Genomic DNA, 220,455 nt, shown 5'->3' with positions numbered 1-220,455 from the left:
ACGGGGCTGCGGATCAGCGATCCGCTCGCCTTCGAATCCGAGGTGAGCCAGTGGCCGGGCGTGGTCACGGTCGGCGTGTTTGCCCATCAGAAGGCCGACGTGTGCCTGCTGGGCACGCCCGCGGGCGTGCGAACGATGCAGTTCGACTGAGGACCAACGGCCGCCAGCCCTGGCCGGCGGCCGGCCGGGTCAGAACTTGATGCCGGCCGGGTTGCTCGGGCTCGGACCGCTCGGTGCGGGCGCGGCCGGCGCCGGTTGGGCAACGGGCGCGGGCTCGCGTGCAGCGGGCGCCGGCTGCGCCGCCACCAGCGGCCGGGCCGGCGGATTGCGGTAGCCGGCAGGCAGGCTGTTGCTCTTCGGATAGCCCGCGGCGTCGAGGTATTGCGACCATTCGGCGTCCGAGTAGCCCTTGAGCTGCTGTGAGCCGATCGTCAGCAGCGGCAGCGAGGACTGGTTGCTCAGGCGCTGCAGCGCCTCGACGTCCTGGTTGCTCTTGACGGTGCGCTCCTCGAAGGGGATGCCGCGCGTGACGAGCAGCGAACGGGCCGTGCCGCAGGGCGCGCATTCCTCGCTGCTGTAGAGCGTCACGGGGTAGCGCTGCGCCACCTGCCGCAGCTCGTAGGGCAGCCCGGCATTGGCGGGAGCCGTGATGCCGGCCTGCGGCGCCGCGGCCGGTTCCGTGCTCGCGGTGGGCGCACGGTCCGAGAAGGTGACCTTGCCGTTCTTGTCGACGTTGCGGTAGATCGGCTGGGCCATCGCCCCCGCGGCGACGAGCAGCAGGGCGGCGCCGGACAGGCGATGCAAGGAGGATTTCTTGTGGGTCGGATGCATCGCCCGAGTATCGCAAGCTTCAGGCCCGCATCAAGCGGGCTGGGTCTGCGCCATGCCCTGGTGTCGCAGCAGCGCATCAAGCTGGGGCTCGCGGCCGCGGAAGGCCTTGAACGAATCCATGGCGCTGCGGCTCCCGCCGGCTTCGAGGATGGCCTGGCGGTACCTGCGGCCGGTCTCGATGTTCGGCTGGCCGTCGGCGCCCACGGTTTCCTCGAAGGCCGCATAGGCGTCGGCGCTCAGCACCTCGGCCCACTTGTAGCTGTAGTAGCCGGCCGCGTAGCCGCCCGAGAAGATGTGGCTGAAGGTGTTCGGCGTGCGGCTGAAAGGAGGCGAAGGCATCACGGCCACCTCGGCGCGCACCTTGCCCAGCAGCGCGAGCACGCCGCCCGGCTGCGCGGCGCCGGCCTGGTACTCGGTGTGCAGCAGCATGTCGAACAGCGAGAACTCGATCTGGCGCAGCGTCTGCAGGCCGCTCTGGAAGTTCTTGGCGGCGGTCATCTTGTCGAACAGCGCGCGCGGCAGCGGCTCGCCGGTGTCGATGTGGGCCGTCATGTGCCTGAGCACATCCCACTCCCAGCAGAAGTTTTCCATGAACTGGCTCGGCAACTCGACCGCGTCCCACTCGACGCCGCTGATGCCCGACACGTCGCGCTCGTTCACCTGCGTGAGCATGTGATGCAGGCCGTGGCCGAATTCGTGGAACAGGGTGGTCACGTCGTCGTGCGTGAGCAGCGGCGGCTTGCCGTCGACGCCGCTCGCGAAGTTGCACACGAGTTGCGCCACGGGCGTTTGCAGCACGCCGTCGTCCGGGCGCAGCCAGCGCGCGCGCACGTCGTCCATCCAGGCGCCGCCGCGCTTGGCGGCGCGGGCCGAAGGATCGAGGTAGAACTGGCCGACCTTCTGCCCGGCCCGCTCGATGCGGTAGACCTCGACGCTCGGATGCCAGGTGGGCGCGCTGTCGCGGCGAATCGAAACCTCGAACAGCGTCTCGACGATCTTGAACAGGCCGGCCATCACCTTGGGCGCCGGGAAGTACTGCTTGACCTCCTGCTCGCTGAAGGCGTAGCGCGCTTCCTTGAGCTTCTCGCCGATGTAGCTCCAATCCCAGGCCTGCGGATCGGTGATGCCCAACTGTTCCGCGGCGAAGGCGCGCAGGTCGGCCAGGTCGCGTTCGCCGTACGGCTTGGCCTTGGCCGCGAGATCGCGCAGGAACTTGATCACCTGCTCGGGCGACTCGGCCATCTTGGGCACGACCGAGAGCTCGCCGAAATTCTTGTAGCCGAGCAGTTTGGCTTCTTCTTCCCGCAGCGCGAGGATCTCGTTGATCAGCGCCGTGTTGTCGAAGGCCGGATCGCCGAGCTCGCTGGCACGGGTGACGTAGGCGCGGTAGAGCGTTTCGCGCAGCGCGCTGCTCCTGGCGAACTGCATCACGGGCAGGTAGCAGGGCATCTTGAGCGTGAGCTTGTAGCCCTGCTTGCCTTCGGCTTCGGCTGCTGCGCGGGCCGCGCTCACCACGTCTTCGGGCACGCCCTCGAGCTCGCCCAGCGCCGCGTAGTACGAGAAGGCATCGGTCGCATCGAGCGCGTTCTCGCTGAACTTCTGGCTCAGCTCGGCCTGGCGCTCCTGGATGTCGGCAAAGCGCTTCTTCGCCTCGCCCTGCAGTTCCGCGCCGCCCAGCACGAAGTTGCGCACGGCATTCTTGTGCGCCTGGCGCTGCTCGGGGTTGAGGGTGGCCACGTCGATGGCCTTGTACTTGGCGTAGAGGCGCTCGTCGGAACCCAGGCGGGTCCAGAAGGCGGTCACGCGCGGCATGGCCTCGTTGTAGGCGGCGCGCAATTCCGGCGTGTCGGCCACGGCGTTGAGGTGGCCGACGGCGCCCCAGGCGCGGCTGAAGCGCTCGGACGCGACGTCGAGCACCTTGGAGATCGCATTCCAGTCGGCGGGAAAATCGGCCGCCGTCACGGCCTGCAGCGCCGCCTCGGCTTCGGCCAGCAGGATGTCGACCGCGGGCGCAACGTGTTCGGGCTTGATGCGGTCGAACAGCGGGAGATCGGTGAAGTCGAGGAGGGGATTGTTCTTCATGGCCATGGAAGTCACTTGGCGGCGCGTTCTGCGGCTTCAAGGGTGTTGACGAGCAGCATGGCGCGCGTCATGGGGCCGACGCCGCCGGGCACGGGAGTGATCCAGCCGGCCACTTCCTTGACGCCGTCGAAGTCGACGTCGCCCGCGAGCTTGCCGTCTTCCTTGCGGTTCATGCCCACGTCGATCACGACCGCGCCGGGCTTCACCATGCCGGCTGTCAGGATGTTGCGCTTGCCCACCGCGGCAACGATCACGTCGGCCTGGCGCGTGAAGGCGGCCAGGTCTTGCGTGGCGCTGTGGCAGATGGTCACGGTCGCACTCTTGGCGAGCAGCATCATGGCCATCGGCTTGCCGACGATGTTGCTGCGGCCGATGACCACCGCATGCTTGCCGCGCAGGTCATAGCCGATGGATTCGAGCATCTTCATGCAGCCGTACGGCGTGCAGGGCCAGAAGCCCGGCGCGCCGGTCATGAGCGCACCGGCGCTGGCCACGTGGAAGCCGTCCACGTCCTTGGCGGGCGAGATCGTCTCGATGACCTTCTGGCTGTCCATGTGCCTGGGCAGCGGCAGCTGAACCAGGATGCCGTGCACCTTGGGATCGTCGTTGAGGGCGCGGATGCGGTCGAGCAGCGCGGCCTCGCTCATGTCGGCAGGATAGGTTTCGAGCGTGGCCGCAAGGCCGGTTTCGGTGCTGTCGTTGACCTTGTGCTTCGTGTAGACCTGGCTGGCCGGGTCGCTGCCCACGAGGATGATGGAAAGGGCCGGGTCCACGCCCTTGGCCTTCAGTGCGGCGGTGCGGCCGGCAACCTCGGCGCGAATGGTTTTGGCGAGGGCGTTGCCGTCGATCAGTTGGGCGGTCATCGGTTTCGATTTTCCAAGTAAAAACGCCCGCTTGCGCAGGCGTGGGAGTCATTCATTGCTATCGGGGGGTTAGCTCAGGCCTCTCGCCGGGCCGCCCCAAGGGAGGCCTGCGCCCCCTCGGGGGGCAGCGAATACACGAAGTGATGAGCGTGGGGGCCCATTTCAGGCTTTGGCGGCCGGTGCCGCCTGCCCGAGTGCGATCTTGAGCAGATCGGCCACGGTGTTGGCGTTGAGCTTTTCCATGATGTTGGCGCGGTGCGCCTCGACCGTCTTGATGCTGATGCCCAGGTCGTCGGCAATCTGCTTGTTCAGGCGGCCGGCGACGATGCGCTCGAGCACCTGGGCCTCGCGGCCGGTGAGCTTGGACAGCAGCGCATCGCGGCTGGCCGACTGCTGGTGCTGCGTGAAGGCGCCGCGCGCGTGCTCGAGCATGCGCTCGACCAGCGTGACGAGTTCCTCGTCGTTGAACGGCTTCTGGATGAAATCCATCGCGCCCTTCTTCATGCTGTCGACCGCCATCGGCACGTCGCCGTGGCCGGTGATCACCACGATGGGCAGCGGGGAGCGCCGTTCGATCAGCCGGTCCTGCAGTTCGAGGCCGGTCATGCCGGCCATGCGGATGTCGACGATCAGACAGGCGACTTCGCGCGGGTCGTATCGGGAGAGGAAGGACTCGGCCGAATCGAAGCAGCGAACCCGGTAGTCCTTGCCTTCGAGCAGCCATTGCAGCGAATCTCGCACGGCTTCGTCGTCGTCGACGACATAGACAGTGCCCTTCTTCGGAATCAAACTCATGCAGGTACCTTTGCCTCGTCGCTTGCTACGGAACTGGGAGCGTCCAACACCGGAATCCAGAAGGAAAAACGGCATCCGATCACATCCGGACCATTGTAGATGTTCTCCGCCTGCATCCGGCCGCGGTGGGACTCCACGATGGTGCGGCAGAGGTTCAGCCCGATGCCCATGCCCTCCGGCTTGGTGGAGAAGAAGGCCTCGTACAGGCGGTCCATCACCTCGGGGGCCAGGCCCTTGCCGGTGTCCTGCACCGAGAACTCGATGGCGTTGTGGCCCTCGATCACCTTGGGCAGCACGCGCAGCTCGACGCTGCGGCGGGCGAGCGGCCGCTCGGCAATGTCGATGGACTCGGCCGCGTTCTTCAGCAGGTTGACCATCACCTGCTCGATCAGGATCGGGTCCACCTGCACCACCGGCAGCCGCGCGGCCACGTAGTGGTTGAGCCGCACGTTGCGCCGCCGCAGCTCGATGCCCGCGAGCTCGACCGCCTCGCTGACCATGGTCGACACGTCGGCGGCGGTGCGGTTGGGCTCGCTGCGCTTCACGAACGAGCGGATGCGCTGGATGATCTGCCCCGCGCGCTGCGCCTGCTTGGAGGTTTTCTCCAGTGCCGCGAGCAGCGCCTCGGTGTCGATGGCCTGCCCCTTGATGCGCGACATCATGCCGTTGCAGTAGTTGGTGATGGCCGTCAGCGGCTGGTTGAGCTCGTGCGCCACGCTGGAGGCCATCTCGCCCATCGTGATCAGGCGGCTCGCGGCCTGTGCGCGGTCGGCCTGCGCGGCGGCCTGCTCCTCGGCGTCGCGCCGCGGCGTGATGTCGGTGGCGATCACCAGCTGGGCCAGCCGGCCGTCGACCCAGGTGAGGTAGCGCGAGCGCACTTCGAGCCACTTGCCCAGGTGCGGCACGAAGATCTCGTTGTTGGCAGCCTGGGCGGCGGTCAGGGTGTCGATCGGCAGGCCGGCGTAGGGGTCGACGTCGTCCAGGCCCTCGTCGTGCGCATTGGAGGTGGGCACGCCGGCCTGCGCCACCATGCCCAGGTGGCCCACGGTGTCGGAGCCGAACCAGAGCCGGTACAGCTTGTTTGCGAACAGCAGTTCCTCGCTGCCGATGGGCGCAACCGACACGGCGGCGTCGAGCGCCTCCAGCACCGTGGTGAAGCGCTCGTAGGAAGCCGACAGCTGCTCGCGGATGCGCGTGGGTTCGGTGATGTCGGTCATCGACGTCATCCAGCCGGTCTGGTGGCCGCGCGCGTCGATCAGCGGCGACACATAGAGCCGGGCGTTGAACACGCTGCCGTTCTTGCGCTTCACGCGCACCTGGAAGCCGCCGGGCAGGGCGCGGCCGTGCAGTTCTTCCTCGAGCCGCTCGTTCATCACTTCGCGGTCCGACTCCAGCCAATAGGGGAACGGCGGCGACTGGCCCACCAGCTCGGCTTCGCTCCAGCCCGTCATTGCGCAGAAGGCGGCGTTCACGTAGGTGATGCGGCCCTGCAGGTCGAGCACGCGCATGCCGGTGAGCATGGAGTTTTCCATCGCGCGGCGGAAGTTGGTCTCGGCAACCAGCCGTTGCTGGGCCTGCTGGCGCCGCCGGGTGTGGCGCCAGGTGCCGATCAGCATCCAGCTGGTCAGCACGCTGAGCGCGCAGACCAGCCAGAACAGGCCGTTGCCGACCACCCCCTGCGAGGTCCGGTAGGCCTGGGCGCGCAAGACCAGTGCGTTGCCGACGGGCGACACCGGCACTTCGTACTCATTGGTTCTTTCGGGCCAGGGGAGGAGCCGCGTGCCGCCTTCCCTCAGGTTGGCCGTATTGCCCGCGAGCACGTTGCCCTTGGCGTCGAGCAGCGAGACCGCATAGCGCGCCTGCACTTCCGAGGGCATGCCGTAGCGCAGCAGGCCGTCGACCGAAAACTCGCCCAGCACCACGCCCGCGAACAGGCCCTGGTCGAAGAGCGGAATGTGCAGCTGCAGCATCGCCGCGGGATCGCTGCCCGCCACCGGCTGGGAGAAAACCGGCTGGCGCAGCTCGCGGGCCAGGGCGTAGTTGCTCTCCACGTCGCCCGGGCGCAGCACGTCGCCGATCAGGTGCTGCTGCGCGGGATGCACGCTCGGCGCCGAATAGCCGGCCTTGAAGCGGCGCCGGTCGTCGATCCAGGTGACGGTCTGCAGCTCGGGGAACTGGCTCACGAGCGATTCCGCGCGGCTCGCGAATTCGATCGGGTCGATCTCGCGGTTGGAGGCGTCGCGCGCGATGCGCATCAGCTGTTCCTGGCGCTCGAGCAGGCGCAGGCGCATGCGCTGCTGCGCGTATTCGACGTCGCGCCGCACGGATTCCTGCTCGCGCTCGACTTCCTCGGTGCGCAGGTACCAGAACGCCGACACGATGGCCGCCAGGAACAGCAGCACCGCCGCAATCGGCGCCAGCATGGCGACCGCGTCTTGCAGCACCGGCGTTTGCTGGCGCCACCAGCGGCGCCACCACGAGAGCGGAGACGCATTCACGGCGCTGCGGGCAACCGCCAGCGGAGAGGAAAAAGGCATCCTGCGAGTTTAGGTGATGGCCTCTGCGCCAAGGAGAGCAGGGCCGCAGTGCCATTGATTCCGACGCGGACGACTTTGTTTCCAAAATATCACATTAAGAAATCAGCATGCACTATTTGAAATGGAAGCATTTCTATGAGAAACTTCCGCGCGGTGATCGAAGAGCGCACTAAATTACAGCCACAGCCCTAAAGGAGAGACAAGCATGTCGGCAAATCCCGAGAACCTGTTCGGCTCGGCCGCGAACGACGCGGACGCCCAGGAAACCCGTGAATGGATGGATGCACTGTCCTCCGTCATCCAAAGCGAGGGACCTGAACGGGCCCACTTCCTTCTCGAGCAGCTGCTCGAACATGCGCGGCAGCACAGCATCGACAAGCCGTTCTCCGCCAACACGGCCTACGTCAACACCATCGAGCCCGACCAGGAAGAGCGCTGCCCCGGCAACCTCGAGATCGAGGAGCGCCTGCGCGCCTACATGCGCTGGAACGCCATGGCGATGGTGGTCAAGGCCAACCGCCACCACCCGGCCGAAGGCGGCGACCTCGGCGGCCACATCGGCTCCTTCGCCTCGCTGGCGAACATGTTCGGCGCCGGCTTCAACCACTTCTGGCACGCCGAGAGCGAAAACCACGGCGGCGACTGCCTCTACATCCAGGGCCACGTCTCGCCCGGCATCTATGCCCGCGCCTACCTCGAAGGCCGACTGAGCGAAGAGCAGCTGCTCAATTTCCGCCAGGAAGTCGACGGCAAGGGCCTTTCCAGCTACCCGCATCCCAAGCTGATGCCCGAGTTCTGGCAATTCCCGACCGTCTCGATGGGCCTCGGCCCGCTGATGGCCATCTACCAGGCCCGCTTCCTGAAATACCTGCACGCCCGCGGCATTGCCAACACCGAGAACCGCAAGGTCTGGGTGTTCTGCGGCGACGGCGAAATGGACGAAGTCGAATCGCTGGGCGCCATCGGCCTGGCCGCGCGCGAAGGCCTGGACAACCTGATCTTCGTCATCAACTGCAACCTGCAGCGCCTGGACGGCCCGGTGCGCGGCAACGGCAAGATCATCCAGGAACTCGAAGGCGAATTCCGCGGTTCGGGCTGGAACGTCATCAAGCTGATCTGGGGCAGCAGCTGGGACCCGCTGCTGGCGCGCGACAAGGAAGGTGCGCTGCGCAAGATCATGATGGAGACCAACGACGGCGACTACCAGGCCTTCAAGGCCAACGACGGCGCCTACGTCCGCAAGCACTTCTTCGGCCGCGATCCGCGCACGCTCGAGATGGTCTCCAAGATGAGCGACGACGACATCTGGCAGCTGCGCCGCGGCGGCCACGACTCGCAGAAGGTCTACGCGGCCTTCGACGCGGCCGTGAAGCACAAGGGCCAGCCCACGGTGCTCCTGATCAAGACGGTCAAGGGCTTCGGCATGGGCAAGATCGGCGAGGGCAAGAACAACGTCCACCAGACCAAGAAGCTCAGCGATGAGGACATCATGGCCTTCCGCGACCGCTTCAACATCCCGATCCCGGACAGCAAGATCGCCGACCTGCCGTTCTACAAGCCGGCCGACGACACGCCGGAAATGAAGTACCTGCACGAGCGCCGCAAGGCCCTGGGCGGCTACCTGCCGCACCGCCGCACCAAGGCCGACGAGAGCTTCACGGTTCCCTCGCTGGACACCTTCAAGTCGGTGATGGAACCCACGGCGGAGGGCCGCGAGATCTCCACCACGCAGGCCTACGTGCGCTTCCTCACGCAGCTCCTGCGCGACAAGGCGCTGGGTCCGCGCGTGGTGCCCATCCTGGTGGACGAGGCGCGCACCTTCGGCATGGAAGGGTTGTTCCGCCAGATCGGCATCTACAACCCCGCTGGCCAGCAGTACACCCCGGTCGACAAGGACCAGGTCATGTACTACAAGGAAGACAAGGCCGGCCAGATCCTGCAGGAAGGCATCAACGAAGCCGGCGGCATGTCGAGCTGGATCGCGGCGGCCACGTCGTACAGCACGAACAACCGCATCATGGTGCCGTTCTACGTGTACTACTCGATGTTCGGCTTCCAGCGCATCGGCGACCTGGCCTGGGCGGCCGGCGACATGCAGGCGCGCGGCTTCCTGCTGGGCGGCACCTCGGGGCGCACCACGCTCAACGGCGAAGGCCTGCAGCACGAAGACGGCCACAGCCACATCCTGGCCAACACCATCCCCAACTGCGTGAGCTACGACCCGACCTTCGCGCACGAAGTGGGCGTGATCCTGCACCATGGCTTGAAGCGCATGGTCGAGAAGCAGGACAACGTCTACTACTACCTCACGCTGCTCAACGAGAACTACCCGATGCCCGGCCTGCAGCCCGGCACCGAGGAGCAGATCATCAAGGGCATGTACCTGTCCAGGCAGGGCCCGGCGCTGAAGGCCAAGTCGCCCACCGTGCAGCTGCTGGGCAGCGGCACGATCCTGCGCGAAAGCTTCGCGGCGCAGGAGCTGCTCGAGAAGGACTGGGGCGTTTCGGCCTCGGTGTGGAGCTGCCCGAGCTTCAACGAGCTGACGCGCGACGGCCAGGACGCCGACCGCTGGAACCTGCTGCACCCGGACCAGGCGCCGCGCGTGCCCTTCGTGGCCGAGCAACTGGCACCCACGACCGGACCGGTGGTGGCATCGACCGACTACATGAAGGCCTACGCCGAGCAGATCCGCCCCTTCATCCCGAAGGGCCGCAACTACAAGGTGCTGGGCACCGACGGCTTCGGCCGCAGCGACTTCCGCAACAAGCTGCGCGAGCACTTCGAGATCAACCGCCACTACATCGTGGTGGCCGCGCTCAAGGCTTTGAGCGAAGATGGCACGGTGCCGGTAGCCAAGGTGGTCGAGGCGATCAAGAAGTACGGCATCAATGTCGACAAGGTCAACCCGCTTTACGCCTGAACATCAATAAGCAACAACCAACGAACGAACGGCGCCTCACGGCGGGAGACGAACAATATGGCAGCAGTGGAAGTCAAGGTGCCGGACATCGGCGATTTCGATGAAGTCGCGGTGATCGAGGTGCTCGTGAAGGTGGGCGACACGGTCAAGGCCGAGCAGTCGCTCATCACCGTGGAATCGGACAAGGCGTCGATGGAGATCCCGTCGTCGACTGCCGGTGTGGTCAAGGAACTGAAGGTCGAGGTCGGCAGCAAGGTGAAGGAGGGCTCGGTGGTGCTCGTGCTGGAGGCCGATGGTGCCGCCGCCGCACCGGCGCCCGCAGCGGCCCCGGCCCCTGCGGCGGCCGCCGCCCCGGCACCCGCAGCTGCGGCGCCTGCACCGGCTGCCGCGCCTGCGGCCTCGGGCCCGGTCGAAGTCAAGGTGCCCGACATCGGCGACTTCAAGGACGTTGCGGTCATCGAGCTGCTGGTGAAGCCCGGCGACGCGATCGCGGCTGACCAGTCGCTGATCACGGTGGAGTCGGACAAGGCCTCGATGGAGATTCCATCGTCGGCGGCCGGCGTGCTCAAGGAGCTCAAGGTCAAGGTGGGCGACACGGTCAACATCGGCGACCTGATCGCGATATTGGAAGGCTCGGCAGGTGCCGCGGCACCGGCGCCTGCGCAGGCTGCTGCAGCCGCGCCCGCTGCGGCAACCGCCAGTGCACCCGCGCCGGCCGCCGCATCGCCGGCACCGGCTGCAAGCCCGGCTGCTGCCGCAGCCGCGCCGCATGAGCCGACGGTCGCGCCCACCGGCAACCTGCCGCATGCCTCGCCCTCGGTGCGCAAGTTCGCACGCGAGCTCGGCGTGCCGCTCGAGGAGGTCAAGGGCTCCGGTCCCAAGGGCCGCATCACGCAGGAAGACGTCCAGGGCTTCACCAAGGCCGTGATGAGCGGCCAGGCCAGCACCAAGGCATCGGCCGCCAAGGCGCCGGCTGGCGGCGGCAGCGCGGATGGCGCTGCACTGGGCCTCATTCCCTGGCCCAAGGTCGACTTCACGAAGTTCGGCGCGGTCGAGCGCAAGGACCTGTCTCGCATCAAGAAGCTCAGCGGCGCCAACCTGCACCGCAACTGGGTGATGATTCCGCACGTCACCAACAACGACGAGGCCGACATCACCGAGCTGGAGGCCTTCCGCGTCTCCACCAACAAGGAGAACGAGAAGTCGGGCATCAAGGTCACGATGCTGGCCTTCGTGATCAAGGCGGTGGTGGCGGCGCTGAAGAAATTCCCCGACTTCAACGCCAGCCTCGACGGCGACCAGCTGGTCTACAAGCAGTACTTCCACATCGGCTTCGCGGCCGACACGCCCAACGGGCTCGTGGTGCCGGTGCTCAAGGATGCCGACAAGAAGGGCATCCTGCAGATCAGCCAGGAAATGGGCGAACTCGCCAAGAAGGCGCGCGACGGCAAGCTCGGCTCGGCCGACATGCAGGGCGGCTGCATGTCGATCAGCTCGCTCGGCGGCATCGGCGGCACGCACTTCACGCCCATCATCAACGCCCCCGAAGTGGCCATCCTCGGTCTCTCCAAGGGCCAGATGAAGCCGGTGTGGGACGGCAAGCAGTTCGTGCCGCGCCTCACGCTGCCGCTGTCGCTGTCGTACGACCACCGCGTGATCGATGGTGCCCTGGCTGCGCGCTTCAACGCCTACCTGGGCCAGGTGCTCGCGGACTATCGCCGAATCCTGCTATGACCACGGTAGTGGCCGTCCGCAAAGGCGGCCAGGTCACGATGGCGGCGGATTCGCTGGTGACCTTCGGCGACACGCGGCTCTCGCACCGCGCCGAGGCAAACCAGAAGATCTTCACCGTCGAGGACGCGGCGGGGCAGAGCCTGTTTGCCGTGGCCGGCGCCGCCGCGCACTTCCTGGTGCTGCAGCATGCGCTGGCCGCGCAGCCGCGCGAGGCGCTGCTGTTTGGCAGCAAGCACGAGATCTTCCGCACCTTCACGCTGCTGCATCCGGTGCTGAAGGACGCGTTCTTCATGCAGACCAAGGAAGACGAGCACGAGCCCTACGAGTCGAGCCAGTTCACGATGCTGATGGCCAACCAGAGCGGCATCTACGGCATCTACAGCTACCGCGAGGTGTTCGAGTTCAAGCAGTTCTGGAGCATCGGCTCGGGACGCAGCTTTGCGCTCGGCGCCATGCACGCGGCCTATGACATCAAGTCGCGCACTTCGCGCGACGTGGCGGAGGCGGGCATCGCCGCCGCCTGCGAATTCGATCGCAATTCGGCCCCACCGGTCGACGTTCTCACACTCAAACTGAAAGTGTCCAAATGAGCGAACAACAAATCAAGGTGCCCGACATCGGCGACTTCGACGAAGTCGCGGTGATCGAGGTGCTGGTCAACGTCGGCGACACGGTCAAGGCCGAGCAGTCGCTGATCACGGTCGAATCGGACAAGGCCTCGATGGAAATTCCGTCGTCGGCGGCCGGCGTGGTGAAGGCGCTTGCCGTCAAGGTGGGCGACAAGGTCAAGGAAGGCTCCGTGGTGCTGACGCTCGAGGTGGACGGTGCCGCGGCGCCTGCACCGGCAGCGGCCGCGCCTGCACCCGCCTCGGCGGCTCCTGCGCCCAAGGCTGCCGCTCCGGCCGCAGCCCCGGCAGCGGCGCCCGCGGCCTCCAGCTACGGCGGCAAGGTCGACGTCGAATGCGACGTGATCGTGCTCGGCGCCGGCCCCGGCGGCTACTCGGCGGCTTTCCGCGCGGCCGACCTGGGCCTCAAGGTCGTGCTGATCGAGCGCTACGCCACGCTCGGCGGCGTGTGCCTGAACGTCGGCTGCATTCCCTCGAAGGCGCTGCTGCACGTCGCCTCGGTCATGGACGAGGTCAAGCACTTCGCCGACCTCGGCGTGAGCTTTGCCGCGCCCACGGTCGACCGTGCCAAGCTGCTCGGCCACAAGAACAAGGTGGTGGGCAAGCTCACCGGCGGCCTTACGGCCATGGCCAAGATGCGCAAGGTGACGGTGCTGCGCGGCGTCGGCAACTTCATCGATCCGTACCACCTGGAGGTGGAAGAAACCTCGGGCACCAGCTGGGACACCACCGGCAGGAAGCAGACCGTCAAGTTCCGCAATGCGATCATCGCGGCCGGTTCGCAGTCCGTGAGCCTGCCGTTCATGCCGAAGGACCCGCGCGTGGTCGATTCCACCGGTGCGCTCGAGATGGGCACCGACCCCAAGCGCATGCTGGTCCTGGGCGGCGGCATCATCGGCCTCGAAATGGGCACGGTGTATTCCACGCTGGGCGCGCGCCTGGACGTGGTCGAGATGCTCGACGGCCTGATGCAGGGCGCCGACCGCGACCTCGTGAAGGTCTGGCAGAAGATGAACGCGCCGCGCTTCGACAACATCATGCTCAAGACCAAGACGGTGGGCGCCGAGGCCACGAAGGAGGGCATCAAGGTGACCTTCGAGGGCGAGCAGGCACCCAAGGAGCCGCAGGTCTACGACCTGGTGCTGCAGGCCGTGGGCCGCAGCCCGAACGGCAAGAAGATCGGCGCCGAGAAGGCCGGCGTCGCGGTGAGCGATCGCGGCTTCATTCCGGTCGACATCCAGATGCGCACCAACGTCCCGCACATCTTCGCCATTGGCGACATCGTCGGCCAGCCGATGCTGGCGCACAAGGCGGTGCACGAGGCGCATGTGGCGGCCGAGGTGATTGCCGGCGAGCAAAAGGGCGACAAGGAGCTGTCGAGCGCCGCCTTCAACGCCCGCGTGATTCCGAGCGTGGCCTACACCGACCCCGAGGTGGCGTGGGTGGGTCTCACCGAAGACCAGGCCAAGGCCGAAGGCATCAAGATCAAGAAGGGCCATTTCCCGTGGACCGCTTCGGGCCGCGCCATCGCCAACGGCCGCGACGAAGGCTTCACCAAGCTGCTGTTCGACGCCCAGACGCACCGCATCCTGGGGGGCGGCATCGTCGGCACGCATGCCGGCGACATGATCGGGGAGATTGCGCTGGCCATCGAGATGGGCGCCGACGAGATCGACATCGGCAAGACCATCCACCCGCATCCGACGCTGGGCGAGAGCATCGGCATGGCGGCCGAGGTGGCGCACGGGACCTGTACCGACCTGCCGCCGGCCAAGAAGGCGGCCTGACCGGCGAGCTTCGACCGGCCACAAAAAATCCCGCCGCGGCGGGATTTTTTTCGTCCTGATGGAGGACGCGGGATTTGGGAGGGAAGGCTCAGTTGCCGGTGTGGGTTGCCGCAGTTGCCGCGGCCTTGATCTCGTCGTTCTGGGCGCCACCGAGCACGCGGCGTGCGCCGTCGAAGCGGCGGCTCCAGTAGCTGCCGTTCATGTCTTCCACACGGACCTGGGCACCGGTGCGCGGCGAGTGGATGAACTTGCCTTCGCCCACATAGATGCCGACATGGCTGAAGGCGCGGCGCATGGTGTTGAAGAAGACGAGGTCGCCGGGCTTGAGCTGGCTGGGATCGATCTTCTCGGTGGCGGCGGCCTGTTCTTCGGCGCGGCGCGGGAGCACGTGGCCGAGCGTCTGGTTGTACATCGCGCGAACGAAACCGCTGCAGTCGAAGCCGGATTCGGCCGAGTTGCCGCCGCGGCGATAGGGAACACCGAGGAAGCCGATGGCGGTCACCACCAGGTCGGAGGTTCGTTCAGCGACGGTTTGGCGGACCTGCCTGAGTTGGCCGATGATGCCCTTGTCCGCCAGCAGCCGGGCCAGTTCGTCATCGGTTCGATCCTGTTGGGGGGCGGCTTGGACTGCGACGGCAAACAGGAGGGACGCGGGTAGGACGAAAAAACGCATGGCGCGTAGGATATTGATGACGCCCGGTTATGTCAATCTCATCCGAATTGGCGAATGTATCTTCAAGTCTTTGATTTGTTTGATTTTTTTCGATTCGATCGAAGAAAAAATGTAACGACTGATCTTTATGAACCATAAGTGATTGGCCGAAAGCGAACTTTTGTACTCGCATTGAAGAGGCAAACAGCCTGGATTCGGCCTGCATTTCGCGTCAAGATCGCGCCAACTACCCGGAAAAGACATGAACCTGCGAATTCAGGAAGCTGGGCGCCTCCTAGGAAGGGTGGCCATTGTGGCGGGCTTGGCCGTCTGGGGTGCCGCCATGGCGCAGATACGGCCGGAAACCATTTCGACCGGCCTCGAGAACCCATGGGGGGTGGCTTTTCTGCCGGGCGGCCGTTTCGTGGTCACGGAGCGGGCCGGACGGTTGCGGCTGATCGCTGCGGACGGCAAGATCGGCGCGCCCATCACTGGCCTGCCCCCCATCGCGGCCGGCGGCCAGGGCGGCTTGCTCGACGTGCTGGCCGATTCGGGCTTCGACAAGAACCGCACACTGTATTTCTGCTTCTCGGAACCCGCAGCCGGTGGTGGTTCGGGCAACGGCACGGCACTGGCCAGCACGCAGCTTTCGGCCGACGGCACGCGGCTGGAGAACCTCAAAATCATCTTCAGCCAGCAGCCCAAGGTGGCCAGCCGCAACCATTTCGGCTGCCGCATCGTCGAGGCGCGCGACGGCACGCTGTTTCTCACGCTGGGCGACCGGTTCAGCCGCAAGGAAGATGCGCAGAAGCTCGACAACCACCTGGGCAAGGTGGTGCGCATCGCCAAGGACGGCTCGGCGCCCAAGGACAACCCCTTCGTCGGCCGGGCGGGTGCGCTGCCCGAGATCTGGAGCTATGGCCACCGCAACGGACAGGGCGCGGCGCTCGGGCCCGATGGCCGCCTTTGGATGACCGAGCACGGCCCGCAGGGCGGCGACGAAATCAATATCCCGCAAGCCGGCCGCAACTACGGCTGGCCGGTGATCACCTACGGCGAGAACTACGGCGGCGGAAAGATCGGCGAGGGCATCACGGCGAGGGACGGCATGGAACAGCCGCTGCACTACTGGGTGCCGTCGATCGCGCCCTCGGGCATGGCTTTCCTCACCAGCGACCGCTACGGCGCGGCATGGAAGGGCAACCTGTTCGTGGGCTCGCTCAAGTTCGGCTATCTCGACCGCATCGAGCTGAAGGACGGCAAGGTGGTGGCCGAGCACAAGCTGCTGGCCGACGACCGGGCCCGCATTCGCGATGTGAAGCAGGGGCCGGACGGCCTGCTCTACGTGCTGACCGACGAATCCGACGGCAAACTGCTGCGCCTGCGGCCGAACTGAGGCGGGCCTTCAGTCCTCAGCCGGGGCAGCCCGGCAGCGGCAAGGTCGGCAGCATGCGGCGCCAGAGCCGCGTCCACTCGGGCCAGTCGTGGCCGCCTTCGGTCGTGAAGACGCGGTTGGCGGGCAGCGCGGCCGCCAGCAGCCGATGGCTGAAGGCAAAGCGGTCGTCGACGCCATAGCCCAGGTAAAGCGGCGGCCGCGCGCCGAAGGTGGCGGTGGCGCCGACGTAGCCGCGCAGCCACTGCCACAGCTGGGTTTCGTTCGGTATTTGCGGGTCGCTGCCCGGCGGATCGCCCAGCGGACCGGTCCAGCGGGCGAGGCCGCCGGCATTGGCGATGTCGGTGCCGAGCGCGCGTTCCCCGAGATAGGGCGCAATGGCCACGAGGCCCGCAAGCTCGCCGGGATGGGTCTGCGCGTAGAGCAGTCCGCCGAAGCCGCCGACCGAGATGCCGACGATCCAGATGGCCTTGTAGCCCTGGCTGCGCGCCGGCACCATCACGTCCTGGCTCAGGCGCTCGAGGATGGTCCTGGCGTCGTAGTAGCCCAGGTGCGCGTCGACCCGCATCACGTCCACCGCGAGCCTGTTGTCGTTCAGCGCCTTGACGAAGCCTTCGCGCTCGAATTCGTCGGGGTGCGAGTACGCGCCGGGCAGCATCACGATCAGCGTGTCGGCATTCGGCGTGCAGCTGCTCTTCTCGAGCGCGCGGTCCAGCGGCGCCTTGGCGGTGCGCAGGCCACCGCATCCGGTCACCACCAGCGCCGCGCCAAGGGCCAGAATCGGCAAATGGCGCCGGGCCGAAAAGAAGATCCGCATCCGCCCGGAGTCTAGAGAGATACGCGCCGTTTCGGTGGTACGGTCTGGCCCCATCAATTCCATCTGAATGAAAGAACCGGTTCATGCTGCTCGATGCCTCGCTTTCCCAACTCGTCCTGGTCGACTACCAGGCGCGGCTGATGCCGTCGATCTTCGAGGGCGAAGCGGTCGCGCAGAACGCAGTGCGGCTCGGCAAGATGGCCCAGCTGTTCCAGCTGCCGGTGTGGGGCACCGAGCACAACCCTTCCAAGCTGGGCGAGAACCTGCCCGACATCCGCGCGCTGTGCCAGCGCACCCTGTCGAAGATGCACTTCAGCGGCGTGGAAGAGGGGCTCGGCGAATGGCTGCGCGTGCCGGCGAAGGCGCCGCAGGGCAATGCCCGCAGCCTGCCCAAGCACCTGCAGAAGCCCGCGGCGGCTGCCGAAGAGCGCAATTCCATCGTGATCGCCGGCTGCGAAGCCCATGTTTGCCTGCTGCAGACCGCGCTCGACCTGCTGGAGGACGAGTTCGAAGTCTGGGTCGTCACCGACGCCTGCAGCTCGCGCACCGAGCGCAACCGCGACGCCGCCTTCGACCGGCTGGCCGGCGCCGGGGCCGAGCTCGTGACGACCGAGATGGTCGGCTTCGAATGGCTGCGCACCGCGGAGCACCCCGCGTTCTCTGAGCTGCTCACCCTGGTCCGATAGCCGCAACCGGCGGCGCACCGCAAGGGCTCGGCCGGATTGTTCCGGCCGTCAGCTTGCTGCAAGATCGGTCTCCATAATTATGAATTCAGTTTTGGCGATGCCGCCAGGGCCGAACGAATCAACGGAGACAAATCCAGATGAGCCGCTACGAAGAGTTCTACCGCCAGTCCGTCGATGCGCCCGAGGCCTTCTGGGCCGAGCAGGCGAAGCTGATCGACTGGCAAGCCCCCGCCGAGCAGATCCTCGACGCCAGCCAACCGCCTTTTGCGCGCTGGTTCGTGGGCGGCACCACCAACCTGTGCCACAACGCGGTCGACCGGCACCTGGCCGCGCGCGGCGATCAGCCCGCGCTGATCTTTGTTTCCACCGAAACCGGCGTTGAAAAGAGCTACAGCTTCAGCGAACTGCACGCCGAGGTGCAGCGCACCGCCGCCAGCCTGATGGAGCTGGGCGTGGGGAAGGGCGACCGCGTGCTCATCTACATGCCGATGATTCCCGAGGCCGCCTTCGCGATGCTGGCCTGCGCACGCATCGGCGCGATCCACTGCGTGGTGTTCGGCGGATTCGCGAGCGGCTCGCTGGCCACGCGCATCGAGGACGCCGAGCCCAAGGTGGTGGTGAGCGCCGACGCCGGCTCGCGCGGCGGCAAGGTCATTGCGTACAAGCCGCTGCTCGACGAGGCGATCCGGCTGTCGAAGTACAAGCCGGCCGCGGTGCTGCTCACCGACCGCGGCCTCGCACCCATGGAGCTGACGGCCGGCCGCGACCACCTGGCGGCCGAATTGCGGCAGAAGCACCTCGACGCCCAGGTGCCCTGCACCTGGCTGGCCGCCACCGACATCAGCTACACCATCTACACCAGCGGCACCACCGGCAAGCCCAAGGGCGTGCAGCGCGACGTCGGCGGCTACGCCGTGGCGCTGGCCGCGAGCATGAAGCACATCTTCGACGGCCGCGCCGGCGAAACCTATTTCTCGACCAGCGACATCGGCTGGGTGGTGGGCCACAGCTACATCGTCTACGGTCCGCTGATCGCCGGCATGGCCACCCTCATGTACGAGGGCTTGCCCACGCAAGGCATCGACCGGCAGCCGGACGGCGGCATCTGGTGGCGCCTGGTCGAGAAGTACAAGGTGACGGTGATGTTCAGCGCGCCCACGGCGGTGCGCGTGCTCAAGAAGCAGGACCCGGCGCTGCTGAAGAAATACGACCTGTCGAGCCTGCGGGCGCTGTTCCTGGCGGGCGAGCCGCTCGACGAGCCCACCGCGCGCTGGATCAGCGAGGGCCTGGGCGTGCCGATCATCGACAACTACTGGCAGACCGAATCGGGCTGGCCGATGATCACCATTGCCAACGGCGTCGAGGCCAAGCCCAGCAAATTCGGCAGCCCCGGCGTTCCGATGTACGGCTACCGCATCAAGATATTGCACGAATCGACCGGCGAGGAACTGACCGCCCCCAATGAAAAGGGCGTGGTCGTGGTCGAAGGCCCGACCCCGCCCGGCTTCATGCAGACCGTGTGGAAGGACGACGCGCGCTTCGTCAGCACCTACTGGAAGAGCGTGCCCGGCAAGATGGTCTATTCGACCTTCGACTGGGGCATTCGCGACGAGGACGGCTATTTCTACATCCTCGGGCGTACCGACGACGTGATCAACGTGGCCGGCCACCGACTGGGCACCCGCGAGATCGAGGAGAGCATCTCGGGCCACGCCAACGTGGCCGAGGTCGCGGTGGTGGGCGTGGCCGATGCGCTCAAGGGCCAGGTGGCGATGGCTTTCGTGGTGCCGAAGGACGGCATCGCCGTGACCGATGCCGACGCGGCGCTGAGGCTCGAAGGCGAGATCATGAAGGTGGTGGCCGACCAGCTCGGCGCGCTGGCGCGGCCTGCCCGGGTGCGCTTCGTCTCGGGCCTGCCCAAGACCCGCAGCGGCAAGCTGCTGCGGCGCGCCATCCAGGCCGTGTGCGAGCAGCGCGATCCGGGCGACCTGACCACCATCGACGACCCCGCCACGCTGCAGCAGATCAGGCAGCTGGTTTCTTCGGCCTGAGTGAGCAAACCGGGCCTTGCGAAGCCGCGCCGCGCCGTCATATGTTTGACGTGGCACAATGCGAAGGTACTCAGGCCCTTCCCCAGCCACAGTCGCATCCGCCAACCGGTTCAGCCGTGTCGCGGAAGGTTTCTTAACCAGCTAGTGCTTCCTTCAGGGAAGCGAAGGTCAGCGGATCATGAGCGATTCCTCCAAGCCCACGGCGTATGCCGCGTACCAGGGCAACACGTACCTCTTCGGTGGCAATGCGCCCTATGTCGAAGAGATGTACGAAAACTACCTCTCCAATCCCGGCAGCGTGCCTGACAACTGGCGTTCGTATTTCGACGCCCTGCAGAACGTGCCCGCAGCCGATGGCTCCAACACCAGGGACGTCCCGCACCAGCCGGTGATCAACGCCTTTGCCGAACGCGCGAAGCAAGGCACCACCAAGGTCGTGCAGGCCAGCGGCGCGGATTCCGAGCTCGGCCGCAAGCGCACCGCTGTCCAGCAGCTGATTGCGGCTTATCGCAACGTCGGCGCCCGCTGGGCCGACCTGGACCCCCTCAAGCGCGCCGAGCGCCCGGCCATTCCGGAACTCGAGCCCTCGTTCTACGGCTTCACCGATGCCGACCTCGAGACGGTGTTCAACACCAGCAACACCTTCTTCGGCAAGGAGACCATGTCGCTGCGCGACCTGCTCAATGCCTTGCGCGAAACGTACTGCGGCACCATCGGCGCCGAGTACATGTACACCACCGACCAGAACCACAAGCGCTGGTGGCAGCAGAAGCTCGAAAGCGCCCGCACCAACCCGCAGCTCAATGCGGAGCAGAAGAAGCACGTGCTCAACCGCCTGACCGCGGCCGAAGGCCTCGAGCGCTTCCTGCACACCAAGTACGTCGGCCAGAAGCGCTTCTCGCTCGAAGGCGGCGAAAGCTTCATCGTCTCGATGGACGAGCTGATCAACCAGGCCGGCATCAAGGGCGTGCAGGAAATCGTGATCGGCATGGCCCACCGCGGCCGCCTCAACGTGCTGGTCAATTCGCTCGGCAAGATGCCGGCCGACCTGTTCGCCGAGTTCGACCACACCGCGCCTGAAGACCTGCCGAGCGGCGACGTCAAATACCACCAGGGCTTCAGCTCGGACGTGACCACGCCCGGCGGCCCGGTGCACCTGAGCCTGGCATTCAACCCCTCGCACCTCGAGATCGTGAACCCCGTGGTCGAAGGCTCGGTGCGCGCCCGCATGGACCGCCGCGCCGACCCGCAGGGCAAGCAGGTGCTGCCCGTGCTGGTGCACGGCGACGCCGCCTTCGCGGGCCAGGGCGTCGTGATGGAAACGCTGGCGCTGGCCGAAACCCGTGGCTACTTCACGGGCGGCACGGTGCACATCGTCATCAACAACCAGATCGGCTTCACCACCAGCGACCCGCGCGACAGCCGCTCGACGCTGTACTGCTCGGACATCGTCAAGATGATCGAAGCACCGGTGCTGCACGTGAACGGCGACGATCCCGAAGCCGTGGTGCTCGCCACCCAGCTCGCCCTCGAATTCCGCATGGAGTTCCAGAAGGACGTAGTGGTCGACATCATCTGCTTCCGCAAGCTGGGCCACAACGAGCAGGACACCCCCTCGCTCACGCAGCCGCTCATGTACAAGAAGATCGCCCAGCACCCCGGCACGCGCAAGCTGTACGCCGACAAGCTGGCGACGCAGGGCCTGGGCGCCACGCTCGGCGACGACATGGTCAAGGCCCAGCGCGCCGCCTTCGACGAAGGCCGCAACACGGTCGACCCGGTGCTCACGAACTTCAAGAGCAAGTACGCCGTCGACTGGAATCCCTACCTCAACAAGAAGTGGACCGACGCCGGCGACACCGCCATTCCGTCCAGCGAGTGGAAGCGCCTGGCCGAGAAGATCACCACGGTGCCGGCCGGCTTCACGGTGCACCCGCTCGTGAAGAAGGTGCTGGACGACCGCGCCGCCATGGGCCGCGGCGACGTCAACGTCGACTGGGGCATGGGCGAGCACATGGCCTTTGCCTCGCTGGTGGCCAGCGGCTACCCGGTGCGCCTGTCGGGCGAAGACTCGGGCCGCGGCACGTTCACGCACCGCCACGCCGTGCTGCACGACCAGAACCGCGAGAAGTTCGACGAAGGCACCTACACGCCGCTGCAGAACGTGGCCGAGAACCAGGCACCGTTCGTCGTCATCGACTCGATCCTGTCGGAAGAAGCGGTGCTCGCGTTCGAATACGGCTACGCTTCGAACGACCCGAACACGCTCGTGATCTGGGAAGCCCAGTTCGGCGACTTCGTGAACGGCGCGCAGGTGGTGATCGACCAGTTCATCGCCTCGGGCGAAGTGAAATGGGGCCGCGTCAACGGCCTCACGATGATGCTGCCGCACGGCTATGAAGGCCAGGGCCCCGAGCACAGCTCGGCCCGCCTGGAGCGCTTCATGCAGCTGAGCGCCGACACCAACATGCAGGTGGTGCAGCCCACCACGGCCAGCCAGATCTTCCACGTGCTGCGCCGCCAGATGGTGCGCAACCTGCGCAAGCCTTTGATCATCATGACGCCGAAGTCGCTGCTGCGTAACAAGGACGCGACCTCGCCGCTGTCCGAGTTCACCAAGGGCGGCTTCCAGACGGTCATCCCCGACAGCAAGGGCCTGAAGGCCGAGAAGGTCAAGCGCCTGATTGCCTGCTCGGGCAAGGTCTACTACGACCTGGCCAAGAAGCGCGAAGAACAGGGCACCGACGACGTGGCGATCATCCGCGTCGAGCAGCTCTATCCGTTCCCGCACAAGGCCTTCGCGGCCGAGATCAAGAAGTACCCGAACCTCGCCGACGTGGTGTGGTGCCAGGACGAGCCGCAGAACCAGGGCGCCTGGTTCTTCGTGCAGCACTACATCCACGAGAACATGCAGGAAGGCCAGAAGCTCGGCTACTCCGGCCGTGCCGCTTCCGCATCGCCTGCAGTCGGCTACTCGCACCTGCACCAGGAACAGCAGAAGGCGCTGGTCGATGGCGCATTTGGCAAGCTCAAGGGCTTCGTGCTGACCAAGTAATTCCAAGCCTCTTTTTCACACGAACACCTGAAGAACAAAACGGAGCTCACTCCAAATGTCTATCGTAGAAGTCAAAGTCCCCCAGCTTTCCGAATCCGTGGCCGAAGCCACCATGCTCACCTGGAAGAAGAAGGCCGGCGAAGCCGTCGCCGTCGATGAAATCCTGATCGAGATCGAGACCGACAAGGTCGTGCTCGAGGTGCCCGCGCCCTCGGCTGGCGTGCTGGCCGAGATCGTGCAGCCCGATGGCGCCACCGTGGTGGCCGACCAGCTGATCGCGAAGATCGACACCGAAGGCAAGGCAAGCGCTGCAGCGCCTGCAGCAGCGGCACCCGCCGCCGCACCGGCCCCGGCAGCTGCGCCCGCAGCGGCTGCGGCCGCCACCGGCGGTTCGAAGTCCGACGTTGCCATGCCCGCCGCCGCCAAGCTGCTGGCCGACAACAACCTGAAGACCAGCGACGTGGCCGGCAGCGGCAAGGACGGCCGCGTCACCAAGGGCGACGTGCTCGGCGCCGTGGCCTCGGGTGCCAAGCCCGCGCCCGCCGTGGCCGCACCGGCTGCCAAGCCGGCGTTGCCGCAAGTCGCCGCGCCCGCGGGCGCGCCCGACCTGGGCGAGCGCCCCGAGCAGCGCGTGCCGATGAGCCGCCTGCGCGCCCGCATCGCCGAGCGCCTGATCCAGTCGCAATCGACCAACGCCATCCTGACGACCTTCAATGAAGTCAACATGGCGCCCGTCATGGAGCTGCGCAAGCGCTTCCAGGACAGCTTCACCAAGGAACACGGCGTGAAGCTCGGCTTCATGAGCTTCTTCGTGAAGGCCGCGGTGCATGCGCTCAAGAAGTACCCGGTGATCAACGCCTCGGTCGACGGCAACGACATCCTGTACCACGGCTACTTCGACATCGGCATTGCCGTCGGTTCGCCGCGCGGCCTGGTGGTGCCGATCCTGCGCAACGCCGACCAGATGAGCTTTGCCGACATCGAGAAGAAGATCGCCGAATACGGCAAGAAGGCACAGGACGGCAAGCTCGGCATCGAAGAGATGACCGGCGGCACCTTCTCCATCTCGAACGGCGGCACCTTCGGCTCGATGCTCTCGACGCCGATCATCAACCCGCCCCAGTCGGCCATCCTCGGCGTGCACGCCACCAAGGACCGCGCCGTGGTCGAGAACGGCCAGATCGTCATCCGCCCGATGAACTACCTGGCCATGAGCTACGACCACCGCATCATCGACGGCCGCGAAGCCGTGCTGGGCCTGGTCGCCATGAAGGAAGCGCTCGAAGATCCGTCGCGCCTCCTGTTCGACATCTGAGGAGAAAGAATCAGATGGCCAACAAACAATTCGACGTCATCGTCATCGGCGGCGGCCCCGGCGGCTACATCGCCGCGATCCGCGCGGCGCAGCTGGGCTTCAACGTGGCCTGCATCGACGAGTGGAAGAACGGCAAGGGCGGTCCCGCACCGGGCGGCACCTGCACCAATGTCGGCTGCATTCCCTCGAAGGCGCTGCTGCAATCGTCGGAGCACTTCGACCAGGCCGGCCACCACTTCGCCGACCATGGCATCAAGGTCGAAGGCCTTGGGCTGGACCTCGACAAGATGCTGGCCCGCAAGGACCAGGTCGTGAAGCAGAACAACGACGGCATCCTGTACCTGTTCAAGAAGAACAAGATCACCTTCTTCCATGGCCGCGGCTCGTTCGTGAAGGCGGGCGAAGCCGGCTACGAGATCAAGGTGGCGGGCGCCGCCGAAGAGGCGATCGAGGGCAAGCACATCATCGTGGCCACGGGCTCCAACGCCCGCGCGCTGCCGGGTGCGCCGTTCGACGAGGAGAACATCCTCTCGAACGACGGCGCGCTGCGCATCGGCGCGGTGCCCAAGAAGCTGGGCCTGATCGGCTCGGGCGTCATCGGGCTTGAAATGGGTTCTGTGTGGCGCCGCCTCGGCGCCGAAGTCACGGTGCTCGAAGCACTGCCGACCTTCCTCGGCGCGGTCGACGAGCAGATCGCCAAGGAAGCCAAGAAGGCCTTCGACAAGCAGAAGCTCAAGATCGAACTCGGCGTCAAGGTCGGCGAGATCAAGTCGTCCAAGAAGGGCGTGAGCGTGGCCTGGACCAATGCCAAGGGCGAAGCCCAGACGCTGGAGGTCGACAAGCTGATCGTCTCGATCGGCCGCGTGCCCAACACCATCGGCCTGAACGCCGAAGCCGTGGGCCTGAAGCTCGACGAGCGCGGCGCCATTGCCGTGGACGACGACTGCAAGACCAGCTTGCCCAACGTCTGGGCCATCGGCGACGTGGTGCGCGGCCCGATGCTCGCGCACAAGGCCGAGGAAGAGGGCGTTGCCGTGGCGGAGCGCATTGCGGGCCAGCACGGCCACGTCAACTTCAACACCGTGCCGTGGGTGATCTACACCAACCCCGAGATCGCATGGGTCGGCCAGACCGAGCAGCAGCTCAAGGCCGCGGGCCGCGCCTACAAGGCCGGCACCTTCCCGTTCCTCGCGAACGGCCGCGCACGCGCGCTGGGCGACACGACCGGCATGGTCAAGTTCCTGGCCGACGCGGCCACGGACGAGATCCTGGGCGTGCACATCGTGGGCCCGCAGGCCAGCGAGTTGATCTCCGAAGCCGTGGTGGCGATGGAGTTCAAGGCCAGCGCCGAAGACATCGCGCGCATCTGCCATGCGCACCCGTCGCTGTCGGAAGCCACGAAGGAAGCGGCACTTGCCGTGGACAAGCGCACGCTGAACTTCTGATCCTTTGACCAGCGTCAAACAGGCCTATGAGGCGGAACTCGCTGTGCGCGGGTTCCAGAGCGATCCCGCGCAACTGCGCGCCGTGGAAGCGCTGGATCGCTGCGCTCGGGAGTGGGGCGAGTACAAGGCCCAGCGCTCCAACGCGCTGAAGAAGTTCATCAACCGGCCCGAGCTGCCGCGCGGCGTCTACATGTATGGTGGCGTCGGGCGCGGCAAGAGCTTCCTGATGGACCTGTTCTTCAACGCGGTGCCGCTGCGGCGCAAGACCCGGCTGCACTTCCACGAGTTCATGCGCGAGGTGCACCGCGAACTGCGCGAGCTGCAGGGCACGGTCAACCCGCTCGACGAGCTCGGGCTGCGCATCTCCAAGCGCTACAAGCTGATCTGCTTCGACGAGTTCCACGTGGCGGACATCACCGACGCGATGATCCTTCACCGCCTCCTGGTGGCGCTGTTCGAGAACGGCGTGGGCTTTGTCACCACCTCCAATTTTAGGCCCGACGACCTTTACCCCGGCGGGCTGCACCGCGACCGCATCCTGCCCGCGATCGCGCTGCTCAACCAGAAGCTCGAGGTGCTGAGCGTGGACAACGGCACCGACTACCGGCGCCGCACGCTCGAGCAGCTGCGCATGTACCTGACGCCCAACGATGCCTCGGCCGAAAAGGAGATGCGCAAGGCCTTCGACAGGTTGGCCGAAACGGCCGACGAGAACCCGGTCCTGCACATCGAGCAGCGCGAGATCCGCGCCAGGCGTAAGGCCGGCGGTGTTGTGTGGTTCGACTTCAAGACGCTGTGCGGCGGACCGCGCTCGCAGAACGACTACCTCGAGATCGCGAGCCAGTTCCACACCGTGCTGCTGTCCGACGTGCCGCACATGCCGGTGCGCATGGCCTCCGAAGCACGCCGTTTCACCTGGCTGGTCGACGTCTTGTACGACCGGCGCGTCAAGCTCATCATGTCGGCCGAGGTACCGCCGGAGGCGTTGTACACCGAGGGGCCGCTCGCGCACGAATTCCCGCGGACGGTTTCCAGGCTCACCGAAATGCAATCGAGCGAGTTCCTCTCCCTGGAACGCCGCATCGTGGACACTCGACTGACATGAAAAAAATTGTTCTCGCCATGCTGATGGCCTTGGGCAGCCTGCCGCTCTGGGCACAGTCCAACGCGGCCGCGGGCAATGCGAACTTCGAAGCGGAGCGCAGCCGGCTGGCCGCCGAGCGCGCGGCCATCGACGCGCGCTTCGAGAAGGAGCGCGCCGCCTGCTACCAGAAGTTCGCGGTCGAGGACTGCCTGCGCGACAGCCGCAAGCGCCGCCGCGTCGAGACCGACCACATCAAGCGCCAGGAAACGGCCATCAACGACATCGAGCGCCAGCGCCGTGGTGCGGCCGAACTCGAGAAGCTCGACCAGAAGGCGGCCACGCGGCGCCCGCAGGACACGCCCGAGAAGCAGGAAGAAGCTAAAAAAGCCCAGCAGGACCGCGAGCAGCGCGCGGCCGACCATGCGGCGAGCCGCGCCGCGACGGCGGCCGAGGCCGACGAGCGCCGGCGCCAGCTCGAGGCCAAGCAGAAGGCCCACGCCGACGAGCAAGCCAAGGCCGCCCAGCGGCGCGCCGAGGCGCCGGCGGCGGTCGAACGCTTCGAGAGCAAGCAGCAAAAGGCGGCCGAGCACCGGGCCAGCCGCGAGCGGCAGAACGCCGAGCGCACCAAGCCGCGCGGGGCGCCCTTGCCCCCGCCGCCGGCATCCCCGGCTTCGGCGCCCAGCCGCTGAGCCCACCTCGCCGGGCGAGCGCCAGTGGCAGCGCTCAGTCTTGAGGAAGCGCTTCGAGCTTCAGCACCACGATCGAAATGTTGTCGCCCGTGCCGCGCGCCCGGCGGCGCGCTTCTCCCACCAGGATTTCCACCGCTTCGCGCGGCGGCTCCGCGTACAGCACGCTGGCCAGCTCCTCGGGGCTGAAGTAGTGCCAGAGCCCGTCGCTGCAGGCCATCAGCAGGTCGCCCGGCTGCATCGCGGGAATGTAGTGCGGCTCGATGGGCGGGGGCGTCGTGGTCATGCCCAGGCATCCGAGGAGGATGTTGCCCTTGGGGTGGACATTGGCCTCGGCCTCGGTGATTTCGCCGCGGTCGATGAGCACCTGGACATAGGAATGGTCGCGCGTGCGCGTGACGAGCTCGCCGTTCTGGAAGTGGTAGATGCGCGAGTCGCCGGCATGGATCCAGGCGCAGTCGCCCTTGGGGTTCATCAGAAAGGCCGCCAGCGTGCTGTGCGGTTCCTGCTCGCTCGACAGGGCCGTGAGCTTGATGACCGTGTGCGCATCCTCCAGCAGCTGGCGCAGCACGGCCGCGGAGCTGTCGCGGTCGGGGTGGTAGCGCGTGAACAGCTGGCGCGCGGTCATCAGCACCTGGTCGGAGGCCTTGCGCCCGCCGCTGCGCCCGCCCATGCCGTCGGCAATGATGCCCAGCATGCAGCCGGGCACGCGCGGATGGCTCATCATCAGGACCTGGTCCTGCTGATAGGGGCGGTCTCCCTTGTGGAGACCGGTGGCGGCGGCAAGCCGAAAGCCTTGTGTCATGAGCGCAAATGCGCCTGCGGCGCGCCTTCTGTCTTCTCGTGGATTCGTACCAGGACGTATTATCGAGTGAACACGAGCTGCGGGCGGAATACGTTCGCAGCGCCAACGTTGGACTCCAATCTTCACTCCCTTTCCCGCCAATTGATCGAGCTGCGCATCGAACACGCCGACCTCGACGCCACCATCGACCGCCTGGCCGAAGCTTCGCCGCAGGACGAGCTGCTGCTGCGCCGCCTGAAGAAGCGCCGGCTTGCGCTGCGCGACCAGATCACGCGGCTCGAGAACGTGCTCGATCCGAAAGAACCCGCGTGAGCGAAACACTCGAGGACAAGGTGCGCGACGCCTTCGCGCAGGGCGGCGTCCTGTCGCGTGCGGCAGAACAGTTCCGCGAGCGCTCGGGGCAGACCGAAATGGCGCTGGCCGTCGCCCGCACCATCGAGGACGGCGGCGTGCTGGTGGTCGAGGCCGGCACCGGCGTGGGCAAGACTTTCTCGTATCTCGTGCCGGCGTTGCTGAGCGGCGAGCGCGTGCTGCTGTCGACCGCCACCAAGACCCTGCAGGACCAGTTGTTCGGCCGCGACCTGCCGCGTCTGGTCGAGGCGCTCGAGCTGCCGGTGCGCACGGCGCTGCTCAAGGGGCGCGCGAGCTACCTGTGCCTGCACCGGCTCGACCTGGCGCGCCACGATGCCTCGCTGCCCGAACGCGGCAGCCTGCGCACGCTCGCCAAGATCGAGCAGTGGTCCAAGGCCACGCGAACCGGCGACCTGGCCGAGCTGCCCGGGCTGGACGAGCGCTCGCCGCTCATTCCGCTCATCACTTCCACGCGCGAGAACTGCCTGGGCGCGCAGTGCCCGCAGTTCAAGCCCTGCCACGTCAACCTGGCGCGGCGCGAGGCGCTGGCGGCCGATGTGGTGGTCATCAACCATCACCTGTTCTTCGCCGATCTTGCAGTGCGCGAGACCGGCATGGCGGAATTGCTGCCGACCGTGAGCGTGGTGGTGTTCGACGAGGCCCACCAGCTCAACGAAACCGGCGTGCAGTTCCTGGGCGCGCAGCTCGGCAGCGGGCAGGCCCTGGACTTTGCGCGCGACCTGCTCGGAGCCGGCTTGCAGCATGCGCGCGGGCTGGTCGACTGGCAGCAGCTGGTGGCGGCCGTCGAACGCGCCGCGCGCGAGCTGCGCCTTGCGGTCGGCAAGCAGTGGCCCGGCACCAAGCTGCGCTGGGTGGGCCCGTCGCCGGAAGGCATCGACGCGCAGGCCTGGCAGGACGCGCTCGAAGCCCTGCAGCACGCCTTTGAAATGGCTGCCGAAGGGCTCGATACCGTCAGCGAGATATCGCCCGATTTCGTGCGCCTGTATGAGCGGGCGCAGCAGCTCGCCAAGCGCGCGGCACGCTTTGCGCTGCCCTGCGAAACCGACTCGGTGCGCTGGGTCGACGTGGGCACGCAGCTGCGGCTGGTCGAATCGCCGCTCGACATTGCCGAGGCCATGCGCACGCGCGTGCTCAAGATCGGCAGCGGCGCGGCCCCCGACGACGGCGATGAACACGAAGCCCGCGCGGCGCCCGAAGACAGCGGACGCGCCTGGGTCTTCACCTCCGCCACGCTGGGCGACGAACCCACGCTGCGCTGGTTCACCGAGCCGTGCGGCCTGGGCGACGCCGAGGTGCTGCGGGTACAGAGCCCCTTCGACTATGCCGCGCAGGCCGGGCTCTATGTGCCGCGTGCCTTTCCCAAGCCCAACGACGCCGCCCACAGCGCACGCGTGGCGCAGCTGGCCGCACGCGGCGCCGCCGAGCTCGGCGGACGGACCCTGGTGCTGACGACCACGCTGCGCGCGCTGCGCGCCATCGGCGACGAAATGAAGCAGCAGTTCGAACGGCTCGAGGCCGACGTGCGGCCCGAGGTGCTGGTGCAGGGCGAGCTGCCCAAGCGCGTGCTCATGGACCGCTTTCGCGAAGGCGCGGAGGGCGGGCGCGCCGGCTGCGTGCTGGTGGCATCGGCATCGTTCTGGGAAGGCTTTGATGCGCCCGGCGATGCATTGCAGCTGGTGGTGATCGACAAGCTGCCGTTCCCTCCGCCCAATGATCCGCTGGTCGAGGCGCGCTCGCAGCGCCTCGAAGCCCAGGGCCGCAGCTCGTTCAGCGACTATTCGCTGCCCGAGGCGGCCGTGGCGCTCAAGCAGGGAGCGGGGCGGCTGATCCGCCGCGAAACCGACTGCGGCGTGCTTGCCATTTGCGACACCCGCCTGGTCGCCATGGGCTATGGCCGGCGGCTCCTGGCCGCGCTGCCGCCGATGCGCAGGCTGGAAAGCGAAGCGGACTTCGAGGCGGCGATCGGCGAACTCAGGAACTCGCTCTCGGCCTGAAGGGCGCAGACGAAGAAAAAGCCCCGAAGGGCTTTTTGTCGTTCCAGCGGATTACCAGACCTTCCACCACGGATCGTCCTTGCCCTTGAAGCCGCGCGCGAGGTACTCGCTGTGCGGATAGTTGGTGGTCAGCACGCGCTGGGCGTCGTCGCGCAGGTCCTTCATGCCGAGCGCATCGTAGGAGCGCACGATGATGTACAGGGCTTCTTCGAGCGCGGGCACTTCGCGGTAGTCGGACAGCGCGAGCTGCGCGCGGTTGATGGCCGCCAGGTAGGCGCCGCGCGAGTAGTAGTAGCGCGCCACGTGCACTTCGTACTGCGCGAGCGAGTTCACGATGTAGTTCATGCGCTGGCGCGCGTCGGGCGCGTAGCGCGACTCGGGGAAGCGCGTTGCCAGTTCCTTGAACGACTCGAACGATTCCTTGGCGGCCTTCTGGTCGCGCTCGGACAGGTCCTGGCGCGTGAGGAACGCGAACATGCCGAGGTCGTCGTTGAAGTTGATCACGCCCTTGAGGTAGAGCGCGTAGTCGATCGCCGGGCTGGCCGGATGCAGCTTCAGGAAGCGGTCGATGGTGGCAATGGCATTGGCCTTCTCGCCGGACTTGTACTGGGCGTAGGCCTTCTCGAGCTGGGCCTGCTGCGCGAGCGGCGTGCCGGCGGCGCGGCCTTCGAGCTTCTCGTAGAGCGGCACGGCCTTGTCGTAGGCGCCGGAGCCCACTTCGTCCTTGGCCTCGGCGTAGATGCGGTTGGGGCTCCAGTTGGCGGTCTTGTCGACGGAGGTGGAGGAGCAGCCGGCTGCAAGCAGCGCTGCCGCGCTGAGGGCGATCCAGGAGGGGACCGATAATTTGGCGCGAAACATCACATACGGCTTTCGTGAAACAGTTGCCCTCAATTATATCGACCGACCCCCTGGACATGGTCCCCGACGCCGCCGAGTCCGACGAGGGCGCCGACCCGGTCGAATCCAGCGAACTGCGGCCCTTCACCGTGGGCCCGACCGAGCATGGCCAGCGGCTGGACCGCGCGCTGGCCGCCCTGGTGCCGGAATTTTCTCGCAACTATCTGCAACAGCTGATCGAAGCCGGCGCCGTGGAGCTGCTGGGGCGCACCCTGCTGAAGGCTTCCGCCACCGTGCGCGCAGGGCAGACCGGCCATATCGAGCTGCGGCCGACGCCCCAGAGCCAGGCCTTCCGGCCCGAGCCGATGGACATCGTCACGGTGCACGAGGACGAGCACCTGCGCATCATCGACAAGCCGGCCGGCCTGGTGGTGCATCCGGCGCCGGGCCACTGGAGCGGCACGCTGCTGAACGGCCTGCTCGCGCTCGACCCCAAGGCCGCGCTGCTGCCGCGCGCGGGCATCGTGCACCGGCTCGACCGAGACACCAGCGGGCTCATGGTCGTGGCGCGCACCCGGGCCGCGATGGATGCCATGGTGGCGCTGATCGCCGCGCGCGAAGTCAAGCGGCAATACCTCGCGCTCGGACACAAGCCCTGGACCGGCGCGGCAGGCCGGCAGGTCGACGCGCCCATCGGCCGCGATCCGCGCAACCGTTTGCGCATGGCCGTGGTCGACCTCGAGCGCCATGCCGGCAAGACGGCACGCACGCTCATCGAGCGCCTGGACAGCAACGCGCAGGCTTGTGCCGTGCGGTGCACGCTCGAAACGGGCCGCACGCACCAGATCCGCGTGCACATGGCGTCGATCGGGCATCCGCTCGTTGGCGATGCGCTCTACGGCGGAGCGCCGGCCGCGGGGCTGGGGCGGCAGGCGCTGCACGCCTTCAGGCTCGCTTTCGTGCATCCCGTCACGCAAGCCGCGCTGGAACTGCGTTCACTTCCGCCGGCCGACCTGGTTCAGGCGTTCCAGGCCCTGGGGCTGGATTACAATCGCGCCTGACGGCCCGAGGGCCGCGCCGGCCACCCCGATGCCGGCCTTGCGTTGCACTCGCCGCGTGCCGGCAGCGCCTTCTTTCATCCTTCTGAACAAGCGTCCCCGAGACGCCTTTTCCCGGATAACGCAAACCATGAATACGGCGGATGCCAAGCGCATTCTCGAAACCGCCTTGATCTGTTCGAGCCAGCCGCTGCCAGTGCGCGACATGCGCGTGCTGTTCGACGACGAGCTGGGCGTGGACACCATCAAGGTGCTGTTGCTCGAACTGCAGGAAGACTGGGCGCAGCGCGGCCTGGAACTGGTGAACGTTGCCAGCGGCTGGCGCTTCCAGAGCCGGCCCGAGATGCGCGACCACCTCGACCGCCTGCATCCCGAGAAGCCGCCGCGCTACACCCGCGCCGCCCTCGAGACCCTGGCCATCATTGCCTATCGCCAGCCGGTCACGCGCGGCGACATGGAAGACATCCGCGGCGTCACCATCAATTCCCTCATCCTCAAGCAGCTCGAGGACCGCGGCTGGGTCGAGGTGATCGGCCACCGCGAAACCGTCGGCCGGCCGGCGCTGTACGCCACCACGCGGCAGTTCCTCGACGACCTCGGCTTGGCATCGCTCGACCAGCTGCCGCTGATCGAAACGCCGGCCCAGCAGGCGGCGCTGGTCGACGCGCTCGACCAGGCATCGGGCGATCAGCCCGGGCTGCCGATGGACGTGCCGACCGAATCCGACGCCGATGCCTCGGCCATGCCGGAAGCAGACTCGGAAACGGGCGCGCCCGCCGAGCTGGCCGCCGCCGAGGCTCCAGAAGCCGTCGAAGCCGCCGCTGCGCAATTCGCCGAGGACGCGGCGGCTCCCGACGAGGAGCCCGCCGACATTCCGGCCCCCACGGAAGCCGAGCCATCCGTCGAGCTCGAAACCGAACCCCCGTCGCCCGACGAGACCGATCCCCACGCTGTTCCCCCCGGAAAAACCTCATGAGCTCCTCCGACATCGACGACGCGGCAATCGTGCCGGCCCAGCCCGAATCCAAGAAAAAGAAGGCGAAAGCGGCCGTGTCCGGCCCGTCTGCCGAAGCTGAAGCCGAAGCGGGCGTGCCCGCGGCGGCCGCGGCCGAGGGCGAGGCGCCGACGAAGCCGCGCGCCCCACGCCGCAAGAAGGTGGTGGAGCCGGCGGCCGGGGAGGGCGAGCCCGCAGCAGCACCTGCCGCACCCGCCGCGGCAACTGAAGCTTCCGAACCCGCGGCCCAGGTGGCCGATGCAGCGCCCGCCGCCGCACCAGTCGCCGACGAACCCGCCGCCGCCGCTGCGCCAGCCACATCCGTCGAACGCGCCGAAGAGAATGCGCGCGCTTCCTCCTACGACGATGAAGAAGAGGATGAAGAGGAAGAAGAGCCCGACGAGGAAGAGGACGATCTCGACCGCGCACGCCGCGCCGCCGAGCGCGAGCAGCGCAACGCACCGCCGCCCGAGCCGATCCGCTTCGCGGACGTCATCTCGGGCCAGTTCGATGCCGACGAAGAGAGCCCCGAAGTCCCGCCCCTCAAGCGCGTGCTGCTGCCCGAGGCCGACTCGCCCAAGCTGCACAAGGTGCTGGCGCAGGCGGGCCTGGGCTCGCGGCTCGAAATGGAAGCGCTCATTCTGCAGGGCCGCATCTCGGTGAACAACGAGCCGGCCCACATCGGCCAGCGCATCCAGTATGGCGACCAGGTCAAGATCAACGGCAAGCCGATCCGCTACCGCATCGCGCCGCCGCCGCCGCGCGTGATCGCCTACCACAAGCCGGTGGGCGAGGTCGTGACGCACGACGATCCGCAGAACCGGCCCACGGTGTTCCGCAAGCTGCCGCGCCTGCAGCAGGGCAAGTGGCAATCGGTCGGCCGGCTCGACCTGAACACCGAGGGCCTGCTGCTGTTCAGCAGCTCCGGCGACCTTGCCAACCAGCTGATGCATCCGCGCTTCGGCCTGGAGCGCGAATACGCCGTGCGCGTGCTCGGCGCGCTCAATGCCGAGGAAAAGAAGAAGCTGCTCGAAGGCGTTCGCCTCGACGACGGCATGGCCCAGTTCGGCACCATCGAGGAGGGCGGCGGCGAGGGCTCCAACCACTGGTACCGCGTCACCATCTCCGAAGGCCGCAACCGCGAAGTGCGGCGCCTGTTCGAATCGGTGGGCCATGCGGTCAGCCGGCTGATCCGCATCCGCTACGGCGCCATGGTGCTGCCGCGCGGCTTGAAGCGCGGCGCCTGGATGGAACTCGACGAGCGCGACATCAACGCGCTGTTCCAGGCCTCGGGCGGCGGCGCACCGCGTCCGCCGCAGCAGCAGCAGCGCGGGCCGGGCCAGGAAGGTGCCGGCGGCGGTCGCAACGGACGCAACAAGAAGCGGCGCGGCAATCGCAACGCCGGCGGCGGACAGCAGCAGCCGCGCGACATGCGCGACGACGGCCGCGAGGCGCCCATTCCCAATCCGCTCGGCGACGGCCGCCCGCCGCGCGGCGAGCGCGGCGGGCGTGGCAACCGCGGCGGTGGCGGTGGCGGCGGCAACGCCGGCATGCCGCCGCAGGGGCGCCGCGGCAACAGCAACAACAACCGCGGCAACCGCCAGGGCGAGGAGCGTCCGCCGAGCGGCGCGAACCAGCCCGATCCGATGAAGACCTCGCTCGGCTACATCGGCGCCGACAGTTTCTCGCGCCAGCGCAAGGAGCAGCGGCAGGGTCCGGGACGCCGCGGCGGCGGTCCGGGTGGCGGCGGTGGCTTCGGTGGCCAGGGCGGCCCCGGCGGAAACCGGCGCCGCGGGCGCTGAAAGCCAGCTCTCCAGCGCAGCCTTTCGCGGGGTTTTCACCAATCCCGGGGGCTGCGCCGGTTAAAATCAGAGGCTTTGTCGACTTACGATGCAACATATTCGTTGCAGTTGTGACAAATCACTTCAAAATCAAAGCTCAGGAAGCACTTCAATGGCTATCGAACGTACCCTTTCCATCATCAAGCCCGACGCCGTCGCCAAGAACGTCATCGGCAAGATCGTTTCCCGCTTCGAAGCTGCCGGCCTCAAGATCGTTGCCGCCAAGCTCGTGCATCTGTCGCGCAACGAAGCCGAGCAGTTCTACTCGGTCCACAAGGAACGTCCGTTCTTCAAGGACCTGGTCGATTTCATGATCTCCGGCCCGGTGTTCGTGCAAGTGCTCGAAGGCGAGAACGCCATCGCCAAGAACCGCGACCTGATGGGCGCCACGGACCCCAAGAAGGCGGCCCCGGGCACCATCCGCGCCGACTTCGCCGACAGCATCGATGCCAACGCCGTGCACGGTTCGGACGCTCCCGAAACCGCCGCCAACGAAGTGGCGTTCTTCTTCGCCGGCCTCAACGTCTACGCGCGCTGAAGCCGCACGCCAGCTGATTTCATGACCACGGCCAACCTGCTCGAATTCGATCTCGAGGGGCTGGCTGCGTTCTGCGAAAAGCTCGGCGAGAAGCGATTCCGCGCCACGCAGCTGTTCCGCTGGATCCACCAGCGTGGCGCCAGCGACTTCGCCCAGATGACCGATCTGGCCAAGTCGCTGCGCGAGAAGCTCGCCACCACCGCTCGCGTCGAGGCCCTGCCGGTCATCACGCAGCACGAATCCAAGGACGGCACGATCAAGTGGCTGTTCGACGTCGGCGACGGCAATGCCGTCGAAGCCGTATTCATTCCCGAAGACGACCGCGGCACGCTGTGCGTGTCGTCCCAGGCCGGCTGCGCCGTGGGTTGCCGCTTCTGCTCCACGGGGCACCAGGGCTTCAGCCGCAACCTGAGCACGGGCGAGATCGTCGCCCAGCTCTGGTTTGCCGAACACTTCCTGCGCAAGCACCTGAAACGCGACGAGCGGGTCATCTCCAACGTGGTGATGATGGGCATGGGCGAGCCGCTGCAGAACTACACCGCGCTGGTGCCGGCGCTGCGCACCATGCTCGACGACAACGCCTACGGCCTGTCGCGCCGCCGCGTGACGGTGTCGACCTCCGGCGTGGTGCCGATGATCGACCGCCTGGGCGCCGACTGCCCGGTGGCCATGGCCGTGTCGCTGCATGCGCCCAACGATGCGCTGCGCGACGACCTCGTGCCGCTCAACCGCAAGTACCCGATTGCCGAGCTGCTCGAGGCCTGCAAGCGCTACCTGGTGCATGCGCCGCGCGACTTCATCACCTTCGAGTACTGCATGCTCGATGGCGTCAACGACCAGCCCGAGCATGCGCGGCAGCTGGTTGAACTCGTTCGCACCCATGGCGTGTCGTGCAAGTTCAACCTGATTCCGTTCAATCCGTTTCCGGCCTCGGGCCTCTTGCGTTCGCCGCAGCCGCGGGTGCTGGCCTTTGCCAAGGCACTGAGCGAGGCCGGCCTCGTGACCACCGTGCGCAAGACGCGCGGCGACGACATCGATGCGGCCTGCGGACAGCTGGCCGGCGACGTCAAGGACCGTACCCGCGCGGCCGAACGCATGGCCCAGCGCCGTGTGGGCGAGCGCACCGTTGTTCTGCATCCGGTTCGCAAGACCGCCCCCCAGGAGCATTGACCTAATGAGGATGGCCTTTCCGATGACGACCGCAAGCGCGCAGCGGCTGGTGGCTGCAGGCTTTGGCGGCGTCGCCGTGGCGTTTCTGCTCGCGGGCTGCGTCAACACGCGAACCACCACCACCAGCCTGGCCGACACCAGTTCGTCGAGCAAGGGCGCGGAGATCGTGACCGAGTCCGACGAAAGCAGCCGGCAGCGCCGCGCGCGCCTGCGCATGGAGCTCGCCTCGGGCTACTTCGAGCAGGGCCAGACCACCGTCGCGCTCGACGAGATCAAGCAGGCGCTGGTCGCCGATCCCAACAACGCGGATGCCTACAACCTGCGCGGCCTGGTCTACATGCGGCTCGAAGACGCGGGCCTGGCGGAAGACAGCTTCCGCCGCGCCATTGCCATCAATCCGCGCGATCCCAATGTGCGGCACAACTACGGCTGGCTGCTGTGCCAGCAGAACCGCTATGGCGATGCCACCCAGCAGTTCACTGAGGCACTGGCGGTGCCGAGCTATACCGACCATGCCAAGACGCTCATGACGCAGGGCGTCTGCCAGCTCAGGGCAGGCCAGCGTGCCGAGGCGGAGCGCAGCCTCATGAAGGCCTACGAGATCGACGCCGGAAACCCGGTGGTCGGATTCAACCTGGCTTCGCTGCTGGCGCAGCGCGAAGAATGGTCGCGTGCGCAGTTCTACATCCGCCGCGTCAACAACAGCCCTTCGGCCAGCGCCGAGACGCTCTGGCTGGGCATCAAGATCGAACGACGGCTCAACAACCGCGAAGCAGTGGCGCAGTTGGGAGGGCAACTGCAACGGCGCTTCCCGCAGTCCCGGGAGGCAATAGCGTACGAGCGCGGGAATTTCAATGACTGAACGGGTTTCGGAGTTCGGCACTTCCGCGGCACTGCCGCTCGAGGAAGGCGACATCACGCACAAGACAGCCGGCGACATGCTCCGCGAAGCGCGCGAGGCGCACGGCCTGCACATCGAAATGGTGGCCGCGGCGCTCAAGGTGCCGCCGCAGAAGCTCATTGCGCTCGAGGCGGACGACATCGCTTCGCTGCCCGACCCGGTCTTTGCGCGGGCCCTGGCCAGCAGTGTCTGCCGCGCCCTGCGCATCGATCCCGCTCCGGTGCTCGCAAAGCTGCCGGGGGCGCAGCGCGCAGCGCTCGCACTGGCCGACCGCACGCTCAAGAGCAACATCGTTTCCGGAACGCCGCGCTGGAATGGCGGGCGCTCCAGCGGGCTGCCGTCGCGCGCGCTGCTCACGGTGGTGGGGCTGCTGCTGGTCGGCGCGGCCGTGTTGTTCTGGCTGCCCCAGTCGGTGTTCGACCAGGTCGGGGCCTCGGTGTCGCGCTGGACATCGCGTGGCGATGGCGACACCGCTCCGGTGGCGGAAGCGCCGGTGGCTGCGCCGGCTCCTGGCGGATCGTCCGTCGTGGTCGAGAGCGCGCCGGTGTCGCCGGTGGCACCCCCAACCTCGGCTGCACCCGCGGCGCTGGGCACGCCCCCCGCGGCAGCCCCGCCGGCGGGCAGCGCGCCCGCTGCGGCGGCGGCTTCGCCTTCTGCTGTTGCTGCGGCACCTGCCGGCAGCCAGCAGCTGGTCTTCGTCGCGCGCGAGGAATGCTGGATCACCGTCACCGAAGCCGGCGGCAAGCAGCTGCTGCGCCGCAGCCTGCAGGCCGGCGAAACGGTGGCATTGTCGGGAACGCTGCCGCTGTCGGTGGTGGTGGGGCGCGCTTCGGCGGTCGATGTGCAGGTGCACGGAAAGCCCTACGATCTGAAGCCTGTCACGCGCGGCGGCGGCGTGGCGCGTTTCGAGGTGAAACCGTGACCGACTGCACTCCCCAACCCATCGAATCGGCGGCGCCCAAGGCGCGCCGTTCGCGCCAGGCCCAGGTGGTCTGGGGGCCACGCACCGTGACGGTGGGCGGCGATGCGCCCGTGCGGGTGCAGTCCATGACCAACACCGACACCGTCGATGCCGTCGGCACGGCCATCCAGGTGAAGGAGCTTGCCATTGCCGGTTCGGAGATGGTGCGCATCACCGTCAACACGCCGGAGGCGGCGGCCCAGGTGCCGTACATCCGCGAACAGCTCGACCGCATGGGCATCGACGTGCCGCTGATCGGCGACTTCCACTACAACGGCCACCGCCTGCTCACCGACTATCCGGCCTGCGCCGAGGCGCTGAGCAAGTACCGCATCAATCCAGGCAACGTGGGCAAGGGCGACAAGCGCGACCGCCAGTTCGGCCAGATGATCGATGCAGCCATGCGCTGGAACAAGCCGGTGCGCATCGGTGTCAACTGGGGCAGCCTCGACCAGGAACTGCTGGCCAGCCTGATGGACACCAACAGCCAGCGCGCCGAGCCCTGGGACGCGAAGCAGGTGATGTACGAGGCGCTCATCACCTCGGCCATCGAATCCGCCAAGCTCGCCGAATCGATGGGCATGGCCGGCAACCAGGTCATCCTGTCGTGCAAGGTGAGCGGCGTGCAGGACCTGATCTCGGTCTACCGCGAACTCGCCAGGCGCTGCGACTACCCGCTGCACCTGGGGCTCACCGAAGCCGGCATGGGCACCAAGGGCACGGTGGCGTCGGCCACGGCGCTTTCCATCCTGCTGCAGGAGGGCATCGGCGACACCATCCGCGTGTCGCTCACGCCGCAGCCGGGCGAGTCGCGCACGCAGGAAGTGCTGATCGCCAACGAGATCCTGCAGGCGCTGGGCCTGCGCGTTTTCGTGCCGAGCGTCACCGCCTGCCCGGGCTGCGGCCGCACCACCAGCACCACCTTCCAGGAGCTGGCCAAGCAGATCGACGACTACCTGCGCCTGCAGATGCCGGTCTGGCGCAAGAAGTACCCGGGCGTCGAGACGCTGAAGGTGGCCGTGATGGGCTGCATCGTCAACGGCCCCGGCGAGAGCAAGCACGCCGACATCGGCATCAGCCTGCCCGGCACCGGCGAGGCGCCCGCCGCCCCGGTCTTCATCGACGGCGAAAAGGCGCTCACGCTGCGCGGCGACAATATCGCCAACGAGTTTCACCAGCTCGTCGAAAACTACATTCAAAAGCGCTTCGGTCAGCAACTGGCTGCCGACGTCGCCTGACCACTTTCTCCCATGGCTGACAAGATCAATGCCGTCAAAGGCATGAACGACATATTGCCGGCGAGCGTGCCGCGCATCGACCGCCTGCCCGATTCGGCCCTCTGGTCGTGGTTCGAGCAGACGGTGCGCGGGCTCCTCGCCCGCTACGGCTACCAGTACATGCTGACGCCGGTGGTCGAACCCACGGCGCTGTTCGTGCGCGGACTGGGCGAGGTGACCGATATCGTCGAGAAGGAGATGTACTCCTTCACCGATGCAATGAACGGCGACAAGCTCACGCTTCGCCCCGAGGCCACCGCCGGCATCGTGCGCGCCATGGTCGAGCACAACGCGCTCTACAACGGCCCGCTGCGCCTGTGGACGATGGGACCGATGTTCCGCCACGAGCGTCCCCAGAAGGGCCGCTACCGCCAGTTCCACCAGCTCGACGTCGAGGCGCTGGGCTTTCCCGGCCCGGACGTGGACGCCGAGCTGATCCTCATGGTGCGGGCCCTCTGGCGCGAGCTCGGGCTGGTCGAAGGCGAGCACGTGCGCCTGGAGATCAACAGCCTGGGCCAGCCGGCCGAGCGCCAGGCGCACCGCGAAGCGCTGATCCGCCATTTCGAGGCGCATGCCGGCGTGCTCGATGCCGATGCACAGCGGCGCCTGCACAGCAATCCGCTGCGCATCCTCGACACCAAGAATCCCGCCATGCAGGCCGTGGTGGAGGCCGCGCCCCAACTGATGGACTTCCTTGGCGAGGAGTCGCGCGCGCACTTCGATGCGGTGCGCGCCGTGCTCGACGCCGCGGGGCTGGCCTACCGCGTCAACCCGCGCCTGGTGCGCGGGATGGACTATTACAACCTGACCGTCTTCGAATGGGTCACCGACCAGCTCGGTTCGCAGGGCACCGTCTGCGGGGGAGGGCGCTATGACGGCCTCATCGGCCAGATGGGCGGCAAGCCTGCGCCGGCCGTCGGCTTCGGCCTGGGCATCGAACGGCTGCTGCTGCTGATCCAGGAACTCCGCCTGCCGGTCCCCGCCGCGGCGCCCGCGGCGTACGCCATCGTGCCCTCGGCCGCCGCGCTGCCGCAAGTCATGGCCGTGCTCGAGCAGCTGCGCGCCGCCGGCGTGAGCGTGCTGCAGCATGCGGGCGGCGGCAGCATGAAGGCGCAGTTCAAGAAAGCCGACGCGAGCGGAGCGCGCTATGCGCTGGTCTTTGGCGAAGACGAACTGTCGCGCGGCGAAGTCACGGTCAAATCGCTGCGCGAGGGCGGTGGCGAACAGGTGGCGCGGCCTCTCGCCCAGGTGGCCACCTGGGCGGCCACCCTACAATCCCCGGCTCCCAACATCTGATACGCATGGCAACCCATCTCGATCTCGACGAACAGGAACAGCTCGACCAGCTCAAGCATTTCTGGAACACCTACGGCACCCTGATCACCTGGGTGGTGTTGCTCGTGGCCGGGGCCTTCGTGGCCTGGAACGGCTGGCAATATTTCCAGCGCAACAAGGCGGCGCAGGCCGCGGCCCTCTACGACGAGGTCGAGCGCAGCACGCAGTCCGGCGACGTGGAGCGCATCCAGCGCGTGCTGGGCGACATGAAGGAACGCTTCGCCGGCACCGCCTACGCGCAGCAGGCGGGCCTCCTGGCCGCCAAGGCGCTCTACGAGAAGGGCAACGCCGAGGCCTCGCGCGCCGCGCTCGGCTGGGTGGCGCAAAGCGCGGTCGATCCGGGCTACAAGGCCGTTGCCAAGCTGCGGCTGGCGGCCGAACTGCTCGACAGCAAGTCGTACGACGAAGCGCTCAAGCAGCTCTCCGGCGACGTGCCCAAGGAGTTCGAGCCGCTCGTGGCCGACCGCAAGGGCGACATCTACATGGCCCAGGGCAAGCGCGCCGAAGCGCAGGCCGAATACCGCAAGGCCTGGACGGGCCTTGGCCCGGCGTCCGACTACCGGCGCCTGGTCGAATTCAAGCTCAACGCCGCCGGCGTCGATCCGAAGAGCCTGGCACCCGTGATCACGGTCACGCCGGCAGCCCCCAAAAATTCCTGATCGCACTATGAATTTCAAGCGTTTCATGCCTGAGTCGTCCGTCCTGCGTGCAGGTTCGGCCATTGTTCTGGCCGCGATGCTGGCTGCCTGCTCGGGCACCAGCAAGCCCAAGCCGGCCGAACTGCCCGCCAACCCCGCGTTGTTCGGCGTGCGCCAGGCCTGGAGCGTGCGCATCCCGGCCGTGGGCTTCCCGCTGGCCACCGACGTCAGCGGCGACATCGTCACCGTGGCCGGCAGCGACGGCACCGTGGTCGCCATCGACGCCCGTGCCGGCCGCGAAACCTGGCGCGCGAACGCGGGCGCCAAGCTCGCAGCCGGCGTCGGCAGCGACGGCTCGCTGGCCGCGGTGGTCACCACCGACAACGAACTCGTGGCCATCGAAGGCGGCAAGGTCCTGTGGAAGCAGCGGCTCTCGGCCCAGGCCTTCACCGCGCCGCTGGTGGCCGGCCGCCGCGTCTTCGTGCAGACCGCCGACCGCAGCATCAGCGCCTGGGACGGCCAGAGTGGCCGCCGCCTCTGGCTGCAGCAGCGCACGGCCGAAAACCTCGTGCTCAAGAAGTCGGGCGTGCTGATCGCCGTGGGCGATACGCTGATCTCGGGCATCGGTGGCCGGCTGGTCGGCATCAACCCGGCCAACGGCACCTCGCGCTGGGAAGCCCCCATTGCGGCGCCGCGCGGCACCAACGACGTGGAGCGCCTGGTCGACCTGACCGGCAGCGTGAGCCGCGTCGGCGACACCGTGTGCGCCCGTGCCTACTATGCCAACGTCGGCTGCGTCGACACCGCGCGCGGCCAGCTGCTGTGGAGCAAGCCTGCCGTGGGCGCCGAGGGCGTCAGCGGCGACGAGGGCTTCGTCTACGGCACCGAGTCCGACGGCAGCGTCGTCGCCTGGCGCCGCGCCGATGGCGAGCGGGCCTGGCAGTCGACCCGGTTCAAGAACCGCGTCCTGACCGGGCCGCTCGCGGTGGGCCGTTCGCTGGTGATCGGCGAGGACAACGGAACGCTGCACTTCGTCTCGCGCGAAGACGGCGCACTGCTCAATCGCGTCACGCCCGATGGCTCCGCCATTGGCGTCACGCCGGTGATGGCCGGCAACACGGTGGTGGTGGTGACTGCCAACGGCGGTGTGTTTGGATATCGCCCTGAATAACTCTTTGCAAGGCCCGACCATGAAAACCGCGCCCCTGAAAGGCCGGCCATGAAGCCGGTCGTGGCCCTGGTCGGGCGGCCCAACGTCGGCAAGTCGACCCTCTTCAACCGCCTCACGCAGACGCGCGACGCCATCGTCGCCGACTTTGCCGGACTCACGCGCGACCGCCACTATGGCAACGGCCGCCTGGGCAAGCACGAGTTCATCGTGATCGACACCGGCGGCTTCGAGCCCGATGCGGGCAGCGGCATCTACAAGGAAATGGCCAAGCAGACGCGGCAGGCCGTGGCCGAGGCCGATGTCGTGATCTTCGTGGTCGATGCCCGCGAAGGCCTTTCGGCGCAGGACCACGACATTGCGAACGAGCTGCGCCGGCTCGGCAAGCCCTGCGTGCTGGCGGCCAACAAGGCCGAAGGCATGCACGACGGCACCAAGCTGGTCGATTTCTACGAACTCGGCTTTGGCGACGTGCATGGCGTGTCCGCGGCGCACGGGCAGGGCATGCGCGACCTGGTCGAGCTGGCGCTCGCGCCGCTGAACCTGCCCGATCCCGACGACGAGGCGGACGAGGACGACGTCAACAAGCCCATCAAGCTGGCGGTGGCCGGGCGGCCGAACGTCGGCAAGTCCACGCTGATCAACACCTGGCTCGGCGAAGAGCGCCTGGTGGCATTCGACCTGCCGGGCACCACGCGCGACGCCATCTCGGTGCCGTTCGAGCGCAACGGCCAGCGCTTCGAGCTGATCGACACGGCCGGCCTGCGACGCAAGGGCAAGGTGTTCGAGGCGATCGAGAAGTTCTCGGTGGTCAAGACGCTGCAGGCCATCGAGTCGGCCAACGTCGTGCTGCTGCTGCTCGATGCCACGCAGGGCGTGACCGACCAGGACGCGCACATCGCCGGCTACATCCTCGAAAGCGGCCGCGCGGTGGTGATTGCCATCAACAAGTGGGACGCGGTCGACAGCTACCAGCGCGAGCAGATCCAGCGCCAGATCGAAACCCGGCTGCCGTTCCTCAAGTTCGCATCGCTGCATTTCATCTCGGCCATCAAGCGCCAGGGCCTGGGTCCGGTGTGGCAGGCCATTGCGCAGGCCCACAAGTCGGCCACGCGGAAGATGTCCACGCCGGTGCTGACCCGGCTGCTGCTGGAGGCGGTGCAGTTCCAGTCGCCCAAGCGCGCGGGCATGTTCCGGCCCAAGCTGCGCTATGCGCACCAGGGCGGCATGAATCCGCCGGTGATCATCATCCACGGCAATTCGCTGGAGCATGTCACCGAGGCCTACAAGCGCTTTCTCGAAGGGCGCTTCCGCAAGGAGTTCGATCTGGTGGGCACGCCCTTGCGCATCCAGTTCAAAAGCTCGCAAAATCCCTTTGCGGACAAGGACGATTGAGCACGCTTGGCGGCCGATGGCGGCCGATGAGCCATGGCCGGGTCGAAAGTTCCGCCTTTTGAGAGACGTTATTTTTCAAAGGCTTTTGACCCTGATTGCTGCAGCGCAGAAACCCTGTGTTAAGGTCATCTCTCCAACAACTACTCTTGAACACGGAGAATATCGTGAGCAATAAAGGGCAACTTCTACAAGACCCGTTTCTGAACACCCTGCGTCGCGAGCATGTGCCGGTCTCCATTTATTTGGTGAACGGTATCAAGCTGCAGGGCCAGATCGAGTCTTTCGACCAGTATGTCGTGCTGCTTCGCAACACGGTGACGCAAATGGTCTACAAGCACGCCATCTCCACCATCGTGCCGGGTCGTGCCGTCAACTTCTCGGCTGCCGAGAACGACGACGCCGCAGCCTGATCGCGCGGAGCGCGGCGGTAACCCCGCCGCGCTTTTTCCATATTGATCCCGCTTGTCTGAATTGAACTCCCGCCAGGAAGGCGCCGCCGTTCTCGTCGGCGTCGATTTCGGGCTGCCCCATTTCGACAGCGAACTCGAGGAACTCGGCCTGCTCGCGCAGACCGCGGGCCTTTCGCCTGTCGCGCGCCTCGTCTGCAAGCGCAAGGCGCCCGACGCCGCACTTTTCGTTGGAAGCGGCAAGGCCGAAGAAATCAAGGAACTGGCCGCCATGCACCAGGCCAGCGAGGTCATCTTCGACCAGTCGCTGAGCCCGGCGCAGCAGCGCAACCTCGAGCGCCAGCTCGACGTGGCGGTGTACGACCGCACCTTCCTCATCCTCGAGATCTTTGCCCAGCGCGCCCGCTCCCATGAGGGCAAGCTGCAGGTCGAGCTGGCTCGCCTGCAGTACCTGAGCACGCGCCTGGTTCGCCGCTGGTCCCACCTGGAGCGCCAGACGGGCGGTGCCGGCGTGCGCGGCGGTCCCGGCGAAAAGCAGATCGAGCTCGACCGCCGGATGATCAGCGAATCGATCAAGCGCACGCGCGAGCGCCTGGCCAAGGTGCAGAAGCAGCGCGGCACGCAGCGCCGCCAGCGCGAGCGCCGCGAGACCTTCAACATCTCGCTCGTGGGCTATACCAACGCCGGCAAGTCGTCGCTGTTCAATGCGCTGGTCAAGGCTCGCGCGTATGCGGCCGACCAGCTCTTTGCCACGCTCGACACCACCACGCGCAACCTCTACCTGGGCGATGCCCGCAGGCAGGTCTCGATTTCCGACACCGTCGGCTTCATCCGCGACCTGCCGCACGGGCTGGTCGACGCCTTCAAGGCCACGCTGCAGGAGGCCGTCGATGCCGACTTGCTGCTGCACGTGGTCGATGCCTCCAATCCGCACTACCCGGAGCAGATGGCCGAGGTGCAGTCCGTGCTCCGCGACATCGGCGCCGACACCGTCCCGCAGCTTCTGGTGTTCAACAAGCTCGATGCCCTTGAAACTGCGCAGCACCCGCTGCATCTGCAGGACGACATGGAAATCGACGGCGTGCGGGTTCCGCGCATCTTCCTCAGCGCCCGCAGCGGCGAGGGACTGCCCCTGCTGCGCGCCGAGCTGGCCCGCCGGTCGGGCTCCCTGGGCGACGCGATGACCCCAGAGGCCGACACTGAATTGCACGACACCGCCAATTGATTGGGCACAATCCCGCCACTGACAAGAGAACGAAGCGAATGAATGCAAAGCCAGCGTGGAGAGGGTTTCTGGGCATGTTCAACCTGAACGATGGCCGATGGGGCCGTGGCGACGAGCCGTCGTCCAACGGCGATCGCCCAACCGGCAACCGGCCTCCCGACGCGGACCCGCCGGGCGGCCCGACGCCACCGCCCTCGGGCAACAACAACGGCAACGGCAACCGCCCCCGCGGCCAGGGCCCGAACCAGGGCCCGCCCGACCTCGATGAACTCTGGCGCGACCTCAACCGCAAGCTGGGCGGCTTCTTCGGCGGCAAGGGCGGCGGCAATCGCCCCACCGGCGGCGGCAATGGCGGTGGCGGCAACGGCTATCGGCCGGACATGAAGAATGCCGGCTTCGGCCTCGGCCTGGTGGCGGCGGTGGCCGTTCTCATCTGGCTCGGGACCGGCTTCTTCATCGTGAACGAAGGCCAGCAGGCCGTGGTGACGCAGTTCGGCCGCTACAAGACGACGGTGAATGCCGGCTTCAACTGGCGCCTGCCGTATCCCATCCAGCGCCACGAGGTGGTGGTGGTCACGCAGATCCGCTCGACCGACGTGGGCCGCGACGCCATCGTGCGCTCCACCGGCCTGCGCGAATCGGCCATGCTGACCGAAGACGAGAACATCGTCGAAATCAAGTTCGCCGTGCAGTACCGCCTGAGCAATGCGCAGGCCTGGCTCTACGAGAGTAAGTCGCCGGCCGAAACCATCGTGCAGGTGGCCGAGAGCTCCGTGCGCGAGGTGGTCGGCAAGATGAAGATGGATGCCGCGCTGGCCGAGGAGCGCGACCAGATCGCTCCGCGCGTGCGGCAATTGATGCAAACCATCCTCGACCGCTACAAGATCGGTGTCGAAGTGGTCGGCATCAACCTGCAGCAGGGAGGAGTGCGTCCCCCCGAGCAGGTGCAGGCCGCGTTCGACGACGTGCTCAAGGCCGGCCAGGAGCGCGAGCGCACCAAGAACGATGCGCAGGCCTATGCCAACCAGGTCGTGCCGCTTGCCGCCGGTACGTCCTCGCGGCTCAAGGAAGAGTCCGAAGCCTACAAGGCGCGCATCGTCGCACAGGCACAGGGCGATGCCGGCCGCTTCAGTGCGGTGCTGGCCGAGTACCAGAAGGCGCCGCAGGTGACGCGCGACCGCATGTACACCGACGCCATGCAGCAGATCTATGCCAGCACCACCAAGGTGCTGGTCGATACCAAGCAAGGCTCCAACCTGCTGTACCTGCCGCTGGACAAGCTCATGCAGCTGAGCGGCAGCAACCCGGCCGCAACGCCGGTCGATGCGGCCAGCCCCAGCGTGGCGGGTACCGCGCCCGCCCAGTCGTCGGTGATTCCGGTGGTGCCGCCATCGAGCGAGAGCCGCGCCCGCGATGGCCGTTCGCGTGATCGCGACGTGCGTTGAAAAGGCCAGGAAGAACATGAACAGAATCGGATTCATCGCCTCGTCGATCCTCGTCTTGCTCGTGCTGCTGAGCTCGACCCTCTTCGTGGTCGACCAGCGCCAGTTCGGCGTGGTCTATGCCCTTGGCCAGATCAAGAGCGTCATCACCGAGCCGGGCCTCAACTTCAAGCTGCCGCCGCCGTTCCAGAACGTGTCGTACATCGACAAGCGGCTGCTCACGCTCTCCAGCCTCGACACCGAGCCGATGCTCACGGCCGAGAAGCAGCGCGTGGTGATCGACTGGTACGTGCGCTGGCGCATCACCGATCCGCAGGCCTACATCCGCAACGTCGGCCTCGACGAAAACGCGGGCGCCACGCAGCTCAACCGCGTGGTGCGCAACGCCTTCCAGGAAAACATCAACAAGCGCACCGTGCGCGACCTGATCTCGGTGCGCCGCGAAGCGCTGATGGCCGACGTGCAGCGAGAAGTGCTGGCCGTGGTGAAGGGCTCCAAGCCCTGGGGCGTGGACGTGGTCGACGTGCGCATCACGCGTGTGGACTATGTGGAAGCCATCACCGAATCGGTCTACCGCCGCATGGAGGCCGAGCGCAAGCGCGTGGCCAATGAACTGCGTTCGACCGGTACGGCCGAAGGTGAAAAGATCCGCGCCGACGCCGACCGCCAGCGCGAAGTGATCGTGGCGAACGCCTACCGCGACGCCCAGAAGATCAAGGGCGAGGGCGATGCCCAGGCCGCCGCCGCCTACAGCGAGGCCTTCGGCCGTGACCCGCAGTTCGCGCAGTTCTATCGCAGCCTCGAGGCCTACAAGCAAAGCTTCAACAAGAAGAGCGACGTGATGGTGCTCGACCCGTCGTCGGACTTCTTCCGGGCCATGCAGAGCTCGGGCACGCCCGCAGGCAACGCTCCTCCGCGCCGCTGATCCTGCGCCGGGCCGTCGCCGTGAGCGCCGAAATCTTCTGGAGCGCGCTGGCGCTGGTCCTGGTGATCGAGGGCATCCTGCCTTTCGTCTCGCCAGGCGGGTGGCGGCGCGGTTTCGGGCAGCTCATGCAGCTGCGCGACGGCCAGCTGCGCTTCTTCGGACTTTGCAGCATCTTGCTGGGTTTGGCCCTTCTTTGGCTGCTGGGGTAGCGCGGCCCGGTAGAATCCCGGTTTAACCACGCCCCCGATCCCCATGTCCGCCTGGGTCCTCCCGGATCACATTGCCGATGTGCTGCCTTCCGAGGCGCGCCACATCGAAGAACTTCGACGCCAGCTGCTCGATACCGCCCGTGGCTATGGCTACGAGCTGGTGATGCCGCCGCTGCTCGAGCACCTCGAGTCGCTGCTGTCCGGCACCGGCGAGGCGCTCGACCTCCAAACCTTCAAGCTGGTCGACCAGCTCTCCGGCCGCAGCATGGGCCTGAGGGCCGACACCACGCCCCAGGTGGCGCGCATCGACGCCCACCTGCTGAACCGCGAAGGCGTGGCACGCCTGTGCTACTGCGGACCGGTGCTGCACACCCGCCCCGACCGGCCGCATGCCACGCGCGAGCCGCTGCAGTTCGGGGCCGAGATCTACGGCCATGCGGGGCTCGAGGCCGACACCGAAGTGCTGCTGCTGGCACTCGACTGCCTGCATGCATCGGGCCTGAGCGACGGCGTGATCGTCGACCTGGCGGATGCGCGCATCGTGCGGGCGCTGTTCGCCGGCGTGCCGGTCGACGCCGCCGTGCTGGCGCGCGTGCATGCGGCGCTGGTTGCCAAGGATGCGAGCGAACTGCATGCGCTCACGCGCAGTTTCCCGGCTGCGTCGCGCGACGGCCTGCGCGCGCTGGTCCAGCTGTATGGCGATGCGTCGGTGCTCGACGAAGCCGCCAAGGCCCTCAAGGGCACGCCGGCCGTGAGCGCGGCACTGGCCGGATTGAAGCAGCTGGCCGCGAGCCTCGGTGCCGATCCGGCGCGGCAGATCAGCTTCGACCTGGCCGACCTGCGTGGCTATGCCTACTACAGCGGCATGCGCTTCGGCATCTACGTGCCGGGCGCGGCCGATGCGCTGGTGCGCGGCGGGCGCTACGACGAAGTCGGCGCCGTGTTCGGCCGCAACCGGCCGGCGGTCGGCTTCAGCCTGGACGTGCGCGAACTGGTCGGCGTGCTGCCGGCCCGTCCGCTGCGCGCGGCCATCCGCGCGCCCTGGAGCGACGCGGCCGGCCTGCGCGAGGCCATTGCCGGGCTGCGCAAGGCCGGCGAGATCGTGGTCTGCGTGCTGCCGGGCCACGGCAGCGAAATCGATGAATTCCACTGCGACCGCGAGCTCGTCGAGCACGCAGGGCAGTGGCAAGTCCGAGCCCTCTGATTTTTTGAAGTAATGGAACGAGCATGAGCGTAACCACCGGAAGAAACGTGGTCGTCGTCGGCACCCAGTGGGGCGATGAAGGCAAGGGCAAGCTGGTCGACTGGCTGACGGAAAGCGCCCAGGGCGTGGTCCGCTTCCAGGGCGGCCACAACGCGGGCCACACGCTGGTCATCAACGGCGTGAAGACCGCGCTGCACCTGATCCCGAGCGGCATCATGCGGCCCGGCGTCAAGTGCTACATCGGCAACGGCGTGGTGCTTTCGGCTGCCAAGCTGTTCGAGGAAATCGAAGGGCTCGAAAAGGCCGGCGTCGAAGTGCGTTCGCGCCTGCGCATCAGCGAGGCCTGCCCGCTGATCCTGCCTTTCCACGCGGCGCTCGACATCGCGCGGGAAACGTATCGCGAAAAAGGTGGCGTCGAGAAGATCGGCACCACCGGCCGCGGCATCGGCCCGGCCTACGAAGACAAGATCGCGCGCCGCGCGCTGCGCGTGCAGGACCTGAAGCACCCGGAGCGTTTCGCGACCAAGCTGCGCGTGCTGCTCGACCTGCACAACCACGTGCTGACACAAGTGCTCGGCGCGCCCGCCATCGACTTCGACCTGGTGTTCGACGAGGCCATGCGCCATGCCGCGCTGCTCAAGCCGATGATGGCCGACGTGTCGCGCGAACTGAACGACGCGCACAAGGCCGGCGCCAACCTGCTGTTCGAAGGCGCGCAGGGCACGCTGCTCGACGTCGACCACGGCACCTACCCCTACGTCACCTCGAGCAACTGCGTGGCCGGCAATGCCGCCGCGGGCTCGGGCGTGGGCCCGGGCATGCTGCACTACATCCTGGGCATCACCAAGGCCTACTGCACGCGCGTGGGCGGCGGTCCGTTCCCGACGGAACTCGACTGGGCCACGCCGGGCACGCCGGGCTACCACATGAGCACCGTGGGCGCCGAAAAAGGCGTCACCACGGGCCGCAGCCGCCGCTGCGGCTGGTTCGATGCCGCGCTGCTCAAGCGCTCGGCGCAGGTCAACGGCCTGTCGGGCCTGTGCATCACCAAGCTCGACGTGCTCGACGGGCTCGAGAAGCTCGAGCTGTGCACCGGCTACGAGCTCGACGGCGAGACCACCGACATCCTGCCCATGGGCGCCGACGAGATCGAGCGCTGCACCCCCATCTACGAGACCCTCGAAGGCTGGAGCGAGAGCACCGTCGGCGTCACGCAGTACGACAAGCTGCCCGTGAATGCACGGCTCTACCTGCAGCGCATCGAGCAGATCACGGGCGTGCCGATCCACATGGTTTCCACGAGCCCTGATCGCGACCACACGATCATGATGCGCCACCCCTATCTCGCGGACTGAACAGGAACGAACCCCCACCATGTTGACCGAAGACGGCAAGCATCTCTACGTCAGCTACGACGAGTACAACAACCTGATCGAGAAGCTCGCGATCAAGATCCACCAGTCGGGCTGGCAGTTCGACACCATCCTGTGCCTCGCGCGCGGCGGCATGCGGCCCGGCGACGTGCTTTCGCGCATCTTCGACAAGCCGCTGGCGATCATGTCGACCAGCTCCTACCGCGCCGACGCCGGCACGGTGCAGGGGCACCTGGACATCGCGCGCTTCATCACCACGCCCAAGGGCGAGATCGCCGGCCGGGTGCTGCTGGTGGACGACCTGGCCGACTCGGGCCACACGCTGCATGCGGTGATGGACATGCTGCGCAACAACTACAAGCCGATCACCGAACTGCGCAGCGCGGTGATCTGGACCAAGGCGCTGTCGACCTTCACGCCCGACTACTCGGTCGAGTACCTGCCGACCAATCCGTGGATCCACCAGCCCTTCGAAGGCTACGACTCGCTGGGCGCCGAGAAGCTGCTGGAGAAGTGGTCGGTCTGACCGACCCCGCTGCTGCGCCTGCGGCAGCGCCTCATCGGCATTCGGGCCGCCACGCTGTAGGCGCAGCGCGCATCTGCGCCGGCGCGGCTTGCAGCAGCCCCCGCAACGGCGTAGAACCATAGCGTTAAAGCCTCAAGTTCACAGGCAAGCTTGGAGCCGTTCGCGGCTTCGAAGGAGTGAAGCATGTTGGCGGCCGAATGCGCGTGGGCCATCTTGCGCGCCGAGCACGTTCGCACCCGGGAGCTGCTGGCTCGCCTTGAAACGGCGATGAAGGCAGGGGGCGAAGCGGGCGTCCGGCAGCGGGCAAGGTCGGCCATCGAAGCCATCGAGCGCCTTCAGGCCTTCGAAGAAACAACGCACCGCCCCAAGGGCGTTGTCATGCTGAACATGCTGCGCGGCAGGTCGAGCGAGGCCGACGGGCTTCTCGACCAGCTCGATTCGGAGAGCGAGCGCTGCAGCGGCCTGCTTGCACAGGCAAAGATCCTGCTCGCGCGCGCCGAATCAGGCGACAACACGGGCGCGGACGTGGACGCCGACGCGCTGCTGCGGCAGCACCGGCAATTGATGTCCGCGCATCTGGACAAGGAAGACACGCTGTTGCATTCGCATACGGCGCTGCTGCTCAGTCCGGAGGAATGGGCCGCCGTGGTCTCGTCCATCTCGAAGGAGGTGGGAGCGGCCAGGAAGCGCGGGCATCGCCGTTCGCCGCTGCGCGGACAAGTCCCGAAGCCCGCAGGCTGACATTCCGTGCGACGGGTGCCTAGGCGCCTTCGGAATCGAACATCGCGGTGTAGCGCCGCTGCATTTCCTCCGGCGTCAGCTTCTCGATGCTGTGGCCCACGTTCCAGCGATGGCCGAAGGGGTCGCGGAACACGCCCGATCGCTCGCCGTAGAACTGGTCCTGCGGCGCCATGTCGAGCGTGGCGCCGGCCGCCACGGCACGCGCCACCACGGCGTCGGCATCGTCCACGTGCAGGTGCAGCGTCACCGCAGTGCCGCCCAGCGTCCTGGCGCTGGGAATGCCGTATTCGGCGAACTCGTCCGAGATCATCAGGATTGCGCCGTTGTGGAAGTCGAGTTCCGCATGGCCGATGCGGCCGCTCGGCTCGGTGAGGCGGAAGATCTCCTTGACCTCGAAGACCTTGCAATAGAAGTCGATGGCCGCGCCGGCATCGTCGACGCAGAGGTACGGAAACAGTTCGTGGATTGCCATGAGGGTTGCCTTTCGGAAGGAAGGAAGAAGCCATGTCCCGGCGCCGATTCTGCGGCGCCGCCCCGCTAGCGTCTTGAACGAATTTGACCTGCGGCCGCCGGCACGTGCCGCGGCGACACGGCCCCGGACTGCCGCCAGGCCTCTGGCGGCATGCCCGCCATCGCCGAGAACTCGCGGCTCAGGTGCGCCTGGTCGCTGTAGCCCGCGGCGAGCGCGATCTCGGCCCAGCTCTGCACCGGGCCGCCGGCCAGCGCCAGCGCGCGGTCGAAGCGCATCACCCGCGCATATTCCTTCGGGCCAAGGCCGATGCCGCTGCGAAAAAGGGCGATGAAGCGGCGGTGGCTGTAGCCGCTGCGTGCCACCAGCGCGGCGATCGGCGGGTTCTCGCGCGCCAGCGGACCGAGCGCTGCGGCAATGGCCGGGTGCAGGCCGCGCAGGCCGGCGCCTTGCGAATCGATGGCGCGCTGGGCGAGCAAGGCTTCGAAGGCCGCCAGCTGCGCTTCGAGGCTGCCCGCCGCGTGGATCCGTTCGAGCGCGGCGTTGGCCTGCTGCGCACCCCAGAGCGCGTCGAGCGGCGTGTGCTGGCCGGCCAGCGCGTCTTCGGGTGCGCCGAGCAGCGCGCGGGCGGCCCCTGGCTGGAGCTGCGCGCCGACCGAGCGCGTGGCCACCGAAACGTCGCGCATGTAGGGGGCGGCACGTGCACCGCCGACGATCGCATGGCCGCAGGTCTGGCCGCGCACGTCGCCCGGGCCGCCGAACAGCTTCAGCGGCGGCCCCGAGAGCCGGAACACCAGGTGCATGCCCCCGGTGGGCAGCACGTGTTCGCGCGCGCCCGGCTGCCCGGCGGCCGCGCCCGCGGGGGCCGAGGCCCACATCAGCCGCACGTAGGGACGCAGGCAGGGGGCGGGGAGTCTTGTCAGCTGCGGCATGCTGCAGCCCTGGGGAAAAACCGGCTGTTGCCCATCGGCGCATTGTGCGGCGGATTGCCGCGCTAGCATCGGGCCATGAGCAAGCCTTCCACGACCCTGATCCACCACCCCTACACGCCGCCCGCCAACTTCGCCGCGCCGCAGCCGGGCATCTACAAGGCATCGACCGTGTTCTTTGCCGACGTGGCCGCGATGCGCGCGCGCGACTGGAAGACCAAGGCCGGCTACACCTACGGCCTGCATGGCACGCCAACCACCTTCACGCTCGAGGAGCGCCTGGCCACGCTCGAAGGCGGCGCCGAGTGCCTGCTGGTGCCGAGCGGCCTGGCCGCCATTTCGCTGGTTTCCTTCGCCTTCCTGAAGAGTGGCGACGAGGTGCTGATTCCCGACAACGCCTACGGCCCCAACAAGGCGCTGGCGACCGGCGAGCTGGCCAACTTCGGCATCACGCACCGCCTGTACGACGCGATGAATCCTGCCGACCTGGCCGCCAAGCTCTCGGACCGCACGCGGCTGGTGTGGCTCGAGGCGGCGGGCTCGGTGACGATGGAGTTTCCGGACCTGCCGGCGCTCGTGAAAGCCTGCCGTGCGCGCGGCGTGGTGACGGCGCTGGACAACACCTGGGGCGCGGGCCTCGCGTTCGCGCCCTTCGACTTCAACGGCAGCGGGCAGGGCGTGGACATCTCGGTGCATGCGCTCACCAAGTACCCGAGCGGCGGCGGCGACGTGCTGATGGGCAGCGTCGTCACGCGCGACGAGCGGCTGCACCGCGCGCTCAAGCTCACCCATATGCGCACGGGCTTCGGCGTGGGCGTCGGCGACGTGGAAACACTGCTGCGGTCGCTGCCGAGCATCGGGCTGCGCTATGCCGCGCACGACCGTTCGGCGCGCGAACTGGCGCGCTGGCTTGCCGGCCGCGAAGAGATCGCGCAGGTGCTCCACCCGGCACTCGAAGGATCGCCCGGCCATGCCAACTGGCGTGCGCTGTGCGGCGGCACGGACCTGGCGGCGGGCCTGTTCTCGGTCGTGTTCGACGAAAGCTTCAGCACCGAGCAGGTCGACCGCTTCTGCGACAGCCTGAACCTGTTCCGCCTCGGCTATTCGTGGGGCGGCCCGGTGAGCCTGGTGGTGCCGTACGACATCGGCCTGATGCGCGATGCCAGCGTGGCGCGCTGGCCGCACAAGGGCACGCTGGTGCGCTTCTCGGTCGGGCTGGAAGATGTGGAAGACCTGCGGTCCGACCTGCAGCAGGCGCTCGCGCGGATGTAAGAGAAGTTTTCCGGATGCCGGGGCCCGCCGCTCCACGGGCTTTGGGTGCACCGTTATCGCTTACAGTTGGATGACACGCAGTCGCTTTGACTGCCTCGTTCAAGGAGAGAACAGTGGCAACACCCAATTACGGCTACGAAAAGCGCCAGAAGGAGCTGGCCAAGAAGAAGAAAAAGGAAGAGAAGCTCCGCGAAAAGGCCAATCGCAAGCTCTCCCCGAGCAGCGACGGCCTGGCCCCGGGTGACCCGGAAACCGACGTGGCCTCGCTCGAGCGCGATCCGCCGACGGTGCCCGATCTGCCGACCAAGAACGGCTGATCCCAGATCAAGGCTCTCGACAAGAAAGCCGCTGCGGGCCCTCGGGCCTGGAGCGGCTTTTTCTGTTTCGGCAGGCCTACTTGGCGGCGAGCAGCTTGCGCAGTTCCGGCCAGACGTTGTCGAGCAGCTGCGGCTGCGCGGCGGCCGTGGGATGGATGCGGTCGGCCTGGAACAGCGCCAGCGCGTCGGGCGCATCGGCCACGCCCTTGAGCAGGAAGGGCACCAGCGCCGCCTTGGTGGTGCTGGCCACCTTGCCGAACACAGCCTCGAAGCGCCGCGTGTAGTCGCCACCGTAGTTGGGCGGCACCTGGATGCCGACGATCAGCACCTTGGCGCCGGCCGCCTGCGCCGCCTTGGTGATCTGCAGCAGGTTGTCCTCGGTGTTCTGCAGCGGCAGGCCGCGCAGCGCATCGTTGGCGCCGAGTTCGACCACCACGTGGGTGGGCTTGTGCTGCGCCAGCAGCGAGGCAAAGCGGGCCCGTCCGCCCGAGCTGGTGTCGCCGCTGATGCTGGCATTGACCACCGTGGCCGGGATCTTCTGCTGGGCGAGGCGCTTCTCGAGCAGGGGCACCCAGCCTTCGCCGCGCTTGAGGCCGTACTCGGCGCTCAGCGAATCGCCAAGCACCAGGATCACGGGCTGGCGGGGCGCTGGGGCCTGCGCGGCCTGGGCATGGGCTGCCGTCCATGTCCCTGCGCTGCCGAGTGCGGCAGCGCTCAAGATAAAGTCACGTCGTTTCAAAACGAAAAGCCTTTCCATGTCCCAACCCCCGTCTGATGCCATTGTCGCAGTCGAGCATGTGTTCAAGTCCGTGACCGACTCGACCGGTACGCTCGACATTCTGCAGAACATCGATTTCACCCTGGGCGCGCGGGAGACCGCCGCCATCGTGGGTGCCTCGGGTTCGGGCAAGAGCACCTTGCTGTCGATCATTGCCGGGCTCGACACGCCCACGCGCGGCACCGTCAGGCTCGCGGGCGATGACATCTTTGCCATCGACGAGGACGAGCGCGCCGCGCTGCGCGCCCAGCGCGTGGGCTTCGTGTTCCAGAGCTTCCAGCTGCTGGGCAACCTGAGCGCGCTCGAGAACGTGATGCTGCCGCTCGAACTGGCCGACCGCAAGGACGCGCGCAAGGCCGCCACCGAGATGCTCGGGCGCGTCGGCCTCGGCCAGCGGCTCGGCCACTATCCCAAGGTGCTCTCGGGCGGCGAGCAGCAGCGCGTGGCGCTGGCCAGGGCCTTCGTGGTGCAGCCGGCGCTGCTGCTGGCCGACGAGCCCACCGGCAGCCTCGACTTCGCGACCGGCGAGCAGGTCATGCGGCTGATGTTCGACCTGAACCGCGAGCTCGGCACCACGCTCGTGCTGGTCACGCACGACCGCGGCATTGCGGCCCAGTGCGAGCGCCGCATCACCATCGAGGCCGGGCGCATGGCGCTCAACGAGTCGACGCCGGTGCTGGTGGCTTCGCTGCAGGCATGATCGTTCCCCGGTTCTGGGCCGAAGGCCGCATCCAGCAGCACGTCGCGGGCAAGCAGATCACGGTGCGGCGCTACGGCTGGTCCGACGAGAGCCCGATCGCCGCCCAGGCCCATGCCGACCAGCGCACGCAAGAGGCATTCGAGCGCATCGCTGCGGGCGAGGCGCTCAACCGCCGCGAGCGCAAGCTGGCCTACAACGGCGCCGAAGGCGTGCCCATCCGCGAAGAGATCGTCGAGCGGCAGGGTGACACCGTCATCACGCGCAACAGCTATGGCGCGCGCTGCCTCAACACGCCCGACGTGCTGTTCGTCGACATCGACTTCGACGAACCCCTGCGCGGCAGCGTCTTCGGCTTTGCACTGGCGCCCGCGCTGATCGCCGGCATCGTCGGCGGCTGGACCGCCAAGACCTGGCTGGGCGGGCTGATCGCGGCCATCGTGGTCTTTGCCGTCGCCTACCGCATCGGCCTGGCCAGGAAGCGCGGCGAGGCCAGCGGCAACCCCGCGCCCGAAAAGCGCGCGGCCGAGCGCATCGGGCGCTTCGTCCACCAGCACCCCGACTGGCACCTGCGCCTGTACCGCACGCCGGCCGGATTCCGCGTGCTGGCGATGCACGACGTCTTCAGCCCGGCCGACATGGCGGTGGCCGACTGCTTCCATGCGCTGGGCGTCGACAAGGTCTACGCACGCATGTGCCGCAACCAGAACTGCTTTCGCGCCCGCCTGAGCGCCAAGCCCTGGCGCATCGGCATCGGCGAGCACCTGCGGCCGCGGCCGGGCGTGTGGCCCGTGTCGCCCGAGAAGCTGCCGCTGCGCGATGCCTGGGTCGCGCGCTACGAAAAGGCCGCCGAAGGCCATGCCGCCTGCCAGTACCTGGAAAGCGCCGGCAACAGCGCACGGGTGCATCCGAACGCGCTGGCCGTGCAGCAGCTGCACGACGAACGCACCCGCGCGCACAGCGGATTGCCCATGGCCTGAAGGACGGGGCGCGCAGGCCTCGATAATCGGGGGATGTCTTCCCCCAAAGTGATCTTCGGCTTCCATGCCGTGGGCGTGCGCATCAAGACCGCGCCCAAATCGGTGCTCGAAGTGATGTTCGACACCAGCCGGCGCGATGCGCGCATGAAACAGTTCATCGCCCGCGCACAGGAGGCCGGCGTGCGGCTGGTCGAGGCCGACGGGCTGCGGCTGGCCAAGCTCAGCGGCAGCCATGGTCACCAGGGCGTGGTCGCGCGGGTCGAGCCCATTGCGCAGGTGCGTTCGCTCGACGAATTGCTCGAAGGCCTGGAGGAGGCCGGCACCGTGCCGCTCCTGCTGGTGCTCGACGGCGTGACCGATCCGCACAACCTGGGCGCCTGCCTGCGCGTGGCCGACGGTGCCGGGGCCCATGCGGTGATCGCGCCCAAGGACCATGCGGCCGGCATCAACGCGACCGTGGCCAAGGTGGCAAGCGGCGCGGCCGAGACGGTGCCCTACTTCATGGTGACCAACCTCGCGCGCACGCTGAACGAACTCAAGGAACGCAGCATCTGGTGCGTCGGCACCAGCGACGATGCGCCCGGCACCCTCTACCAGAGCGACCTCAAGCGGCCGCTGGCGCTGGTGCTCGGCGCCGAAGGCGAGGGCATGCGCCAGCTCACCCGCAAGACCTGCGACGAACTCGTGAGCATTCCCATGGCGGGCGCGGTCGAGAGCCTGAACGTTTCCGTGGCCAGCGGCGTGTGCCTCTACGAGGCCATGCGGCAGCGCAGCGCCTGAGGCGGCGCTGCGACCGGGGCGCGGTCTGAATCAGGAAGGGTCTTTGCTGCGTGTGCGGCCCACCGCGCTGAAGATGCCGATGCCCAGGATGATCAGCGCACCGATGCCGATGTAGAGCGTCGGCACGCCGGCCACCGAGGCGCCCCAGGCGAGGCCGGCAAGGAAGATCAGAAAACCGATCATGTAGAGCACAAAGGACATGCGTGTTCCCCCGGAAGCTTTGATGCCTTGCAGTATCCCGGCCGGTCCCGGGGCGGGCACAGGCCGGTGTCTCCAGTCGCTGTGGGAACTTGCCTACTACTTTCGCGCCGCTATGCCGGGGAGGCGACCAGCAGGTAGCGGCAGCCCGCGCGGCCGAGCGCCTTGAAGACCAGCGGCCGGTCGACGCCGAAATCCAGGCAGTCGCCGGGCGCGAGTTCGAAGCGCTCGTCGCCGTAGTCCACCCGCAGCGCGCCTTCGAGCATCCACAGGCATTGCCGGTACGGCTTGCCGCTCCAGCGCGGATAGGCGACCTGCGCCGAACGCGGCAATTCGATCTCGACCATCTCCACGCCGCCGCTCGCGCCGCGCTCGGCGACCTGGCGCCGCAGGTAGCCTGCCTCGGGATCGCGCCAGACTTCCTGTTCGGCCCGGGGGCGCAGCCGGCGCGGCGAAGCCTTCTCCTCCGTCAGCAGCTGCGCGAGCGGCACGCCCAGGCCGGCGGCCAGCCGGCCCAGCAGCACGGCCGTCGGGCTGCTCTCCGCGCGCTCCACCTTCGAGATCATGGCCTTGCTGACGCCGGAAAGCTCGGCCAGCTCGGCCAGGCTCAGCGCCTTGGCCTGGCGCAGCGCGAGCAGCCGGGCGGCAATGAGCGCGTCGATGCCGGAGGGCTCGGCAGGCGGAGATGAATTGTTTCTCATATGAGATTATTATTCTCCTATATTGGACGAATTGAAATTGGACAGCCTGAAAGGAACGAACATGCGCCTGGTCCCCTGCACCGAGGAAGCCCACGCGGGCGCCATCCTTGCCATCCTCAACGAGGCCATTGCCAATTCGACGGCGCTGTACGACTACAAGCCGCGCACGCCCGAGAGCATGGTGGCGTGGTTCGCCACCAAGCGCGCCAACGGCTTTCCGGTGATCGGCGCGGAAGACGAGAGCGGCAAGCTGCTGGGTTTTGCGAGCTACGGCACGTTCCGCGCCTTTCCGGCCTACAAGTACACGGTGGAGCACTCGGTGTATGTCGAGGCGGGCCACCGCGGCGCGGGCCTCGGCCGCAGGCTCATGGAGGCGATCATTGCCGAGGCCGTGGCGCACGACGTGCACGTCATGGTCGGCGCCATCGATGCCGCCAACGCCGGCAGCATCGGGCTGCATGAGCGCCTGGGTTTCGAGCATGCCGGCACCGTGCGGCAGGCCGGATTCAAGTTCGGCCGCTGGCTCGACGTGGCCTTCTACCAGCGCATTCTTTCCACGCCGCTGAATCCGGTCGACGGCTAGCTCGCGCGAACTACATGAGCGCGAAGAAGCGCATCACGACTTCGGCCGGGTGCCTGAGGCCCGCCCCGACGAACATGCGCTCGTTGATCCATTTCAGAGAAGCAGAGGCCGTCTCGAAGCGCGGACTGCAGCGGAAGTAGACCTGCGCCGGATCGACCGGCTCGCCGCGCAGCAGCATGGCCATGACCTCTGGCGCGGCCGCGCGAATGGCGTGGTTCTGCACGTAGACCAGGTCGCCCGCATCGGTTTCCAGCCCGTAGCGCGCGTCCAGTTCGGAGAGCGTGTCGCTCACGATCAATTGAAAGTCGCTGCCGCCCGGCAGCACCCGGGCGCGCCAGCCGTGGCCCGATGCTTCCCCGCCCGTGATCGGCACCACGCGGCGCAGGCCGCGCGCGCTGCTGCCCAGCACCTGCGGCACGCCCACTTCGACGCGCAGGTCGGCGAAGTGCTCGAGCAGGGGCGTGGCGATGGCGTCGAAGCCGCTCATGGGGCCCGCCTCAGGCCTCGGGGGTTTCGGCGCTGGCCCGGTCCAGCATCTGGATGGTGCCGGCATCGAGCTTCAGCTGGGTGGCGACCACCAGTTCCTCCAGTTGCGCGATGGAGGTGGCGCTGGCGATCGGCGCCGTGACCGAAGGGCGCGCGATCTGCCAGGCAATGGCCACCTGGCCCGGCTTGGCGTTGTACTGCTGGGCCACCTTGTCGAGCGCCTCGAGAATGCGCAGGCCCCGCGGGTTCAGGTACTTCTTGATGGTGGTGGCGCCGCGCGCGCTCTTGGCGGCGTCGGCCTCGGTGCGGTACTTGCCGGTCAGGAAACCGGCCGCCAGCGCATAGAAGTTGATCACGCCCACTTCGCGCTTCAGGCACAGCGGCTCCAGCTCGTCCTCGAACACCGCGCGGTCGTAGAGGTTGTACAGCGGCTGCAGGCTCTCGTAGCGCGCAATGCCCAGCCGCTCCGAGACGTCGAGCGCCTCGGCCAGCCGGGGCGCGCTGTAGTTGGAGGCGCCGATCGCGCGCACCTTGCCGGCCTTGATGAGTTCGTCGAAGGCCTGCAGCGAATCTTCGAGCGGGGTGGCGGCATCGTCGTCGTGCGACTGGTACAGGTCGATGAAGTCGGTCTGCAGGCGCTTGAGCGAGGCTTCCACCGCTTCGCGGATGTAGGCCGGCGAGAGGCCCGACTTGCCTTCGCCCATCGGCTTGCCGACCTTGGTGGCCAGCACCACGCGGTTGCGCTTGCCGCTTTGCTTGAGCCACTTGCCGATGATGGTCTCGGACTCGCCGCCGCTGTGGCCCGGCACCCAGGCCGAATAGACGTCGGCGGTGTCGATGAAGTTGAACCCCGCGTCCACCCAGGCATCGAGCAGGCGGAACGAGGTGGCCTCGTCCGCCGTCCAGCCGAACACGTTGCCGCCGAAGGCCAGCGGTGAAACCAGGAGGCCGGAGCGGCCGAGCGAGCGGAGTTGCGACATGAGTTTGTTTCCTGAGGAAGAGAACGAGGATCAGACGAAGCCCACGGCACCGAGCAGCGCACCCGCGCCCAGCAGCCAGAGCAGGTGGACGCGCGTGCGCCAGACGATAAGCGCGGCCACTGCGGTCAGCAGCCACAGATGCCATGCAGGCGCGTCGCCGGCATGGTTACCCGCCGCCAGCACCCAGCCGGTGGCGATCAGCAGGCCCACCACCACCGGCGCCATGCCCTGCTTGAAGGCGCGCACGCCGCGCCGGTCGCGGTTGCGGTGGCCCCAGCGCGTGGCCAGGTAGGTGAGGGTGGTGCTGGGCAGCATGATGCCCAGCATGGTGACCATGAGCCCGAACAGGCCCAGCAGCCAGGCACCCGGCCCCGCGCCGATGCCGCCGCCCGCATTGAGCCCGACGTTCCAGCCCATCAGCGCGACGAAGAGCACGTTCGGCCCGGGCGCTGCCTGGGCGATGGCCACCGAGGAGCTGAACTGCGCATCGCTGAGCCAGCCGTGCTGCGCAACGAGGTAGCGGTGCATGTCCGGAACCGTAGTGATGGCGCCGCTGATCGACAGCAGCGACAGCAGCAGGTACTGGCCGAAGAGCGCCAGCCAGTCGTGCCATTGCATGGCGATGGTCAGCTGGCTCATGCGGCGATCCTGCGCCAGGTCCACGCACAGGCCACGCCGCCCACGGCCAGCAGCACCCAGCCGAGCGGCATCTTGAACAGCGCAATCGCGCCGAACACCAGCGCCACGAAAGCCAGGCAGGTGGCAAAGCCCAGCGGGTGCTTGCGCAGCTGCGGAATCAGCTTGATGCCGGTGGCGGCGATCAGCCCGCCCGACACCGCGCCCATGCCGCGCAGCGCGGCGGCCACCTGCGGGTTGGCGGCGTAGTGGGCATAGAGCACGGCCAGCACGAGGATGACCACGAGCGGTATCGCGAGCATGCCGGCCACCGCGGCAATGGCGCCGCGCAGGCCGAAGTAGCGGTCGCCGATCATCAGTGCGAGGTTGATCACGTTCGGCCCCGGCATTACCTGGGCCACGGCCCAGTCTTCCAGGAACTGCTCGGGCGTGAGCCAGCGTTTTTTCTCCACCATCTCGCGCTGGACGATGGCCAGCACGCCACCGAAGCCCTGCAGCGCAAGCCAGGTGAATGAAACAAAAAGGTCGCGTGGCGACTTCGGTTGCGGATGGGCGGGCGGCGCCGCCGCGCCTGGAGGAGACGGATGCATGTGGATGCGATTATCGTAGCCAGGCCTGCAACATGCCGGGCATCGGGCTGACATGCCCCTGCATCACTCAAAGGGAGACTCCACCGCCATGCAAATCCGCGCGCTCTTCGATCTCTGCAAGCAGGCCGTGGCCTCCTGGTCCAACGACTACGCTCCGAGCATGGGTGCCGCGCTGGCCTACTACACGGTGTTCTCGATCGCGCCGCTGCTGCTGATCGTGATCTCGGTGGCCGGCCTCGTGTTCGGCCAGGAGGCCGCGCGCGGCGAGATCTTCGCGCAGCTTTCCGGCCTCATGGGCGCGCAGGGCGCGGCCGCGGTGCAGGGCATGCTGCAGGCGGTCAACAAGCCGGCCGAAGGCATCGTGGCCACGGTGGTCGGCCTGGGCCTGCTGGTGGTCGGCGCGACCACCGTCTTCGGCGAACTGCAGGACGCGCTCGACCGCATCTGGCGGGCGCCGGCGCGCACCAAGAGCAAGGGCCTGTTCAACCTGCTGCGCGTGCGGCTGCTGTCGTTCAGCATGATCATGGCCATCGGCTTCCTGCTGATGGTGTCGCTGGTGGCCAGTGCGGCGCTGGCGGCGCTCAGCAAGTGGTGGGCGCCGGTGTTCGGCGGCTGGGCCACGCTGGCGCAGGCGGTGAATTTCGTCTTCAGCTTTGCGATGGTGACGGTGATCTTCGCGATGATCTACAAGATCATGCCGCGCGTCAGGGTGCAGTGGCGCGACGTGTGGGTGGGCGCGGCGGTCACGGCGCTGCTGTTCACCATCGGCAAGCACCTGATCGGCCTGTACATCGGCAAGAGCAGCGTGGCCTCGGGCTACGGTGCGGCAGGTTCGCTGGTGGTGGTGCTGGTGTGGGTGTACTACTCGGCGCAGATCTTCCTGCTCGGGGCCGAGTTCACCTGGGTCTATGCCAAGACCTATGGCTCGCTCAAGAACATGGGGCGCAGCGCCGACGCGAATCCTTCGCCGACGCGCTCGGACCCGCTGCCGCAGCGCTAGGGCAGGCCCTGGCTATCCCGCGAAGCCGCCCTCGTCGAGGAAGCGCTGCTCCTCCGCGCTGCTGGTGCGCCCGAGCAGCTTGTTGCGGTGCGGAAAGCGGCCGAAGCGCGCAATGATGTCGCGGTGCAGCACCGCGAAGCGCTGGGTGTTGGCATCGAGCGCGGCGTTGAGCTCGACCGAGCGCTGCTGGTCGTCCAGCGACTCGGAATGCATGAAGGGCAGGTAGAAAAAGCGCCGCAACTCCTCGTCGGTCTTCAGGTCGAGGCCCGCTTCGATCGCCTGGCGGGCGATGGCCAGCGCCTTGGCATCGGTGGCCAGCATGCGCGCGTTTCCGCGCCAGGTGTTGCGCGGAAACTGGTCGAGCAGCACCAGCAGTGCCAGGGCGCCCTCGGCGCCCTGCGCCCAATGGTCGAGCTCGCCGCGCGCGGCCGCTTCGTGGGCGGCAAGGAAGCGTTCGCGGAACTGCGCGTCGAAGGCTTCGTTCTTGGCAAACCATCGTTCGGGCCCGGCTTGGCGCCAGAAGCCGACGATGTCTCGGGCGGTGGGGAGCTCGGCAGGGTTCATGGCCGCATTCTCTTTCAGCCTGCGCCCGGCCGCCAAAGTCGCGGTGGTGGCCGACAAGGCAAATGGCAAGGCCTGCCTATGCTGTAGCGGTTTTCATAACTCAGGAGATAAAGCTCATGACCCGATATGGCAGCCTTTTGCGCGCAACCCTCATCGCCGGCGTGGCCAGTGCCGCGCTGGCCGGTTGCGGAATGATGTCCAGGTCGAACACCGCGAGCTTCAGCGGCGCGATGAACGCCGCCAGCGAAGTGCCGCCGAACATGACGCGCGGCAGCGGCCTGGCGGAGGCCTGGCTCAACAAGGACACCAACGTCCTCAAGTACAAGATCACCTACAGCGGCCTGAGCGGCCCGGCCACCGCGGCGCACTTCCATGGCCCGGCGGCCGCGGGTGCCAATGCCGGCGTGGTGCTGCCCTTTGCCAACGCGGCCAGCCCGATCGAGGGCCAGGCCACGCTCACGCCGGCGCAGGCGGCCGACCTGATCGCCGGCAAGTGGTATGCCAACGTCCACACCGCCGCCAACCCGGGCGGTGAAATCCGGGGCCAGATGCTGCCCAAGATGTGAGGGGGCCAAGCGGCGCGCGGTCAGCTTGCGGTCTTCGCGCTGGTGTCAAATGACACCATATGACGACGAAGACGACCAGGAAGCCACGTGCCGCAAGCCAAAAAACCCTCAACAACACCTTCGAGGAGCGCCGCGAAGACATGCGCGCCGCGCGCAAGGCGCTGGTGCTGCAGGGCGGCGGCGCGCTCGGCGCCTACCAGGCCGGCGTGTATGCCGCGCTCAGCGAGACCGACCTGCAGCCGCACTGGATTGCCGGCGTCTCCATTGGCGCCATCAATGCGGCGCTGATCGCGGGCAACGCGCCCGAGAAGCGCGTCGACCGGCTGCGCGAGTTCTGGCACCTCGTGTCTTCCGGGCCGGCGCAGCGCCTGCCGTCATGGCTGGGCGACCGCGCCACGCAGAACCAGTGGAGCGCCAGCATGGCGATGCTGGTGGGCATTCCGGGCTTCTTCGAGCCGCGCTATTCGCCCGCGCTGCTGATGGGCGCCGCGGCGCCGCTCCTGAGCTACTACGACACCGCGCCGCTGAAGGCCACGCTCGAGCGCCTGGTCGACTTCGACCGCATCAACGCCTGCGAGGCGCGCTTCAGCGTGGGCGCGGTCGACGTGCGCACCGGCAACTCGGTGTACTTCGACAATACGCGCCAGCGCATCGGCCCCGAGCACATCATGGCCAGCGGCGCGCTGCCGCCGGGCTTTGCGCCGGTCAGCATCGACGGCGACGACTACTGGGACGGCGGCATCGTCTCGAACACGCCGCTGCAGTACGTGCTCGACATCCATCCGCGCTCCGAGCCGCTGGTGGTGCTGCAGGTCGACCTTTTCAATGCACGCGGCGAGATGCCGCGCACGCTGTCGGGCGTGATGGAGCGGCAGAAGGACATCACCTATTCGAGCCGCACCCGCATGAACACCGATGCGCTGGCCGCCAACCTGAACCTGCAGCAGGCCATTGCCGACCTGATCTCCAAGCTGCCGGCGCGCCTTCGCAATGACCCCTCGGTGCTGGCGGTGCAGGCCGAGCTCACGCACCACCCGATCGACATCTTCCACCTGATCTACCGCGACAAGCCCTACGAGGTCGAATCGAAGGACTACGAGTTCTCGCGCGCCGCCGTCGAAGAGCATTGGGAGGCCGGCGCGCGCGACATGCGGCGCACGCTGGCGCATCCCGAGACGCTGCGCAGCGACGCCACCGTGAACGGCGTGACCACCTTCGACCTCGGCGAGCCCGGCGTGGAGCGCGTCAAGCGTCCCGGGCTCTCGCGCTGAAGGCGCCCGATTCTTGCAACCCGTTTTTTCTTCTTTCCAACCTCAAGGACATTCACCATGCAACTCAAGGACAAGGTCGCCTACATCACCGGCTCGGCCAGCGGCATCGGCAAGGAGATTGCCATCCTGTTCGCGCGCGAGGGGGCCAAGGTCGTCATTGCCGACCTCAACAAGCAGGCCGCCGAGGCCACCGCGGCCGAGCTCCAGGCAACGGGCGCGCAGGCCCTGGGCGTGGCGGTGGACGTGACCAGCGAAGAGCAGGTCGATGCCTCGGTCGAGGAGGCCGCCAAGGCCTTCGGCGGCATCGACATCCTGGTCAGCAACGCGGGCGTGCAGATCGTTCATCCGGTCGAGGAATTCAGCTTTGCCGACTGGAAGAAGATGCTCGCGATCCATCTCGACGGCGCATTCCTCACCACCAAGGCCTGCCTCAAGCACATGTATGCGCAGGGCCGCGGCGGCAGCGTGATCTACATGGGATCGGTGCACTCCAAGGAAGCTTCGCTGCTGAAGGCGCCCTACGTGACCGCCAAGCACGGGCTCATCGGCCTGGCCAAGACGGTGGCGAAGGAAGGCGCGAAGCACGGCGTGCGCGCCAACGTGATCTGCCCGGGCTTCGTGCGCACGCCGCTGGTCGAGAAGCAGATTCCCGAGCAGGCGAAGACGCTCGGCATCACCGAGGAGCAGGTCGTCAAGAACGTGATGCTGAAGGAAACGGTCGATGGCGAATTCACCACCACCGACGATGTGGCGCGCGTGGCGCTGCTGTTCGCGGCCTTCCCGACCAATGCGCTGACCGGCCAGTCGCTGGTGGTGAGCCACGGCTGGTTCATGCAGTAGCGACGTCGCCGCGCCGCGCACGGCGCACGATGGTTCACCCTAATGTCTCCGGCGAGCGAACTGTGAGAAAAACCGGTTTGCCGTTCAATCGTCATACCAATGACTTTCGCCAGGAGACAAAAACCATGCGTGTTCGTTCCGCCGGCTTTTTTTCGCGCCGCTCCTTCGTGGCCCATGCGGCAGGTGTGGCAGCAGGGCTTGCCATGTTCGCCGCGGCAGCGCCTGCGGCGGCCCAGGCGTATCCCAGCCGGCCCGTCACGCTGATCGTTCCATGGGGTGCGGGCGGCGGCACCGATGCCACGGCGCGCATCATCGCGAGCCTGCTCGAAAAGGAACTCGGCCAGCCGATGACGGTGGTGAACCGCACCGGCGGCAACGGCGTGGTGGGCCATGCGGCCATTGCCGCCGCACCGCCCGACGGCTACACCATCGGCATGGCCACGGTCGAGATCGGCATGATGCATTGGCAGGGGCTGACGCCGCTGACCAGTGCCTCGTACACGCCGATCGGCCTTGCCAATCTCGACCCGGCCGGCATCCAGGTGCGGGCCGACGCGCCCTACAAGAACGTGGCCGAGTTGCTGGCGGCCATCAAGGCCAGTCCCGGCAAGCTCAAGGCTTCCGGCACGGGACAGGGCGGCATCTGGCACCTGGCCATCGCGGGCCTCTTGCGCGACCAGAAGATCGATCCCGCGGCCGTGCCGTGGGTGCCGAGCAATGGCGCGGCGCCGGGCCTGCAGGACGTGGTTGCGGGCGGTGTCGACATCGCGCCGGTCTCGCTGCCCGAGGCGCGTTCGCTGATCGATGCGGGCAAGGTCAAGAGCCTTGCGATCATGAGCGACAAGCCCTCGGCCCTCTATCCCAACGTGCCCACGCTCAAGGCGGCCATCGGCAGCGACTGGTCGATGGCGGCCTGGCGCGGCATCGTCGCGCCCAAGGGCCTGCCGGCCGACGTGCGCGACAAGCTGGCGGGCGCGCTCAAGAAAGTGGTGGCAAGCAAGGAGTACACCGATTTCATGGCCTCGCGCGGCTTTGGGGTGATCTATGCGGGCCCCGACGACTTCGCTGCCTACATGGCCAAGTCCGACGCCGAACTCGGCGCCACGATGAAGGCCGTGGGTATCGTCAAGTGAGCGCCGGACGGCGCGCGCGCCCGCCGGGCGGAGGTGCGGCGCGATGAAATTCAACGACGCGATCTTCGGCGCGATCCTGCTGGCGCTCGGCATCGTGGTGCTTGCCGTGGTGCAGGGCTATCCGGGCATACCGGGCCAGCAGGTGGGGCCTGCGCTGTTTCCGGGGCTGATTGCCGCGGGGCTGTGCGTCTGCGGCGCGATGCTGCTGGCCAAGGGATGGCGCGAACGCCATGCCGCGGCCTGGGTGCGGCTTGGCGACTGGGCCGCTTCGCCGCGTCACGTGCTGTCCGCCGCGCTGGTCATCGGCGCGGTGCTGTTCTACATGTTCGCCTCCGAGCGGCTCGGCTTCCTGCCGACTGCAGCGATCTCGCTGCTGGCACTGATGCTCGCCATGCGCGTGCCGCCGGGCCGTGCGCTGCTGATCGCGCTGGTTGCCGCGCTGCTGATCCATGCCGCGTTCTACAAGCTGCTGCGGGTTCCGCTCCCCTGGGGCGTCCTGATGCCCATCGCCTGGTAACCGGAAACATCCATCCATGTCCGCAGCACTCTTGCAGGCTTTCTCGATGGTCTTCGAGCCCTACACCATCCTCGTGATGGTGCTGGCCTCGCTCTATGGCCTGTTCGTCGGCGCGGTGCCGGGGCTGTCGGCCACCATGGCGGTGGCGCTGCTGGTGCCAGTCACCTTCTTCATGCAGCCGATCCCGGCCATTGCGGCCATGGTGACTGCCACCGCCATGGCCATCTTCTCGGGCGACATCCCGGGCTGCCTGCTGCGCATTCCGGGCACGCCCGCGTCCGCCGCCTACACCGACGAAGCCTTCGCGATGACGCGCAAGGGCATGGCCGAGACGGCATTGGGCGCGGGGCTGGTGTTCTCGGCCGTGGGCGGTCTTTTCGGTACGGTGGTGCTGATCGTGGCGGCGCCCGCGCTGGCCGACTTCGCGCTCAACTTCAGTTCCTTCGAGTACTTCTGGCTCGTGCTGCTGGGCCTGACATGCGCGGTGTTCATCACCTCCGACCGGCCGCTCAAGGGCATGATCACGCTGCTGCTCGGCCTGCTGGTGGCCTGTGTGGGGCTCGGCAATCCGGCGGGCTTTCCGCGCTTCACCTTCGGCAATGCCGAGATGACCGGCGGCATCGGCATGATCCCGATGATGATCGGCATGTTCGCCATCTCGGAGGTGATCCGCTTCGCGGTCGACACGCTGCCGCCGGGCGAGGTGGTGGTCGAGAAAGTGGGCAGCGTGCTCTCGGGCCAGTGGGCGCTGGCCAAGAAGTATCCGGTGCAGATACTGCGCGGCAGCCTGCTGGGCACGGCGGTGGGTGCGCTGCCGGGTGCGGGTGCCGACATTGCGGCATGGATGTCGTACGCCATGAGCAAGAAGTTCTCCAAGGAGCCCGAGAAGTTCGGCACGGGCCATGTCGAAGGCATTGTCGAATCGGGTTCGGCCAACAACAGCGCACTGGCCGGCGCGTGGATTCCGGCGCTGGTGTTCGGCATCCCGGGCGACTCGATCACGGCCATCGTGATCGGCGTGCTCTACATGAAGAACCTCAATCCGGGGCCGACGCTGTTCACCACCAATCCGCAGAACATCTATGCGGTGTTCATGCTGTTCATCATCGCCAACATCATCATGGTTCCGCTGGGCATCCTGTGCATCAAGGTGGCCAAGCGCATCCTGCGGGTGCCGCGCAACGTGCTGATGCCGCTGATCCTGCTGTTCTGCATCGTGGGCGCGTTCGCCATCAACAACTCGCTGTTCGACGTGGGCGTGATGCTCGTGGCGGGCATGGTGGCCTACCTGCTCGAGGAGAACGGCTTTCCCATTGCGCCGGCGATCCTGGGCGTGGTGCTCGGCGGCATGCTCGAAGAGAACTTCATCACCTCGATGATCAAGTCGGACGGCAACCTGGCCGGCTTCGTGTCGCGGCCGATTGCCGCATCGCTGGCGGCGGTGGTGCTGCTGGTGTGGCTCGCGCCCCTGCTGAAAAAGCTGTGGCTGAGGGGGCGGCGCACCGCTTCGTCTACTGCAGCTTGAGCGACCAGGTCTCGCCCACGAGCTGCTGACCGAAGCCTTCGTAGGGCTCGGCCTTGTCGAGCTTGAAGCCCCGCTTGGCGTAGATGGCGCGCGCGGCCGCCAGGCAGCTGTTGGTCCAGAGCACCATCTTGCGATAGCCCTTGGCGCGCGCGAAGGCGATGCATTCGTCGGTCAGGCGCGCGCCCAGGCCCAGGCCGCGTGCGGATGGCGAGAGCAGCAGCAGCCGCAGCTGGGCCGTGGTGGCCGACTTGCGCACGACGAAGATCGCACCCACGCGTTCGCCGTCGAGCTCGGCGATCCAGCACTTCTCCCATGCGGGCTGGAACTTGCGCACGAACTGCGCCACGATGTCGGCCACCAGGGCCTCGAACTCGCTGTTCCAGCCGTACTCGCGCGCATAGAGCTCGCCGTGCTGCTGCACCACCCAGCCCATGTCGCCGGGCAGCGGGTCGCGCAGCACGATGGTGCGCGTGCGCCCCGCAGGGGCCGCAGCGGGATCGAGCACCCGCTCGATGCGCGCCATGGCATCGATCACCTGCTGGCGCCCGTGCGCAGGCAGCGGCGCAAGCAGGGCGGCCGCCTCGTCACGCGATTTCTGTTGCAGCGGCGCAAATGCGGCGTGGCCGGCTTCGGTGAGGCGCAGCACGCTTTGGCGCGCGTCGCGCGGGTGCGGCGCGCGCGTGAGCCAGCCGGCCGCTTCGAAGCGGCGCAGGATGCGGCTCATGTAGCCGGCGTCGAGCCGCAGGTCGCGGCCGATCTCGCTCGCCACGGGCGTTTCCCGGTGGGCCAGCTCGTACAGCACCCTGACATCGGTCAGCGACATGTCGCTGCCAAGGTAGGGATCGAGCACGCCGATGCGGCTCGTGTAGAAGCGGTTGAAGCGCCGGATCGCCTTGACCGCGGCGGCGTCGGGCAGGGGCGAATTGTCCTGAATGGTTGCTGTTGTCATATTGATGGTTGACTGAGGCAACCATTTAAAAGCCTTGCCGCAGGCGCGTCAACAGCCGCTAACGCGACAGAAGTGGTGGAAAACCCTAAAATCGCGGGTTGCCCACTGCCGCGCCGTGCCCGCCAAGCCGCCGCGGCCAACTTCCCCACTGATGAACGCCCCCGTCGACGTCTCCTTTTTTGCGCGTGCCGCCAAGCCGCTGACCAGCTACCGCAAGTACTGGGCGGCCCGTTTCGGCACGGCCAAATTCCTGCCGACCACGCGCAAGGAGATGGACGCGCTCGGCTGGGACAACTGCGACATCATCGTGGTGACGGGCGACGCCTACGTCGACCACCCGAGCTTCGGCATGGCAGTGATCGGCCGCATGCTCGAGGCGCAGGGCTTCCGCGTGGGCATCATCGCCCAGCCCGACTGGCAGAGCGCCGAGCCCTTCAAGGCACTGGGCAAGCCGAACCTGTTCTTCGGCGTGACCGCCGGCAACATGGATTCGATGATCAACCGCTACACGGCGGACCGCAAGATCCGCAGCGACGACGCCTACACGCCCGGCGACGTCGGCGGTGCGCGGCCCGACCGCGCGGCCATCGTGTATTCGCAGCGCTGCAAGGAAGCCTGGAACGACGTGCCGATCATCCTCGGCGGCATCGAAGGGTCGCTGCGCCGCATCGCCCACTACGACTACTGGCAGGACAAGGTCCGCCGCTCGATCGTGGTCGACTCGAAGTGCGACCTGCTCTTGTACGGCAACGCCGAGCGCGCCATCGTCGAGATCGCGCACCGGCTGGCGGCCCGCGAGCCGGTGCACGAGATCACCGACGTGCGCGGCACCGCCTTCGTGCGGCGCGACACGCCCGCGGACTGGTTCGAGATCAACTCCACCAGCGTGGACGAACCCGGCCGCGTCGAAGCCCACGTCAATCCCTACCTGATGGTGTCCGAGCAGGCCAAGGCCAACGGCGCCACCTGCGCCAAGGAAGAAGAGGCCCAGGCCGTGGCGCAGGCCGCGGAGGCAGGCGCCGCGGTGAACCCGGCCATCAAGCCGCTGACCTTCGTGCCGAACCCTGCGCTTGCGCCGCGCGCAAGGATCAAGGTGCCGCCGCGCGACCGCAGCGTGATCCGCCTGCCGTCGTACGAGCAGGTTCGCGCCGACCCGGTGCTCTACGCCCACGCCAACCGCGTGCTGCACCTGGAGACCAACCCCGGCAACGCCCGCGCGCTGGTGCAGGCGCACGGCGAGGGCGCCACCGCGCGCGACGTGTGGATCAACCCCCCGCCCATTCCGCTCACCACGGCCGAGATGGACCACGTGTTCGACCTGCCGTATGCGCGCAGCCCGCACCCGCGCTACGCCGACGAGAACGGCAGCCACGACGGCGCCACCAAGATTCCCGCGTGGGAAATGATCCGCTTCAGCGTGAACATCATGCGCGGCTGCTTCGGCGGCTGCACCTTCTGCTCGATCACCGAGCACGAGGGCCGCATCATCCAGAGCCGCTCGGAAGAATCGATCATCAAGGAAGTCGAGGCCATCCGCGACAGCGTGAGCGGCTTCACCGGCACCATCTCCGACCTCGGCGGGCCCACGGCCAACATGTACCGCCTGGGATGCAAGAGCCCCGAGATCGAGTCGGCCTGCCGCAAGCCCAGCTGCGTGTACCCGGGCATCTGTCCGAACCTGGGCACCAACCACGATCCGCTCATCAAGATCTACCGCCGCGCGCGTGCGCTCAAGGGCATCAAGAAGATCCTCATCGGCTCCGGCCTGCGCTACGACCTGGCCGTGCAGTCGCCCGAGTACGTGAAGGAACTGGTGCAGCACCATGTCGGCGGCTACCTGAAGATCGCGCCCGAGCACACCGAGCAGGGCCCGCTCACCAAGATGATGAAGCCCGGCATCGGCAGCTACGACAAGTTCAAGCAGATGTTCGAGAAGTTCTCGGCCGAGGCGGGCAAGAAGCAGTACCTCATTCCGTACTTCATTGCCGCGCATCCGGGCACCAGCGACGAGGACATGATGAACCTCGCGATCTGGCTCAAGAAGAACGGTTTCCGCGCCGACCAGGTGCAGACCTTCTACCCGAGCCCGATGGCCACGGCCACCACGATGTACCACACCAACAAGAACCCGCTGCGCAAGATCACGCGCGAGAGCGAGACGGTGGACATCGTGCGCGGCGACAAGCGCCGCCGCCTGCACAAGGCCTTCCTGCGCTACCACGACGCCAACAACTGGCCGCTGCTGCGCGAGGCCTTGAAGAGCATGGGCCGCGCCGACCTGATCGGCAACGGCAAGCACCACCTGATCCCGACGTGGCAGCCGCTGACCGATGGCGGCTACACGAGCGCGCGGCGCAAGAACTCGACCTCCGCGCCGGTGGCGGCCAAGGCGTCGGCGCCGGTCAGGCTGGCGCCGGTGAAGCCCTCGAAGGGCCGCATCCTCACGCAGCACACGGGCCTGCCGCCGCGCGACAACGGTTCGGCGCCGGCGCCGCGCAAGGCCTCGGCCGGCCCGGTGCGCGGCAGCATCCGCAAGCCGCGCTGAGTTGTTCAGCCCGCGAGCAGGCTCGCGGGCAGCAACTTGCCGACCCAGGCCGCTACGGCGGCCATATTCAGCAGCACGGTGGCCCAGTACACCGCCATGAAGCTCGCCTTGCGCGACTTGTGGCGAAAGAGCCGCTGCGCGCACCACGCGCCCGGCCATCCCCCCGCCAGCGACAGCAGGTGCAGCGTGCTTTCCGCCGTGCGCCAGCGGCCGGCCTGCGCGGCGCTCTTGTCGAAGCCGTAGACGGCGAAGGCCAGCAGGCTGATCAACAACAGCACGCCCAGCGCAATGGGCGGCAGGCGCGTGGTCCACACCCCATACCCGAGCAGCCCCGCATAGCCGAGGAGCAGCACTGCGATGGGCAGCATCGACGACAAGGAAGACGAGGCCACCGGCTCGCGGCGCCGCCCTTGGCGCTTCATGGCGTGCGGGAAGAAGGAGGACACATGGCCGCGATTCTCCCTTGCCGGGGCGGCGGCCGTCTCTTGTGTATGGTGTGGTCCATGAGCAGTCCGTTCCATTTGCCGGCTCCATGGTTGCGCGCACAGGCGTGCGCCGTCCTGCTCGCGTTTTCCGCGCATGCCCCGGCGGCGTCGCCCGACACCTCGCCCGCACCGGCCTCGGCCTCGGCCGCGGCGCAGGCACTGCGCGCCACGCACCAGCGCACGGGTGCGAAGCTCGCGCAGAACGGCTTCGGGCGGCCCATCCAGCTGGACTCGATGGAGACGCCGAACGGGCTGCAGGGCGACATCTACGCGGTGGTGGACCACCCGCTGCCGGAGATCAGCGCCGCGCTCAAGGAGTCCGCCCGCTGGTGCGAGCTGCTCATGCTGCACGTCAACAACCGCCGCTGCCGCACCGGCACGTCGCCGCAAGGCGGCGAGATGCTGACGCTGTTCGTGGTGCGGCGCTACGACAAGCCGGTCGAACAGGCGTTCCAGCTGCCCTTTGCCTATCGCGTGGCCAGCGCGACGCCGGAGTACCTGTCGGTCGAGATGAATGCGGCCAACGGGCCGCTCGGAACCAGCAACTACCGCGTCATGCTCGAGGCGGTGGCACTCGACGGGCAGAAGAGCTTCCTGCATTTCGGCTACAGCTACGACCACAACATGATGGTTCGCATGGCCACCGAGGCGTACCTGGCCACCTTCGGCCGCAACAAGGTGGGCTTCACGGTGGTGGGCAAGGAGGCCGACGGGCAGCCCGACTACATCCGCGGCACGCGCGGGCTGGTGGAGCGCAATGCGATGCGCTACTTCCTCACGCTCGACACCTATCTCTCTTCGGGAGCCGGAGCGCCGGCCGAGCGGCGGGAACGTTCCTGGTTCGCCGCGGCCGAGCAGTATCCGCGGCAGCTGCACGAGGTCGACCTGGACACCTATCTCGCGATCAAGCGCGAGGACCGGCAGCGCGACGGCGCCGGCCGCTGAGCACGCGCATCCCCGGCTTCCTGCTTTCACTGGCTTGTCACACGCCGCGGCGCTAATCGCCGGGGCCTGTGCCTGTTGCACAGGCGCAAAACAAGGACAAGCGATGGCGAAGAAGACAAGAGGATCGAGGATGGGCTGGCTGGCGCTCGCGGGTGCCGCCGGTGCGCTGGTGGCTGCCTGCGGTGGCGGCAGCGGCGGCGGAGGAGGAGGGTGGGCATTTCCCGTGACGGGCGGTGGTGGTGGGAGCGGCACCACCAACCCGCCGGCTGCGCAATCGAAGACCGGCATCTTCCTCGACGCGGCCGTCGAGGGCCTCGACTACACCACAGGCGGCGCCGCCGCGGCCAGCACCAACGCGAATGGCGAATTCAGCTGCAAGGATGGCGAGACCGTGGCCTTCAGCGCCGGCGCGCTCGCGCTCGGCAGCGCGGCCTGCGGAGACGCGGTCACGCCGCTGACCCTGGCCGGCGGCACTGACGTGAAGGCCGATGCGGTCGTCAATCGCCTGCTGGCATTGCAGAGCTTCGACGAGGACCGCGATCCCTCGAACGGCATCCGGCTGACGCCTGCGCTCAAGGCCGGATTGACGGCAGGCGCGCTCGATTTCGGTGCCTCGGCCGAGGCCTTCGACACCGCGCTCAATGCCGTGCTCGCCGCGCTGCCCGCGCCGTACGCCACGCGCACGGTCGACGCCGCCCGCCGCATGCTGGCGCGCGAGCACTTCGAAAACACCCTGGCCTCGCGCCTGGCCGCCCCCGTGACCGAAGCCGCCACCCAGGCCAACCAGCTCGGCGCCATCGGCATCGGCGTGACGCGCTACCAGCTGCAGGCCGACGCCCGTTTCAACGTGCCCTATGAAGGCGACAACGCCAGCATCAAGGCCGATTTTCCCCAAGGCTTCCTGCCGGCCTACGGCTCGGGGCTCGCGTTCAAGGGCAAGGCGGAGGACGGTGCGCTCGAGTTCTATGCCATCACCGACCGCGGCCCGAACGGCGACGGCCCGACCGCGCCCGTGCCCGGCGGCAATGGCGCCACCAGCATCAGCAAGGTGTTCCCGGCGCCGTCGTTCGCGCCGAGCTTCGGCATCGTGCGCATCGGCAAGGCGGGTGCCGTGCTCGCCTCGAGCCTGCCGCTCAGGCTCGATGCCGGCAGGAAGATCAGCGGCCTGCCGCCACAGTCAGGCGTGGGCTCGACCGGCGAGACGCCGCTGACCGACCGCTACGTGTTCGACGCCGCCAAGGCCAACTTCGATGCCAACGGGCTCGACCCCGAGACGCTGGTGCTCGACAAGGCGCGCAACGTGCTGTGGACCAGCGACGAGTACGGCCCCTTCATCGCGCGCATCAACATGGCGACCGGTGTGATCGAGAAGAAATACGCACCGGGCAGCGGCGCCGCCGACCTGCCGCTGGTGCTGGCGCAGCGCCGGCCCAACCGCGGCATGGAAGGTTTGACGCTCGATGCTGCGAGCGGCGTGCTGCACGGCTTCCTGCAGAGCCCGATCGATCCGCGCGACGCCAGCGGCAAATCGATCAAGGCCAGGCCGCCGGGCGGCAGCAACACCGACGTGCGCCACATCGCGAAGTTCACGCGCTGGCTCGCCTTCGACCCGGCCACCGAAACCTCGAAGCTCTATGCCTACCCGATCGACGGCAGCCAGTACGACAAGGACCGCACCGGCAACGCCAAGCTCGGCGACGTGGTGAGCCTGGGCAACGGCCGCTTCATCGTGATCGAGCAGGGCGCGCGCAAGGGCGACGCCAAGGTGGTCAATAAGCTGATGCTGGTGGAGCTGCCGGCCAACGCGACGGACATCAAGGCCTTCGACCACAACCTGGAGATCAGCAGCATCACGCAGGCGCCCTCGGGCACCGCCGACTATTCGAGCGTGGTGACGATGCGCAAGACCGAGCTGCTCGACCTCAATGCGCTGGGCTGGCTGGCCGAGAAGGCGGAGGGCCTGACGATCGTGGACGACCAGACCCTGGCGCTGGTGAACGACAACGACTTCGGCCTGGGTACCGTGCTGCTCGATGCCGGTGGCAAGACCCTGGCCGGCAGCGTCGAGGACTGCACGGCCGACGCCGGCGGCGTGCTCAGCGGCTGCCCCGCGGGCGCCACCGGCGCGCGCATCACGCGCGGCTCCGACCTGGAGCGGCCGACGCGCATCTGGCTCATCAAGCTCGACCGCAAGCTCGGCGAGCTGCGCCTGCCGGCGTCCTGAGGACGCACGCAGGCCGCTCTGTCAGTTGGCCAGCGTGAGCAGCGGCACGTCGCGCTCGCGGCTCATGGCATCGAGCTCGGCGCGCGTGCGCGTTGCGAGCCAGGCGGCCAGCGCCGCGTGCGTGGCCGGCGCCATCATGTCGGGCGGCGACACGCCCGCGGCCTCGCAGAGCCGGGCCGCGAAGTGCGGCTCCAGCGCCGCCACCGCCACGCGGCCGTCGGCGCAGGGATAGACGCGGTAGCCCGCATGGGCGCCGCCGACCGTGCCCGTGGGCTGCGTGAGGCCCCAGGTGCGCGGCAGCGCCAGCCAGTCGGCCGAGGCATTGAGCGCCACCTCGAGGTACAGCCCGTTCGCGCCGGCCGCGGACCGCGCATGCAGGGTGGCTTGCAGCACGGCTTCGCTCGCGAGCAGCGCGCCGCCCATGTCGGCAAAGAGCGTGGGCGGCAGCTCGGTGCCGGTGACGAGGCCGCTTTCGGCGAGGTAGGTCAGGTCGTGGCCCGGTTCCTCGGCGCGTGCACCGGGCGCACCGACGATCGCCACTTGCGACAGCCGCGGATGCCGCTCCTGCAGCACGGCCCGGTCGAGGCCGAGCTTGGCCAGCGCAGAAGGGCGGAACGAGGTCAGCAGCACGTCGGTCTGCGCGAGTTCCGCATGCAGCTGCTGCTGCCCGGCCTCGGACTTGAGGTCGGCGGTGCGGACCGCGATGCCTTCGTGCAGCGCGGCATAGGCAGGCTTGTTGTAGTGCCCCATCGGGTCGCCCGCGGGCGGCTCGAACTTCACGCATGCGGCGCCCATGGCCCGGCAGCGCAGCAGCGCCGCGGGGCCCGGAAGGTTGAGCGCAAGGCTCAGCACGCGCACGCCTGCAAGCGGCTGGAAGAGGGAGGCTGTGGAAGTTGGCATGGGCGGATTCCAGGGAACAGGTCGGCTGCCATTCTCACCCGGTGCCGGGAGCCGGTTTTCGCAAGCCGCGGCACCGGCAGCGCGCGTAGCATGTGCGATGGCGGCGCTCCCTGCCTTGCCGCTGCCGCAACGACCAAGGAGACCACCATGTTCCAACCTTCCCTCATGAGCGGCCAGCGCATTCTCGTGACCGGCGGCGGCACCGGCCTGGGCCGGGCCATGGCCGAGCGCTTCCTGGGCCTGGGCGCCGATGTGGCCATCTGCGGCCGGCGCCAGTCGGTCTGCGAGGAAACCGCGGCCGCGTGGCGCCAGCAGTTTCCGGGGCGCCGCATCGACACCTTTGGCGTGGACATCCGCGTGGCGCAGAGCGTCGACGAGATGGTCGAGAGCCTGTTCCAGAGCGGCGGGCTCACAGGGCTCGTCAACAATGCCGCCGGCAACTTCGTCGCGCCGACCGAGAGCCTCTCGCCGCGCGCCTTCGACGCCATTGCGAACATCGTCTTCCATGGCAGCTTCTACGTCACGCAGGCCGTGGGCAAGCGCTGGGTGGCGGAAGCGAAGGCCGGCAAGTGGCAGCAGGGCGACGCGATGCGCAGCGTGATGAGCATCATCGTCACCTGGGTCGACAACGGCAGCCCCTACGTGGTGCCCTCGGCCATGAGCAAGGCCGGCATCGAGGTCATGACCAAGTCGCTCGCGGTGGAGTGGGCGCGCCATGGCATTCGCCTCAATGCCGTCGGGCCGGGCGAGATTCCGACCGAGGGCATGAGCAAACGCCTCAATCCCGGCGAGGAGCCCGGCGCGCGCAGCAAGAAGACCAACCCGATGGCGCGCACCGGCCGCATGAGCGAGCTGCAGAACCTTGCGGCCTTTCTCATGGCGCCGGGCCAGTGCGACTGGCTCACCGGCCAGAGCATCATGATGGACGGCGGCAACGCGCTGGCCACGGGCGGCAACTTCTACGAGCTGCGCCAGTGGAGCGACGACGACTGGCAGGCCGCGCGCGAACGCATCGAGGCGCAGAACCAGAAGGACAAGGCGCAGCGCTGACAGGCGTTATCGTTGCGCCTCATTCCTCAGGAAAAATCAAGATGCAACTCATCGGCATGCTCGACTCCCCCTACGTGCGCCGCGCGGCCATTTCGCTGCGCCTGCTGGGGCTTGCGTTCGAACACCGGTCGATCTCGGTCTTCAGCACCTTCGAACAGTTCCGGGCGATCAATCCGGTGGTCAAGGCGCCAACGCTGGTGTGCGACGACGGCACGCTGCTGATGGATTCCACGCTGATCATCGACCACGCGGAAAGCATCGCGGGCCGCAGCCTCATGCCGGCCGGCGGCGCCGAGCGGCTGCATGCGCTGCGGGTGCTGGGGCTCGCGCTCGCGGCCTGCGAGAAGACGGTGCAGATCGTCTACGAGCGCAAGCTGCGCCCGCCCGAGAAGCAGCATGCGCCATGGGTCGACCGGGTGCGGGGCCAGTTGGCCGCCGCCTATGCGGGGCTCGAGGCCGAGATTTCCAGGCTGCCGCCGGTGGCCGATGAAGCCACCCTCGGGCAGGCCGGCCTGACCAGCGCCGTGGCGTGGGGCTTCACGCAGATGATGGTTCCCGAACTGGTCGCACCGGCCGACTGCCCCTCGCTCGCAGCCTTTGCCGCCGCTGCGGAAAGGCTGCCGGCCTTCGTGGCCCTGCCGCCGGTCTGAACGGATCAGTTCGCGATGTCAGCCCCGCGCTCGGCCAGCAGGCCGCGCAGCAGCGAGCGGTGGCAGCGCGACTCGTCCTCGCAGTAGCAGCCCACCGAAAACGCCGCGGTGTGCGACAGGGCGGCCAGCAGGTCGATGCTGCGGCTCGCGTCGGCCTCGGCCATCTCGGACTTGTACTTGCGCATGAAGGCGTTCCATTGCGCAGGCGTTTCCGCCTCCTGGCCCAGCTTCATGGTCTCCGCGGAAGGCGCTAGGTTCGGATACCACACGTCATACCAGTCCTGCGATGCGAACTCGGTCTTCGGAACGCCGCGCGGCGGGCGGCGCACGGTGCCGATCCGCAGGCCTTCGCCGGCCGTGCGCGGCGTGCCGAGGCGAACGATGCGGATGCTCATGCAAGGTCTCCTTTGTGTGCTTCCTTGGCTTCAGGTGCCGACGATAGCGCCATCGCGCCGGCGGATCGCCAGCGTGGCCGAGCGCGGCCGCGCGCTGCCGGGCACAGTGCCGTCGGGCCAGGCGCTGTTGGGCGTGGCACTGCCGTCGTCGCGCGATTCGCCCGGGTGCTGGATGTTGACGAACAGCGTGCGCCGGTCCGGCGTCACCACGCAGCCCGTGACCTCGCTGCCGCTGGGTGCCGTGAGAAAGCGCTTGATGCGCCCCGTGGCCGGATCGGCGCACAGCATCTGGTTGTTGCCGAGCGAGGCATAGGGCGGCTTGCCGATGAGCTGGCCGCTCATGTCGGTCTGGATCCAGAGCAGCCCGCCGCTGTCGAAATGCAGGCCGTCGGGGTTGCCGAAGACGTCGGCATCGTCCGATGGATAGTGCGCGCCGCTGCCCGCCTGCGCGGGATCGCCGGCCAGCGCGAAGTGGTCCCAGCCGAAGCCCGCGCTGGCGGCATCCCCGCCGTCCTCGCGCCAGCGCAGGATGCCGCCGAAGAGATTGCCAGCACGCGGATTGGCCGCATCGGGTGCGGGCTTGCCCGGCTCGCCGCGCTGGCTGTTGTTGGTGAGCGTGACGTACACCTCGCCGGTCTGCGGATGCACCGCGATCCATTCGGGGCGGTCCATCCTGGTGGCGCCCACCGCGTCGGCGGCCAGCCTGGCGTGGATCAGCACCTCGGCCTGGTCGGCAAAGCCGCTGTCCGCGTCGAGGCCGTTGCGGCCGTGCACGAGCTCGAGCCACTGGCCGCGGCCGTCGGCATCGAAGCGTGCGGCGTAGAGCGTGCCTTCGTCGAGCAGGCGGCTGTTGGCGGAGGCGCGGGCGCCGTCGCCGGCCATCGAGACCTTGCCGTGGCTCACGAACTTGTAGATATATTCGAACCTCGCGTCATCGCCCATGTAGACGACCACGCGCCCATCCTTGGCAAGCGTGCAGGTCGCGCTTTCCTGGCGCTTGCGCCCGAGCGCGGTGCGCTTGACCGGCTTGGCCGCGGGGTCGAAGGGATCGATTTCCACCACCCAGCCGAAGCGGTGGGGCTCGTTCGGATGCCGGCTCATGTCGAAGCGCTCCTCGAAGTGCCAGTACTCCACCCATTGCGAGCCCGGCACCGTGCCGTAGCGGCGCTGCGCGGGCGTGGCGTCCTTCGCCGCTTCCTTCGGGCCGCCGAAGTAGCCGTGGAAGTTTTCCTCGCAGGTCAGGTAGGTGCCCCAGGGCGTGACGCCCATCGCGCAGTTGGCGAAGGTGCCGAGCACTTCGTCGCCGGCCGGATTGGCCGCGGTGCGCATCGGCACCGCGCCCGCGGCGGGGCCTGCGATGCGCATGGGCGTCTGCCCGTGCACGCGCCGCGCATAGGGCGAAGGCCGCACCTGGCGCCAGCCGCCCTGCGTGAGCCGGATCTCGATGACCGAGACGCCCATCGCATGCAGCGACTTGCGCACCCTCTCGGCGGTCCATTCCTTGCCGCCGCCTGCATGGAGCAGTTGCTCGTCGGTGTATTCGTGGTTCATCACGAGCAGGCCGCGGTCCGGCGACGCGAGCGTAAAGAAGTGCATGCCGTCGTGATGCATGCCGGCCTGCAGCGCCTGGTCTGCGGCGCTGTTGCTGCCGTCGGGCGCGAAGGCCGGCATCGGCTGCCCGGCGATGCCGGTGGGCGTGCCCCAGGGATAGAGCAGCTGCCACTCGTATTCCGGCGGCACCACCACCGCATCGCGCAGCGACGCCGGCACCGCGGTGAAACCGAGCACGGGCCGGCCCGGGCCGGCGGGTGCGCTGGCGCCGCGGGAATGGAGCAGCGCCACCACGGCGGCGGCACCCGATTGCAGAAAGATCCGGCGGTCCAGGGGCATGGGTCCAGGGGTGTTGGGTAGGCGACAGGCGCCATCATCGCCGAGTACCCGTGCCGGGCGATACTGGCGCAGGAACCGAAGGAGACACTGCCATGGCCGAGCGAATCGAATGGACCCGCCACCCCGACGGCGTGGTGGAACTGCAGCTTGCACGTGCGGACAAGATGAACGCGCTCGATCCCGCGATGTTCGACGCGCTGATCGAAGCGGGCGAAACCCTGCGCGGCGACGCCGCGGTGCGCGCGGTGGTCATCTCGGGCCAGGGCAAGGCGTTTTGCGCGGGCCTGGACATGGCCTCCTTCGAGCGCATGGGGCAGGGCGCCGCCAGCGCGGTGCTGGGTGCGGCCGCGGGCGGCACCGACCTGTCCGCACGCACGCACGGCATTTCGAATGCAGCCCAGTACGTGGCCATGGCCTGGCGCGAGGTGCCGGTGCCCGTGATTGCCGCGGTGCACGGTGTGGCTTTCGGCGGCGGCCTCCAGGTGGCGCTGGGGGCCGACATCCGCATCGTGGCGCCCGACACCAGGTTGTCGGTGATGGAAATCAAGTGGGGCCTGGTGCCCGACATGGGCGGCATGGTGCTGATGCGCGAGCTTGCCCGCAGCGACATCGTGCGCGAGCTCACCTTCACGGGCCGCATCTTCTCGGGCGAGGAAGCACTGCAGCTCGGCTTTGCCACGCGGCTGGCGGCCGATCCGCTGGCAGAGGCGCTTCAGATGGCGCACGGCATCGCGGGCAAGAGCCCCGACGCCATCCGAGCGGGCAAGCGCCTGCTCAATGCGGCACTGTCGCACAGCGCGGCCGACCTGCTGATCGCCGAATCGGTGGAGCAGCAGGCCTTGATCGGAAGCGCGAACCAGAAGGAGGCCGTGCAAGCCAACATCGAACGGCGTCCGCCGCGGTTCGGCTCGTCGGCCTGAGCCGCCCCAAAGAGGACCCCCAAAGGCCGGATTCCGGCCTCTTTTTTTGCCTTTTTGGTGCAGAAAGCGGGCAAACCGTCACATCCGGCTGGCGATATGTAAGAATTAAGTATCCTTGTAGGGTGTGCGATCTTCGCCACAAAGCTTCAATTTGTGTGAGGAAGATCACGTCTCGCAAAGGAAAAAGGGCCGGGAAAGGTGGATGTCTTGGTCACATTCCCTAACAATTAATCCTTTTGATTGCGACGGCGCTCTGCATGTCGACCACTTTTTTCTGCAACCTCAGCTTGCCCGTGCTGGTGGGCGAGGATCGCTACAGGTACTTGCCCGTCGTCGCGGTCTTCCGCAGCATCCCGTTCGACCAGGTGGACGAGTGGGTGATGCATCCCGACGGCCAGCCGCGCAGCGACCGCGAATTGGCAGCGGAAGTGCTCGTGGAAATCCGCGAGCCGGCTGGCGGCAGCGTACGCAGTGCGCTGCACTCCTTCGAGGTGGCCGATGTCCTCCAGCTGGACCGTGCGGCCGCCATCGTCGTATCGACCTTCCTTGCAGCCCTGCCGCGCGCCTGACGAGGGCGACAGCCCCGATGCGGGGCTTCTTCAGTGCCTGCCGCGCGCGTCCACCGGCCAGATGGCGACCAGCGTGTCGCCGTCGACCACGTGGTAGGCGTCGTGCAGGTTGACGGTCGGGTCGCAATGCGGCGTGATGAACTCCACCCGGTCGCCGAGCGCGGGCCGCTGCCCGGCGCAAAACAGCTTGCCGTGCTCGTCGCCGAAGAAGGCGTAGCGGCTCGCCGGATCGGCCCCGCGCGCCACCAGCGGCACGCCGCAGTCGGTCGCAAAGCACTTGGTGCCGCCGTCCACCGTGACCCATTCCGCCGCATTGGTGCTCACCACCGCCGTCTGCACGAACAGCGACACCTCGAAGGGTGAAGGCTGCCCGGGGCTGGCTTGCAGCACCTGCGCATATTCCGCATCCATGAACACATAGGAGCCGGCCTGCAGTTCGGTGAAGGCGTCGCGCTGTGCATCGAGGTCGTGCGTGCCGGTGCCCGCACCCGTGACGATCTCGAAGTGAATGCCGTTGCGCTCGGCCTCCGCGACGATGCGCGCGATGGTCTCGCGCAGGCTGGCCGCGGCGGCGCTGCGCTGCTCGCGGTCGACGATGTGCTGCAGGTTGCCGGCATAGGCCTGCAGCCCGCGCAGCTTCAGGCGCGGCTCGGCTGCGATGCGGCGTGCAAGCTCGAGCACCTGCGCTTCGCTGGCCGCGCCCGTGCGGTTGTAGCCGGCGCCGTAGTCGACCAGCACCTCGAGCGGATGCGGCAGGCCGAGCGTGGCGGCGGCCAGGTCCGCGGCATTGCGCGGGTCGTCCACCACCACCATCATTCCGCCGGGGCCGGCCAGCCTGGCAAGCTTGACCACGCGCGCGATCTTGCTCGGCGTGACGGCCGGGGAGGTGATCAGCACGTCCGGAATGCCGGCCTTGACCATGACCTCGGCCTCACCCAGCGTGACGCAGCTCACGCCGATGGCGCCCGCGGCCACCTGGCGGCGCGCGATCTCCACCGACTTGTGCGTCTTCACGTGCGGCCGCAGCCCGACGCCGCGCGCCTTGGCAAAGGCGGCCATGCGCTCGATGTTGCGCGTCAGCGCGCCAAGGTCGAGCAGCAGCGCCGGCGTGTCGAGCGACTGCCGGCCGCCGGCAATTCCGATCAGCGGTTGGTTGACTTGCGAATCAGGAAGCATGGAAAACCTTCGGAGTGCGGGGCGCGCATCGGCGCGATGAACGAATGGCGAAATGATCGCACCGAAAGGCTTGCGGCGATGCGTCGTCAGTCGTCCTGCGCCGGCAGCCGGTGCGCCGGGCGCCGCAGCGCCAGCCACCAGAAGAACCCCGCGTTGACGGCCCAGCCTCCGGCCAGCAGGAGCAGCGCGGTCTGCGCCACGCCCGGCGCAAGATAGAGCGTCAGCAGGGCGAGCGACCAGGGCAAGGCCCCCGCGATAGCCGCCAGCATGGCCGTCTCACTGTCCGGAAAGGCCGCGCTCGAAACAACGCACACCAAGCCCGCGGCCGTATAGGCGAGCGCGCCGGCGCGCCACCAGGAAGGAAAGATCGGTCGGGTGTCCATGGTGTGCATGGTGCAACGATTGCAGAGGGCCGTGGCATGCCGCGACAGCCGCTCGCGCGAAGCGATGTAAGCCTTCATGCGATGGCGGGCGAGCCGTCGGAGAGAGATCAACCGGCCGGGTTGTGCCGGCAGGGAAGCGCGAAGGCGACCGAAGGCAGGTCGGGACGCGGCCCCTCGCCCGATCCGAAGTAGCGCGCGGCAGCGCGTCCCAGGTTGGTGACCTCGTGCACCGTTGCAGAGGGCGGTGCCGCGCCTTGCGATGGCGCGAACGCCACCTTGATGTACCCGGCATCGCGCAGGTCCTTGAGCCGGTCTATTTCAGACGGACTGTGAAACCGCGCCGGCAGCTGCGTCATGAGGATCTGCTTGAAAAGCGTATGCGCCACGTTACGGCTCCCGACCTGAAGGTGATGGGGTAACAAGCGCGCGCATTGTTGCGCGCCGGTCCGGTGCGGAAGATACCCCGGCCGATGCAGCCTATCGATTCCACGTTCGGCATAGGCCTTGGCATACGGGTAGCGCAGAGCCGGCCCTCGAAAGCGGTTTTCTTCCTAGCGCGATCTGGCTGGACTGGTGCTCTCCTGGGCCGGTGCCGCGGCGCCGCTGGCAGGAACGTTGCCCGGTCCTTTCGATGGATCGGTGATGCCGTAGAAGAAAAGCACCGCCACCACGATGACCGCAATGACGGCCAGCAGGATCCACATCAGGCGGCGGCCGATGTCGCCTTGCTTGCGCTGCTCTTGTTGGGTTGCCATGAACCCAGCCTGAACCTGCAAGGCGCCGGTGCCATGTCGCTTTGGCGCCTCTTGCTGACGGTGGATTTCCTACGTTGGCCCGCCTCAGTTGCTGAGCCACAAAGCAAGCAGCGCGAGCAGGTACACGAGAACCAAGAAGCAATTTCCGGGCAGCTGGCTGCGTTCCATGTGCGTTCTCCAGTGAGGTGGACAACCGGCGCCGCTTGTTTGCCTGTCTTGGATCAAAGCATTTCGCCGTGAAGCCACTGTAGGAATTGCGCCGCACGCGTGCATGAGCGGTACGCACCTTTTTCGGGGAGACAAATGTCCTCGCTGCCGCTGCCCACGACGTGACAGGGCTCGGAGACGGCGAGGTGCTGCATTTCCGGGCGCCACGCCCCAACTCAGCCGTGGCAACGCTTTCCGGCCATGCGCGCGTGTTTGTGCACCGCCTTATCCACCGCAACGGTGGAGAACTCTCCCTCTGCCATGGGTGGATCAGAGGGCGTCAGCGAGAAAAGTTGTACACATTTGGTATTACATATGGGTAATAACTAACTCGCGACGCAAGCGGAGAGAACGATCAAGCTGCTTTCCGCCGCGCAGGACTCCGCTGCCTTCCTTTGCTGGGAGGAATCTCAGCGGTTTGTCGTGGTTGCTCGTGGAGCAGAGAAGTGGCCCGGAGGGGATCGAATATTTGGCTAGAAACCGCATGGGCGCTCGCTTCTGGCGGTTCTGGTGGCATCGGGTACCTACAAAAATACCGACAAAAACTGAGGCCTGTCGTCATGTCGCACGTTTGCCACGCGCAAGCGCCGGGTCAGGAATTGTGCGAGGGAACAGCGAGTCCTCGTTCCGATTATGTCTGGTTTCTCGGACGGCTCGGCATGGGCCGGGAACAGTCAATAGCGCCATGATAACGCCGATTTGCACGATAACAGTGCAGATGTTATAGTGCGGGACTATAGTTATTCAGGATGAGCCTTGCCAACCCTCGCGACCGCCGTTCTGCGCTACCTCCACGAGGTCCTGGGCATTGAAGCGCCAGCCGTGAAGCCGTGGGCACGTGCCAACGAACTGCCATACTTCCTTCGCGATGCCTTCCAGTTCGGCGAGCTCGAACTGTTGGGGCAGCCCCTTGTCCTGGCGATCGGGCGCGCGCAGGCCAAGCAGTCCCTCAGCGAAGTCCGGACCTGGCTGAACAAGGTCCAGGCCATGGCCGGTCAGCCGGCGGTCTACGTCACCGATGCACTGGCCTCCTACGACCGTCGACGCTTGATCGAGCAAAAAGTCCCGTTCATCGTGCCGGGCAACCAACTCTATCTGCCGGACCTGGGCCTGGACCTGCGCGAGTATTTTCGGCAGCGCGCGCCGGCCACGGAAGCGCTGAGCCCTTCCGCGCAAGCCATGCTGATCACTGCCTTGCTGCGCCAGCCGTGGCAATCCGATTGGCAGCCCTCCGAGATCGCAGTCGCCTTGGGCTACACGCCCATGACACAGTCACGCGCGGTCAAGGAACTGACTGCGGCCGGGCTGGCGACGGCATACACAATCGGCCGCTCGCGCTGGCTGCGAATGGAACTCCCGCCGGCGCAGGTCTGGGAGCGTGCGAAGCCCGCACTGCGGACGCCGGTCAGGCGTACGGTCTGGGTGGCCGCCCATGGCACCGTTGCACACCGGCCCGGCCGCCTCGCGGGTCTGAGCGCGCTCGCGCGCTATTCCATGCTGACCGAGCCGAAATGGCCGGTGTTTGCGTTGACCGCCGCCGACTGGAAGGCTGCGACGGATGCCGGCGTTCGCGAGTTGCCTGAGCCCGAAGCGGGCGCCCAGGAATGGCAGCTGTGGAGCTACAGCCCGGCATTGGTGCCAGACGCCCACACGGTGGACCCGCTCTCGCTGACGCTCAGCCTGCAGGAGAACGCCGACGACCGAATCCAGCTCGCACTGGATGAACTGAAAGGACAACTTCCATGGTGAGAGGCTTGGATATTTTCCGGAAGCGCTTTGCGGCATACGTCGACCAGTACGTCCTGATTGGCGGCACGGCCGCGACCTTGACGATGGAGGAGGCCGGGCTGGAATTCCGCGCCACCAAGGACCTGGACATCGTCCTGCATGTGGAGGCGCTGACCCCGGCATTTGGCGAGGCCTTCTGGACATTCGTCGAGGACGGTGGCTATGAAATCCGCCAGGCCAGCGACACCGGAAAACCAATCTTCTATCGGTTCCAGAAGCCCGCTGATGCCCGCTGCCCGGCGATGGTCGAGCTGTTCGCGAGAGCCCCCGACGGGCTGCAACCGGCTGAGGGCAGTCAGCTGACACCCATACCGCTCGACGACGCCGTCTCCAGCTTGTCTGCCATCTTGCTGGACGAGGTCTACTACGCATTCATCATGGCTGGGCGCCGCGAAGTCGATGGCCTGCCCTGGGTCGGCGAAGACCGCCTGATCCCGCTCAAGGCCGTCGCGTGGCTGGAACTCACGGCGCGAAAAGAGCAGGGCGCCAAGGTGGATACCAAGGACGTGCGCAAGCACCTCAACGATGTTCTGCGCCTTTCACAACTGCTCGCGCCCGCCACACGCATCGCGGTCGACGAAAAGATCAGCGCCGACATGACGCGGTTCCTTGTTGCCGTTGCTGCCGACACGTCCATCGACCCGAAAACGCTGCAGCTCGGCAACGTCGCCGTCGCCGAACTGGTCGCCCGTATCGCCCAAGCATACGAAATTGAACTGCCTGCGCAGGCGGCGGGATGACGGGCGAGAAGTCAAGCGGAGCGGATCGATGAGCAGCCAGTCTGACCGGAACTCACAAAGAACGGAGGAGGAGACATGGCATTGTTCAAGGCTTGGTGCGCTGGCACCGAGGACAAAAGCAAGAGGAAGACATTCCGAACGTGCTTGGAAAAAGATAGCGGCCGTGCAGCCGTTCTTACGCAGCTGGGCGAAACCGTCAGGACGCACGACGACCAGGCTGACGATGTTGCCCGCCTCGGATACGACGGCGCCTCCGAAATTCTGAGGGCACTGCTGCCTCAGTCGAAGCGCGCGCGCTCCGGTGATCTCGGCGAAATCCTGGCCTCTGAACTGGTCGAGGAGGACATGGGCTTTCGTGTTCCCGTTTGGCGGATGCGATTCAAAGATGACGGCGAGACCGCCCATCGCGTTGCGGCTTGAGGCTATGCCAACGCACATGCAGCGCAGGGGCGGGCCCGGTTTGACGGCAACCCGGCGTTGCTGGCTTGACGCCGATTTTTTGCTGCCATTTGCTTGTGCAGAACGAGGCCGCGTGCTGGCGCTGGAAGATGCCGCCACGAAGCTGCTGAAGCCGGAGAATGCGTGAGCATGGGTACGAGGAAAGCGCTGAGTTGGAGCGACGTCAAGGACAAGCTTGCCGACTTTGACCGCCCGGGCTTGATCGGCCTGGTGCAGGACCTCTACGCCGCCAGCAAGGATAACCAAGCCTTCCTGCACGCGCGCTTGGGGCTCGGCGACGATGTGTTGAAACCGTACAAGGCAACCATCGACCGCTGGTTGTGGCCCGACGTGTTTAAGAACCAGGACACCTCGGTCACGAAGGCCAAGAAGGCCATCGCGGATTACAAGAAGGCCGTCGGCCAGCCGGAGAGCCTGGCCGAGCTGATGGTGTTCTTCTGCGAGCGGGCGGTGGGCTTCAGCAACGATCTCGGCGTGCAGGACGAAGGCTACTTCAATGCCGTGGTGCGGATGTTCGGGCAGGCGTTGAAAGTCATGGACGCTCTGCCCGAAGGACGCAGGTCCGCCTTATTGGGTCGTCTGGATGCTGTCCGACGCCTCGGCCACAACCTGGGATATGGCGTTGGCGATAACATGGACGACCTGTTGGCCGAGCGTGGATTCGATGGCGGACCCCGATGAACTCACCAAGCTGCGCGCGGAGAACAGCCGGCTGATCGCGCTGCTCGAATCGCACGGCATCGAATGGCGGTCGCGGCAGCAGCCGTCCCCATCGCCCGTCGAGTCCTCGAGATTGTCCACTGACGCGAAAGTCGCTATCTTCCGCCGGCTCTTCCGCGGTCGTACCGATGTGTTTCCCGTCCGATGGGAGAGCAAGACCACCGGCAAGTCGGGCTACGCGCCGGCTTGCGCGAATGAGTGGCGCACCGGGGTGTGCGAGAAGCCCCGCATCAAGTGCGGAGACTGCGGCAATCGTCTGCTCGTCCCGCTGTCGGACGCGGTGATCTACAAGCACCTGGCTGGCGAGCATACGGTCGGGGTGTATCCGCTGTTGGAGGACGACAGCTGTCATTTCCTGGCCGTCGACTTCGACGAGGCCGAATGGCGGGACGATGCGCAGGCGTTCATGCAGTCTTGCGCGGAACTGGGCGTGCCAGCAGCGCTGGAGGTCTCGCGCTCCGGCCAAGGGGCCCACGCCTGGGTGTTCTTTGCCGCTCGCGTGCCGGCGCGCGATGCCCGTCGCCTCGGCACAGCCATCATCAGCCACACCTGCGCGCGCACGCGGCAGCTCCGGCTCACGTCCTACGACCGACTGTTTCCGAATCAGGACACGATGCCCAGAGGCGGCCTTGGTAACCTGATCGCCTTGCCCCTGCAGAAGGGGCCGCGCGAAAGGGGCTACAGCGTCTTCGTCGACGCTGAGCAGCGTCCCTACCCGGACCAGTGGGCGTTCCTGGCTTCCCTCCGGCCGATGGCCGCACACGACATCGAGCCGACCATCCTGCGGGCCACAAGTGGCATCCATCCGTTGGATATCACCTTCATTGACGACGAGGATCTGGCCACGCCCTGGAAGCGCAAAGGCACCGCGTCGAAGAAGCTGCCCGGAACCATGCCCCGCTCGCTGACGATGACCGTGGCCAACCTGATCTACTTCGAGAAGGCGCAACTGCCTCAGCCCCTCGCCAATCGACTGATCCGTCTGGCGGCGTTCCAGAACCCCGAGTTTTACAAGGCGCAGGCGATGCGGGTGTCGGTGTGGGACAAGCCACGGGTCATCGGCTGTGCCGAGAATTATCCGCAACACATCGCCTTGCCCCGCGGGTGTCTGGATGCCTCCCTGTCGCTGTTGCGCGAGAACGGCATCACGTGTGAGCTGCGAGACGAGCGCTTCAAGGGCCAGCCGCTGGACGTGTCGTTCGTCGGCAATCTGCGTCAAGACCAGCAGACCGCCGTCGCTGCGATGCTGCCGTTCGATGCCGGGGTGCTGTGCGCACCGACCGCCTTTGGCAAGACAGTCACCGCCGCGGCGATGATCGCCGAGAAAGGCGTCAACACGCTGATACTGGTGCATCGCACGGAACTGTTGAAGCAATGGCAGGAGCGGCTGCAGACCTTTCTGGGCGTCGGTACGGGCGTGGTCGGCACCATTGGCGGCGGCAAGGCCAAACCGACCGGCAGGATCGACATTGCCGTGATGCAGTCTTTGTCCCGCCGGGGTGAGGTGAACCCGCTGGTCGAGGACTACGGCCACGTGATCGTCGACGAGTGCCACCACGTCGGCGCGGTTTCGTTCGACGCCATCCTGAAGCGGACCAAGGCGAAATACGTGCTCGGCCTGACCGCCACGCCGTTCCGACGCGACGGGCAGCAGCCGATCATCTTCATGCAGTGCGGGCCGATCCGTCACACGGCGGCCACGCCGGCCGGGGCGCCGCACGATCTGGAGGTGGTGCCGCGGTCCCGCCATGCCCGGATCGATTTGCCGCAAGATGCCGGCATCCAGAATGTATTCCGGCATCTGGCTAACGATCAGGCGAGGACTGAAGCCATCGCAGCCGAGGTGCGCGATGCCTTCGCGCAGGGGCGCAAGATACTGGTGCTGACGGAGCGCACGGAACATCTCAACGCGATTGAAGCAGCCCTCGGCGGCCTGGGGCCGGACTTCTTCGTACTGCATGGCCGGATGTCCAGAAAGCAGCGTGCGGCGCTGGTGGCAGGCCTTGATGCGTTGGCGCCCGACGCACCGCGGGTCCTCCTGGCGACCGGCAAGTTAGTTGGCGAGGGCTTCGACCACCCGCCGTTGGACACGCTGGTGCTCGCCATGCCGGTGTCCTGGAAAGGGACGCTGCAGCAGTACGCCGGCCGCCTGCACCGGGAGCACGTCAGCAAGGCCGACGTGCGGATCATCGACTTCGTGGACACCGGCCATCCAGCGTTGCTGCGTATGTGGGATAAGCGTCAGCGCGGATACCGAGCGATGGGATATCGGACCGACGCCGATACCGTGCCGAATGAAGGCCTGTTTTGATGCGCAGATGCAGATGCAGATGCAAGTGTTTCAACTACGCTTGAATTGGAGCGGGCGCCAGTCACAATCGTCGGCGGCCGTGTGGCAGAGAGTATGACGTTGTAGATACTTCGTTGGCATCAATGTTTCTGGGTAGTAGCCCGCTCAGGGCCGTCGTTGACGATCGACGGGTTTAAGGTGCGACGTCGACGATGTGCTGGAGCAGAGCGAAGGCGACTCGCCACGAGCGTCCGTCAGTGAACCGTGGCCGTGCGCTGGTTGATCCGAACGATTTCTCCGACATGCCGCTTCAGGCCTTGGTCGGTGAAGCTCACACGCTGGCCGACGCGGAAGTCCTGCTTGTGGTGGATCTCCGGCGGCGGCCTCAGCGGCGCGGCATGCGCCGGTGAGGATGACGTGCCTGCCTGCTGATCATCGACAGGCACGACGGCCGCGTACAGCACGCTGAAGCGCTGTTTGCTTTGTTCGTCGAGCAGCGTGACCTGCCGGTCTTTCATCGCCGCGATGCGAGCCTCACGCAGCTTGCCGGTGCCCCAGTCCCAGTACTTCACCAGTTGGCCCATGTGCAACTGCGAGCGCGCCTGCACGATGCGCCTCGGGTCGGCCATGAGTTGCTCGATGACCCAGCTGAGTTGGTACAGCTCAGCGCTGGTGGCCATGGGAAGATCTTCGATCTGCTTGACACGCATGCCCAAACTTCCTATTTGGTGCGGCGAGTCTTGCCTCTGGGTAACGAGTTCGGAGAGAACGCCGACAACCCGAGGCTCGCGATTTCTCCTGCCACCAGTTCCTGGAGTTTGCCGATTTCTTCGGACGACGGCGAACTTGCGTAGGCGAGCGTGAGCACAGTCAACGGGTGCAGGCCCAGAACCCGAACCAGAGCATCGATCTTCGTGAGCGTGGGAACATTCACGCCTCTCTCAAGAATGCTGACGTAAGTCCGAGATGAGACGGTGTCGAAGGCCTCCTGCGGAATGCCTACCGCGACCCGCGCAGTCCGAAAGGCGCGCGGAAAGTTGGGTGGCGGAACAGGAGGAACGCGGCGGCTTGGCACCGCCCGATTGCCACATATAGAATGGCATAGAGCTACAAAGTATATGACGAGTTATTGCGTGTCGCACTCGTCCCCGAATGCTTTGCACAAGGTGCTCACTGACCATTCTCATGTGCGAGATTCAAGATGGCCCATAGAGAGCTTGCTTCGCCTCTGCCAACGGTTCGGCCGTTGCGCCTGCCAGCGTCGGTGACGCGTGTCCGGCCGCGGCAGCCGGCGCCGGTCGTGCGCAGCCTGTCCGCGGTACGCATTGGGACGCAGGTGAGGGCACTGCGCATGGCGGCCGAGGTGTCTGGCGGCGAACTGGCCAAGACCTCGGGGATTTCTGCCTCGATGCTCTCGCGCATCGAGCGCGGTCTGGTCTCGCCTTCGGTGGAGACCCTGGAGCGTCTCGCGAATGGTCTCGGGGTGCCGGCGTCGCGGTTCTTCGGGGACCAGGCGCGGCGCACGGACTTCTGCCATGTGCGCGCAGGACATGGTGTCCTGGTCGATCGCATCGGCGCGGTGGCGGACTACCGCTACGAGCTGCTGGGCCACCTGCTGTCGGGCAACCTGTTCGTCGAGCCCTACCTGGTCACGCTGCTGCCCGGCGCCGATCCCTATGTGACCTTCCAGCATCCAGGCCTCAAGTTCCTGTACTTCTTGTCCGGGGAGGTCCGCTACCGCTATGGCGGCAGGACTGCGGAGGTGAGGGCAGGGGATTCGCTGCTGTTCGATGCAACCGCACTGCATGGGATCGAGGCCATTCAGACCCAGCCGGTCTCTTACCTGTCAGTGGTGTTCACGCTGCGAGAGTAGACTGCTCTTGGCGACGCTGCCGCGCAGCGGGGCGACGCGGATGCCCATTCGATGCTTCCCCCGCGAATTCGCTGCGTGCCGAATTCACCTCTGTGTTCGGCTCTATTTCTGGATGTTCGGCATGCCGAACACCCAGAAAGTCTCAAACGGTCGCAACAGCGGAGGTCTTCTGCTTGATGGCGCCGTGAGGAAATTCATGCAGCGGTCGTGGGCTCGCTGTGCGAATGGGGCGGATGTCGGTTTCGGTAGTCTGGACGCGGCAGTCGCAGGACGACGTCGAAACTTCGAGGGCAAAGTCCTCGTGCGGCTATGAGGGCGGGATCGTTCCGTCTACCTCCGTAATGTTCGGCATGCCGAACATTGATGGAGGGCTCCGAACTGCGATTGACCGCAACGCTCCGGAAGCGGCGAAATGGCGAGGTGAGCTCGACGCTGGAATGGCGAGGGCAACGTCCTTGTGCGGCAATGAGGGCGGGATCGTTCCGTCTACCTCCGTCATGTTCGGCATGCCGAACATTGATGGTGGTCTTCGAGCTGTTGATCGACGGCAACGCTCCGGAGCCGCGAAACGGCGAGGTGAGCTCGACGCTGGAATCCGAGGGCAACCTCCTTGTGCGGCTATGAGGGCGGGATCGTTCCGTCTACTTCCGTAATGTTCGGCATGCCGAACATCGATGGGGAGCTCCGAACTGCCGATCGACCGCAACGCTCCGGAATCGGCGAAACGGCGAGGGGAGCTCGACGCTGGAATTCCGAGGGCAACGTCTCGGTGCGGCCATGAGGGCGGATCGTTCCGTCTACCTCCGTGATGTTCGGCATGCCGAACATTGATGGTGGTCTTCGCGCTGTCGATCGACGGCAACGCTCCGGAATCGGCGAAACGGCGAGGTGAGCTCGACGCTGGAATTCCGAGGGCAAAGTCCTTGTGCGGCTATGAGGGCAGGATAGACTGCCGTCAGACATTGTTAACAGCGACGGCGTTGCAATGACCAAGACCTCTCGATCGAGCCGCGTGATCGCCACCCGGGTGCCGCCCGAGACGAGGGTGCGCTTCGCCGCGCTGGCCGCCCGTCATCATCTCAGTGCGTCGAGCCTGCTCGCGAAGATGGTCGACGAGGTCCTCAAGACTCACGGCGACATCTCGCCGGGCTCGGGTGCACAGCGATTTCCAGACGAATCGGAAAACCGCCCCGGCGCGGCGGACCGCATCACGCTGCGACTTCGCCAAGGCGATCGCGCGCTGGCGGCGCGTCGCGCCCATGCCCGTGGAATGAAGACCGCCAGCTACCTCGCCCTGCTGATCCACAACCATGTGCGTATCGCGGCCGTGCTGCCGCCGAACGAACTGGACCAGATCAAGGTGACCGCCGCCCGGCTCGCCGCGTTGGGGCGGCAGCTTCGAATGTTCGGCATGCCGAACACGCTGCCCGGGCCGGTGGCGTCGGACCTCGGCGAAACGATCGCGTCGGTCCGTCAGGAAGTCGAGGTGGCACGCGAAGCCACGGCCGCCATCGTGCGCCGCAACCTCATCAGCTGGGAGACCGGCGGCGGGAGGGCCCATGCCTGAACAGAGGATGCGCGCAAGCCGAAGCAGCCCCGGCGCGGCCGATGCGCCGCGCGACATGACCCTGGACATCGTGAGCTACGGTCGGCGTGGACCGGGCGGCACGCTGCGCCTCGGCGCCGACCAGATCGCGCAGATCCAGCGCACCGTGGGGCGCACGCCCGAGGTGATGGTGAAGGTCTCCGGCGGCGGCCGGGATGTCGGCGGCGTCGAGGCCCATCTGCGCTACATCGGCCGGCATGGCAAGCTGCCGATCGAAACCGACGAGGGGCTGATGCCGCAGGGCCGGGGTGCTCCCAAGGAGATCACGGCCGACTGGCAGCTGGAGCTCTGCCGAAGCCAGCACAAGCCGAAACCCGCTCCGGGGCAGAAAGACACGCGTGCGAAGTTGGTCCACAACATCGTTCTGTCCATGCCCGCCGGCACGTCGCCGGACAAGGTACGGGCTGCCGCCCGCGTCTTTGCGCGCGAGAACTTCGCGCTCCAATATCGCTACGCCATGGTGCTGCACACCGATCAGCCGCACCCGCATGTGCACCTAGTGGTCAAGTGCGAGCACGAGTTCGAGCCTGGCCAGCGCCTCTACACCCGCAAGGAGACATTGCGGCAATGGCGCGAGCAGTTCGCCGCACTGATGCGCGAGCAGGGTGTGGCGGCCAATGCCACACCGCGACAGGTGCGAGGGCAGACCCGCAAGCCCTACAGGGATGCGATCCATCATCGGCTGCGCGCGCTTCGGGCATTCGGCCAACTGTCGCCCAGCGACCGGACCGGGCATCGACAGCCGAAGACCTCGACCTTCATGCGCGCGAAGCTGGAGAACCTGCTCCAGGCTCTGAGGTCGGGGCGGGGCGCCGCGGCTGACGGACAAGAGCAGATGCGAAATACCCGGCGGGCGGTGGTCGCAGATTGGCGCACCACAGCGGATGCGCTTCGAAGACACGGCGAGGCCAATCTGGCAGCCGAGGTGGATCGCTTCACTGCGCGCATGCCCGCGGTGCAGACCGATGCGCAGTGGATCGCCGACCGCTGGAGAGAGGCCGAGAAGAGCCATGCGCCCGAGCACGCGCCCGCCAGTCCGCCCCAGCCGCATGTCCGGTGAGTGGCCGTGCGGCATCTCTCGCCAGAGCGCGGAGAAGAGGCGCGCGTGCGGCGTCGACCTTGGCCGGATGACGCGGAGCACCCAAGGCGCAGATCATCATGTGGGGCCACCTGGCCTTCGTCGAGCGTGTCGAGAGCGTAGCGTGGTGATGCTCGGGCCCGGCGGCGTGGGCAAGACGTACATCGCGCTGGCGCTGTGCCAGTGCCCCGTCATGGCGTGGCCCAAGGCACGCTTCAATACGGCGGCCGATCTGATGATGCAGCTGACGGCGGCCGAGGCACAGAACCGACTGAGGGAATACTTCAACCGGGCGGTTCTTGACCCGAAGCTGCTCGTGGTCGACGAGATCGATTACTTGCCCTTCGGTCGGGACGAAGAACAGGACATGCCGATGGCGCCGCGCCAGCTTGGCTCGCCTGGAGCAGGGCATAGCAATTGAGACACCAAGCCATTGCCATCGGCTTTGGGCGCAGCCCATCGGACGTTCCCACAGACCTGTCAGAACTGTCAGTTGACCGCCTGCTGGCTTGATTGCACGCTCGCCGAAATCCTGCGGAGGACACCGTCCCGGGATGGGGAGGGTAGGCGCTTGCTGGTGTCGTGTGATGGGCCGGCGCTGCTGCGTTGCCCTGTGCACGGCGTTTGGTTCTGTCCGGGCTCTCCAAGGAAAGGCACATATCTCCAAACGAAGCCGCCTTGAAGGTCGGGCTCCATTTCGAGGATTTGTCATGCATATCGAACCCGATGCCAACCGCGGCGATGTTGATTTTCAGCCCGCGGCCGGTCCTGCATTCTTTCGCATGCCCGATGTGATCCGGATCACCGCCCTGAGCCGCACGACCGTGTACCGAAGGATCGCCGACGGCAAGTTCCCGCCTCCCGTGCACCTGGGAGGGCGCGCCTGCGGATGGCCGCGTGCAGCGATTCAGCGGTGGATCGATGATCCGGACGGTTATTCGAATTTGCCCGTCACGCACACGCGCCGAATGAACTGAGCAGAGCGAGGCGCTCTTGTGGCTTCGCGGGCCCGGATGTACTCCGCGCAGCCCCGCATCGAAGCATCTTGGATTACCGATCTCCGACCCTTGGAGTCATGGAGGAGATCGGACAAGCCTTGAAACGCCTCGGTCTTGATGACCAGACCCGCCGAAACGATCTCAATGGCGCCTATGTGGTGGAAGAACTGGCCGCAACGCCGGGGTTTCGGGCCATCCGACTGAACCGGCGGCATCGCAATATCCGCAAACCTCGAACCCTTGGGCCCGAGAGCCTGGAGCGCAGAAAAATATGGCCTTCGACGATGCGACTGTGCGCGAGAAGCACGCGGGCAGCAGAGTGCCGGACTTCTTCTGCTCGGAACATGGCGATCACGAAGCCAAGGTCCTCCGCACGATCACCGTCAGTGATTTCGACAGCGCCGCTTTTGCGGCCACGATTTTGCGGCGGCACCCAGAGGTTGTTGCTTTCGAAGATAAAACCGCCCCTATGCGCCTGCCGGCATGGCCCGTCGTTGCCGGAATCGCGGACACGAAGTTCTCCGCGCGCCTGGCTGCGTTGCGAACTCGCGGAGCCGTTCGACGGCCCACGGTGGTGATGCCCCACCACGCGCCGCATCGCCATTCACTGCTGCGGTTCGCCGAGGACTGGTCGTCCGGCGGCTTCATTCGCGAGATGCCGGCCGAACTCTCTTCCAGTTGCCGGTGCCGCGGGTATATGGGCATGCGCACGACAGCTTCGACGGCGAGGTGGGCGAGTGTCGGTGGTGCGCAACGCGCGGTGGTACATGGACAACTGGCATGGGAAGCTCGAGAGCAAGAATCTCGATCCCGGCTTCGCCTTCAAGATGACTCCCGGCAAAAGTGAAATCCGATCCCGCTCGCGCGCCCGTCACCGGAGCAGCAACGCATGCAGCTTCCATCCCATAGCGACAGCGGAGACCAGTGCGGCTGTTGTTGCCCAATATTGCCACTTCGGCAACTGCGGTGCCTCCTTGTATTCCAAGGTGACGAGCGGCCCGGGCACGAGGCCCGCGTACTGCGTTCTCAGCGCTTCGGCACCCGCTCCGGCGTTCATGGATTCGAAGACGCGCTTGAACAAGCGCTGAGCTTCCAGGCTCAGCTTGGTAAGTTGAACCTGGCTGCCGTCATACAAACGGACATGAAGCGCTGCGTCCACTTCGTCGATCGACCGGATCGGCGCGCCGAGTGTTCGCAGCCGACGCCGACCAGGCGCATAGCCGCAGAACCGCACCAGGCCCTCCTGCCGCAGCAGCGTGTAGCCGACCAGGCGCTCAACTTCGTCGCGGCTGTTCAGAATTTCTGTCGTCATATAGAAATGCAGCACCAGCTGTCCCAATACAGCGGCGAAGAACCACGCCCCGTGCGCCTTGGAAAGGACATACAGAAAAAGAATGGTCGATGCCATCGCATAGGCTGCGAGGAGCAAGAGGCTGCCCACAAAGGCTCTACGCGAGGTGTCCCGAGAGGGCTGAAAGCACACACGCATCGATCGAGCGGGACTTGTCGGAATGGGTGCGGGCCCCTCGGGCTCATCATTCTGTTCTGTCATTGTGGATTCAACCTATACGTTCAGCGGGCGCGGCGGTAAGCACTTTCTTCGGTTCGTGCGATAGTTTGCCAGTACATCGCTTGCTCTTCGAAGAGGATTGATCCCTCGGGCCGATTGACCCGTCGCTTCCTTTGGCCATGGCAGCCGGTCCCACTTGGGGGCGGACCTCGCCGGTTTGAACTTTGGCGAGCCGGTCTATTCCTTGAGGTTCTGGGCTGCGGCAGCCATCAAGAACTCGTCCTGCGCACCACTGAGCCCGTGAAGCCGGAGCGACCCTGCTTCATGATGCGGTCGAGGTGCGCGAACGGCATCTCCACCTTCTGGCGCTCCCTGCGCGACCGTCTGTACTGCGGTGTCTGCGCGATGGACCGTGCCACCTCGCGGGCGCTCTCATGGATGCTGCGGGCGATCTTTCGGAACGGTGTCCTCGGGCAGCAGCGATCCTTTATTCCACAGGCGACGCAGTCTGCCTGGCTCGCGCGATAGATAACGGCGTCGGCCTTGGTTGCGAGTGCGCGGCGTCGTGAACTGCCGCCGGTCGTCCGCGCGGCCTTCAGGGCAAACATATTCATTGCGCTCGGCTGCCACTGGAACTTGCCGATCGACAGACTTCCGTCCTTGCGGACTGTCTTGTCCCACACAGGGACATGAGGTTCGATCTGCTTGTCTTCGACCGTCCAGGCCAGCAGCGGGGCGGCGCCGTACGCGGTGTCGCCGACGAGTCGCCGCGGCCTGATGTCGAAGCGCTTCTCGACGCGATCAATCATCGCCCGGGTGGAGTCGACCTCAGGCGTGCGGTGCCGGCGTTGCTTCGAGGTCCAAGATGATTCCCGCCGACAGATCGATCAGGTAGTTGCTTGAGCAAGTGTAGAACGCCGGACCACCTGGTGCTGCGGTCCACTGCGCAGCCGGGTCGGTCGGAGAGATGTTCCGCGATGCAGCCGCTGTGTCGTGCACCTCTTCACCTGCATCCTCGGTCACCGGATTGTTGGCATCGAGTGCGTCCAGGTACTCGCGCAATGGGGACCCTCGAGCACCTCACGTCGCGACAGGACCGATGGGCGTTGCGCCATGCGCCAGGGCCTTGGCGGCGAGGAATTCGCACACAGCCTCTTCTGCGGCGCCATGTATCGCAATCGATCGTTGTGCTGGTCCAACATAAATGGCCCCGGTGTAATGCCTGCGCCTTACATCCCCGGACGTCAGTTTTCAAGTATGTCCGATTCGTGAATAAGTACCGCGCGAACGAGGATGCCGCCCTCCCATAATCGGCCCGCCGAAGCATCCTGTCACAGAAATAACGATGCCCGGCGGCCAATCCAGAGGGAGCACCAGAACATGAATCGCCATTTGCATCGCATCGTCTTCAACGCCAGGCGCGGCCTGCGCATGGTGGTCCAGGAGACGGCGAAGAGCACAGGCAAGGGCTCGTCCAAGGCAACCACCGTGGCAAGCGCGGCCGGCGCCGGCGCGGCCGCCTTTGCGCCGATGCTCGTGGGTGCGGCGCTCGCGGGCATGCTGTGGGCGCCACCGGTGCAAGCCCAGATCGCCGGCGCGCCCAATGTTCCGGCCAACCTGCGCCCCACGGTGCTGATGGCGCCCAACGGCGTGCCGCTCGTCAACATCCAGACGCCCAGCGCGGCCGGCGTCTCGCGCAACGTCTTCAACCAGTTCAACGTGGCGCCCAACGGCGCCATCCTCAACAACAGCCGCACGAACGTGCAGACCCAGCTCGGCGGGATCGTCCAGGGCAATCCGTTTCTTGCGACCGGGCCCGCACGCATCATCCTCAACGAAGTCAACGGCGGCAGCCCGAGCCAGCTGCGGGGCTACATCGAGGTGGGCGGCACGCGAGCCGAAGTGATCATCGCCAACCCCGCGGGCATCAGCGTCGACGGCGGCGGCTTCATCAATGCGAGGTCAATATCACCAGCGGCGGTGACACCACCCTTCGGGGTGCCACGGTTGCCGGCGAACGTATCAACGCCGATGTGAGCGGGAACCTTCATGTCGAGACCCTTCAGGACACCAGCACATATCACAGCCAGAACAGCGGGGGCGGCTTTAACTCGACCATTTGCGCTTGGATCTGCTACGGCGACAGCAGCGTAAGCGTCTATGCCCACAACACGCGCGGGGATGGCAATTTTGCGAGTGCCACACAGCAAAGCGGGTTCTTGGCTGGGGACGGCGGCTTTGGTGTCAACGTGGGGGGCAACACCTATCTCGTGGGTGGGGTGATCAGCAGTACGGATGTTGCCGTGAACGGAAGCAAGAACAGCTTCTCGACCAGCAGCCTGACGATGGCAGACCTGGTCAACCACGACACCTTCAAAGGCAGTGGTTACAGCATCAGCGCCAGCACAAGCACCGCGGGAATGGGCTCGGGAGGGGCTGGCATTGGCAGCAACGATATCAATGAGTCCAGCATCACGCGAAGCGGCATCTCGGGCGTCGCAGGCAATGCGTCGGTGCGTACCGGCGTAGACAGCACCAATGCGCTGCAGATGACCGACAGAACGCGGGCGATGCGAGATGTGCAAGCGCAAATTCAGATCACCGCTGCTTTTGGTCGCGAGGCGACGACAGCCGCGGCAACATACGCGGATCGGCAGGCTGTCCTCGCACGACAAGGAAGCAACGAAGAGGAAGCACGGAAATGGGATGAGGGAGGCGCATACCGTGTCGCACTTCATGCGGCCATCGGTCTTCTGACCGGCAATCTGTCAGGTGCTGCGGGCTCAACGCTGAGCGCAACGGCGCTCCCGGAAATCGGGGAAATGATTGCGGACATGGGCTTGCCGGACACGGTCCGGGTGGCGTTGACACAGGTAGCAGGCTTGGCCCTGGGATCGGCGACCGGCGGTGTCGCGGGTGCAACAGCATCGTTCAATACCGCTCAGAACTATGTGAGCCACAGTCCGTTTGCAGGTGTGCGACGAACAGTCTCACAGGAAAATGCCAGGTTATTGAACGATTGCGGCCCAAACTGCACGCAAGCGGATTTTCAGCGCATTGACCGGCAACTGTTTCAGCTCGAAACAGCCGCCAACCTAATCGCGATCGATCGGAATTCTGCGCTCACTACCGATCAAGCAGTTCGCCTTAGCGAGTCCTTGCAACTGCTGTTGCCTGTTTATGGCACAGCGACTGGTTTGTACATGGCGGCGACAGGTGAGAGCCTCTCCGGGCGAGAGCTGTCAAACGTCGAGCGATTTTTCAGTGGTTTGGCTGCAGCCGTTCCCTTGGGATCGACCGCTTACAGAGCTGTGCAAGAGATGCGCGTTGCCGCCGTGGCCGAAGCTGAAGCGAGGTTCGCGCTGGAGCAAGGAATTCCTGCTGTCGCACAGGTCCCCGGACGAGTGTCATCGCGAATTAACGTCGCAAATGGGCGGACACAGACTACGCCTCTTCGTGGGACCGGCCAACCGGTCAGCGCAGGTTTTGAGCACGTGGTGGAACAGCATATCGGTGTTCAACTGGCAAACAACAGATCGGCCTTTACTATCACTTCTGATGAGCTGCGTGGCCTTTTGCAAGAATCAAGCGTTGTGAAGTCACCTGTCACAGCGTTGGGCGATGGCACCTTCTTGCGCGTCGTAGATACAGGAAGAAATATCGGCCTTACGAGTCTTTCGGAGGGCGGAATCCCTACTAGTGTTATGCGTATATTTACTGACCGCGCTGGCAATCTGATTACAGCCTTCCCCGTAAGAGGTTATTGATCATGAACATCTTCTCGGCATGGCGTGAATTGACTTCGAAAATTTCCGTTGCAGGGCCAAATAAAATCGATCTATTCGAAATTTGTTCTGATTGGTGTGTTAGACACAAGGGGCTGCTGAGCGAGACGGATTATCACTTGGAATCCTTCGTCTCTCTCAATTGTGGCGAATACATTGGGCCTACTGAGGTCTGCACTCCGGATGAGTTGCCAAGTATTCGCGCACTTACGTTATCGCTTCCCAAGCAGCATCCCCAGGAAACGGCTGCGCGTCGATTGCGTGACGCGCTAGAGGCCCTTCTCGCCGTAAAAAGCACAACACCTTGCGCGAGTTGTGGGTCTACTCCGCTCTATGCTGAGGCCTATCTAGGAGGAATTTTTTGGATTTGCTCTGTCTGTGGAAAATCGCAATCTCACGGGAAAATAATTAATTGGATCGGCGGAGCGGTGAGTGCCCGACTTGCAACTCCGGCGGAGGTTCAGGCGGAGAGTATGCAGAATTCCGATGAAAAGAAAGGGACGTGATCTGCAGGGATCCATGAGCAGTCGTTGTAGTTTCCGACCCGTTTTCCCCGGCACCCGGGGTTGAACGTGGCTGGACTGCAAAAAAAGGGTTATGAACATCACCAAGGGACAGTGGCGATCCTTTCGTCTCGACGTTGTGCGGACGTGTGCATAAGCGCATTGATAAAAAAATAGCCCACCGAGTGCGCCTGAATCATTGTGGATCCAAGACCGGACAGCAGATGAAATTCAGATGTGCAACAGTTCGAATAAAGCGATAGAGGGAGAGAAGTTGAAAACGAACTTACGTACCATATTGGCTGGTATGCTGCTGGGCGGCCCCTTGTTGGCTCAAGCCCAGGTCTCCAGCACCCCGCAACCCTTCGTCGAGCAGCAACGTCAGCAGGAACGCGAACGCGCGCTGCGCGAGCAGAACGAGCGCACGGTCGACCAGCGGCTGCGAGCCGCGCCGCCCGCGCCTACTCAGCGCATCCCTGAATCCGAAGCCCCGTGCTTTCGCATCGACCGCGTGCTGCTGGTCGGCGAGCAGTCCGCATCATTCCAGTGGGCTGTTTCTGACCTTTCGGGTCCTGAAGGCAACGATTCGCCTCTCGGCCGGTGCCTGGGCACGGCCGGCGTGAACGTGGTCCTGGCCCGCGCCCAGCAGGCGGCCATCGCCCGCGGCTTTGTCACCACGCGCGTGCTCGCTGCGCCGCAGGACCTGTCCACCGGCACCTTGACCTTGTCCCTGGTGCCCGGGCGCATCGCGGCCATCCGGACCACGCCGGATTCTTCCTCGACGCTGCTGGGCAGTTCCGCTTTGCTGGGCGCGGCCATTCCCGCCCGCCCGGGCGACCTGCTGAACCTGCGCGACATCGAGCAAGGGCTGGAGAACCTCAAGCGCGCCCCCACGGCCGAGGCCGACATCCAGATCGAGCCCTCCACCGCACCCGATGCCAAGCCGGGCGACAGCGACCTGGTGGTCAAGTACGTGCAGGCCAAAAAGTGGCGCCTCACCCTGAGCCTGGACGACAGCGGCACCGAGGCCACCGGCCGCTACCAGGCGGGGGCCACGCTGTCGCTGGACAACCCGTTCGGTCTGAACGACCTGTTCTACCTGAGCGCCAACCACAGTATCAACAACCATTTCCTCTCGGAGCCGAGCTACGGCACCGAAGGCCAGACGGTGCACTATTCGCTGCCGTACGGGTACTGGATGCTGGGCTTGACCGCTTCGAACAGCCAGTACCACCAAAGCGTGGCGGGTTTCAACGGCCCCATCAGCTACGCCGGCAAGTCCAACAACGCCGAGGTCAAGCTCTCGCGCCTGGTCTACCGCGACCAGAGTCGCAAGACCACGGTCGCCCTCAAGGGGTTCCGGCGCGAATCGCGCAACGTCATCGAGGACACGGAACTGCCGGATCAGCATCGCGTGGTCGGTGGCTGGGAATTCAGCCTGAACCATCGGGAGTTCATCGGCGAGGCCACGCTCGACGGCACGCTGGCCTACAAGCGTGGCACCGGTGGCTTTGGCGCCAGGCCCGCAGCAGAAGAGATTGCATTCGGCAATGGCGCCAGCCCGTTCCTGGAAGGCACGTCACGCCTGAAGCTCTACACGGCCGAGGTGAGCCTGAACGCGCCATTCAAGCTGGGCGAAGAGAAGCTGCGCTACTCGGGCCTGGTGCGCGCGCAGTGGAACCGCACGCCGCTGCTGCCGCAGGACCGCTTCGCCATCGGCGGGCGCTACACGGTGCGCGGCTTCGATGGCGAGACCAGTCTGATGGGCGAGCGCGGCTGGCTGATCCGCAACGACATCGGCTGGGCCATGGGTCAGAGCGGGGCGGAACTGTATGTCGGTGCCGACTACGGGCATATCGGCGGGCGCTCGACCGCGGACCTGCTGGGCCGCAGCCTGGCTGGCGCGGTCCTCGGGGTGCGGGGGCAGTGGAGCAAGCTCAGCTACGACTTCTTCATGGGGGCGCCGATCCGCAAGCCTGAGGGGTATCGCACGGCCAAGACCACCTTCGGTTTCAACCTCAACGCGAGCTTTTGAGATCCTTTTGATCGCGATGCCAGTCGACTCGTTTTGAAGCCAAACATGGGCAGCTATTCGGAACTCTACTTCTCAGGCGTGAGGGGGCGACCCGGGCGAGGGACGCTGTCAAACGACTCTCCGTATCTGCTCTCCAAGTACCATCTTCCGATTCTGTGGCTTGGGCTGTTCGATGCACGGGATATTGAGGACGACGCGCATTCTCAGGAGCCTACCGATGTCTGGCCCTACAAACGGACAGAGGCTGCTGCCGCATTACTCGGATCGCGTTGTTGTTTCTGAGCAAACACTTTCCGGTGCTCCAGTCGCGCTGGCGTGATCAGTTTCTCTAGGTGTTGCGGGACAGTGGCTTTGAATACGTTCATCTCGACACCCATCAGATCGGGACCATGGTTGTGACTGGACCCGAGTGGCGACGCGAACTCGAGGTCATGCTGGGCATGTTCAGTGCCGAGACACCAGTGCCCCAAGGTTGGCTAGGTCGGCTCCTGCGCAGGCCATCTCCCCAGTCACCGCTGGCGCTGTACAACGTTCGGTTCGGTTCACGCTATGACGGTGACGAACGTTCCGAGCCTTGGGCGTATTGCGGAGCCAGCGGTACGGATGAAACCATGCCATGGGAATCGGGGCTTTGATGGCTGGTCGTACTGTGCAAGCACCCGTCGAAAATCAGAAGCGCCGGCGCGTCCATGGCGGTGAATCGCAGGTGTGGTATTCCCACGCAATCGAGACAGCCGAGGTCTCCGGTGGCCGGGCTTCGGGCACTCGCAGGTGGCGATCGACATTGCTCGGTGCACTTATCGGCCTCCTGTCGTTCCGATGTTGCTCATGAAGTGGCTCGTGGGGTTTCAAGTCGAGGCGGCGGCAGAGCGCCGAGCGAAGGAAGCAGGCACGCGTGCGGAATCGGACCGATGTTTCGAGCTGGCGTCACAGCGCGCAATTGAAACCTGTCGAACTGGGGAAAGGTGCCGCGGCAAACCTCGACCCGAGATTGATCAAGAGCGATCAGTCATGAAGCAAGAGAAAGAATTCAGCGTGGATAAAAACTTCAAGGCCGTGGTGACTCTCGCATTGACCGCCGCGATGCTCGCGGGCTGCGCTGCCGCACCGTATCGTCTTCCTGGTACGGAGACGCAACCATTGTCCAGCCTCGCCATCGTCAAGTCAGGGCCACGCGCCGCTACCTATTTGGCTTCGATCGATGGGGAACAGGTCCCACATGTTCTCCGCCCGGTAGTCCGGTGGGAGCTTTCGCCCGGTGAGCACGCGGTGGTCGTCGGCCTCAGGACGCACCCGCAGTTCCGGGCCGACCACACCTCCCTGAAATTCGTGGCGCTTCCGGGCCAAAGGTACGTGATCCAGTACGAAGTCAAAGCCTCGTGGGGTCGCGGCACATGGCGTGGCTGGATCGAAGATGAAACCGGGACTACCGTCTCCGTCCCGGACACCAATCAGTCAAGGCGGTGAAGAAAGAGAATCGGAAAGCGTTGTAGTTCCGGATATCGGCGAGACCGCGCGACCGGAAGCATGGACGTTGCATAACTTCGTTGATATCAACGTTTCCGGCGTTGGCTAGGCCGCCCGGAGCGTTCGGACTTGTGCGTTTCCGGCAAGTTGGCCCAGGTAGTCCGCCCAGCGCTGCATCATTTCCTTGCGCTTGTCCATGAACTCCGCGCGGTCGTAGGCCGTACCCAGCGGCCCGCTCTTGCCATGGGCAAGCTGTGCCTCGATGACGTCAGGCGAAATGCCGTGCAGTTGCTCTGCCATGACCGTGCGGGCCATTGCCCGAAAGCCATGGGCGGTCATCTCGTCGTTGGTGTACCCCAGCCTTCGCAACGCGGCGTTCACGGTGTTTTCGCTCATGGGGCGCTCTCCCGTGCGGATGCTGGGGAACACGTATCGGCCATGGCCGGTCAATGGCGCAATTTCCTCCAGGGTCTGCAGTGCCTGCTTCGCCAGCGGCACGAAGTGGGGGCGGCCGTTGCGCTTTTCATGGAGCCGGCGCTTCATGTCCTGCGCCGGGATGGTCAGCATCGCCTTTTCGAGGTCGATCCAGGCCCATTCCATCGCACGGATGTTGCCGGGGCGCTGGAAGAGCAGGGCGGACAGGAGGAGGGCGGCGCGGGTGATCGGCTGCCCGCTGTAGCCGTAGATGGCGCGCATCAGTTCTCCGACCTTCTGCGGCTCCAGAACGGCGGCCATGCTCTTGGTGATCACCGGTCGGAGCGCGCCGTGCAGGTCGGGCGCCGGATTGCTCGCGCAACGGCCCGTCTGCACACCGTAGCGGAACACCTGTCCTGCGCACTGGCGCAGGGTGTGGGCCGTCTCGATGACGCCTCGGCCCTCGGCGCGCTTGAGCGCGTGCAGAAGATCCCTGGCCTGGATCGTGGCGATCGGCAGCTTGCCGATGTAGGGGAACAGGTCCTTGTCCATGATGCGCAGCCAGCGCTCCGAATAGGATGCGCTCCAACTGCTGGCCTTGGTGGCGTGGAATTCCCGCGCCAACGCCTCGAAGGTGTTGGCTGCTTCCACTGCCCGGGACAGCTTCTCTGCGCGCTTCGCGAGGCCGGGGTCGACGTTGTCGGCAAGCAGTTCGCGGGCCTTGTCGCGCCGCTGCCGCGCCTTCGCGAGCGAGACCGCGGGGTAGACGCCCAAGGCCAGCGTCTTCGCCTTGCCGTTGAACCGGTAGTCCATGCGCCAGTACTTGCCTGCGGCTTTGACGCGCAGGTACATGCCGCCGCCGTCTGCGTAGCGCTCGCCGATCTCACTGCCCTTGTGCTTCACTTGCCTCACGAAAGTGTCTGTCAGCATTGGGTTTTTCTCCTTGCTGTCGGTACCTGGCTTTGGCGGCCGGGCAGATACCTGCAGAAGTACCGACAAAGTACCGACAAGACATGCTATGCCCCGACCTGTCGTGGCACAAAGAAAAACCCGCTTCTCCTCGAAGGAGAGCGGGTTTCAGGATGGTTCTGAGCGACTTGAAACTGGAAATTGGCCTGCCCGGAGGGGATCGAACCCCCGACAACCTGCTTAGAAGGCAGGTGCTCTATCCAACTGAGCTACGGGCAGATTCCGGGCCGAACGGAGCCCCGGATTCTACCCACATCCACCCTGGAGCCCGGCGTGCCGGAGGGCGCTCAGATCTGGACGAAATCGCCGACCGGCTCGAAGTTCTGGGCGGCCCATGCGCGCAGCAGATCGAGCGTCTGCGCTTCCGAGGGCCCGTAGGTCTGGTGCTGTGCCAGCGGCGTGGAATTGATCTCTTCCGTGGCGCGCAAGGGGCGGCGGCGGGGCATCCAGTACAGCGTGGCAGTGTGCGAGACGAGGTCCTGCGTGACCTGGACCAGGCCAGTCTGGTTGCCAATCTTCAGTTCGTAGTAGGACACGCCAACCCCGGTCAGTGATGATGTTGAATCGACTGTACGCGAGGAATTCACCGCAGGCTTTGTTTTTGCCGCGGCCGAAAAACAAGATGCCTGCAACAACGTGAGTCATTGCAGGCATTCGTATTTTTCTTGGTCGGGGCGAAAGGATTCGAACCTTCGACCCTCTGGTCCCAAACCAGATGCGCTACCAGGCTGCGCTACACCCCGACAAGCCTTCTATTCTAGCCCGAATAACTGCGCCCTCAGCGCTTCGCGTATTGGGTCTTGCCGAAAAGGATCTCGCGCTCCTTGTCGCCGGTGATCGGCTGGCGCAGGTCGGCCAGCACTTTCACGCCGCGCTGCACGGCGGGGCGCGCGGCAATGCCGTCGAACCATGCCTTCAGGTGCGGGTAGTCGGTGAGCGTGATGCCCTGGTTTTCCCAGCTGCGCAGCCACGGGAAGATCGCGATGTCGGCAATCGAATAGGTCTTGCCGGCAATGAACCTGTTCTTCGACAGCTGCTTGTCGATCACGCCGTAGAGGCGCTTGGCTTCGTTGCTGTAGCGCTCGATGGCGTAGCCGATCTTTTCGGGGGCATACATGCGGAAGTGATGCGCCTGGCCGAGCATGGGGCCGACGCCGCCCATCTGGAACATGAGCCACTGCAGCACGTCGTAGCGCTCGCGGTCGGTCCTGGGCAGCAGCTGGCCGGTCTTGCCGGCCAGGTAGACGAGGATGGCGCCCGATTCGAAGAGCGAGATCGGCTTGCCGTCCGGACCATCGGGGTCGGTGATGGCGGGGATCTTGTTGTTGGGACTGATCTGCAGGAACTCGGGCGCGAACTGGTCGCCCTTGCCGATGTTGATCGGGCGGGCGTTGTACGGCAGGCCGCACTCCTCCAGCATGATGTGAATCTTGTGGCCGTTGGGCGTGGGCCAGGAATAGACCTCGATGGGCGATGCAGGCATGTCGCGGGCTCTCCGTTGTTGGGGTTGGTCGTGATGCGAGGCAGGCAGCATATACGCGGCCATCCGCACGTGTGCAGCGCCGGGAATTACGGGCGCAGCGCGGTCATGCAACGGCCGAGTTGGACGACAGGTGCTGGTGGATCAGCGCGACCACGGCCGCGCCTTCGCCGATGGCACCGCCCACGCGCTTGACCGAACCCGAGCGCACGTCGCCCACGGCAAAGACGCCCTGCACGCTGGATTCCAGCGCAGTGGAGGGTCGGGCCGGAAAGCCGCTGCTGGCCGCATCGCCCGTCAGCACGAAGCCATGCTTGTCGACCGAGACGCCGCAGCCGTCGAGCCAGCTGGTCTCGGGCTCGGCGCCCACGAAGAGGAAGATGTTGCGCGCATCGCAGTCGTGCTCGTTGCCCGTGGTCTGGCAGCGCCAGGTTGCACCGGTCAGTCCTTCGCCGGAATCGCCGTTGAGCTTCACCAGCTGGGTATGCGGATGCAGTTCGATGTTGGGCGTGGCCTCGATGCGGTCGATCAGGTAGCGCGACATGCTGGCCGCGAGCGACGGGCCGCGCACCAGCACGTTGACCTTGGCCGCATGGCGCGACAGGAACACCGCGGCCTGTCCGGCCGAGTTGCCGCCGCCGACCAGCGCAACCTCCTGCTGCGCGCAGAGCTTGGCCTCGATGGCCGAGGCCCAGTACCAGATGCCGCGGCCCTCGAACTCGGACAGCCTCGGCACGTCGGGCCGCCGGTAGCGTGCGCCGCTGGCAATCACCACCGTGCGCGCGTTGATGGTGCGGCCATCGGCCAGTGCGATGCGCAGCGCGTCCATGGGGTTGTCGCGCGAGCAATCGAGCGACGTCACCTTGGCCGGGATCAGCATCTCGACACCGAACTTCTGGGCCTGCACGAAGGCCCGGCCCGCGAGCGCCTGGCCCGAGATGCCGGTGGGAAAGCCCAGGTAGTTCTCGATGCGCGCACTCGCGCCGGCCTGCCCGCCGAAGGCGCGGCAGTCGAGCACGATCACGCGCAGCCCTTCGGAGGCGGCATACACCGCGGTGGCGAGGCCGGCAGGGCCGGCGCCGACCACCGCCACGTCGAACAGCTCGTTGTGCTCCGCGGTATCGACCATGCCCAGGCAGCGGGCCAGCGCGTCTTCGGCGGGGTTGACCAGCACCGAGCCGTCGGGGCACACGGCCAGCAGCTTGCAGGTGCCGTACTGTTCCAGCAGCGCGGCGGCGCCCGGGTCTTCGGCCGCGTCGACCAGGTGGTAGGGATGCCCGTTGCGGCGCAGGAAGTTCTCCAGCCGCGCCATGTCGGGCGATTCCGGCCGGCCGATCAGCACCGGCCCGCTGGCGCCGGATTCGATCAGCGCCACGCGCCGCAGGATCAGCGCGCGGGTGATGCGCTCGCCAAGGTCGGCCTCGGCCACCAGCAGCGCGCGCAGCTGCGCGGGCGGCACGATCAGCGCTTCCACTTCTTCCTCGGCATGGCCGTCGACCAGGGCAGGGCGGCCGCTCAGTTGGCCGACTTCGGCAAGGAACTCGCCCGGGCCCTGGCGCACGATGGGCACCACGTGCCCGAGCCCGTCGCGCTGCGTGACCGCCACCACGCCCTTGAGCAGAACGAACATGCCGGGGCCCGTTTCGCCGGCGGTGAACAGCCGCTCCCCGCGGGCGAAGCGCTGCACGGTGCCGAAGTGCGCGATGCGCGCGATTTCGGTATCGCTCAGGACGGGAAAGGTCTGGTGGAGGCGGTTGTCGAAATTGCTGCTTGCGGCTGTGGCCATTTGAGAAAACTCCATGTCGCGACCCACCGCATTAGACATCCAGGAAGCCTCAAAACACGCGGTAACACCGTCATGCAACTGCAATGGCGCTGACATACCCGTTTCACCGCGGGTGCAGAGACTCCTTCAGCAGAAAGGGTCTCCATGAAAGAACTGCCCAACCCGACGTTCCCGCTGTCGCAGCTCGGCCTGCGCGCCGCCCTGTGGCCCGTCCCTGCGGCCACGCCCGCATCGGCGCCCGCTGCCGTGCTCGCGCCGCCGGCCATCGTCGATGCCAGGCAAGGCATCACCGTGAGCTGGGCCCGCCACCTGGACGACGTGCGCGCAGCACAGCGCCTGCGCCACGAGGTGTTCGTCGGCGAAATGGGCGCCCGCGTGAGCACGCCGCTGGCCGGCCACGACATCGATTTGTTCGACGACTTCTGCGAGCACCTGCTGGTGCGCGAGGAACGGACCGGGCAGGTGATCGGCACCTACCGCGTGCTCACGCCGGCCCAGGCCCGGCGCGTGGGCAGCACCTACAGCGACACCGAATTCGACCTGACCCGGCTGCGCGACCTGCGCGAGCGCATGGTCGAGCTGGGCCGCAGCTGCGTGCATCCCGACCACCGCCAGGGCGGCGTGATCCTCGCGCTGTGGGGAGCTCTTGCGGGCTTCATGCACCGCAACAAGCTCGACACCATGATCGGCTGCGCGAGCATTCCGATGTCGCACAACGGCGTGACCAGCGGCGATGCGGCGGCCAGCATCTGGCGGCAGCTGTCGGCCAGCCACATGGCGCCGATCCAGTACCAGGTGCAGCCGCGCCTGCCGCTGCCGGTGGAACGGCTCGACGGCGCGCTCGACGTCGAGCCGCCCGCGCTCATCAAGGGCTACCTGCGCCTGGGTGCCAAGGTGCTGGGCGCGCCGGCCTGGGACCCGGACTTCAACACGGCGGACCTGCCGATGCTGATGCGCATCGACGACCTGCCGCCGCGCTACCGCAAGCACTTTCTGGGCGCATGAAGCCAGCGGCCGCCCGGCCCGATGCCGGGCCGTCCGCCTCTTCGCCCGGCACGGGGCTGCCCAAGGGTGGCCCGCAGGCGTCACACGGCGGTCACGAAAACGTCACAAACGAGGGCGACACTGTCATATTTCAGCCTACATGTGCTCCCGTGCCGCTTGCCCCAGAATCAGTGCCCATGCAACCTGCTCCCGCTGACCGCACGCCCGCGGTCGCGGCAACGGCCCTCACGCTGCTCGACCGCGATCACAGCATCCTGTCGTTCAACGAGCGCGTGCTCGACTGGGCCCGCAGGCCTGAAGTGCCGCTGGTCGAGCGCCTTCGCTACCTCTGCATCGTTTCATCGAACCTCGATGAATTCTTCGAGGTGCGCGCCGCGCCGCACCTGATTGCCAGCAGCGCCGGCGACCAGAAGGGCGCCTACACGATCGAATCGTTCGAGCGCCTGGCCGAGGCCGCCCATGCGCTGGTGGCGCGCCAGTACGCGCTCTACAACGACGAGCTGATGCCGACCTTCGCAAAGCACGGCATCCACATCATTTCGCACGGTGAACGCAATCCGGCGCAGCGCAAGTGGGTCAGCGAATATTTCGAGCGCGAAGTGCGCCCGCTGCTGATCCCGGTCGGGCTGGACCCGGCGCACCCGTTTCCGCAGGTGGCCAACAAGTCGCTCAATTTCATCGTGCGGCTCGGCGGCAAGGACGCCTTCGGGCGCGAGAACCCGATCCAGATCGTGAAGGTGCCGCGCGTGCTGCCGCGCGTGATCCGCATGCCGGCCAAGGTGTCGGACGGCAAGACGCTGTTCGTGGCGCTGTCGAGCGTGGTGCGCGCCCATCTGTCGAGCATGTTCCCGGGGCGCGAGGTGGGCGATTTCTCGCAGTTCCGCGTCACGCGGCATTCCGACCTGGCGGTCGACGAGGAAGACGTCAAGAACCTGCGCACCGCATTGCGCCAGGGGCTGCAGCACCGGCACTACGGGCAGGCCGTGCGGCTCGAGGTGTCGGCCAGCTGCGCGGAGTCGCTCGCGAGCTTCCTGCTGGCGCAATTCAACCTGCCGCCGCAGGCGCTCTACCGCGTGCACGGCCCCGTCAACCTGGCCCGGCTGACCCAGCTGATCGACCTGCTGGAGGAGCCGCAGCTGCTGTTTCCGCCGTACTCGGCCTCCTACCCGGTCACGCTGTCGCCGGCGCAGTCGTTCTTCGAGCGGCTGCAGCACGGCGACGTGCTGATCCACCAGCCCTTCGAGAGCTTCGACGGCGTGCTCGCGTTCCTGCGCGAGGCTGTGCTGGACCCGCAGGTGCTGGCCATCAAGCAGACCATCTACCGCACGGGCACCGATTCCGAGCTGATGGACCTGCTGCGCGAGGCCGTGCGCCGCGGCAAGGAAGTGACGGTGGTGGTGGAGCTCAAGGCCCGCTTCGACGAAGAGGCCAACATCAACTGGGCCGAAATGCTCGAGTCGATCGGCGCGCAGGTGGTGTATGGCGTGGTGGGCCTGAAGACGCACGCCAAGATGCTGCTGGTGACGCGCCGCGAGGGCAAGCAGATGCGCCGCTACGGCCATCTTTCCACCGGCAACTACAACCCGCGCACCGCCAGGCTCTACACCGACATCAGCCACCTGACGGCCGATCCGCTGCTCACGGCCGACATGGAGGCCGTGTTCGTGCACCTGGCAAGCCAGAGCCGGCTGCCCAAGCTCAACCGCATGTGGCTCGCGCCGTTCGACCTGCACAAGAACCTCATTGCGCAGATCGACGCGCTCAGCCTGGCCGCGGCCACCGGCGAGCCGACCCGCATCGTCGCCAAGATGAATGCGCTGACCGACGACGCCCTGGTGGCCGCGCTGATGCGCGCCGGCCAGAACGGCGTGAAGATCGACCTCATCGTGCGCGGCGCCTGCACGCTGCCCGCGCAGGTGCCGGGCCTGACCGACAACATCCGCGTGCGTTCGGTGATCGGGCGTTTTCTCGAGCACTCGCGCGTTTTCTACTTCCGCAATGGCGAGGACGAGTCGCTCTACCTGTCGAGCGCCGACTGGATGAACCGCAACATGATGCGGCGCATCGAGCTGGCCTGGCCGGTGACCGACCCCGGCCTGCGCCAGCGCCTGATCGACGAATGCCTGGTTGCCTACCTGCACGACGGCCGCGACGCTTGGGACCTGGGCGGCGACGGCATCTACACGCGCGTCGACCACGACACCCACGCCGGCGAGGCGGGCGCGTCGCGCGCCGTCGAGGCGCACGGCGCACAGGCGGCACTCATGAACCGGTATGCATCGCGAGGCCATCACGCCGATGCACCCAGCAACTGACGACCGAAAGACGACAACCATGGACTTGATCTTCTGGCGCCATGCCGAAGCCGAGGACTGGACCGAGGGCTGCGACGACCTGCAGCGTTCCCTGACCGCGCGCGGCGAGAAGCAGGCCAAGCGCATGGCCAGCTGGCTCGACCGGCAGCTGCCCGACGGCACGCGCATCATCTGCAGCCCCGCGCGGCGCTGCGAGCAGACCGCGCTTGCGCTCGGCCGCAAGTACAAGCTGCGTGCTGAACTCGCCCCAGACACCACCGCCGAGGCCATGCTGGCTGCGGCCGGCTGGCCCAACGGCAAGTCGGTGGTGTTGATGGTCGGGCACCAGCCTTCGGTGGGGCAGGCGATTTCGCTGCTTCTTGGCCTGAAGCAGGACAGCTGCCCGGTGCGCAAGGGTTCGCTCTGGTGGATTCGCACGCGTGAACGCGATGGCGACGTGCAGACCGTCGTGGTGACGGTGCAGTCGCCCGAGCTCCTCTGAGCTGAAGGATCCAGGGGCTGAAAATTTGCCCGAATCTGTAAACTAATTGACGAATTCGGTGGGGCGCGGCAGTGCCATGTAGGCACAATGATTGCGTGAGATGCATTTAGACACAAATTGCATCTTTAACTTACATCCGCCCCCATGAAGACGCTTGTTTCGCTGCTGATCTCTGCAGCTCTGCTGGCCGGCTGCGCCACGAGCCCACCCGAACCCGCGCCGCAGGCTCGCCGCGATGCCACCCGCTCGATCACCAGGATCGAACTCGTCTACAACGAGCAGGACCAGCTGTCCGTGATGGATGGCGGTGGCTCGGCGATCGTGGGCTGGGCCGGGATCTTCGGGCCTGTCGGCACGCTGGTGGCCCTTGGCGTGGAGGTCGGCACCCGGGTGACGCTGGCCAGCCGCACCGAGCGGCGCAGCAAGGAGTTCACGGCCGCCGTGAAAAGCAGCGGGGCGATGCCGCTCAACAGGCAGTTCGCGGAGCAGCTGGCGGCGCGCCTGCGGTCCGGCGGCCGCGAAGTGAAGCTGACACCCGCCGCGCGCATGGACGGCGAGCTCGCCCAGATGAAGGCGCCCGGCTTCGAACCCACCCCGGGCTACAGCACCTTGCTCGTGCGGGTCACCACGACCTACGGGGCTCCCGACATGACGTCGAGCTTCAAGCCCTTCGTGGCGATCGAGCAGTCGCTGCAGGACGAACAGCAGGCCGTTCTTCACCAGACCACCCACACCTCCGACCTGGAGGAGCCGGCCTACCTGGCCTACGACGGCCTGCTGCAGGACACGGCCAGGGCGCAGGACGGCCTGCGGCAAGGCCTTGCCCGGATCGTCCAGCCTGCCTACGCCGGCATGTTCGGCGAAGACGCGCCGCCGCGCCTCGCCAGTTCGGACACCACCCGGACCGCCAGCCTCCTCGCCAAGTGAAGCGGCCCTGCTAGCCGCAGCCAGAGGCCGCGGGCAGGCGCTTTGTCATGGCCGCGCGCAGGGGTGGCGGGGCGCTTGTCTCCCGGCAAAAAGTGCGCACCGCTCATGTGCGCGGGCGGCGCGATTCCTACAGTGGTTCACATCGGCCAAACCACTGGGGAACACGCATGAAACTGCCCAACCCGCTGCCAAGAAGCTTCATGGACCTGCTGCGCCTGGACGCGGGCATGTCGTTGCAGAAGCTGACCTCCCTGATCGTCGCCACCGCCCTCCTGGCGGGGTGTGCGGCCGATGCGTCCAAACCCACGCTGCTGGCGCGCCAGGAAGCCACCCGGTCGGCCGCAAAGGTCGAACTCATCTACAACGAGGAAGACCAGCTGATCGTCACGGATGGCGGCGGCTCGGGGCTCACCGGATTTGCCGGGCTGCTCCTGGGGCCCATCGGCGCGCTGCTCGCCCTCAGCATCGACACCAACAGCCGGATGACCATGGCCGCCCGCACCGACCAGCGCAGCAAGGAGTTCACGGCGGCCGTCAGGAACAGCGGCGCGGCCATGACGCTCAACAGGCAGTTCGCGGAGCGCCTGGCGGCGCGCCTGCGCGAAAGCGGCCGCGAAGTGAAGCTGACGCCCTTCATGCGCGCCACCGGACCGGCCGGCGAGATGAAGGTGCCGGAGCTCCAGCCCACGCCCGGCTACAGCACCTTGATCCTGCGGATCACCACGGCGTACGGCGCGGCCGATGCAACCTCGAGCTTCAAGCCCTTCATTTCGGTGGAGCAGCTGCTCAGGGACGAGCGGCAGTCCGTCGTGCACCAGACGGCGCATACCGCCGACGTGACCGAGCCCACCTATTTCAGCTACGACGGCCTGCTCAAGGACACCGCGATGGCCCACGAGGGGCTGAAGCAGGGGCTGGACCGCATCGTGCAGCCCGCCTACGCCGGCATGTTCGGGGGCGACCAGCCGCGCGCGATTCCTGCGGAAGCCACCCGCACTGCCGGCCTCGACGCGAAGTAGTCCGAAATGAGGCGAAGTGGGCCGAAGTGAGGCGGCTCAGGCCCCGCTGAGCTCCACGCGCCAGCTGCTGGTCTTCTGCCAGGCCAGCACTTCCTCGCGCAGCAGGTGCGCGGACTGCGGATAGGCTTCGGCCCAGTCGGGCGCGCAGGCAATCGTGAAGGCCCTGGCGCCCAGCGCCGCAAGGTGCAGCGCCTGTGGATCGGGATCGCGGCGCGCATGGCACAGGATCACCGCCAGCCGCAGCGACAGCAGCTGCGTCACGAAGGTCTCGTCGTCGAGCGCGGCGTCGAGCTTGCGCAGCTTCCCGCGCTGGCCCAGCACCAGCTGGCCGAGCGCATGCAGTTCGTTGACGGCAAAGCCCGGGGCGTCGGTGTTGTCGAGGATGTAGGCGCCGTGCTTGTGATAGTCGCTGTGCGAGACCAGCGTGCCGATCTCGTGCAGCTGCGCGGCCCAGCCGAGCTTGCGCAGCGCCCGCCCGGCGCGGCTGCCGGGGCTGCCGCCGCGCGCTGCCGGGGTGAGCTGCACGAACAGGGCCGCCGCGGTGTCGCCCACCCGCCTGGCCTGCGCCGCATCGACCGCGAACCGGCTCGCCAGCCGCGCCACGGTGGCCGTGCGCATGTCGGCCACGCTCTCGTCGCGCTCCAGCAGTTCATAGAGCACGCCGTGGCGAAGCGCACCCTGGGCGACTCGCATCTCCTCGATGTCGAGCAGGTCGAACACCGCGCGCAGCACGCTCACGCCGCCGCCGATGACCGGCTTGCGGTCTTCGCGCATGCCGTCGATGCGCAGCTTGTCGGTGCTGCCGGCCTTCAGGAGGCGGTCGACCAGCCAGTCGAGGCCGTCGCGGGTGATGAGCCCTGGCTCGCCGCCCGCCGCGGCCAGCACGTCGCCCACGGCGCCGATGGTGCCGGAGGCGCCATAGGCCACGTCCCACTGGTCGCGGGTGTAGCTGGACAGCGCGTCGTCCAGCACCGCCTTGGCGGCCACCTCGGCGGCGCGGAATGCGCCCTGGGTGAAGAGGCCTTCCCCGAAGTGCTTCATCGACCAGGCGACGCTGCCCACGCGGTAGGACTCCATCAGCTCGGCGTCGAGCGCGCGGCCGATGATCATTTCGGTGGAGCGCCCGCCGATGTCCACCACCAGGCGGCGCTCGCGGTCGGAGGCGTCGGTGTGCGGCAGCATGTGCGCCACGCCCTGGTAGATCAGGCGGGCTTCCTCCCGGCCCGGGATCACGTCGATGCCGAAGCCCAGGATGGTGCGCGCGCGCAGCAGGAATTCCTCGCGGTTGCGTGCCTCGCGCAGTGTCTGGGTGGCGACGGCGCGCACCTGCGAGCGCTTGAAGCCGGCCAGCCGCTCGCCAAAACGGGCGAGCGCGTCCCAGCCCCGCTGCATGGCCTCGGCCGTGAGATTGCGGGCGCTGTCCAGGCCGTTGCCCTGGCGCACCGTTTCCTTCAGGTACTCGGTGCGGTGGATCTGGCCGTGGTCGACCTGTCCGATCTCGAGCCTGAAGCTGTTCGAGCCGAGATCGACGGCGGCGAGGCGGGTGCCGTTTTGCATGTAGTTGTCGTGGAAGAAGGCGGGTGGCTTCGATCGTAGCGCCGTGGCGGGCGCGCGGCCTTCCGGATCGCCGGTGGCGAGGCTCGCAAGGCTAGGCGCGGCGAATGACGGTTGTGTGACAGCGTCACACGAGCCGCAGGGGAAAGGGCGGCATTTTCCCTCGACAGCGGGGTGTCACACCGATGTCACACAAGCTTTCTAGAGTCCGTTCCAAGCCCGAAAGGGACTACTTCTTACTTCTAAAGGAAGCCTCCATGAAAACGACTTTCAAGTTTGCAGCCGCCGGCCTCGTGGCCGCGGTGTTTGCCCAAGTTCCTGCCTTTGCACAAGACGTGACCGGCGCCGGCGCCAGCTTCCCGGCACCGCTGTATGCCAAGTGGGCCTCCGATTTCAACAAGGCCACCGGCGTCAAGATCAACTACCAGTCGGTCGGCTCGGGTGCCGGCCTCAAGCAGATCGAAGCCAAGACGGTCGATTTCGGCGCGTCCGACGCGCCCCTGAAGGACGAAGAACTCCAGGCCAAGGGCCTGATGCAGTTCCCCACCGTCATCGGCGGCGTGATTCCCGTGGTGAACATCCCCGGCATCAAGCCCGGCGAGCTGAAGCTCAACGGCCAGGTGCTGGGCGACATCTACCTGGGCAAGATCACCAAGTGGAACGACCCCGCCATCAAGGCGCTGAACGGCTCGCTGGCCCTGCCTGACGCCGCCATTGCACCGGTTCGCCGCGCCGACGGCTCGGGCACCAGCTTCCTGTTCACCAACTACCTGAGCAAGGTCAACGCCGAGTGGAAGACCAAGGTCGGCGAAGGCACGGCCGTGAACTGGCCCACCGGCGCGGGCGGCAAGGGCAACGAAGGCGTCGCAGCCTTCGTGAACCGCCTGCCCAACTCGATCGGCTACGTCGAGTACGCCTACGTCAAGCAGAACAAGATGACCTACGCCCAGCTGCAGAACGCGGCCGGCAACTTCGTCTCGCCCGAGGACACGGCCTTCAAGGCCGCCGCCGCCGCCGCCGACTGGAACAAGAGCTTCTACCAGGTGCTGACCAACCAGGCCGACAAGGGCGCATGGCCCATCACCGGCGCGACCTTCATCCTGATGCACAAGGTGCAGGACAAGCCCGCCAATGCCACCACGGTGCTCAAGTTCTTCGACTGGGCCTACAAGGGCGGCGACAAGACGGCCGACGACCTCGACTACGTGCCGATGCCCGATGGCGTGAAGGCCACGATCGCCAAGGCATGGGGCGAAGTGAAGGACGCGTCGGGCAAGCCGGTCGCGTTCAAGTAAGCAACCCCATCAAGCCCAGGACGGCGCACCCATGAGCAGCACTTCGCTCGAGGATGCGCCGCTTTCGTCATTGCCGGAGCGACCCGTGTCATCCACCTATCCTGCCTCCGCATCCACGCTCGACCTCGCGGCCGAACGCGGCCGCGCCACCGCACCACCGCCCGCCAAGGCACCGCGTTCGGGCCCCATGGCCGACCGCCTGTTCGGCTGGGCCGCCAAGGGCGCCGCGCTGCTCACGCTCGCGATGCTGATCGGCATCCTGCTGTCGCTGATTGCCGGCGCATGGCCCGCCATCTCGAAGTACGGCCTCGGCTTTCTGACCAGCAGCGTCTGGGACCCGGTGCAGAACGAGTACGGCGGCCTGGTCATGATCTACGGCACGCTGGCCACCTCGGTCATCGCGCTGGTGATCGCGGTGCCGGTGAGCTTCGGCATTGCGCTGTTCCTGACCGAGCTCTCGCCCAGCTGGCTCAAGCGTCCGCTGGGCACGGCCATCGAACTGCTCGCCGCCGTGCCGTCGATCGTGTACGGCATGTGGGGCCTGCTGGTGTTCGGGCCGATCCTTTCCACCTGGGTGCAGCAGCCGCTGCAGAAGCTGCTTGCCGGCGTGCCGTACCTTGGCGCGCTGGTGTCCGGCCCGCCCGTGGGCATCGGCATTCTCTCGGCCGGCATCATCCTCGCGATCATGATCATTCCGTTCATCGCCTCGGTGATGCGCGACGTGTTCGAAGTGACGCCGCCGCTGCTCAAGGAGTCGGCCTACGGCCTGGGCTCCACGACCTGGGAAGTGGTGTCGAAGGTCGTGCTGCCCTACACCAAGGCCGGCGTGATCGGCGGCATCATGCTGGGCCTGGGCCGGGCGCTGGGCGAGACGATGGCGGTCACCTTCGTGATCGGCAACATGAACCAGCTCAACTCGCTTTCCGTGTTCGAGGCGGCCAACAGCATCACCTCGGCACTGGCCAACGAATTCGCCGAGGCCGGCGCGGGCCTGCACCAGGCCGCGCTGATGTACCTCGGCCTGGTGCTGTTCTTCATCACCTTCGTCGTGCTGACGCTGTCGAAGGTGCTGCTGGCCCAGATGAAGAAGAGCGAAGGGACCAAGGCATGAGCACCGCTCAAAACCTGCTGAATGCGAAGGCGCTCGCCGAAACGCGCCAGGCCAAGTTTGCCGCGCGCAACCGCGTCAACAAGATCGCGCTCACGCTGTCGCTCGCGGCGATGGTGTTCGGCGTGTTCTGGCTCGTCTGGATCCTGTGGGAAACGCTGCGCCTGGGCCTGGGCGGCCTGGCGCTCGCCACCTTCACCGAGATGACGCCGCCGCCGAACGAGGCGGGCGGCATCGCCAACGCGATCTTCGGCTCGTTCGTGATGGTGGCGCTGGCCACCTTCGTGGGCACGCCCATCGGCATCATGGCCGGCATCTACCTGGCGGAGTACAACCCCAAGGGCTGGCTGTCGTCGGTGACGCGCTTCGTCAACGACATCCTGCTGTCGGCGCCGTCGATCGTGATCGGCCTGTTCATCTATGCGGTGGTGGTGGCGTACTTCAAGACCTTCTCGGGCCTGGCGGGTGCGCTGTCGCTCGCGCTGATCGTGATCCCGGTGGTCATCCGCACCACCGAGAACATGCTGCAGCTGGTGCCGCCGGGGCTGCGCGAAGCGGCCTATGCGCTCGGCACGCCCAAGTGGAAGGTCATCCTGAGCATCACGCTGCGCGCGGCGCGCGCCGGCGTGGTCACGGGCGTGCTGCTGGCGGTGGCGCGCATCGCGGGCGAAACCGCGCCGCTGCTCTTCACCGCGCTCAACAACCAGTTCTGGACCGCCGACATCAGCCAGCCGATGGCCAGCCTGCCGGTGACGATCTTCAAGTTCGCGATGAGCCCGTACGAGAACTGGCAACAGCTGGCCTGGGCCGGCGTGTTCCTGATCACCGTGGCCGTGCTCGCCCTCAACATCCTGGCGCGGGTCCTCACGCGCAACAAACTCTGATTCAAGAAGAAGTAGCAACCATGCCAAACATCGCCGCACAACCGTCGCGCTCGAAGATCTCGGTCAAGGACCTGAACTTCTACTATGGCAAGTTCCATGCGCTCAAGGGCATCAACCTCGAGATCCCCGAAAACAAGGTGACGGCCTTCATCGGCCCGTCGGGCTGCGGCAAGTCGACGCTGCTGCGCACCTTCAACCGCATGTTCGAGCTCTACCCCGAGCAGCGCGCCGAGGGCACCATCGCGCTGGACGGCGAGAACCTGCTCACCTCCAAGCAGGACGTGGCGCTGATCCGCGCCAAGGTCGGCATGGTGTTCCAGAAGCCCACGCCGTTCCCGATGTCGATCTACGACAACATCGCCTTCGGCGTGAAGCTGTTCGAGAACCTGAGCGCGAGCGAAATGGACGACCGCGTGGAATGGGCGCTCAAGAAGGCCGCTCTCTGGACCGAAGTGCGCGACAAGCTGCAGCAAAGCGGCTCGGGCCTCTCGGGCGGCCAGCAGCAGCGCCTGTGCATTGCACGCGGCATTGCCATCAAGCCCGAGGTGCTGCTGCTCGACGAACCCTGCTCCGCGCTCGACCCGATCTCCACGGCAAAGATCGAAGAGTTGATCGCCGAGCTGAAAAACGAGTACACCGTGGTCATCGTGACGCACAACATGCAGCAGGCTGCACGCTGCAGCGACTACACCGCCTACATGTACCTGGGCGACCTGATCGAGTTCGGCGCGACGGAACAGATGTTCTTCAAGCCGCAGCGCAAGGAGACCGAGGACTACATTACCGGCCGTTTCGGCTGATGCCAAGGAGGCACACATGACTGAAAAACATCTCTCCAGCCAGTTCGACAGCGAACTCAACGGCGTCTCGTCGCGCGTGATGGAGCTCGGCGGCATGGTCGAGGCGCAGATCCACCAGGCGGTGTATGCGCTCTTGCAGTTCGACCCCGACGCTGCCGACCGCGTGATGGAAACCGAGACGCGCGTCAATGCGATGGAGATCGAGATCGACCGCGAGCTGTCGTCGATCATCGCGCGGCGCCAGCCGACGGCGCGCGACCTGCGCCTCTTGATCGCCATCTCCAAGACCACGGCCAACCTGGAGCGCGTGGGCGACGAGGCCAACAAGATCGCGCGCATGGTCAAGTCGATCATCGAGAGCGGCTCGGCCCGCGCGCTGCCCTCGAACGAGCTGCGCATCGCGGCCGACCTGGCCTCGGGCCTGCTGCGTACCGCGCTGGACGCGTTCGCTCGGCTGGACACGGCCGCGGCGCTGTCGATCCTGAAGGACGACGACCTGATCGACAAGGAGTTCGACGGCTTCGTGCGCAAGCTGGTCACCTACATGATGGAAGACCCGCGCACGATCTCGGCCAGCCTCGACCTGCTGTTCCTGGCCAAGGCCATCGAACGCATCGGCGACCACGCCAAGAACATCGCCGAGTTCATCATCTACATCGTCAAGGGCGCCGATGTGCGGCACACTTCGATGCAAGAGATCGAATCGGCGCTGCAGTAACAGAGCGAGCGCAAGTCTCCCAAAGAAAGCATGAAGAAACCCCGAGTCCTGATCGTCGAAGACGAGTCCTCGATCGCCGAGCTGATCGCCGTCAACCTGCGCCACAACGGCTTCGAGCCGATCTGGTCGGAAGACGGCGCGGCAGCGCAACGCGAGATCGACGCCTTCCTGCCGGACCTGATCCTGCTCGACTGGATGCTGCCCGGACAGAGCGGCCTGCAACTCGCGCGCCAGTGGCGCAAGGACCCGCGCACCAAGGCCATCCCGATCCTGATGCTCACCGCGCGCGGCGACGAGCCCGACAAGGTGGCCGGCCTCGATGCGGGCGCCGACGACTACATCACCAAGCCGTTCTCCACCCAGGAAATGCTCGCGCGCATCCGCGCCGTGCTGCGCCGCCGCGCGCCCGAGGTGGTGACCGAGCGCGTGGAGATCGGCGAGCTCGCGCTCGACACCGCCACGCACCGCGTCACCTGGCAGGGCAATGCGCTCAAGGTGGGGCCGACCGAGTTCAAGCTGCTGGCCTACCTGATGCAGCACGCCGAGCGCGTGCACAGCCGGGCGCAACTGCTCGACAAGGTCTGGGGCGACCACGTCTACATCGAGGAACGCACGGTCGACGTGCACGTCAAGCGCCTGCGCGAATCGCTGGGCGCCGCCTCGCCGATGGTCGAGACGGTGCGCGGCGCGGGTTACCGCCTGACGGCCCAAGTCACGGTTTGAGCCCCGCTGCTTTCACGGGCCGCGGGCGCGGATAATCGCCCGCCATGCCTTTCCGTATTGCTACTTTTCTAATAGCGTCCCTCGTAATGGGAGTGGGCGCTGCAGCCATTTTCGGCTGGAAGTTCGGATGGCTGGGCGCCTGGCTGGGCGCGGTGCTGTGGCTCGCGCTCGACGCCTGGCGGGCCGAGCGCCTGCTCAAGGTGCTTCGCAACAACGCGGCGGGCCTGCCGACGCGCGGCGCCGGCGTGTGGGGCGAGCTCGCGGAGCGCATCCGCAAGCTGCTGCGCGACCGCGAACAGCAGACCCGCCAGGCCGAAGACCGCCTGCAGGAATTCCTGGCCGCCATCCAGGCCTCTCCCAACGGCGTGATCCTGCTCGACGAGCAGGGCCGCATCGAGTGGTGCAACCAGACGGCAGCCGGCCAGTTCGGCATCGATGCCGAGCGGGATCTGCTGCAGCATCTTGCGAACCTGGTCCGCGACCCGGCCTTCGTGGCCTACCTGGCCTCGTGGAACTACAGCCGCGATGTGGTCATCGATGCCTCAGGCCCCGGGCAGGGGCACCAGCGCAGCCATCCGGTGCGCCTGTCGGTGCAGGTGCATCCCTATGCGGGCAACCGCCGCATGCTGCTGACGCGCGACATCACGGCGGTCGAGCAGGCCGAAGCCATGCGGCGCGACTTCGTCGCCAACGTGTCGCACGAGATCCGCACGCCGCTCACCGTGCTGGCGGGCTTTGTGGAAACGCTGCAGAACCTGCCGCTCGATGCGGACGAGCGCGCGCGCTACCTCTCGCTCATGAGCCAGCAGTCGCATCGCATGGAAACCCTGGTCAACGACCTGCTGACGCTGTCGCGGCTCGAGGGCAGTGCGGCGCCATCGGGCAACCAGTGGATCCGCATCCGTGCGCTGCTCGCCCAGTGCGAAGACGAGGGACGGGGGCTGTCGGGCCGGCTCGCGCCGCAGGGGCATCGCCTTTCCTTCGCGATCGAGGCCGAATCTGAAATCTCGGGCGCCCCGACAGAGCTGCAAAGCGCCATGTCGAACCTGCTGAGCAACGCCATCCGCTACACGCCCGGCGGCGGCGAGGTCGCGGTGAGCTGGCGGCTGCTGCCCGACGGGCGCGGCGAATACGCGGTGCGCGACACCGGCCCCGGCATTGCTGCCGAGCACATCCCGCGCCTGACCGAACGCTTCTACCGCATCGACCGCAGCCGCTCGCGCGAAACCGGTGGCACCGGCCTGGGCCTGGCCATCGTGAAGCACATCGCGCAGCGGCATGGCGCCGAACTGCGGATCCAGAGCACGGTGGGCAAGGGCTCGCGTTTCGCGCTGGTGTTCCCGGCAACCCGCGTGCGGGAAGCGCGGCTGCTAGCGAAGTGAGCGGCGCATCGTCCAGCGCAGCAGCGCTCCGAACAGCAAGGCCGTGAGCGCGAGCGCTCCGGCGCTCATGAGCCAGAACGCCAGCGGCGACTGCATGGCGGGCCAGGGCCCCAGCCCGCGGTAGGCCAGCAGGTAGCTGCCGCCCAGGCCCACTCCCCAGAGCAGCGTGCAATAGACCACCAGCGGCACCAGCGTGACGCGGTAGCTGCGCAGCACGAACACGCACAGCGTCTGCAGCGCATCGGCAAAGTGATAGGCCGCCACCACCAGCAGCAGCGCCGCGGCCACTGCGATGACGGCCGGATTGTCGGAATACACGTGGGCCAGCCTGAAGCGCAGCGCCACCATGGCGCCCGCGAAGAACAGCGCGCAAAGGGCAGTGAGCTCGAAGCCCAGGCGGCAGGCGCGGCGGGCCTTGGCGGCCTTTCCGGCGCCGAGCCAGAAGCTCACGCGCGCGCTGGTGGCAATGGCCAGCGAGAGCGGCACCATGTAGGCCACCGCCAGCAGGTTCGAGGCGATCTGGTGCGCGGCGGCGGCGGCGGTGCCCAGGCGCGCAATGAACAGCGCCATCAGGGTGAACGAGGTCACTTCCACCAGCACGGCCAGGCCGCCGGGAATGCCCAGGCTCGCGAACTGGCGGATCTGCCGCCAGTCGGGCGCTTCGATGCGTTCCCAGAGCCGGTAGTCGCGGTAGAAGGCGCTGCTGCGCAGCAGCCACACGGCGCAGGCCAGCATGGCCCAGTTCACGCACAGCGTGGCCCAGGCGCAGCCCACCAGGCCCATGGCCGGCAGGCCCGCGCCGCCGAAGGCGAACCAGATCGACAGCGGCAGCTTCACGCACAGCGAGCCCAGCTGGAGCCAGGTCACCACCTGCGGCTTGCCCAGGCTCTGGTTCAGGGTGCTGAACAGGCGGAACAGCAGGGCCGGCGGCAATGCGAAGGCGAGCACCCCCAGATAGGTTTCCACTTCGCCGCGCATCGCGGGCGGCACCTGGGTCCAGCGCAGCACCGCGCCCGGCAGCAGCAGCACGGCCATGCCGACGGCAATCGCGATGGCAGCCAGGTAGAGCGACTGCCGCACGGAGCGGCCGACTTCGCTTCTGCGGTCCGCGCCGTGCAGCTCCGCCCAGACCGGCAGCAGCGCCTGCAGCACGCCCATCAGCGAGACGAACACGCTGATGAAGACGGCCGCGCCCACCGACAGCGCGGCCAGCGCGTTCTCGGAATAGCGGCCGGCCACGATGGTGTCGGTCACGCCGAACGCCATCACGGCCAGCTGGCCCACCAGCACCGTGCCGGCGTGCCGCGCAATCAGGCCTCGTTCGCCGCTCACTTGCTAGGGCGCAATCTTCTGGTAGAGCAGCAGGTCGTCGCTCGCGCTACTGGGCCGCCGCAGCGTGCCGCTGAAACGCCAGTGCTCCAGGCGGATGATGGTGTGCAGCCGCTCGATGGTTTCGGGGCTGACCAGCAGCCAGGGGCAATCGGTGCCGAGCAGCAGCGGCTGCAGGTTGAACTGGCCGTGATGCCGCAGCGCCGCAATGTGCGCGCGGCTCAGCGCAAGCTCGGCGATGCAGCTCGGCTGCCCGACCCGCTCGGCCACCGCCCGCACCTGAGGCGCGTAGCTGCGCGCGTAGTCGATCGGAGGCAGCCACAGCGTCATCAGCAGCATCCAGCACAGAGCGGTGCCGCCGGCCGGCAGCACCAGCGTTTTCCAGAGCGCCGCGCGGTGGCGCCCGGTGCGCCAGCGCACCACCCAGCACCAGGTGATGGTGGCGGCCAGCGCCAGCGCGAATGCGGTGGGCGAGAACCCTGGCACGAACCCGGGCACCAGCCGTGCCACGCTGGCGGCCGGCTTGGTCGGCACGCCGGTCTGCATCGCGATCCAGTAGATCCATCCGAGCACGGCCAGTCCGCTGAAGAACAGCACGTTGAACCAGTCGATCAGCGCCGCCGCGCTGCGCCGGAAGGTCGGCAGGGCAAAGGCGGCCAGCGTCGCGAGTGCGGGCAGCGCCAGCAGCAGCGAGCGGTCGGAATAGTCGGTGGTCCAGGTCGCGGCCAGCGGCACCAGCGCAAACCAGAACGGCAGCGCCACATGGCGCGCGGTGAGCTGGCGGCGCCAGCGCCACAGCGTCCAGATCGCGAGCGGCCAGACCGGCCAGGTGAACCACACCAGCAGCTTGGCCTGGCTGCGCACGTCGCCCAGCACCGAGGTGCTGCTCGGATGATGGCCCGGCAGCTGGATCTTCCATTGCAGCAGGCCCAGCCCGAGCGCCAATGCCGCGGCCACCAGCGCCACCGCGCTCATCGTGGCGAGCGCACCGCGGGTGTAGCCGGGGCTTTCGTCGGAATCGGCGCTGGCGGTGCGCCGCTCGTAGGCGATGAATAGCGCGCTGCCCACCGCCAGCGCGAGGCCGACCGTGGGACCGCCGCTCAGGGTCATGCCGATGGTGCCGACCAGCAGTGCGATGACCGGTCCGGTGCGCCGGTAGGGCAGTGCCGCCACGCCATAGAACAGATGCGACGCGAAATACAGCTGTGCCAGCGCCGGCGTGGTTTCATGGCCCAGCTGGGCGAGGCCCAGGCAGGCGATCAGCGCCAGCAGGCCGCCGTCGGCAATGGCGCGGGCGTAGTCGGTGGGCCGCGCCTCGCCGCCGAAGGCGAACGCCACCGGCTGGGCCCGCGAGGTGCGCGCGAGGTAGTAGACCGCGTACCAGGTGGCGGTGAAGGTGCCCCAGAGCAGCAGCGCAAAGACGATGCGCACCGCCAGGTCGGGGTTCACCCAGGAGGGCGCGATCTTGATGGCCCAGGCGCCGATCCAGTAGGGAAGCAGCGCCGGCGTTTCAGGGCGCAGGCCCAGCAGCAGGGGATCGAACCAGCGGGAGATGCCTTCGGTGTTGCGCGCCAGTTCGGCCATGTAGCCGAAGGAGGTGATGTCGGCGCTTTTCCAGGGGCCGCGCCCCACCAGGCCCGGCAGCAGGTAGGCGGCGCACAGCAGCAGCAGTGCCAGGCGCGGCAGCCGGCGCACGGCGCTCTGGGCAACGATCGCGGGAGTGGGCTGATTCACAGGGTGGGAATGAACGTCGGTCTTGGGAAAGAAAAAAAGGGCAGCGCGGTAAACCGGGCTGCCCTCGATGCGAAAGCGCGTGCTTTACTTGGAAGCAGCGCCGGTGGTCTTGCCGAAGCGGTTGCGGAACTTCTCGACGCGACCGCCCATGTTGTCGACCGACTTTTGCGTGCCCGTGTAGAACGGATGCGATTCGCTCGTGGTGTCGAGCTTGAACAGCGGCAGCTCGCGGCCGTCGTCGGTTTTGCCCATTTCCTTGGTGTTCGCGCACGAACGGGTCACGAACTTGAAGCCGTTCGACATGTCGACGAACAGGATTTCGCGGTAGTTCGGGTGGATGCCTTCTTTTGCCATGGTCTTTCCTTTGGGGTCGATGCGAGAGCCACAAGCGTGCCCAAGAGGGGCAAGCCGTTCCCAGGAGGGAATTCGCAGGGCAAGACGCCCGGCTGCACTTTTCGCGGAGCCGGCGATTATCGCATACTGTCCTGATTTGAGCGAAGGACGGCCCTCCAGATGACCTCCAGAACCCTGCGCGCCGGCCTCGTCGGCTATGGCTTTGCCGGCCAGACCTTCCATGCGCCGGTGCTTTCGGCCGTGCCCGGGCTCGAACTGGCGGCCGTGGCAAGCTCCCGCCCGCACAAGGTCCACGCCGACTGGCCTGGCGTGGCCGTGGTGCCCGATGCGGCCGCGCTCGTGGGCCGGCCGGACATCGACTTGGTGGTGGTGGCCACCCCCAACGCCCAGCACCATCCCGTGGCCAAGGCGGCCCTGGAGGCCGGCAAGCATGTGGTGGTGGACAAGCCGTTCACGCTCGACGTGGCCGAAGCCAGGGAGCTCGAATTGTTGGCTCGGCGCAACAATCGTGTGCTGGCGGTCTATCAGAACCGGCGTTTCGACGCCGACTACCTCACGCTCAAGGACCTGCTGGCGAGCGGAGAACTCGGCCGGCTGGTGTACCTGGAATCGCATTTCGACCGCTTTCGCCCCGAGGTGCGCGACCGCTGGCGCGAGCAGAAAGTGCCGGGCGCGGGCCTTTGGGTCGACCTGGGCGCTCATCTGGTCGACCAGGCGGTCCAGCTGTTCGGAAGGCCCGACACGCTGCAGCTCGACACCGCGGCCTTGCGCGACGGCGCGCAGGTCGAGGACTATTTCCACGCCGTGCTGCGCTACGAAAGCGGCCCGCATGCACCGCTGCGCGTGGTGCTGCACGCCACCACGCTCGCGGCCCATGCCGCGCCGCGCTACATCGTCCATGGCACGCGCGGCAGCTACATCAAGCACGGCGTCGATCCGCAGGAAGACGCGCTGCGCGCCGGCCAGCGGCCGCCGATGGCGGGGTGGGGCGCCGATCCGCAGGACGGCGAACTCGTGGTGCCCGCCAGCGACGGCGGCGAGCCGCAGCGCCGGGTCTGGCCCACGCGGGCCGGCAACTACCTCGACTACTACGCCGCGGTGCGCGACGCGATCCTGGGCAACGGCCCGAACCCGGTGCCGCCCGAGCAGGCTGTCGCGCTGATGGAACTGCTCGACATCGGCCAGCAGAGCGCGGCCGAGGGCCGGGCGATCCGCATCATCGACCGCCCATGAAAAAAGCGCGTTGACCCGAGGGCCAACGCGCTTTTGCGGCGAGCGTGGTGCTCAGCCTCCGCGACGCATCATGTCGAAGAATTCGACATTCGTTTTCGTCGCCTTCATGTTCTTGAGCATGAGCTCCATCGACTCGATCTCGTCCATGTTGTACATGAGCTGGCGCAGGATGCGGGTCTTCTGCAGGATCTCGGGCGCCAGCAGCAGCTCTTCGCGGCGCGTGCCGCTGCGGTTGAGCTGGATCGACGGGAACACGCGCTTTTCGTACAGGCGGCGGTCCAGGTGGATTTCGGAGTTGCCGGTGCCCTTGAACTCTTCGAAGATCACTTCGTCCATGCGGCTGCCGGTGTCGATCAGCGCGGTGCCGATGATGGTCAGCGAGCCGCCTTCCTCGACGTTGCGCGCGGCGCCCAGGAAGCGCTTGGGGCGCTGTAGCGCGTTGGAGTCGACGCCGCCGGTCAGCACCTTGCCCGACGAGGGCACGACATTGTTGTAGGCGCGCGCGAGGCGGGTGATCGAGTCGAGCAGGATCACCACGTCCTTCTTGAGCTCGACCAGGCGCTTGGCGCGCTCGATCACCATTTCGGCCACGTGCACGTGGCGCGCAGCGGGCTCGTCGAAGGTCGAGGCAATGACCTCGCCCTTCACGGTGCGCTGCATTTCGGTCACTTCTTCGGGCCGCTCGTCCACCAGCAGCACCATCATGTGCACTTCGGGGTAGTTGGCGCTGATCGCGTGGGCGATGTGCTGCATCATCACCGTCTTGCCGCTCTTGGGCGGCGCCACCAGCAGGGCGCGCTGGCCCTTGCCGATGGGGGCGATGATGTCGATGATCCGGCCCGTGATGTTCTCGTCGCTCTTGATGCCGTCGCGCTCCAGCTTCATCTGCTCCTTGGGGAACAGCGGCGTCAGGTTCTCGAACATCACCTTGTGCTTGTTCTGCTCGGGCGGACCGTCGTTGACCTTGTCGAGCTTGGTCAGCGCGAAGTAGCGCTCGCCGTCCTTGGGCGTGCGCACTTCGCCTTCGATCATGTCGCCGGTGTGCAGGTTGAAGCGGCGCACCTGGCTCGGCGAGATGTAGATGTCGTCGGTGCTGGCCGTGAAGCTGGTGTCGGGGCTGCGCAGGAAGCCGAAGCCGTCGGGCAGGATTTCGAGCACGCCGTCGGCAAAGACCTGTTCGCCGGCCTTGGCGCGCTTCTTGATGATCGCGAACATCAGCTCCTGCTTGCGCATGCGGCCGACGTTTTCGATCTCAAGCGCTTCAGCCTGCTTGAGGACTTCAGACACGTGGAGTGCCTTGAGTTCGTTTAAGTGCATGGAATGACCCCTTGCGGGGCAATCGATCGGAAAAACGGGGGGAGGTTTGATGTGAGGCGAGAGCTGCCTCACAAACCGGGGAACTCGAACCGGTTACCTCGAAGGGGCCGGTGATCTGTGGGAGATTATGACAGCAAAAAACCGTCCGGCCAACGCATTGCGCGCTGGCCGGGTGAAATGCCTCAGGCGAGCTGCTGGTCGATGAAGGCCGTGAGCTGCGCCTTGCTCATGGCGCCGACCTTGGTGGCGGCCAGCTGGCCGTCCTTGAACAGCATGAGCGTGGGGATGCCGCGGATGCCGAACTTGGCCGGGATGTCGCGGTTCTCGTCGACGTTGAGCTTGGCGATCTGCAGCTTGCCTTCGTAGGCGGTCGACACTTCGTCCAGGATGGGTGCGATCATCTTGCAGGGGCCGCACCATTCGGCCCAGTAGTCGACCAGCACGGGCTGGCTGGACTTGAGCACGTCGGCTTCGAAGGAAGAATCGGAGATGTGTTTGATCAGGTCGCTGGCCATGTGATGTGTCCTTGTGCGCGGAGAGTTTCGGTGCAGCTAAAGTGCTGGTCATTGTGACAGAAACCAAGGGGTGGGGTGCCATGCGGGAACGCTATGGCGCCGATAGCAAAAGCCCTTTGCGCGTTGCGCCTCCACGCCCTCCAACCCCTCGATAGAACATGAACGAAGGCCACCCCGTCCAGGCCCTGTGGTGCGACCCCGCCGAGGGCGTCGTCGCGCGCATTGCCGGCGCCGTTGCGCAGCACGGGCTGCATGCGGCGCGCACCGTGGTGCTGGTGCCGTACGCGCAACTGATGGGTGTGGCCCACGGCATGTGGTCGCGCTGCGGCAGCCCCGGCTTCGCGCCGCGCTTCGAGACCACGCGCAACTGGGCACGCAGCGCAGGGGGCTTCCTGCCCACGGGCTACGACATCGCCTTCGACATGGCGCGCGACCTGGTCACGGCCCAAGCGCTGCTGTCGCAGGCCGGCTTTGCCGCCGAACGCTTCGCGCTGGCCGGGCGCGTGGTCGAGCTGGCCTACCAGCTGGCGCCCCTGGCGGCCGCCGCGCTGCCCGAGGTACGCGGCGGCGAATGGGCGCAGCGCGCGGCCCAGGTGGCCGATGCGGGCAGCGAGTCGGAATGGTTCCGCATTGAAAGCGCGCTGATCCGCGTCGCGGTGGCCTGGGCCGCCAACTCGGGCTATGCCACCGATGTGCTGCTGCGCGACACGGTGCGTGCGCAGGTCGATGCGCTGATCGTGCTCGAAGGCTTCCAGGCCGATCCGCTCACGCAGACGCTCTGCAGCCTGTGGGGCGACCGCGCCATCCATCTCTCGCTGGTGCCCGTGAGCCCTGCGGCCATCACGGCGGCCGCGCATGTCGCCGCCGACCCTGAAGACGAGGCGGAACTGGCCGCCGCCTGCGTGCTGCGGCACCTGGCCGAGGGCCGCGCGCCGGTGGCACTGATCGCGACCGACCGGGCGCTCACGCGGCGCATCGGCGCGCAGTTGCAGGCGCAGGGTGTCACGGCGCACGACGAAACCGGCTGGAAGCTTTCCACCACGCGCGCCGCCGCCACCGTGATGAGCGCGCTGCGCGCCTGCGCGCACGACGCCGGCAGCGACCAGGTGCTCGAATGGCTCAAGAGCGGCGCCGACGGCGATGCGCTCGCCACCCAGGCCCTCGAAGCCCGGCTGCGGCGCGAAGGCGTGCGCGAGTGGTCCGCCTGGTGCGGCCAGGCCGCGCGCAGCGAGAAGCCGCAGGACATCGCGCTGCTGCCTTTCACCGAAGCCGTCGAAGGCCGCCGCATGGCCATGGCCCGCTCGCGGCCCCTGGCCGACTGGCTGCGCGCGCTGCGCGAACTGCTCGAGGCCGGGGAGCAATGGGAGCCGCTCGCAGCCGACATGGCCGGCGCCAAGGTGATCGGCGCCTTGTGGCTCGATGCCGATGCCCACGGCGACGACGACGAATTTCCCGGCGGACGCCACACGCTGGCCGAGTTCACGGCCTGGGTGCGCGACGTGCTGGAGGACGCCAGCTTCGTGCCGCCCGCCGGCAACGAGGCGCCGCAGGTGGTGGTGCTGCCGCTGCACCAGTTGCTGGGCCGCGCGTTCGGCGCCGTGGTCATTCCCGGCTGTGACGACCGGCGCCTGCCCGCATCGCCCGAGCCGCCCGGCAACTGGAGTGCCGCGCAGCGCGCCGAACTGGGCCTGCCCGCGCGCGAAACGCTCGAGGCCGCGCAACGCTCGGCCTGGGCCGCGGCCTTGTGCAACCCGCGCTGCGAAGTGCTGTGGCGCCAGTCGGATGCGAGCGGCGAGCCGGTGCGTCCGAGCCCGCTGGTGCAGGCGCTGCAACTCGACCACGCCTTGCAGATGGCGGCGGACCCGCGCACGCCGCGCGAGGTGGCGCTGCAGCCGACCGCCTACCCGACGCCGTCCGGGGCGCTGCTGCCACTGCGCAACATCTCGACCAGCGTCTATGAAGACCTGCGCCGTTGCCCCTACCGCTTCTTCGCGCTGCGGCAGCTGGGCCTGCGAAGTGCCGACGAGCTCGATGCCGAAGTCGACAAGCGCGACTTCGGCAACTGGCTGCATGCCGTGCTGGGCCATTTCCACGAGGCGCTGAAGGAGAAGCCGACCAGCGATGCCGCCGAGCGTGTGGCGTACATCAGTGCAGCGGCCGAGCGCGCCACACGCGAGTTCGGACTGTCCGATGCCGAGTTCCTGCCCTTCGCCGCGGCATGGCCGGCGGTGCGCGACGGCTATCTTCAATGGCTTGCCGGACACGAGGCGAGCGGCGCCGTGTTCGCCGAATCCGAGCCCTGGATGGAACAGCCGCTGGGCAGCCTGCAGCTGGTCGGCCGGCTGGACCGCATCGACCGCATGCCGGACGGCCAGGCCTTCGTGATCGACTACAAGACCGAATCGGCCGCTGTCACCAAGGAGCGCGTGAAGGACCCGACCGAGGACACGCAGCTCGCCTTCTATGCCGCGCTGGTGGCCGACGACACGCTGCGCGCGGCCTACGTCAACGTCGGCGAGAAGTCGTCCGGCACGCAGACCGTCGAGCAGCCCGTGGTGGTGGAGGCGCGCGATGCGCTGGTGGCCGGCATCCTCGACGACTTCACCCGCATCGCCGAGGGCGCGGCGCTGCCGCCGCTGGGGGAGGGCGCCGTCTGCGACTACTGCGCGGCGCGCGGCCTTTGCCGCAAGGATTTCTGGGAGATCGAACAGGCCCCGCTTTCGTCTTTGGCCGAGGGAGGGCCCGCGAAATGAACGGCGCCGCCTACGAACACAACGGCCGGCACGTCACGCGCGAGGCCTTCTATACCGTCGCCTGCGATCCGCGGCGCTCGGTGGCCGTCGAAGCCTGCGCCGGCGCGGGCAAGACCTGGATGCTGGTGTCGCGCATCCTGCGCGCGCTGCTCGAGGAAGGCGAATCCGCCTGCGAGCCGCACGAGATCCTGGCCATCACTTTCACCAAGAAGGCCGCCGGCGAGATGCGCGAGCGGCTCGACCAATGGCTCGAGCAGTTCGCCGAACGCAGCCCCGAGGAGCTGGTGCGCGAGCTCGTGATCCGCGGCGTCGGGCCCGATGCCGCGCTGGCCGCCGTGCCGCGTCTGCAAGGCCTCTACAGGCGCCTGCTCGAAGGCGGCCGGCCGGTGCAGTTCCGCACCTTCCACGCCTGGTTCGCGGGCCTGCTGCGCAATGCGCCGCTGGCGGTGCTGCGCGAACTCGGCCTGCCCGCGAACTACGAACTGCTCGAGGACGATGCCGAGGCGCGCTCGCGGACCTGGCGCCCCTTCTTCGAAGCGGTGACGGCCGACAAGGAAGCGCTGGCCGACTACTACGCCGTCGTCGCCACCTACGGCCGGTCGCAGACCGCCAAGGCCCTGGGCGAAGCGCTCACGCGCCGGGTCGAGTTCTCGCTGTCCGATCCGGCGTCGGCGGTGCAGCATTTCAGCGCCATGCATCCGTCGCTCGAAGGCCTGGACGAACCGACCGAGGCACTGCGCGGCGAGCAGGCCCGGCGCCGCTGGCTCGACCGCGCCGCCGCGCTCGGCCGCGAAGCCAACAAGACGCCGCAGAAAGCGGCCGATGCGGTCATCGACGTGTTCGGCACCGGCGAGCCGCCGCAGGAGTCGCTCGCGTCCGCGCTGGCGCACCTGCGCAAGAACTTCTTCGTCGCGACCGAAGACCGGCTCAACAAGAACCTGCAGAAATATCCCGCCGCGCAAGAGGCCGAGGCCGAGCTGCAGACGCTCTGCGCCGCGCAGGCCCAGCACGCGGCCTGGCTCTACCAGCAGCGCATGACGCGACTCACGCGCCTTCTGATCGCAGCCTTCGCCGAGGTCAAGCGCGCCCATGGCTGGGTCGACATGAACGACGTCGAACAGGCCGCACAACTGCTGCTGGGCCAGTCGGCGCTGTCGGGCTGGGTGCAGGAGCGGCTCGATGCGCGCATCGCGCACCTGCTGATCGATGAGTTCCAGGACACCAATCCGCTGCAGTGGCAGGCGCTCTACGGTTGGCTCAGTGCCTACACCGGCGCGGGCGGCAAAGCGCCGCGCGTCTTCATCGTGGGCGACCCGAAGCAGAGCATCTACCGCTTCCGCCGCGCCGAGCCACAGGTGTTCATCGCCGCGAAGAAATTCGTGCGCGAAGGGCTGGGCGGCGAGCTGCTCAATTGCGACCACACCCACCGCAACGCGCGTGCGGTGGTCGGCCTCGTCAACCAGGCGATGCTGGCCGCGCAGGACGCCGGCGAGTTCGACGGCTACCGCGCGCACACCACCGAACGCAACGACCAGGGCGAGCTGCTCAAGCTCCCGCCCATCGATCGCGGCGCCCTCGATACCACCGCCGAGGCCGCGCCCGCGGACGACGGCATGCTGCACTGGCGCGACAGCCTCGTCACGCCGCGGGTGCTGCCCGAAGAGCAGCTGCTGCAAAAGGAATGCGAACAGGCCGCGCGCTGGGTCGCGCAGCGTATTGCCGATGGCACGCCGCCGCGCCAGATCATGGTGCTGGCGCGCCGCCGCAACCGGCTGTCCGCCATGCAGGACGCGCTGCGCCAGCGCCACATTCCCGTGCAGCAGCCCGAGAAGAACGAATTGCACGATGCCCCCGAAGTGCAGGACGTGGTGGCGCTGATCGATGCGCTGGTGTCGCCCGCGCACGACCTCTCGCTGGCGCGCGCGCTCAAGTCGCCGCTCTTCGGCATTGGCGACGATGCGCTGGTGCAACTGGCGCTGCGCCAGCGCGAGCACCCGTCGTCGAGCTGGTTCGCGCTGGTCCAGAAAGGCGAGGGCCTGCCGGCGGAACTGGCCGCGGCCGGCGCCAGGCTCAAGCAGTGGCAGCGCTGGCTCGCCGCACTGCCGCCGCACGACGCGCTCAGCGCGATCTTTCACGATGGCGATGTGCTGGCCAGGTTCGGCGCCGCCATGCCTTCGGCCATGCGCCAGAGCGCGCTGGCCAATCTGCGCGGGCTGCTGGCGGCCTCGCTCGAGATCGAGGGCGCGCGCTTTGCCACGCCCTATGCGCTGGTGCGCGCGCTGCGCGCCGGCGGCGTCAGGGCGCCATCCGTCGCCGTGCCCGATGCAGTGCAACTGCTCACCGTGCACGGCGCCAAGGGCCTGGAGGCCGACACCGTGCTCATGCTCGATTGCGACGCGCCGCCGCCGCGCGCCCAGACCATGGGCGTGCTGGTCGAATGGAAAGGCAGCGACAGCGCGCCCACGCGCTTCGTGTTCCTGGCGAGCGAAAAGACGCCGCCGGGCTGCGCGGCCACGCTGCTCGAGGAAGAGCAGCGCGCGCGCCATCGCGAGGAGCTCAACGGCCTCTACGTCGCAACCACGCGGGCACGCGAGCGCCTCGTGCTGTCGTCGGTGCAGCCGGCCCGGGCCAACGAGGGCAGCTGGTGGTCGCGGCTCGAATCGATGTGCGAACCCGTCGAAGCCGATGAGCCGCTGCTCGCGTTGCCGGTGGAGACCGGGGGCGGCAGTTTCTCGATGAAGAAGATGCCCGTGCTCGCGCCTGCGGCCAAGGAATCACCGGCCACCAGGAAAGCCGCAAGCGCTACCGTCGATGCGCGGGCTGCCGCCTTCGGCCAGGCGATGCACCGGCTGCTCGAATGGGCGCTGCCGGGCGAGGCGCTGCCGCCCGCGCATGTGCGCGCCGCGGCCCGTGAATTCATGCTCGACGCGCAGCAGGCGCGCGGCGCCGCGGTGCTGGCCGAGCGCATCCGCGCGGGCGCCGGCGCCTGGGCGTGGGATGAGCGCATGATCGACTGGCACGGCAACGAAGTGACGCTGGTCCACGAAGGCGAGACGCTGCGCATCGACCGGCTGGTGCGCGAGCGCGCCAGCGGTGCCTGGTGGATCCTCGACTACAAATCCGCTGCGCGCCCCGAACGGGACGCGGAATTGATCGCACAGATGCAGCGCTATCGCGCGGCCGTGCAACATGCCTATCCCGGTGCCTTGGTGCGCGCCGCGTTCCTGACCGGGCAGGGCGAACTGGTAACTCTCGAATGACTCTTTCCCAAACCGTCGCCGTGATCGGCGGCGGACCGGCCGGCCTGATGGCGGCCGAAGTCCTGAGCGCGTCCGGCGTGCAGGTGCACGTCTACGACGCCATGCCCTCGGTGGGCCGCAAGTTCCTGCTGGCTGGCCGCGGCGGGCTGAACCTCACGCACTCGGAGCCCTTCGATGTGTTCATGAGCCGCTTCGGCGAGCGCCGTGCGCAGCTCGAACCGATGCTCGCCCGCTTCGGTCCGCAGCAGGTGCGCGAATGGGCGGCCGGCCTCGGCATCGAGACCTTCGTCGGCACCTCGGGCCGCGTGTTTCCGACCGACATGAAGGCCGCGCCGCTGCTGCGCGCCTGGCTGCACCGGCTGCGCGCGGCGGGCGTGCAGTTCCACATGCGCCACCGCTGGCTCGGCGATGCATCGCTGGCCGCCGCCTCGCTGCGCTTTGCCACTCCGACGGGCGAGGCCCTCGTGAAGGCCGATGCGGTGGTGCTCGCGCTCGGTGGTGCGAGCTGGGCGCGGCTGGGTTCCGATGGCGCATGGGCGCCGTGGCTGCAGGCGCGCGGTATCGATGTCGCGCCGCTGCTGCCTGCCAACTGCGGCTTCGACGGGGCAGGATGGAGCGAGCATTTCGCGAGCCGTTTCGCGGGCCAGCCCTTCAAGTCGGTCGCGATTTCGTTCACCGACAGCCAGGGCCGCCGCTTCGCGCGCAAGGGCGAATTCGTTGCCACCGCCACCGGCATCGAAGGCAGCCTGATCTATGCGGCTTCGGCCCTGCTGCGCGACGAGATCGCCGCGCACGGCAGTGCCACGCTGCTGCTCGACCTGCTGCCCGACCGCAGCGCCGAGCAGGTGCTGGCGGCCGTGAAGCATCCGCGCGGCGCCCGCTCGCTCAGCAGCCACCTGAAGAGCCGGCTCGGACTGGAAGGCATCAAGGCCGGCGTGCTGCACGAGGCGCTGGGCCGCGAAGCGATGCAAGACCCGGCGCAGCTGGCGGCAACGATCAAGGCCCTGCCGCTGCGGCTGGTCGCAACCCGGCCCATCGACGAAGCCATCAGCACCGCAGGCGGCGTGCGCTTCGAGGCGCTCGACGAAGTGCTCATGGCCAGCGCGGTGCCGGGCGTGTTCGTGGCGGGGGAAATGCTCGACTGGGAGGCACCGACCGGCGGCTACCTGCTGACGGCGTCGATGGCCAGCGGGGCGGCCGCGGCGCGGGGCGCGATCAAGCAGCTGGGCCTTTGAAGGTATAACTGAATACTTTTGTATTGTTTATTGCGCGTACAAGGAATAAGCTGCGACCTGACAAAAATAAAGGAGCAGCGATGACCAGCGTTCCATCGCCGCGCGCCGCGCGCGGGCTTGCTTATGCATCCCTGGTGTTCCTGGTCTGGTCAGGCGGTGACGCAGGAGGCGGCGCCCGCGCGCAGGGCGCAAATCCGAAGCTGGCGGGCACGTCCTCCGCATCGGCAAGCAAGCCGGTGCCACCAGACGGACAGCCGGCGTCCCTCACCAGTCCGTCCCCCGGCACCAAGTTCGCCACCCGCAGCGCGACCTTCGTCTGGAACAACACGGGTGCCACCCAGTACGGCTTGACGATCCTGTCGGCCTCCTCGGCGACACCCGTGGTGGACACGTCGACAAGTGCGACAACGCTGACGGTGAACAACCTTCCCATCGACGGCGCGGGGCTCGTGGTCCGGCTGCGCTCCCGATTCAAGGGGAAGTGGCTGCCGGCCAACGAGTACCTGTTCACGGCAGCCGGATACACCGCGGCGCAATCGACCGCCGCGGTCAAGCCCTGGTCCGATCTGATCGCGCTGCCACTCGTGCCCGCATCGGCCGCCAACCTCCCCGATGGCAAGCTGCTGCTGTGGGCAGCCCGCTCGCCCACCAGCTTCAGCACGAACAGCAGCGAGGCGTACACCTACACCTCGGTGTTCGACCCCGTCACGCGAAGCGCCAGCCCGCTGGTGGTCACGGCCACAGGCCACCAGATGTTCTGCCCTGGCCTGAGCATGCTGGCCGATGGCAGCGTGCTGGTCAGCGGCGGCAGCGATGCGACGAAGACCTCGATCTACGACCCGGCGCTGGGCGGCTGGGTGACGGGTGCGCAACTCGGCATTGCACGTGCCTACCAGGCGAGCACGACGATGTCCGACGGCTCCGTGTTCACAGTCGGCGGTTCGTGGAACGGCGGGCAGGGCGGCAAGTACGGCGAGGTGTGGTCGGCCGCCACCAAGACCTGGCGCACGCTGTCCGACGTACCGGCCAACATGCCCGATGCGAGCAATGTCTCGGACCCACCGCTGGCCGGCCCGGACGCGGCCGGGGTCTACCGGGGCGACAACCACATGTGGCTGTTCGGCGCCGCCAACGGCTGGGTATTCCACGCCGGGCCTGCTGCCGCAATGCATTGGATCGACACGCGCGGCAGCGGCGCCATCCTGCAGGCCGGGCTACGCAGCGACGACCCCTATGCCATCACCGCCAGCGCCGTGATGTACGACATCGGCAAGATCCTCAAGCTCGGCGGCGCGCCCAACCACGACAGCGGCGACGCCTTCAAGACCGCCTACATCATCGACATCAGCGCTGGCGCGCCGGCGGCGCCCACGGTGCGCAAGCTTTCGCCGATGGCCTATGCCCGAACCTTCGTCAACAGCGTGGTGCTGCCGAACGGCGAGGTGTTCGTGATAGGCGGACAGACGCAGCCCGTTCCGTTTTCCGACTCCTACAGTGTGCTGGCGGCCGAGCTGTGGAGCCCGGTGCTGGAGAGCTTCATCACGGTGCCGCCGATGCAGAAACCGCGCAACTATCACAGCGTGGCCCTTCTGCTGCTGGACGGACGCGTGCTGGCGGGCGGCGGCGGGCTGTGCGACTGTGCGGGCGACCACCCGGATGCGGAGATCTACACGCCACCGTACCTGCTGGCGAGCGACGGTTCGCCGGCGTCCCGCCCGGCCATCACGGCCGCGCCGGCCAGCGCCACATGGGGGAGCCAGATCACCGTGGCGACCGACCGCGCGGCGGCCCAGTTTGCGCTGGTGCGCATGGCATCGGCCACTCACTCGGTCAACACCGATCAGCGCCGCATCCCGCTGTCATTCACGGGCACGGCAGGCAGCTACCAGCTGGGCATTCCGACCGATCACGGGACCGTGCTGCCGGGCAACTACATGCTGTTCGCACTCGACAGCAGCGGCGTGCCGAGCGTGGCGCGCACCATCAACATCCGGTAGCGGCCCGGCGCTTCGCGAAGCCGAGGCTTTCGATGATGATGATGCTGGTACTCGCGCTCGGAACCGCTCTGGCCGTTGGTCCGGAGCGGTCCGCAAAGCCGGAAGCCGCCGTGCCTTCCTCCGTGGCGCGTGGCGCCCGCCTGTTCGACGGCACCGAGCCGCTCGCCGGCACGCTGTCCGGCCACAGCGCGCCGCTGCCGGGCGCAGCGACGCGCTGCATCCAGTGCCACGCGGGCCCCGGCAAGTCCACTGCCGCTGTCTCCGGTTTCGCGCCGCTGCTCGACCGGCGCCAATTGCGCGAAATCCTCCCGCGCCGCGGCGGCCCGCCTGTCGCGTACGAGCGCACATCCTTCTGCCGCACGCTGCGCACCGGCATCGACCCGGCCCATGTCACGCTGCCCCGAGCCATGCCGCGCTTCGATGCCGACGAAGACCAGTGCGCGGCGTTGTGGGACTACCTGACGCAAGCCCTTTCTCAATGAACCCAATGAACGCGCGGGGCCCCTTCATATCCTCGCGGGTTGCATCCCGCGGGCGCCGGCGCCTGCTTGCCGCCGGTGCACTGGCGTGGCTGGGTGTGCCTGCGGCGCGCGCAAACACCAGCATCGGACCGGTGCTGCCGGCGGTGTCGGTTCCGGCCCTGCCGCTGCGGCGCCACGACGGCGCCACACCGATGCTTGCGGCGCAGTTACGAGGCGCCCCAACCGCCGTTCAATTGATGTTTACCGGATGCAGCACGGTCTGCCCGATCCAGGGAGCCTTGTTCTCGACGCTGCAGGCGGCATTGCTGTCGGAGCGCTACACGGCGGTGCGCCTGCTGTCGCTGAGCATCGACCCGCTGGCCGACGACCCTGTGGCACTGAGCGCCTGGTTGCGGCGCTTCGGCGCAAGGCCAACGTGGAGCGCGGCGGCGCCAGCCCCCGAGGCGCTTGAGTCGATGTTCTCGCTGTTCACGGGAGGCGCGGCAGCGGGCGACCGCCATACCGGCCAGGTTTATCTGTTCGATCGTCAGGCCCGGCTGGTCTGGCGAACCAGCGAGTTGCCGCCGGCCGAAGAGGTCATGGCCGGACTGCGGCAGATGGGCTAGCTGGATGCGGCGGCTGAGGACTCAGCGCCGGTGAGGTGGCTGCCTGCCATGCCTCGTATCTTTGATGTTAGGTTGACGAGCCTTACCCCTGGCACTGACTACGCAGTTAGGGCTGCTTGGTTCCCCACCTGACCCGGTTGGCCACTTCACCATGCAGGGAGGCCCGTCAGCACGTATTGTAACCCCCCAGGCTGCGCGCACTTCGTGTCGCTTCGCCCACCCCCCTGCTGGGGGCGACACCAGAGGCCCGGCGAAGCCGGTTCCTCGGTGTCCCACGAAAAGTCAGGTCTTTTTTTGATCGGGGGGTGAAGGCGAGGCCGGTGCAGCGCCTTTTAGAATGCCCGCAATGTCTTATCTCGTGCTCGCTCGCAAGTTCCGTCCGAAAACCTTCGGTGAGATGGTTGGCCAGGGGCATGTGGTGCAGGCGCTCGAGAACGCGTTGACCACGCAGCGCCTGCATCACGCCTATCTTTTCACCGGGACGCGGGGCGTGGGCAAGACCACCGTCTCACGCATCCTGGCCAAGTCGCTCAATTGCCAGGGCCCGGACGGGCAGGGCGGCATCACGGCCACGCCTTGCGGGGTGTGCCAGGCCTGCAAGGACATCGATTCGGGCCGCTTCGTCGACTACACCGAGCTCGACGCGGCATCGAACCGCGGCGTGGACGAGGTGCAGTCGCTGCTCGAGCAGGCGGTCTACAAGCCGGTGCAGGGGCGCTTCAAGGTCTTCATGATCGACGAAGTGCACATGCTCACCAACACCGCGTTCAACGCGATGCTGAAGACGCTCGAGGAGCCGCCGGAATACCTCAAGTTCGTTCTGGCCACCACCGATCCGCAGAAGGTCCCGGTCACGGTGCTGTCGCGCTGCCTGCAGTTCAACCTGCGGCCGATGGCGCCCGAGACGGTGCTGGAGCACCTCACGGGCGTGCTGCAGGCCGAACAGGTGCCGGCCGAGCCGCAGGCGCTGCGCCTGCTGGCGCGTGCGGCACGCGGCTCGATGCGCGACGCGCTGTCGCTCACCGACCAGGCCATCGCCTTCGGCAACGGCGAACTGCTCGAAGCCGGCGTGCGCCAGATGCTCGGCAGCGTGGACCGTGGCCATGTGTTCAAGCTGATCGAGGCGCTGGCGCTGGGCGATGGCAGGACGGTGGTCGACACCTCCGAGGCGCTGCGGCGCGACGGCATGTCCGCCGCGTCCACGCTGGAAGAAATGACCGCGGTGCTGCAGGCCATGGCCGTGCTGCAGGCGGTGCCGTCGCGGGCGGAATCGGCCGATTCGGCCACCGATCCCGACGCGGCCGATACGGCGCGCCTCGCGTCGCTGATGCCGGCCGACGAAACGCAGCTGCTCTACAGCCTGTGCCTGCACGGGCGCAGCGAGCTGGGGCTGGCGCCCGACGAGTACGCGGCGCTGACCATGGTGCTGCTCAGGCTCCTGGCCTTCAAGCCTTCCAACGCGGCCGCTTCTTCGGCCTCCGCGGAAAAAAAAACTCTGAATGAAGCCGCCCGGGCGGCTTCGGTCCCTGCGCCCGTAGCGCCGGCTCATCAAGACACGGCGGCGATCGTCGCGCCGCCAGCGTCGATTTCCGTCGCTGCGCCGGTGCCTCCTCGATCCAATCCGGCGCCGGCCGGCCAGCGCCTGGCCGTGGTCAACGAGCCCGTGCGGCCAAACGGGCCCAGGCCTTCCGCAGAAATTGAGCCCTCGCCGGCTGCCGAGGCGCCCCGGGTGCTTGCCGTTCCCATGCGCGTGCAGCCGCCGCCGAGCCAGCGCGACGCGCCGCGCCCCGATGAGCAGCGCGGCCCGGCACCGCCCATTCCGCCGAGCGAGGACGGCGACTTCTGGCACGCCACGGTCACGCAGATGATCGCGGCCGAGAGCATCAACGCCCTCGCGCGCGAACTCGCGCTGCAGTCGCAGCTGGTGGCGCGCGACGTCGACCAGTGGATACTTCGCGTCGAGCGCGAGCTGCTCAACCAGCCTTCGGCCCGCGAGAAGCTCACGGATGCACTGGCCGCGCTGGGTCACGGCGTGAAGCTCGCCATCGAGATCGGCGCCGTGGTCGACAGCCCCGCGCGCCGCAACAAGCAGGCGGCCGACGAGCGCCAGCGCGTGGCCGAGGAGGCCATCCGCAGCGATCCCGAAGTGCAGATGCTGATGCGCGAATTCGATGCGAAGATCGTGCCTGGAACACTCAAGCCCGCCTGACGGAACGCCACTGAAAAACCGTGCCGGCTCCTGCGGCATTCGGCATCGGCCGCCATCTCTCTTATCCTTCCCCCATTCCAACCAATCAGGACCAACGATGTTCAACAAAGGACAACTGGCCGGCCTCATGAAGCAGGCGCAGGCAATGCAGGACAACCTCAAGAAGGCCCAGGAAGAACTGGCCACCATCGAGGTCGAAGGCGAGTCGGGCGCGGGCCTCGTGAAGGTCGTGATGACCTGCAAGCACGACGTCAAGCGCATCACCATCGACCCGAGCCTCCTGGCCGACGACAAGGACATGCTCGAAGACCTGGTGGCCGCCGCCTTCAATGCCGCGGTGCGCAAAGCCGAGGAAACCAGCGAGCAGAAGATGGGCAAGCTCACCGCAGGCATGCCGGGCCTCCCGCCCGGCATGAAGCTGCCGTTCTGAGCCATTGATGGCCGACGCCAGTTCGCTCGATGCGCTGGTCGATGCGCTGCGCCGCCTGCCCGGCGTCGGCGTCAAGTCGGCCTCGCGCATGGCCTTCCACTTGCTGCAGCACGACCGCGAGGGCGCGCAGCTGCTTGCGCGCGCGCTGCAGCAGGCGGCCGGCAACGTGCGGCATTGCGAACGCTGCAACACCTTCACCGAAGCACCGGTCTGCAGCGTGTGCCTCGACACGCGCCGCGACGCAAGCAAGCTCTGCGTGGTCGAGACGCCGGCCGACCAGGCCGCGCTCGAACGCACCGGGGCCTTCCGCGGCTACTACTTCGTGCTGATGGGCAAGCTCAGTCCGCTCGACGGCATCGGACCCAAGGACATCGGCCTGCAGAAACTCTTCGACCGCGCACTGGACGGCACCGTGAGCGAGGTCATCCTGGCCACCAACTTCACGGCGGAGGGCGAAGCCACCGCGCACGTGATCGGCGAAGCGCTCCGGCAGCGCGGCCTCAACGTGACGCGCCTCGCGCGCGGCGTGCCTGCCGGCAGCGAGCTCGAATACGTGGATCTCGGCACCATCGCGCATGCCCTGGTGGACCGCCGATAGCGCGCGGCGTTCGTTCGCTGCGCCAGCTCTCCATCGAACGTAGACAACCCGCATGACTCTTTCCTTGCTCACCGTCGCCTACTGGTGCGTGTTCATCGCCTGCGGCCTGCCGTATCTCGCGGCATGGATCGCCAAGGCCGGCAGTTTCGGTCCGCGCGACAACGTGCAGCCGCGCGACTGGGCCGCAAAGCAGAGCGGCTGGCGCGCGCGCGCCAACAGCGCGCAGGCCAACAGCTTCGAAGGCCTTCCGTTCTTCATCGGCGCGGTGATCATTGCGCACCAGCTCGGCGCCAATCAGGCGCGGCTCGACATGCTGGCGGCGGCCTATGTCGTACTGCGTGCGATCTATATCGCGGTCTATATCAAGGGCATCGGCTCCGTGCGCAGTGCGGTATGGGCGCTCGGTTTCGTGGTCAATATCGCGATCCTTTTTATCGCGCGCTAAGAGCGATAAAAGCCTCTGCGCCAGTGCGCAGCAGGCCATTCGGCACAGGCCTCGTGGAGGCCTTCATGCTTACGTGGAAACCCGCACGGGATGACCCCGATGCAGGCAACGGGGGCGCACCCCTAAGCTCGATTCAGTCCACCAGAATCAAGCGCCCGCAGGATTGCTCCATGCTCCACCGCAGAACCCTCATGACAGTCTCCGCAGTCGCTGCGGCAACCATTGCGTTGCCGCGGGTCTTTGCGCAAGCCAAGCTCGAGAAGACGAAGATTTCCATTGCAGTGGGCGGCAAGGCGGCGTTCTACTATTTGCCGCTCACCATCTCCGAACAGCTCGGCTACTTCAAGGCCGAAGGCCTCGACGTCGAGATCTCCGATTTCGCAGGCGGCGCACGCGCGCTGCAGGCCGTGGTGGGCGGATCGGCGGACGTGTGCTCCGGCGCCTACGAGCACACCATCAACCTGCAGGCCAAGAACCAGTTCTTCCAGGCCTTCGTGCTGCAGGGCCGTGCGCCGCAGATCGCGGTGGGCGTGTCGACCAAGAACATGGCGGGCTACACTGGAATTTCCGATCTCAAGGGCAGGAAGATCGGCGTCTCGGCGCCGGGCTCCTCGACCAACATGGTGGCCAATCTCGTGCTGTCGCGCGGCGGCCTCAAGGCCAGCGACGTGAGCTACATCGGCGTGGGCGTGGCGGCCGGCGCGCTCACGGCGCTGCGCTCGGGCCAGATCGACGCCATCAGCAACACCGACCCCGTCATGACCATGCTCGAGCAGAAGGGCGACGTGAAGATCATCAGCGACACGCGCACGCTCAAGGGCACGCAGCAGGTGTTCGGCGGACCGATGCCCGCGGCCTGCCTCTACGCGCCGGTCGACTTCATCCAGAAGAATCCCAACACCTGCCAGGCACTGGCCAATGCCATCGTCCACGGCCTCAAGTGGCTGCAGACAGCCGGCCCCGGCGACATCATCAAGACGGTGCCCGAGACCTACCTGCTCGGCGACCGCGCGCTGTACCTCGCGTCCTTCGACAAGGTGCGCGAATCGATCGCCACCGACGGCCTCGTGCCGGCCGACGGTCCCAAGACGGCGCTCACCGCGATCTCGAGCTTCGACACGGCCGTGAAGCCCGACAAGATCGACCTCATGAAGACCTACACCAACGATTTTGCTAGGCGCGCGAAAGACAGGTTCAAAGCCTGACTCCGAACGTCCCCGCGACCCGGCTTCGGCCGGGTTTTTTCTTGTGGCGGCCAATGCCAGAATTCTCGCCAGACATGTCCGACTACGCACTCGAGCTTCTCTCCATCAGCTGCACCTTCCATTCGAAGGACGATCCGGGCCAGCGCTACACCGCGGTGGCCGACACCACGCTGCGCGTGCGGGCTGGGGAATTCGTCTCGGTGGTGGGCCCCACGGGCTGCGGCAAGTCGACCTTGCTGAACGTGGGCGCGGGCCTGCTCGAACCTTCGTCGGGCACCATCAAGGTCTTCGGCCAGACGCTGGCGGGCGTGAATGCGCGCGCCGGCTACATGTTCCAGACCGAGGCGCTGATGCCGTGGCGAAGCGCCATCGACAACGTGATGGTGGGGCTGCAGTACCGCGGCGTGCCCGATGCCGATGCACGCGGGCAGGCCGAGGCCTGGCTTTCGCGCGTGGGCCTCTCGGGCTTTGGCGACCGCTATCCGCACCAGCTCTCGGGCGGCATGCGCAAGCGCGTGGCGCTCGCGCAGACGCTGGTGCTCGACCCCGACATCATCCTCATGGACGAGCCCTTCAGCGCGCTCGACATCCAGACGCGCCAGCTGATGGAGAACGAGGTACTCGACATCTGGAGCGCGCCGAGCCGCGCAGCGCCCGGGGGCTCACAAGGTCGGAAGGCCGTGCTCTTCATCACGCACGATCTCGACGAAGCCATTGCAATGAGCGACCGCGTGGTGGTGCTGTCGGCTGGCCCGGCCACGCATCCGATCGGCGAGTTCGCCATCGACCTGGCGCGGCCGCGCGACGTGGCCGAGGTGCGCACGCAGCCGCGCTTCGTCGAGCTGCACACCCAGATCTGGGAGGTGCTGCGCGACGAAGTGCTCAAGGGCTATGCGCAGCAGCTCAGGAAGGCCGCATGATGCCGCGCCTGAACGAACGCAATGCGCGCTTCTGGCAGCTGGTGCTGCTCGCGATCATCCTGGTGGGCTGGCACCTGGCGTCGCGCAACCAGCAGATCGCCTTTTTCCTGGGCGAGCCGATCCAGGTGGCGGGGCGCATCTGGAGCTGGTTCCTGCCGTTCGAGGTGCCGCCGAACCTGCTGTTTCCTGAAGGCCTGAAGGGCAATGCCGACATCTACCGGCACCTGGGCACCACGCTGCTCGAGACGGTGCTGGCCTTCGGCATCGGCACCGTGCTGGGCCTGGCCTGCGGGCTCTGGCTGGCGCTGGCACCCACCGCGAGCCTGATCCTCGATCCCTACATCAAGGCCGCCAACTCGATGCCGCGCGTGATCCTCGCGCCGATCTTCGCGCTGTGGTTCGGCCTCGGCATCTGGAGCAAGGTGGCGCTGGCCGTCACGCTGGTGTTCTTCATCGTGTTCTTCAACGTCTACCAGGGCGTGCGCGAGGTGAGCCCGGTGGTGCTGGCCAACGCGAAGATGCTCGGCGCCAACCAGCGGCAGCTGCTTCGCACGGTCTACCTGCCGAGCGCGACGAGCTGGGTGTTCTCGAGCCTGCACACTTCGGTGGGCCTGGCCTTCGTCGGCGCCGTGGTCGGGGAGTACCTGGGCTCGGCGCGCGGCGTGGGCTACCTGATCCTGCAGGCCGAGGGCACCTTCGACGTGAACACCGTCTTTGCCGGCATCGTGGTGCTGACGGCCTTTGCGCTCTTGCTCGACGGCCTGGTCGGCCTCATCGAGAAGCGCCTCATGAAGTGGCAGCCGCGCAGCGGCGAAACCGAAAAGCTCTAGCGTCCGCGCTTCGGTTGCCGCCGGCTCGCGGGCAAGGCTCAGCGCTTTTTCTTCGACGGCGTGCCGCCGCGCTTCTCGCGCACCACCTGCTTGCCTGCCGGCGTCTTCACCACCACCACGTTGCGGCCGCGTGCGGCAACCGCCTTCACGGGGCCGCCGCCGCGCTTGTCGGCAACGGCGGTGCGGCCGTGCGCCCGTGCCGCGCCCGTGCCGACGCGCGCTTCGGGTGCAGCGCGGACCGGCAGGTACACCACCACGCTGTAGCCGCGCTTGAACGAATGGTTGAGCTTGACGTCGTTCCACTCGGCCACGCTGTCGGGCTTGAGCTTGTAGCGGCGCGCGATGCTGGCCACGCTGTCGTTGCGTCCGGCCTTGACGGTGGTGCGGCGATTGACGATTTCGGGCTGGAAGCTCAGGTGGCCGCTGTCGGCCACCAGCGCCGTCACGTCTTCCTTGACGCGCGCGCCGCGCGGCACGATGAGCGTGGAGCCGGCCTTGATGAGCATGCGCGGCGGAATGCTGTTGAGTGCGCGCAGGTCGGCTTCGCTCATGCCCGAGCGCTGGGCTGCGTCGGCCACCGTCATCGTGTTGGGAACCACCCATGCCGTCCAGCTGGCGTACTGGCCTTGCGAGTACGCATCGAAGTTGCGCTGGAACACGGCCGCGTTGTCCCAGGGCAGGAGGATCTGCGGCGTGCCGGCCGCCAGCAGCACCGGCTTGTGCGCGGCCGGGTTGAGGGCGCGGAAGTCCTCGAGGCGGATGTCGGCCAGCTTGGCCGCCAGTTCGACGTCGAGGTCGCGCGTGAGCGTTACGGTCTGGAAGTACGGGTGGTTCGCGATCAGCGGCAGCTCGGTGTTGAACGCCTGCGGATTGGCCACGATGTTCTTCACCGCCTGCAGCTTGGGCACGTAGAGCCGCGTTTCGGCCGGCATGGAAAGATCGCTGTAGGTGGTGGGCAGGCCCAGGCGCTGGTTCTTGGCGATGGCGCGGCTCACGCTGCCTTCGCCCCAGTTGTAGGCGGCCAGCGCGAGCTGCCAGTCGCCGAACATGCCGTAGAGCTTTTGCAGGTAGTCGAGTGCGGCGCGCGTCGAGGCCACCACGTCGCGCCGGTCGTCGCGGAAGATGTTCTGCTTGAGGTCGAAGTCGGTGCCGGTGGCGGGCATGAACTGCCACATGCCCGCGGCGCGTGCGCTGGAAATGGCCTGCGGATTGAACGCGCTCTCGATGTACGGCAGCAGCGCGAGTTCGGTCGGCATGTTGCGCCGCTCGAGTTCTTCGACGATGTGGAAGATGTACTTGTTCGAGCGCTCGGTCATGCGCTGGATGTAGTCGGGCCGGGTGGCATACCACTGCTCGCGGTCGCGCACCAGGTCGCTTTCGAGGTTCGGCATCTTGAAGCCGCGGCGGATGCGGTCCCACATGTCGGCGGGCGGCGCCAGCGTGACGACGCTCTGCGAATGGGCTTCGCTGCTGGTGATGGGGGTGAGCGGTCCGCCCGGGTAGACCGGCGCCGCGCTGCCGGAAGCCTTGGCGCCGGTGCCGCCGGCGGTGGATTGCGCGGATGTGGTGGTGGAGGAGGAAGACGGGCTGTTGGTGCCCGCGCAGCCCGCGAGCAACAGTGAGCCTGCAAGGCAGACAGCAGCGATAAGTTTCATCGGAAGTCGTTTTTCCATTGGCGCAGCGCAGCGAACACCTCGGCTTCGGCCGCATCGGCGGAAAGCTCGGCGTGCTCGCGCACCGCTCTAAGGACAGTGGCTTCGCGGCTGCGAAGAAAGGGGTTGATCCGGCGTTCGGTGGCCAGTTGCGAGGGCAGCGTGGGCCGCCCCTGCGCGCGCAGGCTTTCGCAGTGCGCGCTGTACTGAGTCAGATCGGCATTGCCGGGTTCCACCGCGCGGGCGAAACGCAGGTTAGCAAGTGTGTATTCGTGCGCGCAGCACACGCGGGTGTCGCCCGGCAGCGCCGCCAGCGCATCGAGCGAGGCCAGCATCTGCGCTGGCGTGCCTTCGAACAGCCGGCCGCAGCCGCCGGAGAACAGCGTGTCGCCGCAAAAAAGAAGCGGCGCCCGGCCTGCGCTTGCGGGCAGGAAGTAGGCGATGTGGCCGGCCGTGTGGCCAGGCACGTCGATGACCGAAAAGCGCAGCCCGAGCACCTCGGCGGTGTCGCCATGCGACAGCGGCTTGAAGGGCTGCGGAATGCGTTCGCGTGCCGGACCGAAGACCGGCGCGCCGGTGGGGGCATGGAGCGCGGCCACGCCGCCCGTGTGATCGGGGTGATGGTGCGTGACTAGAATCGCGGCGAGCTGCAGCTTGTCGCGCGCCAAGGCGTCGAACACCGGTTGGGCGTCGCCCGGGTCCACCACGATCGCGTTGGACCCGTCCTGCAGCATCCAGATGTAGTTGTCAGCGAAGGCGGGCAGCGGAACAAGGGTCATGAGCGGTCAAATTATAGGTTTGCAGGATTGGTTCGCGACCCCCCCCGGCCGCTACCTGCTCGCGTGGGAGCAGGCCCAGTTCGACGAAGCCGTGGCGGATGTTTTCGGCTACCACGCGCTGCAGCTCGGCGCTGCCGGGGTCGATGGCCTGCGCACCAACCGCATGCCGCACCGTTGGCTGGCGCTGCCCGACCCCGGCCAGCCGTCCGGCAGGGCTGCGCTGTACACCGATTTTGCGGCGCTGCCGTTTGCCGCCAACAGCCTCGACCTGGTGGTGCTGCCGCATGCGCTGGAGCTGAGCCAGGACCCCCACGCGGCCCTGCGCGAAGTGGAGCGGGTGCTGGTGCCCGAGGGCCGCGTGGTGATCTGCGGGCTCAATCCGGCCAGCCTCTGGGGCATGAGGCAGCGCCGCGCGCACTTGTACCGCCGGCTCGGCCTCGGCGATCTCTTTCTGCCCGAGGGCGGCGAGTTCATCGGCTACTGGCGCATGCGCGACTGGCTGCGGCTCCTGAGCTTCGAGGTGGAGTCGGGGCGCTTCGGCGTCTACCGGCCCGCGGTGCGCAGCGAGGCATGGCTCGAGCGCTGCCGCTGGATGGACGCCGCCGGCGAGCGCTGGTGGCCCATCTTCGGCGCGGCGTACTTCCTGGTGGCCGTCAAGCGGGTGCGCGGCATGCGCCTGCTGAGCGCCGATTGGCGCCGCGCGGCGGCGCGCGCCACCGCGCCGGTACCCATTGCAGGCAAGATGCACAGGGCCAAGGCCGACCGCGCCGATTGAACATTGAATATTGAATATTGAATATTGAATATTGAAGAAGAAGGAAAAGAGCGTTTTGAACGAAGTCGTGATCTACACCGATGGTGCGTGCAAAGGCAATCCCGGCCCTGGCGGCTGGGGCGCGTGGCTCAAGTCGGGCGCCACCGAAAAGGAACTGTTCGGCGGCGAACTCAACACCACCAACAACCGGATGGAGCTCACCGCCGTGATCGAGGGCCTGGCCGCGCTCAAGCGGCCCTGCAAGGTCATCCTCTACCTGGACAGCCAGTACGTGCGCATGGGCATCACCGAATGGATCCGCGGCTGGAAGGCCAAGGGCTGGCGCACCTCGACCAAGCAGCCGGTCAAGAACGTCGAGCTCTGGCAGAAACTCGACAAGCTGGTGGCCGAAGGAGGCCACGTGATCGAATGGCGCTGGGTCAAGGGCCACTCGGGCGACGTCGGCAACGAGCGTGCCGACATGCTGGCCAACAAGGGCGTGGACAAGGCGCTGGGCCGGATCTGAGCCGCTGCCTGCCGAGTGCGCGGCCCGTGGCGGGCTACGCCTCCAGCATCATCACGTCGACTTCGTCGCCCGCGGCCACATTGCCCTGGTCGTGGTGCAGCACCACGAGCCCGTTGGCCTCGACCATCGAGCTCAGCACGCCGGAGCCCTGGTTGCCGGCAATGCGGACCTCGGGCAGCGCACCGGCCACGGCCCGCACGAAGCCGCGCTGGTATTCGGTGCGGCCGGGCTTCTTGCGGATGGCGCTCGCGGCGCGCGCGCGCAGCAGCGGCGCCGGCGCGGCGGCAATCTCGTGGCAGCCCATCATGCGCAGCAGGGCGGGCCGCACGAAGGCGAGGAAGGTGACCATGACGGCCACCGGATTGCCGGGCAGGCCGAAGAGCACCGCCGAGCCTGGCGCGGCCTGCTGGCTGCGAGGAACGAGCCCCACCGCCATCGGCCGGCCGGGACGCATCGCCACGCGCCAGAAAGCCATGTCGCCGAGCTGCTGCATCACGGCGCGCGTGTGGTCGGCGGCGCCGACGCTCACGCCGCCGCTGGTGATGATGGCGTCGGCCTGGCCCGCGGCATGCTGCAGCGTGGCGGCGAGCGTGGCCGGGTCGTCGCGCACCAGGCCCAGGTCGATCACTTCGCAGCCCAGCCGCGTGAGCAGGCCGAACACGGTGTAGCGGTTGCTGTCGTACACCGCGCCTTCGCGCGGCGGCTCGCCAAGGCTCAGGATCTCGTCGCCGGTCGAGAAATAGGCCACGCGCAGCCGCCGCAGCGCGGGCACCGAAGGCAGGCCCAGGCTGGCGACCATGCCCAGCGCGGCAGGCGACAGGCGCTCGCCGCGGCGCAGGGCCGGCTGGCCCTGCATGAGGTCTTCACCCGCGAAGCGGCGGTTGTCGCCGCGCCGAAGCACCTTGGCGGGAAAGCGCACGCGGTCGCCGTCGACCTTGCAGAATTCCTGCGGGATCACGGTGTCGAGCCCTTCGGGCATGACCGCGCCCGTCATGATGCGAACCGCGTCGCCGGCGGCGAGCACGCCGCGCCAGGCCGTGCCGGCCAAGGCAGTGCCCACCACGCGCAGCTCGATGGAGGCGTCGGTCGGCGAATCGTCCCGCAGGATCGCGCCGTCGAAGGCAAAGCCGTCCATCGCGGAGTTGTCGTGCGGCGGCACGCTGACCGGCGAGATGATGTCTTCGGCCAGCACACGGCCGAGCGCTTCGCGCAGCGCGACTTCCTCGCGCTCGGCCACCACGGCGGGTGCTACCAGTTGCGCCAGGAAGGCCTGCACGCCCTGGACGCTCAGCGCCTGGGGGTCATAGCCGGCAAGGGCGGCGGCAATGTCGGCGATGCGGCTCATCGGTTTTCCAGCGCGTGCAGTTCGGCCAGCGTGTTGGCATTGAAGAAGGCGTCGGGGGCGTCGCCGGGGCGGTCGAAGGGCACGAGCACCGTGCGGTGCTGCGCGGTCCAGGCGTCGATCTTGCGTCCGCCGGACTGGGTGAAGTTCACCAGGCTTTCGAGCAGCGTGGTGTGCAGCAGGCAGAACACCGGCTGCGGCCGCAGCACCGGCGCTGCGCCGGGCTCGGCGGCGGCCTCGGGCGCGCTCACCATGGCGATTTCCGCGTTGTCGGCCACCAGGGCCTCGGCCAGCCGGCTCGCCAGGTCGAGCGGAAACAGCGGCGTGTCGCAGGGCACTGTGAGAAGGTAGGGCGTTTCGCAGCGTTCGAGCCCGGTCAGGAAGCCCGCGAGCGGGCCGGCATAGTCGGCCAGGCTGTCGGGCCACACCGGAACGCCGAAGGACTCGTAAGCCGCCAGGTTGCGGTTGGCATTGATCATGACCTCGCCCACCTGCATGCCCAGGCGCAGCACGGCATGCATGGCAAGCGGCGAGCCGTTGAAGTTCTGCAGGCCCTTGTCGATGCCGCCCATGCGGGAGCCGCGGCCGCCGGCCAGCAGCAGGCCGGTGATCTCGCCGGGGGAAATGGAATCTTGTGTTTTGGGGGTCATCCGCCGATGTAGCTCATTTCGACGCGGCGCGGCGCGGGGTTGTTGGCGTCGTGCTCGCCGCTGTCGGGGCCGCGCAGCGCGCGCAGTTCGGAATAGCGGTCGGCGCGGCCCTGCCAGATGTGGCCGATGGCGGAGCCGATGTCCTCGTCGGTGGCGGTGCCGCGCAGCAGGGGGCGCAGGTCGTGGCCCGCGCTCGCGAAGAGGCAGAGGTAGAGCTTGCCCTCGGTGGACAGGCGCGCACGGCTGCAGTCGTGGCAGAAGGCCTGGGTCACGCTGCTGATCACGCCGATTTCCCCGCCGCCGTCGGCGTAGGCCCATCGCTGGGCGGTTTCGCCCGGCGCGCTGGGCTCGAGCGGCACCAGCGGAAACTCGGCGCCGATGCGCGCAATGACCTCGGCCGAGGGCAGCACCTCGTCCATGCGCCAGCCGTTGGTGGCGCCCACGTCCATGTATTCGATGAAGCGCAGCACCACCTTGCCGCCGTGGTGGTCGCGGAAGTAGCGCGCCATCGGCAGGATTTCCTGCTCGTTGGTGCCGCGCTTGACCACCATGTTCACCTTCAGCGGACCGAGGCCCGCGGCCAGCGCCGCCTCGATGCCGGCGAGCACGTCGGCCACCGGAAAATCGACGTCGTTCATGTGGCGGAAGACCGCATCGTCCAGGCTGTCGAGGCTCACGGTCACACGCTGCAGGCCGGCGGCGGCCAGCGCGGCCGCCTTGCGCTGCAGCAGCGAGCCGTTGGTGGTGAGCGTGAGCGCGAGCGGTTCGCCGCCCGGGGTGCGGATTTCAGAGAGCTGCGCGATCAGCGCCTCGATGTTCTTGCGCAGCAGCGGCTCGCCGCCGGTGAGGCGGATCTTGCGCACGCCATGGGCCGCGAACAGGCGCGCGAGCCGGGTCATTTCCTCGAAGCTCAGCAGCGCGCTGTGCGGCAGGTACTGGTAGTCCTTGTCGAACACGTCCTTCGGCATGCAGTAGCTGCAGCGGAAGTTGCAGCGGTCGGTCACGCTGATGCGCAGGTCGGTGAGCGGCCGGCCCAGGCGGTCGAGCAGCCGCCCGGTGGCGGGCACGGCCACCTCCGGAACCGCCACGGCGGGGCGCGCGCGGCCGACCTCGGAGAGCGGAATGACGGTGGTGCTTTTGCGGTTCATGGACAGCGGCCAATTTACTCCATCGGGCGCGGGCCGATTCCGAAAAGGGCTACTCCTCGGCGAGCGCCGCCCGGAACCCGGCCCTGCACGCGGCGCGCGCCTCAGCCGTGCTTGATGGCCACCGTCTTGAGCGTGGTGAAGCCGTAGAGCGCTTCGAAGCCCTTTTCGCGTCCGTAGCCCGACGACTTGACGCCGCCGAACGGCAGTTCCACGCCGCCGCCGGCGCCGTAGTTGTTGATGAACACCTGGCCGCTGCGAACCCGCTTGGCCATGCGGAACTGGCGCGCACCGTCGGTCGTCCAGACGCCGGCCACAAGGCCGAACTGCGTGGCGTTGGCGAGCGCCACCGCTTCGTCCTCGTCGGCGAACTGCATCGCGGCGAGCACCGGGCCGAACACCTCTTCCTGGGCGAGGCGGTGGTTCACCGGCACGTCGCGCAGCAGGGTGGGGGCCTGGTAGAAGCCGGTTTCGGGCGCCTCGTCGACCACGATGCCGTGGGCCACCATCGGGATGCCCGCCACCTGGGCGTCGCTCAGGAAATCCCACACGCGCTGCTGCTGTGTCTGGCGGATCAGCGGGCCGACGTCCAGGTCCATGGCCGCGGGGCCGACGCGCAGGGCCTCGAAGGCACGGCCGAGGCGCTCGAGCAGCGGCTCGTAGATGCCGCGCTGGATCAGCACGCGCGAGCCGGCCGAACAGGTCTGGCCGGCGTTCTGCACGATGGCGTTGATGATCACCGGAATGGCCGCGTCGAGGTCGGCGTCGGCAAAGATGATCTGCGGGCTCTTGCCGCCGAGTTCGAGCGTGACCGGGCAATGCCGCTCCGCCGCCACCTGCTGGATCAGCGTGCCGATCTTCGGGCTGCCGGTGAAGCTGATGTGGTCGATGCCTTCGTGCCGCGCGAGCGCGTCGCCCACTTCATGGCCGTAGCCTGTCACGATGTTGAGCGCGCCGGCCGGAAAGCCGACCTCGGCCGCCAGCTGCGCCACGCGAATGAGGGAAAGGCAGGCATCCTCGGCCGGCTTCACCACGCACACGTTGCCGGCCGCCAGCGCGCCGCCCACGCTGCGCCCGAAGATCTGCATCGGGTAGTTCCACGGAATGATGTGGCCGGTGACGCCGTGCGGCTCGCGCCAGGTGAAGACGCTGTAGCCGTCCTGGTAGGGAATGGTCTCGCCGTGCAGCTTGTCGCAGGCGCCGGCATAGAACTCGAAATAGCGCACCAGCGCGAGTGCGTCGGCGCGGGCCTGCTTCACCGGCTTGCCGCAATCGCGCTGCTCGATGAGCGCGAGCTCGTCGACGTGCTCGGCAACCTTCTGCGAGAGCTTGTAGAGCAGGCGGCCGCGGTCGGCCGCGCTCACCTTGTGCCAGACGCCCTCGAAGCAGTCGCGCGCCGCGCGCACGGCGGAATCGATGTCGGCGGCATTGCTGCGCTGGATTTCGTCGAAAGGCTGGCCGTCGGAGGGGTCGAGCACCTGCAGGGTGCGGCCGGAGGATGACGGGACGTCGGCGTTGGCGATGAAGTTGAGTTGCATGGGACGGGATTTTGCACCCGCTACCGGGGTGCGCCTGCGCCCGGCCGCGGCAGCGCCCGGACCGCGTTGAGCATGCGCTCCACGTGCTTGTCCGGATTCAGGTTCTGGTAGTAATAGGCCACCTTGCCGTTCGGCGCGATCACGTAGGACAGTCGGTTGGCGAAGTCGGGCCGGGTCTGCATCAGGGCGTCGAAGCCGTTGATCACGGATTTGGATTCATCCGAAGCCACGGGAAAGCGGCTCTGGCACGACTTGACCGAGAACTTGGAGAGGGTGTCGATGTCGTCGGCCGACACGCCGATGACCGTGGCGCCGAGCGCGGCGAACTGGTCGACGGCTTCGGCGAAGGCATGCGCTTCGATCGAACAATCGCTGGAGTCGGCCGCCGGAAAGAAGTACACCACCACCGGGCCCTTGGCCAGCGCCTCGGCCAGCGAATAGCGGAAGGTCTTGCCGCCGAGCGCGGCGTTGGCGGTGAACTTGGGCACCGGATCGCCGATGTCCAGTGCAGCCCAGGCGGGCAGTGCCAGCCCGGCGGCGACCGACATCAGGGCAATGCGTGAGAGGATCGGTCTTGCCATGGTGTAACTCCGAGCAGGGGTGAAACGAATTCTAGGATGCCATCATGAACCTCTGGACCCCACTTCTGCGTATCTGTCTTGCCGGCGCCATGGCTGCGGCGCTGGCGGCGTGCGGCTCGCTGCCGCCGGCGCGCGAGCGGGCGGCGGTGAACGCCGCCGCGGCCGATCCGTCCACCACCCTGGCACGCATCGCAGCCGCCTCGACGCCGCCGGGCGAGCATTCGGGCTTCCGGCTGATGCCGCTCGGCGTGTATTCGCTCGACGCGCGCGTGCAGCTTGCAGAGCGCGCCCAGCGCTCGCTGGTGGTCCAGTACTACCAGTTCGAGAACGACGCCACCGGCCGCCTCCTGATGCGCGCGCTGCGCGAGGCGGCCGGGCGCGGGGTGCAGGTGCGGCTGCTGGTGGACGATCTCTACACAGTCAAGAGCCAGCAGCCGCTGCTCGCGCTTTCGGCCACGCCCAATGTGCAGGTGCGGCTGTTCAATCCGTTCTGCTGCGGACGCGGCGGTTTTCTCTCGCGCTTCGCGGCCTCGCCGCACGAGATCGGGCGGCTCAACCACCGCATGCACAACAAGCTCTTCATCGCCGACGGCGTCATGGCGGTGGTGGGCGGGCGCAACATCGCCGACGAGTATTTCGTGCTGAGCGAGGCGCAGAACTTCATCGACATGGACGCGCTGGTGGTGGGCAAGGTGCTGCCGCAGCTCGAATCGATCTTCGACGCCTACTGGAACAGCGAGCAGGTCTGGCCCATTGCCGACATCGTGCGCGGGGAGGGCGGCCGCACGCCCACGGCCGCCGACTTCGACGCCTGGATCGGCATGGCCGCGCCGCCGCCGAAGATCGTGCTGCCGCCGTCCGACGTGCTGGGCTACGGGCCGATCGCGGAAGAACTCGACGGTGGCCGCATGGGCCTGCTGTGGGGCGAGGCCCGCGCGATTGCCGATCCGCCCACCAAGCCCGCAACGATGACCGAGGACGAGGCCATTGCCACCAGCGTGACCATGAAGGTCTGGACGCTGCTGATGGACGCCAAGGTCGAGGTCGACCTGACCTCGCCCTACCTGGTGCCCGGCGAGCGCGGCATGGCGGCCTTCGAGGACCTTGCCAGGCGCAAGGTCAAGCTCACGCTCTTGACCAATTCGCTGGCCGCCAACGACGAGCCGCTGGTGCACACCGGCTATGCGCGCTACCGCGAGCGGCTGCTCAGGAGCGGTGCCGACCTGTACGAGCTGAGCCCGCAGCGCACCACCGCGGGCGAGCGCTTCGGCATGTTCGGCAAATCGCTGGGGCGGCTGCACTCCAAGACCGCCGCCATCGACAAGACCCGCATCTTCATCGGCTCGATGAACCTCGATCCGCGCTCGGCGAGCCAGAACACCGAGATGGGCGTGGTGGTCGACAGCCCGCAGCTGGCGCGCGAGATGCTGCGCGTCATCAACATCAGCAAGCTGCAGAATTCGTACCGGCTGCGCATTGCCAAGGACACCGGCACGCTGCAGTGGCTCACCACCGATGGCGAGAAGGAAGTCATCCTCACGTCGGAGCCGGAATCGAGCTTCTTCCAGCGCCTCCACAACCTGATCATTGCACCCCTGGTTCCCGAAATGCTGCTGTAGCCTCGGGGGATGGCGCAAAGCTTCATTTCGTTGTCGGCCCTCCAGGTGATGTGCTGGGGGCTGATCTTTTTCGGCGGCATCTACCTGGGATTCGGTGTCCTCAACTGGCTACTGGCCCGGCGGGTGCTGCCCGCGCTCGGCATCGGGCGCGTGCTCGACCCGCGGCCGCTGCAGCCGGGGCAGCTGCGCCGCGAACTGGCGCAGTCGGGCGTGTCGGTGCTCGTGTTCGGGCTGGGCATGGTGTTTCCGTGGGGCTTGCTCCAGCTGGGCTGGGCGCGGCTCGATGCCGACGCGGGCTGGCGCCAGGTCGCGGCCGAAATCCTGGTGCTCGCGATCTGGAACGACGTTCATTTCTGGTTCAACCACCGGCTGCTGCACACGCGCTGGCTGCGGCGCTTTCACGGGCCGCACCACCGCTCGGTCGTGACCACGCCATGGGCGACGTACAGCTTCCATCCGATCGAGGCGGCCATGCTCGGCAACGTGATCCTGCTGCCGATGCTGCTGCACGACTTCAGCTTCTGGTCGCTCGCGTCGGTGCCGCTGTTCAGCCTGTTCTTCAACAGCATCGGGCATTCGAACTACGACTTCTTTCCCCGGGCGTCGTACAGCCACTGGTTTGCCGCAAGCCGCCGGCACCATTTGCACCACGCCTGCCACAGCGGCAACTACGGCTTCCAGTTCACTTTCATGGACCGGTTGTTCGGCACGCGCATTGCCGCCGACGCGGCCGAGCCGCAGTTCCTGGCCTTCCGCGAGAAGCAGCAACGCCAACCGCAGCATGGCACGCCGGCCTGAGGCGCCGCGCCGGCCGGCGCGCCTTCGCCATGGGCGCGACTGGCAGAGCCTGGCGTACCTGGCGGCGCTCCCGGCGCTGGCGGCATGGCAGTGGATGCACGGCTTTGCCGTGCTGCTCTATGCGCCGATGCTGTTCCTGACGCTGGGCGTGGGCGTGATCCACCACAACCATGTGCATCTGCGCATGTGGCGCGGGCGGCGCATGAACCGGGTCACCGACTTCTGGATCACGCTGCTGCAGGGCCATCCAACCTTCGTCTTCTGGCCGGCGCACGTGGCCAACCACCATCGCCACCGGCACGGGCCGCGGGACGTGGCGCGCACCTACCGCTTCGGCGGCGACACCAACCATCTGCGGGGCTACCTGCTGCATCCGTTCCAGGCCGTGTGGGTGCTGGTGCCGGTGTTCTTCGGCTGGCTCGCGCGGCTTCGCAGGCGCCGGCCGGGACCCTGGCGCTACTGCATGGCGCAGTACGCCCTGTGGCTCGGCAGCTGGAGCGCGCTGCTGCTGCTCGACTGGCGCAAGGCCCTTCTGCTGGTGATCGTGCCGCAGCTGCACGGGCTGCACTGGCTGCTGGCCACCAACTATCTGCAGCACGCACATGCCGACGGACGCCGGCCCGTGCCGGATGTGGAGGCGCGGCGCGATACCGCGGGTACCCGCCTGAACTACGCGCGCAATTTCGAGGGGCTGGTGAACCCTTTGCTGTTCAACATCGGCCTGCACACCGCACATCACGAGAACCCGCATGTCCACTGGTCCGAGCTCACGCAGCTGCACCGCACGCGCTACCGCGCGCAGGTCGATCCTGCGCTCAACGAGCAGGGACTGGTGCCCTACATGGTTCGCGTGTTCGTGCTCGGAGCGCTGTGGCCGCGTTTTCGCAGCCGCCCGCTGATGCCGTCCGTGCCCGTGCCGCCCGAGTCTCCAACCCACTGAACCATGCCCGTCCCATTCCAACGCGTCTATATCGAGAGCGCCGGCTACTTCATGCCCGGCGAGCCCATTCCCAACGAGCGCATGGATGCCTACATCGCACCGCTCAACCGGATGTCGGAGCGCATCAAGCGGCGCATCCTGGCCGAGAACGGCATCCTCACGCGGCACTATGCGATCGACGAGGAGGGCATGACGCGCCACACCAATGCGCAGCTGGCGGCATGCGCGATCCGCGACTGCCTGCAGCGCGGCGGCGCCGAGCTGTCGCGCGTGTCGCTGCTGGCCAGCGGCTCTTCGGGCGGCGACACGCTGATGCCCGGCTTTGCCAACATGATCCAGGGCGAACTGGCGGCGCCGCCCATGGAGACGCTGTCGGTGCACGGCATCTGCGCTGCGGGCGTGTCGGCTATCCAGTCGGCCGCGCAGGGCATCGAGCTGGGGGCACACCGCAGCGCGCTCGCGGTGGCCAGCGAAATGCCCTCGCGGCTTTTCAAGCGCTCGCGCTTTGCGGCGCGCGGCTACGAAACCGACTTCGATTCGCACTTCCTGCGCTGGATGCTTTCCGACGGCGCGGGCGCGCTGCTGCTGTCGGACGGCGCGCCCGCGCTGGCCGGCAATCCAGGGCTGCGGCTGCGGCTCAAGTGGGTGCACCAGCGCGCGTTCTCGGGGGACTATCCGGTCTGCATGCAGCTGGGCCTGACCGAGGACCGCGCGCGCGGCCATCTGGACTTCGGCTCGTGGGCCGAGGCGGAGGCGGCGGGTGCCTTGTCGCTGCGGCAGGACATCCGCCTGCTGCCGCATCTGTTCGACATCGGCATCCATGAATACGCAACGCTGGTGCAGGGCGGATGGCTCGATCCGAAGCGGATCGACCACTTCCTGTGCCACTACTCGTCGGAGAAATTCATTCCCGTGGTCGAGGACCTGATGGCCAAGGCCGACCTCGCCATTCCGCGCGAGCGCTGGTGGAGCAACCTGGCCTGGCGCGGCAACACGGGGGCCGCGTCGATCCTGATCATGCTGTCGGAGTTCCTGCACACCAAGGCGTTGAAGCCGGGCGAACAGATCTTCTGCTACGTACCGGAATCGGGACGCTTCATGGCCGCCTACATGCTGCTGGAGGTCGAGGCCGCCGAGGCGCCCGCCCAGGCGCTGGCCGTTCCGCGCACCACGGCCGACGCGGCCCCGGACGACGAAGCCGCGATCGCTCCGCCGCACGACCCGGCCGCCGCGCCCGAAGGCCTCGGCGCGCTGCTGACCGAACTGGCCGGCATCTGGCACGACTACCGCTCGCGCGCCTGGCGCACGCCGCTGATCCGCCAGATCCGCGAGCGCCGCCTTGCCTTGCCCGACTACCTGAACTGGATGGAGCAGTGGATCCCGCAGGTGCGCGAAGGCAGCCGCTGGATGCGCGAAGGCGCCGCTTCGCTGACCGGCCCGTACCAGGCGCTGGCCGCGCTGATCGACGTGCACGCGGGCGAGGAGCAGGACGACTTCAACATTCTCTTCAGCGACTACCGCAAGGCCGGCGGCACCGTCGAGCGGATCGACGATCTGCGCCGCAACCCTGGCGGAGAGGCGCTCAATGCCTACCTGCACGGCCTGGCCGCCACGCGCAACCCGATCGGCCTGCTGGGCGCCATCTACATCATCGAGGGCACGGGCCAGCGCATCGTTCCCGCGCTGCTGCCGCTGATCAAGGCCGGCCTGAAGCTGCTGCCCGACGCCTTCCGCTTTCTCGAATACCACGGCCACAACGACGAGAACCACCTGAACCGCTGGCTCGCCGCGGTGGAGATGGTGATGGCCGTGGAAGGCGGCGAGGGCGCCGAAGGCCGGGGCCGGGCGGCCCGCCAGATCATCGATACCGCGCGCCACACGGCCGCGCTGTACCTGATGCAGTTTCAGCACATTACACAGCGGATGCCCCATGAGCCGAACGCCTGACTTTCTTGCGCAGGAACACGACGAGCGCGATCCCAGTCCCTGGCTTGCGCTCTACCTGGACCAGAGCACGCCGCTGCCCGACGAGGTCAAGGCAGCGTGGCTGGCCGATTCGAGTTCGGGCTCGCGCCAGTACCTGCTGCCGTTCCTGCGGCCAGTGGCGCGGCTCACGATCATCCTGATCCAGGTGGTGAAGGTGTTCGTGCCGCGCAACTGGTCGCACTCGAAGCTGCTGCACCGGCTGCTGGCCTGGGGACTGAAACGCTTCGTCTCGCCGGAAGCGAACTGGCTGATCCTGCGGCATTTCCACCTCGGCTCGCAGGTGCTGGGCTTCATCGGCCGCAATTCGCCGGTACCCGTGGGCACCTCGCCGCTGGAGCCGGCCGACATCGATGCGCTCAAGGACGAGACCTTCCTGAAGCACGACCTGAATCTCTTCAACTTCGTGATCCGGCTGAACCAGGCGCTGCGCGACAAGGGGCTGGTGCTGGCCAAGGCGCCCGAGGTCGATTTTTCGATGATCAGGGACCCGGGCCTGCGGCTTTCGGACATGCCGCGCGGCAGGCTCAACTTTCTCGACCTGCAGAGCGCCATCGAGCTTTTCACGCCGCTGTACCAGCTGATGCTGACCGACAACGACTTCTGGCGCGCCGCCAATTCGCTGCAGCTGGACGAAACCATCGGCATCTACGCGGCCACCTTGCTGGGCGCCCCCGAGCACCTCATCCTGGTGAACAACAAGCATCCGCTGGTGCCGCTTTCGACCCTGCGGGCCGGGCACCGGCTGGTCATTCACGGGCTGTCGACGGAGATGCTGCACAGCCTGCTGCGGCGCATGCAGGCCGCGCAGGGGGCAACCCCCACGCCGTAGCAGCCACTTGCATAAGCGTATGCTGCCCCCAGATGCAATCCATGAACACGACCCATAATCCGTCTTCCAAGACCGATCTGGCAGTGACCCACGTGCTGGCTCAACTGCTGGAGCGGCTTGAGCACAGCGCCGTCCCCGTAGGCGCCGAGCAGTACCGCTCGGTGGTAGAACACCTGGTGCACGAATTCAACGACGTTGAGCCGGGCGCCGACCTGGGGCGTCTGCTGGACGCCTATCCTGCCGCCGCCGAGGTCTACGAAAACCTCAATTACCAACATGCCGGCCTCTGCCGCTCGGCGCTCGACACGGCGCTTGCGGCCGAAGTCAGCGCGAGAGAAGCCATTGCACGCGCCATGCGCAACACCGAACCGAAAAAGGACAAAGCCGATGGCCAAAGCTGAGGTCAAGACCGCCGTTGTGGCCGATGGCCTGCGTTACAAATCGAAGGCACCGGGCTCGCCGTTCCGCGCTTCGGCGTCGTTCAGCGGGGCGACCATGTCCTGCTTCATGTGCGGAAAGCACCGCGTACGGTCGCAATTGCGCACCCGCCAGGTGCTGGGCAAGTCCCAGACCGTTTGCGCGCCCTCGTGCAAGGCGCTCGACGAATCGCTCGAATAAGCCGGACTCGCGGGCCTAGCATGGCGGCGCGACGCCTTGGCGACATGCCCGAGCGTGAGAATTGCAGATTTTCTTTCCAAATCGCCTGCAATAGATATACAGTTAGACACAATTGATGCATTTATTGCGTTAGTCAAAAGTTCTAATTTGTAGTCGACGGCAAATGATTTTGTGTATGTGCAATAACGCCCAGCGCCGGGCGATTTGCGGAAGGAATCTGCAATGAACAAGTCGCGCCACGTGGTCATGCAGGTGGTCAAGCGTTCCTCCGGCAGTGCGACGCACCATGTGGAATTCCTCATGGACAACATCTTTGCGGAGCGCCTGCGCCAATTGCGCTCGCTGGTTCCGCCGCTGGGCAGCCTCAACAAGCAGCGCGACCTGGTGATCGACAAGGTGCGCGCGCGCCTTCCGAACGCCGTCTGGCGCACCGGAAGCCATGTCGACGAGGGCGTGGAGGGCTCCTGCATCGTCATTGCTGCGGAAGGCTCGTTCAATTGCGGCGGCAAGGACCGCCTGACGCGTGAAAAGCTGGTGACCTACAACTTTTCGATTTCGCGCCTGATCGAATTGCACGCCGAACGCCCCGACGGCGAAACCCTCTACATCCGCGACGGCACCTTTGCCAACGACGAGCCCGCCGACTCGGCCGCGGGCCTCTGGGTGGCCTCGCTGACCGAGCAGGAAACCGTGATGCGCATTCCGGATGCCCCTTCGGACTTCGACACCCTGCACGACCTGGCAATGCGCCCCGAACAGCGGGCCGCCGCCACTCCCCCCAGCCACAGGGCCAGTTTCTACTGAAGAGCCTCGGCCGCCGCGCCTACCGCCGTGTAGTGTGCGCGGTTGTTCTCGAGCCAGCGTGCCGACAGGCTGCTGTCCTGCTGCGCCGGATGGAAATCGGCGCGAAAGTAGCTGCGCCAGGCCTGCCGGTTGCCTCTGAGCAGGCCGCCTTTGCCAAGCAGGATGCGCGCGGCGCTCTTCCAGGTCGCCCATTTCCACAGCTGGCCTTCGCGGCGCAGGTTGTCGGCGGTCTGGCGCATGAGGTCGCCCAGGAACATCAGCGTCACGCGCCGGAACCAGCGCCTGCGCCAGGCGTCGGACCCTTGCGCAGCCTGGTAGATGTCGAACGCCACGGCCTTGTGCTCCAGCTCTTCGGCGCTGTGCCAGAGCCACATGGTGCGCAGCCGCGGCTCGGCGCCGTCGAGCACCTGGGGGTGGGCGAGCAGCCATTCGGCGAACATGGCGGTGAAGTGCTCCGTGGCTGCGGTGGCTGCCAGCGCATGGCGCGGATCGGCGCCCTCCAGCAACTGCATGCGCCTGGCGGCGCGGGGAGTCCAACCGTCCACCAGGCCCTGGTCCTGCAGGTGGGTGTTGAAAAGCGAATGAATGCGCCGGTGCGTAGCCTCCTGGCCGATGAAGCCGCGCACGTCGGCGCGAAGCGCTTCCTGTGCTTGCGCCGGCAGCGTGGCCGCGGCGTCGCGCACGGCATCGATGAAGAACTGCTCGCCGAACGGAAAGCTCATCGACAGCGCATTGAAAAAGGCGGTGGAGAATGCGTTGCCGCCGCACCAGTTGCGGCCGAACGGCGTTTGCAGGTCGATCAGAAGGCGGCGCACGACAAGGTCGGCCATGGCGGATGTTCCTTGGAAAATGCGATGCGGTACACATTCGTACCAATTTCCTGGAATGGTGCGCGCCACGGCTGGTACCGTCAAGTACCAATGCGGAGGACAATGTCTTTTCCATGAGCATCGCGACTGAAAAACCAGCCCTTGAGGCCGCCTCCGCAGAGCCGGCCCACGAGCACTACGCCCGGCTGCTGGAAGGCATGGCGCGCGCCGTGGCCGCCAAGGGCTACGCGGACACCACCATTGCCGACATCGTGCGCGAGGCCGCCGTGTCGCGCCGCACCTTCTACGAGCATTTCACGACCAAGTCGGAGTGCCTGATCGCGCTGTACGAGGCAGCCAGCAAGCTGGCGCTGCGCGCGGTGAGCGAAGCCTTCGATCCGGCCCAGCCCTGGCATGCGCAGGTGGAGCGGGCGATCACCGCGTATTTCGACTACCTTGCGCAGGATCCGGCGCTGCTGCGCACACTGTTCGTCGAGATCCTCGGCCTGGGCATGCCGGGGCTGGCGGCGCGGCGCCGGGTGAACGGCGAAATCGCCGGCTTCATCCAGGCGGCCATCAACAACGGCCCCGCGGCGCACCTGACGAGCGAAATGGCGATGACCGTGGTGGGCGGCATCAACGAACTGGTGCTGCAGGCCATCGAACAGGACCGGGTGGGTGAGCTCGGCCAGCTGGTGCCGCCGGCCACGCGCCTGGTGCGCGCGGTGGCGGCGGAGAGCGCCAGGTAGTACCAGCTAGCAAAGAGCGTCAGGTGGGCCTGGCCTGCGCCGGATCGTAGAAGAACTCTTCCTGGGCGATGCGCTCGCCCTCCCAGCGCTGCCAGGCGAGTTCTTCCATGCGCATGGCCTTGCCGTCCTTGAAGCGGAAATCGAAGACCCAGCGGATCACCACGTGGTCGCCGTTCACGAACACCGGGCGCACGCAGGTCGAAACCACCGAGGCGGTGCGGTCCAGCGTCGCCTGCTCGCGCGCAACCAGCGCGCTGCGGCCGCGCCGGGGCTCGGCCTGGTTCTCGCGCATGGTCGCGTCCTCGGTGTAATAGTCCTCGATGGCCTGGGCGTGCGCACCGCTTTCCACGGCGGCAATGAAGGCCTCGAGTCTTTCCGTGATGGGCATCAGGCCTTGACCTTCACTTCGACGCGGCGGGCTTCGCTCGCGGGCCCGTCCGCCTGGGTCTGCTCGGGCTTGGCAAGCTCGATCTTGTCCGCGGGGGCGCCGGCGGCCTTGAGCGCATCGCCCACGGCCACGGCGCGCTGCTTGGCGAGCTCGGCGTTCTTGGCCGGATCGCCGCTTGCATCGTGGTAGCCGCTCACGAGCAGCACGCTGCCGCTCTGCACGGCCTTGATGACATCGGCCAGTGCTTCCTTGGCATTGGGCGCGACCTCGGCCTTGCCGCTCTCGAAGTAGAACTTCACCACGCCGTTCTCGACCTTCACGGCCGCGGCGTCGGCGGCTGCCACGGTGCCGGAGGCCACTGCCGCCACCGGCGCTGCGGGCGCGGAGGGCTGGGCAGCGGCGGCCGGCGCGGTCGCTGCCGGAGGCATCTCGACCTTGTGCGGCACGGCCGCGGCCGCATCGCCGGCATGGAACTTGACCACCAGCGGCACGATCAGCAGCGCCACGATGTTGATGATCTTGATCAGCGGATTCACCGCCGGGCCGGCCGTGTCCTTGTAGGGGTCGCCCACGGTGTCGCCGGTGACGGCCGCCTTGTGCGCCTCGGAGCCCTTGCCGCCGTGGTGGCCGTCCTCGATGTACTTCTTGGCGTTGTCCCATGCGCCGCCGCCCGTGCACATCGAGATGGCGACGAACAGGCCGGTCACGATGGTGCCCATCAGCAGGCCGCCCAGCGCCTTGGGCCCGAGCACCAGCCCGACCAGGATCGGCACCACCACCGGCAGCAGCGAGGGGATCATCATTTCCTTGATGGCCGCGCCGGTCAGCATGCCCACGGCCTTGCCGTACTCGGGCTTGCCGGTGCCTTCCATGATGCCGGGGATCTCGCGGAACTGCCGGCGCACCTCCTCGACCACCGCGCCGGCCGCCCGGCCCACGGCCTCCATGGCCATGGCGCCGAACAGGTAGGGAATCAGCCCGCCGATGAACAGGCCGACGATCACCATCGGGTCGCTCAGGTTGAAGCTGATGTTCAGCCCGAAGCTCTCCAGCTTGTGGGTGTAGTCGGCAAAGAGCACCAGCGAGGCGAGGCCGGCCGAGCCGATCGCGTAGCCCTTGGTCACGGCCTTGGTGGTGTTGCCCACGGCATCGAGCGGGTCGGTCACGGCGCGCACGCTGTCGGGCAGCTCGCTCATCTCGGCGATGCCGCCGGCGTTGTCGGTGATGGGACCGTAGGCGTCGAGCGCCACCACGATGCCCGCCATGCTCAGCATGGCCGTGGCGGCCACCGCAATGCCGAACAGCCCGGCGAGCGCATATGAGGCCATGATGGCCACGCAGACGCAGATCACCGGCCATGCCGTCGAACGCATCGAGACGCCCAGGCCCGCGATGATGTTGGTGCCGTGGCCCGTGGTGGAAGCCTGCGCGATGTGCTGCACCGGCTTGTACTGCGTGCCGGTGTAGTACTCGGTGATCCACACCAGCGCGGCCGTGAGCGCCAGGCCCACGAAGCAGGCGCCGAACAGCTTGAGCTGGCTGCCGCTCGGGGCAATGGCGTTGTCGGGGATGAGCCAGCTCGTGACGAACCAGAACGCGATCAGCGACAGGAGGCCCGCCACCGCCAGCCCCTTGTAGAGCGCCGGCATCACGTTGGTCATGCCCGGCGAGGCCTTGACGAAGAAGCAGCCGATGATCGACGCGATGATCGACACGCCGCCCAGTGCCAGCGGATAGAGCACCGCATTGAGCGGCGCCGCCGTGACCATCAGCGCGCCCAGCACCATGGTGGCGATCAGCGTGACGGCATAGGTCTCGAACAGGTCGGCCGCCATGCCGGCGCAGTCGCCGACGTTGTCGCCCACGTTGTCGGCAATCACCGCCGGGTTGCGCGGGTCGTCTTCCGGAATACCGGCCTCGACCTTGCCCACCAGGTCGGCGCCCACGTCGGCGCCCTTGGTGAAGATGCCGCCGCCCAGCCGCGCGAAGATCGAGATCAGCGAGGAGCCGAAGGCAAAGCCGATCAGCGGATTGAGGATGGCCGAGAGGCTGCGGTCCGGCGTGAGGTTGCCGTTGCCCGCCAGGAACCAGTAGAAGACCGAGACGCCCAGGAGGCCCAGCCCCACCACCAGCATGCCCGTGATGGCGCCGCCGCGGAATGCGACGTCCAGCGCCGGGCCGATGCCTTGCGTGGCCGCCTGCGCGGTGCGCACGTTGGCGCGCACCGACACGTTCATGCCGATGAACCCGCAGGCGCCCGAAAGCACCGCGCCCACCACGAAGCCGATGGCCGTGGTCGCGTCCAGGAAGATGCCGATGAGAATGGCCAGGACCACGCCGACCACCGCGATGGTGGTGTACTGCTTGGCGAGGTAGGCCGATGCGCCGGCCTGGATGGCGGCCGCGATTTCCTGCATCCGCGCGTTGCCCGGGTCCTTGGCGAGAATCCAACTTCGGGCCCAGAAACCGTAGCCGACGGCCACGAGGCCGCAGACGATGGCGAGTATCAGGGGGGTGTTGCCGATCATGCTTTGCTTCTCCATTCGTTCGTTGTGACTAGTGGAGACGGACAGCATGGGTCCTGCGCGCAACGCGTACGGGACCCAGGTTTTCCGTCGCGTTGCTTCCTCGAAGCTCGCAGCACCGAGGTGCGGAGCCGATTGGCCAACGGGTGCAATTTACAGGCAAAAACAAGAACGCGTGCGACCGGGCCGTGACACGGAAAGTAAACTCCGGGTTTGTCCCCATCTCCCCTCATACTTTTCAACTACTCGAAAACGTCATGTCCTTCGACAAAGTCTCCCCCGGCAAGAACATCCCCGACGCCTTCAATGTCGTGATCGAAATCCCGATGAATGCCGACCCGATCAAGTACGAAGTCGACAAGGAATCGGGCGCGATCTTCGTCGACCGCTTCATGACGACGGCGATGTACTACCCGGCCAACTACGGCTACGTGCCGCAGACCCTCTCCGGCGACGGCGACCCGGTCGATGTGCTGGTGATCGCGCCGTACCCGCTGCTGCCGGGCGTGGTCGTGCCCTGCCGCCCCCTGGGCATCCTGATGATGGAGGACGAAGCCGGCGTCGACGGCAAGGTGCTGGCCGTGCCCACCGACAAGGTGCTGCCGATCTACAGCCACTGGAAGTCGGTCGACGACGTGAACCCGATGCGCCTGAAGGCCATCAGCCACTTCTTCGAGCACTACAAGGACCTGGAAGCCGGCAAGTGGGTCAAGGTGCTGGGCTGGGAAGGTATCGACGCGGCCAAGAAGGAAATCGTCGACGGCATCGCCGCCTACAAGAAGTAAGCGGCTTCCCGGGTGTTCGCGGCCGGCTGCTCAGCCGGCCTTGAAGGGGCTGCGTTCGCCCAGGTGGTCCATGTAGTTCTCGATGCCTTCGCCCTCGCGCTCGAGAAAACGTTCGACCGCGTCGGCGAAGCCGGGGTGCGCGAGCCAGTGCGCGCTGGTGGTCTTCACCGGCATCAATGCGCGCGCCATCTTGTGCTCGCCCTGCGCCCCGCCTTCGAAGCGCCGGGCGCCGTGGGCAATGCACCAGGCCAGCGGCTGGTAGTAGCAGGCCTCGAAATGCAGGCAGTCGACGCGCTCCACGGCGCCCCAGTAGCGGCCATAGGCCACCAGCGCGTCGTCCCCGTGGGTGGACAGCGCGATCAGGCTCGCCGCGATGGGCTTTCCTCCGCGCTCGGCGACGAACAGCAGCCAGGCTTCGGGCATGGTGTCGGCCATGCGCTGGAAGAAGTCGCGCGAAAGATAGGGCGGGTTGCCATGCTCGCGGTAGGTGCGCGCATAGCAGCGGTAGAAGAAATCCCAATCCGACCGGGCGATGTCTGCGCCGCGCGACCAGCGAAAGGTCACGCCGGCCTCGGCCACCTTGCGGCGCTCCTGCCGGATCTTCTTGCGCTTGTCGTGCGACAGGCTGGCAAGAAAGGCTTCGAAGTCCGCGTAGCCGGCTGTCTCGCCTGATTCCCCCGGGGCGGCATTCGTCCAGTGGAACTGCACCGTGTTGCGCAGCATCAGGCCCGCTTCGGTGCAGGCGGCAATGTCGGCGTCCGCGCCGAACAACAGATGCAGCGACGACAGTTCTTCCTTCCTGCACCAGGCCACCAGTGCCTGCACCAGCAGCGTGCGGTCCTGCGCATCGCGCGCCAGCAGGCGTGCGCCGGGCACCGGCGTGAACGGCACGGCCACCACCGCCTTGGGATAGTAGGCAAGCCCATGCTGCTCGTAGGCGTTGGCCCAGGCCCAGTCGAAGACATATTCGCCATAGGAGTGGGTCTTGATGTAGGCCGGGCAGGCCGCCCGCAGTTCCTCGCCGCGCCACAGGGTGATGAACTGCGGCATCCAGCCGCTTTCGGGCGAGGCGCTGCCGCTGTCGTGCAATGCCGAAAGGTATTCATGGCGCATGAAGGGCGAGGGCTGCGCCTCGGCCGCGAGGAGGGCGTTCCATGCTTTCGGGTCCAGGTCCGACAGCGACGCCACCACCCGAATGACATAATCGTTCAAGCCTTTTTCTTCCTTCCGTATGACGCTCAAGCTCGCCATCGCGCAACTCAATTTTGTGGTGGGCGACCTCGCCGGCAACGCCAGGAAAATCGTCGATGCCGCGCGCCAGGCCCACGCCCAAGGTGCACGCCTTCTGCTGACGCCCGAACTCTCGATCGCCGGCTATGCGGCAGAGGATCTTTTCCTGCGTCCCGCCTTCACCGAAGCTTGCGATGATGCCGTGAAAGGCATTGCCGCCGCACTGGCCGATCTCAAAGACATGGTCGTGGTGGTGGGGCATCCGACCGGCGGCAGCCTGCGCAGCCGCTCGGTGGCAGTGCAGATGCGCTACAACGCCGCCAGCGTGATCAAGGAAGGCCGCATCCTCGAAACCTACGCCAAGCGCGAGCTGCCGAATTACCAGGTGTTCGACGAGCGCCGCTATTTCACGCCGGGGCAGGGCACCTGCGTGTTCGAGGCCGGCGGCGTCTCGGTGGGCGTGCTGATCTGCGAGGACGCCTGGTTCGACGAACCGGCCGAACTGGCCCGCGCGGCGGGTGCCGAAGTGCTGGCCGTCATCAACGCGTCGCCGTACCACGTCGGCAAGGAAGGCGAGCGCGTGGCGCGGATGGCCGACCGGGCGCGCGCCGTCGGGCTGCCGCTGGTCTATGCGCACCTGGTGGGCGGGCAGGACGAAGTGGTCTTCGATGGCGCCTCCTTTGCGCTGCAGGCCGATGGCGCGCTGGCCATGCAGGCCGAGAGTTTCAAGGAGAGCCTGGTCTTCATGCAGATGGAGCGCTCGCCCCAGGGCGTGGAAGTGGTGGCGGCGCCTTCGGCCATCGCTGCGCCGCGCGAAGCGGAAGCCCAGCTGTGGGATGCACTGGTACTGGGCGTGCGCGACTACATCGGCAAGAACGGCTTTCCTGGCGCCATCCTGGGGCTCTCGGGCGGCATCGACTCCGCATTGGTGCTTGCCATCGCGGTCGATGCACTCGGCAAGGACAAGGTGCGCGCCGTCATGATGCCTTCGCCCTACACCGCCGACATCAGCTGGATCGACGCGCGCGAAATGGCCACCCGCCTGGGCGTGCGCTACGACGAGATCTCGATCAAGCACACCTTCGAGTCGTTCAAGGGCGCACTCGCTGATGAGTTCAAGGGCCTGCCCGAGGACACGGCGGAGGAGAACATCCAGGCCCGCATCCGCGGCACGCTGCTGATGGCGCTGTCGAACAAGTTCGGCTCGATCGTTCTCACCACCGGCAACAAGAGCGAGATGGCCACCGGCTACTGCACGCTCTATGGCGACATGGCGGGCGGCTTCGCGGTCATCAAGGACCTGCTGAAGACCACGGTGTTCGCGCTGGCCCGCTGGCGCAATGCGCACGACCCGTACGGCACCGGCGCCTCGCCGATTCCCGACCGGATCATCACGCGGCCCCCGAGCGCCGAGCTGCGGCCTGACCAGACCGACCAGGACAGCCTGCCGCCCTACGACATCCTCGACGGCATCCTGGCACGCTACATGCAGGACGACGAGGGCATCGACGAGATCATCGCCGCCGGCTACGAGCGCGCGGTGGTCGAGCGGGTTGCGCGGCTCATCAAGATCAATGAATACAAGCGGCGCCAGGCGCCTGTGGGCATTCGGGTGACCCACCGGAGTTTCGGCAAGGATTGGCGTTACCCTATCACCAGCAAGTTCAACGAAACCGCCGGAGCGCAAAAACCATGAAGCAGATCACCGCCATCGTCAAACCCTTCAAGCTCGAGGACGTACGCGAAGCCCTGGCTGAGGTGGGCGTTACCGGCCTCACAGTGACCGAGGTCAAGGGCTTCGGACGCCAGAAGGGGCACACCGAGCTCTATCGTGGTGCGGAATACGTGGTCGACTTCCTGCCGAAGATGAAGGTGGAAGTGGTCGTCAACGAAGGCGACGTGGAGCGCTGCATCGAAGCCATCGTCAATTCCGCGCGCACCGGCAAGATCGGCGACGGAAAGATCTTCGTCACCGGCGTGGAGCGCATCGTGCGCATCCGCACCGGCGAGGAAAACGAGAACGCCGTCTGAAAAAGGCCCGCTCCGGGAAGCGCGCTACAGGTTTTCGGCCAGCCGGTCGTTGCGGGGGTGCAGGGGCACCTCGGCGCGCAGCGCGCTGAGCAGTTCGGTGGGGTTGGTGCCGGTGCGGATCAGTTCCATCTGCCAATCGCCCATGAAGCCCTCGCGCACGCTGTGCGCCAGGAAGCCCAGCAGGCCGTCGTAGTAGCCGGCGGTATTGAGGATGCCGGTGGGCTTGTCGTGGTAGCCGAGCTGGCGCCAGGTCCAGATCTCGAACAGTTCCTCGAAGGTGCCAATGCCGCCCGGCAGCGCGACGAAGGCGTCGGCGCGCTCGCCCATCATGGCCTTGCGCTCGTGCATGGTGTCGACCACGTGGAGCTCGTCGCACAGGGGATTGGCCAGTTCCCGGTCGACCAGCGCCTTGGGAATGATGCCGACCACGCGGCCGCCGGCGTTGCGGGTGGCCTCGGCCACCGTGCCCATCAGGCCGGTGCGTCCGCCGCCGTAGACCAGCTGGCCGCGGTGCGCGCCGATCCACTGGCCGACCGCTTCCGCGGCCTTGGAAAACTCGACTCGCTCGCCGGGTCGCGAACCGCAATACACACAGATCGAAAATTCAGGATTCATGCCGCCATCATGCCTCGTGCGGCGGGCATCTTCATGACGCGAAGCGATGCCACAGCGCCGCCAGCCAGATGCCGCCGCACAGGGTGAGCGACAGCAGCACGGCGGCGCTGCCCATGTCCTTGGCGCGCTTGGAGAGGTCGTGCCATTCGGGGCCGATGCGGTCGATGGCGGCTTCGACTGCGGTGTTGAGCAGCTCGACGATCATCACGAGGATGGCGCTGCCGGCGAGCAGGGCCACTTCGACCCAGCTGCGGCCGAGCCAGAAGGCCGCCGGGATCATCACGACGGCCATGATGGCTTCCTGGCGGAACGCCGGCTCGCTCCAGCCCGCGCGAAGGCCGTGCAGCGAGATCAGGGTGGCATGCCACACGCGCTCGAGGCCCTTGCGGGCCTTTTGCGGGTTCACGGCGGGGTCGGGAAGCTTGGGCAGGGCACTCATCGGCGGCTCATCGGCTTGGAGGTTATGAGCCGCGTACCGGCCCAGGCGTCGTGCCAGAACTGGCGCTCGGGGTGAAAGCGCGCCAGCAATGCCCAGACGGCGACCCATCCGAAGATCAGCACCGTGGATTCTCCGCCCGAAAGCTTGAAAGGCGCGATGGCGGCCAGCGGCGGCAGGAACCAGATCCAGCTGAGCAGGTAGCGCAGGAGCGCGCGGGCCTGGGTGAGCGGGCGTCCGTGCGCATCGACGATGCGGATGTTCCAGGTCTTCATGGCCAGCGTCTGGCCCCGGGTCCAGAACCAGACGAAATAGACGCCGAACACCACGAACAGGAAGGCCTGGAGCAGGTGCCGGCGGGAATCCATGGCGTCCCGCATCTGGCCGAGCGTGCTGAACAGCCAGCCCGCAACGAACACCACGGCGAACAGCAGCATGCCTTCATACAGCCAGCATGCCATTCGCCGCCACAGGCCGGGCACTATCAGAAGAGGAGCGCTGGAGGGGGTATCTGCGAGCGATGAAGAGGGATTCGATTCCGAGAACTCGGAAGAATTTGAAGCCATCGAAACCTTGGGAATCAGGGGGGCAAGGGCTGCTCGGCGCCACGGCCTGCAGGGTTGGAGGCGGACGGTGATGGCGACGATGGCGGCGAAACCGGGGCGGCCGCCGATGATGGCATGGGTACCTGGGCCTCGGCCGGAGTCGGCTGCGACATGGTGGCGGATGGGGAGGGCGCGGAGACGGCGGACGGGATGCGTTCCGGCGGGGACGCCACCATGATGGCGGCGGGCACCGTGGCTGGCACGGAAGCGGCAGGCGGGGCCAGCATGATGCGGGGGGTGTGCTGCCCCGCCGGCGTCACGGCCGGCACCGTCACCAGCTTCTGCGCAGGAACCGGGCGCACCGGAATGGCAGCGCCGCGCGGCTTGGCGGGCGCGCGCTCCGCCAGCCGGCGCTTTTCTTCCTCGCTCAGGGCCTGGTACTCCTCCCACTTGGCCTTGCGTTCGTCGGCAGGGACGCGTTTCACCTCGGCAAAGTTGAGGCGCGCCTGGGCCCGCTGCTGATTGCTCAGGGCGGCCCATTCGATCATTCGGCTGTGCAAGGTGGCTTGGTCATCGGCCGACATGTTCGCGTAGTTGCGTGACAGTGCCAGCCATTTGCGCTTGTGCCCCGGGTTCAGGGCGTGCCAGTGCGGCGCGAGCGGCCGCAGCGCCTGCTGCTGCTTCGCGCTGAGTTCGCTCCAGTACGGCCGGGTGGCCGGGGCGGTTTTCGAGGCGGATGGCGGCGAACCCGCCGCCTGTGCGCCGCTGCCGGCGGATTTGAGCGGCTGCTCCGAATGCGTCTGGGCGCTGGCGAGCGTCAGGCCGAACAACGCGGCGGCAAGGACACCCGCCCAAATGACAGCGCCCGACGTTGGCGGGCGCAGCGGGCGAGGCGTATCGGTGCGGGAAACGGGAGGGCGTCGCATTCGTTCAACAGAGAAATGACTCAGTCGGAAGCGCCATCCGCCTTGACCTTGAGAAACTGGGCAAAACCAGGGTCGGTGTAGGCGGCAGGGGGAAGATCGTCCGTCAGCAGGGCGGAATCGACTTCGGCCAATTCGCTCGCCCGGTCCTCGTCCTGCATCACGCTGATGGTGATCAGCCCTGCAGCCAGTGCAAGCAGGGGCACCACCGAGCCGATGCGGGTCCACCAGCCGCCGCCCATCGTTGCCACATGGCCGGACTGCATGACCGTCGAGGCCGCCCGCAGCTGGGGTGCCTGCTTGCGCATGGCGACGGCTTGCGCGCGCGCGACCCGCAGCCGCTCGCCGATGTCGTGCGGTAGCTCCTGGTTGCCCTCGGACAGCCGCGCAGCGATGCGCCGGCCGAATTGATCCTCGGCAGCAAAAGAAGAGGTTGGAACCTTAGTGTTCATAGCGAAATTCCCTTGGCTTTGAGCGCCTTGCTCAGGGCGTGCACGGCCCGCGAACAATGGGTTTTGACGCTGCCTTCGGAGCAGCCCATTGCAGCGGCCGTCTCCGCCACATCCATTTCTTCCCAGTAACGCATCAGGAAAGCCTCGCGTTGACGACCTGGCAAAGCCGCGATCTGTTCTTCGATCTCGTGGAAGATCTGGGCGCGGCGGGTCGTGTCCTCGGCACTCTCCGTTTCTCTGGAGTCGGTTGGCGAGACGAAGTTCTCCAGCAGATCGAAATCTCCGTCGTCTCCGGCAGATTCGAAGTCGCCGAGGTTGGAGAACAGGGCGCGGCGGGTCTTCTGACGGCGGAACCAGTCGAGGGTGCAATTCGAAAGAATGCGCTGGAACAGCATCGGCAGCTCTTCCGGCGGCTTGTCGCCGTAGTGCTGCGCCAGCTTCATCATGCTGTCCTGCACGATGTCGAGCGCGGCTTCCTCGTCCCGCACGTGGTAGACCGAGCGCTTGAAAGCGCGCCGTTCGACGCTCTTCAGAAAGTCGGAAAGTTCTTGTTCAGTGGCCAAGCGAGAGGGGGCGCCGGGGGGCGCCGCGTGGGGAATGGATGTCGGGAAGCGCTTATGTTTTTCTGCCGCGGATTATGCCCCGGTGCCTTTTCACCGGGTTTTTTGCGCGGCGGCTGGCTCATCAATGTCATAATCCGCGCTGCAAGTCAAAAGGCAAACGGGTCAAGGTCCGGCGGAACATCAGTCCGCTCATGGCTTTGGCCTCAAGTCCTGGCGCGGCCCCACAAGGGCTGGCAAGGGGCACCCAAGGTTTTTCGTTCCCGAAAAAACTCCAAAGGTTGATCATGGAAATCTCGAAGGCGGAACTCGCTTCCGCAGCAGCCGCGTCCTCTGGCGCCGGCAACCCAACGCAAGAACTCATGGGCGCTGAAGTGCTGGTCAAGGCACTGCAGGCCGAAGGCGTCCAGTACATCTGGGGCTATCCCGGCGGCGCGGTTCTGTACATCTACGACGCGTTCTACAAGCAGGACACCATCCAGCACGTGCTGGTGCGCCACGAGCAGGCAGCCGTCCACGCGGCCGACGGCTATGCGCGCGCCACCGGCGAGGTCGGCGTGGCGCTGGTTACCTCGGGCCCCGGCCTCACGAATGCCGTCACCGGCATCGCCACGGCGTACATGGACTCGATCCCGATGGTGATCATCTCGGGCCAGGTACCCACCGCCGCCATCGGCCTGGACGCCTTCCAGGAATGCGACACCGTGGGCATCACCCGCCCCATCGTGAAGCACAACTTCCTCGTCAAGGATCCGAAGGATCTGGCCATGACGATGAAAAAGGCCTTCCACATCGCACGCAGCGGCCGCCCCGGCCCGGTGGTGGTGGACGTGCCCAAGGACGTTTCCTTCAAGAAGACCCCGTATGCCGGCTATCCCGACAAGGTCGAGATGCGCTCGTACAACCCGGTGCGCAAGGGCCACGGCGGTCAGATCCGCAAGGCGCTGCAGCTGCTGCTGAACGCCAAGCGCCCCTACATCTACACGGGCGGCGGCGTGCTGCTGGGCAACGCCTGCAACGAACTGCGCACGCTGGTCGACATGCTCGGCTACCCGGTCACCAATACGCTGATGGGCCTGGGCGCCTATCCGGCGAGCGACCGCAAGTTCCTGGGCATGCTGGGCATGCACGGCACCATCGAAGCCAACAACGCCATGCAGAACTGCGACGTGCTGCTGGCCGTGGGCGCGCGCTTCGATGACCGCGTGATCGGCAATCCCAAGCACTTCGCGACGAACGAACGCAAGATCATCCACGTCGACATCGATCCGTCGAGCATCTCCAAGCGCGTGAAGGTCGACATCCCGATCGTCGGCGACGTGAAGGACGTGCTCACCGAGCTGATCTCGATGATCCGCGAGAGCACCACCAAGCCCGACGCCGGCGCGCTGGCCGACTGGTGGAAGACCATCGAGGCCTGGCGCTCGCGCGACTGCCTCAAGTACGACCGCGGCAACAAGGACGTGATCAAGCCGCAGTACGTGGTCGAAACGCTCTGGAACATGACCAAGGACGCCGACGCGTACATCACCTCGGACGTGGGCCAGCACCAGATGTGGGCGGCGCAGTACTACCGCTTCGACGAGCCGCGCCGCTGGATCAATTCGGGTGGCCTGGGCACCATGGGCGTGGGCATTCCGTACGCCATGGGCATCAAGCTCGCCAAGCCCGATTCGGAAGTGTTCACCATCACCGGCGAAGGCTCGGTGCAGATGTGCATCCAGGAGCTCTCCACCTGCCTGCAGTACAACACGCCGATCAAGATCTGCTCGCTCAACAACCGCTACCTGGGCATGGTGCGCCAGTGGCAGGAGATCGAATACTCCGGCCGCTATAGCCACAGCTACATGGATGCGCTGCCCAATTTCGTGAAGCTGGCCGAGGCCTACGGGCACGTCGGCATGCTGATCGAACGTCCACAGGACGTGGAGCCGGCGCTGCGCGAAGCACGCAAGCTCAAGGACCGCACGGTGTTCATGGACTTCCGCACCGACCCCACCGAGAACGTGTTCCCGATGGTCAAGGCCGGCATGGGCATCACCGAGATGCTGCTGGGCTCCGAAGACCTCTGACCGGTCTGCGGCGCATTTGCTTTTAACCCTTTACTGACGAATCTATTGCCCGCCGAGCCTGCGCATTACCGTGCGCGGGGGAGGGCGGCGAAAGCGAAAGCTTCCGCGCAGGCGAAAAGAGGAGTCACGCAAACATGAAACACATCATTGCAGTGCTGCTGGAAAACGAGCCGGGTGCTCTTTCCCGCGTGGTGGGCCTGTTCTCGGCCCGCGGCTACAACATCGAATCGCTGACCGTCGCGCCGACCGAGGACGCGAGCCTCTCGCGCATGACCATCGTCACCGCCGGCTCCGACGACGTGATCGAACAGATCACCAAGCATCTCAACCGGCTGATCGAAGTGGTGAAGGTCGTCGACCTGACCGAAGGCGCGTATACGGAGCGCGAGCTCATGATGGTGAAGGTGCGCGCAGTCGGCAAGGAGCGCGAGGAAATGATGCGCATGGCCGAGATCTTCCGCGGCCGCATCATCGACGTCACGGACAAGAGCTACACCATCGAACTCACCGGCGACCACGGCAAGAACGACGCTTTCCTGGAAGCGATCGACCGTAGCGCTATCCTCGAGACTGTCCGCACCGGTGCCAGCGGCATCGGGCGCGGCGAGCGCATCCTGCGCGTGTAGGGGGTGAAGATCCCCTCAGTTCCACTGTTCTAAACCAAGGCACGAGGAGAAGGTAATGCAAGACTTGCTGGGCTTCGAGAAGATGGTCACCCCGATCGTCATCCGGATACTGTATTTCCTGGGATTGCTGGTGGTATTGATTTCCGGCGTGGGCGCGCTCTTCAGCGGCGGCTTCAGAGGCATTCTTACCGGCTTCGCGATCCTGATTTTTGGCGCGATCATGGTTCGCGTCTACAGCGAATTGCTGATCCTGCTGTTCCGCATTCACGACAACCTCGTGTCCATCAACCAGCAAATGAAGGACCGGAATCCCTCCGGCCAACTGTGAGTGAACGCACCCCTGCGCAGGGGGTGCCAGAGATTAAATAGGAAAGACGCATCATGAAGGTTTACTACGACAAGGACGCCGACCTCAGCCTCATCAAGGGCAAGACGGTCGCAATCATCGGTTACGGCTCGCAAGGCCATGCGCATGCGCAGAACCTGAACGACAGCGGCGTCAAGGTCGTGGTCGGCCTGCGCAAGGGCGGCGCCTCCTGGCCCAAGGTCGAGAAGGCCGGCCTCAAGGTCGCCGAAGTGGCCGACGCCGTGAAGGCCGCCGACGTGGTCATGATCCTGCTGCCCGACGAGCAGATCGCCAGCGTCTACAAGAACGACGTGGCACCGAACATCAAGGAAGGCGCTTCGCTGGTCTTCGCGCACGGCTTCAACGTGCACTACGGCTTCGTGCAGCCGCGCGCCGACCTCGACGTGTGGATGGTCGCTCCCAAGGCCCCCGGCCACACCGTGCGCAGCACCTACACGCAAGGCGGCGGCGTGCCCCACCTCGTGGCTGTGCACCAGGACAAGAGCGGCAAGGCGCGCGACCTCGCGCTGAGCTACGCCACCGCCAACGGCGGCGGCAAGGCCGGCATCATCGAGACCAACTTCCGCGAAGAAACCGAGACCGACCTGTTCGGCGAACAGGCGGTTCTGTGCGGCGGCACGGTCGAGCTGATCAAGGCCGGTTTCGAGACGCTGGTGGAAGCCGGCTACGCGCCCGAAATGGCGTACTTCGAATGCCTGCACGAGCTCAAGCTGATCGTCGACCTGATCTATGAAGGCGGCATCGCCAACATGAACTACTCGATCTCGAACAACGCCGAATACGGCGAGTACGTCACGGGCCCGCGCATCGTGACCGAAGAGACCAAGAAGGTCATGAAGCAAGTGCTCAAGGACATCCAGACCGGCGAATACGCCAAGAGCTTCGTGCTGGAAAACGCTGCCGGCGCTCCCACGCTGATCAGCCGCCGCCGCCTGAACTCCGAGCATCAGATCGAAGTCGTCGGCGAGAAGCTGCGCGCGATGATGCCGTGGATCAAGAAGAACAAGCTGGTCGACCAGACCCGCAACTGATCCGCCAATGAAGCGGGTGCCGCGGCACCCGTTTTCCGAGGGCCACCCGCCGGGGTGGCCTTTTTTCATGAGGGGGCGGACCATCCCCCCTGAACTACACTGCGAACCCATGCGATTTACAGACCAGGAAGCTATCGGATGGATAGCTGTTCGCGCAGTGCCCACGAGGGACGGAGGCAAATTCAATGCATGACGACACGGTTCCCGACGAAGTGCCGCCGCGCAAGCGCCGCAAGGGCATCTACATACTGCCGAACCTGTTCACGCTCGCTGCGCTGTTCGGGGGCTTCTATTCGATCGTGATGGCGATGAATGCGCGTTTCGACCTCGCGGCGATCGGCGTGTTCGCCGCAATGATCCTCGACAGCCTGGACGGCCGCGTGGCCCGCATGACCAACACGCAAAGCGCGTTCGGCGAGCAGATGGATTCGCTGTCCGACATGGTGTCGTTCGGCGCCGCTCCTGCGCTCATCGCCTACGAATGGTCGCTCAAGGGACTGGGCCGCTGGGGCTGGATCGCGGCCTTCGTCTACTGCGCCTGCGCGGCGCTGCGGCTGGCGCGCTTCAACGTCAATACCGGCGTGGTCGACAAGCGCTGGTTCCAGGGGCTGCCGTCCCCGGCGGCGGCGGCGCTCGTGGCCGGCTTCATCTGGCTCATGACCGAGTGGGGCAAGCGCGGCGGCGAGGTGCTGTATCTCTCGTGGACGCAGATCACGTGGATCACCTTCGCGTTCACGCTCTACGCCGGACTTTCCATGGTCACCAATGCGCCGTTCTACAGCTTCAAGGACGTCCAGATGAAAAAGAGCGTGCCCTTCGTGGTGATCGTGCTCATCGCGCTCGGCATCGCGGTCATCAACATCCATCCGCCCACGGTGCTTTTCGGCCTCTTCGTGGCCTATGGCCTGAGCGGCTATGTGGTCTACGCGTGGCGCAAGGCCAAGGGGCAGCAGGCGAGCGTGATCAGCACCTCGACCGAAGAGCCCGACGAGCGGGGCTTGCATAACTGAAGCCGGCTTGTGCTACATTCACAACCCTCATGACCAAGATTTCGCTGCTGGCCCTACTAGCCCTCCCTCACGGGCGGAGACGGTAGCGCACGCGCAAATCCCTCACCACGGCCCGTTCGCACCAGCAACGGGCCGTTTGTTTTTGGGGTTGCTGGTTGATTCCAACCATCACAGAGAAATCGACATGCTGAAGCAACCTCAAGCCAAATACCGCGCATTCGCCCCGATCGGCCTCAAGGACCGCACCTGGCCCGATGCCGTGCTGACCAAGGCCCCGATCTGGCTGTCGACCGACCTGCGCGATGGCAACCAGGCGCTGGTCGAGCCGATGGACATCGCGCGCAAGATGCGCATGTTCGAGACGCTGGTGGCGATCGGCTTCAAGGAAATCGAAGTCGGCTTTCCCTCTGCCTCGCAGATCGAATTCGACTTCGTGCGCAAGCTCATCGAGGAAGACCGCATTCCCGACGACGTGACGATCCAGGTGCTGACGCAGGCGCGCGACCACCTCATTGCGCGCACCTTCGAATCGCTGCAGGGCGCGCCGCGCGCCATCGTCCACCTCTACAACGCGGTGGCTCCCGTGATGCGGCGCGTGGTGCTCGGCATGGACGAAGACCAGATCGTCGAACTCGCGAGCAGCCATGCGCGCATGTTCAACGAGTTTGCCGCGAAGCAGCCGAACACGCAGTGGACCTTCCAGTATTCGCCCGAAATGTTCTCGGGCACCGACGTCGTGTTCTCCAAGCGCGTGGTCGACGCGGTGACGGAAGTCTGGGCGCCGACGCCAGAGCGCAAGTGCATCGTCAACCTGCCCACCACGGTCGAGCATTCCACGCCGAACATCTTTGCCGACATGATCGAGTGGATGCACCGCAACCTCGCGCGCCGCGATTCGATCGTGCTGTGCGTGCATCCGCACAACGACCGCGGCACCGGCACGGCGGCCGGCGAACTGGCGCTGATGGCGGGGGCCGAGCGCATCGAGGGCTGCCTGTTCGGCAATGGCGAGCGCACCGGCAATCTCGACCTCGTGAACGTCGCGCTCAACCTCTACACCCAGGGCGTTTCGCCCGAGCTCGATTTCTCGAACATCGACGAGATCCGCGCGACGGTCGAGCATTGCAACCAGATCCCGGTGCATCCGCGCCATCCGTATGTGGGCGATCTCGTCTACACCTCGTTCTCGGGTTCGCACCAGGACGCGATCAAGAAGGCCTTCGCGGCGCGCAAGGACGGCGACATCTGGGACATGCCCTACCTGCCGATCGATCCGAAGGACGTGGGCCGCAGCTACGAGGCCGTGATTCGCGTGAACAGCCAGTCGGGCAAGGGCGGCATGGCCTACCTGCTCGAGAGCGAATACGGCCTCGAGATGCCGCGCCGCCTGCAGATGGAATTCATGCAGACCGTGCAGCGCGTGATGGACGTGGCCGGCAAAGAGCTCACTGCCGCCGACCTCTGGGAACTGTTCGTGCGCGAATACGGCCTCGAGGCCGCGCATTCTTTGCAGCACCGCGTGATCGAGGAAGAAGGCGAGGGCGCCAGCGCCTCGGTGGTGCTGCGCGGCGACCTGCCCTGGGACGGCGAGATCCGCGCCATCGAAGGCCGCGGCAACGGGCCGATCGACGCCTTCACCCAGGCGCTGAGCAAGGCCACGGGCCATACCGTGCGCGTGATGGACTACCACCAGCACGCCATCGGCGCGGGTGCCGATGCCAAGTCGGTGGCGTACCTCGAGCTGCGCGTGGACGAGGCGCAGACGCTGTTTGGCGTGGGCATCGACGCGAACGTGATCTCCGCTTCGCTGAAGGCCATTGTCTCGGGCGTGCAGCGCTCGCGGACCCGCGGCGCGCACAGCGCACAATCGGTGGTTGAGCTCGCCTGACGCCGTCCCCCGCCGTATGCGCAAGGTGCGAAATGATCAAGAGGAACCAAGGAGATCCACGATGACCGACCAACTCATTATTTTCGACACCACCTTGCGCGACGGCGAGCAGTCGCCCGGCGCCTCGATGACGCGCGACGAGAAGATGCGCATCGCCAAGCAGCTCGAGCGGCTCAAGGTCGACGTCATCGAAGCGGGCTTTCCAGCCAGTTCGAACGGCGACTTCGAGGCCGTCAAGGCGATCGCCGACATCATCAAGGAATCGACCGTGTGCGGCCTGTCGCGCGCCAACGACCGCGACATCTCGCGCGCCGCCGAGGCGCTCAAGGGCGCGGCGCGCGGGCGCATCCACACCTTCATCGCGACTTCGCCGCTGCACATGGAAAAGAAGCTGCGCATGTCGCCCGACGAAGTGCACGAGCAGGCGAAGCTTGCCGTGCGCTTTGCGCGCAACCTCGTGTCCGACGTGGAGTTCAGCCCCGAGGACGGCTACCGCAGCGATCCCGACTTTCTCTGCCGCGTGCTGGAGACCGTGATCAACGAGGGCGCCACCACCATCAACGTGCCCGACACCGTGGGCTACGCCATTCCCGAGCTCTACGGCAACTTCATCAAGATGCTGCGCGAGCGCGTTCCCAATAGCGACAAGGCGATCTGGTCGGTGCATTGCCACAACGACCTTGGCATGGCCGTGGCCAACTCGCTGGCGGGCGTGAAGATCGGCGGCGCGCGCCAGGTCGAATGCACGATCAACGGCCTGGGCGAGCGTGCGGGCAACTGCTCGCTCGAAGAGGTGGTGATGGCGGTCAAGACGCGCAGGGACTACTTCGGACTGGACCTCAACATCGACACCACGCACATCGTGGCTGCGAGCCGCATGGTGAGCCAGACCACCGGCTTCGTGGTGCAGCCCAACAAGGCCGTGGTGGGCGCCAACGCCTTCGCGCACGCCTCGGGCATTCACCAGGACGGCGTGCTCAAGGCCCGCGACACCTACGAGATCATGCGGGCCGAGGACGTGGGCTGGGCCGCCAACAAGATCGTGCTGGGCAAGCTCAGCGGGCGCAATGCATTCAAGCAGCGGCTGCAGGAACTGGGCGTGACCATGGCCAGCGAAGCCGACATTAACGCCGCCTTCTTGCGCTTCAAGGAACTGGCGGACCGCAAGTCCGAAATTTTCGACGAGGACATCCTCGCGCTCGTCAGCGCTGAAGAGCACTCGAACGTTGACGAACAGTTTGCTTTTGTCTCGCTCTCGCAGCACAGTGAAACCGGTGAACGTCCCCAGGCCAAGGTTGTCTTCACCGTCCAGGGCAAGGAAGTCACTGGTGAATCCGATGGCAATGGCCCGGTCGATGCTTCTCTCAAGGCCATCGAATCGCATGTCAAGAGCGGCGCCGAAATGGTGCTTTACTCGGTGAATGCGATCAGTGGCTCGACAGAAAGCCAAGGAGAAGTTACAGTTCGGTTACAAAATGCGGGGCGGGTGGTCAACGGTGTCGGGGCAGATCCAGACATCGTGGTCGCGTCGGCAAAGGCTTATTTGAGTGCGCTCAACAAGTTACAGAGCCAAGCTGAGAAAGTGGCGGCACAAGGTTAGGTGACAGGCGATTCTTGTTATTCGATTGAAGAACAGGACGCAAGTAACTGATATTGCGTGCCTTTTTTGATTTGGATACACTGCGGTTCTCAATTTCGCCGCTGGAGATTTATTAATGCCCGAAACCCGCCCCCGCCGAGTTTCCAGCCAGCGGTTCTTGCCCGCAGTCAAATTCGTCGCCGTCGCGCTCTGCGCCACGGCGTTTTTGCTGTCCGGTGCACAGGCCGCCAAGAAGGAAAAAACAACCGCAGCCAAGACCTCCGTGGCCAAGAAGTCCGCAGGACCGGTGCCGGTGGAAGTCAAACGCTCCGGCAAGGCGCCGCGTGGCGTCAAGGTCGCCGACAGAAGCGAGAAGGTCGTCCGTGGCGGCCGCAACGTGGTGGCTTCCATTCGCCAGAAGAACGGCAAGACCGTGGTTGCCGTGCAGCGACGCTCGGTGGTTCGCGTCGAAACGCCGGCGCGCCAGTCCTTCGGGCAACTGGCCGGCCTGCACGGAACCGACGACGCGCTCGACCTGAAGTCGAGCGTTGCGCTGGTGATCGACCAGGACACGCACGAAGTGCTGTTCAGCAAGAACGACCATGCGGTGCTCCCGATCGCATCGCTCACCAAGCTGATGACCGGCCTCCTGATCAGCGAAGCGCATCTGCCCAACGACGAACTGATCACCATCACGCAGGACGACGTCGACACCGAAAAAGGCAGCCGTTCGCGCCTGACGGTCGGCACCACGCTGTCGCGTGGCGAGCTCCTGCACCTGGCCCTGATGTCGAGCGAGAACCGTGCGGCGCATGCACTGGGCCGCACCTATCCCGGCGGCCTCGCAACCTTCGTGAGCATCATGAATGCCAAGGCGAAGATGCTCGGCATGAAGGACACGCGCTACGTGGAGCCCACCGGCCTGTCGAGCCGCAACCAGTCGAGCGCGCAGGATCTCGCGCTGCTCGTCAATGCCGCCTATTCCGACGCCACGGTGCGCTCGCTGTCGACCTCGCCTGAATACCAGGTCGAGGTGGGCAACCGCGTGCTGCAGTTCAACACCACCAACCGTCTCGTGAAGAGTCCGGATTGGGAAATCGGCGTGCAGAAGACGGGCTACATCTCCGAAGCCGGCCAGTGCCTCGTGATGCAGGCCAAGGTGGCGGGGCGCAAGCTGATCATGGTGTTCCTGGATTCGGCCGGCAAGTTCAGCCGCATTGCCGATGCGGAACGTGTTCGCCGCTGGGTCGAGGCCACGCACGCCTCGACGGGCTCGCCGGCTGCATCGCGCAGCACTGCGGCCTACCAGGTCGCCGGCTGATCGAACCCGCCGCCCCGAACAGGGGCGGCATGTCGAGAACCGCCGGCGGGGCCGGCCGATCAGCCCCCGCTGGGGCCTGAAGCGCTGCTGGCACCGATTGCCGCAGGGCCCGCGGCCGCCGCCGCTGCGGCATCCTTGTAGCCCAGCGCTCCCGAGATCTCGTTGGCCGTGGCCTGCAGCTTGGGCAGCCATCCTTCGTCGAGCCGGTCCGCGGGTGCGGAAATCGACAATCCCGCCACCAGTTTGCCCTGGTCGTCGTAGATGCCGGCGGCCATGCAGCGCACGCCCAGCTCGAGCTCCTCGTTGTCGCGTGCAATGCCGTACTGGCGCGCCTTCGACAGCTCGCGCTCGAGCGCGGGCAACTGCGTGATGCTGTTGCGCGTGTGGCCGGCCAGGCCGGTTCGCGTGGCGTAGCTGCGCACGCGCTGCGGATCGTCGGCCGCCAGGAACAGCTTGCCGGTGGAGGTCAGGTGCAGGGCGGCCCGCCCGCCGATGGCGCGCACCACCTGCATGCCCGAACGCTCGCTGTAAGAGCGCTCGATGTAGACGATCTCGTCGCCCTGGCGCATGCTGAGGTTGACGGGCTGCTGGGTGAGCTTGTGCAGCTCGCGCATCGGCCCGAGGGCTGCGTCGCGCACGTTGAGCCGGCCCTTGACGAGGTTGCCGAGTTCCAGCAGCCGCATGCCGAGACGGTAGCTGCCGGCCTCGGGCCGGTCGACAAAGCGGCCGACCGCCAGGTCGTTGAGGATGCGGTGGGTGGTGGAGGGGTGCAGGCCCGTCTTCTCGCTGATTTCCTTCAGCGAAATGGCCTCCTCGCGGGAGGCGAGCACGTCGATCAGCGCGAACATGCGCTCGATCACCTGGATGACTGGAACGGCAGGAACGTCGGATTGGTTTTTTCTCATGGCGCGATGCGGTGTGGACCGGGCGCCATTTTACCTTGTGAAATCGGATGGTGCTTGCCAGCGTCCGTCGATCAGCAGCTCGTGCGGCGCAAAGCGCGCCTTGTAGTTCATCTTGGCGCTGCCTTCGATCCAGTAGCCGAGATAGACGTGCGGCAGGCCGAGCTTGCGCGCCTGCTCGATCTGCCACATCACGCTGTAGGTGCCGTAGCCGGCGCTGCTGTCGGGTTCGTAGAAGGTGTAGACCGCGGAGATACCGTCGTTCAGCACGTCGAGTATCGACACCATCTTGAGCGCGCCGGCCGTGCCGTCGGGCAGCGCCTCGCGGAATTCGACCAGCCTGGAGTTGACGCGGCTTTGCAGCAGGAACTGGGTGTACTGGTCGATGCTGTCGTGGTCCATGCCGCCGCCGGCGTGGCGGCCGGTTTGGTAGCGCAGGTAGAGCTTGTAGTGCTCGGGCACGAAGCACAGCTTGAGCACGCGCGCCAGCAGGTTCTGGTGCTGCTTCACGGCGCGGCGCTGGCTGCGGCTGGGCTGGAAGCTGTTGACCAGCACGCGCAGCGGTATGCAGGCGCGGCAGCCGTCGCAATAGGGCCGGTAGGTGAACATGCCGCTGCGCCGGAAGCCGCTGAGCACCAGGTCGGAGTAGGCGTCGTTGTGGATCAGGTGGCTGGGCGTGGCCACCTGCGAGCGGGCCTGGCGGTCCGGCAGGTAGCTGCAGGGATAGGGCGCCGTCGCGTAGAACTGCAGCGTGTGAAGCGGAAGATCCTTGAGGTGCGTCACGTCGGTCCGGAAGGTCGCGCGGAAAGGAGTTCTGCCCAGTATACGGGCTCGAAATGCCACTGTGGGCCCTGTTGTTCCCGGGCCCGGGCGACGTGCGCCACGAAGCGGCTGCGCGACATTTCGCGGGCGCCCAGGCTGGCCAGGTGCGAGGTGTTCTGCTGGCAGTCGATCATCTTCACCTGGAAGCGGCGGCACAGGCATACCAGCGCGGCCAGCGCGATCTTGGAGGCGTCCGGACGGCGCGTGAACATCGATTCGCCGAACACCGCGCGCCCCAGCCCCACGCAGTAGAGGCCGCCCGCGAGCTGGCCGTCGATCCAGGTCTCCACGCTGTGCGCGTGGCCGGCCCGGTGCATCGCCATGTAGGCCTGCACCATGTCCGGCACGATCCAGGTGCCCGATTGGCCGGTGCGCGGCGACTGCGAGCAGGCCGCGATGACCGAGGCGAAGTCATGGTCGATGCGCACCTCGCAGCCGGCGGTCTGGGTGAACCGCGCCAGCGTCTTGCGCAGCGACCGGTGGAGCTTGAATTCGGCCACCTGCAGCACCATGCGCGGATCGGGGCTCCACCAGAGAATCGGCTGGTCTTCGCTGAACCAGGGGAACACGCAGCGGCCGTAGGCGTGCACCAGGGTGTCGACGTCGAGCGCTCCGCCGGCGGCGAGCAGGCCGGGTACGGGATCGTGCTCGCCCCAGGCGGAGGCGGGGTCGGGCAGTGCGTCGCCGGGTTCGAGCCAGGGCAGTTGTTGCATGGCCGTAGGTATACACGGCTTCGCCCGGGCTTCGGCCGAGGCCGGGAAAATGCCCGTCCCGCAGCGGGAAGGCAAACGATTGCGGCCCGGGCGCCACAGGCGCTGCCCGTGAAGCGCACAAGACTATCCGAAGCCCATATAGTGCTGCTTCCCATTTGCACACTCCATGCGGACCCGCCGGGCCGGCGTCGCCCGGTACAGGCCTGCCCAAGAGGACCACGTTGACCACTGATTCCATCCCCACCCGTTTCGGCAGCGGCCAGGCAGTGCGCCGCCTCGAGGACGAGAGCCTGCTGTCCGGCGCAGGCCGCTATACCGACGACGTCGCGCTCCCCGGCCAGACGCATCTCGTCTTCCTTCGGTCTCCCTATCCGCATGCGCGCATCGTGTCGATCGACACGGCCGCCGCTGCCGCCATGCCCGGCGTGCTGCGCGTGATCACCGGCGCCGAGCTGGCCGAGGCCGGCGTCAAGCCGATGCCGGGCGCCGTGGGCTTCAAGCGGGCCGACGGCAGCGATTGCGCCAGCCCTCCGCGCCTGGCCCTGGCGCATGGCACAGCCCGCTTCGTGGGCGAGGCCGTGGCCGCGGTGGTGGCCGAAACCGTCCAGCAGGCACGCGATGCCGCCGAGGCGGTGGTGGTCGACTACGAAGCGCTTCCCATGGTGGTCGACCTCGCAAGCGCCACCGCCGACGGCGCGCCGCTGCTGTGCGAGGAGGCCACCGGCAACGTCGCCGCCGAAATGCGCCATGGCAGCAGCGACGCCGCAACCGCCGCCTTTGCCAAGGCCAAGCACGTGGTGGCGCTCGACGTGGTCAACCAGCGCGTGGTGGCGCTGACCATCGAGCCGCGCTCGGTGCTCGCCGCGCCTGACGCCGAATCGGGCCGCCTCACCATCCGCATGAGCACCCAGATGCCGTCGGGCGTGCGCGATTCGGTGTGCGCCGCCATCGGCCTCGCCAAGGAAAAGGTGCGCGTGGTGGTGGGCGACGTGGGCGGCGGCTTCGGCATGAAGACCGGCGCCTATCCGGAGGACATTGCCGTTGCGTTTGCGGCGCTGCAGGTCGGGCGCCCCGTGAAGTGGGTGGCCGACCGCAGCGAGGAGTTTCTTTCGAGCGCGCACGGCCGCGACATCGAGGCCAGGGCTGAGCTCGCGCTCGATGCGGACGGAAAGATCCTTGCGCTGCGCATCAGGACGCTGGCCAACGTCGGGGCCTATGCCACCGGCACCGGCGTTGCGATCCAACTGCTGATCGGCCCCTGGGTGCAGACCAGCGTCTACGACATCCAGACCATCGACTTCCATTTCAAGGCGGTGCTCACCAACACCGCGCCCACTGGCGCCTACCGCGGTGCGGGCCGTCCCGAGGCGATCTTCACCATCGAGCGCCTGATGGACGAGGCCGCCCGCCAGATCGGCATCGACCGCATCGCGCTGCGCCGCCGCAACTTCATCCGCCCCGAGCAGATGCCCTACAAGAACCCGATGGCGCAGACCTACGACACCGGCAAGTTCGAGTCGGTGATGGACCAGGCGCTGGCGCTGGCCGACTGGCAGGGTTTCGACGCCCGGGCCGCCGAGTCGGCGAACAACGGCAAGCACCGCGGCCTGGGCATTGCCACCTTTCTCGAATGGACCGGCGGCAATGTGTTCGAGGAGCGCGTCACGGTCTCGGTGCAGGCCGATGGCGTGATCGAGGTGTTCTCCGCCGTCAACGCCATGGGGCAGGGCATTGCCACCTCGCTTGCGCAGCTGGCGGTCGATGCCTTCGGCGTGCCGATCGAGAAGGTGCGCGTCGTGCTCGGCGACACCGACCGCGGCGACGGCTTCGGCAGCGCTGGTTCGCGCTCTCTCTTCACCGGCGGCTCGGCGGTCCGCATCGGCGCCGAACGCACCATCGACAAGGCGCGCGCACTCGCAGCCCAGGAGTTCGAAGCCGCCATCGACGACATCACCTACACCCGCGGTGTCTTCACGGTGGCCGGCACCGACCTCGAACTCGACCTGTTCGCCCTGGCAGGCAAGCAGCCCGAGCGCGAGATATTCGTCGACTCCACCAGCACCGTGGCCGGTCCGACCTGGCCCAACGGCTGCCACGTCTGCGAGATCGAGATCGATCCGCCCACGGGCGAGATCAGCGTGGTGGCCTACAGCTCGGTCAATGACGTGGGCCGCGTGATCAACCCGATGATCGTTCGCGGCCAGCTCGAAGGCGGCGCGGTGCAAGGCATCGGCCAGGCGCTGTACGAGCAGGTGGTGTACGACAACGAAACCGGCCAGCCGCTCACCGGCAGCCTCATGGACTACGCGGCGCCGCGCGCGGACATCGTCCAGGCCATGTTCCACATGGAGATGGACGAGTCGACGCCGTGCGCCAACAACCCGCTGGGCGTGAAGGGCGTGGGCGAGCTGGGCACCATCGGCGCCACGCCCGCCATCGTGAACGCCGTGGCCGACGCCTTCGCGCGCAACGGCCTTGCGGCCAGCGCTCCGCGCCTGCACATGCCGCTGAGCCCGGCGCGCGTGTGGCAGGCCATGCACACCGTCGATTGAGCATCCTCGGGCCGGGTGATCGAAGGGCGCACACACCATGCTCGTCACCACCGAACTGCAGACCGATGCGATCCGCGTGTCGAGCTACCGCTGCGACGCCCAGCCTGGCGCGCGGCCGTTCACCGAGGTGCACGCCGAGTATTCGGTCTCGTACGTGCGCAAGGGCAGCTTCGGCTACCGCACGCGCGGCAATGCTTATGAACTGGTGGCCGGCTCCGTGCTGGTGGGTTGCCCGGGCGATGAATACGTCTGCACTCACGACCACCATGTCTGTGGCGACGAATGCCTGGCGTTCCATTTGTCGCCGGGCTTCGTCGACCTGGTCGGCGGCGACCAGCGGACCTGGCGCACGGCAGGGCTTCCGCCGCTGCCCGAGCTGATGGTGCTCGGCGAGCTTGCGCAGGCCGCGGCCGAGGGGCGCAGCGATGCAGGCCTCGACGAGCTGGGCGTGTGCTTCGCGAGCCGTTTCGTCGAGGTGGTGGAAGGGCGCAGCAAACCCGCGCCGCAATCCGCTGCGGCACGCGACAGGCGCCGTGCGGTCGACGCGGCGATGTGGATCGACGCGAACTCGCACGGCGATATCGGCCTCGAAACCGCGGCCTTCGAAGCGGGACTGAGTCCGTTCCACTTCCTGCGCCTGTTCTCGCAGGTGCTCGGCGTCACGCCGCACCAGTACCTGGTCCGTTCGCGCCTGCGCCACGCGGCGCGGCTGCTGGCGGACGACGACCGGCCCGTGACCGACGTGGCCTTCGAGGTCGGCTTTGCCGACCTGAGCAACTTCGTTCGCACCTTCCACCGCGCGGCCGGGGTATCGCCGCGCGGCTTTCGCCAGGCCGCCAAGGGCGACCGCAAGATTTTCCAAGACCGCCTGGCCGCACTGTTCGATGATGACCGCCTGATCCACCCATCGAGCAGAAAGCCATCGCCATGTACGACCTGATCGGACTGAAACCCGAAGACCTTGCCGCAAGCCGGTGCTGCGATGCGGCGGCCTGCCCCTGAAGGCGCACGACCATGGCAACGATCTACAAGGAATTCATCGTCGAAGCCGATGCCTCGCGCGTCTGGGACGCACTGCGCGACTTCGGCGCCGTGCACACGCGCCTCGCGCCCGGCTTTCTCACCGGCTGCGAGCTGGACGGCAAGGGCGCGCGCATCGTGAGCTTTGCCAACGGCCTGGTGGCGCGTGAACTGCTGGTGGGCATCGACGAGGCCAACAGTCGGCTGGCCTATACCGTGACCGGCGGCAAGGCGAGCCACCACCACGCCTCGGCCCAGGTGTTCGCGCTGGGCGAAGGGCGCTCGCGCTTCGTCTGGATCACCGATGTGCTGCCCGACGAACTGGCCGCCTACATCGAACCGATGATGGTGCAGGGCGGCGTGGCGATGAAGAAGACGCTCGAGGCGGCCGGCTAGAAGTCTTCGAGCGGCAGGCCGACGTAGTTCTCCGCCAGCGCGGTGGAGGCCGCGTGCGAATGCACGAGGTAGTCAAGTTCGGCTTCCTGGATCTTCTGGCCGAAGGCGCCGGTCTCGGGGAAGCGGTGCATCAGCGAGGTGAACCACCACGAGAAGCGCTCCGCCTTCCAGACGCGGCGCAGGCAGAGGTCGGAATACCGGTCGAGCGCGGAAGCCGATCTTTCGCCGTAGAAGATCTCGAGCGCGCGCGAGAGGTAGCCCACGTCGGCCGTCGCCAGGTTGAGCCCCTTGGCGCCGGTCGGCGGCACGATGTGCGCGGCGTCGCCGGCCAGGAACAGCGCGCCGAAGCGCATCGGTTCGGCCACGAAGCTGCGCAGCGGCGCAATGCTTTTCTCGAGCGAAGGGCCGGTCACCAGCCGCTCGCGGGCCTCGGGGTCGAGCCGTGCGCGCAGCTCATTCCAGAAGGCCTCGTCGCTCCAGTTCTGGACCTTCTCGTCGGCCGGCACCTGCACGTAGTAGCGGCTGCGGTGCGCGCTGCGCATGCTGCACAGCGCAAAGCCGCGTTCGGTGTTAGCGTAGATCAGTTCGTGCGACACCGGCGGCACGTCGGCCAGCACGCCGAGCCAGCCGAAGGGATAGATCTTTTCGTAGGTCTGGATGGCGTCGGCCGGCACGCTGGCGCGGCTCACGCCGTGGTAGCCGTCGCAGCCGGCGATGAAATCGCACTCGATCTCGTGCGTCTGGCCGTCTTTTTCGTAGCGCACGCGCGGGCGCTGCGAATCGAAGTCGTGCAGGCTGACGTTGGCGGCGCTGTAGATGGTGGCAAGGCCTTCGGCCGAACGCGCTTCCATCAGGTCGCGCGTCACTTCGGTCTGGCCGTAGACCGTGACCTGCTTGCCGTTTGTCAGGCCGTGCATGTCGATGCGGTGCCGCGCGCCCTTGAACAGCAGTTCGATGCCTTCGTGCGGCAGCCCCTCGGCCTTGGCGCGCGCATCGACACCCGCGCGTGCCAGCAGGTCCATGGTGACCTGCTCGAGCACGCCGGCGCGGATGCGTCCGAGCACGTAGTCGCCGCTCTGCCGCTCGACGATGACGTTGTCGATGCCGGCCTTGAAAAGCAGCTGTCCGAGAAGCAGGCCTGCCGGGCCTGCGCCGATGATCGCGACCTGTGTGCGCATGTTCGTGTCTCCAATGGGTTTTCCGAGAGCGTAGGGCGTGCGCGGCCGGCTGTCGCGGCGTGCGGCAAGGCTCTGTGCGATCATGCGAATGGCTGCGCGATCATCGCGCAACACTTCGCAGATTGACCGAAATGACCATCGCCAAGGCCGACTTCATCGAGGGCATCGCCAAGGGAATGGCGGTGCTCGAAAGCTTCGACACCGAGCGCCAGCGCCTCAACGCCACGCTGGCCGCCGAGCGCGCCGGCCTCACGCGCGCCGCCGCGCGCCGGCACCTGCTCACGCTGGCCCACCTGGGCTACCTGGAGACCGATGGCAGCTATTTCTGGATGGCACCCAAGGTGCTGCGCTTCTCGGGCAGCTACCTGGCCTCGTCGCGGCTGCCGCGCGCGCTGCAGCCCACGCTGAACCGGCTGGCGGCGCAGACCGGTGAATCGTTCTCGGCCGTGGTGCTCGACGGCGAAGAGGCGGTCATCATTGCGCGCAGCGGCGCCTACGGCACGCCGACGCGCGTGCTGGCCTATGGCCTGCACCTTGGCGCGCGCCTGCCGGCCCATGCCACCTCGACCGGACGGGTGCTGCTCGCGGCCATGGCGCCGGCCCAGTTCACGCAGTGGCTCAAGGGACGCCACCTCGCGCGGCTCACGCCGCACACCACCACCCAGGCGCGCGGCCTGCGCCAGCTGATTTCCCGCGTGCGCAAGGACGACTACTGCTTTGCCAGCGAAGAGCACGAACTCGGCGTGCAGGCGCTCGCGGTGCCGCTGCGCGACATGCAGGGCCGCACCGTGGCCGCGCTCAACGTGGTGCTGTCGGGCACGCGCTACCAGGAAGAGACGCTCCAGCGCGAGATGCTGCCGCTGCTCTTCGAGGCGGCGCGCGAAGTGCGCTCGCTGCTGTGAGCTGAACTTCCGCGCGGCCGCCGCCTCGAATCCCGAAACGGACACAACAAGACCATGCGACTCCTGCTTCTCGAAGACGACGTGATGATCGGCGAGGCCGTGCTCGACCTGCTGCGCGCCGAGCAGTACGCGGTGGACTGGGTGAAGGATGGCGAGGCGGCCGAATCCGCATTGCGCACCCAGCAGTACGACCTCGTGCTGCTCGACCTGGGCGTGCCGCGCCGCGACGGGCTTGAAGTGCTGCGCAGCCTGCGCGCCCGCAAGCAGCGCATGCCGGTGCTGATTGCCACGGCACGCGACTCGGTGCAGCAGCGCATCGAAGGGCTCGACGCGGGCGCCGACGACTACGTGCTCAAGCCCTACGATCTCGACGAGCTGCTGGCGCGCATCCGCGCCCTGCTGCGCCGCGCCGCGGGGCGCGCCGAGCCGGTGTACGAGCACATGGGCGTGAGCATCAACCCGGCCACGCGCGAGGTCGCGGTGGAGGGCCAGCCGGTGGTGCTTTCGGCGCGCGAATGGGCCGTGCTCGAACCGCTGATCGCGCGGCCCGGCATGGTGCTGTCGCGCGCCCAGCTCGAGGAAAAGCTCTACAGCTGGAAGGACGAGATCAGCAGCAATGCGGTCGAGGTCTACGTGCACGGCCTGCGCAAGAAACTCGGCGCCGAACTGATCCGCAACGTGCGGGGCGTCGGCTACATGGTGCCGAAGGCATGATCCGCGCGCTGACCGGATCGCTGCGCGCGCGCCTGCTGTGGTTCCTGCTCGCGGCCATCGTGCTGGCCGCCGGCGCGCAGGCGCTGGTGGCCTACCGCACGGTGCTGAAGGAGGCCGACGAGATCTTCGACTACCACATGCAGCAGATGGCGCTGTCGCTGCGCGCCGGCCTGCCGCCGAGCGCGGCCGTGGGCGGCCTGGGCAGCGGCGAGCAGAACTTCGATTTCGTGGTGCAGGTGTGGACCGCGGACGGCGTGCGCATCTTCGAATCGGCCGAACAAGCCGCGCTGCCGCAGCTGGCGGTGCTGGGCTTTGCCGACGTGCGCGCGCGCGGCACCACCTACCGCGTGTTCTCGATGCAGACCAGCGGGCTCGTGATCCAGGTGGCGCAAGACATGGCGGCGCGCCGCAACATGGCCGGCGCGCTGGCGCTGCGCACCATCGCACCGGTGGCTTTGATGGCGCCGCTGCTCATGCTGGTGGTGTGGTGGGTGGTGAGCCGGTCGCTTGCGCCGGTGTCGCGCGTGCGTGGGCAGGTCGCCTCGCGGCAGGCCGACGATCTTTCCCCCGTGAGCGAGGAGAACCTGCCCGACGAGGTGCGCCCGCTGGTGCAGGAGCTCAACCTGCTGTTCGACCGGGTGCGGCATGCCTTCGATGCGCAGAAGCACTTCGTCGCCGATGCGGCGCACGAACTGCGCTCGCCGCTGGCCGCGCTGAAGCTGCAGGTGCAGGGCCTGCAGCGCGCGTCCGATGCCGCGTCGCGCGAGCTGGCCGTGAGCCGGCTGGTCGCGGGCATCGACCGCGCGACGCGCCTGGTCGAGCAGATGCTTGCGCTGGCCCGGCATGAGGCCAGCATGGCGGCGGGGGCAAAGTCCGAACCGGTCGACATGGGCGAAGTGGCGCGCCTGGCCATCTCGGACGCGGTCGCGGCGGCGCAGGCCCGGCGCATCGACATCGGCATCTCGCATGCCGACCCGGCCGTGGTGAACGGCCAGCCCGAGGCGCTGCGCATGCTGCTGCGCAACCTGATCGACAACGCCGTCAAGTACACGCCCGAAGAGGGGCGGGTCGACGTCGGCATTGCAAGCCTGGGCACGGCGGTGGAGCTGAGCGTGGACGACAGCGGCCCCGGCCTGCCGGAAGAAGAGCGCGAACGCGTGCTCGACCGCTTCTACCGCTCGGGCGAGCCGCAGGCGCCGGGCAGCGGGCTCGGCCTGGCCATCGTGAAGTCGATCGCCCAGATGCACGGCGCCACGGTGGCGCTTGCGGCCTCGCCGACGCTGGGCGGGCTGCGGGTGCTGGTGCGATTTGCCGCCAAGGCCTGAATCGCCGCGCGGTTCGTTGTTTAAGCCGCGCTTAAGCCAACGGGCCGACATTCCTTTCATCGTGTTTGCGTGCAGACGCATTGAAAGGAAAGCTAGAAATGAACACCCGACTGACTTCCCCCCATGCCCTGGTGCTTGCCTTGGCGACCGCCGGGGTCATCGGTGCCGTCGGTGCCGGCGCCTACACCAGTGCCCGCGCCGTGAATGCGCCGACCACCAACGCCACGAGCGTGGCGCCCGCGGCCATGGTGACGCTGCCCGACTTCTCCACCATCACTTCGCGCGACGGTCCCGCGGTGGTCAACATCAGCGTGACGGGCACCGCCAAGGCGTCCGAGGACCAGGCCGCGGCCGAGATCCAGGGCATCGATCCGGACGATCCGATGTTCCAGTTCTTCCGCCGCTTCCAGGGCCAGATCGGCCCGCGCGCCCAGCAGCGCGAAGTGCCGGTGCGCGCGCAGGGCTCGGGCTTCATCGTGAGCCCCGACGGCATCATCATGACCAACGCGCACGTCGTGAAAGACGCCAAGGAGGTCACCGTCAAGTTGACCGACCGGCGCGAATACCGCGCGAAGGTGCTCGGCGCCGACGCCAAGACCGACATCGCGGTGCTCAAGATCGATGCCAGGAACCTGCCCACGCTCGCGCTCGGCAACACCAAGGACCTGAAGGTCGGCGAATGGGTGCTGGCCATCGGCTCGCCCTTCGGCTTCGAGAGCACGGTGACGGCCGGCGTCGTGAGCGCCAAGGGCCGCTCGCTGCCCGATGACAGCTACGTGCCGTTCATCCAGACCGACGTCGCGGTGAACCCCGGCAACTCCGGCGGCCCGCTGCTGAACACGCGCGGCGAAGTGGTCGGCATCAATTCGCAGATCTACAGCCGCAGCGGCGGCTACCAGGGCGTGTCGTTCGCCATTCCGATCGACGTGGCGGTGCAGGTGAAGGACCAGATCGTCGCGACCGGCAAGGCCACGCATGCGCGCCTTGGCGTGGCGGTGCAGGAAGTGAACCAGGCCTTTGCCGACTCCTTCAAGCTGGACAAGCCCGAGGGCGCGCTGGTCTCCAACATCGAGAAGGGCGGCCCCGGCGACAAGGCCGGCCTGAAGGCGGGCGACGTGATCCGCAAGGTGGACGGCCAGCCCATCGTCTCGTCGGGCGACCTGCCTGCGGTCATCGGGCAGCAGACGCCGGGCAAGAAGGTCACGCTCGAAGTCTGGCGCCAGGGCGAGCGGCAGGAGCTTTCGGCCAAGCTCGGCGATGCGAGCGACAAGCCCGCGCAGGTCGCCAAGAACGAGAGCGCGGCGGGGCAGGGCAAGCTCGGCCTTGCGTTGCGGCCGCTGCAGCCGCAGGAAAAGCGCGAAGCCGCCATCGAGAACGGGCTGCTCGTCGAGGATGTGGCGGGCCCGTCCGCCATGGCCGGCGTGCAGGCGGGCGATGTGCTGCTGGCCATCAACGGCACGCCCGCCAGGAGCCTGGAGCAGGTGCGCGAGGTGGTGGCCAAGGCCGACAAGTCGGTCGCGCTCTTGATCCAGCGCGGCGAAGACAAGATCTTCGTGCCGGTGCGGATCGGGTGAAGCCCGCGCCAGGACAAAAAAAGATGGCTTCATCCGCGGGCGGCCTTTCGGCGCACATCCTGCCCACGTCGGCCACCATGATCGGCGTGTGCATGACCGTGATGTCGATCGGCCACCTGGGCCCGCGCGACGACCTGCGGCTCCTGATCGACCGCCTGCTGGCCATCGACGCGCTGGTCTTCCTGGCCAGCGCGCTGCTGTCTTTCATCTCGATGCGCTCGCGCAGTTCGGGCGTGCGGCTGGAGGCCTGGGGCGAGATGGTCTTCATCGCGGGCCTCGCGCTGCTGGCCCTGGGCGCGGTGACGCTGGCGTTTGCGCTGCGCTGAGCTGAGGCCGGCGCCCCGGTTCAGGATTCCTTGTCGCCCCGATCCTTGTCGGGAGCCTGCGCATCGAGTTCGTCCTTGATGGACCGGTTTCCTCGAAGGACCAGGAAGAGCACGGCACCCAGGCCAATGGCAACGATCACGGCAATGAATCCGCCGCCGGAGGCCCACCACCAGAACAGGCCGCCCGCAACGAGCAGGAGCGCGGTGATGAGTAGAGGTTTCAAGTGCATGGCGCGAGGCAATAGTACGTTGGCGCTAATGTACGCGTCGTTACCGTTCGGCGACCGATTTGTGGTTTGGGAAATACCCTCTTTTTGACATTTCTGAATCTGCACTAGACGGTGGCCCGCTCCGCGCGAGGGATCCGTCGGCGAGCAGACGAATTCGAAGGAAGGGATGAGCCGCTCGTCCCAGACCGGAAGAACCTGAAGCGGGTGAAGGGGGCGGTCACCCGTACGCCAGTGCGAGTTCCGTGATTCCTTCCGAAGTGATCTTCACGACCACCGCGGATTCGTAGTTCCTGAACGAACTGCGAAGATCGAGCGGCGGGGTGATGTCGGCTTCGACGCAGCCCAGCGCCTTGAGCGTCGCGATGGCCTGGATCAACTCCGGATCCCGGACATGAACCGGGAACCTGGCATGTTCGAGTTCGAGCAGGTACTCAATGGGTGTAGCTGGCACGATGGGAACATCATGGCCCAACCGCGGCGGCTTGTGTTCAGCCTGCGTTGACGAGATTCGTGCGGATCACCCTACAGGCGTCGGACTCTGGGAGGGGGCAACTAGCGCTAGTCCCAATTTGGGACTAAACTTTCTCCTGATGCACGTAGTCGCAAACTCGAACCTCATCGGTTTCTACCAAGATCCGAGTTATCGAGATGCCGAACCCGGATTAAGGGCGTGGTACGAAGAGGCAAAAAATGCAAAGTGGGCGACACCCGCTGTCGTGAAGGCCCAGTACGCCAACGCCAGCATCATTGCGAACAACCGCGTGGTGTTCAACATCAAGGGGAACGACTACCGCCTGATCGTCGCCATCGCCTACAGGATGCAGTACGTCTTTATCAAGTTCATCGGTACGCACGCGCAATACGACCAGATCGATGCTGCGACCGTCGACCAGTTCAAATAAAGGAGTCCGACCATGGAAGTCAGAGCCATCCGCACCGATGCCGACTACCGCGCGGCGCTGCGCGAGGTGTCTGCACTGATCGACCTCGATCCTGATCGCGAATCGCCCGAGGGTGAACGTCTCGAAGTGATCGGCACGCTGGTGCAAGCTTACGAAGCCGAGCACTACCCCGTCGACCCGCCCGATCCCATCGAGGCGATCCGCTTCCGCATGGAGCAGTCGGGTTTGGGAGTGCGCGACCTCGTGCCATACATCGGCCCGCTGAACCGCGTCTACGAAGTGCTCGCGCGCAAGCGCCCGCTGACGCTGCACATGATTCGCCGCCTCAACAAGGGTTTGGGCATTCCGGCCGACGTGCTCATTGGCCAAGAGCGAAATGCGCCCATCGCGGCCTGACACCGGGCCGTGCGCGTGGACGGCGGATGCCGAGCAGCGCCGACATGCCGCGCCATGCCAAGCGGGCCGGGTCGAGCAAGCGCTGGTCCAGGCTCGCGATCGATGCAACCCAATCGGGGAATAGCGGCGCAGTCCGGCAGGATTCGTACTCAGACCGCCCGCACGTCGAAGAACGCTTCATCGGTGTCTCCAAGGTCGCGAAAGCCGGCGGTTCGGGCTGCGTCATAGGCCTTCATCCAGCGCCTGGCGAGCGCCATCTCTTCTCTCGTGAGGTCGGTTTCGCTGGATTCGCTGGCATTGTGGAACGCGCGCAGCGCACGCGTGACGTCGCCGCCGAGCTGCCGGTCGAGCTCGCGCCGGAAGCGCTGCTCCGAAACCTTGACGGCGTCCGCAGCCGGATGCGGGTAGTCGGCAAGCCGCACGGTGTAGGCAACCCGCGGTTCGGGCTCGATGTCTTCGAACCTGAAAGGCGGCTCTTCCGAAACATCGGCCTGCGGGAGCGCGGCCTCGTGGGTTGGAGCCGCAGCCTGCGGGTAGAAAAGTTCGGCCTGGTTCATGTGCATTTCTCCTCTGCCTTCTTGCTGGAAAGCGCCTGACCTTCGAACGGGTATCTCGACCGTCCGCATCAAAGCTGTATGAATATACAGTAATATCAGGACTCCGAGCCAATGCTCGAATCCCCTTTGCAGTTGCCCCCGAATCTTGGTTTTGCGGGGCCCTTGGCGACATCGCCAGGGATTCCGCCCAGCCGCGTGCTGGGCGTTTTTTTGCCTGATGGCGATCGGAGAGTCGAGCTTGTCCGACGTGCCGAAGCGCGGATCGGGGCGAGCATCGCGCCATGCAGCTTCTCCGCCGGATCGCCGTCACCGTGATCGAAGAGGAAGAGGGCGCCTACCGCTGGCGCCTGGTCGAACTCGAGGGCGAGGGCTGGCATGTCCTCAGCCAGCAGGCGAGGTCCATGAAGACCTACAAGGCCGCGATGGCCGCCGGGCTGCTCGAGCTGCAGAAGATGGTCGACGATCTCGACATCGGGCCGCGCGAGGATGAGCCCGAGCCCGCGCGGGCCAAGAAGAAGAGCGGCTCTGTCTTCGGCTTCGGATTCGGGCTGCCGAAGATGGGGTGAGGTGCCCCAAAAGGAAATGCCCCGCTACCTTTTGGGTAGCGGGGCATCCAGAGGCCTTGCGGCATGTAGTGGCTCCTCGACCTGGGCTCGAACCAGGGACCTACGGATTAACAGTCCGGCGCTCTACCAACTGAGCTATCGAGGAACAAGCCTCAGATTATAGCGTGATTTTTTGGGCCTTTCGAGCGCACCAATGTGGCCGCCATAAATTTCTGAAAAAAATTCGGGCACTCATTCAGAGCGACACGCTCAAGCCCAGGCGCAGCGTGCGCGGTGCACCTGGAAAGAGATAGACGTGGCCGAACTGGTAGGGCGATTCCTTCCAGTAGCGGCGATCGAACAGGTTGTCGATGGCGATGCTCCAGCTCGTGTTCACGCCGCGCAGCCGGGTGTCGTAGCGCAGCACGGCATCGACGCGCGTCCATGAGGGCAGGGCGATCGAACCATCGGGCAGCACGTTGCGCCGGCCTTCATGCGAGAGCTGTCCGAGCAACTCGAGGCCCGGCACCGAAGCCACGCGGTAGCCGGCCTGCGCGCGCAGCACCTGCTTGGGCACGTTGGTGGGCGACTGGCCGTTGGTGGCCGGCTCGGCGGTGCTTCCGCGGCGCTTGGCATCGATCAGCGTGACGCTGCCTGCAAGGCGCCAGGGCCCCGTGTTCCACTGTGCGCCCGCTTCGAGCCCGCGGTGCACGGCGCTGCCGTCGTAGCGTCCGTCGCAGGGTGTGGTGCCGAGACGGTTGCAGGCATCGAGGTTCGTCATCGGGCGCTTGATGTCGAACCACGCGAGCTGCCAGGCGAAGACGTCGCTTCCGCCCTTGAGGCCCAGCTCCCACTGGCGCGAGGTCAGCGCGGGCAGCGCCTCGCCGGCGTTGTTGTACTGCGAACTCTTGTTCGGCACCACCTGCGACTCGACGCCCTTGCCCCAGCTCGCATAGGCCAGCAGGCCCGGCTGGATGGCGAAGCTGGCGGCGATCCATGGGGTGGTGATGCCGTCCTTGTAGCCGGTGGGGCGCGTGCCATCGGTGCGGATGCTGTCGCGGTCCAGCCGCGTGTGGCGCACGCCGAGCCAGGTGGTGAAGCGGCTGTTCCAGCGGATCGCGTCCTGCACCGAGAGCTCGGTGGAACGCTCGTCGCGGTTGGTGTTGGCGTCGGTCAGCGTGGGGTCGGGCGGCACCACGGCCGTGGCCCACACGTTGCCGGTGCCGACGTAGTTGTAGGCCTGGTCCTGGAAGCGGTTGCGCACGTGGCTCGCGAGCAGGCCGAAGCCGAGCTCGTGCCGCACGCTGCCGGCCGTCACGTTGCCCTTGAGGTTGAGGCTGCCGGCCGTTTGCGTGCGCCGCTCGTTTTCGCTGCGGAAGTCGTAGAAGTCGAAGGTGCCGTCGGGGCCGTAGCGATCACAGTAAGAGAAGTTGCTTTCAGGGTGGCAATCGAAGCCGAAGGCATAGGCCAGGCGGTCATCGGTCTTGAGCCTTTGCTGGCCGATCTGCGCGCTCCAGCGCCAGTCGGCATTGAGCGCCTGGCTGAAGCGCACGCTGCCGGTGAGCGCGTTGAATTCCGAAGGCTGCGACCACGGCTGGTTGTTGAGGTTGATCCTCGGATCGACCGGCACCGGCAGCGTGCTGCCCAGCAGGCTGAAGCCGTTCTGGCTCGGCTGGGTCTTGTGGCTGCGCTCGATCTCGAACTCGAGCACCGAATCGCGCGTGATGCGCCAGTCGCCCGCCAGCGAGAACAGGTTGCGGTTGCCGTCGAGGTTGTGCACGAGCGGCTTGAGGTTTTCGCTCGCGATGTTGAGCCGGTAGCCGAACTCGCGGTTCGCACCGAAGCGCCCGCCCAGGTCGAGCGCGCCGAGCACGCTGCCGCGGCTGGTGGTTTCGATGCGCAGCGTGCGCAGGTCCTGCTCGGTGGGCCGCTTGACCACGTAGTTGACCAGCCCGCCCGGCGCGCTGGTGCCGGCCTGGATGCCGCTGGTGCCGCGCAGGATCTCGATGCGCTCCTTGTTGTCGAGCGGGATCGATGTCTCGGCGCTGATCGGCAGGCCTTCGCGCCGGTAGTTGAAGCGGTTGTCCAGCACGAAGCCGCGCACCGTGAGGTAGTCCCAGTAGCCGGCCGAGTTGTAGGCATCGGTCACCGAGGAATCGAACTGCGTGAGGTCGGCGAGGCGGCGCGCGCCGCTCGTGCGAAGCTGCGTGCTGTCGATCACCGTGGCCGAGAGCGGCAGCTCGCGCAGCGGCACGTCGCCGAAGCCGCTCACTTCGGCTTGCGGGGCGGCGCTGCTTTCGTTCACCGTGATGGCGGGCAACTGCTCGGTTGGCTGCTGGGCTTGCGCGCCGCCGGCCGCCAGAAGAAGAAAGGTGGTGGCTACTGCACGAGAGACCGGCGTCAGCGGCCAGGATCGGAATTTCTTTTGTGTCATTGCTTCGTTCATGTGGCGGCGGCTATCGACGCCATCCATTGCGCGGCCGTGGCCTCGGGATCTTCTGCGGCGACAAGCGCGCGCACCACGGCGACGGAGCCGACGCCGGTGGCCAGCACCTCGGGCAGCCGCACAGCGTCGATGCCACCGATGCCCACCTGCGGATAGCCGCGCAGCAGGCGCGCATAGGCCGCTAGCCGCGCCACGCCCTGCGGTGCGGTCGCCATCTTCTTGAGGGTGGTCGGATACACCGCGCCCATCGCGATGTAGCTCGGGCTCACCGCATCGGCGCGCACCATCTCGGCATAGCCGTGGGTGCTGACGCCGAGCCGCAGGTCCGCATCGCGGATCTGCTGCACCTGTTCGGGCGCGAGCGCGTCGAGGTCTTCCTGGCCCAGGTGCACGCCGTAGGCACCCGCGGCAATGGCCGTCTGCCAGTGGTCGTTGATGAAGAGCAGCGCGCCGGTGCCGCGCACCGCGTCGACGGCCGAATGCACTTCGCGCTCGGTGGCTGCCGCGTCGTCCGACTTGAAGCGCAGCTGCACCGTGGGAACGCCGGCGCGCGCCATGCGGCCGACCCATTGCGCATCGGGCAGCACGGCGTAGAGGCCGAGCCGTTCGGGGCAGGGCGCGAAGGCGTCGTCGCGTTCGGTGGGCGGGAACGCGCGCATACCGAAATCGACGGGCGTTTCGGGCCACTGGTTGGCATCGAAAGCACCGGTGCGCGCCGTCTGCGCCTGCCAGGCGCGTGCCAGGCATTCGGCATCGATCTCGATGAAGCCGAGCGCCGTGCAGGCCTGCTTTGCGCCGCGGTACACCGGCTCGTCCGAGGAAAAGCGGCCCGCTGAAATGGCCGCGGGCATGTTGGTGCCGAAGCGCAGCCCGTGCGTCGCGACGATGGCCTGCGAGATGGCGCGGGCGTCTGTCGAAGCGCTCATGGTGCGTGATGCCAGAAGGGCGTGCCGAGCACCGGCGTGCTGGGCTGCGCGGAGTCTTGCGCGGCCATGGCACCGGCGCGGTGGGCGGCGCGGCCAGCCTGCACGGCGTCGGCGAAGGCGCCGGCCATCGACACCGGGTCTTGCGCCAGCGCCACGGCGGTGTTGAGCAGTACGCCGTCGTAGCCCCATTCCATGACCTGGCAGGCATGCGAGGGCAGGCCGAGGCCCGCATCGACCAGCATCGGCACGCTGAGCCGCTCGCGCAGCAGCTGCAGCGCGTAGGGGTTGACCGGTCCGCGGCCGGTGCCGATGGGCGCCGCCCAGGGCATCACGGCCTGGCAGCCGACGTCGACCAGCCGCTGGCACAGCACGAGGTCCTCGGTGCAATAGGGCAGCACCTGGAAACCGTCGCGGATCAGCTGCGATGCGGCATCGACGAGGTTCAGCGTGTCGGGCTGCAGCGTGTAGTCGTCGCCGATCAGTTCGAGCTTGATCCATGGCGTGTCGAACAGCTCGCGCGCCATCTGCGCGGTGGCGATCACCTCCTGCACGCTGTGGCAGCCGGCGGTGTTGGGCAGCACCGGCACCGCGAGCCGGCGCAGCAGCTCCCAGAAGCCGTTGCCGCTGTCGCTTGCGCCGGGGCTGGCGGACTGGCGGCGCAGCGAGGCCGTCAGCATGGCGGGCTTGGCGCGCTTCACCGCGGCTTCGAGCAGGTCCGGCGAGGGATAGCGCGCGGTGCCCAGCAGCAGGCGGCTATGGAAGGTCTGGCCGTAGAGAACCAGCGGATCGTTGTCCGGAATTGCAGATGCGGTCGTCATGGTGCGTGTTGTCTCCATCTCTGTGGGTTGCTTGTTCAGCCGCCGGTCACGGGGCGGATCACTTCGATGCGGTCTTCGGGCTGCAGCGCGCGCGCCGCATGGGCCGAGCGCGGCACGAACTCGCGGTTCACGGCCACCGCGAACGGCGGCACCGCATCGAGTGCGGCCAGCGCGTCGACCACGGTGGCGCCGTCCGGCAGCGTGTAGGGCTTGTCGTTGATCAGGACATTCATCGTCATGCTTCGGGTGTCTCCAGGCCGAGCTTCTGCGCGAGCGCAGAGCGGCCGTGCACGAGCAGCTCCATGGCGGCGTCGAGCACGGCGGGCGCAATCATGAAACCGTGGCGGTACAGGCCGTTGATCTGCAGCACGCGCGGCTGCGGCTGGCGGATCGCGGGCAGGTTGTCGGGCAGCGTGGGGCGGCATTGGGTCGCGATCTCGAGGATGCGGGCTTCGGCGAAGCCGCTGTGCACCGCATAGGCCGCGCTCAGCAGCTCGAGCGTGGAGCGCACGCTGGCGGGCGACATGTCGTCGGATTCGATCTCGGTCGCGCCGATCACGAACACGCTGCCGGGCTTGGGTGCGATGTAGAGCGGATAGCGCGGATGCACCAGCCGCGTGGGCCGCTGCAGCCTCACCTCGGGCGCATGCACGCGGACGACTTCGCCGCGCACGCCGCGCAGCGCGTTCCACTGCGGCTTGGCGCCGAGGCCGCGGCAGTCGATCACCCAGTCGGGCTGGCCCGGCGTGCCCGGAGAAAAATCGCCAGGCGTGCGTGGCGACTGCCAATGCAGCTTCACCCCGGGGCTGGCCTGCAGCGTGGCCAGCAGCGAAGCCAGCAGCGCGCGGTTGTCGAGCTGGCCTTCGCCCGGAAGGAACAAACCCTGCGCGAAGCGCTGGCCGAGCGACGGCTCGAGCGCGGCAATCCCGCTGCCGTCGAGCGTGCGCATGGGGGCGAGCTCAGGCACCTGCGTGCCGGTGCGCGCCAGCACGCGCGCGAGCCGCGCGGCCTCGGCGGCGTCCTGGCGGTGCCACAGCACCAGCGTGCCTTCGCGCTGGAAGAACACGGGCTGCGCCAGCGGTGCCAGCAACTCGGGCCAGCGGCCCAGCGCGTACTGCCCCATGCGCACGAGCGGCACCGGCGCCACGGCCGATTCGGCCAGCGGCGCGAGCATGGCGGCCGCCACGCGCGCGGCGGCGCCTTCGGCTTCGGGGCTGCCCGCTTCGAACAGCTCGACCTTGCAGCCGGCCCGCGCCAGCGTGACCGCGAGCAACCGGCCCATGAGGCCCGCGCCGAGGATGGCGGCGGATTGGAATGGGAGGCTCATGGTCTTGCTTCTTCCCCCGCCGGGGGAAGGTGGGGAGGGGGGCCACCGGAGCGCCCCGTGGATGCGCCGCGCGCCCCCGCCCCGGCCCTCCCCCGGAAGGGAAGGGAGCAAGGCAGGGCCAGTCGCCGATAATTTTCAGCATGACCCAAGCACTTTCCGACGCGCCCCAGGGGCCCCTGCGCTACGCACGCGTGCTCTCGATCGCCGGCTCCGACAGCGGCGGCGGTGCCGGCATCCAGGCCGACCTGAAGACCTTCGCGGCGCTCGGCTGCTACGGCATGACGGCCATCACGGCGCTCACCGCGCAGAACACGCTCGGCGTGTCGGGCATCCATGGCGTGCCGCCGGCTTTCCTCAAGGCGCAGATCCAGGCGGTGGTCGAGGACATCGGCGTGGATGCGGTCAAGCTCGGCATGCTGCATGCGCCCGAGGTGGTCGAGGTGGTGGCCTGGGCCATCGATCACTACCGGCTGCCCAACGTAGTGCTCGACCCGGTGATGGTCGCCACCAGCGGCGACCGCCTGATCGCCTCCGAAACCGTGCAGGTGCTGGTGCGCGAGCTGTTCCCGCGCGCCGTGGTGGTCACGCCCAACCTCGACGAAGCGGCCTTGCTGATCGGCCATGCGATCGGCGGCATCGATGCCCTCGACGATGCGGCCAACGAACTGCTGGCGCTCGGCGCGCAGGCCGTGCTGCTCAAGGGCGGGCACTTGCCGGGCGACGAGGTGGTCGACGTGCTGCTGCAGGCGGGCGGCGCTCGAAAGCGGCTGGCCTCGCAGCGCATCGCGAGCCGCAACCTGCATGGCACGGGCTGCACGCTGTCGTCCGCCATTGCCGCGCACCTGGCGCTGGGGCTTGCGTTGCCCGAGGCCGTCGAATGCGCGCGCGCCTACATCCTCGGCGCGATGGCCGCCGGTGCGCATGTGAAGACCGGCGCGGGACACGGTCCGCTCAACCACGGTTTTGCGCCAGTGCCGACGCACCGCCTGCCGCCGTCGGCGTAGCCTTGGGCCGGCTGGCCCAGGCCAGCAGGAATGTCGCGGCCAGCGTGGGCAGCGCCGAGCCGAATTGCGGCGCCCACTTGGCGAGCGCGTGGTAGGCCGCGATGCCCGCAATCCAGATCAGCGCCGCGCCCAGGTCGACCCGGCGCGTGCCCACCGACAAGACCGCCTGGCCCGTGCCCAGCCGCCCCAGGATTACGCCGTAGAGCGGCACGAACACCGAACTCAGCATCAGCAGGAACGGCTCGAGCGTGTGCATCGGCAGCACCAGCGCGAGCGCCGTGCACAGCGCCGCCAGCAGGAGGCCCCAGCGCCGCACGCTCCAGCGCGGCAGCAGGCTATGGGTGGACACCGAGCCCGAATACACATCGCCGTACGCGTTGTCGAGCTCGTCGATCAGGATCAGGCCCAGCGCCACCAGGCCGCCTTGGGCGAGCAGCAGCGCGGTGACCAGGCCGGTGCCCGGCTCCGCCACGCTCACCACCATCACGCCGAGCGCATAGCACCAGACGTTGGCCAGCGCATAGCCGATCCAGGTGCCGCTGAAGGCGCTGCCCAGGCCGCCTGCGCTGCGCTTGCCGTGGCGCGCGTAGTCGGCCACCAGCGGCAGCCACGAGACCGGCATCGCAATCACCAGGTCGAGCGCGCTGAACATGCCCATGCCGCCGTCGCCGGGGCGCGCCCAGAAGGCGTCGAGGCCCTTGGCTTGCAGGCGCGTCGCGAACTGCCAGGTCAGCCAGAGCAGAGAAAGCACCACCAGCGGCAGGCCGAAGCGGCTCACGAAGCGCCGCACCAGCTTGACCATGGAGCCGGCCAAAAGCGCCAGCAGCACCGCGCCCCAGAGCAGCGTGGTGAGGGCGCCGCCCAGCGGCCCGCCGAGCGCCAGGCCGAAGGCCTGCTGGCCGATCGCCTGCGTGCCTTCGCGCATGATGACGAGCTCGAAGGTGGTCCAGCCCACCAGCTGCACGATGTTGAGCAGCACCGGCAGCCGTGCGAAGGCGCTGCCGTAGGTGGCGTGCATCAGCCCGGCGCTCGCCAGGCCGCTCTCGCAGCCGAGCCGCGCAGTCCAGGCCAACAGGCCTGCGCCGAGCAGCGAACCCAGCACGATCGCGATGGCCGCGTCGCGCGTGCCCACCGCCGGCACCAGGTAGGCACCGATCTGCATCACCAGCAGCCCGACGCCCAGGCTGAACCAGAGCGATGCGTGGTCGTGCCAGCCGAACACGCGCTGCGACGCGGGCAGGGGCGCCAGCGCCTCGTTGGCGGAAGAAAGTTCGTCGTCGTGTGCCATCCAGTTGCTCCAGTGCAAAAGGTTTGGCAGGTGGGCGAGGCTCCGGCGGTGGAGCCATCGCGCGAGACAACGCGACAGGCCGCCGGACCAGCTTCCCTGCGCGAGGATTACCTCAGTCAGGTTCAAAGGGACTCTCTCAGTCAGCCCCGGAACGGATCCCGGTTCGACACCCCTAGCGGTGGTGCTCCGCGCCGTGGCGCAAAGCGGAAACTATTGTACGAGCCTGTGCGCCCAGCCTCCAAACCATGGATGATGGTCCGGATATGGCAATCCGCATGCCGCCACTTCGAGGATGTGTTCCATGAGCGATTCCGCAATCGACCAGTCCCTTGCCCAGGCCTTCCAGCGCTTCACCGAGGCCAACCCGGCCAGCCGGCGCCAGTTCGAGGCGCAGGTGCGCTACATGCCCGGTGCCAACAGCCGCTCGGTGCTGTTCTATGCGCCGTTTCCGCTCACCATCGCCAAGGGCGAGGGCGCTGCGCTCTGGGATGCCGACGGCCACCGCTATGCCGACTTCATCGCCGAATACACGGCCGGCGTCTACGGCCACTCGGCACCCGAGATCCGCGATGCCGTCGTCGAGGCAATGCAGGGTGGCATCAACCTCACGGGCCACAACCTGCTCGAAGGAAGGCTCGCCAAGACCATCTGCGAGCGCTTTCCGCAGATCGAGCAATTGCGCTTCACCAACTCGGGCACCGAGGCCAACCTGATGGCGCTCACGGCCGCGCTGCACTTCACGGGGCGGCGGAAGATCGTGGTGTTTTCGGGCGGCTACCACGGCGGCGTGCTCGGGTTCGGCGCCAAGCCGCTGCCGACGACCGTGCCCTTCGACTTCCTGGTGCTGCCCTACAACGATGTGCAGGCTGCGAGCGAACAGATCGAGAAGCACGGGTCGGAGATCGCCGCGATCCTGGTCGAGCCGATGCAGGGTGCGAGCGGCTGCATTCCGGGGCGCCTCGACTTTCTGCAAGCACTTCGCGAGGGTGCGACGAAGGTGGGCGCGCTGCTGGTCTTCGACGAGGTCATGACCTCGCGCCTCGCACCGAACGGCCTCGCCAACAAGCTGGGCATCCGGTCGGACCTGACCACGCTGGGCAAGTACATCGGCGGCGGCATGTCGTTCGGCGCTTTCGGCGGGCGCTCGGACGTGATGGCGCAGTTCGATCCGCGCACCGGGTCGCTCTCCCATTCGGGCACCTTCAACAACAACGTGATGACCATGGCGGCCGGCTATGCGGGCCTCACGAAGCTGTTCACGCCCGAGGCGGCAGGCAGGCTGGCCGAGCGCGGCGAGGCGATGCGTGCGCGGCTCAATGCGCTGTGTGCGAAAGAGGATGTGGCCATGCAGTTCACCGGCGTCGGTTCGCTGATGAACGCACATTTCGTGCGCGGGGAAGTGCGGCGCGTGGACGACCTGGCGGCGGTCGACGGGCGGCTGCGGCAGTTGCTGTTCTTCCACCTGCTGGGCGAGGGCATCTACGCCTCGCCGCGCGGCTTCATCGTGCTGTCTCTGCCGCTGACCGATGCGGACATCGACCGGTTCGCCGCCGCCATCGGCCGCTTCATCGGCGAATACCGCGCGCTGCTGCCTAGCGCGAAGTAGCCACGCCCAGCAGCTCGTGCAGCCGCGTGCTGGTGGTCGTGTACTGCAGCGGAATCGCCTTGCCCGGGAACACGATGGCGGTGGCGCCCCAGGCCGCCAGCGTGGCTTCATGGAAGCCGCAGACGATGAGCTTCTTCTTGCCCGGATAGGTGTTGATGTCACCCACCGCGAACACGCCGCGTTCACGGGTTTCGTACTTCTCGGTGTCGACCGGCACCTGCTTGCGCTCCAGTTCCAGGCCCCAGTCGGCAATGGGGCCGAGGCGCGGGGAGATGCCCAGGCAGGCGATCAGCGCGTCGAGCGGCAGGTCGACGGTGGTTGCGTCGGGCGTGGTGATCTGCAGTTGCCTGCCGTCGAAAGCGGTGGGTTGGCCGACCTTGAACGCGAGCTTGCCGTCGGCCACCAGCGCGCGCATCGACGCGACCAGCGCCTCGTCGGCCTGGAACCCGTCGCGCCGGTGGACCAGCGTGACCTGCTTCGCAATGGCCGTGAGCGCGATGGCGGTTTCCAGCGCCACGTCGTCGCCGCCATTCACCACCACCGCCTGCCTGGCAAAGCGGTCCAGCGAATCGGGGTGGTAGAAAAGCGAGCGGCCTTCGAACTGCGCAATGCCTTCGAGCGCGATGCGCTTGGGCACGAAGGCACCGACACCGGCCGCGATGAACACGGTCTTCGCCAGGAAAGCCGTGCCGGCGGTGGTGGTCAGCAGCAGGCGCTCGTCGGCCTGCCGTTCGAGCGTGGCCACCTGCTCGCCAAAATGGAACTGGGGCTTGAACGGCTCGACCTGCTTGAGCAGCGACTGCGCGAGTTCGCTTCCGTTGGTGACCGGCGTGCCCGGAATGTCGTAGATCGGCTTGCCGCCGTAGAGCGCCACGCACTGGCCGCCCGCGGTGGGCAGTGCATCGACGATATGGCAGGAGATCTCGAGCAGGCCGAGCTGGAAGGCCTGGAACAGCCCGACCGGACCGGCGCCGATGATCAGCGCGTCGGTTTCGACGGGGGCTCGGCCTTGGGGGTTCAACGGACCAGTTCGCCGACCTTGTCGGTCTTGTCTTTCCATTCTTCGGCGTCGGGCAGCGCGGGCTTGCGCTTGGTGATGCTCTTCCAGCCATCGGCCACCGCGAGTTCGGCGTTGAGCTTGATGAACGCGATCTGGTTGGCCGGAAGGTCTTCCTCGGCATAGATCGCGTTGACCGGGCACTCGGGGATGCAGACGGCGCAGTCGATGCATTCGTCCGGGTCGATCACCAGCATGTTGGGGCCTTCGCGGAAGCAATCCACGGGGCATACGTCCACGCAGTCGGTGTATTTGCAACGGATGCAGGCTTCGGAGACGACGTGGGTCATTTGTCTTCTAACGTCAGTGTGAGGTCGGGGAAAACCCCAGATTTTAGGCCTTTGCGGCGGCAGGCTGCACGAGCACGGCGGCAGCGGTCTTGTGGGAGGCCGTATCGACCAGCACCAGCGAGCCCAGGGCGCGCGATTGCGTGAAGGGCAGCACGGCCAGCGGCTGCTGCAGCGAAAGCACCACGTCGCCGATGGAATTGGCTTCCAGCTGCGTTGCGGGCTCGGATTCGAGCGTGGTGATGTTCACCCGGTCGACGATGCGCGCCACCTTGGCCTTGACCCAGCGGTGGCCCTGCAGCGCCCAGTAGACGCGGCCCGCGACCAGCGGCTCGTCGTCGAGCCAGGCCACGGTGGCGGTGATCTCGCGCACCGGCTCGAAGGCGCCGGGCGCCAGCAGCCAGTCGCCGCGCGAGACGTCGACCTCGCGGTCGAGCACGATGCCGGCGCTGTGGCCCGCATGCACCACCTTCGGCTGCCGCGTGTGGCTCAGCACCTGCGCGACCGTGGCGGTCTGGTTGCTCGGTAGCACGGTCACGCGCTGGCCCGGTTCCACATGGCCGGAAGCCACGCGGCCCCAGAACACGCGGCGGCCCTGCGAGGTGTCGGCCGAGGCCGAGAACTTCTCGACCCACTGCACCGGGAAGGCGAAGGGCACGTCCTCGTCCTGCGCGGTGACCGGCAATTCCTCGAGCAGTTCGAGCAGGCTCGGGCCCTCGTAGCCGACCCAGTCGCCATGGCGCGTGGCCACGTTCCAGCCCTTGAGCGCCGAGATCGGCACGATGGCCGCCACCTGCACGCCGGCCGCTTCGGCAAAGGCGTTGAGCGCGGTCGAGATGCGCTCGAAGGCCAGGCCCGCGTCGTCGATGGCGTCGAGCTTGTTGACCGCGAACACGATCGACTGCACGCGCAGAAGGTGGCACAGCAGTGTGTGGCGGCGGGTCTGCGGCAGCAACTCGCGCTTGACCACGGTGCCGTCTTCCACTTCGGCGGCCCAGGCCAGCTTGGTGGCATCGACCAGCACCACGGCGGCATCGGCAGCCGAGGCGGCCGTGACCATGTTGCGGGTGTACTGCTCATGGCCCGGCGCGTCGCCGATGATGAACTTGCGCTTGGCGGTCGAGAAGTAGCGGTAGGCCACGTCGATCGTGATGCCCTGCTCGCGTTCGGCCGAGAGACCGTCGGTCAAAAGGGCCAGGTCGGTTTCGCCGCCGCGCTGCACGCCGGCGAGCTGGTCCTGCAGCACGGTCTTGCTGTCGACCAGCAGGCGGCCGATCAGCGTGCTCTTGCCGTCGTCGACCGAGCCGCAGGTGATGAAGCGCAGGGCGGTGCCGGTGTCGCCGTGGAGGGCGGTGTTGTCAAGGGTTGCCGTTGTCGTGCTCATCAGAAATACCCGTCTTTTTTGCGCTTCTCCATCGAAGCTTCCGAAGTCATGTCGTCCATCCGCGTCGCGCCGCGCTCGCTGACGTCGACGCTCAGCGTCTCGAGGACCACGTCGCCCGCGTCGGCCGCCAGGCTCTCGACCGGGCAGGTGGTCGTGATGTCGCCCACGGTGCGAAAGCGCACGTCGCGCACCTGCACGGTTTCGCCGTCGCGCGGCGGGGTGAGTTCGGTCACGGGCACCAGCAGGCCGCGGCGCTCGACCACTTCGCGCTTGTGCGTGTAGTAGATCGACGGCAGGCCGACGTGCTCGCGCTCGATGTACTGCCACACGTCGAGCTCGGTCCAGTTGGAGATCGGGAACACGCGGAAGTGCTCGCCCGGTGCGAGGCGGGTGTTGAACAGCGTCCACAGCTCGGGGCGCTGGTCCTTGGGCTGCCATTGGCCGAAGGAATCGCGGTGCGAAAAGATGCGCTCCTTGGCGCGCGCCTTTTCCTCGTCGCGGCGCGCGCCGCCGATCAGCGCGTCGAAGCGGAATTCTTCAATGGCCTCGAGCAGCGTGACCGACTGGTGCGCATTGCGCGATTCGCCGGGGTGGGCGAGGCGCACGGTGCCGCGCGCCATCGAATCTTCCACGCTGCGCACGATGAGTTCGGCGCCCAGTTCCTTCGCGCGCTGGTCGCGGTAGGCCGTCACTTCGGGGAAGTTGTGACCCGTGTCGATCATCAGCAGCGGGTACGGAATGCGGCCGGCGCCAAAGGCCTTTTCCGCGCACTTGAGCAGCACCAGCGAATCCTTGCCGCCTGAGAACAGCAGGGTGGGGCGCTCGAAGGCGGCCGCCACTTCGCGCAGGATGAAGACGGTTTCCTCTTCCAGCGCATCGAGATGGGTGTTGGACAGGCGCGCGGGAGAGTGCATGGGCGGCAGCAGCAGTTCGGTTTCGGTACGGGCGTTCATCGGGGTGGGTGCTGGATGCGGAGGATCGGCGAGGCGTGGGCGCTCAGTGCGAGAGGTGCAATCCGCACTCGCGGTTGTCTTCGCCCTTGGTCGGGTCCACGTAGTCGAAGTTGTTGGGCAGGCCATGCGCTTCGCAGTACGTGTACAGGTCCTTGGACGACCAGTGCAGGAGCGGCGCGACCTTGATCAAGCCGTCCGGATTGACGCTGACCGGGTCCATCTGCGCGCGCACGGCCGTGTCGGTGGCCCGAAGCGCGGTGAACCAGACCTGCGGTGCCGTCTCGCGCAGCGCGCGGGCAAAGGGCTCGAGCTTCACTTCCTCGGTAAAGGCGGCATGGCGCGGATCGTCGAGCGCCGGCGTCGGGCCTTCCACGGCTTCGCGATGCGCACGCGAACGGCGCGGCAGGTAGATGTACAGGTCCAGGCCCAGCTGCCTGGTCACCTCGTCGGCAAAGCGGTAGGTGGCCTCGGTGTTGTAGCCGTTGTCCATCCAGACCACAGGAACATCGCGCTTGGCGCGCGTGACCATGTGCAGGATCACCGCCTCGAACGGGCGGAAATTGGTGGTGACGATCGCGCGCTGGCCGAGGCCGATGGCCCAGTCCACCAGGCCCTCGGCGTTGCGGCCGAGTTCGGCGTTGATGCGTGCAAGATCGATGTTCGTGGCGATGCTCATGTCGATGGTTCCGTGCGGGCTCAGGTGCCGGCCGCGAAGTGCGGCGCGGGCTTTATTGCATCGCCCTGATAGAAGGCCGAGAAGCGGTCGAACTGGCGCTGTGCGTCGGTGGCGTCCACGCCTTCCTTGAGCACGGCGCTCGAGAAGCCGGTGCGTTCCATCTGCACCAACTGGTCGATCAGCACGTCACCGGTGGCGCGGATGTCGCCCTTGAAACCGAGCCGGCGGCGCAGCAAAAAGGCCTGGCTGTAGGCGCGGCCATCGGTGAACTTCGGAAAGTTCAGGTCGATGCGCTCGATGTCTTCCAGGCACACCTCGATGGCGAGCGGATCGGCATCGTTGGGCAGCTGCAGCACCTTCGGGTCGCCGTCGTCGATATGTTCCTCGGCGGCAAGGATGTTGAGGCGCCGGTTCATGCCGCTTCCTCCACCTTGAAGCGCGCACCGTTGGCCGCGGCCTTGAACGGGTCGTGGCCGACGCGGCGCAGCGTGTCGATGAAGGTCTCGCCGCCTTCGCGGGTGTCGCGGTAGGTGGTGAGCACGGCCTCGATCACGCCCGGCACTTCGGCCGCCGAGAACGAAGGGCCGACCACCTTGCCGGCCTGCGGCGTGCCGCTGAGGGCCGAGCCGTCGGAGCCGCCAAGGGTGACCTGGTACCACTCCTTGCCGTCCTTGTCGACGCCCAGGATGCCGATGTGGCCGCTGTGGTGGTGCCCGCAGGAGTTGATGCAGCCGCTGATGTGCAGGTCGATCTCGCCCAGGTCGTCGAGTTCGTCGAGGTCTTGATAGCGCTCGGTGATGGCTTCGGCAATGGGAATGGAGCGCGCATTGGCCAGCGCGCAGAAATCGCCGCCGGGGCAGGCGATCATGTCGGTCAGCAGGTGCACGTTGGCGCTGGCAAAGCCGGCCGCGCGGGCAGCGAGCCACAGCGCGTGCAGGTCTTCGGCATGCACCCAGGGCAGCACGATGTTTTGGTCGTGCGTGACGCGGGCCTCGCCGGCCGAGAAGCGGTCGGCCAGTTCGGCGAGCGTGTCGAGCTGGTCGGCCGAGGCGTCGCCGGGCGCCTGCTTCAGGCGCTTGAACGACAGCGTGACGGCACGCAGCGCGGGGTTCTTGTGCGCGGCCACGTTGCGGGCCAGCCAGCGCGCGAACATCACGTCGTCGTCGGCGTGGGCACGCAGCTCGGCGTCGGTCTTCTCGGCGCTTTGCAGCACGCGGGTGGCGAGCGTCGGCGGCACGAAGGAGGCGGCCACACGGTCGTACTCTTCCTGCGTGATGGTGTGCGGCGCGCCGTCGTGCTCGATGATCTGCTTGTACTCGGCCTCGACATCGTCGATGTAGCGCTGGCCTTCGGCCTTCACGAGGATCTTGATGCGCGCCTTGTAGATGTTGTCGCGGCGGCCATAGCGGTTGTAGATCCGGATCACCGCTTCGAGGTAGTTCATGATCTGCTGCCACGGCAGGAACTCGCGCAGCACGGTGCCGATGATCGGCGTGCGGCCCATGCCGCCGCCCACCTGCACACGAAAACCGATCTCGCCCGCTTCGTTCTTCACGAGCTTCAGGCCCACGTCGTGCCAGCCGGTGGCGGCGCGGTCTTCGGCGGCGCCGGTGATCGCGATCTTGAACTTGCGCGGCAGGAACGCGAATTCAGGATGCAGCGTGCTCCACTGGCGCATGATTTCGGCGTAGGGGCGCGGATCGGCGATCTCGTCGACCGCGATGCCGGCGCGCTCGTCGCTCGTGATGTTGCGGATGCAGTTGCCGCTGGTCTGGATGCCGTGCATGTCGACCGAGGCCAGCAGGTCCATCACGTCGGCCGACTTCGACAGCGGAATCCAGTTGTACTGGACGTTCTGGCGCGTCGAGAAGTGGGCGTAGTGCGTGGGCAGCTTGTGGCTGCCGAGCAGGCCCTGCGTCTCGACGGCCTTGCGGTAGACCTCGGCTTCGGGCTCGTCGTACTCGCGGGCGATGCGGGCGAGCACGCGCAGCTGGCGGCTCGAAAGCTCGCCGTAGGGCACGGCCACGCGCAGCATCGGCGCGTAGCGCTGCACATACCAGCCGTTTTGCAGCCGCAGCGGACGGAACTCGTCTTCGTGCAGGCGGCCCTTCTGCCAGCGCTCGAGCTGGTCTCTGAACTGGGCAGCCCGTTGATGGACGAACTGGCGATCGAATTCTGTGTATTGGTACATCGTGCGTGTGATCTTGAAGAAGTGCGGTGCCGCACGTACAACGGGGCGCCCCAGCAAGAAGCGGAGATTCTGAAACCGGGGCTTATGGAAGCAAACTATTTTTTGGTTCGGGCTTTATGCGGATAAGCTTATTCTTCAGTGTTCATGCGGGTTTGCGGGCGGTTGGATGCTTATTCTGGATAAGGGCGATAGGGGTTTTTTTGGGGGGCGACGTGGGTTGATTTTTTTCCGGGGCCGGGTCTCGCCCCGGCGGGCGAGCTACTTTCTTTTGCTTCGCTGTATGGACCGGGGACCTGGGTAACAGGTGTGCGGGGACATAGTAAACACCTTGGACGCTCAGGTTGGAGTGGCGAGGTTGCGCAGGTCCAGCCGCATGAAGCGGTGGTGGCAGAAGAAGGCGTCGAAGCAGCCGTCAACCTTGGGGGCCGGCCGCATCGCCACGGGCAGCCTGTGCAAGGCACTGGACAGGCGCAGCTTGCGACCCTCGAAGTGCACCCAGCCGTTCCAGCCCACCGTGAGCACCTGGTCATCGGGTCCATATTCGATCGGTGCCAGCACGGCAGGCAGGGCCCGAGGGCTCACCTGATAGCGCGCTGCGGGTGTTTGCATGCCCAGCGCCTCGTGCGGGCGCTCGTGGTTGTACACGCTGCGCCAGTGCTCGAAGGCGTCCTGAGCCTGAGCCAGGTCCATGAAGCTGCGTCCGTTGAGCACCTCGGCCTTGAGCGAACGATGGAAGCGCTCCAATTTGCCATTGGTCTGCGGGTGGTAGGGCGCGCTGTGGCTGATGCGAATGCCCAAACGAATGAGCCACACGCTGAGCGCCGACAGCCCGTGCTCAGCCTTGGCGGGACTGCCCCAAGGGGCGCCGTTGTCGGCGTTGATGCGTACGGGCAAGCCGTAGCGCAGGAACACCCGCTGTAGATGATCCTGCACGCGGGCGGTGTTCGTCTGGGAGCACGCAGCGATCGTCAGGTTGAAGCGCGAGTGGTCGTCAATCACCGTCAGCGGATGGCAGCGCCCCGCACCCGTCTCGAAGTGGCCCTTGAAATCGATTTGCCACAGGGCATTGGGCCGCTCGTGCTCGAAACGCTGCCAATGCTCGGCCGCCTGGCTGGCTTCAGGGGTGATCAGTCCGTGGCGATGCAGGATGCCGGTGATGGTGCTGGGTGCGGGCACGCCGCTGAAGCCCAGATCGCTCAGGCGCTGGGCGATCTTGCGGCCA

At 67.0% G+C, this 220,455-nt stretch carries 211 protein-coding genes, 3 tRNA genes, 1 other RNA gene, 2 pseudogenes and 1 riboswitch (1 of these 218 only partly in view); of the genes and pseudogenes, 133 read left to right on the top strand and 84 right to left on the bottom strand.

The window, feature by feature from the left end:
* On the top strand, positions 1–150 hold the end of the coding sequence (rpiA, locus tag AC1DSC_RS06635; protein ID WP_018902813.1) for a ribose-5-phosphate isomerase RpiA. The gene continues 582 nt to the left of window position 1, outside the view; 150 of the gene's 732 nt are visible here — the last part of the coding sequence; the start codon falls outside the window, past its left edge; it ends in the stop codon at positions 148–150.
* 39 nt (positions 151–189) lie between these two features.
* On the opposite strand, the gene AC1DSC_RS06630 is transcribed toward rpiA, so the two are convergent.
* From AC1DSC_RS06630 to AC1DSC_RS06610, 5 genes are all read right to left on the bottom strand, one after another.
* Positions 190–831 (bottom strand): glutaredoxin family protein, encoded by a 642-nt coding sequence (locus AC1DSC_RS06630; protein WP_012747276.1) that lies wholly within the window; start codon positions 829–831, stop codon positions 190–192.
* A 30-nt stretch (positions 832–861) separates the two neighbouring features.
* Positions 862–2,919 carry a M3 family metallopeptidase gene (locus AC1DSC_RS06625; protein ID WP_018902812.1) on the bottom strand — a complete coding sequence of 686 codons (2,058 nt, stop codon included), beginning with the start codon at positions 2,917–2,919 and terminating at the stop codon, positions 862–864.
* Between the two features lie 5 nt (positions 2,920–2,924).
* Positions 2,925–3,776 carry a bifunctional methylenetetrahydrofolate dehydrogenase/methenyltetrahydrofolate cyclohydrolase FolD gene (gene folD, locus AC1DSC_RS06620; RefSeq protein ID WP_018902811.1) on the bottom strand — a complete coding sequence of 284 codons (852 nt, stop codon included), beginning with the start codon at positions 3,774–3,776 and terminating at the stop codon, positions 2,925–2,927.
* A gap of 162 nt (positions 3,777–3,938) precedes the next feature.
* A complete protein-coding gene (locus AC1DSC_RS06615; RefSeq protein ID WP_012747279.1) occupies positions 3,939–4,571 on the bottom strand; it encodes a response regulator transcription factor in 633 nt (210 codons plus the stop codon).
* The gene (locus AC1DSC_RS06610) at positions 4,568–7,108 is read right to left on the bottom strand and encodes a PAS domain-containing sensor histidine kinase (RefSeq protein WP_012747280.1); all 2,541 of its coding nucleotides are present in this window, start codon (positions 7,106–7,108) and stop codon (positions 4,568–4,570) included. The genes AC1DSC_RS06615 and AC1DSC_RS06610 overlap by 4 nt, the downstream gene beginning before the upstream one ends.
* Positions 7,109–7,313: 205 nt before the next feature.
* Here AC1DSC_RS06610 and aceE point away from each other — a divergent pair, with 205 nt between their 5' ends.
* From aceE to lpdA (AC1DSC_RS06590), 4 genes are read left to right on the top strand one after another with little or no spacing between them, the layout of a single operon-like run.
* Positions 7,314–10,028, top strand: a complete 2,715-nt coding sequence (gene aceE, locus AC1DSC_RS06605) for a pyruvate dehydrogenase (acetyl-transferring), homodimeric type (RefSeq protein ID WP_012747281.1) — start codon at positions 7,314–7,316, stop codon at positions 10,026–10,028.
* A 57-nt stretch (positions 10,029–10,085) separates the two neighbouring features.
* Positions 10,086–11,762, top strand: a complete 1,677-nt coding sequence (gene aceF, locus AC1DSC_RS06600; RefSeq protein WP_018902810.1) for a dihydrolipoyllysine-residue acetyltransferase — start codon at positions 10,086–10,088, stop codon at positions 11,760–11,762.
* On the top strand, positions 11,759–12,352 hold the full coding sequence (locus tag AC1DSC_RS06595; RefSeq protein ID WP_012747283.1) for an Ntn hydrolase family protein: 594 nt from the start codon (positions 11,759–11,761) through the stop codon (positions 12,350–12,352). Before aceF ends, AC1DSC_RS06595 begins: the two co-directional genes overlap by 4 nt.
* Positions 12,349–14,175, top strand: coding sequence for a dihydrolipoyl dehydrogenase (lpdA, locus tag AC1DSC_RS06590; RefSeq protein ID WP_018902809.1), 1,827 nt, complete (start codon positions 12,349–12,351; stop codon positions 14,173–14,175). Before AC1DSC_RS06595 ends, lpdA (AC1DSC_RS06590) begins: the two co-directional genes overlap by 4 nt.
* Before the next feature lie 88 nt (positions 14,176–14,263).
* Here lpdA (AC1DSC_RS06590) and AC1DSC_RS06585 read toward each other — a convergent pair whose 3' ends face one another.
* The gene (locus AC1DSC_RS06585) at positions 14,264–14,848 is read right to left on the bottom strand and encodes a C40 family peptidase (RefSeq protein WP_012747285.1); all 585 of its coding nucleotides are present in this window, start codon (positions 14,846–14,848) and stop codon (positions 14,264–14,266) included.
* Positions 14,849–15,089: 241 nt separating this feature from the next.
* On the opposite strand from AC1DSC_RS06585, the gene AC1DSC_RS06580 reads away from it, so the two are divergent.
* Positions 15,090–16,223 (top strand): PQQ-dependent sugar dehydrogenase, encoded by a 1,134-nt coding sequence (locus AC1DSC_RS06580; protein ID WP_436289147.1) that lies wholly within the window; start codon positions 15,090–15,092, stop codon positions 16,221–16,223.
* Between the two features lie 16 nt (positions 16,224–16,239).
* Here AC1DSC_RS06580 and AC1DSC_RS06575 read toward each other — a convergent pair whose 3' ends face one another.
* Positions 16,240–17,037 carry an alpha/beta fold hydrolase gene (locus AC1DSC_RS06575; RefSeq protein WP_369664420.1) on the bottom strand — a complete coding sequence of 266 codons (798 nt, stop codon included), beginning with the start codon at positions 17,035–17,037 and terminating at the stop codon, positions 16,240–16,242.
* A gap of 83 nt (positions 17,038–17,120) precedes the next feature.
* On the opposite strand from AC1DSC_RS06575, the gene AC1DSC_RS06570 reads away from it, so the two are divergent.
* From AC1DSC_RS06570 to AC1DSC_RS06540, 7 genes are all read left to right on the top strand, one after another.
* Positions 17,121–17,723, top strand: coding sequence for an isochorismatase family protein (locus AC1DSC_RS06570; RefSeq protein ID WP_278879449.1), 603 nt, complete (start codon positions 17,121–17,123; stop codon positions 17,721–17,723).
* 83 nt (positions 17,724–17,806) lie between these two features.
* Positions 17,807–19,774 carry a propionate--CoA ligase gene (locus AC1DSC_RS06565; RefSeq protein WP_478131797.1) on the top strand — a complete coding sequence of 656 codons (1,968 nt, stop codon included), beginning with the start codon at positions 17,807–17,809 and terminating at the stop codon, positions 19,772–19,774.
* Positions 19,775–19,952: 178 nt separating this feature from the next.
* On the top strand, positions 19,953–22,829 hold the full coding sequence (locus AC1DSC_RS06560; RefSeq protein WP_307591746.1) for a 2-oxoglutarate dehydrogenase E1 component: 2,877 nt from the start codon (positions 19,953–19,955) through the stop codon (positions 22,827–22,829).
* Between the two features lie 55 nt (positions 22,830–22,884).
* Positions 22,885–24,144, top strand: coding sequence for a 2-oxoglutarate dehydrogenase complex dihydrolipoyllysine-residue succinyltransferase (gene odhB, locus AC1DSC_RS06555; protein ID WP_027730836.1), 1,260 nt, complete (start codon positions 22,885–22,887; stop codon positions 24,142–24,144).
* A gap of 14 nt (positions 24,145–24,158) precedes the next feature.
* A complete protein-coding gene (lpdA, locus tag AC1DSC_RS06550; protein ID WP_018902795.1) occupies positions 24,159–25,589 on the top strand; it encodes a dihydrolipoyl dehydrogenase in 1,431 nt (476 codons plus the stop codon).
* 4 nt (positions 25,590–25,593) lie between these two features.
* Positions 25,594–26,694, top strand: coding sequence for a cell division protein ZapE (gene zapE / locus AC1DSC_RS06545; RefSeq protein WP_012747293.1), 1,101 nt, complete (start codon positions 25,594–25,596; stop codon positions 26,692–26,694).
* A complete protein-coding gene (locus AC1DSC_RS06540) occupies positions 26,691–27,362 on the top strand; it encodes a hypothetical protein (protein ID WP_012747294.1) in 672 nt (223 codons plus the stop codon). Before zapE ends, AC1DSC_RS06540 begins: the two co-directional genes overlap by 4 nt.
* A 34-nt stretch (positions 27,363–27,396) precedes the next feature.
* On the opposite strand, the gene AC1DSC_RS06535 is transcribed toward AC1DSC_RS06540, so the two are convergent.
* Positions 27,397–28,164, bottom strand: coding sequence for a PP2C family protein-serine/threonine phosphatase (locus AC1DSC_RS06535; RefSeq protein ID WP_012747295.1), 768 nt, complete (start codon positions 28,162–28,164; stop codon positions 27,397–27,399).
* A gap of 108 nt (positions 28,165–28,272) precedes the next feature.
* Here AC1DSC_RS06535 and AC1DSC_RS06530 point away from each other — a divergent pair, with 108 nt between their 5' ends.
* Together AC1DSC_RS06530 and AC1DSC_RS06525 are read left to right on the top strand one after the other, a co-directional pair.
* Complete coding sequence (locus AC1DSC_RS06530) at positions 28,273–28,476, top strand: YdcH family protein (protein WP_012747296.1); 204 nt, start codon at positions 28,273–28,275, stop codon at positions 28,474–28,476.
* Positions 28,473–30,530, top strand: coding sequence for a DNA repair helicase YoaA (locus AC1DSC_RS06525; RefSeq protein WP_018902792.1), 2,058 nt, complete (start codon positions 28,473–28,475; stop codon positions 30,528–30,530). Before AC1DSC_RS06530 ends, AC1DSC_RS06525 begins: the two co-directional genes overlap by 4 nt.
* 51 nt (positions 30,531–30,581) lie before the next feature.
* Here the strand turns inward: AC1DSC_RS06525 and AC1DSC_RS06520 are convergent, their stop codons facing one another.
* On the bottom strand, positions 30,582–31,388 hold the full coding sequence (locus tag AC1DSC_RS06520) for an outer membrane protein assembly factor BamD (protein WP_012747298.1): 807 nt from the start codon (positions 31,386–31,388) through the stop codon (positions 30,582–30,584).
* A 56-nt stretch (positions 31,389–31,444) separates the two neighbouring features.
* On the opposite strand from AC1DSC_RS06520, the gene AC1DSC_RS06515 reads away from it, so the two are divergent.
* The 21 genes from AC1DSC_RS06515 (at position 31,445) to AC1DSC_RS06415 (ending at position 52,695) form a co-directional block, all read left to right on the top strand.
* The gene (locus AC1DSC_RS06515; RefSeq protein ID WP_369664421.1) at positions 31,445–32,428 is read left to right on the top strand and encodes an RluA family pseudouridine synthase; all 984 of its coding nucleotides are present in this window, start codon (positions 31,445–31,447) and stop codon (positions 32,426–32,428) included.
* 127 nt (positions 32,429–32,555) lie between these two features.
* A complete protein-coding gene (scpB, locus tag AC1DSC_RS06510) occupies positions 32,556–33,401 on the top strand; it encodes an SMC-Scp complex subunit ScpB (RefSeq protein ID WP_278880861.1) in 846 nt (281 codons plus the stop codon).
* Positions 33,398–35,221, top strand: coding sequence for a pseudouridine synthase (locus AC1DSC_RS06505; RefSeq protein WP_369664422.1), 1,824 nt, complete (start codon positions 33,398–33,400; stop codon positions 35,219–35,221). The genes scpB and AC1DSC_RS06505 overlap by 4 nt, the downstream gene beginning before the upstream one ends.
* Before the next feature lie 151 nt (positions 35,222–35,372).
* Positions 35,373–35,798, top strand: coding sequence for a nucleoside-diphosphate kinase (gene ndk / locus AC1DSC_RS06500; protein ID WP_012747302.1), 426 nt, complete (start codon positions 35,373–35,375; stop codon positions 35,796–35,798).
* 21 nt (positions 35,799–35,819) lie between these two features.
* Positions 35,820–36,968, top strand: a complete 1,149-nt coding sequence (gene rlmN, locus AC1DSC_RS06495; RefSeq protein ID WP_012747303.1) for a dual-specificity RNA methyltransferase RlmN — start codon at positions 35,820–35,822, stop codon at positions 36,966–36,968.
* Between the two features lie 4 nt (positions 36,969–36,972).
* The gene (pilW, locus tag AC1DSC_RS06490; RefSeq protein ID WP_018902788.1) at positions 36,973–37,830 is read left to right on the top strand and encodes a type IV pilus biogenesis/stability protein PilW; all 858 of its coding nucleotides are present in this window, start codon (positions 36,973–36,975) and stop codon (positions 37,828–37,830) included.
* Entirely contained in the window at positions 37,823–38,791 is a 969-nt protein-coding gene (locus AC1DSC_RS06485; RefSeq protein ID WP_012747305.1) for a helix-turn-helix domain-containing protein, read from the top strand. The genes pilW and AC1DSC_RS06485 overlap by 8 nt, the downstream gene beginning before the upstream one ends.
* The gene (gene ispG / locus AC1DSC_RS06480) at positions 38,788–40,068 is read left to right on the top strand and encodes a flavodoxin-dependent (E)-4-hydroxy-3-methylbut-2-enyl-diphosphate synthase (protein ID WP_012747306.1); all 1,281 of its coding nucleotides are present in this window, start codon (positions 38,788–38,790) and stop codon (positions 40,066–40,068) included. Before AC1DSC_RS06485 ends, ispG begins: the two co-directional genes overlap by 4 nt.
* A 12-nt stretch (positions 40,069–40,080) precedes the next feature.
* Positions 40,081–41,403, top strand: coding sequence for a histidine--tRNA ligase (gene hisS / locus AC1DSC_RS06475; protein WP_278879053.1), 1,323 nt, complete (start codon positions 40,081–40,083; stop codon positions 41,401–41,403).
* A 5-nt stretch (positions 41,404–41,408) separates the two neighbouring features.
* Entirely contained in the window at positions 41,409–42,101 is a 693-nt protein-coding gene (locus AC1DSC_RS06470) for a YfgM family protein (RefSeq protein WP_012747308.1), read from the top strand.
* A 7-nt stretch (positions 42,102–42,108) separates the two neighbouring features.
* Positions 42,109–43,251 (top strand): outer membrane protein assembly factor BamB, encoded by a 1,143-nt coding sequence (gene bamB / locus AC1DSC_RS06465; protein ID WP_062361606.1) that lies wholly within the window; start codon positions 42,109–42,111, stop codon positions 43,249–43,251.
* A gap of 48 nt (positions 43,252–43,299) precedes the next feature.
* On the top strand, positions 43,300–44,643 hold the full coding sequence (der, locus tag AC1DSC_RS06460; RefSeq protein ID WP_018902785.1) for a ribosome biogenesis GTPase Der: 1,344 nt from the start codon (positions 43,300–43,302) through the stop codon (positions 44,641–44,643).
* A gap of 164 nt (positions 44,644–44,807) precedes the next feature.
* Entirely contained in the window at positions 44,808–45,053 is a 246-nt protein-coding gene (gene hfq / locus AC1DSC_RS06455) for an RNA chaperone Hfq (RefSeq protein ID WP_012747311.1), read from the top strand.
* Between the two features lie 52 nt (positions 45,054–45,105).
* On the top strand, positions 45,106–46,275 hold the full coding sequence (gene hflX, locus AC1DSC_RS06450) for a GTPase HflX (protein WP_012747312.1): 1,170 nt from the start codon (positions 45,106–45,108) through the stop codon (positions 46,273–46,275).
* Positions 46,276–46,349: 74 nt separating this feature from the next.
* Positions 46,350–47,720: an FtsH protease activity modulator HflK gene (gene hflK / locus AC1DSC_RS06445; RefSeq protein WP_278879059.1), complete on the top strand. Its 1,371-nt coding sequence runs from the start codon at positions 46,350–46,352 to the stop codon at positions 47,718–47,720.
* A gap of 16 nt (positions 47,721–47,736) precedes the next feature.
* Positions 47,737–48,642 (top strand): protease modulator HflC, encoded by a 906-nt coding sequence (gene hflC, locus AC1DSC_RS06440; protein ID WP_012747314.1) that lies wholly within the window; start codon positions 47,737–47,739, stop codon positions 48,640–48,642.
* A 20-nt stretch (positions 48,643–48,662) separates the two neighbouring features.
* Positions 48,663–48,851, top strand: coding sequence for a DUF2065 domain-containing protein (locus tag AC1DSC_RS06435; protein WP_012747315.1), 189 nt, complete (start codon positions 48,663–48,665; stop codon positions 48,849–48,851).
* Positions 48,852–48,894: 43 nt separating this feature from the next.
* Positions 48,895–50,055: an ATP phosphoribosyltransferase regulatory subunit gene (locus AC1DSC_RS06430; protein WP_012747316.1), complete on the top strand. Its 1,161-nt coding sequence runs from the start codon at positions 48,895–48,897 to the stop codon at positions 50,053–50,055.
* A gap of 23 nt (positions 50,056–50,078) precedes the next feature.
* A complete protein-coding gene (locus AC1DSC_RS06425; RefSeq protein WP_012747317.1) occupies positions 50,079–51,410 on the top strand; it encodes an adenylosuccinate synthase in 1,332 nt (443 codons plus the stop codon).
* 19 nt (positions 51,411–51,429) lie between these two features.
* Complete coding sequence (locus AC1DSC_RS06420) at positions 51,430–51,954, top strand: phosphoribosyltransferase (protein ID WP_012747318.1); 525 nt, start codon at positions 51,430–51,432, stop codon at positions 51,952–51,954.
* A 183-nt stretch (positions 51,955–52,137) separates the two neighbouring features.
* Positions 52,138–52,695: a hemerythrin domain-containing protein gene (locus AC1DSC_RS06415; RefSeq protein ID WP_278876651.1), complete on the top strand. Its 558-nt coding sequence runs from the start codon at positions 52,138–52,140 to the stop codon at positions 52,693–52,695.
* 19 nt (positions 52,696–52,714) lie between these two features.
* On the opposite strand, the gene AC1DSC_RS06410 is transcribed toward AC1DSC_RS06415, so the two are convergent.
* Positions 52,715–53,167 (bottom strand): VOC family protein, encoded by a 453-nt coding sequence (locus AC1DSC_RS06410; RefSeq protein WP_012747320.1) that lies wholly within the window; start codon positions 53,165–53,167, stop codon positions 52,715–52,717.
* 65 nt (positions 53,168–53,232) lie between these two features.
* Positions 53,233–54,096: a helix-turn-helix domain-containing protein gene (locus tag AC1DSC_RS06405; RefSeq protein ID WP_369664423.1), complete on the bottom strand. Its 864-nt coding sequence runs from the start codon at positions 54,094–54,096 to the stop codon at positions 53,233–53,235.
* Positions 54,097–54,171: 75 nt separating this feature from the next.
* Between AC1DSC_RS06405 and AC1DSC_RS06400 the strand changes: the two genes are divergently transcribed.
* Complete coding sequence (locus AC1DSC_RS06400; RefSeq protein ID WP_369664424.1) at positions 54,172–55,365, top strand: PLP-dependent transferase; 1,194 nt, start codon at positions 54,172–54,174, stop codon at positions 55,363–55,365.
* 113 nt (positions 55,366–55,478) lie between these two features.
* Positions 55,479–55,682 carry a hypothetical protein gene (locus AC1DSC_RS06395; RefSeq protein ID WP_012747323.1) on the top strand — a complete coding sequence of 68 codons (204 nt, stop codon included), beginning with the start codon at positions 55,479–55,481 and terminating at the stop codon, positions 55,680–55,682.
* Positions 55,683–55,758: 76 nt separating this feature from the next.
* On the opposite strand, the gene AC1DSC_RS06390 is transcribed toward AC1DSC_RS06395, so the two are convergent.
* Positions 55,759–56,439 (bottom strand): arylesterase, encoded by a 681-nt coding sequence (locus tag AC1DSC_RS06390; protein WP_038106443.1) that lies wholly within the window; start codon positions 56,437–56,439, stop codon positions 55,759–55,761.
* Between AC1DSC_RS06390 and AC1DSC_RS06385 the strand changes: the two genes are divergently transcribed.
* From AC1DSC_RS06385 to rlmB, 3 genes are read left to right on the top strand one after another with little or no spacing between them, the layout of a single operon-like run.
* Complete coding sequence (locus tag AC1DSC_RS06385; protein ID WP_012747325.1) at positions 56,438–57,160, top strand: ABC transporter ATP-binding protein; 723 nt, start codon at positions 56,438–56,440, stop codon at positions 57,158–57,160. The two genes, AC1DSC_RS06390 and AC1DSC_RS06385, sit on opposite strands and share 2 nt — an antisense overlap.
* The gene (locus AC1DSC_RS06380; RefSeq protein ID WP_369664425.1) at positions 57,157–58,137 is read left to right on the top strand and encodes a hypothetical protein; all 981 of its coding nucleotides are present in this window, start codon (positions 57,157–57,159) and stop codon (positions 58,135–58,137) included. Before AC1DSC_RS06385 ends, AC1DSC_RS06380 begins: the two co-directional genes overlap by 4 nt.
* 33 nt (positions 58,138–58,170) lie before the next feature.
* The gene (gene rlmB, locus AC1DSC_RS06375) at positions 58,171–58,917 is read left to right on the top strand and encodes a 23S rRNA (guanosine(2251)-2'-O)-methyltransferase RlmB (protein ID WP_012747327.1); all 747 of its coding nucleotides are present in this window, start codon (positions 58,171–58,173) and stop codon (positions 58,915–58,917) included.
* Between the two features lie 30 nt (positions 58,918–58,947).
* Here rlmB and AC1DSC_RS06370 read toward each other — a convergent pair whose 3' ends face one another.
* The gene (locus AC1DSC_RS06370; RefSeq protein ID WP_018902777.1) at positions 58,948–59,118 is read right to left on the bottom strand and encodes a hypothetical protein; all 171 of its coding nucleotides are present in this window, start codon (positions 59,116–59,118) and stop codon (positions 58,948–58,950) included.
* A gap of 110 nt (positions 59,119–59,228) precedes the next feature.
* Complete coding sequence (locus AC1DSC_RS06365; RefSeq protein WP_062361591.1) at positions 59,229–59,816, bottom strand: helix-turn-helix domain-containing protein; 588 nt, start codon at positions 59,814–59,816, stop codon at positions 59,229–59,231.
* 61 nt (positions 59,817–59,877) lie between these two features.
* Between AC1DSC_RS06365 and AC1DSC_RS06360 the strand changes: the two genes are divergently transcribed.
* Positions 59,878–60,399, top strand: coding sequence for a GNAT family N-acetyltransferase (locus tag AC1DSC_RS06360; protein WP_062361589.1), 522 nt, complete (start codon positions 59,878–59,880; stop codon positions 60,397–60,399).
* A 10-nt stretch (positions 60,400–60,409) separates the two neighbouring features.
* Here the strand turns inward: AC1DSC_RS06360 and AC1DSC_RS06355 are convergent, their stop codons facing one another.
* From AC1DSC_RS06355 to AC1DSC_RS06340, 4 genes are read right to left on the bottom strand one after another with little or no spacing between them, the layout of a single operon-like run.
* A complete protein-coding gene (locus AC1DSC_RS06355; RefSeq protein ID WP_012747331.1) occupies positions 60,410–60,886 on the bottom strand; it encodes a DUF3237 domain-containing protein in 477 nt (158 codons plus the stop codon).
* A 10-nt stretch (positions 60,887–60,896) separates the two neighbouring features.
* Positions 60,897–61,865 (bottom strand): aldo/keto reductase, encoded by a 969-nt coding sequence (locus tag AC1DSC_RS06350; RefSeq protein WP_018902774.1) that lies wholly within the window; start codon positions 61,863–61,865, stop codon positions 60,897–60,899.
* A gap of 30 nt (positions 61,866–61,895) precedes the next feature.
* Positions 61,896–62,504 carry a chromate transporter gene (locus AC1DSC_RS06345; RefSeq protein WP_018902773.1) on the bottom strand — a complete coding sequence of 203 codons (609 nt, stop codon included), beginning with the start codon at positions 62,502–62,504 and terminating at the stop codon, positions 61,896–61,898.
* A complete protein-coding gene (locus AC1DSC_RS06340) occupies positions 62,501–63,091 on the bottom strand; it encodes a chromate transporter (RefSeq protein ID WP_436298378.1) in 591 nt (196 codons plus the stop codon). The genes AC1DSC_RS06345 and AC1DSC_RS06340 overlap by 4 nt, the downstream gene beginning before the upstream one ends.
* A gap of 88 nt (positions 63,092–63,179) precedes the next feature.
* On the opposite strand from AC1DSC_RS06340, the gene AC1DSC_RS06335 reads away from it, so the two are divergent.
* Entirely contained in the window at positions 63,180–64,091 is a 912-nt protein-coding gene (locus AC1DSC_RS06335) for a YihY/virulence factor BrkB family protein (RefSeq protein ID WP_012747335.1), read from the top strand.
* Positions 64,092–64,103: 12 nt separating this feature from the next.
* Here AC1DSC_RS06335 and AC1DSC_RS06330 read toward each other — a convergent pair whose 3' ends face one another.
* A complete protein-coding gene (locus AC1DSC_RS06330) occupies positions 64,104–64,655 on the bottom strand; it encodes a DUF924 family protein (RefSeq protein ID WP_012747336.1) in 552 nt (183 codons plus the stop codon).
* 116 nt (positions 64,656–64,771) lie between these two features.
* Here AC1DSC_RS06330 and AC1DSC_RS06325 point away from each other — a divergent pair, with 116 nt between their 5' ends.
* The 6 genes from AC1DSC_RS06325 to AC1DSC_RS06300 all read left to right on the top strand — a co-directional run bounded on the left by AC1DSC_RS06325 (position 64,772) and on the right by AC1DSC_RS06300 (position 70,507).
* Complete coding sequence (locus AC1DSC_RS06325) at positions 64,772–65,221, top strand: CHRD domain-containing protein (RefSeq protein WP_436035817.1); 450 nt, start codon at positions 64,772–64,774, stop codon at positions 65,219–65,221.
* A 59-nt stretch (positions 65,222–65,280) separates the two neighbouring features.
* The gene (locus AC1DSC_RS06320) at positions 65,281–66,492 is read left to right on the top strand and encodes a patatin-like phospholipase family protein (protein WP_369664429.1); all 1,212 of its coding nucleotides are present in this window, start codon (positions 65,281–65,283) and stop codon (positions 66,490–66,492) included.
* 57 nt (positions 66,493–66,549) lie between these two features.
* Positions 66,550–67,332 carry a 3-hydroxybutyrate dehydrogenase gene (locus AC1DSC_RS06315; protein ID WP_012747339.1) on the top strand — a complete coding sequence of 261 codons (783 nt, stop codon included), beginning with the start codon at positions 66,550–66,552 and terminating at the stop codon, positions 67,330–67,332.
* A 125-nt stretch (positions 67,333–67,457) separates the two neighbouring features.
* Complete coding sequence (locus AC1DSC_RS06310; RefSeq protein ID WP_062361577.1) at positions 67,458–68,465, top strand: tripartite tricarboxylate transporter substrate binding protein; 1,008 nt, start codon at positions 67,458–67,460, stop codon at positions 68,463–68,465.
* A 43-nt stretch (positions 68,466–68,508) separates the two neighbouring features.
* Complete coding sequence (locus tag AC1DSC_RS06305; protein ID WP_018902767.1) at positions 68,509–68,982, top strand: tripartite tricarboxylate transporter TctB family protein; 474 nt, start codon at positions 68,509–68,511, stop codon at positions 68,980–68,982.
* A 16-nt stretch (positions 68,983–68,998) separates the two neighbouring features.
* Positions 68,999–70,507, top strand: a complete 1,509-nt coding sequence (locus AC1DSC_RS06300) for a tripartite tricarboxylate transporter permease (protein ID WP_062361576.1) — start codon at positions 68,999–69,001, stop codon at positions 70,505–70,507.
* On the opposite strand, the gene AC1DSC_RS06295 is transcribed toward AC1DSC_RS06300, so the two are convergent.
* Positions 70,494–71,456: a bifunctional helix-turn-helix transcriptional regulator/GNAT family N-acetyltransferase gene (locus AC1DSC_RS06295; protein ID WP_062361565.1), complete on the bottom strand. Its 963-nt coding sequence runs from the start codon at positions 71,454–71,456 to the stop codon at positions 70,494–70,496. The genes AC1DSC_RS06300 and AC1DSC_RS06295 overlap by 14 nt on opposite strands.
* A 151-nt stretch (positions 71,457–71,607) precedes the next feature.
* Here AC1DSC_RS06295 and AC1DSC_RS06290 point away from each other — a divergent pair, with 151 nt between their 5' ends.
* Complete coding sequence (locus tag AC1DSC_RS06290) at positions 71,608–74,001, top strand: YgiQ family radical SAM protein (RefSeq protein WP_436311109.1); 2,394 nt, start codon at positions 71,608–71,610, stop codon at positions 73,999–74,001.
* A 5-nt stretch (positions 74,002–74,006) separates the two neighbouring features.
* Here AC1DSC_RS06290 and AC1DSC_RS06285 read toward each other — a convergent pair whose 3' ends face one another.
* Positions 74,007–74,423: a DUF1294 domain-containing protein gene (locus tag AC1DSC_RS06285; RefSeq protein ID WP_244883323.1), complete on the bottom strand. Its 417-nt coding sequence runs from the start codon at positions 74,421–74,423 to the stop codon at positions 74,007–74,009.
* A gap of 81 nt (positions 74,424–74,504) precedes the next feature.
* Between AC1DSC_RS06285 and AC1DSC_RS06280 the strand changes: the two genes are divergently transcribed.
* Together AC1DSC_RS06280 and AC1DSC_RS06275 are read left to right on the top strand one after the other, a co-directional pair.
* Complete coding sequence (locus AC1DSC_RS06280; RefSeq protein WP_244883322.1) at positions 74,505–75,431, top strand: hypothetical protein; 927 nt, start codon at positions 74,505–74,507, stop codon at positions 75,429–75,431.
* A 103-nt stretch (positions 75,432–75,534) separates the two neighbouring features.
* Positions 75,535–77,655: an esterase-like activity of phytase family protein gene (locus AC1DSC_RS06275; RefSeq protein ID WP_478131788.1), complete on the top strand. Its 2,121-nt coding sequence runs from the start codon at positions 75,535–75,537 to the stop codon at positions 77,653–77,655.
* 21 nt (positions 77,656–77,676) lie between these two features.
* Here AC1DSC_RS06275 and AC1DSC_RS06270 read toward each other — a convergent pair whose 3' ends face one another.
* Positions 77,677–78,555, bottom strand: a complete 879-nt coding sequence (locus tag AC1DSC_RS06270) for a CoA transferase (protein WP_478131787.1) — start codon at positions 78,553–78,555, stop codon at positions 77,677–77,679.
* A gap of 147 nt (positions 78,556–78,702) precedes the next feature.
* Here AC1DSC_RS06270 and AC1DSC_RS06265 point away from each other — a divergent pair, with 147 nt between their 5' ends.
* Both AC1DSC_RS06265 and AC1DSC_RS06260 read left to right on the top strand, forming a co-directional pair.
* Positions 78,703–79,605 (top strand): SDR family oxidoreductase, encoded by a 903-nt coding sequence (locus AC1DSC_RS06265; RefSeq protein ID WP_478131786.1) that lies wholly within the window; start codon positions 78,703–78,705, stop codon positions 79,603–79,605.
* Between the two features lie 41 nt (positions 79,606–79,646).
* On the top strand, positions 79,647–80,255 hold the full coding sequence (locus AC1DSC_RS06260) for a glutathione S-transferase (protein ID WP_478131785.1): 609 nt from the start codon (positions 79,647–79,649) through the stop codon (positions 80,253–80,255).
* Positions 80,256–80,260: 5 nt separating this feature from the next.
* Here AC1DSC_RS06260 and AC1DSC_RS06255 read toward each other — a convergent pair whose 3' ends face one another.
* Together AC1DSC_RS06255 and AC1DSC_RS06250 are read right to left on the bottom strand one after the other, a co-directional pair.
* A complete protein-coding gene (locus AC1DSC_RS06255) occupies positions 80,261–80,650 on the bottom strand; it encodes a DUF488 domain-containing protein (protein WP_125965692.1) in 390 nt (129 codons plus the stop codon).
* Between the two features lie 30 nt (positions 80,651–80,680).
* Entirely contained in the window at positions 80,681–82,540 is a 1,860-nt protein-coding gene (locus tag AC1DSC_RS06250) for a PhoX family protein (RefSeq protein ID WP_436299907.1), read from the bottom strand.
* 92 nt (positions 82,541–82,632) lie between these two features.
* On the opposite strand from AC1DSC_RS06250, the gene AC1DSC_RS06245 reads away from it, so the two are divergent.
* Both AC1DSC_RS06245 and AC1DSC_RS06240 read left to right on the top strand, forming a co-directional pair.
* The gene (locus AC1DSC_RS06245) at positions 82,633–83,460 is read left to right on the top strand and encodes a crotonase/enoyl-CoA hydratase family protein (protein WP_436299908.1); all 828 of its coding nucleotides are present in this window, start codon (positions 82,633–82,635) and stop codon (positions 83,458–83,460) included.
* Between the two features lie 257 nt (positions 83,461–83,717).
* Positions 83,718–84,029: a hypothetical protein gene (locus tag AC1DSC_RS06240; protein WP_012747354.1), complete on the top strand. Its 312-nt coding sequence runs from the start codon at positions 83,718–83,720 to the stop codon at positions 84,027–84,029.
* Between the two features lie 30 nt (positions 84,030–84,059).
* On the opposite strand, the gene AC1DSC_RS06235 is transcribed toward AC1DSC_RS06240, so the two are convergent.
* From AC1DSC_RS06235 to AC1DSC_RS06220, 4 genes are all read right to left on the bottom strand, one after another.
* Complete coding sequence (locus AC1DSC_RS06235) at positions 84,060–85,205, bottom strand: DSD1 family PLP-dependent enzyme (protein ID WP_012747355.1); 1,146 nt, start codon at positions 85,203–85,205, stop codon at positions 84,060–84,062.
* A gap of 86 nt (positions 85,206–85,291) precedes the next feature.
* Positions 85,292–85,666 (bottom strand): hypothetical protein, encoded by a 375-nt coding sequence (locus tag AC1DSC_RS06230; protein WP_012747356.1) that lies wholly within the window; start codon positions 85,664–85,666, stop codon positions 85,292–85,294.
* Between the two features lie 29 nt (positions 85,667–85,695).
* A complete protein-coding gene (locus tag AC1DSC_RS06225) occupies positions 85,696–85,974 on the bottom strand; it encodes a hypothetical protein (RefSeq protein WP_012747357.1) in 279 nt (92 codons plus the stop codon).
* 165 nt (positions 85,975–86,139) lie between these two features.
* On the bottom strand, positions 86,140–86,343 hold the full coding sequence (locus AC1DSC_RS06220; protein WP_018902753.1) for a hypothetical protein: 204 nt from the start codon (positions 86,341–86,343) through the stop codon (positions 86,140–86,142).
* 963 nt (positions 86,344–87,306) lie between these two features.
* Between AC1DSC_RS06220 and AC1DSC_RS06215 the strand changes: the two genes are divergently transcribed.
* From AC1DSC_RS06215 to AC1DSC_RS06195, 5 genes are all read left to right on the top strand, one after another.
* On the top strand, positions 87,307–88,299 hold the full coding sequence (locus tag AC1DSC_RS06215) for a hypothetical protein (RefSeq protein ID WP_478131784.1): 993 nt from the start codon (positions 87,307–87,309) through the stop codon (positions 88,297–88,299).
* Positions 88,293–89,078: a hypothetical protein gene (locus tag AC1DSC_RS06210; protein WP_478131783.1), complete on the top strand. Its 786-nt coding sequence runs from the start codon at positions 88,293–88,295 to the stop codon at positions 89,076–89,078. Before AC1DSC_RS06215 ends, AC1DSC_RS06210 begins: the two co-directional genes overlap by 7 nt.
* A 75-nt stretch (positions 89,079–89,153) precedes the next feature.
* Complete coding sequence (locus AC1DSC_RS06205; protein ID WP_319432140.1) at positions 89,154–89,498, top strand: Hachiman antiphage defense system protein HamA; 345 nt, start codon at positions 89,154–89,156, stop codon at positions 89,496–89,498.
* 168 nt (positions 89,499–89,666) lie between these two features.
* Positions 89,667–90,218, top strand: a complete 552-nt coding sequence (locus tag AC1DSC_RS06200) for a hypothetical protein (RefSeq protein WP_278879710.1) — start codon at positions 89,667–89,669, stop codon at positions 90,216–90,218.
* On the top strand, positions 90,202–92,568 hold the full coding sequence (locus AC1DSC_RS06195) for a TOTE conflict system archaeo-eukaryotic primase domain-containing protein (RefSeq protein WP_478131782.1): 2,367 nt from the start codon (positions 90,202–90,204) through the stop codon (positions 92,566–92,568). The genes AC1DSC_RS06200 and AC1DSC_RS06195 overlap by 17 nt, the downstream gene beginning before the upstream one ends.
* 233 nt (positions 92,569–92,801) lie before the next feature.
* Here AC1DSC_RS06195 and AC1DSC_RS06190 read toward each other — a convergent pair whose 3' ends face one another.
* Positions 92,802–93,257: a hypothetical protein gene (locus AC1DSC_RS06190; protein ID WP_319432144.1), complete on the bottom strand. Its 456-nt coding sequence runs from the start codon at positions 93,255–93,257 to the stop codon at positions 92,802–92,804.
* An 11-nt stretch (positions 93,258–93,268) separates the two neighbouring features.
* Positions 93,269–93,481 carry a hypothetical protein gene (locus tag AC1DSC_RS06185; protein ID WP_412510893.1) on the bottom strand — a complete coding sequence of 71 codons (213 nt, stop codon included), beginning with the start codon at positions 93,479–93,481 and terminating at the stop codon, positions 93,269–93,271.
* Between the two features lie 366 nt (positions 93,482–93,847).
* Here AC1DSC_RS06185 and AC1DSC_RS06180 point away from each other — a divergent pair, with 366 nt between their 5' ends.
* From AC1DSC_RS06180 to AC1DSC_RS06155, 6 genes and pseudogenes are all read left to right on the top strand, one after another.
* Positions 93,848–94,420 carry a helix-turn-helix domain-containing protein gene (locus tag AC1DSC_RS06180; protein ID WP_436287692.1) on the top strand — a complete coding sequence of 191 codons (573 nt, stop codon included), beginning with the start codon at positions 93,848–93,850 and terminating at the stop codon, positions 94,418–94,420.
* Positions 94,421–95,405: 985 nt separating this feature from the next.
* Entirely contained in the window at positions 95,406–95,987 is a 582-nt protein-coding gene (locus AC1DSC_RS06175; RefSeq protein ID WP_412510895.1) for a hypothetical protein, read from the top strand.
* Between the two features lie 7 nt (positions 95,988–95,994).
* Entirely contained in the window at positions 95,995–97,086 is a 1,092-nt protein-coding gene (locus AC1DSC_RS06170) for a relaxase/mobilization nuclease domain-containing protein (RefSeq protein WP_412512139.1), read from the top strand.
* 74 nt (positions 97,087–97,160) lie between these two features.
* A pseudogene (locus AC1DSC_RS06165) lies at positions 97,161–97,462 on the top strand (ATP-binding protein); the annotation flags it as partial.
* Between the two features lie 352 nt (positions 97,463–97,814).
* The gene (locus tag AC1DSC_RS06160; RefSeq protein ID WP_412510896.1) at positions 97,815–98,081 is read left to right on the top strand and encodes a helix-turn-helix transcriptional regulator; all 267 of its coding nucleotides are present in this window, start codon (positions 97,815–97,817) and stop codon (positions 98,079–98,081) included.
* A 292-nt stretch (positions 98,082–98,373) separates the two neighbouring features.
* Positions 98,374–98,949: a hypothetical protein gene (locus AC1DSC_RS06155; protein ID WP_478131781.1), complete on the top strand. Its 576-nt coding sequence runs from the start codon at positions 98,374–98,376 to the stop codon at positions 98,947–98,949.
* 24 nt (positions 98,950–98,973) lie between these two features.
* On the opposite strand, the gene AC1DSC_RS06150 is transcribed toward AC1DSC_RS06155, so the two are convergent.
* Positions 98,974–99,510, bottom strand: a complete 537-nt coding sequence (locus tag AC1DSC_RS06150; RefSeq protein WP_412510898.1) for a hypothetical protein — start codon at positions 99,508–99,510, stop codon at positions 98,974–98,976.
* 339 nt (positions 99,511–99,849) lie between these two features.
* Positions 99,850–100,674: pseudogene (locus AC1DSC_RS06145) on the bottom strand (transposase); the annotation flags it as partial.
* A 318-nt stretch (positions 100,675–100,992) separates the two neighbouring features.
* Between AC1DSC_RS06145 and AC1DSC_RS06140 the strand changes: the two are divergent.
* From AC1DSC_RS06140 to AC1DSC_RS06120, 5 genes are all read left to right on the top strand, one after another.
* Positions 100,993–101,649, top strand: coding sequence for a two-partner secretion domain-containing protein (locus AC1DSC_RS06140; RefSeq protein ID WP_478131780.1), 657 nt, complete (start codon positions 100,993–100,995; stop codon positions 101,647–101,649).
* On the top strand, positions 101,580–103,379 hold the full coding sequence (locus AC1DSC_RS06135) for a hemagglutinin repeat-containing protein (RefSeq protein WP_478131796.1): 1,800 nt from the start codon (positions 101,580–101,582) through the stop codon (positions 103,377–103,379). Before AC1DSC_RS06140 ends, AC1DSC_RS06135 begins: the two co-directional genes overlap by 70 nt.
* Positions 103,380–103,381: 2 nt before the next feature.
* Complete coding sequence (locus AC1DSC_RS06130; RefSeq protein WP_412510900.1) at positions 103,382–103,903, top strand: hypothetical protein; 522 nt, start codon at positions 103,382–103,384, stop codon at positions 103,901–103,903.
* Positions 103,904–104,207: 304 nt separating this feature from the next.
* A complete protein-coding gene (locus tag AC1DSC_RS06125) occupies positions 104,208–105,935 on the top strand; it encodes a ShlB/FhaC/HecB family hemolysin secretion/activation protein (RefSeq protein WP_049808436.1) in 1,728 nt (575 codons plus the stop codon).
* A 1,011-nt stretch (positions 105,936–106,946) separates the two neighbouring features.
* Complete coding sequence (locus AC1DSC_RS06120) at positions 106,947–107,402, top strand: hypothetical protein (RefSeq protein WP_027730873.1); 456 nt, start codon at positions 106,947–106,949, stop codon at positions 107,400–107,402.
* A gap of 105 nt (positions 107,403–107,507) precedes the next feature.
* Here AC1DSC_RS06120 and AC1DSC_RS06115 read toward each other — a convergent pair whose 3' ends face one another.
* From AC1DSC_RS06115 to AC1DSC_RS06090, 6 genes are all read right to left on the bottom strand, one after another.
* A complete protein-coding gene (locus tag AC1DSC_RS06115; RefSeq protein WP_027730874.1) occupies positions 107,508–108,746 on the bottom strand; it encodes a tyrosine-type recombinase/integrase in 1,239 nt (412 codons plus the stop codon).
* A 181-nt stretch (positions 108,747–108,927) separates the two neighbouring features.
* A tRNA-Arg gene (locus tag AC1DSC_RS06110) sits at positions 108,928–109,004 on the bottom strand.
* 68 nt (positions 109,005–109,072) lie between these two features.
* The gene (locus AC1DSC_RS06105; protein ID WP_018906141.1) at positions 109,073–109,321 is read right to left on the bottom strand and encodes a hypothetical protein; all 249 of its coding nucleotides are present in this window, start codon (positions 109,319–109,321) and stop codon (positions 109,073–109,075) included.
* 130 nt (positions 109,322–109,451) lie between these two features.
* Positions 109,452–109,528: transfer RNA gene (locus AC1DSC_RS06100), tRNA-Pro, on the bottom strand.
* 35 nt (positions 109,529–109,563) lie between these two features.
* Positions 109,564–110,268, bottom strand: coding sequence for a glutathione binding-like protein (locus AC1DSC_RS06095; RefSeq protein ID WP_018906140.1), 705 nt, complete (start codon positions 110,266–110,268; stop codon positions 109,564–109,566).
* Positions 110,269–110,371: 103 nt separating this feature from the next.
* Entirely contained in the window at positions 110,372–112,051 is a 1,680-nt protein-coding gene (locus AC1DSC_RS06090; protein ID WP_230537907.1) for an FAD-dependent oxidoreductase, read from the bottom strand.
* A gap of 144 nt (positions 112,052–112,195) precedes the next feature.
* On the opposite strand from AC1DSC_RS06090, the gene AC1DSC_RS06085 reads away from it, so the two are divergent.
* From AC1DSC_RS06085 to AC1DSC_RS06065, 5 genes are all read left to right on the top strand, one after another.
* Positions 112,196–113,056, top strand: coding sequence for a GNAT family N-acetyltransferase (locus AC1DSC_RS06085; RefSeq protein WP_018906138.1), 861 nt, complete (start codon positions 112,196–112,198; stop codon positions 113,054–113,056).
* Positions 113,053–115,371 carry a polyphosphate kinase 1 gene (ppk1, locus tag AC1DSC_RS06080; RefSeq protein ID WP_018906137.1) on the top strand — a complete coding sequence of 773 codons (2,319 nt, stop codon included), beginning with the start codon at positions 113,053–113,055 and terminating at the stop codon, positions 115,369–115,371. The genes AC1DSC_RS06085 and ppk1 overlap by 4 nt, the downstream gene beginning before the upstream one ends.
* Positions 115,372–115,390: 19 nt before the next feature.
* Positions 115,391–115,852 carry a SixA phosphatase family protein gene (locus AC1DSC_RS06075; RefSeq protein WP_018906136.1) on the top strand — a complete coding sequence of 154 codons (462 nt, stop codon included), beginning with the start codon at positions 115,391–115,393 and terminating at the stop codon, positions 115,850–115,852.
* A gap of 144 nt (positions 115,853–115,996) precedes the next feature.
* Positions 115,997–116,779, top strand: coding sequence for a hypothetical protein (locus tag AC1DSC_RS06070; RefSeq protein WP_018906135.1), 783 nt, complete (start codon positions 115,997–115,999; stop codon positions 116,777–116,779).
* 167 nt (positions 116,780–116,946) lie between these two features.
* Entirely contained in the window at positions 116,947–117,798 is an 852-nt protein-coding gene (locus AC1DSC_RS06065) for a hypothetical protein (protein ID WP_012747420.1), read from the top strand.
* A 36-nt stretch (positions 117,799–117,834) separates the two neighbouring features.
* On the opposite strand, the gene AC1DSC_RS06060 is transcribed toward AC1DSC_RS06065, so the two are convergent.
* Positions 117,835–119,355 (bottom strand): Ppx/GppA phosphatase family protein, encoded by a 1,521-nt coding sequence (locus AC1DSC_RS06060; protein ID WP_018906134.1) that lies wholly within the window; start codon positions 119,353–119,355, stop codon positions 117,835–117,837.
* A gap of 254 nt (positions 119,356–119,609) precedes the next feature.
* Between AC1DSC_RS06060 and pstS the strand changes: the two genes are divergently transcribed.
* The 7 genes from pstS to phoR are packed head-to-tail and all read left to right on the top strand — an operon-like array spanning position 119,610 to position 126,262.
* Positions 119,610–120,647, top strand: a complete 1,038-nt coding sequence (gene pstS, locus AC1DSC_RS06055) for a phosphate ABC transporter substrate-binding protein PstS (protein ID WP_012747422.1) — start codon at positions 119,610–119,612, stop codon at positions 120,645–120,647.
* A 31-nt stretch (positions 120,648–120,678) separates the two neighbouring features.
* Complete coding sequence (gene pstC / locus AC1DSC_RS06050) at positions 120,679–121,758, top strand: phosphate ABC transporter permease subunit PstC (RefSeq protein WP_012747423.1); 1,080 nt, start codon at positions 120,679–120,681, stop codon at positions 121,756–121,758.
* Complete coding sequence (gene pstA, locus AC1DSC_RS06045) at positions 121,755–122,639, top strand: phosphate ABC transporter permease PstA (RefSeq protein ID WP_018906133.1); 885 nt, start codon at positions 121,755–121,757, stop codon at positions 122,637–122,639. Before pstC ends, pstA begins: the two co-directional genes overlap by 4 nt.
* Before the next feature lie 20 nt (positions 122,640–122,659).
* A complete protein-coding gene (pstB, locus tag AC1DSC_RS06040) occupies positions 122,660–123,439 on the top strand; it encodes a phosphate ABC transporter ATP-binding protein PstB (RefSeq protein WP_012747425.1) in 780 nt (259 codons plus the stop codon).
* A 16-nt stretch (positions 123,440–123,455) separates the two neighbouring features.
* Complete coding sequence (gene phoU, locus AC1DSC_RS06035) at positions 123,456–124,157, top strand: phosphate signaling complex protein PhoU (protein WP_012747426.1); 702 nt, start codon at positions 123,456–123,458, stop codon at positions 124,155–124,157.
* 30 nt (positions 124,158–124,187) lie between these two features.
* Positions 124,188–124,880 (top strand): phosphate regulon transcriptional regulator PhoB, encoded by a 693-nt coding sequence (gene phoB, locus AC1DSC_RS06030; RefSeq protein WP_012747427.1) that lies wholly within the window; start codon positions 124,188–124,190, stop codon positions 124,878–124,880.
* Positions 124,881–124,924: 44 nt separating this feature from the next.
* On the top strand, positions 124,925–126,262 hold the full coding sequence (phoR, locus tag AC1DSC_RS06025; RefSeq protein ID WP_080642539.1) for a phosphate regulon sensor histidine kinase PhoR: 1,338 nt from the start codon (positions 124,925–124,927) through the stop codon (positions 126,260–126,262).
* Here the strand turns inward: phoR and AC1DSC_RS06020 are convergent.
* From AC1DSC_RS06020 to AC1DSC_RS06010, 3 genes are all read right to left on the bottom strand, one after another.
* Positions 126,251–127,594: an MATE family efflux transporter gene (locus AC1DSC_RS06020; protein ID WP_018906131.1), complete on the bottom strand. Its 1,344-nt coding sequence runs from the start codon at positions 127,592–127,594 to the stop codon at positions 126,251–126,253. The genes phoR and AC1DSC_RS06020 overlap by 12 nt on opposite strands.
* 3 nt (positions 127,595–127,597) lie before the next feature.
* Positions 127,598–129,325, bottom strand: coding sequence for a membrane protein (locus AC1DSC_RS06015; protein ID WP_018906130.1), 1,728 nt, complete (start codon positions 129,323–129,325; stop codon positions 127,598–127,600).
* Positions 129,326–129,409: 84 nt separating this feature from the next.
* Positions 129,410–129,679: a type B 50S ribosomal protein L31 gene (locus AC1DSC_RS06010; RefSeq protein ID WP_007836661.1), complete on the bottom strand. Its 270-nt coding sequence runs from the start codon at positions 129,677–129,679 to the stop codon at positions 129,410–129,412.
* A gap of 159 nt (positions 129,680–129,838) precedes the next feature.
* Between AC1DSC_RS06010 and AC1DSC_RS06005 the strand changes: the two genes are divergently transcribed.
* The gene (locus AC1DSC_RS06005; protein ID WP_012747431.1) at positions 129,839–130,912 is read left to right on the top strand and encodes an oxidoreductase; all 1,074 of its coding nucleotides are present in this window, start codon (positions 129,839–129,841) and stop codon (positions 130,910–130,912) included.
* A gap of 51 nt (positions 130,913–130,963) precedes the next feature.
* Here AC1DSC_RS06005 and rho read toward each other — a convergent pair whose 3' ends face one another.
* Both rho and trxA read right to left on the bottom strand, forming a co-directional pair.
* A complete protein-coding gene (gene rho, locus AC1DSC_RS06000; protein WP_012747432.1) occupies positions 130,964–132,229 on the bottom strand; it encodes a transcription termination factor Rho in 1,266 nt (421 codons plus the stop codon).
* Between the two features lie 182 nt (positions 132,230–132,411).
* Entirely contained in the window at positions 132,412–132,744 is a 333-nt protein-coding gene (gene trxA, locus AC1DSC_RS05995) for a thioredoxin TrxA (RefSeq protein ID WP_012747433.1), read from the bottom strand.
* Between the two features lie 158 nt (positions 132,745–132,902).
* On the opposite strand from trxA, the gene AC1DSC_RS05990 reads away from it, so the two are divergent.
* From AC1DSC_RS05990 to AC1DSC_RS05965, 6 genes are all read left to right on the top strand, one after another.
* A complete protein-coding gene (locus AC1DSC_RS05990; RefSeq protein ID WP_018906129.1) occupies positions 132,903–135,497 on the top strand; it encodes a PD-(D/E)XK nuclease family protein in 2,595 nt (864 codons plus the stop codon).
* Complete coding sequence (locus AC1DSC_RS05985; protein ID WP_018906128.1) at positions 135,494–138,757, top strand: UvrD-helicase domain-containing protein; 3,264 nt, start codon at positions 135,494–135,496, stop codon at positions 138,755–138,757. The genes AC1DSC_RS05990 and AC1DSC_RS05985 overlap by 4 nt, the downstream gene beginning before the upstream one ends.
* Positions 138,754–139,992: a TIGR03862 family flavoprotein gene (locus AC1DSC_RS05980; RefSeq protein ID WP_018906127.1), complete on the top strand. Its 1,239-nt coding sequence runs from the start codon at positions 138,754–138,756 to the stop codon at positions 139,990–139,992. Before AC1DSC_RS05985 ends, AC1DSC_RS05980 begins: the two co-directional genes overlap by 4 nt.
* An 80-nt stretch (positions 139,993–140,072) precedes the next feature.
* Complete coding sequence (locus AC1DSC_RS05975) at positions 140,073–141,989, top strand: galactose oxidase-like domain-containing protein (RefSeq protein WP_018906126.1); 1,917 nt, start codon at positions 140,073–140,075, stop codon at positions 141,987–141,989.
* 32 nt (positions 141,990–142,021) lie between these two features.
* Positions 142,022–142,471, top strand: a complete 450-nt coding sequence (locus tag AC1DSC_RS05970; protein WP_018906125.1) for a hypothetical protein — start codon at positions 142,022–142,024, stop codon at positions 142,469–142,471.
* Positions 142,468–143,076 (top strand): SCO family protein, encoded by a 609-nt coding sequence (locus tag AC1DSC_RS05965; RefSeq protein WP_051128040.1) that lies wholly within the window; start codon positions 142,468–142,470, stop codon positions 143,074–143,076. The genes AC1DSC_RS05970 and AC1DSC_RS05965 overlap by 4 nt, the downstream gene beginning before the upstream one ends.
* A 71-nt stretch (positions 143,077–143,147) precedes the next feature.
* On the opposite strand, the gene ffs is transcribed toward AC1DSC_RS05965, so the two are convergent.
* Positions 143,148–143,244, bottom strand: an RNA gene (ffs, locus tag AC1DSC_RS05960) — signal recognition particle sRNA small type.
* 178 nt (positions 143,245–143,422) lie between these two features.
* Here ffs and dnaX point away from each other — a divergent pair.
* From dnaX to AC1DSC_RS05925, 7 genes are all read left to right on the top strand, one after another.
* A complete protein-coding gene (gene dnaX, locus AC1DSC_RS05955) occupies positions 143,423–145,285 on the top strand; it encodes a DNA polymerase III subunit gamma/tau (protein WP_018906123.1) in 1,863 nt (620 codons plus the stop codon).
* 97 nt (positions 145,286–145,382) lie between these two features.
* Entirely contained in the window at positions 145,383–145,715 is a 333-nt protein-coding gene (locus tag AC1DSC_RS05950; RefSeq protein WP_012747441.1) for a YbaB/EbfC family nucleoid-associated protein, read from the top strand.
* Positions 145,716–145,722: 7 nt separating this feature from the next.
* Positions 145,723–146,313: a recombination mediator RecR gene (gene recR / locus AC1DSC_RS05945; RefSeq protein ID WP_018906122.1), complete on the top strand. Its 591-nt coding sequence runs from the start codon at positions 145,723–145,725 to the stop codon at positions 146,311–146,313.
* Positions 146,314–146,365: 52 nt separating this feature from the next.
* Positions 146,366–146,758 (top strand): MAPEG family protein, encoded by a 393-nt coding sequence (locus AC1DSC_RS05940; RefSeq protein ID WP_012747443.1) that lies wholly within the window; start codon positions 146,366–146,368, stop codon positions 146,756–146,758.
* A gap of 170 nt (positions 146,759–146,928) precedes the next feature.
* Complete coding sequence (locus AC1DSC_RS05935) at positions 146,929–147,963, top strand: ABC transporter substrate-binding protein (protein WP_018906121.1); 1,035 nt, start codon at positions 146,929–146,931, stop codon at positions 147,961–147,963.
* Between the two features lie 74 nt (positions 147,964–148,037).
* The gene (locus tag AC1DSC_RS05930; RefSeq protein WP_012747445.1) at positions 148,038–148,883 is read left to right on the top strand and encodes an ABC transporter ATP-binding protein; all 846 of its coding nucleotides are present in this window, start codon (positions 148,038–148,040) and stop codon (positions 148,881–148,883) included.
* A complete protein-coding gene (locus AC1DSC_RS05925; RefSeq protein ID WP_012747446.1) occupies positions 148,880–149,713 on the top strand; it encodes an ABC transporter permease in 834 nt (277 codons plus the stop codon). The genes AC1DSC_RS05930 and AC1DSC_RS05925 overlap by 4 nt, the downstream gene beginning before the upstream one ends.
* 38 nt (positions 149,714–149,751) lie before the next feature.
* On the opposite strand, the gene AC1DSC_RS05920 is transcribed toward AC1DSC_RS05925, so the two are convergent.
* Entirely contained in the window at positions 149,752–151,368 is a 1,617-nt protein-coding gene (locus AC1DSC_RS05920; RefSeq protein WP_012747447.1) for a transglycosylase SLT domain-containing protein, read from the bottom strand.
* Complete coding sequence (gloB, locus tag AC1DSC_RS05915) at positions 151,365–152,144, bottom strand: hydroxyacylglutathione hydrolase (protein WP_478131779.1); 780 nt, start codon at positions 152,142–152,144, stop codon at positions 151,365–151,367. The genes AC1DSC_RS05920 and gloB overlap by 4 nt, the downstream gene beginning before the upstream one ends.
* Positions 152,145–152,163: 19 nt before the next feature.
* On the opposite strand from gloB, the gene AC1DSC_RS05910 reads away from it, so the two are divergent.
* Entirely contained in the window at positions 152,164–152,919 is a 756-nt protein-coding gene (locus AC1DSC_RS05910) for a class I SAM-dependent methyltransferase (protein ID WP_012747449.1), read from the top strand.
* A 55-nt stretch (positions 152,920–152,974) separates the two neighbouring features.
* A complete protein-coding gene (gene rnhA / locus AC1DSC_RS05905) occupies positions 152,975–153,424 on the top strand; it encodes a ribonuclease HI (RefSeq protein WP_012747450.1) in 450 nt (149 codons plus the stop codon).
* Positions 153,425–153,458: 34 nt separating this feature from the next.
* Here rnhA and moeA read toward each other — a convergent pair whose 3' ends face one another.
* From moeA to AC1DSC_RS05880, 5 genes are all read right to left on the bottom strand, one after another.
* Positions 153,459–154,769, bottom strand: coding sequence for a molybdopterin molybdotransferase MoeA (gene moeA / locus AC1DSC_RS05900; RefSeq protein ID WP_012747451.1), 1,311 nt, complete (start codon positions 154,767–154,769; stop codon positions 153,459–153,461).
* Complete coding sequence (gene mobA / locus AC1DSC_RS05895) at positions 154,766–155,416, bottom strand: molybdenum cofactor guanylyltransferase MobA (protein WP_012747452.1); 651 nt, start codon at positions 155,414–155,416, stop codon at positions 154,766–154,768. The genes moeA and mobA overlap by 4 nt, the downstream gene beginning before the upstream one ends.
* Positions 155,413–156,564: a GTP 3',8-cyclase MoaA gene (gene moaA / locus AC1DSC_RS05890; RefSeq protein ID WP_012747453.1), complete on the bottom strand. Its 1,152-nt coding sequence runs from the start codon at positions 156,562–156,564 to the stop codon at positions 155,413–155,415. Before moaA ends, mobA begins: the two co-directional genes overlap by 4 nt.
* A 101-nt stretch (positions 156,565–156,665) precedes the next feature.
* A complete protein-coding gene (locus tag AC1DSC_RS05885; RefSeq protein WP_012747454.1) occupies positions 156,666–158,099 on the bottom strand; it encodes an aldehyde dehydrogenase family protein in 1,434 nt (477 codons plus the stop codon).
* Between the two features lie 20 nt (positions 158,100–158,119).
* A complete protein-coding gene (locus AC1DSC_RS05880) occupies positions 158,120–158,680 on the bottom strand; it encodes a peroxiredoxin (RefSeq protein WP_012747455.1) in 561 nt (186 codons plus the stop codon).
* Between the two features lie 44 nt (positions 158,681–158,724).
* Here AC1DSC_RS05880 and AC1DSC_RS05875 point away from each other — a divergent pair, with 44 nt between their 5' ends.
* The 8 genes from AC1DSC_RS05875 to AC1DSC_RS05840 all read left to right on the top strand — a co-directional run bounded on the left by AC1DSC_RS05875 (position 158,725) and on the right by AC1DSC_RS05840 (position 166,274).
* Positions 158,725–160,299 (top strand): phospholipase D family protein, encoded by a 1,575-nt coding sequence (locus AC1DSC_RS05875; protein ID WP_012747456.1) that lies wholly within the window; start codon positions 158,725–158,727, stop codon positions 160,297–160,299.
* Between the two features lie 9 nt (positions 160,300–160,308).
* Positions 160,309–161,097, top strand: coding sequence for a sterol desaturase family protein (locus AC1DSC_RS05870; protein WP_012747457.1), 789 nt, complete (start codon positions 160,309–160,311; stop codon positions 161,095–161,097).
* Positions 161,081–162,037 (top strand): fatty acid desaturase, encoded by a 957-nt coding sequence (locus tag AC1DSC_RS05865; protein WP_012747458.1) that lies wholly within the window; start codon positions 161,081–161,083, stop codon positions 162,035–162,037. Before AC1DSC_RS05870 ends, AC1DSC_RS05865 begins: the two co-directional genes overlap by 17 nt.
* A gap of 3 nt (positions 162,038–162,040) precedes the next feature.
* On the top strand, positions 162,041–163,984 hold the full coding sequence (locus tag AC1DSC_RS05860) for a beta-ketoacyl-ACP synthase III (protein ID WP_012747459.1): 1,944 nt from the start codon (positions 162,041–162,043) through the stop codon (positions 163,982–163,984).
* Positions 163,968–164,852: a DUF6999 family protein gene (locus tag AC1DSC_RS05855; RefSeq protein ID WP_012747460.1), complete on the top strand. Its 885-nt coding sequence runs from the start codon at positions 163,968–163,970 to the stop codon at positions 164,850–164,852. The genes AC1DSC_RS05860 and AC1DSC_RS05855 overlap by 17 nt, the downstream gene beginning before the upstream one ends.
* 32 nt (positions 164,853–164,884) lie before the next feature.
* Complete coding sequence (locus AC1DSC_RS05850) at positions 164,885–165,253, top strand: hypothetical protein (protein ID WP_012747461.1); 369 nt, start codon at positions 164,885–164,887, stop codon at positions 165,251–165,253.
* Entirely contained in the window at positions 165,240–165,470 is a 231-nt protein-coding gene (locus AC1DSC_RS05845) for a hypothetical protein (RefSeq protein ID WP_012747462.1), read from the top strand. The genes AC1DSC_RS05850 and AC1DSC_RS05845 overlap by 14 nt, the downstream gene beginning before the upstream one ends.
* Before the next feature lie 222 nt (positions 165,471–165,692).
* Entirely contained in the window at positions 165,693–166,274 is a 582-nt protein-coding gene (locus AC1DSC_RS05840) for a hypothetical protein (protein WP_012747463.1), read from the top strand.
* On the opposite strand, the gene AC1DSC_RS05835 is transcribed toward AC1DSC_RS05840, so the two are convergent.
* The gene (locus AC1DSC_RS05835; protein WP_012747464.1) at positions 166,268–167,104 is read right to left on the bottom strand and encodes a metal-dependent hydrolase; all 837 of its coding nucleotides are present in this window, start codon (positions 167,102–167,104) and stop codon (positions 166,268–166,270) included. The genes AC1DSC_RS05840 and AC1DSC_RS05835 overlap by 7 nt on opposite strands.
* Positions 167,105–167,217: 113 nt before the next feature.
* Here AC1DSC_RS05835 and AC1DSC_RS05830 point away from each other — a divergent pair, with 113 nt between their 5' ends.
* On the top strand, positions 167,218–167,832 hold the full coding sequence (locus AC1DSC_RS05830) for a TetR/AcrR family transcriptional regulator (protein ID WP_012747465.1): 615 nt from the start codon (positions 167,218–167,220) through the stop codon (positions 167,830–167,832).
* 19 nt (positions 167,833–167,851) lie between these two features.
* Here the strand turns inward: AC1DSC_RS05830 and AC1DSC_RS05825 are convergent, their stop codons facing one another.
* Complete coding sequence (locus AC1DSC_RS05825; protein WP_012747466.1) at positions 167,852–168,220, bottom strand: nuclear transport factor 2 family protein; 369 nt, start codon at positions 168,218–168,220, stop codon at positions 167,852–167,854.
* A complete protein-coding gene (locus AC1DSC_RS05820) occupies positions 168,220–170,748 on the bottom strand; it encodes a sodium-translocating pyrophosphatase (protein WP_012747467.1) in 2,529 nt (842 codons plus the stop codon). Before AC1DSC_RS05820 ends, AC1DSC_RS05825 begins: the two co-directional genes overlap by 1 nt.
* 254 nt (positions 170,749–171,002) lie before the next feature.
* Between AC1DSC_RS05820 and ppa the strand changes: the two genes are divergently transcribed.
* Entirely contained in the window at positions 171,003–171,530 is a 528-nt protein-coding gene (ppa, locus tag AC1DSC_RS05815; RefSeq protein WP_012747468.1) for an inorganic diphosphatase, read from the top strand.
* A 30-nt stretch (positions 171,531–171,560) separates the two neighbouring features.
* Here the strand turns inward: ppa and AC1DSC_RS05810 are convergent, their stop codons facing one another.
* Positions 171,561–172,742, bottom strand: coding sequence for a GNAT family N-acetyltransferase (locus AC1DSC_RS05810; RefSeq protein WP_012747469.1), 1,182 nt, complete (start codon positions 172,740–172,742; stop codon positions 171,561–171,563).
* A gap of 19 nt (positions 172,743–172,761) precedes the next feature.
* Between AC1DSC_RS05810 and AC1DSC_RS05805 the strand changes: the two genes are divergently transcribed.
* Positions 172,762–174,456 carry an NAD+ synthase gene (locus tag AC1DSC_RS05805; RefSeq protein WP_012747470.1) on the top strand — a complete coding sequence of 565 codons (1,695 nt, stop codon included), beginning with the start codon at positions 172,762–172,764 and terminating at the stop codon, positions 174,454–174,456.
* Positions 174,453–174,791 carry a P-II family nitrogen regulator gene (locus tag AC1DSC_RS05800; RefSeq protein ID WP_012747471.1) on the top strand — a complete coding sequence of 113 codons (339 nt, stop codon included), beginning with the start codon at positions 174,453–174,455 and terminating at the stop codon, positions 174,789–174,791. The genes AC1DSC_RS05805 and AC1DSC_RS05800 overlap by 4 nt, the downstream gene beginning before the upstream one ends.
* Positions 174,792–174,815: 24 nt before the next feature.
* Here the strand turns inward: AC1DSC_RS05800 and AC1DSC_RS05795 are convergent, their stop codons facing one another.
* The 6 genes from AC1DSC_RS05795 to AC1DSC_RS05770 are packed head-to-tail and all read right to left on the bottom strand — an operon-like array spanning position 174,816 to position 178,325.
* Complete coding sequence (locus tag AC1DSC_RS05795; RefSeq protein ID WP_012747472.1) at positions 174,816–175,406, bottom strand: LOG family protein; 591 nt, start codon at positions 175,404–175,406, stop codon at positions 174,816–174,818.
* 31 nt (positions 175,407–175,437) lie between these two features.
* Positions 175,438–175,845 (bottom strand): diacylglycerol kinase, encoded by a 408-nt coding sequence (locus AC1DSC_RS05790; RefSeq protein ID WP_012747473.1) that lies wholly within the window; start codon positions 175,843–175,845, stop codon positions 175,438–175,440.
* Positions 175,842–176,408, bottom strand: coding sequence for an RDD family protein (locus AC1DSC_RS05785; protein WP_026284176.1), 567 nt, complete (start codon positions 176,406–176,408; stop codon positions 175,842–175,844). The genes AC1DSC_RS05790 and AC1DSC_RS05785 overlap by 4 nt, the downstream gene beginning before the upstream one ends.
* Before the next feature lie 14 nt (positions 176,409–176,422).
* Complete coding sequence (locus tag AC1DSC_RS05780) at positions 176,423–177,313, bottom strand: DUF3106 domain-containing protein (protein ID WP_012747475.1); 891 nt, start codon at positions 177,311–177,313, stop codon at positions 176,423–176,425.
* A 20-nt stretch (positions 177,314–177,333) separates the two neighbouring features.
* Positions 177,334–177,762 (bottom strand): DUF3619 family protein, encoded by a 429-nt coding sequence (locus tag AC1DSC_RS05775; protein ID WP_012747476.1) that lies wholly within the window; start codon positions 177,760–177,762, stop codon positions 177,334–177,336.
* Positions 177,759–178,325 (bottom strand): RNA polymerase sigma factor, encoded by a 567-nt coding sequence (locus AC1DSC_RS05770; RefSeq protein ID WP_012747477.1) that lies wholly within the window; start codon positions 178,323–178,325, stop codon positions 177,759–177,761. Before AC1DSC_RS05770 ends, AC1DSC_RS05775 begins: the two co-directional genes overlap by 4 nt.
* 284 nt (positions 178,326–178,609) lie before the next feature.
* On the opposite strand from AC1DSC_RS05770, the gene AC1DSC_RS05765 reads away from it, so the two are divergent.
* The 8 genes from AC1DSC_RS05765 (at position 178,610) to AC1DSC_RS05730 (ending at position 188,216) form a co-directional block, all read left to right on the top strand.
* A complete protein-coding gene (locus AC1DSC_RS05765; protein WP_012747478.1) occupies positions 178,610–180,394 on the top strand; it encodes an acetolactate synthase 3 catalytic subunit in 1,785 nt (594 codons plus the stop codon).
* Between the two features lie 134 nt (positions 180,395–180,528).
* Positions 180,529–181,020: an acetolactate synthase small subunit gene (gene ilvN / locus AC1DSC_RS05760; RefSeq protein ID WP_012747479.1), complete on the top strand. Its 492-nt coding sequence runs from the start codon at positions 180,529–180,531 to the stop codon at positions 181,018–181,020.
* A gap of 55 nt (positions 181,021–181,075) precedes the next feature.
* The gene (locus AC1DSC_RS05755; protein ID WP_012747480.1) at positions 181,076–181,348 is read left to right on the top strand and encodes a DUF4282 domain-containing protein; all 273 of its coding nucleotides are present in this window, start codon (positions 181,076–181,078) and stop codon (positions 181,346–181,348) included.
* A 53-nt stretch (positions 181,349–181,401) separates the two neighbouring features.
* Entirely contained in the window at positions 181,402–182,418 is a 1,017-nt protein-coding gene (gene ilvC, locus AC1DSC_RS05750; protein WP_012747481.1) for a ketol-acid reductoisomerase, read from the top strand.
* Positions 182,419–182,603: 185 nt separating this feature from the next.
* Complete coding sequence (gene pssA / locus AC1DSC_RS05745) at positions 182,604–183,428, top strand: CDP-diacylglycerol--serine O-phosphatidyltransferase (protein ID WP_012747482.1); 825 nt, start codon at positions 182,604–182,606, stop codon at positions 183,426–183,428.
* Between the two features lie 184 nt (positions 183,429–183,612).
* Positions 183,613–185,316 carry a 2-isopropylmalate synthase gene (leuA, locus tag AC1DSC_RS05740; RefSeq protein WP_012747483.1) on the top strand — a complete coding sequence of 568 codons (1,704 nt, stop codon included), beginning with the start codon at positions 183,613–183,615 and terminating at the stop codon, positions 185,314–185,316.
* A gap of 61 nt (positions 185,317–185,377) precedes the next feature.
* A complete protein-coding gene (locus AC1DSC_RS05735; protein ID WP_012747484.1) occupies positions 185,378–186,916 on the top strand; it encodes a 2-isopropylmalate synthase in 1,539 nt (512 codons plus the stop codon).
* A gap of 115 nt (positions 186,917–187,031) precedes the next feature.
* Entirely contained in the window at positions 187,032–188,216 is a 1,185-nt protein-coding gene (locus AC1DSC_RS05730; RefSeq protein ID WP_012747485.1) for a serine hydrolase, read from the top strand.
* A gap of 59 nt (positions 188,217–188,275) precedes the next feature.
* On the opposite strand, the gene AC1DSC_RS05725 is transcribed toward AC1DSC_RS05730, so the two are convergent.
* Genes AC1DSC_RS05725 through aat form a run of 3 tightly spaced genes read right to left on the bottom strand, consistent with a single transcriptional unit; the run spans position 188,276 to position 190,653 of the window.
* Entirely contained in the window at positions 188,276–189,121 is an 846-nt protein-coding gene (locus AC1DSC_RS05725) for an IclR family transcriptional regulator (RefSeq protein WP_012747486.1), read from the bottom strand.
* Positions 189,122–189,151: 30 nt separating this feature from the next.
* Positions 189,152–189,901: an arginyltransferase gene (locus AC1DSC_RS05720; RefSeq protein ID WP_012747487.1), complete on the bottom strand. Its 750-nt coding sequence runs from the start codon at positions 189,899–189,901 to the stop codon at positions 189,152–189,154.
* A complete protein-coding gene (gene aat, locus AC1DSC_RS05715; RefSeq protein ID WP_012747488.1) occupies positions 189,898–190,653 on the bottom strand; it encodes a leucyl/phenylalanyl-tRNA--protein transferase in 756 nt (251 codons plus the stop codon). The genes AC1DSC_RS05720 and aat overlap by 4 nt, the downstream gene beginning before the upstream one ends.
* A gap of 221 nt (positions 190,654–190,874) precedes the next feature.
* Here aat and AC1DSC_RS05710 point away from each other — a divergent pair, with 221 nt between their 5' ends.
* The 3 genes from AC1DSC_RS05710 (at position 190,875) to AC1DSC_RS05700 (ending at position 194,621) form a co-directional block, all read left to right on the top strand.
* A complete protein-coding gene (locus AC1DSC_RS05710) occupies positions 190,875–193,205 on the top strand; it encodes a xanthine dehydrogenase family protein molybdopterin-binding subunit (protein ID WP_012747489.1) in 2,331 nt (776 codons plus the stop codon).
* Between the two features lie 37 nt (positions 193,206–193,242).
* The gene (locus tag AC1DSC_RS05705) at positions 193,243–194,145 is read left to right on the top strand and encodes a helix-turn-helix domain-containing protein (protein ID WP_012747490.1); all 903 of its coding nucleotides are present in this window, start codon (positions 193,243–193,245) and stop codon (positions 194,143–194,145) included.
* A 74-nt stretch (positions 194,146–194,219) separates the two neighbouring features.
* Positions 194,220–194,621 (top strand): SRPBCC family protein, encoded by a 402-nt coding sequence (locus AC1DSC_RS05700; protein WP_012747491.1) that lies wholly within the window; start codon positions 194,220–194,222, stop codon positions 194,619–194,621.
* Here AC1DSC_RS05700 and pobA read toward each other — a convergent pair.
* On the bottom strand, positions 194,618–195,799 hold the full coding sequence (gene pobA, locus AC1DSC_RS05695) for a 4-hydroxybenzoate 3-monooxygenase (RefSeq protein WP_012747492.1): 1,182 nt from the start codon (positions 195,797–195,799) through the stop codon (positions 194,618–194,620). The genes AC1DSC_RS05700 and pobA overlap by 4 nt on opposite strands.
* Before the next feature lie 131 nt (positions 195,800–195,930).
* On the opposite strand from pobA, the gene AC1DSC_RS05690 reads away from it, so the two are divergent.
* The 5 genes from AC1DSC_RS05690 (at position 195,931) to AC1DSC_RS05670 (ending at position 200,640) form a co-directional block, all read left to right on the top strand.
* Positions 195,931–196,701 (top strand): IclR family transcriptional regulator domain-containing protein, encoded by a 771-nt coding sequence (locus tag AC1DSC_RS05690; RefSeq protein WP_012747493.1) that lies wholly within the window; start codon positions 195,931–195,933, stop codon positions 196,699–196,701.
* Positions 196,702–196,755: 54 nt separating this feature from the next.
* A complete protein-coding gene (locus AC1DSC_RS05685; RefSeq protein WP_012747494.1) occupies positions 196,756–197,415 on the top strand; it encodes a response regulator in 660 nt (219 codons plus the stop codon).
* Entirely contained in the window at positions 197,412–198,740 is a 1,329-nt protein-coding gene (locus tag AC1DSC_RS05680) for an ATP-binding protein (protein WP_012747495.1), read from the top strand. Before AC1DSC_RS05685 ends, AC1DSC_RS05680 begins: the two co-directional genes overlap by 4 nt.
* A 98-nt stretch (positions 198,741–198,838) precedes the next feature.
* A complete protein-coding gene (locus tag AC1DSC_RS05675) occupies positions 198,839–200,314 on the top strand; it encodes a DegQ family serine endoprotease (RefSeq protein ID WP_012747496.1) in 1,476 nt (491 codons plus the stop codon).
* A 23-nt stretch (positions 200,315–200,337) separates the two neighbouring features.
* Positions 200,338–200,640 carry a hypothetical protein gene (locus tag AC1DSC_RS05670; RefSeq protein WP_012747497.1) on the top strand — a complete coding sequence of 101 codons (303 nt, stop codon included), beginning with the start codon at positions 200,338–200,340 and terminating at the stop codon, positions 200,638–200,640.
* A gap of 20 nt (positions 200,641–200,660) precedes the next feature.
* Here the strand turns inward: AC1DSC_RS05670 and AC1DSC_RS05665 are convergent, their stop codons facing one another.
* Together AC1DSC_RS05665 and AC1DSC_RS05660 are read right to left on the bottom strand one after the other, a co-directional pair.
* Positions 200,661–200,870: a hypothetical protein gene (locus AC1DSC_RS05665; protein WP_012747498.1), complete on the bottom strand. Its 210-nt coding sequence runs from the start codon at positions 200,868–200,870 to the stop codon at positions 200,661–200,663.
* Positions 200,871–201,087: 217 nt separating this feature from the next.
* Positions 201,088–201,321 carry a hypothetical protein gene (locus tag AC1DSC_RS05660; protein ID WP_150106772.1) on the bottom strand — a complete coding sequence of 78 codons (234 nt, stop codon included), beginning with the start codon at positions 201,319–201,321 and terminating at the stop codon, positions 201,088–201,090.
* 139 nt (positions 201,322–201,460) lie between these two features.
* Here AC1DSC_RS05660 and AC1DSC_RS05655 point away from each other — a divergent pair, with 139 nt between their 5' ends.
* On the top strand, positions 201,461–201,772 hold the full coding sequence (locus AC1DSC_RS05655) for a type II toxin-antitoxin system HigB family toxin (RefSeq protein WP_369664454.1): 312 nt from the start codon (positions 201,461–201,463) through the stop codon (positions 201,770–201,772).
* A 12-nt stretch (positions 201,773–201,784) separates the two neighbouring features.
* The gene (locus AC1DSC_RS05650) at positions 201,785–202,168 is read left to right on the top strand and encodes a helix-turn-helix domain-containing protein (RefSeq protein ID WP_012747501.1); all 384 of its coding nucleotides are present in this window, start codon (positions 201,785–201,787) and stop codon (positions 202,166–202,168) included.
* A 149-nt stretch (positions 202,169–202,317) separates the two neighbouring features.
* Here AC1DSC_RS05650 and AC1DSC_RS05645 read toward each other — a convergent pair whose 3' ends face one another.
* Positions 202,318–202,725, bottom strand: coding sequence for a hypothetical protein (locus AC1DSC_RS05645; RefSeq protein ID WP_012747502.1), 408 nt, complete (start codon positions 202,723–202,725; stop codon positions 202,318–202,320).
* A 281-nt stretch (positions 202,726–203,006) separates the two neighbouring features.
* Here AC1DSC_RS05645 and AC1DSC_RS05640 point away from each other — a divergent pair, with 281 nt between their 5' ends.
* Entirely contained in the window at positions 203,007–203,291 is a 285-nt protein-coding gene (locus AC1DSC_RS05640) for a hypothetical protein (protein ID WP_012747503.1), read from the top strand.
* Positions 203,292–203,360: 69 nt separating this feature from the next.
* On the opposite strand, the gene AC1DSC_RS05635 is transcribed toward AC1DSC_RS05640, so the two are convergent.
* From AC1DSC_RS05635 to AC1DSC_RS05610, 6 genes are all read right to left on the bottom strand, one after another.
* Positions 203,361–203,436, bottom strand: a tRNA-Asn gene (locus tag AC1DSC_RS05635).
* A gap of 90 nt (positions 203,437–203,526) precedes the next feature.
* A complete protein-coding gene (locus tag AC1DSC_RS05630; RefSeq protein ID WP_012747504.1) occupies positions 203,527–205,716 on the bottom strand; it encodes a TonB-dependent siderophore receptor in 2,190 nt (729 codons plus the stop codon).
* Positions 205,713–206,642 carry a thiamine phosphate synthase gene (gene thiE / locus AC1DSC_RS05625; RefSeq protein ID WP_012747505.1) on the bottom strand — a complete coding sequence of 310 codons (930 nt, stop codon included), beginning with the start codon at positions 206,640–206,642 and terminating at the stop codon, positions 205,713–205,715. The genes AC1DSC_RS05630 and thiE overlap by 4 nt, the downstream gene beginning before the upstream one ends.
* Positions 206,639–207,460: a thiazole synthase gene (locus tag AC1DSC_RS05620; protein ID WP_012747506.1), complete on the bottom strand. Its 822-nt coding sequence runs from the start codon at positions 207,458–207,460 to the stop codon at positions 206,639–206,641. The genes thiE and AC1DSC_RS05620 overlap by 4 nt, the downstream gene beginning before the upstream one ends.
* A 35-nt stretch (positions 207,461–207,495) precedes the next feature.
* Complete coding sequence (thiS, locus tag AC1DSC_RS05615) at positions 207,496–207,699, bottom strand: sulfur carrier protein ThiS (RefSeq protein WP_012747507.1); 204 nt, start codon at positions 207,697–207,699, stop codon at positions 207,496–207,498.
* The gene (locus tag AC1DSC_RS05610; protein WP_012747508.1) at positions 207,696–208,787 is read right to left on the bottom strand and encodes an FAD-dependent oxidoreductase; all 1,092 of its coding nucleotides are present in this window, start codon (positions 208,785–208,787) and stop codon (positions 207,696–207,698) included. The genes thiS and AC1DSC_RS05610 overlap by 4 nt, the downstream gene beginning before the upstream one ends.
* 140 nt (positions 208,788–208,927) lie before the next feature.
* Between AC1DSC_RS05610 and thiD the strand changes: the two genes are divergently transcribed.
* On the top strand, positions 208,928–209,791 hold the full coding sequence (gene thiD, locus AC1DSC_RS05605) for a bifunctional hydroxymethylpyrimidine kinase/phosphomethylpyrimidine kinase (protein WP_012747509.1): 864 nt from the start codon (positions 208,928–208,930) through the stop codon (positions 209,789–209,791).
* On the opposite strand, the gene AC1DSC_RS05600 is transcribed toward thiD, so the two are convergent.
* On the bottom strand, positions 209,739–211,079 hold the full coding sequence (locus tag AC1DSC_RS05600; protein WP_012747510.1) for a purine-cytosine permease family protein: 1,341 nt from the start codon (positions 211,077–211,079) through the stop codon (positions 209,739–209,741). The two genes, thiD and AC1DSC_RS05600, sit on opposite strands and share 53 nt — an antisense overlap.
* Before the next feature lie 76 nt (positions 211,080–211,155).
* Positions 211,156–211,263: riboswitch (TPP riboswitch) on the bottom strand.
* A gap of 117 nt (positions 211,264–211,380) precedes the next feature.
* On the opposite strand from AC1DSC_RS05600, the gene AC1DSC_RS05595 reads away from it, so the two are divergent.
* The gene (locus AC1DSC_RS05595; protein WP_012747511.1) at positions 211,381–212,685 is read left to right on the top strand and encodes an aspartate aminotransferase family protein; all 1,305 of its coding nucleotides are present in this window, start codon (positions 211,381–211,383) and stop codon (positions 212,683–212,685) included.
* On the opposite strand, the gene AC1DSC_RS05590 is transcribed toward AC1DSC_RS05595, so the two are convergent.
* From AC1DSC_RS05590 to AC1DSC_RS05555, 8 genes are all read right to left on the bottom strand, one after another.
* Positions 212,672–213,745 carry an NAD(P)/FAD-dependent oxidoreductase gene (locus AC1DSC_RS05590; RefSeq protein WP_049826086.1) on the bottom strand — a complete coding sequence of 358 codons (1,074 nt, stop codon included), beginning with the start codon at positions 213,743–213,745 and terminating at the stop codon, positions 212,672–212,674. The genes AC1DSC_RS05595 and AC1DSC_RS05590 overlap by 14 nt on opposite strands.
* Entirely contained in the window at positions 213,703–214,032 is a 330-nt protein-coding gene (gene fdxA, locus AC1DSC_RS05585) for a ferredoxin FdxA (RefSeq protein ID WP_012747513.1), read from the bottom strand. Before fdxA ends, AC1DSC_RS05590 begins: the two co-directional genes overlap by 43 nt.
* 43 nt (positions 214,033–214,075) lie before the next feature.
* Entirely contained in the window at positions 214,076–215,413 is a 1,338-nt protein-coding gene (locus AC1DSC_RS05580) for a sulfate adenylyltransferase subunit 1 (protein ID WP_369664456.1), read from the bottom strand.
* Positions 215,413–216,366: a sulfate adenylyltransferase subunit CysD gene (cysD, locus tag AC1DSC_RS05575; protein WP_012747515.1), complete on the bottom strand. Its 954-nt coding sequence runs from the start codon at positions 216,364–216,366 to the stop codon at positions 215,413–215,415. Before cysD ends, AC1DSC_RS05580 begins: the two co-directional genes overlap by 1 nt.
* Before the next feature lie 43 nt (positions 216,367–216,409).
* On the bottom strand, positions 216,410–217,042 hold the full coding sequence (locus tag AC1DSC_RS05570) for a phosphoadenosine phosphosulfate reductase domain-containing protein (protein WP_012747516.1): 633 nt from the start codon (positions 217,040–217,042) through the stop codon (positions 216,410–216,412).
* A gap of 20 nt (positions 217,043–217,062) precedes the next feature.
* Complete coding sequence (locus AC1DSC_RS05565) at positions 217,063–217,458, bottom strand: DUF934 domain-containing protein (RefSeq protein WP_012747517.1); 396 nt, start codon at positions 217,456–217,458, stop codon at positions 217,063–217,065.
* Positions 217,455–219,233, bottom strand: a complete 1,779-nt coding sequence (locus AC1DSC_RS05560; RefSeq protein WP_369664457.1) for a nitrite/sulfite reductase — start codon at positions 219,231–219,233, stop codon at positions 217,455–217,457. Before AC1DSC_RS05560 ends, AC1DSC_RS05565 begins: the two co-directional genes overlap by 4 nt.
* A gap of 336 nt (positions 219,234–219,569) precedes the next feature.
* On the bottom strand, positions 219,570–220,455 hold an 886-nt coding region (locus AC1DSC_RS05555; protein ID WP_478131778.1), incomplete at its 5' end, for an integrase core domain-containing protein.

The organism is Variovorax sp. 01N425, from assembly GCF_056399465.1.
Note: the sequence above shows the minus strand (reverse complement) of the source record. Positions and strands in the feature narration are given on the sequence as shown.

What these genes read in the sequence shown, in the direction of transcription:
- AC1DSC_RS06350 (WP_018902774.1), bottom strand. Translation starts at nt 61,865, where the DNA reads ATGTCGCAACTCCGCTCGCTCGGCCGCTCCGGCCTCCTGGTTTCACCG.
- hflC (WP_012747314.1), top strand. Translation starts at nt 47,737, where the DNA reads ATGAACAGAATCGGATTCATCGCCTCGTCGATCCTCGTCTTGCTCGTG.
- AC1DSC_RS06305 (WP_018902767.1), top strand. Translation starts at nt 68,509, where the DNA reads ATGAAATTCAACGACGCGATCTTCGGCGCGATCCTGCTGGCGCTCGGC.
- AC1DSC_RS05880 (WP_012747455.1), bottom strand. Translation starts at nt 158,680, where the DNA reads ATGGCAAGACCGATCCTCTCACGCATTGCCCTGATGTCGGTCGCCGCC.
- AC1DSC_RS05580 (WP_369664456.1), bottom strand. Translation starts at nt 215,413, where the DNA reads ATGAGCACGACAACGGCAACCCTTGACAACACCGCCCTCCACGGCGAC.
- AC1DSC_RS06160 (WP_412510896.1), top strand. Translation starts at nt 97,815, where the DNA reads ATGCATATCGAACCCGATGCCAACCGCGGCGATGTTGATTTTCAGCCC.
- phoU (WP_012747426.1), top strand. Translation starts at nt 123,456, where the DNA reads ATGACTGAAAAACATCTCTCCAGCCAGTTCGACAGCGAACTCAACGGC.
- thiD (WP_012747509.1), top strand. Translation starts at nt 208,928, where the DNA reads ATGACCCAAGCACTTTCCGACGCGCCCCAGGGGCCCCTGCGCTACGCA.
- ppa (WP_012747468.1), top strand. Translation starts at nt 171,003, where the DNA reads ATGTCCTTCGACAAAGTCTCCCCCGGCAAGAACATCCCCGACGCCTTC.
- AC1DSC_RS06150 (WP_412510898.1), bottom strand. Translation starts at nt 99,510, where the DNA reads ATGGCATCGACCATTCTTTTTCTGTATGTCCTTTCCAAGGCGCACGGG.
- AC1DSC_RS06235 (WP_012747355.1), bottom strand. Translation starts at nt 85,205, where the DNA reads ATGCTTCCTGATTCGCAAGTCAACCAACCGCTGATCGGAATTGCCGGC.
- AC1DSC_RS05835 (WP_012747464.1), bottom strand. Translation starts at nt 167,104, where the DNA reads ATGGCCGACCTTGTCGTGCGCCGCCTTCTGATCGACCTGCAAACGCCG.
- leuA (WP_012747483.1), top strand. Translation starts at nt 183,613, where the DNA reads ATGCTGAAGCAACCTCAAGCCAAATACCGCGCATTCGCCCCGATCGGC.
- bamB (WP_062361606.1), top strand. Translation starts at nt 42,109, where the DNA reads ATGAATTTCAAGCGTTTCATGCCTGAGTCGTCCGTCCTGCGTGCAGGT.
- AC1DSC_RS05560 (WP_369664457.1), bottom strand. Translation starts at nt 219,233, where the DNA reads ATGTACCAATACACAGAATTCGATCGCCAGTTCGTCCATCAACGGGCT.
- AC1DSC_RS05975 (WP_018906126.1), top strand. Translation starts at nt 140,073, where the DNA reads ATGACCAGCGTTCCATCGCCGCGCGCCGCGCGCGGGCTTGCTTATGCA.
- fdxA (WP_012747513.1), bottom strand. Translation starts at nt 214,032, where the DNA reads ATGACCCACGTCGTCTCCGAAGCCTGCATCCGTTGCAAATACACCGAC.
- AC1DSC_RS06310 (WP_062361577.1), top strand. Translation starts at nt 67,458, where the DNA reads ATGCGTGTTCGTTCCGCCGGCTTTTTTTCGCGCCGCTCCTTCGTGGCC.
- AC1DSC_RS05980 (WP_018906127.1), top strand. Translation starts at nt 138,754, where the DNA reads ATGACTCTTTCCCAAACCGTCGCCGTGATCGGCGGCGGACCGGCCGGC.
- AC1DSC_RS05825 (WP_012747466.1), bottom strand. Translation starts at nt 168,220, where the DNA reads ATGCCCATCACGGAAAGACTCGAGGCCTTCATTGCCGCCGTGGAAAGC.
- AC1DSC_RS06060 (WP_018906134.1), bottom strand. Translation starts at nt 119,355, where the DNA reads ATGCAAAACGGCACCCGCCTCGCCGCCGTCGATCTCGGCTCGAACAGC.
- AC1DSC_RS06520 (WP_012747298.1), bottom strand. Translation starts at nt 31,388, where the DNA reads ATGTTTCGCGCCAAATTATCGGTCCCCTCCTGGATCGCCCTCAGCGCG.
- AC1DSC_RS06285 (WP_244883323.1), bottom strand. Translation starts at nt 74,423, where the DNA reads ATGAAGCGCCAAGGGCGGCGCCGCGAGCCGGTGGCCTCGTCTTCCTTG.
- AC1DSC_RS06630 (WP_012747276.1), bottom strand. Translation starts at nt 831, where the DNA reads ATGCATCCGACCCACAAGAAATCCTCCTTGCATCGCCTGTCCGGCGCC.
- AC1DSC_RS05990 (WP_018906129.1), top strand. Translation starts at nt 132,903, where the DNA reads ATGAACGAAGGCCACCCCGTCCAGGCCCTGTGGTGCGACCCCGCCGAG.
- AC1DSC_RS05765 (WP_012747478.1), top strand. Translation starts at nt 178,610, where the DNA reads ATGGAAATCTCGAAGGCGGAACTCGCTTCCGCAGCAGCCGCGTCCTCT.
- AC1DSC_RS06290 (WP_436311109.1), top strand. Translation starts at nt 71,608, where the DNA reads ATGAACGCCCCCGTCGACGTCTCCTTTTTTGCGCGTGCCGCCAAGCCG.
- AC1DSC_RS05675 (WP_012747496.1), top strand. Translation starts at nt 198,839, where the DNA reads ATGAACACCCGACTGACTTCCCCCCATGCCCTGGTGCTTGCCTTGGCG.
- AC1DSC_RS06220 (WP_018902753.1), bottom strand. Translation starts at nt 86,343, where the DNA reads ATGGCAACCCAACAAGAGCAGCGCAAGCAAGGCGACATCGGCCGCCGC.
- AC1DSC_RS06360 (WP_062361589.1), top strand. Translation starts at nt 59,878, where the DNA reads ATGCGCCTGGTCCCCTGCACCGAGGAAGCCCACGCGGGCGCCATCCTT.
- AC1DSC_RS06295 (WP_062361565.1), bottom strand. Translation starts at nt 71,456, where the DNA reads ATGACAACAGCAACCATTCAGGACAATTCGCCCCTGCCCGACGCCGCC.
- AC1DSC_RS05705 (WP_012747490.1), top strand. Translation starts at nt 193,243, where the DNA reads ATGCTCGTCACCACCGAACTGCAGACCGATGCGATCCGCGTGTCGAGC.
- AC1DSC_RS06335 (WP_012747335.1), top strand. Translation starts at nt 63,180, where the DNA reads ATGCAAATCCGCGCGCTCTTCGATCTCTGCAAGCAGGCCGTGGCCTCC.
- AC1DSC_RS05775 (WP_012747476.1), bottom strand. Translation starts at nt 177,762, where the DNA reads ATGAACACTAAGGTTCCAACCTCTTCTTTTGCTGCCGAGGATCAATTC.
- AC1DSC_RS05935 (WP_018906121.1), top strand. Translation starts at nt 146,929, where the DNA reads ATGCTCCACCGCAGAACCCTCATGACAGTCTCCGCAGTCGCTGCGGCA.
- AC1DSC_RS06625 (WP_018902812.1), bottom strand. Translation starts at nt 2,919, where the DNA reads ATGGCCATGAAGAACAATCCCCTCCTCGACTTCACCGATCTCCCGCTG.
- AC1DSC_RS05865 (WP_012747458.1), top strand. Translation starts at nt 161,081, where the DNA reads ATGGCACGCCGGCCTGAGGCGCCGCGCCGGCCGGCGCGCCTTCGCCAT.
- AC1DSC_RS05600 (WP_012747510.1), bottom strand. Translation starts at nt 211,079, where the DNA reads ATGGCACACGACGACGAACTTTCTTCCGCCAACGAGGCGCTGGCGCCC.
- AC1DSC_RS05795 (WP_012747472.1), bottom strand. Translation starts at nt 175,406, where the DNA reads ATGAATCCTGAATTTTCGATCTGTGTGTATTGCGGTTCGCGACCCGGC.
- AC1DSC_RS06230 (WP_012747356.1), bottom strand. Translation starts at nt 85,666, where the DNA reads ATGAAGGCTTACATCGCTTCGCGCGAGCGGCTGTCGCGGCATGCCACG.
- AC1DSC_RS06245 (WP_436299908.1), top strand. Translation starts at nt 82,633, where the DNA reads ATGGCCGAGCGAATCGAATGGACCCGCCACCCCGACGGCGTGGTGGAA.
- AC1DSC_RS06345 (WP_018902773.1), bottom strand. Translation starts at nt 62,504, where the DNA reads ATGAGCCAGCTGACCATCGCCATGCAATGGCACGACTGGCTGGCGCTC.
- AC1DSC_RS06560 (WP_307591746.1), top strand. Translation starts at nt 19,953, where the DNA reads ATGAGCGATTCCTCCAAGCCCACGGCGTATGCCGCGTACCAGGGCAAC.
- AC1DSC_RS05985 (WP_018906128.1), top strand. Translation starts at nt 135,494, where the DNA reads ATGAACGGCGCCGCCTACGAACACAACGGCCGGCACGTCACGCGCGAG.
- AC1DSC_RS05665 (WP_012747498.1), bottom strand. Translation starts at nt 200,870, where the DNA reads ATGCACTTGAAACCTCTACTCATCACCGCGCTCCTGCTCGTTGCGGGC.
- AC1DSC_RS05730 (WP_012747485.1), top strand. Translation starts at nt 187,032, where the DNA reads ATGCCCGAAACCCGCCCCCGCCGAGTTTCCAGCCAGCGGTTCTTGCCC.
- AC1DSC_RS06400 (WP_369664424.1), top strand. Translation starts at nt 54,172, where the DNA reads ATGAGCAAGCCTTCCACGACCCTGATCCACCACCCCTACACGCCGCCC.
- AC1DSC_RS05735 (WP_012747484.1), top strand. Translation starts at nt 185,378, where the DNA reads ATGACCGACCAACTCATTATTTTCGACACCACCTTGCGCGACGGCGAG.
- pstB (WP_012747425.1), top strand. Translation starts at nt 122,660, where the DNA reads ATGCCAAACATCGCCGCACAACCGTCGCGCTCGAAGATCTCGGTCAAG.
- AC1DSC_RS05630 (WP_012747504.1), bottom strand. Translation starts at nt 205,716, where the DNA reads ATGAACGAAGCAATGACACAAAAGAAATTCCGATCCTGGCCGCTGACG.
- AC1DSC_RS05680 (WP_012747495.1), top strand. Translation starts at nt 197,412, where the DNA reads ATGATCCGCGCGCTGACCGGATCGCTGCGCGCGCGCCTGCTGTGGTTC.
- AC1DSC_RS05820 (WP_012747467.1), bottom strand. Translation starts at nt 170,748, where the DNA reads ATGATCGGCAACACCCCCCTGATACTCGCCATCGTCTGCGGCCTCGTG.
- AC1DSC_RS06170 (WP_412512139.1), top strand. Translation starts at nt 95,995, where the DNA reads ATGCGCGCAAGCCGAAGCAGCCCCGGCGCGGCCGATGCGCCGCGCGAC.
- moeA (WP_012747451.1), bottom strand. Translation starts at nt 154,769, where the DNA reads ATGAGCCGCATCGCCGACATTGCCGCCGCCCTTGCCGGCTATGACCCC.
- AC1DSC_RS06410 (WP_012747320.1), bottom strand. Translation starts at nt 53,167, where the DNA reads ATGGCAATCCACGAACTGTTTCCGTACCTCTGCGTCGACGATGCCGGC.
- AC1DSC_RS05860 (WP_012747459.1), top strand. Translation starts at nt 162,041, where the DNA reads ATGCCCGTCCCATTCCAACGCGTCTATATCGAGAGCGCCGGCTACTTC.
- AC1DSC_RS06090 (WP_230537907.1), bottom strand. Translation starts at nt 112,051, where the DNA reads ATGGCCACAGCCGCAAGCAGCAATTTCGACAACCGCCTCCACCAGACC.
- AC1DSC_RS06570 (WP_278879449.1), top strand. Translation starts at nt 17,121, where the DNA reads ATGCTGCTCGATGCCTCGCTTTCCCAACTCGTCCTGGTCGACTACCAG.
- AC1DSC_RS06125 (WP_049808436.1), top strand. Translation starts at nt 104,208, where the DNA reads ATGCTGCTGGGCGGCCCCTTGTTGGCTCAAGCCCAGGTCTCCAGCACC.
- AC1DSC_RS05940 (WP_012747443.1), top strand. Translation starts at nt 146,366, where the DNA reads ATGACTCTTTCCTTGCTCACCGTCGCCTACTGGTGCGTGTTCATCGCC.
- lpdA (WP_018902795.1), top strand. Translation starts at nt 24,159, where the DNA reads ATGGCCAACAAACAATTCGACGTCATCGTCATCGGCGGCGGCCCCGGC.
- AC1DSC_RS05805 (WP_012747470.1), top strand. Translation starts at nt 172,762, where the DNA reads ATGACGCTCAAGCTCGCCATCGCGCAACTCAATTTTGTGGTGGGCGAC.
- AC1DSC_RS06250 (WP_436299907.1), bottom strand. Translation starts at nt 82,540, where the DNA reads ATGCCCCTGGACCGCCGGATCTTTCTGCAATCGGGTGCCGCCGCCGTG.
- AC1DSC_RS05570 (WP_012747516.1), bottom strand. Translation starts at nt 217,042, where the DNA reads ATGAGCATCGCCACGAACATCGATCTTGCACGCATCAACGCCGAACTC.
- AC1DSC_RS06505 (WP_369664422.1), top strand. Translation starts at nt 33,398, where the DNA reads ATGAGCTCCTCCGACATCGACGACGCGGCAATCGTGCCGGCCCAGCCC.
- aat (WP_012747488.1), bottom strand. Translation starts at nt 190,653, where the DNA reads ATGCAACAACTGCCCTGGCTCGAACCCGGCGACGCACTGCCCGACCCC.
- phoB (WP_012747427.1), top strand. Translation starts at nt 124,188, where the DNA reads ATGAAGAAACCCCGAGTCCTGATCGTCGAAGACGAGTCCTCGATCGCC.
- AC1DSC_RS05595 (WP_012747511.1), top strand. Translation starts at nt 211,381, where the DNA reads ATGAGCGATTCCGCAATCGACCAGTCCCTTGCCCAGGCCTTCCAGCGC.
- pssA (WP_012747482.1), top strand. Translation starts at nt 182,604, where the DNA reads ATGCATGACGACACGGTTCCCGACGAAGTGCCGCCGCGCAAGCGCCGC.
- moaA (WP_012747453.1), bottom strand. Translation starts at nt 156,564, where the DNA reads ATGAACCGCAAAAGCACCACCGTCATTCCGCTCTCCGAGGTCGGCCGC.
- phoR (WP_080642539.1), top strand. Translation starts at nt 124,925, where the DNA reads ATGCCTTTCCGTATTGCTACTTTTCTAATAGCGTCCCTCGTAATGGGA.
- AC1DSC_RS05970 (WP_018906125.1), top strand. Translation starts at nt 142,022, where the DNA reads ATGATGATGATGCTGGTACTCGCGCTCGGAACCGCTCTGGCCGTTGGT.
- AC1DSC_RS06585 (WP_012747285.1), bottom strand. Translation starts at nt 14,848, where the DNA reads ATGCGTTTTTTCGTCCTACCCGCGTCCCTCCTGTTTGCCGTCGCAGTC.
- AC1DSC_RS06280 (WP_244883322.1), top strand. Translation starts at nt 74,505, where the DNA reads ATGAGCAGTCCGTTCCATTTGCCGGCTCCATGGTTGCGCGCACAGGCG.
- AC1DSC_RS06190 (WP_319432144.1), bottom strand. Translation starts at nt 93,257, where the DNA reads ATGCGTGTCAAGCAGATCGAAGATCTTCCCATGGCCACCAGCGCTGAG.
- recR (WP_018906122.1), top strand. Translation starts at nt 145,723, where the DNA reads ATGGCCGACGCCAGTTCGCTCGATGCGCTGGTCGATGCGCTGCGCCGC.
- folD (WP_018902811.1), bottom strand. Translation starts at nt 3,776, where the DNA reads ATGACCGCCCAACTGATCGACGGCAACGCCCTCGCCAAAACCATTCGC.
- AC1DSC_RS05685 (WP_012747494.1), top strand. Translation starts at nt 196,756, where the DNA reads ATGCGACTCCTGCTTCTCGAAGACGACGTGATGATCGGCGAGGCCGTG.
- AC1DSC_RS06425 (WP_012747317.1), top strand. Translation starts at nt 50,079, where the DNA reads ATGAGCGTAACCACCGGAAGAAACGTGGTCGTCGTCGGCACCCAGTGG.
- AC1DSC_RS06390 (WP_038106443.1), bottom strand. Translation starts at nt 56,439, where the DNA reads ATGGAAAGGCTTTTCGTTTTGAAACGACGTGACTTTATCTTGAGCGCT.
- AC1DSC_RS06260 (WP_478131785.1), top strand. Translation starts at nt 79,647, where the DNA reads ATGCAACTCATCGGCATGCTCGACTCCCCCTACGTGCGCCGCGCGGCC.
- AC1DSC_RS05650 (WP_012747501.1), top strand. Translation starts at nt 201,785, where the DNA reads ATGGAAGTCAGAGCCATCCGCACCGATGCCGACTACCGCGCGGCGCTG.
- AC1DSC_RS06085 (WP_018906138.1), top strand. Translation starts at nt 112,196, where the DNA reads ATGAAAGAACTGCCCAACCCGACGTTCCCGCTGTCGCAGCTCGGCCTG.
- AC1DSC_RS06095 (WP_018906140.1), bottom strand. Translation starts at nt 110,268, where the DNA reads ATGCCTGCATCGCCCATCGAGGTCTATTCCTGGCCCACGCCCAACGGC.
- AC1DSC_RS05800 (WP_012747471.1), top strand. Translation starts at nt 174,453, where the DNA reads ATGAAGCAGATCACCGCCATCGTCAAACCCTTCAAGCTCGAGGACGTA.
- AC1DSC_RS05670 (WP_012747497.1), top strand. Translation starts at nt 200,338, where the DNA reads ATGGCTTCATCCGCGGGCGGCCTTTCGGCGCACATCCTGCCCACGTCG.
- AC1DSC_RS06365 (WP_062361591.1), bottom strand. Translation starts at nt 59,816, where the DNA reads ATGAGAAACAATTCATCTCCGCCTGCCGAGCCCTCCGGCATCGACGCG.
- AC1DSC_RS06405 (WP_369664423.1), bottom strand. Translation starts at nt 54,096, where the DNA reads ATGCCGCAGCTGACAAGACTCCCCGCCCCCTGCCTGCGTCCCTACGTG.
- AC1DSC_RS06540 (WP_012747294.1), top strand. Translation starts at nt 26,691, where the DNA reads ATGAAAAAAATTGTTCTCGCCATGCTGATGGCCTTGGGCAGCCTGCCG.
- AC1DSC_RS06005 (WP_012747431.1), top strand. Translation starts at nt 129,839, where the DNA reads ATGACCTCCAGAACCCTGCGCGCCGGCCTCGTCGGCTATGGCTTTGCC.
- thiE (WP_012747505.1), bottom strand. Translation starts at nt 206,642, where the DNA reads ATGAGCGCTTCGACAGACGCCCGCGCCATCTCGCAGGCCATCGTCGCG.
- hflK (WP_278879059.1), top strand. Translation starts at nt 46,350, where the DNA reads ATGTTCAACCTGAACGATGGCCGATGGGGCCGTGGCGACGAGCCGTCG.
- AC1DSC_RS06130 (WP_412510900.1), top strand. Translation starts at nt 103,382, where the DNA reads ATGAACATCTTCTCGGCATGGCGTGAATTGACTTCGAAAATTTCCGTT.
- AC1DSC_RS06075 (WP_018906136.1), top strand. Translation starts at nt 115,391, where the DNA reads ATGGACTTGATCTTCTGGCGCCATGCCGAAGCCGAGGACTGGACCGAG.
- AC1DSC_RS06065 (WP_012747420.1), top strand. Translation starts at nt 116,947, where the DNA reads ATGAAACTGCCCAACCCGCTGCCAAGAAGCTTCATGGACCTGCTGCGC.
- AC1DSC_RS06200 (WP_278879710.1), top strand. Translation starts at nt 89,667, where the DNA reads ATGGGTACGAGGAAAGCGCTGAGTTGGAGCGACGTCAAGGACAAGCTT.
- aceF (WP_018902810.1), top strand. Translation starts at nt 10,086, where the DNA reads ATGGCAGCAGTGGAAGTCAAGGTGCCGGACATCGGCGATTTCGATGAA.
- AC1DSC_RS05885 (WP_012747454.1), bottom strand. Translation starts at nt 158,099, where the DNA reads ATGCAACTCAACTTCATCGCCAACGCCGACGTCCCGTCATCCTCCGGC.
- AC1DSC_RS06240 (WP_012747354.1), top strand. Translation starts at nt 83,718, where the DNA reads ATGTCGACCACTTTTTTCTGCAACCTCAGCTTGCCCGTGCTGGTGGGC.
- AC1DSC_RS06430 (WP_012747316.1), top strand. Translation starts at nt 48,895, where the DNA reads ATGTCCGCCTGGGTCCTCCCGGATCACATTGCCGATGTGCTGCCTTCC.
- AC1DSC_RS05840 (WP_012747463.1), top strand. Translation starts at nt 165,693, where the DNA reads ATGAACAAGTCGCGCCACGTGGTCATGCAGGTGGTCAAGCGTTCCTCC.
- AC1DSC_RS05950 (WP_012747441.1), top strand. Translation starts at nt 145,383, where the DNA reads ATGTTCAACAAAGGACAACTGGCCGGCCTCATGAAGCAGGCGCAGGCA.
- AC1DSC_RS06155 (WP_478131781.1), top strand. Translation starts at nt 98,374, where the DNA reads ATGGCCTTCGACGATGCGACTGTGCGCGAGAAGCACGCGGGCAGCAGA.
- AC1DSC_RS06175 (WP_412510895.1), top strand. Translation starts at nt 95,406, where the DNA reads ATGACCAAGACCTCTCGATCGAGCCGCGTGATCGCCACCCGGGTGCCG.
- AC1DSC_RS06315 (WP_012747339.1), top strand. Translation starts at nt 66,550, where the DNA reads ATGCAACTCAAGGACAAGGTCGCCTACATCACCGGCTCGGCCAGCGGC.
- AC1DSC_RS05875 (WP_012747456.1), top strand. Translation starts at nt 158,725, where the DNA reads ATGAACCTCTGGACCCCACTTCTGCGTATCTGTCTTGCCGGCGCCATG.
- AC1DSC_RS06470 (WP_012747308.1), top strand. Translation starts at nt 41,409, where the DNA reads ATGGCAACCCATCTCGATCTCGACGAACAGGAACAGCTCGACCAGCTC.
- AC1DSC_RS05830 (WP_012747465.1), top strand. Translation starts at nt 167,218, where the DNA reads ATGAGCATCGCGACTGAAAAACCAGCCCTTGAGGCCGCCTCCGCAGAG.
- AC1DSC_RS05640 (WP_012747503.1), top strand. Translation starts at nt 203,007, where the DNA reads ATGCAGCTTCTCCGCCGGATCGCCGTCACCGTGATCGAAGAGGAAGAG.
- AC1DSC_RS06195 (WP_478131782.1), top strand. Translation starts at nt 90,202, where the DNA reads ATGGCGGACCCCGATGAACTCACCAAGCTGCGCGCGGAGAACAGCCGG.
- AC1DSC_RS06320 (WP_369664429.1), top strand. Translation starts at nt 65,281, where the DNA reads ATGACGACGAAGACGACCAGGAAGCCACGTGCCGCAAGCCAAAAAACC.
- AC1DSC_RS06355 (WP_012747331.1), bottom strand. Translation starts at nt 60,886, where the DNA reads ATGAGCGGCTTCGACGCCATCGCCACGCCCCTGCTCGAGCACTTCGCC.
- AC1DSC_RS06370 (WP_018902777.1), bottom strand. Translation starts at nt 59,118, where the DNA reads ATGTCCTTTGTGCTCTACATGATCGGTTTTCTGATCTTCCTTGCCGGC.
- AC1DSC_RS06340 (WP_436298378.1), bottom strand. Translation starts at nt 63,091, where the DNA reads ATGCATCCGTCTCCTCCAGGCGCGGCGGCGCCGCCCGCCCATCCGCAA.
- AC1DSC_RS06535 (WP_012747295.1), bottom strand. Translation starts at nt 28,164, where the DNA reads ATGACACAAGGCTTTCGGCTTGCCGCCGCCACCGGTCTCCACAAGGGA.
- ilvN (WP_012747479.1), top strand. Translation starts at nt 180,529, where the DNA reads ATGAAACACATCATTGCAGTGCTGCTGGAAAACGAGCCGGGTGCTCTT.
- aceE (WP_012747281.1), top strand. Translation starts at nt 7,314, where the DNA reads ATGTCGGCAAATCCCGAGAACCTGTTCGGCTCGGCCGCGAACGACGCG.
- AC1DSC_RS06385 (WP_012747325.1), top strand. Translation starts at nt 56,438, where the DNA reads ATGTCCCAACCCCCGTCTGATGCCATTGTCGCAGTCGAGCATGTGTTC.
- pstS (WP_012747422.1), top strand. Translation starts at nt 119,610, where the DNA reads ATGAAAACGACTTTCAAGTTTGCAGCCGCCGGCCTCGTGGCCGCGGTG.
- AC1DSC_RS05755 (WP_012747480.1), top strand. Translation starts at nt 181,076, where the DNA reads ATGCAAGACTTGCTGGGCTTCGAGAAGATGGTCACCCCGATCGTCATC.
- AC1DSC_RS05590 (WP_049826086.1), bottom strand. Translation starts at nt 213,745, where the DNA reads ATGGAAAGACAAGACCGACAAGGTCGGCGAACTGGTCCGTTGAACCCC.
- AC1DSC_RS06595 (WP_012747283.1), top strand. Translation starts at nt 11,759, where the DNA reads ATGACCACGGTAGTGGCCGTCCGCAAAGGCGGCCAGGTCACGATGGCG.
- AC1DSC_RS06580 (WP_436289147.1), top strand. Translation starts at nt 15,090, where the DNA reads ATGAACCTGCGAATTCAGGAAGCTGGGCGCCTCCTAGGAAGGGTGGCC.
- der (WP_018902785.1), top strand. Translation starts at nt 43,300, where the DNA reads ATGAAGCCGGTCGTGGCCCTGGTCGGGCGGCCCAACGTCGGCAAGTCG.
- ilvC (WP_012747481.1), top strand. Translation starts at nt 181,402, where the DNA reads ATGAAGGTTTACTACGACAAGGACGCCGACCTCAGCCTCATCAAGGGC.
- AC1DSC_RS05620 (WP_012747506.1), bottom strand. Translation starts at nt 207,460, where the DNA reads ATGACGACCGCATCTGCAATTCCGGACAACGATCCGCTGGTTCTCTAC.
- AC1DSC_RS05965 (WP_051128040.1), top strand. Translation starts at nt 142,468, where the DNA reads ATGAACCCAATGAACGCGCGGGGCCCCTTCATATCCTCGCGGGTTGCA.
- AC1DSC_RS06270 (WP_478131787.1), bottom strand. Translation starts at nt 78,555, where the DNA reads ATGCCAACTTCCACAGCCTCCCTCTTCCAGCCGCTTGCAGGCGTGCGC.
- AC1DSC_RS05790 (WP_012747473.1), bottom strand. Translation starts at nt 175,845, where the DNA reads ATGAGTGCCCTGCCCAAGCTTCCCGACCCCGCCGTGAACCCGCAAAAG.
- thiS (WP_012747507.1), bottom strand. Translation starts at nt 207,699, where the DNA reads ATGACGATGAATGTCCTGATCAACGACAAGCCCTACACGCTGCCGGAC.
- trxA (WP_012747433.1), bottom strand. Translation starts at nt 132,744, where the DNA reads ATGGCCAGCGACCTGATCAAACACATCTCCGATTCTTCCTTCGAAGCC.
- AC1DSC_RS05930 (WP_012747445.1), top strand. Translation starts at nt 148,038, where the DNA reads ATGTCCGACTACGCACTCGAGCTTCTCTCCATCAGCTGCACCTTCCAT.
- AC1DSC_RS05700 (WP_012747491.1), top strand. Translation starts at nt 194,220, where the DNA reads ATGGCAACGATCTACAAGGAATTCATCGTCGAAGCCGATGCCTCGCGC.
- AC1DSC_RS06485 (WP_012747305.1), top strand. Translation starts at nt 37,823, where the DNA reads ATGACTGAACGGGTTTCGGAGTTCGGCACTTCCGCGGCACTGCCGCTC.
- cysD (WP_012747515.1), bottom strand. Translation starts at nt 216,366, where the DNA reads ATGAACGCCCGTACCGAAACCGAACTGCTGCTGCCGCCCATGCACTCT.
- pilW (WP_018902788.1), top strand. Translation starts at nt 36,973, where the DNA reads ATGAGGATGGCCTTTCCGATGACGACCGCAAGCGCGCAGCGGCTGGTG.
- rlmB (WP_012747327.1), top strand. Translation starts at nt 58,171, where the DNA reads ATGTCTTCCCCCAAAGTGATCTTCGGCTTCCATGCCGTGGGCGTGCGC.
- AC1DSC_RS05610 (WP_012747508.1), bottom strand. Translation starts at nt 208,787, where the DNA reads ATGAGCCTCCCATTCCAATCCGCCGCCATCCTCGGCGCGGGCCTCATG.
- AC1DSC_RS06515 (WP_369664421.1), top strand. Translation starts at nt 31,445, where the DNA reads ATGGTCCCCGACGCCGCCGAGTCCGACGAGGGCGCCGACCCGGTCGAA.
- AC1DSC_RS06610 (WP_012747280.1), bottom strand. Translation starts at nt 7,108, where the DNA reads ATGCCTTTTTCCTCTCCGCTGGCGGTTGCCCGCAGCGCCGTGAATGCG.
- AC1DSC_RS06615 (WP_012747279.1), bottom strand. Translation starts at nt 4,571, where the DNA reads ATGAGTTTGATTCCGAAGAAGGGCACTGTCTATGTCGTCGACGACGAC.
- AC1DSC_RS06300 (WP_062361576.1), top strand. Translation starts at nt 68,999, where the DNA reads ATGTCCGCAGCACTCTTGCAGGCTTTCTCGATGGTCTTCGAGCCCTAC.
- pstA (WP_018906133.1), top strand. Translation starts at nt 121,755, where the DNA reads ATGAGCACCGCTCAAAACCTGCTGAATGCGAAGGCGCTCGCCGAAACG.
- AC1DSC_RS06140 (WP_478131780.1), top strand. Translation starts at nt 100,993, where the DNA reads ATGAATCGCCATTTGCATCGCATCGTCTTCAACGCCAGGCGCGGCCTG.
- AC1DSC_RS06210 (WP_478131783.1), top strand. Translation starts at nt 88,293, where the DNA reads ATGGTGAGAGGCTTGGATATTTTCCGGAAGCGCTTTGCGGCATACGTC.
- AC1DSC_RS05645 (WP_012747502.1), bottom strand. Translation starts at nt 202,725, where the DNA reads ATGAACCAGGCCGAACTTTTCTACCCGCAGGCTGCGGCTCCAACCCAC.
- AC1DSC_RS06330 (WP_012747336.1), bottom strand. Translation starts at nt 64,655, where the DNA reads ATGAACCCTGCCGAGCTCCCCACCGCCCGAGACATCGTCGGCTTCTGG.
- AC1DSC_RS05690 (WP_012747493.1), top strand. Translation starts at nt 195,931, where the DNA reads ATGACCATCGCCAAGGCCGACTTCATCGAGGGCATCGCCAAGGGAATG.
- lpdA (WP_018902809.1), top strand. Translation starts at nt 12,349, where the DNA reads ATGAGCGAACAACAAATCAAGGTGCCCGACATCGGCGACTTCGACGAA.
- AC1DSC_RS06380 (WP_369664425.1), top strand. Translation starts at nt 57,157, where the DNA reads ATGATCGTTCCCCGGTTCTGGGCCGAAGGCCGCATCCAGCAGCACGTC.
- AC1DSC_RS05725 (WP_012747486.1), bottom strand. Translation starts at nt 189,121, where the DNA reads ATGAGAAAAAACCAATCCGACGTTCCTGCCGTTCCAGTCATCCAGGTG.
- AC1DSC_RS05780 (WP_012747475.1), bottom strand. Translation starts at nt 177,313, where the DNA reads ATGCGACGCCCTCCCGTTTCCCGCACCGATACGCCTCGCCCGCTGCGC.
- rlmN (WP_012747303.1), top strand. Translation starts at nt 35,820, where the DNA reads ATGACCACGGCCAACCTGCTCGAATTCGATCTCGAGGGGCTGGCTGCG.
- AC1DSC_RS06420 (WP_012747318.1), top strand. Translation starts at nt 51,430, where the DNA reads ATGTTGACCGAAGACGGCAAGCATCTCTACGTCAGCTACGACGAGTAC.
- AC1DSC_RS05925 (WP_012747446.1), top strand. Translation starts at nt 148,880, where the DNA reads ATGATGCCGCGCCTGAACGAACGCAATGCGCGCTTCTGGCAGCTGGTG.
- AC1DSC_RS05785 (WP_026284176.1), bottom strand. Translation starts at nt 176,408, where the DNA reads ATGGCTTCAAATTCTTCCGAGTTCTCGGAATCGAATCCCTCTTCATCG.
- hisS (WP_278879053.1), top strand. Translation starts at nt 40,081, where the DNA reads ATGGCTGACAAGATCAATGCCGTCAAAGGCATGAACGACATATTGCCG.
- AC1DSC_RS06120 (WP_027730873.1), top strand. Translation starts at nt 106,947, where the DNA reads ATGAAGCAAGAGAAAGAATTCAGCGTGGATAAAAACTTCAAGGCCGTG.
- gloB (WP_478131779.1), bottom strand. Translation starts at nt 152,144, where the DNA reads ATGACCCTTGTTCCGCTGCCCGCCTTCGCTGACAACTACATCTGGATG.
- AC1DSC_RS05855 (WP_012747460.1), top strand. Translation starts at nt 163,968, where the DNA reads ATGAGCCGAACGCCTGACTTTCTTGCGCAGGAACACGACGAGCGCGAT.
- AC1DSC_RS06325 (WP_436035817.1), top strand. Translation starts at nt 64,772, where the DNA reads ATGACCCGATATGGCAGCCTTTTGCGCGCAACCCTCATCGCCGGCGTG.
- AC1DSC_RS06115 (WP_027730874.1), bottom strand. Translation starts at nt 108,746, where the DNA reads ATGCTGACAGACACTTTCGTGAGGCAAGTGAAGCACAAGGGCAGTGAG.
- ndk (WP_012747302.1), top strand. Translation starts at nt 35,373, where the DNA reads ATGGCTATCGAACGTACCCTTTCCATCATCAAGCCCGACGCCGTCGCC.
- AC1DSC_RS06205 (WP_319432140.1), top strand. Translation starts at nt 89,154, where the DNA reads ATGGCATTGTTCAAGGCTTGGTGCGCTGGCACCGAGGACAAAAGCAAG.
- AC1DSC_RS05920 (WP_012747447.1), bottom strand. Translation starts at nt 151,368, where the DNA reads ATGAAACTTATCGCTGCTGTCTGCCTTGCAGGCTCACTGTTGCTCGCG.
- AC1DSC_RS06070 (WP_018906135.1), top strand. Translation starts at nt 115,997, where the DNA reads ATGAAGACGCTTGTTTCGCTGCTGATCTCTGCAGCTCTGCTGGCCGGC.
- AC1DSC_RS05845 (WP_012747462.1), top strand. Translation starts at nt 165,240, where the DNA reads ATGGCCAAAGCTGAGGTCAAGACCGCCGTTGTGGCCGATGGCCTGCGT.
- mobA (WP_012747452.1), bottom strand. Translation starts at nt 155,416, where the DNA reads ATGACCCCCAAAACACAAGATTCCATTTCCCCCGGCGAGATCACCGGC.
- AC1DSC_RS06255 (WP_125965692.1), bottom strand. Translation starts at nt 80,650, where the DNA reads ATGAGCATCCGCATCGTTCGCCTCGGCACGCCGCGCACGGCCGGCGAA.
- dnaX (WP_018906123.1), top strand. Translation starts at nt 143,423, where the DNA reads ATGTCTTATCTCGTGCTCGCTCGCAAGTTCCGTCCGAAAACCTTCGGT.
- rho (WP_012747432.1), bottom strand. Translation starts at nt 132,229, where the DNA reads ATGCACTTAAACGAACTCAAGGCACTCCACGTGTCTGAAGTCCTCAAG.
- pstC (WP_012747423.1), top strand. Translation starts at nt 120,679, where the DNA reads ATGAGCAGCACTTCGCTCGAGGATGCGCCGCTTTCGTCATTGCCGGAG.
- AC1DSC_RS06010 (WP_007836661.1), bottom strand. Translation starts at nt 129,679, where the DNA reads ATGGCAAAAGAAGGCATCCACCCGAACTACCGCGAAATCCTGTTCGTC.
- AC1DSC_RS06265 (WP_478131786.1), top strand. Translation starts at nt 78,703, where the DNA reads ATGTTCCAACCTTCCCTCATGAGCGGCCAGCGCATTCTCGTGACCGGC.
- AC1DSC_RS06415 (WP_278876651.1), top strand. Translation starts at nt 52,138, where the DNA reads ATGTTGGCGGCCGAATGCGCGTGGGCCATCTTGCGCGCCGAGCACGTT.
- AC1DSC_RS05655 (WP_369664454.1), top strand. Translation starts at nt 201,461, where the DNA reads ATGCACGTAGTCGCAAACTCGAACCTCATCGGTTTCTACCAAGATCCG.
- pobA (WP_012747492.1), bottom strand. Translation starts at nt 195,799, where the DNA reads ATGCGCACACAGGTCGCGATCATCGGCGCAGGCCCGGCAGGCCTGCTT.
- AC1DSC_RS05870 (WP_012747457.1), top strand. Translation starts at nt 160,309, where the DNA reads ATGGCGCAAAGCTTCATTTCGTTGTCGGCCCTCCAGGTGATGTGCTGG.
- AC1DSC_RS05565 (WP_012747517.1), bottom strand. Translation starts at nt 217,458, where the DNA reads ATGAACCGGCGCCTCAACATCCTTGCCGCCGAGGAACATATCGACGAC.
- AC1DSC_RS05850 (WP_012747461.1), top strand. Translation starts at nt 164,885, where the DNA reads ATGCAATCCATGAACACGACCCATAATCCGTCTTCCAAGACCGATCTG.
- AC1DSC_RS06275 (WP_478131788.1), top strand. Translation starts at nt 75,535, where the DNA reads ATGGCGAAGAAGACAAGAGGATCGAGGATGGGCTGGCTGGCGCTCGCG.
- odhB (WP_027730836.1), top strand. Translation starts at nt 22,885, where the DNA reads ATGTCTATCGTAGAAGTCAAAGTCCCCCAGCTTTCCGAATCCGTGGCC.
- scpB (WP_278880861.1), top strand. Translation starts at nt 32,556, where the DNA reads ATGAATACGGCGGATGCCAAGCGCATTCTCGAAACCGCCTTGATCTGT.
- AC1DSC_RS06575 (WP_369664420.1), bottom strand. Translation starts at nt 17,037, where the DNA reads ATGCGGATCTTCTTTTCGGCCCGGCGCCATTTGCCGATTCTGGCCCTT.
- ppk1 (WP_018906137.1), top strand. Translation starts at nt 113,053, where the DNA reads ATGAAGCCAGCGGCCGCCCGGCCCGATGCCGGGCCGTCCGCCTCTTCG.